The sequence below is a fragment of the Actinomadura scrupuli genome, assembly GCF_050971785.1.
Taxonomy (GTDB): Bacteria; Actinomycetota; Actinomycetes; order Streptosporangiales; family Streptosporangiaceae; genus Actinomadura_E; species Actinomadura_E scrupuli.
In genome coordinates, this window is sequence record NZ_JBPCCU010000002.1 from 394535 (window position 1) to 625220 (window position 230686).

Here is a 230686-nt window from a genome sequence, read left to right on the forward strand (position 1 = left end):
CGCCTGGTCGCGGGTGCTGTCGTTCGCCAACGCCGGGCACGATCCGCCGCTGCTGGTCGTCGAGGGCCAGGTGTCGGAGCTGAGCTACCACAGCAAGGGCGCGCTGCTCGGGGTGCGCGGCCACGGCGTCGGCGGCGACATCCTGTTCAACGAGGAGTCCTGCGAGCTGAAGCCGGGCTCCACGCTCGTGCTCTACACCGACGGGCTCATCGAGCGGCGGCCCAAGGACAACGGCGAGTACTACACCAGCGACGAGTCCCGTCAGCTGCTGGCCGAGGCCATCGCCATGGTCGGCCGCCGCGACGTCGAGACCATCGCGAACGCCGCGTACGCGGCCGTCCCCGGGGACATCGACGACGATGCCGCGATCGTTGTGGTGCGTACGTCGGCGGACGAGCTGGCGGTCGAGGAACGCACCTTTCCGGCCGAGCCGATCATGGTGTCCGAGGCGCGCCGGCTGGCGGCCGAGACCTTCGCGGTCTGGGGCATGCACGACGAGCAGGCCGAGCTGGCCTGCCTGCTGGTGTCGGAGGTGGTCACCAACGTCGTGCTGCACGCCACGACCGTGGCGCCCAAGCGTCCCGCCCTGGTGCTCGACGGTGGTCCGGCCCTGCCCTTCGACGATGACGACGAGGCCTGGGGAGACCCCCTGGGCGCCGACCTCGAGCGGCGCGAGCCCCGTACCAAGGAGTTCAGGCTCCGGTTGCGGCGCGGCGCGGAGTCGATCTGGGTCGAGGTCTTCGACTCGGACCTGCGGCTGCCGCGGATCCGCAGCGCGGGGGAGACCGACGAGGGCGGGCGCGGGCTCTACCTCGTCGACCAGCTCGCCACCCGATGGGGCTCCCGTCCCACCAAGGACGGCAAGGCCGTCTGGTTCGAACTCCCCATCATGTGAGGCTCCCCATCGCGTGACGCACCGTGGGGTGCCGGGGCTCAGACGTGCGCGGCCACGTGAGCCCAGGACTGGGTGAACCACAGCTCGCCGCCGATGAGGCGGGGCTTCGCGCCGGTGCGCGGGCCGCCGTCGATCTCCGCGGTCAGCGCGATGCGGATCCCCTCCGCCGCCAGGGGATCGGGTGCGTCGGCCAGCCACGGTTCGACCGGGCGTTCCACCGTGAACAGGTCCAGGCGCCGTACGTCCGCGCCGGCGTCGGTGATCAGGTCCACCAGCCGGGCCATCGACGGGGCCGGCGGGCAGGCGGGGTCGCGGAGCCGCTCGATACGGTCCCGGTCGGGCCCGGCCAGGTTGGACCGGACCAGGTCGGCGATGACCAGGCGTCCGCCGGGCCGGCAGACCCGCAGCATCTCTCTCAGCGCCCGTCCGGTGTCCGGCATCCGCAACAGTGAGAACCTCGAGGTGACCAGGCTGAAGGACCCGTCCCGGTAGGGCAGCGCGGAGGCGTCCGCGCGCACTGTCATGGCGTCGGGGTCGAAGTCCGCGTGCGCTGCGCGCACCGGCCGGGATCCGCTGGTGAAGACCACCGTCGGGGTCCGGCCATCGCGCCGCGCGGCGCCCCCCGTGGCCGCCGGCGTGGTGTCGACGGTGGTCACGTGGCGTACCCGGGAACTCATGGCGGCCCCGACCGGCCCCTGCCCGTAGGTGACGTCGAGACAGACGTCCTCGCGGACCGGCTCGGCGAAGTCCAGCAGCCGGTTGAGGTACGGCGCGGGCGGGGCGCTGGTCCGAGTCGTGATCCCCTGAGCCACGTCCGTCTCCTCACCGCACGGGAAAAGTCCTGTCGCCAGTGAGACTCGGCCCGGGGGCCGGTGGTTCGGTGGATCACCGGAAAATCTGCCTACCGCAGGTGCTGGCCCCACAACGCCAGCACGACCAGCACGAACACCACGATGATGCCGTACGCGGCCGGCGTGGGCAGGCGCAGCCGCGTGGTGACCCAGCGGATGCAGAAGACGCAGAGGATCGCGAGCACTGCCAGTGTGATGATCCCGGACATCCGGCTACCTCTCAGGGGGCTGCTCCCAGCAGCGTACGCATCCTTCGACGCGAACGGAGCCGGCACGGGCGACGGGCGCCGCCGCCATCCCATGATCACTAGAGGGTTGTCCGTCCGGAGTGTCGGGGTAGGTACGGCTTGTACCCAGGTGTCCGCAGGACCGAGGGGGCGCGGTGCCAGCCGGGGCGGGTAGCAGCATGCCGAAGGGGCGGGATCTCCATGTGATCCTCGGCGCGCTGATGCTCGCCCTGTTGCTCGCCGCCCTGGACCAGACCATCGTGTCGACGGCCCTGCCCACGATCGTCAGCGATCTGGGCGGCCTGGACCATCTGTCCTGGGTGGTCACGGCGTACCTGCTCGCCGCCACCGCGACGACCCCGCTCTGGGGCAAGCTCGGTGACCAGTTCGGCCGCAAGGCGCTCTTCCAGACCTCGATCGTGATCTTCCTGATCGGATCCGTGCTCTGCGGCCTGTCCGAGGACATGGGCCAGCTGATCGTCTTCCGGGCGCTGCAGGGACTGGGCGGCGGCGGGCTCATCGTCCTGGCCATGGCGATCGTCGGTGACGTGGTGCCGCCCCGCGAGCGCGGCCGCTACCAGGGCGTGTTCGGCGCGGTGTTCGGCGTGGCCAGTGTGGCGGGACCGCTGCTCGGCGGATTCTTCGTCGACAGCCTGTCCTGGCGGTGGGTGTTCTACGTCAACCTGCCGCTCGGGGTGCTCGCCCTGACCGTGATCGCGAGTGTCCTGCACACCATGCCCGGGCCCGGCCGTCACCGCGTCGACTACCTGGGCTCGGCGCTGCTGGCCGGTGCGGCCGTCTGCCTCGTCCTCATGACGACCTGGGGCGGCACCCGGTATCCCTGGAGCTCTCCCGTGATCATCGGGCTCGGGGCGGCGGCGGTGGCGCTCGCCGTGGGCTGGGGGCTGGCCGAACGCCGCGCGGCCGAGCCGGTGCTGCCGCTGCACCTGTTCCGCTCGTCGGTGTTCTCGCTCACCTCGGCGATCGGGTTCGTCGTCGGCTTCGTCATGTTCGGTACGCTCACGTACTTGTCGATCTACCTTCAGGTGGTCAGGGGCATCACCCCGATGCTCTCCGGCCTGCACCTGCTGCCGATGATGCTGGGCCTGCTGGCCACCTCGATCCTGTCCGGTCAGGTGATCAGCCGTACCGGCCGCTACAAGGTCTTCCCGGTCCTCGGCACCGCGATCACGACGCTCGGCCTGTTCCTGTGCTCGCGGCTCGGCGAGGACGCCTCCACGCTGACGCTGAGCGTCTCCTTCGGCGTCGTCGGCCTCGGGCTGGGCCTGGTGATGCAGGTGCTGGTGATCACCGTGCAGAACGCGGTGGACTACCGGGACCTGGGGGCCGCGACCTCGGGATCGACTTTCTTCCGGTCGATCGGCGGGTCGTTCGGTGTGGCGGCGTTCGGGGCGGTCTTCAACAACCGGCTCGCGGTGCACATGGCCGAGGCACTGGACAGGGTGCGGCTCCCGGCCGGGGTCACGCCCGAGATGATCCGGCAGAACTCCATGGCGCTCCGGCGGCTGCCGCCCGTCGCGCACGAGGCGATCGTCCATGCCTACGCGGTGTCGATCCAGTCCGTCTTCGGCTGGGCGATGCCGGTCGCCGCGGCCGCGTTCGTCCTGACCTGGTTCCTGCGCGAGGTGCCGTTGCGGACGACGGTCCGGGCGGTGGACCTGGGGGAGGGACTCGGCGGCATCCCGACGTGCCGCTCGTCGCTCGCCGAGCTCGACCGGGCGCTCACCTGCCTGATCAACAAGGACCCCGCCGCGCGGGAGATGTACGAGGGGCTGGCCCGCCAGGCCGGCGTCGTGCTGCCCGCGGAGAGCGTGTGGGCGCTGGTTCGGGTCGACCGTGACGGGACCGTACGCGCCGCCGACCTGGCCGAGCGCGCCGGGATGTCCCTCGCACAGGGACGGCCGTTCGCCGACCGCCTCGTCGCCGACGGCCTCGTCGAGCGGGCGGGCGACAAACTGGTGATCACGGACGCCGGCCGGGAGGTGGCGGGCCGGCTGTACGAGGCCCGCCGCAAGGGGCTCAGCCATCTCCTCGACGGCTGGCAGCCGGAACGGCACCCGGAGCTCGTGGGCTTGCTCACCAAGCTGAGCCAGACCACGCTGGGTCAGGCGAAGGAGAAGAGGCTCGTCCACGATTGACGGACCGGCTCCGTACGGCGGCGGCCGTGCGGGACGAGATGAGGCTCACACGGGTTTACAGCCGCCGGGTTGTAACCTGATACTGACTGAATCTCGTTCGGTTTCGGGACGGAACCCCAACCCCAAGACAATTGGAGGCCCTGTGGCCGAGGCGTACATCGTCGGCGCGGTCCGTACCCCTGTCGGCACGAAGAAGGGTGCGCTCAAGGACGTGCACTCCGCCGATCTCGGTGCCCACGTGCTCAAGGAGCTCATGAGCCGTACCGGGGTCGACCCGGCCGCGGTCGAAGACGTGATCATGGGCTGTGTCATGCAGGTCGGCGCGCAGACCCTGGACATCGCCCGCACGTCCTGGCTGTCGGCGGGGCTGCCGGAGAGCGTGCCCGGCGTCACCATCGACCGTCAGTGCGGCTCGTCGCAGCAGTCCATCCACTTCGCGGCCCAGGGCGTGCTGTCCGGCACCCAGGATCTCGTGGTCGCGGCCGGTGTCGAGAACATGGCCATGGTGCCCATGGGCTCCTCGGTGCCGTTCGGGCCCGACGGCGCGACGGCCGGTCTGCCCTGGGGCACCGGCTGGGCCGAGCGGTACGGCAAGCAGGAGATCTCCCAGTTCCGCGGCGCCGAGCTCATGTGCGAGAAGTGGGGCTTCAAGCGCGGAGACCTCGAGGCGTTCGCACTGGAGAGCAACCAGCGGGCCGGCAAGGCACTGGAGAACGGCTACTTCGACCGGGAGATCGCCCCGCTGGCCGGGCTGACCCACGACGAGGGCGTCCGCGCGGACACCACGCTGGAGAAGATGGCCGGCCTCAAGACGCTGCGCGAGGGCGGTCAGATCACCGCGGCGGTCTCGTCGCAGATCGCCGTGGGCGCCTCCGCGCTGCTCATCGCCTCCGAGGAGGCCGTCAAGCAGCACAACCTGACCCCGCGGGCGCGCATCCACACCCTCGCGCTGGCCGGTTCGGACCCGGTCTACATGTTGACCGGCCCGATCCCGGCGACGGAGAAGGCGCTGGCCAAGAGCGGCCTGAAGATCGACGACATCGACGTCACCGAGATCAACGAGGCCTTCGCCCCGGTGGTCCTCGCCTGGCTGAAGGACATCGGGGCCGACCCGGCCAAGACCAACCCCAACGGCGGGGCGATCGCGCTGGGCCACCCGCTCGGCGCGACCGGCGGCATCCTGATGACCAAGCTGCTGCACGAGCTCGAGCGCACCGGAGCCCGTTACGGTCTCCAGACGATGTGCGAGGGCGGCGGCCAGGCCAACGCCACCATCATCGAACGCATCTGAGTTCTTCACAGCCGTGGTCATGCAATCGTTCGTCGAACGATTGCATGATCACGGAAGTGGTCGGAGAGTGGGCCGGGCGGGGGAGCGACCCCGCCCGGTTCTTTGCGAGCGGATGGGGGCGGCGTGTACGAGACGGTCACGTACGAGGTCGGGGAGTACGTCGCGCGGATCACGCTGAACCGGCCGGCGGCCCGCAACGCGCTGAACGACCAGATGACGGGGGAGCTGCTCGACGCGCTGAAGGCCGCCAAGAACGACGACGCCGTACGGGTGATCGTGCTCACCGGAGCCGGCGACCGGGCGTTCTGCGCGGGCGCCGACCTCGGGGGCCTGGGCAGCGCACAGCGCTCCGGTGCCCCGATCGCGGGCGTCGCCGGGCCAGGGAACGGTACGGAGCCTCACCCGGCCGCGGGGGGTGGGGCGCACGGGGAAGCCGCGGGAGCCCAGGAAGCCGCGGGATCTTTGGAGGCCGCGGGAGCCCAGGAGGACGCGGCGATCCGGGACAGCGCGATCTACCGGCTGTTCACGGCGTTTCCCCGGCTGGGGAAGCCCGTGATCGCCCGGCTGGCGGGTCACGCCATCGCCGGTGGGCTCGGCCTGGCCGCCTCGTGCGACCTCGTGATCGCGGCCGACGACGTCAAGCTCGCCACCCCCGAGGTCAACGTGGGTCTGTGGCCCATGATGATCATGGCGATCATCAACCGCAACGTCGCTCCGAAGCAGGCGTTCAAGCTCTACTACACCGGTCAGACGATCACCGCCCGGGAGGGCAGGGAGATCGGCCTGGTCACCGAGGTCGTGCCACGAGCGGACCTCGACGCCCGGGTGGACGAGCTGGCCCGCACCATCGCGGCCAAGAGCCCGCTGGGGCTGCGGCTCGGCCGCGACGCGTTCCACGCCATCGAGGGCCGGCCGCTGGACGACCAGATCGCTCATCTCCTCGGGCAACTGGTCACGCTGGCCGGCACCGACGACGCCAAGGAGGGCATCGCCGCCTTCCTCGAGAAGCGGACCCCCGACTTCAAGGGCCGCTGAGCAAGTCCTCGACAAAGTGGACATGTCTCTGTTTCTGGAGTCGGCGGGGCGGTGCTGTCCGCACATTGCTTTGCCCTGACCACCCATAGGCGGCCCGGGTGCGTGCGATGCCTTTGCGCTGACCACCGGTAGGCGGCCTGGGGGTGCTGTCTGCGTGTTGCTTTGCCGTGACCACCCAGAGGCGGCCTTGGGTGGCCTGGTCGGCGGGCCGCGTGGGGGTGGTCAGGGCAATGCAATGTGCGAAGGTCCCCCTCGCCGGACCGGATACGAGGGTGTCCATTGCGGCTTTGCCGTGGCCTTGGGCCGTTGAGCGGCCGCAACGGCGGTTATCGCGTTTTCTCTGGAGTGGTGGGCGCTCGGCTGCCGTCGCCGTGGATGAGAGCGTCGGGGACGAGTTCACAGACCGCCGGCCGGCGTTCACGGAGGGCTCGAGCGAGCCTGAGCCGGCCAGATCGTCCTCGGTCCGATTCGTACATCCGGAAAGTCCCGCGCCGTACCACCGGAGAGCGAGCCATCGCCCTCCGGTGGGGAGGTCGCGGTCAGGGGATCTTTCGGTGCTGGTCCTCGCGTTCGGTGGGGCCGGGGGTGGCGTCGGCGATCCACGGCCCGGGGATCGAGGGGTCGAGGACGCCCTCCTCCAGCCAGGTGTACTCGCCGGCCAGCACCCGCTTGGCGACCTGGTCGTCCAGGTCGTCGGTGTTGGTCCAGAGCCGGTCGAAGAGCTCGCCGATCCGTACCCTGGCCTGCCGGCAGAAGGCGTCGGCCAGCCGGCGCGCCGACGCGCCGTCCGGGCCCTCGGTGGAGCCGGCGTCCAGCTCGGCGCGCACGCAGACCGCGCTCATCGCGAACAGCTCGGCGCCGATGTCGACCATCCGGCCGAGGAAGCCCTGCTTGTACTCGAGTTTGCCCTGCCAGCGGCCCGCGGCGTAGAACACCGACCGGGCCAGCTTGCGGGAGGCTCGTTCGACGAAGCGCAGGTGGGTCGCGAGCGGGCCGAACTCGGCGTACGCGCCGGGCCGCTGGCCCGCTCCGGTCACCAGGGTCGGCAGCCAGCCGCCGTAGAAGCCACCGGCACGGCGCACGGCCCGGGCCTTGTCACCGCGGGAGGCGTCCGGGTCGATGATGTCACCGGCCACCGACAGGTGCTTGTCCACCGCCTCCCGGGCGATCAGCAGACGCATGATCTCCGAGCTGCCCTCGAAGATCCGGTTGATCCGCAGGTCACGGAGGATCTGCTCGGCGGGCACCCCGCGCTCACCGCGCGCCGCCTGCGAGGCGGCCGTCTCGTAACCACGGCCACCGCGGACCTGGACGAGCTCGTCGGCGATCCGGCAGGACATCTCCGAGGCGTACAGCTTCGCCAGTGCCGCCTCGATGCGGATGTCGTTGCGCTCGTCGTCGGCGAGCTGGCTGGACAGGTCCACCATGGCCTCGAGCGCGTACGCCGTGGCGGCGATGAAGGAGACCTTCGTCGAGATCGCCTCGTGGGTGCCGATCGGCCGGCCCCACTGGACCCGTGCCGCCGACCACTCGCGGACGATCTTCGTGGCCCACTTGCCCGCGGCGGCGCTCAGGGCGGGCAGCGACAGCCGGCCGGTGTTCAGCGTGGTCAGGGCGATCTTCAGGCCCTGGCCCTCCTTGCCGATGAGCTGGTCGGCCGGCACCCGTACGTCGTGCAGCCGGGTGACCCCGTTCTCGATGCCGCGCAGTCCCATGAAGGCGTTGCGGTTCTCGACCGTGATGCCCGGCGAGTCGGCTTCGACGACGAACGCCGAGATGCCGCCGCGGTGCCCCTCCGACGCGGGCACCCGGGCCATCACCACGAGCAGGTCGGCGACCACGCCGTTGGTGGTCCACAGCTTGACCCCGTTGAGGATGTACGAGCCGTCCGGCCCGGGCACGGCGCTGGTCTGCAGGCGGGCCGGGTCGGAGCCCACGTCGGGCTCGGTGAGCAGGAACGCGCTGATCTCGTGGACACAGCGGGGCAGCCACCGGGCCTTCTGCTCGGTGGTGCCGAACAGCTTGATCGGCTGCGGCACCCCGATGGACTGGTGGGCCGACATCAGGGCACCGAGAGCGGGGCTCACCGACCCCACGACCATGAGCGCCTTGTTGTAGTAGACCTGGCTGAGCCCGAGCCCGCCGTACTCCTCGGGAACCTTCATGCCGAGCGCGCCGAGCGCGCGCAACCCTTTGATCACGTCGTCGGGGATGCGGGCCTCGCGTTCGATGACCGCTGGATCGATCTTGGTGCTGCAGAACTCGCGCAGCAGGGCCAGGAACGCCTCTCCCTTGGCCTTGGACTCCGCCAATGGGCGTGGATGCGGATGGATAAGGTCCAGCCGGAAATCACCCAGAAACAGCTGCTTTCCGAAGCTGGGCCGCCGCCATTCGCTCTCGCGCGCTTCCTCGGCGACCTGACGTGCGGTTCGTTCATCCACGGGCTGGCTCATGGTGTGATCTCCCTCATGAGGACATATTCGTGAAGTTACGCCTTGGTTCTACTCCTGAGTAGTCCCCAATCCGGGGGGCGCGAGAACGTCATAACGGTCATGCCCATAATCCGGCGGGGTGATCCGGACCGAGGGAAGCCGACGAGTATCGTCGAACCGCTTGACCGGCGCAGGTCCGCGATGTTCGCTGAGCGTGATGGATGAGACACGGAAACCCACTCTCATCGCCTCGGTGCAACGGGCGCTCCATCTGATGGAGGCGGTGGCCTCACATCCCCATGGCGCCCCGGCCAAGCAGCTGGCCCGGGAGGCCAGGTTGCCGCTGGCCACCACCTACCACCTGCTCCGCACGCTGACCTACGAAGGCTATGTCTCCCGGATGACCGGCGGCGTCTGGGTGCTGGGCGACCGGCTGGACGCCCTGCACGGACGGGGGCGCGGCCAGCAGGTGCTCGCCCGGATCAAGCCCGCCCTGGCCGAGCTGCGCGACGAGCTCGGCACCGCGGTCTACCTCGGCGTCTACGACGAGGGAGAGATCCGGATCGTCGACATCGCCGATGCGCCCCGGACCCCGCGGGCGGATCTGTGGGTCGGCTTCGACGAGGCCGCGCACGCCACCGCCCTGGGCAAGTGCGTGCTCGCCCAGCTCGACGGCGAGAGCAGGCGCGACTACCTCGCCCGGCATCCGCTGGTCCGGCTCACCCGCAACACCATCACCGATCCGCGCGAGTTCAGCCGTCGGCTGACGGCCGAGCTCTGCGTCGACCGCGAGGAGTACGCGATCGGCGTCGGGTGCGTGGCCGTCCCGGTGTCGGACGGCACCGGTGCGGTGCTGGGCGCGCTGGCGGCCTCCTGCCGGACCGGGAGGTTATCGAAGGTCGAGGCGGCGGCGCCGAGGATGCGGGCCACGGCGGCCCGGATCGTGCGAGGCCTGGCTTTCACCATGTGAAAATCGTGTTCTTGCCGCAGGTCGTCGCAGCTCTGATCATCTGATGCAGGGGAAACAATCGGGGGCGGCCTGGATGCTCAGCGTTATCGTCGACGAGACTCAGGATCCGTCGCGTAATCTCGCGCTGGACGAGGCGCTGGCGCGGGCCGGGTCACCGGGCCCGGTGCTGCGGGTCTGGCAGAACGCCCCCAGCGTCATCGTCGGGCGGTTCCAGAGCCTGCCCAAAGTGGTGGACATGGCGGCCTGTGCCCGCGACGGGATCCAGGTGGTGCGCCGGGCGACCGGCGGCGTCGCGATCTACACCGATCCGGGCAGCCTGAACATCACCCTCGTCTGCTCCCGGCCGGGACCGCGCCCCGATCTCGAACAGCTCATGGTCGCCGCCGTCGAAGGGTTCGGCCTCCCGTCCGCCACGGCCCGCAGCGGGATCGTCCAGCTGGCCTCGCTGCGCACCCGGCACGCCACCCTGATGCACGCGACGCTGCGCATCAGGCCGGTCGGCGCCTACGGCCGCGGCTACCTCATCCACGGCGAGCAGCCGACGCTGGCCGACCACGGCCTGGACATCAGCATGGACGCGGGGCGGGCCGCGGTCTTCGCCGCCACGGTCGACCGGTACGGCGTGGCGAAGGCGCGGCGCCCCAACAGCGCGGAGACGTACCTGCAGCAGCAGTTGTACGAGACTCGCTATGGTGATGTCACCTGGCATCTCGCCGGTATGGCCAGACCGGGCATACGCTTGCGGCCTCTCCACCAGGGGAGTTTCGGGTTTTCCTGGTAATCGCTGCCGCTCGGGAGGCGGATGGCCGTCCAATGGGTAGACTTACCCATTCTTTGGGCCCATCTTGGGCGGCAGGGTCGTGGACTCATCAGTGAGCGCCCTGGCCAAGGACCTTTATCTGATCACTCAGCGAGTGGGAACGCATGCAGCCACCAGCCAAGAAGAACGTCATCGCCCGGACCGTACTCAAGGTGCTCGGCAGCCGCGAGCCGACCGCCCCCACCGCGGGAGACGGGGAGGCCTTGGTCGTGGACGGGCAGCCCGTGCAGCCCGCGGCGGGTGAGGGCGCTCTGGAGAACCACCTGGGTGGCGACGAGGCCCGCAACTACCGGCAGTACGAGTACGACGTCGTGGCGCCGCACGTGGGCCGGTCCCTCCTCGAGGTGGGTTCCGGGCTCGGGCACTTCTCCGAGCAGTTCGCCGGCCGGCTCGACTACCTCGTGGTCAGCGACAACGATCCGTACTGCGTGGAGCAGCTGCAGAAGCGCTACGCTGGCAACGCCGACGTCGAGGTCCTGGAGCTGGCGCTCCCGGCCAAGATCGACATCCGGCGGAAGGTCGACACCGTCGTGATGATGAACGTCCTGGAGCACATCAAGGACGACGTCCAGGCGCTCAAGGATCTCGCCTCGGTCACCGAGCCCGGCGGGCGCATCGTCATCTGGGTCCCCGGCTACATGCAGCTGTACGGAGACTTCGACCGCAAGGTCGGGCACGTGACCCGGTACACGCCGAGCACGCTGGCCGCGAGTGTCAAGGCCGCAGGTCTCGACATCGACGTCATCAAGCCGATCAACTTCCTGGGCGGCATCGCCTGGTGGGTCGCGGTCCGCCGGGGCGGTGCCGGCTATCCGGACCCGCGCCTGGTCAAGATCTACGACCGTACGGTCGTCCCGGCCACCCGGCTGATCGAGCGGCTGATCCGTCCGCCGTTCGGCCAGACCGTGATCTGCGTCGCCCGGGTGCCGCGCTAGGGCCGGGTGCTGCGTGCCCGTACAGGGTGCCGTGCGCCGCTCAGGCGAAGATGCCGAGGCGGTGCGCGGTGGCGGCCGCCTCGCCGCGTCCGGCGACACCGAGTTTCGCCAGGATGTTGGAGACGTGGACGCTGGCGGTCTTGGCGGAGATGAACAGCTCCTGGGCGATGTCGCGGTTGCTGCGGCCCTCGGCCACCAGCCTGAGGACCTCGAGTTCGCGGGGGGTCAACCCGTGTGCGGGGGCCGGGACCGGCTCGTCCTGCCGCAGCCGGGCCCGCCGGGTCAGATCGTCGACCTGGGCCCGTAGCGGCCGGGCGTCCAGCCGGTCGGCCAGTTCGGCGGCGCGGCCCAGCCGCAGCGCCGCTCCCGTTCGGTCGCCGTCGCCCGCCGCGGCCTCGGCCGCACGGACGAGGGCCCGGGCCAGCGGGTAGGGCTGGCCCAGCGACTCCCAGGCCTGCGCCGCCGTGTCCCAGGCGAGACGGTCGAGTACCCCGCCGGCCCGAGCCGTCTCCGCCACGAAGGTCGCGGCGTGCGCGGCCGTGACCGGCCCCGCGGCGGCGGTGCGGCCGGCGATGTCGCGCAGGGCCGTCAGCAGGGCGTCGGCTCGCCGCAGCAGCCGGTCGTCGCGGAGCACCGTCGGGTCGGTGGCCACGTCGGCGCAGGCCTGTGCACCGGCGACGAGAACCGGCCAGGTGTAGCGGGGCTTGAGCGACATCAACGGTCCGGTCATGACCTCGTCGAGCACGTCGAGCGCACCATTGTGATCCTCTTGAGCGAGCCGCCAGTCGATGAGCAGCCGGGCGACCGGCAGGGTGCGCTGTGGGGTGCCGACGTCCCAGACGGTCCTGTGGTGTCCCTCGATGGCGGTCTGCGCGATGGCGTTCTCGCCGCGTGCCAGCTCCAGCGTGCACCGGACGAGCAGCAGCATCGCGCGCATGCCTGGAACCGGGTTGAACTCCAGCGCCCGGTCGATCGCCGCCAGGGCCTCGTCCCAGCGACCGACCGAGATCAGTGACTCGGCCAGATTGGCCGCGAGGATCGGTCCCTGACTGCGCACCAGGCCGATGCGCTGGGCGATCGCGAAACCCTCCTGCGCCGCCTCGATGGCCGGTCCGTGCCGCCCGGCCCCCTCGTGCATGTCGGAGATGCTGACCAGGGCCCGCAGCACCAGCCGGCCGGAGCCGATCCGCTCCGCCTGCGCGCGAGTGGTGATCACGGCGGTTCCGTCGCAGTCTCCGTCCCCGACCAGCACCGCGGCGAGGGAGATGGCGGCTTCGATCTCCGTCTCCTGGTCACCGATGGCCTGGGAAATGGCCAGCGCCTCGCGGCCGTAGGCAAGGCTCTTCTCATCGTCGCCGGAGACCATCGCTATGCAGCACAGCCTGGCGAGCACCCTGGCGCGAGCCTGGCCGGGCACGGCGGCCAGCCGCTCCGCCGCGTGCAGATCCTCCAACTCGCCGGGCAGCCCTCGCCAGGAGCGGAGTTTGGCCCGCCACATCAGCAGCACCGCCATGCGCTCGGGCTCGGTGATCTCGTCGATCTCGGCCAGGGCGGCGCGGACGAAGGCCAGACCACGCTCCGCCTCTCCGCAGGCGCTGGCCGCCTCGGCGGCGAGTTCCAGTACGTCCACGTGGTCGTGCCCGACGAGCGCGGCGGCGTCCGGCACCCGGTCCCACAGCTCCAGCACCTGCTCGATCATCTGGAGCCGCTCGGCATAGGCCAGCGCGGCGGCGGACTCGGCGGCGGCGCGCCAGGCGGCCGGCAGGGCACGTTCGTGGTCGTGTGCGCGCAGCCAGTGCAGGGCGATGCCCATGGTCGAAGCACAGTCCCCGCTCAGCCCCGGAGTCTCCTCGAGGACCTGTGCGTACCTGCGATGCAGCCGGGTGCGCTCGCCGGGCAGCAGGTCCTCGTGCACGGCCTCCCGGATCAGGGCATGCCGGAAGGCGTAGCCGTCGACGTCGGCCACCAGCACGTTCCCGTCCACGGCCGGGCGCAGCGCCGCAGTGAGCCGCCGTTCGTCGAACCCGGTCACCGCGGCCAGCAACTCGTGCCCCACCCGGTCTCCGTCCGCGCTGGCCGTACGCAGCACGTCCTGGGTCTCCTCGGGCAGTCGCTGCACGCTCGCGAGCAGCAGGTCCCGCAGCGAGGCGGGCACGCTCGATCCCAGCTCGCCCGAGCAGCCCACCATCGCCTCGACGAACAGCGGGATCCCCGCGCTGCGGCCGTACACCTCCTCGACCAGAGCAGGGTCGGCCGCCGCACCGAGGATGCCGCCGAGCTGGGCGGACACCTGTCCCCGGGACAGCCGGGGCAGCTCGAGCCTGGTGACGGTGCCGACCCGGTCCAGCTCGGCCAGCAACGGTCGTAGCGGATGCCTGCGGTGCAGCTCGTCCGAACGATAAGTGATCAGCAGCAGTACGTGCTCGTGCCCCAGGTTGCGCGAGAGGAAGACCAACAGGTCGCGGGTGGAGCGGTCCGCCCAGTGCGCGTCCTCGACGACGAGGACGAGTGGATCATGTTCGGCCAGCCGCTCGAGCAGGGTGAGCATCTGCTCGAAGAGCCGCACCCTGCCGGTGTCGGGATCGGGATCGGCCGGCGATTCGCCGAGTCCGGGCAGCAGCCGGGCCAGGTCCCGGATGTTGCCGCCCGGCATCAGAGCGGCGATCTCCTCGACGCCGATCTGCCGTACGAGCCGGCGCAACGCCGCCGTGAACGGGGAGTACGGCAGACTCGCCGCGCTGAGCTCGAGGCAGCCGCCGACGAGCACCCGACCGGTCGCGGAACCGGCCCCGTGCACGCGGGCGACGAACTCGTTCACCAGCCGGGTCTTGCCGACCCCCGCCTCACCACCGAGGAGTACGACCCCCGCGGCGCCTTCCCGGGCCGCTCGGTACGTCTCGCACAGCACGGTGAGCTCCGCCTGCCTTCCGGCAAAGACGGGGCTCACCATGCTGTCCAGTGTGTCGGTCATGGCGCTGTTCCGATCAGCCGGCGAGACGGCGCAACGGGTTGCGCATCAGCTTCCTGGCCGGGCGGGCGCGGCGGGCCTCGACCGCCTGCCGGGTGAGGTCGGCGATGTGGTCGGCGGCGATCTGACGTTCGAAATCGTGGTGCACGGTGTCCTCCGGATGTCTCTTCTTGCTGACAACCTCAAGACTCCTGCTAAGGCGGGGGTCCTTACATCCGGCGCATGCCCTATCTCCGCGGCTCCTTGCAGGCTTAGGGGGACCGGCGGCTTAGGCGGACCGGTGCCTAGGCGGACCGGGGCTTAGGCGGGCACGGGGCTCAGGCCGGGCACGGGGCTCAGGGCGGGCCCGCCGGGACGTGCTCGAACAGGCCCAGCCGATGGGCGGTGGCGGCGGCCTCCCCGCGTCCGGCGACCCCGAGCTTGGCCAGGATGTGCGAGACGTGCACGCTCGCGGTCTTGGCGGAGATGAACAGCGCCGCCGCGATGTCGCGGTTGCTGCGGCCCTCGGTGAGCAGCCGGAGCACCTCCAGCTCCCGGGGCGTCAGACCGAGCGAGCCGGGCTCGCCCCCCGTGAGCCCGGCGCGGCGGGTCAGGTCGTCGATCTGCTCCCGCAGCGGCCGGGCACCGAGCCGCCCGGCCAGCTCACCGGCGCGGCGCAGGCGTACTCGCGCCTCCTCACGGTCGCCCGCGGCCAGCGCGGCCGTGGCGGCGCCCACCAGGGCACGGGCCAGCGCGTACGGCTGCGAGAGGGCCTCCCAGGCCGCGGCGGCGGCGTCCCAGGCCGCGAGGTCGGCGGTGGCGATGGTGGCGTCGAAGGTGAGCTGGTGGGCCCGCTGCAGGGGCCCGACGACGGGGAGCCTCCCGGCCCGGGCGCGGACCGCGGCCAGCGTGCCCTCGTCGCCGATCGCCAGGCAGGCCTTGGCGGCGAGCACCAGCACCGGCCACGCGTAGCGGGCGTCGTCGGACAGCATCGTGTCGGTGAGGACCGGCTCGACGGCCGCGGGCACCAGCTCCGGCCTGCCCTGCCCGAGCAGCAGGGCGGCCTCCAGCCGGATGACCGCGAACAGGTCCTCGGTGCGGCGGGTCGCGTCCCGCGCGGTCAGGCTGGAGGCCACCTCCAGCGCCGCCGCCGCGGCGTCCAGGTCGCCGCGGGCCACCCAGATCTCGCCGGCCAGCTCCTGGAGGGCTGCCCGGTGGCTGAGCGGAGGGTCGTGCTCCTGGGCCTGCTCGATCACGGCCATCGCCTCGTCCCAGCGGCCGAGGGAGACCAGCGGCTCTGCCAGGTTGATGGCGAGGAAGGTGCCCGAGACCCGGCTCAGCCCGAACCCGCCGGCCTGCTCGACACCCCGGCGGGCCACCTTGGTGGCCTCCTCGTGCCGGCCGGCCCCCTCCAGGACGTGAGAGCGGTTGACCGCGACCCGCAGCACCGGGCGGAACGCTCCAGACGCCTCCGCGAGGGGCTCGATGCGCTCCAGCCGGGCGAGGTTCTCGTCGGCGTCGACGGAGCCGCCGTCGATGCAGATGAGCGTGAGCAACCCGCTGGCCTCGGCCAGCGGGTCGCCGACCTGCCGGGCCATCGCGACGGCCTCCTCGGCGGCGGCGCGCGCCTCGCCCTTGCCGAGCATCTTGAACAGCTGCTCGGCCATCGAGGCGAGCGCCCGTGCCCGCCCGGCCGTCGGCGGATCCGCGGGGACCAGGCGGATCGCCTCGTGCAGGTCGGTGATGCCCTCGGGCCGGCGCAGCTGCAGCGACATCCGGCCGCGCTGCTCCAGCAGGCAGGCCGCGCGCTCTGGGTCGTCGATCTCCTTGAGCGCGGCCGTGGCGAGCTTGACGCCGCGCTCGTTCTCACCGGCCAGGTCGGCCGCCATGACCGCCTTCTCCAGCACCTGTGCCTGGTCGTGCCCGATGTGGGCCGCGGCGTCGGGCACCCGCTCCCACAGCTCCAGGACCCTGGACAGCATGCCCAGCGCCTCCGAGTGGGCGGCGGCCTTGTGCGCCGTGCGGGCCGCCCGCCAGGCGCTGATCAGAGCCCAGGTGAGGTTGTGCGCGGAGTGCCAGTGGTGGGCCAGCTCGACGGCGGCCCGCCCGGACGGCACCAGCCCAGGGTCGTGCTCCAGCGCCTCGGCGTAGCGGGTGTGCAGCCGGGTGTGCTCGCCGGGCAGCAGGTCGTCGTGTACGGCCTCGCGGATCAGCGCGTGCCGGAAGCAGTAGCCGTCACCCTCGACGGTGATCACGTTGGCCGCCACCGCGGGACGCAGCAGCCGGGTCAGGGTCGCGTCGTCGAGCCCGGACACCGCCGCCAGCAGCGCGTGCTCGATGTGGGCGCCGCCGCCGCTGGCCATGCGCAGCAGTTCCTGGGTGTCCTCGGGCAGCTTCTGCATGTTGGCCAGCAGCAGGTCGCGCAGGGACTCGGGCAGCTCGCTCGCGAGCCGGCCGTCGCAGCCGAGCAGCGCCTCCACGAACAGCGGGTTGCCCTCACTGCGCTGGTAGATCTTGTCGACCAGCCGGGGCTCGGGCTCCCGCTTGAGCAGGTCCTGCGCCAGCTCGGCCACCTCGCGGCGGGACAGCCGGCCCAGCTCCTGACGCCGCACCCGGTCGACGCGGTCCAGCTCGGCCAGCAGCGGGCGCAGCGGATGGGCCCGGTGCAGCTCGTCGACGCGGTAGGTGACCAGGATGAGGACCGGGCCGCCGAGGTTGCGGATGAGGAACGAGAGGAGGTCCCGGGTGGATCTGTCGGCCCAGTGGGCGTCCTCGATGACCAGCACCAGCGGGCTCGACTCGGCCAGCCGCTCCAGCAGCGTCAGCACCAGCTCGAACAGCCTCGCCCGCGCCTCGCCGGAGCTGCTCTCGCCCTCCGGCTCACCGAACTCCGGGAGCAGCCGGGCCAGCCCGGCGGCGGTCGCTCCGGGCAGCAGCTCCGCGACCCGGTCGATGCCGGCCTCCCGGACGAGCTGGCGCAGGGCCGCGGTGAAGGGCGCGAAGGGCAGGCCGTCCGAGCCCAGCTCAAGGCAGCCGCCGACGAGCACCCGCGCGTCGTGGCACACCCGGCCGACGAACTCGTTGATCAGGCGCGTCTTGCCGACCCCCGCCTCGCCACCGATCAGCACCGCGCCCGGCGCGGCGGAGAATGCGGCGCTCAGCCGGTCCAGCTCCTGGACCCGGCCGATGATGACAGGACTTCCCACATGCGCGCTCACGCAGCCCAGGATGTCATCCGACCCCGACATAACGCATCAGACTTATCTGCCGACCCCGTCCAGCCGACCCCGCTCGGCTCAGCCCGCTCGGCACAGCCCGTTCAGCCCCGTCGTTCGGGCGAGCCGTTCAGCCCGGCCCGGTCGGCCGGTCGCCAGCCCTGCCCGTGGTGCTGGTCGAGCGCCGCGATCGGGCCCGCGGGCAGCGGCGGATGGGCACTGGTCCGGACCGGGCTGCCCACGGTCCCCTCGGCGATCACGCCGCGCTGCCGGAAGTGGTCGAGATGCATCATCTCGTCCCTGGTCAGCGCGGGGGCGACGGGTGCGCCGGCGGCCGTCAGCAGGGTCGTGGCCTCGTCCCGGGTCAGCGGGGCGATGGCGGCGGCGATCTCGGCGTCCAGCTCGCGGACCCTGCCCAGCCGCTCCAGGAACGGTGCCCCGGCATGGCGTTCCAGCCCGAGTGCCCGGCAGGTGGCCGCCCACAGATGCTGCTCCGACACGACCCCGATCGTGACCTTCCCGCCGTCGCTGGTCGGGTACACGCCGTAGCCCGGCAGCGGCCCGGCCCCGGCGTTCCTGGTCTTGGTCATGGGCACCGTACCGACCCAGTTGGCCAGCACGTCGGCCATGCCCAGGTCGATCCGGTCGCCCCGGCCGGTCTCGCGGGCCTTCAGCACGCCCGCCGTGACGGCGAACGCCGCCATCGTGGCCGCCCCCATGTCCGCCACCGGCAGTTCGTCGGCGTCCGGTGACACGGCGTCCGGCGGGAGCGCCCCGGTGTAGGCCCGGTAGTTGACATCGTGCCCGGGCACCTCGGCGAGCGCCCCCTCGGCTCCGTACCCCGACAGCGAGCAGTAGACGATCCGCGGGTTCAGCTCCCGTACGGCCCGGTGCCCGACGCCGAGCCGGTCGGCGACGCCGGGCCGGTAGCCCTCCACGAAGACGTCGGCGTCCCCGGCGAGCTCGAGGCAGCGCGCCCGGTCACCGGGGTCCTTGAGGTCGAGCACCAGGCTTCGCTTGTGCTGGTTGAGCAGCTCGAAGTGGTCGCCGAACATCCGCATGGGCTCCCCGCCCGGCGGCTCCACCTTGATCACGTCGGCGCCCAGCTGGGCCAGCAGCTGGGTGGCGTACGGACCCGGCCGCCACATCGTCAGGTCGAGTACCCGCAGTCCATCGAGCAGAGCCATGGGAGTACGGTGCCGCCCGCACACCGGTTTGGTCAACCGAGCGCTTGGTTGCCCTGCCCCGACGTCCGCCCTTCCCGGCACTTCGGCCGGGCGCCGGCCCTATTCCGTGAGTTCTGCCGGGAAGGCCGGCAAGGAGTTCGTCATTGCGTCATTCGACACACTTCCCGGGGCTCAGTCGGGTGAACTGGAGCTTTCTCTGCAGTTTCCGTTAACGGCGGGAATGACGCTCAGGGCCCCGTCGCGCAGCCGTTCCAGGAGCCTTCGCCACTGCGCGGCGGCGAGCAGGATCGCGCCGTTCGAGGGGTGGCGCGAGTCGCGGACCAGCACAGATCCCGCGAGCTCGGCGACCTCCACACACGAGTCCTTCTCTATGGAGGCTTTGCTTTTGCGCCAGGTGAGCTCCGGATCCCGATCAGATTGAGCAGCCATCCAGCCACCCTCCGTTCGTCGTGGGTGGGCCCGCTCCGACCATCGGTCAAGCGGGCGGTCGCTAACTGACAGAACCGAACAGGGCGCATACGCAAAAACGACCTTGTGGTTATCGCTCAAGAGTGTAAACGGTTCACCCTTGTTCCGCCTATACGGAAGCACAAGATCGGACGGTGTTCGATGTGAGACATGAGTGCCTGTTTAGGACGCTGGGTTCGGGGTGAACTCCTGGGGTCGGTGGGGTCTGGCGGGGAGGTGGTGCCGTCAGGCCATCTCTTCCGCCACATTCCGCATGAGGTCGAGCGACTCCTCCACCGAAAGGGATTCGTCGAGCAGGGACTCGAAGCCGTCCTGGTAGTCGGCGATCCGGGGGTCGTCCCCGGTGACGAGGACGCTGACGTCCCGGGCGCCCTCCAGATAGAGGGCGTCGGAGAGGCCGCCCTCGAACTCGAGCAGGCTGAACGGCCCTCGCATGCCCATGTGGGCCCCGGCGTTGAACGGGATGACCCGTACAGTGATCAACTCGTTCTCCTCGACCACCTTGACGATGTGCCGGAGCTGATTCGGCATGATCGCCACGTCGGCCTTGATGCCGACGTGCCGGCGGATCACCGCTTCGTCCAGGACGAAGATCTGCTGCGGTGGATCCTCCCGTTGGGCGAGTTCCTGCTGCCGCTGCAACCGCAGCTTGACCACGGTGCCGAGGATGATGGGCCCCACCGAGCCGCTCGCCAGGACCTCGGCGTAGGCGCGTGTCTGCAGCAGCCCGTGCACCGCCGAGCCGTGGAAGTGCCGCATCACCGAGGCGCCCGCCTCAAGGCCGACATAGCTGAGGTAGGCATCGGCGATCTCCCCGCGGTAGCCGTCCCACCAGGCGGACTGCCGTGCACCCTTGGCCAGCTCCTGGAGCCGCTCCATCCGGGTCGGAGAGGTGACGCCGTACAGCGTCAGCAGCGCCTGGAGGTCCGTCCTGGAGACGCTGTTCTTACCCCCCTCAATACGGATCAGTTTCGACGATGACCATTCGAGCTGGTGGGCCACCTGCTCCTGGGTCAGCTCTTTCTCCTTTCGGAGCCGGACGAGCTCGGCTCGGAGCAGCGCGCTCTGCACGACCGGGCCCTGGTCAACGGCCATAGGATCACTCACTTTCCGTAGTCAACGTCAGCAGCCATCCTGCCACCTGGCAACGATGGAGCTTGCGGCGGACCCGGTATCAATACGCCATGCGACTACGTTATGGACGGCGCCATGCCGACGGCAACCCCTGTGAGTTGGGTCACCTGCATCTCCCGGTTGCGATTTGGTGTGCGATGTTGAACCATGTAGTCAGATGCCACCTGGCATGGTGAGTGCAAGCGTCACGTCGGGGGGCGATCTGACGGCTCTCGCGAAATGATCGAACTCACCCACGGTCAGGGTTCCAGTTGATCCTCGGTGGCGACGGGAACCGAGCCGGGGGTCCGTGCGGTCCAGCGGGAGCCCGAGCCGATGCTCTCGGAAACAACAGGTGATGTCGAGGAGGACGTAGAGGAGCAATCACCCACCCCCTAATGATCAGGGCCGCCCCATTCTTTCCGTCGATTTCCCGGTGCCAGCCTAAGAAGATCGACAGGAAAGAAAGGGCGACCCCTTCTCAAGCCGTTAGCGCTGTTTCACCAGGTGCCGGTTCTTCGCTGTGGCGCCACCGTGCGGGTGGTCACCAACAGACCGTTCAGCATGCGGCGAAGGGCTCGTATTCGCGTGCCATATCACCGCTGACCAGGAAATTCAGCCCCAGCGGGTTTCTTTAGTCTAACCATGATCGCGGGATCATGCCATAGGCGGGACGACTTCCCCGCGCGTTGGCCATGTCACCTGCGATGACGCCAGAAGCCCGCAGGAGAGCACATCGAAAGGACCGTTTCAATGTCAGAGGAACCCCGTTATGCGCAAGGAACGCCGTCAAGCGACATCTGATGGGCCTTATGCCGGAAACGATGAGACCGAATCGCGAGTGTCCGTCCGGCGCAATCGTGATCTGCTGACCGGCGCGGGGGGTCCGCCCCGCATCCTGAGTACACCGGTCACCGCCCTGGGCTGCCTGACGAGCAGCCTGGCGATCTTCGTTGTGGGAGGTGTTCTCGCCGGGTTCGGAGGTCTGGTCACCGCCGCGGTCCTGACGGTGGTCGTGATCGCGCTGGTGGGATTCAACTGCAGGCAGGAGAGGATCACCAGTGCCGGTCTGGGCCTGGCCAGATCCGTCGAGGACGTACTGGCTCTCAAGGGGGGCAACTCCGCGGCCCGCACGGAACTCGTCGGGCACCGGCCCGGGCCCGTCGCAGGACGAAAGCCCGTACCCCGCACGGCGGTGGACCGGGTCATGGACGGTTTCTATGCGGAGGGGGACGAGATGAACACCTTCTGGGATTCGCTCACGGCCCCGGAACGGCGGGCCCTCCGCGCCGTGGCGTGGGAGGAGACCTTCTCCGCCGGCGCGCCCCTGTGCCGTGAGGGCCGGCCCGCCGACAACGTCATGGTCATCCGGTCCGGCTGGACCAAGGTCTGCGTAGAGCGGTCGGGGCGGGAGCGGATCGTCGCCATGCGAGGGCCCGGCGACCTGGTGGGTGAGCGGGCGTCCCTGGAGGTCCGTTCGCGGTCGGCGTCGGTCATCGCACTGGACACCGTCCAGGCGCTCCTCATCGCGACCGAGGACTTCGCCGCCTTCATCCGGAATCATCCGCGCGTGCTGTCGGTGGTGGAGGACCAGGTCTACGAACGGCTCACCGAGGAGCCCGGCGGTTCCCTGCTGAGAGGGGCCGCCGACCTCGAGCACCGGCTCGCCACCCTGATCACCGAACTTCTGCCCCGGCGAGACGACGGCCGGCCCGTCACCCTGCCGCTCTCCGAACGTGATCTGGCCGGCTGGGCCGGTGCCTCCCCGCTCCTGGTCAGGAGGGTGCTGGCGGCGTGGCGGGACAAGGGGTTGATCGGTACCTCCGCCGGTGTGCTCACCGTGCTCGATCCCCGGCGGCTCGAACGGGTTCTCGACGAGGCGGAGCAGCCGGGCGTTCCGGCCCACACGTCCCCGTGCTGGACGGGTCAGAACTGCACGGTCTTCATGGTGGACATCGCGGGGTTCGGGGCCCTGATCCGTACCGACGTCGATCGCCGGAGCGTCCGCGCGGTGATGTACAAGCTGCTGCACGACTCGTTCGACAGCGCTGACGTCCCGTGGGCGGCCTGTCACCGGGAGGATCGTGGTGACGGCGCGTTGATCGTCGTCCCACCCGGCATTCCGACCGCCCAGGTGGCCGACCGGGTCATCCGTGGCCTCGTGGCCGGGCTCGCCCCCCACAACCACCAGGCCAGTGCCGCCCTCCGCATTCAGCTACGGGTCGCGATCGACGTGGGCCCGGTGGTGTCCGACTCCGAAGGGGTCTGTGGCGACGCCATCATCCGGGCGGCCCGGCTGCTGGACGCCCCGGCCCTCAAGCAGCGCCTCGGCGCGACCTCGGCGGACCTCGGTCTCATCACCTCGGCCTTCGTCTACGACGCGGTCATCCACGATCCGGCCGGCTTCGAGCAGGTGAAGGTGGAGGTGAAGGAGGCGAAGCTCAGTGCCTGGGTACGCCTGAGCGGCGTCGGCCGAGAGGTCTCCGGCAGCGCGATGTGACCAACGGCCCGGCTTCCGCGGCTCGTCAGTAGGGGGAGGGACCGCCGAACATCTCGCTGAGGCGCGGAGCCAGCTCCAGGTCCCCGCTGAGCCGGAGGCCGCCGCTCATGAGGAGCTTGGCCGGGCTGGTCACACCGGCCAGCAGCCGCAGGTAGTCGGCCGCCGGCGTGGTGAGGGCCAGGGCCGGTTTCCGGGCCGGCCCGGGGCGCGCATGGGCCCGCCGGCCGCGTACCTCGATGGTCCAGATGCCCGGGGAGCCCTCCGCACGGGTCAGCCGGAACTCCAGCTCGCCCTCGAAGCCGCGCGCCACCTCCGGATCGAAGGACCGGGCCATGGCGGTGAAGAGGGCACGCTGCGCCAGCGGCCCGAAACGGCGGTCGATCTCGGCGTCGGAACGGTCGCGTACCAGCCGGGCCAGACCTCGGATCCCCTGGCGACGCACGGTCGCGCGAGTCTCGCCGCGCACGTCGGCCAGGGTGGCGCCCAGCCCGGCCGGGCGGGGCCGGCGGGCGCGGCGCGCCCGCACGATCTCGGCGTCCTCGTCGATCCGGTAACCGGCCGGCAGCTCCCGGGGCGGCTTCCGGCGGGCCAGGGCCGCCTCGATCGCCGGGGCCAGCCGCGCCGCCTTGGCGGCCTCCCGCTCCTCGCGGCCCTCGGTGAAGGCCGGCAGCACCGAACGGCCGAACAGCTCCAGGGCCTCGCAGATGTGCTCGTGCCGGTTGGGCCCGGACTGCAGCACGAAGGCCACCTGGTCGACGCCCGCGGCCTCGTACCGCCGGATCAAGTCGGTGACCTGGTCGGGCGTGCCGACCGCGCCGCGGAGCGAGCCCATGACGATGCCCGGTGCGCCGCCGCTGCGGGCCTGCCCCACCACGTCGAGGGGGCCCTCGCCGGGGGAGATCGCATCCCGGTCGAAGCCCCGCGCCGCGCGGGTCCGGACGAACTCGTCCCACACGCTGGTCCGGCCGGGGTCGTGCGGGGTGCTGCCGTAGTAGTGGGCGAGCGCGAAGCCGAAGAAGTGCGCGCCGTCGATGCCGCGCTCGATGGCGGTGAGCTCGTCCTCGTGCAGCATCATGGGCAGCACCACGGTGACGTTCGGGTTGACGGTGAAGCCGGCGGGGACGCACTCCTCCGACTCCAGCAGCCGGTAGTACTCGCCGACCCACTTGGCGGCCGCCTCCGGCTCGATGAAGGAGAACGACAGGGCGCCCATGCCGTTCCGGGCGGCGAGGTGGATGGTCTCGCGCCGCGAGCAGGCCACCCACAGCGGCGGATGCGGCTTCTGTACGGGTTTGGGGATCACGTTGCGCGGGGGCATCTGGAGGTGCTTGGAGGCCCACCCGGCGAACGGCTCCTCCACGAACATCCGGGTGATCGCGTCGATGGAGTCCTGCCACTGCTCCCGTTTGTCGGTCCGTTTCACCCCGAACCCGCCCAGCTCGGCGCTGGAGCTGGACTCGCCGGTGCCGAAGTCCACCCGGCCGTTGGAGACCAGGTCCAGGGAGGCGATCCGCTCGGCCACCCGCGCCGGGTGGTTGACCGCCGGCGGGAGCTGGACGATGCCGTGACCCAGGCGGATCCGCTCGGTGCGCTGGCTCGCCGCGGCCAGGAAGACCTCCGGCGCGCTGGAGTGCGAATACTCCTCCAGGAAGTGGTGCTCGACCGCCCAGACGTAGTCGAAGCCCACCCGGTCGGCGATCTCGATCTGGTCCAGCGCGTCCTGGTAGAGCCGGTGTTCCTGACCTTGATCCCACGGCCGCGGAAGCTGGTGCTCGTAGAAGATCGAAAAACGGATCCTTCCCACCTCCCCGGTCCGGTCGGCGCAGACGCCCTTACCTCCGGCATCTACCCGGTCAGCGTCACCCGAATTGGATGCACCGTCAATAGCGGCTCGGAACCCGCGATCGTCCAGCCCGGAACCAATGATCATCCGGCCCGGTTTGTCCAGTTCGCTTGTGTCAGCGATGCTTAGCGGGTGTCAACGACGACTCTCACGGATCCGACCGCGCTGCGCGGGCTCCTGCACGGGCTGCCCGCCGTCGACCAGGTGGGTGCGGAGGAACGCGCCGCCCGGCTGGCCACCCGATCGATCAAGAACGCCGCGAAGGCCCAGGCCATCGATCTGGCGATCACGATGATCGACCTCACCACGCTGGAGGGGGCCGACACCCCGGGGAAGGTGCGGTCCCTGTGCGCCAAGGCCGCCCACCCGGACCCGGCCGATCCCACCGTGCCCAGGGTCGCCGCCATCTGCGTCTACTCCGACCTGGTCGGCACGGCGGTCGAGGCGCTGCGCGGCACCGGTATCGGCGTGGCGAGCGTCGCGACCTCCTTCCCGTCCGGCCGGGCACCGCTGGAGGCCAAGCTGGCCGACACCCGGCGGGCCGTCGACGACGGCGCCACCGAGATCGACATGGTCATCGACCGGGGTGCGTTCCTGGCCGGTGACTACCGGAAGGTCTTCGACGAGATCGGCGCGATCAAGGCGGCCTGCGGGGAGGACGTCCACCTCAAGGTGATCCTGGAGACCGGCGAGCTGGTGACCTACGACAACGTGCGCCGGGCCTCCTGGCTGGCGATGCACGCCGGCGCCGACTTCATCAAGACCTCCACCGGCAAGGTGTCGCCCGCCGCGACTCTCCCGGTCACGCTGATCATGCTGGAGGCCGTACGGGACTTCCGCGCGCTGACCGGCCGGCAGATCGGGGTCAAGCCGGCGGGCGGGATCCGTACGACCAAGGACGCGATCAAGTACCTGGTCCTGGTCAACGAGACCGCGGGGCCGGACTGGCTGACCCCCCGATGGTTCCGGCTGGGCGCGTCGTCGCTGCTCAACGATCTGCTGATGCAGCGGCAGAAGCTCGCGAGCGGCGTCTACGGCGGCCCCGACTATGTGACGGTGGACTGAGCATGAGCGACAAGCTGTTCGAGTACGCACCCGCGCCCGAATCGCGGGCCATCGTCGACATCCGGCCCTCGTACGGCCTGTTCATCGGCGGGGAGTGGGTCGACGGTTCGGGCGGGGACCGGCGCAAGACGATCGACCCCGCGACCGAGGAGGCCCTCGCCGAGTTCACCGTGGCGGGCGCGGAGGACGTCGACCTGGCCGTCGCCGCCGCCCGTACCGCCTACGAGAACGTCTGGGGCCCGATGCCGGGCCGGGAACGCGCGAAGTACCTCTTCCGGATCGCCCGTCTGATCCAGGAGCGGTCCCGCGAGCTGGCGGTGCTGGAGTCGATCGACAACGGCAAGCCGATCCGCGAGTCCCGTGACGTGGACCTGCCGCTCGTGGCCGCGCACTTCTTCTACTACGCCGGATGGGCCGACAAGCTCGGCCACGCCGGGTTCGGCCCCGACCCCCGGAGCCTGGGTGTCGCCGGGCAGGTGATCCCCTGGAACTTCCCGCTGCTCATGCTGGCCTGGAAGATCGCCCCCGCGCTGGCGTGCGGCAACACGGTGGTCCTCAAGCCCGCCGAGACGACCCCGCTGACCGCGCTGGCCTTCGCGGAGATCTGCCGGCAGGCCGACCTGCCGCCGGGCGTGGTCAACATCATCACCGGCGCGGGCGAGACGGGCCGGCTGCTCGTGGAGCACGAGGGCGTCGACAAGGTCGCCTTCACCGGCTCCACCGACGTGGGCAGGCAGATCGCCCGGGCGGTCGCCGGCACGAGCAAGAAGCTCACCCTGGAGCTCGGCGGCAAGGCCGCCAACGTCATCTTCGACGACGCCCCGCTCGACCAGGCCGTCGAGGGCATCGTCAACGGGATCTTCTTCAACCAGGGGCACGTGTGCTGCGCGGGCTCGCGGCTGCTGGTCCAGGAGTCGGTCGAGGAGGAGCTCCTCGACCGGCTCAAGACGCGGATGGCGACCCTGCGGGTCGGTGATCCGCTCGACAAGAACACCGACATCGGCGCGATCAACTCCGCCGAGCAGCTCGAGCGGATCCGTACGCTGTCGGACCTGGGCGAGCGGGAGGGCGCCGAGCGCTGGGCCCCGGCGTGCGAGCTGCCCGACCGCGGTTTCTGGTTCGCCCCGACGGTGTTCACCGGCGTCTCCCAGTCGCACCGCATCGCCCGTGACGAGATCTTCGGGCCGGTCCTGTCGGTGCTGACCTTCCGGACCCCGCAGGAGGCCGTGGACAAGGCCAACAACACGCCGTACGGCCTGTCGGCCGGGGTGTGGACCGACAAGGGCTCGCGGATCCTGTGGATGGCGCAGCGGCTCCGCGCCGGGGTGGTGTGGGCCAACACGTTCAACAAGTTCGACCCGGCCAGCCCCTTCGGCGGCTACAAGGAGTCCGGCTTCGGCCGCGAGGGCGGCCGGCACGGACTGGAGACCTACCTCGATGTCTGAGTCTGGGTCGGGACATGCGCCTGTGGGGCGCCGAGCGGAGCGAAGCAGATGAGCACTGGGCGACTGAGCGTCCGCAAGACCTACAAGCTGTTCATCGGGGGCGCGTTCCCCCGGTCGGAGTCCGGCAGGTCGTACGTGGTGAATGACGGTGACGGGAACTTCCTCGCGAACGCGTCCCAGGCCTCCCGCAAGGACGTACGGGACGCGGTGACGGCCGCGCGCAAGGCCTTCGGCGGCTGGTCGGGCCGGACCCCCTACAACCGGGGCCAGATCCTCTACCGGGTCGCCGAGATGCTCGAGGGCCGCAGGGGGCAGTTCGTCGCCGAGCTCAGGGACGGCGGCCGGACCAAGGCCGCGGCCGCCACCGAGGTCGACGAGGCCATCGACCGCTGGGTCTGGTACGCGGGATGGGCCGACAAGATCGGCGCCGTCGCAGGGGCGGCCAACCCGGTGTCGGGGCCGTTCTTCAACTTCTCCTCGCCGGAGCCCACGGGCGTCGTCGGCGTCATCGCCCCCGACTCCGCGCTGCTCGGCCTGGTCTCGGTGATCGCGCCGGCGATCGTGTCCGGCAACACCGCCGTCGTGGTGGCCTCCGAGCCCGCTCCGCTGCCCGCCATCACCCTGGCCGAGGTGCTGGCCACCTCCGACCTGCCGGGCGGGGTGGTGAACCTCCTCACCGGGCGCCGGGCCGAGCTCGCACCCTGGCTGGCGTCGCATCTGGACGTCAACGCGCTCGATCTCGCCGGGGCGTCACCGGACCTCGCGGTGGAGTGCGAGCGGGCCGCCGCCGACAACCTCAAAAGGGTCCTGCGCCCAGGCTCTGCCGAGTGGTCCGCGGACCCGGGAACCGACCGTATGACGACATTCCTGGAGACCAAGACGGTCTGGCATCCGATCGGCATTTGACGTCGCGTGTGTAGATTGTTCGGAACTTGGAAATAGATCCCCCCGTAACTGATCATCACGGGGGGGAGATCAGTGGCTACCAGAACTGCATCGCGTACGACTACCAGCCGAGGGACGGCGGGGCGTACGACGGCGGCTGCCAACAGCACGTCCGCCAGACGAGCGAGCGCCAAGGCCACTCCTGCCAGGAGCACGGCCAAGAGCAGCGCGGCGAAGAAGACGACGCCGAACAAGTCCGTGGCCAAGAAGACCACGGCGGCGTCGTCCGCCACGACCAGAACGAGGGCCGGCACCGCCGCCAGGCGGCCTGCGGCCACGGCCTCCGCGGCCGCGACGAAGGTCTCTTCCGCGGCGACCAAGGCCACGTCGGCCGCCAAGACCATGAAGTCGATGGCGACCAAGGCGTCCTCGACGGCGAAGGCCATGACCACCATGACCACGGCCATGACCAGCGCCACCAAGGCGATGGCCGATGCGGCCAAGGCCATGTCGGACGCGGCCAAGGCCATGACGGCGGCGAAGCCGTCGCCGCCGACCAGGACCACCGGGAGGGGGACGACCGCAAAGCCGTCCTCGACCCGTTCGACGACGGCCAAGGCCGCGGGCAGGTCCACGGCGGCCAAGTCCACGTCCGGCAGGTCCGCGACGTCGAGGTCCACGGGAGCGGCGGCCGGCCGGAAGACGGCCTCCGCATCGCGGTCGAGGACCACCGGCGGGACGGCCAAGTCCGGCACGTCCGGCCGGTCCTCGACCGCCCGGAGCGGCACCAGGAGCTCGGCCGCCACCTCGGCGACCGGCACCAGGGTCACCGCCCGGACCAAGGCCAAGCCCAAGACCACCGCGGCTAGCAGGTCGACGCCGAGCATCAGGGCCAAGGCCACCACGGTGACGAGCAGGGCCGGCTCGGGCAAGCCCGGAAACGGGACGACGAAGTCCGAGGAGAAGAAGTCGGGCTCCGGCATGAGCCGGCCGGGGCCCGTCAAGCAGATGGTCGTGGCGGCGAAGTCGGCCGTGAGGTCGGCCACCGCGGCAGGGCAGAGTTCCCTGGAGGCCATGCAGCACTCCACCAGTGGTGACGGGGACTTCCTGTCCGGTCTGGTGGGTGGCTCACGGAACAACCGCTGAACGGCGTACGACGTGGAAGCCCCATCCCGCTATCGGGACGGGGCTTCTGCGCGCCCGAGGCAGAAATGGCACACCGTCATTCCGGAGAACCGTCGGTGAACACCACGACGCACCATGGTCGCCAAGGCCACGGCGACCACCAAACCGGTGATCGCCATGGGCGGCTCCAACTGATACGCCTCGGTAGTGCTGGGCAGGCGGGTTACTGCTGGTAGCCCTCGACCTCGCTGATCGGCCGTGCCTGTGCCTCGTCGGGGTTCGCGCCGACGGCCTTGCGGGCCCGGCGCTGCCGCAGCAGATCCCAGCACTGGTCCAGCGCGACCTCCAGCGCCGCCAGCCGGTCTTGTTCCTGCTGCTCGCTCAGCTTGCCCTCCGAGCGCCGGTCACGCAGGTCGTGTTCCTCCGCGACCAGTGCGTGCACGCGCTCGATGATCTCCTTGTCGTTCATAGGATCACTCTCTCATCGATGCGCCGGGCGTGGTCACATGCGGTCCGGGACGGGCACGCCGAGCAGGCCCAGGCCGGTGGTCAGCGTCCGCAGGGCCACCGAGCACAGCGCCAGCCGGGGCTCCCGCACCTCCGGCGGCACCTCGGCGCCGTTCGCGTACAGCACCGGGCAGGCCTCGTAGAACGTGGTCAGGGCGTCGGCGACCCCGTAGAGGTAGGCCGACAGCTTGTGCGGCGCCACATCCTCGATCAGCGCGTCCACGGCGGGCAGGAAGCCGAGCAACTGCAGGGCCAGTGCCCGCTCGGCCGGGTGGGTGATCGTCACGGGCGCGGTCACCTGCTCCGGCGAGACCCCGGCCTTGCGGAAGATCGACCGGATCCGCGCGGTCGCGTACTGCAGGTAGGGCCCGGTGTTGCCGTTGAGGGCCAGCATCCGGTCCCAGTCGAAGACGTACTCGCTGTCGCGTGCCACCGACAGGTCGGCGTACTTGATCCCGCCGATGCCGACCGCCTGGGCGATCTCCTGCCGGGTCGCGTCGTCGTACTCCCGCTCGGCGATGACCTTCTCGGCCCGCTCGACGGCCTCGTCGAGCAGGGAGATCAGCTTGATCGACTGCCCGCTCCGGGTCCGCAGGATCTTGCCGTCGGTGCCGAGGACGTTGCCGATGGCGGCGTGGAAGGGCTCGGTCCGGCCCAGCCAGCCGGCCTTCGCGGCGGTCTCGAACACCATCTTGAGGTGCAGGCCCTGGGGGGCCCCGATGACGTAGATGATCCGGTCCGCGTGCAGGGTCTGCGCCCGATACCGCAGCGCCGCGAGGTCGGTGGTCGCGTAGCCGTACCCGCCGTCGCTCTTGCGAATGATCAGAGGCACCGGCTTGCCCTCGCGGCCGAGGTAGCCGTCGAGGAAGACGCAGAGCGCCCCTTCGCTCATGACGGCGATGCCCTTGGCCTCGAGGTCGTCGCAGACCTCCTTGAGCATGTCGTTGTACGTGCTCTCGCCGGCCAGGTCGTCGTCGGTGAGCGTGATGCCGAGCTTGTCGTAGATGCGGTTGAAGTACGCCTTGGACAGGTCGACCAGCTCGTGCCACAGCCGCAGGGTGTCCTCGTCGCCCCGCTGCAGCGCGACCACCCGCTGCCGGGCCCGGTCGGCGAAGTCCGGGCTGGAGTCGAACTTGACCCGCGCGGCCTGGTAGAAGACGTTCGGCTCGGTGGTGAGCTGCCCGGCCTCGGGAGAGTCCTCGCCCACGTCCAGCAGGTGCTCGATGAGCATGCCGAACGGGGTGCCCCAGTCGCCGATGTGGTTCTGCCGGATGACCGTATGGCCCCTGAACTCGGCCGTCCGGGTGAAGGCGTCGCCCACCACGGTGGTCCGCAGATGCCCGACGTGCATCTCCTTGGCGACGTTGGGCGCCGAGTAGTCGACCGGGATGATCTGCGCCGGATCGGCCCGGGGCACGCCGAGCCGCTCGTCGGTCCGCATGGTCTCGGCCTGCGCGGCGATCCAGGTGTCGCTCAGCGTGAGGTTGATGAAGCCCGGCCCGCTGACCTCGATGCCGGAGAAGACGTCGTCGGCGTCGAGGTTGGCCACGATCTCGTCGGCGATGTCGCGCGGCTTTCGGCCCAGCTTCTTGGCCAGCGGCAGTGCCACGTTGGCCTGGAAGTCGGCGAACTGCGACGGCCGGATGACCGGGTCGGAGTCCGCGTACGAAGGCCCATAGGCGGCGGCTAGCGCGGCCTGGACCCGGGCGGCGAGAACGAGTTGCGGATCGGACATGGCTCCAGGCTATCTGTGTGGGCGAACCCGGTCCGCGCTGACCGGGCCGCCGGGATGTTACCGACACTAAGGCCGCCGAGTACGTTCTCTCCATCGGTTTTCCGGCGTGTGAGTGGACCGTTGCAAACAGTTCACCGCAGGTCCTTGAGGCCGTGGGACGGGAGCTCGATCCTTATGGGCAGATATCACGCCATTTTGCTCACGGTCCCCCCGCCGGTGAGACACGGAGGTCGCCATGACGGTGACACAGTCCGTCAAGCATCCCGGAGTCGTCCGCATGCGCGGCCGGGACTTCCCCGTCGGCGACATGTGCTGGCGGCGGGCCTTCCCGGGCCTGCGCCCCCAGGCCCGCCGGGCCCGGGACTTCGTGGGCTTCCTGGTCGAGGGCTCGCCCCGCGCCGACGATCTGATCTTGGCCGCCGGGGAACTGGTGGCCAACGCGCTCCAGCACACCCGGTCCGGCTGCCCGGGCGGCCTCTTCGTGGTCGAGGTACGCCGATGGCGCGGCGGCGTCGCCCTCACGGTCATCGACCAGGGCGGCCCGAACGAGCCCAGGCGGGGTACGGCCGGCGGCCCGATGGCCGCGGATCTCGGGGATTTCGACTTCGCCGAGTCCGGCAGGGGCCTGTTCGCCGTCGAGATGACGGCCTCGTGGTGGGACTGGTGCGGCGGCTTCTGCGGTCGTACGGTCACGGCCGTCTACGACGATCGCCCCCGCCTGCACCCCGTCCCCTGACCGGTACGGCCACGGTGAACGCCTTTCACCGGGGGAGCGCGAACCAGACGGTGGTGCCGGGGCGGCCGGGGCGGACACCCCAGCGGGCGGCCAGCGCGTCCACGAGCCGCAGGCCTCGTCCGCAGGTCCCGCCGGCCTCGTGAGGGATCTCCGGGCACATGTTCGTCGCGCTGCCGGGTCCGGTCCGGGGGTCCGGGGATGTCCTGTTCGGGATCTCCGGGTACGTCGTCGCGCCGCCGTCGTCGGTCACCGAGACCAGGATCTCCTTCTCCGACATCGCGAGCCGTACGACGATCTGCCCGCCGTTCCCGCTGTCGGTGTGCTTGAGCGCGTTCGTGGCGAGCTCGGTCAGGCACAGCAGCAGATCGCCCGAGTCGGGGAGGACCGCGCGGAGCCGCGCCCGGGCCTGTCGTCGCAACAGCGGAATGGACTCCTCGACACCCGGAATGGAGACCGTCCACAGGGGTTCCGTTTCGCTCATCATCGTCACCTGGCTTCCTTTCCACGGGCGTCTGCCGCCACTGTGGACCGGACGGATGATGCTCCGGGGGCCGGAACTCCCGATGAGCCGATAGTCGCGATCGACAATTGTCTCTTCCGCGCGAAACCGTCCCGTCGCTGAGCGTGATGACTGAAGCTGGCCGCATGGCCGATTCCGCGCGCCTGACCGTACGCCGCCGCCGGCTGGGACGGGAACTGCGGCGCATCCGCGAAGAACTGGGCTGGACGCAGGCCAAGGCCGCCCGTCTGATGGACCGCCCCGCGTCCTCCCTGGCCAAGATCGAGCGCGCCGAACAGGGCCTGCGCCAGGACGAACTGCACGCCATCCTCGACGCCTACCGGGTCGCCGACCCGCAGTTGCGCCGGTTCCTGCTCACCCTCCGCCGTGACGCGAGCAAACGCGGCTGGTGGAACCGCTACAAGAACACGCTCTCCCCGGCGACACTGGATCTGATCAGCCTGGAGGCCGACGCCAAGGTGATCAGAACGTTCGAGGCGCTGTACCTGCCCGGACTCTTGCAGACCGAGGCGTACATGCGTGCGATGCTCGGCGTCAGCGTGTCTGGTTTACGGCCGTCTGATCAAGACGAGTTCGTCGCGGTGCGGTTGAAGCGGCAGGAAATCCTTACCTGTTCACGACCGCCGCAGTACTCGTTGATCATCGGTGAAGCGGCGTTGCGTCAGATGGTGGGCGGCCCGCAGACCATGTCGGATCAGCTGTCCCGAGTGCTGGAGATGGCTGAATTCGGACATGTGAAGGTGCGGGTGTTGCCGTTCTCAGCCGGGGCTAACCCCGGTATGAACGGAGCTTTCACGATTCTCGAGGTCGGCGAATGGGGGGAACTCACCGTGGCACGAGTGGAGGCTCTGACACGGGCCTGGTACCTGGAGGACGGTGACGATCTTCGCCGCTATTCCCTGGCCTACGATCAGCTCAGCTCGGTGGCGCTTTCCGAGTGGGATTCCCGGGCGCTGATCGAGTGCGTAAGGTCGGCGCTGTAGCCGATGGAAGCGGAGAACCGGATGTCCCAACGGGATCTACCAGATGCTGTCTGGCGGAAGAGCTCCCACAGCAGCGGCGGTACAGAAGGCGAGTGCGTCGAGGTGGCGGCCTTGCGTAGTGCCGAAGCCGTGGTACGGGCTCGGGACTCCAAGGACCCTGGTGGGCCGGTGCTGAGCTTCTCGGCGACCGAGTGGGAGAGCTTTCTGGGTGCCGTGAAGCGTGACGTGTTCGGCTGAGCGTCACGTCGTCTCAGGGGGTCGGCCAGTCAGGACATGCGTCTCCCGGGCGGGGGGATGGTCGCGCAAACGGCTTTGCCGTGACCACTGATACGCGGCCGACGGCCGAGTGTGCTTGCCGTACGGAACGTACTGGGTCCCCTTCCTTGCGGTAGTGAGAGGGGCAGGGATCCCCCGTACGCTTCGTGCGTCCGGTCCCGCTGCCACAGGCCGCGTATGGGTGGTCAGGGCAAAGCATCTACAGCCGCACCCCCCTGCCGTGCTCGAAGACCCGCCTCCCGGCTTCCGCATGGGATCGTCCTGGGTGCCGCGAAGCGTGGCGCCGGCTGAGCCGGGGCCGCTGTGCGGAGTCCACTGAGCCGCGTTTCGCTGCGTAGACGCCGCCCGCGCGGTGGGCGGCACCTGGTCGGGACTACTTCTCCGCTGGCTTGATCGGGGCCGTGGCCGTATCGAGGGTGATGCCGAGGGGCTCGGGCAAGTCCAGTTTTTCGCCCACATCGACGGAGTGGACCATTCGGTAGCCTCGATCGCTCGGCTCGGTGCAGAGCGTCAGCCTCGCCAGGAAGGGATCGACGATGAGGTACATCGGGATCCCGTTCTTCGCGTAGCTCTCCTCCTTGGACTTGTAGTCGTCATTCCTGCTCGACGCCGAGACGACCTCCACGACGAGGATCGTGTGCTCCGGCGGGAGGAGCCAGTCGCCGTCCGGAGATTTGTCTTCCGGACAGAGGACCAGGTCCGGCACGAAACGCTCCTCCGTGGTGAGCAGATCCACGGTGGTCTGGGGCAACCTGGCCCAGTTGTTGGTCTCGCAGAGTTCACGGAGGACGTCGCCCAGCCAGAAGACGATTTTGCCGTGCTGCATGATCGGTGTGGGGCTCACGATGATGCGCTCCCCGATGATCTCCACCCGGCAGCCGGGAATGTCCAGCGACTCGTGGATCTCCCGCAGGGTGGGTTCTCGTTCGTCGTCCATCGTGTGGGCTGTCTCCATGGCGTAGGCGAGGGCCATCGCTCCATCATCCCCTGTTCTCCTGTCGTACGTTCCGTATCCACTCCGGCACAGAACGTAGAACACGGTGTCGACAGAATGCCGTGACAGTGCGTGATCGGACAATAGTCGTGGGTCAGCTCGGGGCGGGGCCGGTGGAGTCGCGGGCGATGAACGTCCCCGGGAGGGAGACCGAGGCGGGGTCGCCGCCGTCGAGCAGGTTCAGCAGGGCCCGCATGCCCTGGGCGCCCAGCTCCTGCGCGGGCAGCCGTACGGTCGTCAGCTCGGGTTCGAGGGCCTCGGCGAGCAGGATGTCGTCGAAGCCGGTGACGGAGAGATCGGCGGGGACGCCGAGCCCGAGGTCGCGGGCGGCCTTGTACGCGCCCGCGGCGATCAGGTCGTCGTCGCAGACGAGCGCGGTGGGCCGGTCGGGCCGCCGCAGCAGGGCCCCGGCGGCCTCCCGGGCGGCGCGGATGTCGATGGCGGTGTGCTCGCGCAGCAGTACGGCGCCCGGCAGGGACCCCACGGCGGTGGTCACGGCCGCGCGCCGGGTCCGGAAGGTCCAGGTGTCCACGGCCGCGGCGAGGTGGCCGAACCGGCGATGCCCGAGGCCGGCCAGGTGCGCCACGGCGACGCGGAACCCGGCCGCCACGTCGAGGTTGACCGTGGGCACCGCGTCCCCCGGATCGCTGTCGAGCATGATCAGGGGCATGGCGTCCGCGCTCAGCTCGGCGAGCGCGTCGACGGCCATCGACGAGGCGAGCACGCCGTCGATCGCCTCGTTCACCTTGGCGAAGGGGCTGTCCGCCACCCCCGCCCCGTCGGGCCACAGGTAGACGACCACGCTGAAACCGCGGTCGGCGGCGACCCGTGCCGCGCCCGCGTACACGTCCCCGAAGAACGGGCTGGACAGCGTCGGGACGACGAGCAGCACCGTCCGGGCCTGGCCGAGGCGCAGATTGCTGGCGGCCCGGTTGAGCCGGTAGCCGAGCCGGGCGGCGGTCTCGCGTACGGACTCGGCGGTGTCGGGGGAGACCCGGCCGGCCCACTTGCCGGCCAGCACGATCGAGACCGTGGACTGGGAGACGCCCGCGGCCTGGGCCACGTCCTTGCTGGTCGGACGGCGGACCGGCGGGCCGGCCGGGCGCCCTGTCGTCGGCATCGACATCACTTCCAGATCATCGATCGGACGGGGACCAACACCCGCCTGTGTGATCTTCCGGAGGCTGACGCATCACGCGGGACAGCCCGGTCGCGGGTCACCGCTGTGACCTGCGGCCGGGTGCTGGCTTCGCGTCAACATCCTGTCATCTTCCCGTGCGAACCGGTGCGGTGGTGACGGCGCCCGCCGCGTACCCAGGAGCGGTACCGCTGCCCGGAGCGGATCGGGGGCCGCTCATCTGGCATGGCACGGTCGATTTCCCGGTTCGGAATCGGCAATAGGGCGCGGCGGCGGCTCTCTTCCTCCTTCCCGCCGATATCCGTTTGGGTGCCTGGCGGGGGCTCTGCACGTGGCAACGCGCTTCGGTCCGGCTCACACACCCGTACATCCCAAGGGAAGGGGCTCTCTTCAGTGAACCGACGACGCACCGCCATGGTGCCGGTCGTGGCATCGCTCTGGGTGACCTGTGCCGTCCCCGCCACCGCCGCCACTTCGCCGCCGCCCGTGCCGCCGCTGCCCGTCGGGCCGTCCGCCTTCTCGCCGCCCACCCTGACCAGGGAACCCACACCGGCCGAGCGTGAGCGCGCGATCGCCAACGCCCTGAAGGCCGTCCGCGAGCACCCTCAGCAGGCGCATGTCGCCGCCGACCAGACCTTCGCCGCCCGGAACGTGGTCCTCGACCGCGACGGCTCTGCCCACGTGCGGTTCGACCGCAAGTTCAAGGGCCTCCCCGTCTACGGCGGGGACATCAACGTGCACATGAGACCGGACGGGACCTCGACCTCCTTCGACGTGGCCAACCCGATGTCCCCGGCCGTGGCGGAGACGCCGACCGTGGACGCCGACCGGGCCAGGGCGGTGGCCCGGACCCAGCTCAATGGAACGGTCCTTTCGGTGTCGGCGCCGAGACTGGCGGTACGGACGTTGAAGACCAGTGCCTTCCTCGTCTGGGACGTCACCGTCACCGGGCTCCGGCCGGACCAGACCCCCAGCCGGCTGCAGGTCCTCGTGGACGCGCACACCAGCAAGGTCGCGTTCGCGAACGACCGCATCAACACGCTGGCCGCCGTCGGCCGGGCCTCGGCGCCCGCGTCGCCAACGGCACGGAGGGCCGGCCCGCCGCAGGCCGGCCGGGTGGCGCGGACGCCGGGCACGGGAAGGTCGGTCTACAGCGGTACGGTCCCGCTGGACCTGACTCTCGCGGGTGGCACGTACTCGATGAAGGACCCCTCGCACGGCAACGGGTTCACCACCGACCTGGGCCACAGCACCCTGGGCATCAGCAACGGCTCGATCTACAGCAACACCACCGGGACGTTCGGCAACGGCACCACCGGCGACCCGGCCTCCACCGGCGTCGACGCGCACTTCGGCGCGGCCCAGACGTACACCTACTTCCAGGCGGCCCAGGGCCGGAACGGCATCTTCGGCAACGGGTCAGGGGTGCCCTCCCGCACGCACTACGGCAACGGGTACGCGAACGCGTTCTGGGACGGCACCCAGATGACCTACGGCGACGGCGTGGGCAACGTCCGGCCGCTCACCGAGCTGGACGTGGCCGGGCACGAGATGAGCCACGGCATCAGCGGTGCGCTGATCGGCTGGCAGGACATCGGTGAGGTCGGCGGCCTCAACGAGGGCACCAGCGACATCTTCGGCACGATGGTGGAGTTCTACTCGGGCAACCCCAGGGACACGCCCGACTACACCATCGGCGAACTGATCAACATCAACGGCAACAACACGCCGCTGCGGTACATGTACAACCCTTCGCTCGACGGTGCCTCACCCAACTGCTACGCCGCCAACAACGGCAACCTGGATCCCCACCACGCCAACGGGCCGCTCAACCACTGGTTCTTCCTCGCGGCCGTCGGCAGCGGCAACCGCGGGTACGGCAACAGCCCCACCTGCAACGGTTCCACGATCAACGGCATCGGGAACGACAAGGCCTCGAAGATCTGGTACCGGGTGCTGTCGGTCTATGCCACCAGCGGCATCGACTACGCGGCGGCGCGTACGTCGTCGCTCAGGGCGGCGGCCGATCTCTACGGCACGCACTGCACCGAGTACAACACCGTCAACGCCGCCTGGGCCGCGGTGAGCGTGACCGGCGCCGACCCGGTGCCCGGCACCTGCGGTGGCCAGTCCGGCACCCCGACGATCACCAATCCCGGCAACCTGACCAGCACGGTCGGCGTGCCGGTGGTGTTACCGATCAAGGCCACCGATCCCGGCGGCAAGGTGCTCACCTACAGCGCGACCGGGCTGCCGGCCGGATTGTCGATCAACGCCTCCACCGGGGTGATCTCCGGTACGCCCACCGCGGCGGGCACCCCGACCACGACGATCACGGCGCGGAACTCCTCGAACCTCGCCGCCACGGCCTCCTTCGTCTGGACGATCAAACCCGCCGCCGGCGCGTGCACGCAGCCCGGCAACAAGGTCACCAATGGCGGGTTCGAGAGCGGTCACGCGGCCTGGACCGCCACCCGGGGGGTCGTCTCGCTCAGCGGCACCGGCCAGACCGCGCGCACCGGCAACGTGTTCGGCTGGCTGGACGGCTACGGCACCACGCACAACGACGTGCTCTACCAGCAGGTGACGATCCCGGCCGGCTGTACGAGCACGCTCAGTTTCTGGCTGCACACCGACACCGCCGAAACGGGCAACGTCGTCTACGACACCCTGACCGTGAAGATCGGCAGTACGACGCTCGCCACCTACTCCAACCTCAACGCCGCCGGCGGCTACCTGCTCAAGAGCTTCAACGTCTCCTCCCTCGCCGGGCAGACCGTGACGCTGAGCTTCACCGGCAGGGAGGACGCCGGCCTGCAGACCAGCTTCGTGGTCGACGACATCGCGCTGAACTCCGCCTGACCCACCGGCCCGACCCGCCGGACCGGCCCGAACGGCCGGATCAGGGGGTGGCCGCGGTCCCGGACCAGGGGGCCGCGGCCACCCGGGCGGAGAAACCCGGTGGCACTTCGGAGCTGGGGGTGATACGTATGACGTAGCCGAGTAATACGTATGACGAGGAACCCCCCTGATGCGCACGTACCGCGACTTCCTGCGTACCCCCTACGCCATGCGGTTGCTGGGCGGCACCCTGCTGGGCCGGTTGCCCAACGGCATGGCGGGACTGGTGATCCTGCTGTTCGTGCGGGCGCACGGGGGCGACTACACCCTGAGCGGGGCGCTGGCGGCCGGATACGTCGTCGCGATGGCCGCCGGCCAGCCGGTCCTCGGCCGCCTGATGGACCGGGCCGGTCAGCCGCGGGTGCTCATCCCCGCCGCGGTGGCGGCGGCCGTGGGGTTCACGCTCCCTGTGGTGACCGGCCTGTATCCGCTGCCGGTGACCACGGCGGCGTTCCTGGTCGCCGGATTCGCCACGCCGCCGCTGGAGGCCGGCCTGCGGGCGCTGTGGCCGGTGGTGCTCACGGATCCGGCCCAGGTGGCGGTGGCGTACGGGCTGGACGCGGCGGCCCAGGAGCTGCTGTTCATCTGCGGGCCCCTGCTCGTGATCGCGGCGGCGGTGGTCTCGCCCGAGGCGGCCCTGCTGCTCACCGCGCTGCTGGGCATCGCCGGGACCCTGGTGGTGGTCACGGCGGCGCCCTCCCGCCACTGGCGCGGCCATCCGCGGACGGCGGACTGGGCGGGCCCGCTGAGATCGCCGGGGCTGCGTACCCTGCTCGTCGCGCTGGCCTGCGCGGCCACCGCGCTGGGAGTGATCAGCGTGGCCGCCGTCACGTACGCCGACAGCCGCCACTCCGGCTCGGCCTCCGGGCTCCTGCTGGCGGCCAACGCCGGGGGAGCCTTCACCGGCGGCCTGGTGTACGCCGCCGTGCGGCCGGGCGGCCCGGCGCACCGCCGGCTGCCATGGCTGGTCGGGGGGCTGGCCCTGGGCTACCTGCCGCTCTCGCTGGTGCCCGCGCTCCCGCTCATGCTGGTGCTCGCGATGGTCGGCGGCGTGTTCCTCGCCCCGATGCTGGCCTGCACGTTCACCCTCGTCGACGAGCTCGCGCCGCAGGGCACGGTCACCGAGGCCTTCGCCTGGGTGGTGACCGCGATGGCGGGCGGAGCGGCGCTGGGCTCGGCCGCGGCGGGCCGGGCGGGGGACCTCGCGGGCCCCTCCGGCGCGTTCGCCTGCGCGGGAGCCGGCGGGGTGCTCGCCCTGGCCGTGCTGCTGCTGGGCCGGCGCAGTCTCCGCGGCCGGCGGGGACCTGCGGGGGCCACGGCCGATGACCCGGTCAGTCAGGCCGTCTGAGCACGCCCGGGAACCGGTGCGCGTACCGCACCGTGAGCGACAGCAGCACGGCGGCGACTCCGGCGATGGCGAGCGCCGCCGTGTCGCTGTAGAGGTCGCCGGGATAGAGGGCGAAGAAGTCGCGCAGCCCCGGTACGGCCAGCACGATGAGGAAGCCCGCGGCCATCGCGGCGACCAGGCCGATCCGCCACCAGGTGTAGGGCCGGGCGATCAGCACCAGGGCCCACATGGCCAGCACGAACAGCGTGAGGGTGGCGGTGGAGCTGTTCTGCGCGAACGTGGCCGCGCCGTGCTCGGTGGCGAGGTAGTAACCGGCGAACGTCGCCGCCCCGCACGCGATCCCGGCCGGGACCGCGAACCGCAGCACCCGGGGCACGAAACCGGGCCGGGCCCGCTCCAGGTTGGGCGCCAGGGCCAGGAAGAACGCCGGGATCCCGATGGTCAGCGCGCTGATCAGCGTCAGGTGCCGGGGCAGGAAGGGGAAGCGCACGTGCAGGAGGCCGACCAGCACGGCCAGCAGGATCGAGTAGACCGTCTTGGTGAGGAAGAGGTTCGCGACCCGCTCGATGTTGCCGAGCACCCGGCGGCCCTCCGCGACGACGTGCGGCAGGGTCGCGAAGCTGTCGTTCAGCAGCACGATCTTGGCGACCGCCCGGGTGGCGCCGCTGCCCGATCCCATCGCGACGCCCAGGTCGGCGTCCTTGAGGGCGAGCACGTCGTTGACGCCGTCGCCGGTCATCGCGACCGTCCGGCCGCGTGACTGGAGGGCCTTGACCATCGCCCGCTTCTGCTGCGGGCTGACCCGGCCGAACACCGAGTTCCGTTCCAGCAGGTCGGCCATCTCGTCGAGGTCCTCGGGCATGGTGCGCGCGTCGACCGGGTGCTCGGCGCCGGGGATCTCCAGGGCGCGGGCGATGGCGCCGACCGACGCCGGATTGTCGCCGGAGATCACTTTGACGGTGACCCCCTGCTCGGCGAAGTAGCGGACCGTGGCGGGGGCCTCGGGGCGGAGCCGCTGGCGCAGGAGCACCAGCGCGGCGGCGTCGGCGCTCCCGTCCGGCCATCCCGCGCCCCCGTCGGCGTGGGCCTCCAGCGCGCCGTCCGGGACCCGGCAGAGGGCCAGCACCCGCAGCCCGGAGGCGCCCAGCCGCTCGGCCCGCCTCCGGTCCGGGTCGTCCTCGGCCAGGAGCACGTCGGCCGCGCCGAACACCCACGCGCCCTGGCCGGTGAACTCGGCCCCGCTCCACTTGCGGGCCGAGGAGAACGGCACCACCGTGCCGGCCTTCCAGGCCGTACCGTCGTCGTGGGGGTCCGCGCCGTCGGCCCCCGCGGCGGCGCGCATCGTGGGGTTGGGCCGCGGGTCGGTGTCGGCCAGCGCCCCCAGCGCGGTGTGCACCGGCAGGTCGGCGCGCAGGACCACCACCTCCTCGAGGTCCATGCCGGGCTCGGTGAGCGTGCCGGTCTTGTCGACGCACAGCACGTCGACCCGGGCCAGCACCTCGATGGCCGGCAGTTCCTGCACCAGGCACTGACGGCGGCCGAGCCGTACGACTCCGACCGCGAAGGCGATGCTGGTCATCAGCACCAGGCCCTCGGGGACCATCGTGGCCACCCCGGCGACGGCGCCCACCACGGCCTGGTCGAAGCTCTGCGCCGAGACGAGCTGGCTGATGATCAGCAGTATCGCGGTGGGGACGATCAGCCAGGTGACGTACTTGAGGAACGCGTTGATGCCGGTCTGGAGCTCGGACCTGGCCAGGGAGAAGCGGCTGGCCTCCTCGACGAGCGCCGCCGCGTAGGCGTCGCGCCCCACCTTGGTGGCCGTGAACGCGCCGTTGCCGGCGACCACGAAGCTGCCCGACATCACCGGGTCGCCCGGCCGCTTGTGCACCGGGTCGGCCTCGCCGGTCAGCAGCGACTCGTCCACCTCAAGACCCTCGGACTCACTGATCTCCCCGTCGACGACGACCCGGTCGCCCGAGCCCACCAGCAGCAGGTCCCCGAGCACGATCTCCCGCTGGCCGAGCTCGCGGACCCGGCCGTCCCGCCTGGCCCGGACGGGGGTCTCGCCGACCACCGCCAGCTGATCGAGCGTGCGCTTGGCGCGCAGCTCCTGGATGATGCCGATCGCGGTGTTGGCGATGATGATCCCGCCGAACAGCCCGTCCTGCCACTGACCGAAGATCATGATGAGGACGAAGAGCGCGCCGATGATCGCGTTGAACCGGGTGAGGACGTTCGCCCGGACGATGTCGCGCACCGACCGGCTGGACCGCCGCGGAACGTCGTTGACCTGGCCCGCGGCCTCCCGCTGGGCGACCTGCTCGTCGGTCAGCCCCCATGCGGCGGCGTGCTGTACGTCCTTCACGTTCCCCCCGGGGAGGTGCTCCCCGCGATCGCCTGCCTCAGATCGGACCGGGGTGGAAGCCGTATGATCATTTGTTCGCAGGTGGTGGTGCCGGTGTCTCTCCGGCATCTGGCAGATCCTCCTTGGGAACGAACGGCTCGGCGATTCGTTCCTCGCTCCCGCGGGTCTCGTCCGTCCGCTCGGTGCCGGGGCGGGACTGGTCCCCCGAGTTGCGCCGCCCGAAGCGGGACGTGCGCGGCCCCACGACCTGGTCGCGGATCCGCTCGACGATCTGCCCGGTGGCGAGCTGGTGGGCGAGCCGGCAGGCCGAGGTGATGGCCAGCGCGTTGGAGGCGCCATGCGCGATGACCACGGTGCCGTTGAGGCCGAGCAGCACCCCGCCGCCGTAGGTGTCGGAGCTGAACCGCTCGCGCATCTCGCGCAGCGGCCTGCGCTGGAGGGCGGCGCCCAGCTTGGCGCGCCGGGTGGACCCGACCGCCGCGCGGACCTCGGCCGCCATCATGCGCACCGCGCCCTCCATGGTCTTGAGGGCCACGTTGCCGCTGAAACCGTCGGTGACGATCACGTCGACCAGGCCCCTCAGCAGGTCGTCACCCTCGAGGTTGCCGATGAACTCGGCCCCCGGCGGGGACTTCTCGCCCGGCACGGCGGCACGGAGCGACGGAGGCGAGGCACTGAGCAGCTCGTACGCCCGCCGGGCCAGCTTGTTGCCCTTGCCCGGCTCGGAGCCGATGTTCAGCAGGCCCAGCCGTGGCCGGGCCACGCCCAGCGCCACCTGCGCGTAGGCCACCCCGAGCCCGGCGAACTGCGCCAGGGTCTCGGGCTTGGGATCGACGGTGGCGCCGGCGTCCAGCAGCACGGTCGGCCGGGGCCGGGTCGGCAGGGTGACCGCGATGGCCGGGCGCATCACACCGTGCTGGCCGCGCAGCCGCAGCCGGGCGGTGGCCACGATCCCGGCGGTCGAACCGGCCGAGACCAGCGCCGACGCCCGGCCCTGCTTGATCAGCCGGCACGCGATGGCGATGGAGGAACGGGGTTTGCGCCAGCTGGCCAGGGCGCCCTCGTCCATCTCCAGCGCCTCTTCGGCGTTGACGATGGGGATCACTCCCGCGGCGCCGTGCCGCTCCAGCAGATCCCGGATGCGCGGCGCCTGCCCGACGAGCACGAGCCGTACGCCATGGTCACGAACGGCGGCGACCGCGCCGGCGACGACCGCCTCAGGCGCGTGGTCGCCACCCATGGTGTCGACTGCCACCGGGGCGACCGGCGCCTGCCAGGGCATGCCGCGGCTCCTTGTCATGAATGGGTGCTTGCGCGGCGTGCGCGCCTGCATGCATCGTATGCCCGCCGGTCGGAGCGCTGTTCCCCGGGTTTCCCGCAGGTCTTCCCGCCCGGGTGCGCGCGTCAGTCCTTGGGGTGGCAGTCGGCGCCGAGGCAGCCGACGTTCTGCACCAGCGGCCGGCCGTCGATCAGGATGGTGAAGTACTCCTCCTGCACCTTCGCCTCGGCGGCTCCGATCACCTGGATCTTCTCGTTCTTGGTGGTCGTGCCCGAGCAGGCCACCCGCATCTTCTTGGGAGCGGCCTCGCGCATGTTCCAGCAGTGCAGCGGCTTGCGCGGGACGAACCCCCGGTGACGCAACTCGGCGGTCGCGGTGACGGGTATCGCATTGAGCAACTGCGCCTGGTTGTGATGCCGGAGCTCCTTGTGATGCGCGAAGAGGGTGAGGTATCCGATGGCGACCGCGCAGCCCGCCACGATCAGGGCGCCGAGAGCACCGATGTAGAGCTTCACACGCCGTAGCGTGACCGGCGGAGCACGTTCTCACACGTCCGCCATGCTTTCTTTCCCGCAACTTGAGGGTGATCGCGCGATTAATCGTCGATCCATTGCGCGACGAAGGCAGGGCGTTTTGCGGGGCGGTGCCGGGGTGGTTCCGGGGTGGTTCCGGGGTGGTTCCGGGGTCACAGGGAGCCGGACGGCCCGGTGACCGCAGGGTGGAACCGGCCCGCACTCTCCGTCGGGAGAGCGCAGGCCGGTCCGGTGTTCAGCCCTCGTCGTCCGCGTCCAGGACGCACCCGGTCTTCTCGAGTGCTTCGTCGTGCTCGTCGCCGACGCGCAGCCGTTCGAGGTAGAGGTACATGTAGCCGCAGGCCCTGACGGCCTCCAGCGCCTGGGCGTGGGTGACACCCTCGGCCCGGGCGAAGTTGTAGTGCTCGAAGTCGTCCGGGGTCATCAGGCCCCATGCTTCGACGACCTCGTCGAGCTCTGCACAGATACGGAACGACCCGTACATCGAGTGCATCCACCGGGAGGCCGAGGAGAGCACGTCGAGCTCGGCGGGCTTCATTCCCCTCACGACCGCCGCGGCGCGTATCTCTTCGCTGAGGCCGTCCGGAGACGCGAAGAAGGGGGGCTCGGACGGTGCGATGGGCTTGCGGTTGCCGCTCATGAGACTCCTCATGATCAGGGCGCGCAAGGGCTCGGGTAGTCGGCCCGGCCCTTGTCGCGCCTGCGAACAGAACGCGACAGCAGAGCCGGGCGGCTCTCGTTTGCTGTCGTTACTCCGAGACCGTCCGCCCCCTGGAGGGACTGACTACACTCGGTTCCTGCTCAAGCCCCTCCTCGAAGCGGCGGCCTAGTCACCCGTCGGCAGGGGCACGCGGGGACGGCGGGAAGACCTCTTTCTTGCGGGGAGGTCGGCCCGTCGTTTCCCTTCACCGGGGGCTGATCACGACCGGTCCCGGCAGCCGAGGCCGAGACAGGACTTGCGGAGCACCACGCGACCGGCCACCCGGATGACGAAGTGCTGGCGGGGATGGCGGCTCTCCGCGTCGTAGGCGACCCCCTCGACGCGCACCGGCCGTCCGTCGGTGGTCACGGCCTCGCAGTGCACGCGTACGGTGCGCCGGGTGTTCCCGGCGGGCGTACGGCAGCTCGGCCGGTGCCGCAGCCGGTAGCCAAGGCCCTTGAGCTCCACGGCGGCGCCGTTCGCGGTGGCGTTGCGTAACTCGCCGTCCGAAACGGTGACCGCCGGATTCTGGCAGCCCGTGCCGGTCACCTCGATCCCGGCTCCGATCCCGACGAGGACGGATAACCCGATGACGGCGGAGAGCTGCCGAGTCATGTGCCGGACATTACCTCGGCGACCGCCCCGGCGATCTCATCTGGGCGGTCGAGTTGCAGCATGTGCAGGTGGCCCGGCAGCTCCACCTGGTGGCCGCGCGGGCTCATCGCGGCCAGCTCGGCGTGGGCCGCGGCCCACGCACGTTCCTGCTCCGGCCCGCCCAGGTCACCGAGGGCGGTCAGCACCACCAGGGGGATGTCCGGGAACGGCCGGCGCCGCCGGAGCCCGGCGAGGTCGGCGGCCATCTCGCTGTAGGCCTGGTTCTCGGTGAGCACGCCGGCCAGGACCACCCCGCGCCCGTACACCCGGCGGACGGTCTGCGGGGTCGCGATCTCGCCGCGCGTGCTGACCTGGGCGAGGATCCGGCGGCGTGCCCAGGGGCCGATCAGCCGGGCCAGCCGGGTGGTCTCCAGGACGGTGCCGGTCAGCCGGTACAGCGGCGAGAGCACCGCCGACAGGCGCAGCCGTACCCGCGCGTCGGGCTCGTAGCTCGGATCCACCAGCACCAGGCCGCGGACCAGCTCGGGGTGGATGCGGGCGAGCGCCTCGGCCTGGAAGGCGGCCATCGAGTGCGCGATCACGGTGACGGGCCGCCCGGTGCCGCGGGCCAGCGCCGCCAGCTCACGGACCGCCGCGCGCAGGCTCGGCGTCGTGCCGGTGCCGGGGCTGAGACCCGTTCCGGGCCGGTCGAAGCAGATCACCCGGTAGTCGTCGCGCAGCAGTTCGACGACCGGCTCCCAGTCGAACCAGGCGCCACCCAGCCCGCTGCTGATGATGACGGGGGGATTGTCGGGTTTGCCGGCGGTGACGACATGCACCAGGCTGCCGGCCAGTTCCAGGAGCTTCACGGAGGGGTGCTGCCTGCCTTCTCTCGCGGGGGTCGGACGGAGGCCAGTGCGGCGCGCGCCTGCCGGTACGCCAGCCAGTCGGTGTGCAGGGCCCAGGCGATGACCAGCAGGCCCATGCACAGCACGCTGATCTGCAGGCGCTGCGCCAGGCCGAGCCAGAGGCCGAAGTACATGAGCGCGAGGGTGCCCCCGGACAGGACCGCCTCGGTGAGGGCGAGCAGCCAGCCCCAGCGGGCCAGCGCGGGCCACCAGCCGTAACGCCGGGCCGCGATCGACAGCCCCAGCAGCGCCGCGATCCCGCACAGGGTCACCATGCTGCTGGTCACCGAGTGGAACTCGTGCGAGAACGAGACCTGGCCGGCGCGTTCCCGCAGCGCGCACGCGGTGTCGATGCTGGGCGCGCAGTCCATGGAGAACAGCGAGTCACCGATCGCCCAGAGCCCGAACAGCAGCAGGCTGCACCAGCCGAAGACCGCCCAGGGCCGGCGGCGGAGCATCAGCAGGGCGGCGAGGGCCACGCCGGTGACCAGCACGCCGGTGACGAGGTCCCCGGCGCTGAACACCAGGCGGTAGGGCTGCCCGCGGGCCGACAGCTCGCTGACGTACCCGTCGACGACGTCGATGCCGGGGCTGAGCAGGAACTCCAGGATCCATGCGGTGTAGGAGACGGCGCCGACGGCCGCCAGCACGACCACGAAGCCGGGCAGGACCCCTGCCCCTCGGCTGCCGCGCCCTGCCTCCACTGCCCCCTCCTCGGCGGTGCGCGGAGCGCTCTCCGTCACACGCGCATATCACCAGCATAGGGAGCCCTCGGAGGCGCCCGGCGGAAGGGGGTGAAAGCCGGACGGGTGGGCGGGAGCCGGGCTCCTGCCCACCCGTCAGCGGTGGTCGTGACAAGCGGTGGTCGTACGCAAGCGGTGGTCTGTAACGCGGGGTCGTGCAGGGGTCGTACGGAAGCGGGGGTCTACTTCTTGGTGGACTCGATGTAGGCGGCGACGACCTCTTCGGCATCGCCATCCATGATCATCTGGCCGTCGTCGATCCAGATCACCCGGTCGCAGGTCTCCTTGACGACGTCGAGCTGGTGGGCGACCAGGAAGACGGCGCCCGCCTCCTTGCGGAGCTCCTCGATGCGCTTCTGGCTCTTGACCTTGAACTGGGCGTCACCGGTGGCCAGGGCCTCGTCGATGAGCAGGACGTCGTGGGTCTTGGCGGCCGCGATGGCGAACCGCAGCCGGGCCCCCATCCCCGACGAGTACGTCCGCATGGGGTACTGGATGAAGCCTTCCTTGAGACCGGCGAAGTCCACGACCTCCTGGTACTTCTGCCGGGTCTCCTGGGGGCTCATGCCCATCGCGAGGCAGCCGAGGATGATGTTGCGCTCCCCGGTCAGGTCCTTCATCAGCGCGGCGTTCACGCCCAGCAGCGACGGCTGGCCGTCGGTGAAGACCGAGCCGCGCTCGGGCGGGAGCAGCCCCGCGATCGCCTTCAGCAGCGTGGACTTGCCGGAGCCGTTGCCGCCGATGATGCCGATGGCCTCACCCCGGTAGACGACGAAGGACAGGCCCTTGATCGCATGGACCTCCTTCATCGAAGGCCGGTGCTCGCGGCGCACGATCCGCATGAACGCGGAGGCCGCGTTGCCCTTGCCGCCGGCGCCGTACACCCGGTAGACGACGTGCAGGTCGTCCACCACCACGATCGGCTCGCGGTTGTGGTCGATCACCGGCTTTTCCGTCTTCTTCTCCGCCACCGGAGTTCTGACCTTCGTGTCAGCCACGGCCGTACCTCTCCTCGGCGCGGTGGAACCATACGAACCCGCCGATGAGCAGGGCCAGCGCCCAGCCCAGGGCGTAGAACCACAGGTGCAGGCCCGAGCCTTCGGCGAGTCCGCCCACGTTCTTGCCGTTCACGTAGTGCAAGGGCTCATGGACGTACTTTCGGTAGTCCGGCAGGAGCGACCGACGGGCGAGTTCGACGTAGACATACCCGGGATTGGCCTCGAGTAGCTGGCCGATCCAGGGATGCTCGCGGATCCCGGAGGTCCGCTTCAGCGACACCACGCTGTAGATGACACCGGAGAAGTAGAACCAGGTGCGCAGCAGGAACGGCAGCAGCTGCGTGAAGTCCCGGTTGAAGGCGCCGATGCGGGCCATCACCAGGCTGATTCCGACGTTGAACATCAGCTGCATCAGCAGCACGGGCAGCAGGAGCAGCCAGTTCAGATCGGGGACCTCGCCGAACACCAGCACGATGACGAACAGCACGCCCAGTGACAGCAGCAGTTGCTGGAGTTCCACGACCGCATAGGCCAGCGGGAGAGTCGCCCGGGGAAAATGCAGCGCTCTGATCAGCGACAGATTGTCACCGACCGAACGGGATCCGGCGTTGATCGAGCGCTGGGTGAAGCCGAACAGAAAGACCCCGGCGACCAGCCAGGGCAGGAACTTGACACCGGGGCCGAGCCGGCTGGCGTTCAGCAGCAGACCGAAGATCAGGTAGTAGACGCCCGCGTTGAGCAAGGGCGTGAGAATCTGCCAGACCTGACCGAGCCTGGACTCGGTGTACATCGAGATGTTCTTGGCGGAGGCGAAGGCCCAGACGAAATTTCGGCGCTGCCACACGCTGCTGAGGTACTTGCCTAGCGCGGGGCGGGCCGCGCTTTTCGTCAGCCCGTGTTGTGCGGCGAACTCGGACAGGCTCGAGGAGCTGTTCATGGGGGGCTCCGCGACCGTGTCGACCGATCCGCCACCCGAGGGCCGTTCCGGGTGACTCATGGCGATGAGCCTATTGCAGTTGACGGTGTGACAACGACGTTCCCCCATAGGTAGAGCCCGATCTGTGATCTTCCTGGAATCATGCGCGATTCTGTGGGGATACCAGGGCCCATGGGGATCATCAGCAGACTGAGCAAAGCCGACCGCCGGGCCTTCGACGCCGTGGCGAACGCGCGGTTGACAGGGTTTGAACATGTACTACCCAGATTGTCGCGCGTTTCCGACCATTCCGTCCTGTGGTTCACCGTGGCCACGGGCCTGGCGAGCACCCGGCAGACCCGGCTGCGGCGGGCCGCGCTGCGCGGGGTGATCGGGATCGGCATCGCCAGCCCGATCGTGAACGTGGTGGGGAAGCAGGCTTTCCGCCGCAAGCGCCCGATCATCGACCTGGTGCCGCACATCCGGGTGCGCTGGCGGATCCCGACCTCACCGGCCTTCCCCTCCGGGCACTCCGCCTCGGCCGCCGCGTTCGCCACCGGGGTGGCGATGGAGGCTCCCGCCGCGGTCGCGGTGCCGGTGGGCGTGGTGGCCGGCATGGTCGCCTTCTCCCGGGTCTACAACGGCGCCCATTATCCCGGTGACGTGCTGGCCGGGGTTGGTCTGGGAATCCTGGCCGGGCTGGTCACCCGGACGATCTGGACCACGCACGCCGGTCCCGCCCGCATCGCCCGGGTCCGGTCGGTCGAGGCGTGGCGGGCGGCCCAGGACGGCGACACCACCGAGCTCGACCAGGGCGACGGGCTGGTGGCTGTGATCAATTCGGCCGCCGGGTCGAGCTCCCCCCGGCTGCAGGGACTGATGCCGGGCATCGCCGACCAGCTCCGGGCGGAGCTGCCGCGGGCCGAGGTGGTGGAGTTCGGCCCGGACGACGATCTGGACAAGCTGCTGGACGAGGCGGCCGGGCGGGCCCGGGTGCTCGCGGTCGCGGGAGGCGACGGCACGGTCAACGCCGGGGCCCAGGCGGCGATGCGGTACGGGGTGCCGCTGCTCACCATCCCGGCCGGCACCCTCGACCACTTCTCCCGGGCGCTGGGCATCGACACGGTGACCGAGGCGCTGGCGGTCTTCCGGGAGGGGGCGGTGGCCAAGGTGGACGTGGGCCGCATCGAGACCCCGGACGAGGAGGACCACATCTTCCTCAACACGGCCAGCTTCGGGGCGTACACCGAGCTGGTCGACCAGCGCGAACGGCTGCAGGCCCGGCTCGGCAAGTGGCCCGCCCTGGCGGTGGCGGCCGTCCGGGTCATGCGGCACACCCAGCCGGTCGAGACGCTGGTCAACGGCGACCGGCGGTACGTGTGGCTGGCGTTCGTCGGCAACTGCGCCTACTCCTCGCGGGGGGCCACGCCGATCTGGCGGGACCGGCTCGACGACGGCGAGCTCGACATCCGGGTGATCGCCACCGGCCGCCACGGCCGCCGCCTTCGGGCCATCACGGCGGTGCTGGCCGGTCATCTGCACGTGACCCCGGAGTACTCCCACTGGCAGGCCACCAGGCTCTCCGTGGAGGCCGTGGCCCCCGAACCACCCCGCAACGGCCGGCTGCGCCGCCTCGGCGCCGTCCCGGCCGGCCGGACGTCCGGTCAGGGAGGGCGCGCCCATCGGCCGGGAAGACCGCGCCGGCCGCCGCTGCACAACCTGCTGGGCCCGGCCCGCCGCCGGACCGAGACCGCGCCCGAGCTGCGGCTGGCCCGGGACGGCGAGACGTTCTCGGTCACCACGGCGGCGAAGTTCACCAAGGAGCCCGGAGGCCTCGCCGTCTTCGTCCCCCGGCCGAAGTGAGCCCGCACGAGGCGGCGTGCGGACAGGGCGGGCGGGTCGCGGGTCAGTGCGCGGCCAGGTGGGCCCGGCTGAGGCCGGTGACCACGCACGAGCCGTTGTACGCGATCGGGCCGGGCGGTTCGAGCACGGAGTACCGCGCCAGCAGCTCCTCCAGCACGATGCGGATCTCCATCCTGGCCAGTGCCGCCCCCAGGCAGAAGTGCGGGCCGAACCCGAAGGCGAGGTTCAGCGCGTCGCCGCGCCGGGCCACCTCGAACCGGTCCGCCGACGGCCCGAAGGCCGACGTGTCGCGGTTGGCGGAGCCGTACAGCAGCATGAGCCGGTCACCGGCGGCCACCTCCGCCTCGCCGAGCCGGGCGGGGCGGGTGGCCGTGCGCAGGAAGTAGACCACCGGGGAGGTCCAGCGCAGGATCTCCTCCACCGCCTGCGGGATCAGCCCGGGATGGGACCGCAGCGCCGCCCACTGGTCCGGGCGCCCGGCCAGCGCCAGCAGCCCGCCGGAGATCGAGTGCCGGGTCGTCTCGTTGCCGGCGACGAGCAGCTGGATCAGGAACATCACCAGCTCCGCGTCCGTGAGCCGGTCCTCGCCCTGATCCATGCCGGACCGGGCCAGCAGGGAGATCACGTCGTCCCTCGGCTCCCCGCGGCGCCGATGGGCCTCGCCGACGAGGTATCCGCCCGCCTCCATCCGCAGGGCGTCGCGCTCCTGCTCGGTCAGGTCCCCGGCTCCCGGCATGATGGCCTCGGACCACCGGAAGAACCGCGGCCAGTCCTCCTCCGGTATGCCGAGCATCAGGCAGATCACCTGCAGCGGCAGCGGTACGGCCAGCGCCGCCACGACGTCGCCCTCGAAGCCCGCCTCGAAGGGGGCGAGCAGGGTGCGCACCCGGTCCCGTACGGCCGGCTCCAGGCCGCGCAGCAGCGAGGGACGGAAGGCCGGTGCCACCAGCCCCCGGTAGCGCGTGTGGCCGGGCGGATCCGTGTGCATCATCGTCGGTGGCGAGTCGTAGGCGAAGTCCATCTCGGGGATCAGGATGCCGTCGCCGGAGCGGTAGGCCACCGGGTCCATGGCGATCGCGCGCACCTCCGCGTGCGTGCCCACGACCCACAGCGCCGTGCTCCCCGCCCCGCGCCCGGCCGCCTGCCGGGGCAGTGCGGGGTGGCGCACCACCCCGCCCCGCGACCGGATCTCGCCGTAGAGCCGGTCCGGGTGCCCGTCGGCGAACCAGGCGTCCGGGAAGTCCGCCGGGATCACCCCAGCACCTCGGGCCGCGGGATGCCAGCGGCGTCGCACAGGGCGTAGTAGGCGGCCAGCGTGCTCTCCCCGTCCACCACCCCGCTGATGGCGCCCTCGGAGTCGTACTCGATGAAGGCCCCCTCGATGATGAAGAGGATGTCGGAGTCCTCGGTGATCGTCAGGGTGTGGATCGAGCCGGGGGGCTCGTAGATGAAGGTGCCGGTGGTGTAGTCGATGCCGTACTCCGCATAGCGCCAGCGCCCGGAGAAGGTGTAGGCGTGCACCCCGCCGGTGTGCTTGTGCGTGGGCAGCCGGTAGCCCGCCTGGAACCGGTTGCGGACCACCCAGGTGTCCGGCGAGACCCGGAGCACCTGCAGCCCCACCGGCCCGGCGCTCACCCAGGGGTGCTCGTCGGCGTGCAGATGTCCGACCAGGGGTCCCAGTGTCTCGGTCATGGCGGCTCCCGCGTGTCGATCGTCCCGTTGACTGCTTGAGCGAACGCTAGGTTGGTCACCGCGCCCACGCAAGGGGGCAGGGTTTGCCGGAGCGTGCCCGGGTAAGGCCCCTCTGCCGGGCGGACCGCCCGCGCGGCTGACGTGAGGAGTGTGTTCATGACGACCGGCCATCGTGGTCCGATCACCGACGAACTCAGCGACGAGGACCTGCTGCGGGAGCTCACTCACCTGTACGAGACCCGGATGGACGCGCTGCGGCATGCCCCCCTCCAGGCGTTCGAGGAGCATTCCGTGCGCACCGCCGAGCTGGAGACCGAGTATCTCCGGCGCCGTCCCGGCCGGGAGATCGACCCCAATCGGTCACGCGAAGGCGCCCGGGCCCGCGGCTGAGGCCGTTCACCCGGGTTTCCCCGCGGTCACCCGCGAGGCGCTCTGCGGGGCGGCGTACCCGCGCGGCTAGCCTCAGATCATGGCACTGACCGAGGGCACGCACACGCTGGGACCGCAGTCGGGATCGCTCCTGCTCAGGACGGGACGCGCCGGGCTCGGCCGCAAGGCCGGGCACGACCTGACCATCGAGGCGACCGGCTGGTCCGCGGACGTCACCGTCGCCACGCCCGAGAGCTCCTCGGTGGCAGTCACGGTCGAGGTCGGCGCGCTGGAGGTACGCGAGGGCACCGGCGGGGCGCTGCCCCTCGGCGACTCGGACCGGGCCGACATCAAGAAGCACCTGCGGAAGATCCTCCAGGCCGACCGGCACCCGACGATCACCTTCCGGTCCACCCGGGTGCGGGGTACCCCCGAGGACTTCACCGTGGAGGGCGACCTCACCATCGCCGGTACGACCCGTACCGCCGTCGTCCGGGGCGTCGCCGGCGACGGCCGGGTCCGGGGCGGCACCACCGTGGTGCAGACCGAATTCGGGATCAAGCCCTACTCCGCCTTCTTCGGCGCGCTCAAGCTGGCCGACGAGGTCGAGGTCGCCTTCGACCTCGCGGTCGATCCGGCCGGTTGAGTCCGCCGGCCGAGTGCGCCCGCTGAGTCCGGCGCTGATCCGGTCGGGGGTGGGGCCGCGCCGGGTCAGCGCGGGCGGACCACCCGGGTCTCGTCCCAGACGGGCTGGTCGGACTCGTAGACCGCGCCGTCCGAGCCGAAGACCAGGAACCGGTCGAAGGACTTGGCGAACCACCGGTCGTGGGTGACCGCCAGCACCGTCCCGGCGTAGGACTCCAGGCCCTCCTGCAGGGCCTCGGCGCTGGCCAGGTCCAGGTTGTCGGTCGGCTCGTCGAGCAGCAGCAGCGTCGCCCCGCCCAGCTCCAGCAGCAGGATCTGCAGCCGGGCCTGCTGGCCGCCCGACAGCGAATCGAACGGCTGGTCGGCGCAGAGCTGCAGCTCATAGCGGGCCAGCGCCGACATGGCGTCGTTGCGGAAGAGCGCGTGCTCGGTCATCACGATCTCGCACGGGGTCCGGCCCTCCAGGTCCGGACGGGCGTGCGTCTGCGCGAACAGCCCGGGCAGCACCCGGGCGCCCAGCCTGCCGACCCCGGTGTGCGGCACGGACGCGACCGGGACCGCGCCACGCGGCAGCTCCTCCGCCACGCTCGCCAGCATGCGCAGGAAGTGCGACTTGCCGGAGCCGTTGGAGCCGAGCACCGCGACCCGCTCGGCGTACCAGATCTCGGCGTCGAAGGGCTTCATCAGCCCGGTCAGCTCCAGCCCCTCGCAGATCACCGCGCGCTTGCCGGTACGGCCGCCGCGCAGCCGCATCTTGAGGCTCTGGTCGGGGGGCGGCACCTCCGGCGGGCCCTCCTCGAGGAACTTGCGCAGCCGCGTCTGCGCCGCCTGGTAGCGGGACGCCAGCCCGTCGTTGAACTTGGCCTTCTGGCCCAGTGTCAGCACCAGCTCCTTGAGCTTGGCGTGCTCCTCGTCCCAGCGCCGCCGCAGCTCCTCGAGCCGGCTGATCCGGTCCCGCCGGGCCGCGGCGTACGACACGAAGCCCCCGCCGTGCACCCAGACCTTGCCCGCCTCGACGGTGACGATCCGCTGCGCCGCCTGGGCCAGCAGCTCCCGGTCGTGCGAGACCAGCAGCACCGTCTTGGGGGTGGCCCGCAGCTGCTCCTCCAGCCAGAGCTTGCCGGGCACGTCGAGGTAGTTGTCCGGCTCGTCGAGCAGCAGCACCTCGTCCGGGCCGCGCAGCAGCGCCTCCAGCACCAGCCGTTTCTGCTCGCCGCCCGAGAGCGTCCGGACGTCCCGCCACCGGCAGGAGTCGTAGGAGGTGCCCAGTGCGGCCGTGCAGCAGGCGTCCCAGAGCACCTCGGCCTCGTAGCCCCCGGCGTCGCCCCAGCTCGTCAGCGCGCCGGCGTAGCGCATCTGGGTGGGCTCGTCGTCGCGCTCCATCATGGCCAGCTCGGCGGCCTCGAGCTCCGCCCCCGCCTTGCGCAGCCCCTCCGCCGCGGTGGACAGCAGCAGGGAGTACACGTCGGTGTCGTCGCGGATGTTGCCGATGAACTGCCGCATCACCCCGAGCCCGCCGGACCGGGAGATCGTGCCCTCCTGCGGCGTCAGGTCTCCGGCGACCAGCCGCATCAGGGTGGTCTTGCCCGCCCCGTTGGGCCCGACCAGGGCGGCGGTGACCCCGTCGCCGACCCGGAAGGAGACGTCGTCCAGCAGGACTCTCCCGTCCGGGAGCACGTGACTCAGATGACCGACCTCGACATGCCCCACGGCAGAAAACCCCCTAGTACGACTGCCTAGTGTCGGTCACGATGTCCTGCCAGGCCAACTGCATTTGCCGCAGCGTGGTACCAAGTGGCCGGCGGGAGCCGTAATCGAGTAGGGACGTGGGCCTGGTAGCGGTACCCTCACGTGCGTGAGTCGGGAAGGCGTAACCCCACAGACCGAAGATTTCTCTGCCTGGTACAACGAGGTCGTCATCAGGGCGGAGCTCGTCGACCGCGGACCGGTGCGGGGCACCATGGTGATCCGTCCGTACGGCTACCGCGTCTGGGAGCTGATCCAGGCCGACCTGGACGGGCGGATCAAGGAAGCCGGCCACGAGAACGCCTGCTTCCCGATGTTCATCCCGGAGTCGTACCTCAAGCGGGAGGCCGAGCACGTCGAGGGCTTCGCGCCGGAGCTGGCCGTGGTCACCCACGCCGGCGGCAAGGAGCTGGAGGAGCCGCTGGTCGTGCGGCCCACCTCCGAGACCGTCATCGGCGAGTACATGGCCAAGTGGATCGACTCATACCGCGATCTTCCGCTGCTGCTCAACCAGTGGGCCAACGTGGTCCGCTGGGAGATGCGGCCCCGCATGTTCCTGCGGACCACCGAGTTCCTCTGGCAGGAGGGCCACACCGCCCACGTCGACGAGGACGACGCGATGAGCGAGACGATGTGGGCGCTGGACGCCTACGCCGGCCTCGCCCGCGAGCTCGCCGCGATGCCGGTCGTCGCGGGCGAGAAGACCCCGGGCGAGCGCTTCGCCGGGGCGGTACGGACGTACACCATCGAGGGCATGATGCGGGACGGCCGGGCCCTGCAGGCGGGCACCTCCCACTACCTTGGCACCAACTTCGCCAAGGCCTTCGAGATCCAGTACCAGGACGTGGAGGGGCAGCTCACGCTGGCGCACACCACCTCCTGGGGGATGAGCACCCGCATGATCGGCGGGGTCATCATGACCCACGGCGACGACAAGGGGCTGGTGTTCCCGCCACGGCTGGCGCCCTACCAGGTCGTCATCGTGCCGATCGGCCGCAAGGAGCAGGGCGAGCAGACCGCCGCGAAGGCCCGTGAGCTGGGTGCCGCGCTCAAGGCCGCGGGCATCCGCGTGCACGTGGACGACAACCGTCCGCAGCTCTCACCGGGCTACAAGTTCAACGAGTGGGAGATGCGCGGCGTCCCGGTCCGGCTGGAGATCGGCCCGCGCGACCTGGCGGGCGGCGTCGCCACGCTCTCCCGCCGGCTGCCCACCGAGGTCGGCCAGGGCAAGGAGCAGATCCCGTTCGAGGAGCTGCCCGGGCTGCTGCCCGAGATCCTCGAGCAGTTCCAGGCCTTCCTGCTCCGGCGGGCGGAGGCCTTCCGTGACGAGCACACCGCGGACGTCGGCACCTGGGCCGACTTCGCCACGCAGGTCGCCGGCGGCTGGGCACGCGCCTTCCACTGCGGCCGGAGCGAGTGCGAGGACGACATCAAGGCGGAGACCGCCGCGACTCCCCGGGTCATCCCGACGGAGGCGCCCGAGGAGAGCGGCCAGTGCGTGAAGTGCGACCGCCCCTCCGCCTACGGCAAGCGCGTCATCTTCGGCAAGGCCTACTGAGCCAAGCCTCACTGAGGCGGGCCTGCTGAGGCGGGTGCCGAGCCACCGATTGAGCCGCACTCCGCCGCCCAACCTCCGTGATCACGGCGTGGAACGGCCCCGTGGATGTCCACGGGGCCGTTCGCCGGGCTGGTGCATGGAGCTTGTTCGGGGGTGGCTTGGTCGCCCTGGGAGGGTGGGTCAGGCGATGGACTCCAGTTCCTCGATCTCGAGGCGGGCCACCCGCTGGTAGACGGCGATGGTCTCCCGGGCCACCCGCGACCAGGCGTGCCGGGAGCGGACCCGGTCCGCGGCGGCGATGCCCAGGGCCTCCAGGCCGGTCGGGTCGGCCAGCAGCCCGCGGATCCGCCGGGCCAGCTCGATCGGCCGGCCGGTCGGCACCAGCAGGCCGGTGACGCCGTCGAGCACGGTGTCCAGGTGCCCGCCGACCTCGGTGGCGACCACCGGGATGCCGCAGGCCATGGCCTCCAGCGGGACGAGCCCGTACGGCTCGTAGGCGGGCAGCGAGAGCACCAGGTCGGCCGAGCGGAGCAGCCGCGGCACGTTCCGGCGGCCGACCCGGCCGAGGAAGATCACGCGGTCGGCGACGCCGTGCTCCTTGGCGAGGATCCGCAGCCGGTGCACATCCGGGTCGATGTCGAGGTCCTCGCGCTGCGGGCCGCCGGCGATGACCAGCTCCGCGCCGGGGACGCGGGAGAGCATCGTGATCGCGGTGCCGACGCCCTTGCTCTCGTCCGGGCCGCAGAGCATCAGCAGCCGGCGCTTGTCGCTGCGCGGGTAGGCGGGACCCTGCTCGGTGAACTTCTCCACGTCGATGCCGGCCGGCACCACGGTGATGTGCCGCCGGGGCATGCCCATCGCGACCATGTCCTCGCGCTCGTTCACACAGCCGGCGATGATCGCGTCCACCGTACGGCCGGTGGCCTTCTCCAGCCGGATGCGCGCCGCCGGGCCCGCCGTCCCGGTGTAGCGCTGCTCGATCACGCCCAGCGAGTGGTAGCTCTGGACCATCGGGATCCCCAGGCCGTTGCCCCCGGACAGCGCGGCGAGCCCGCTGGTCCAGTCATGGGCGTGGACGACGTCTGGAGCGGCCTTGGCCCAGCGAGTGGCCAGCTGCCCGCCGAAGGCGGCGAGGTGGGGGAGGAGCTGCTCGGTGGACAGCTGCCGGATCGGGCCGGCCGTCACGTGTTCCACGGTCACGCCGGTGGCGAACTTCGCGCGGTTGCGCTGCGCCTCGTCGGTACGCCGGGTGTAGATGGTGACCTGGTGGCCCTGGGCCCCCAGCTCTCGGGCGAGCTCGGCGACGTGGACGCTCTTGGCGTCGGCCCCGTCGGCGGCGGCGAGCGGGCTGGCCGATACGGAGATCATGGCAATCTTCATCGGAACATCTCCTGGCGCTGGGGAAGGTGGTCTCCGGCCGGAAGCGGGAATCCCGGAACGGGAACGTCCGCGACCGGCCGGTGTAGGGGGGAGGGTGTTGCTATGTGAGACGGCTTCCGCGTGCGGCGGAGGCCGTTGAGGTGTGACCTGAGGTGTGACGAGAGGTGTGACGTGGCAGACGGCGAAGAGAGCCGCGTGCGTCCCTGAGCCGCCAGCGAGTGGACCACCTGGCGGGGGAAAACCGAAAAGGTGCCTGGGACGCGCATTGCACAACTCCGGTGATCGGGACAGGGGATACCTGTCTCCAGAAGTTGTGCCTGCGTCTTAGGCACCTACGGGGGTAATGATTGCCTGCCGGGGCCCTCACCAAACCCCGAATGCAATAAACAGCTATGTGACCTGGGTCACATCAGTTCAGTCCGAGGGGCTGTACGCGCAGCGCCAGGATGGAGACGTCGTCGGAGAGGTCGCCCTCGCAGAAGTCGACGAGCGCGCGCTCCACCGCCACCAGCACCTCGTGCAACGGGCGGCCGTTGTAGGTGGCGAGCACCTCGATCAGCCGTTCGTGGCCGAACCGCTGCCGCATGAGGTCGCAGGCGTCGAGCACCCCGTCGGAGTACATGAACAGGGTGTCGCCCGGCTCCAGGTCGAGCCCTTCGATGGCGGGCTCGAAGTCGTCGAAGAGGCCGAGCGGCACCCCTCCGCCACTGGTCATGCGGATCACCCCGTCGGCCCGGATCACAATGGACGGCGGGTGGCCGGCGGAGCCGACCGTGATGCCCAGGCCGGCCCCCCGCTCGGTCACCTCCGCGAGCACCGCCGTCACGAAGCGGTCCTCGGACATCAGCGCCTGGTTGACCATGGTGAGGATCTCGGCGGGCTCGGTCTTCCACCGGGACAGCAGCCGTACGCCGTGCCGGGCGGTGGCGGTGACGGCGGCGGCCTCCTCGCCCTTTCCGCACACGTCGCCGAGCACGAAGCCCCAGCCGTTCATGGTCTCGAACACGTCGTAGAAGTCGCCGCCGACCTCCACGCCCCGGGTGGCCACGATGTACCGGGCGGCCACCTCCAGCCCGGGGATCGTGGGCAGCTCGCGGGGCAGCAGGCTGGCCTGCAGGCCGTCGGCCACCTCGGACCTGCGCTGGTAGAGCCGTGCCGCCCGGATGACCAGGCCCAGCTGACGGGCTAGCCGCTGCACGACGCCCAGGTCCATCAGGTCGAACTGGCCGTGCTCACCGCTGGTCGCCAGGGTGATCGCGCCCAGGCAGTTCTCGCCGTCTTCGATGGGGACGCTCAGCATGGAGGTCGCGCCCATGAGGCCGCAGACCGAGATGCCGGCCTCGGTCACGCCGAGGATGTCGAGGTCCTCCATGTGAGCGTGCAGCGCCGTCTGCTTGCTGCCGTAGACGGTGTGCGGCAGGGCGCCGGGCGCGGGATCGAGAGCCTCGACCAGCCGGGAGACCTCCGCGCAGCGCTCGTCGTCGGGGCCGAAGACCACCTGGCGGCGGAGGTCGCCGTCCTGCGCGACGTCGATGATCGCCCAGTCCGCCAGCTCGGTCGCGAGCAGCCGCGCGCACCGGCGCACGGCCACGGACTCGTTGAACAGCGGCTCGGCCAGCAGGAGCTCGGTCGCGGAGGCGAGCACGTCCATCCGGTGCATGACGGTGGCCACCGCGTCGTCACCGGCCGTGATCTCGTCCTCCGGCGGCCCCTGCTCGGGCTGCCGGCCGGACACGACCGCTGCCGCGGCGATCACGAGCGGGTCGGCCTCGCCGCGGATCCACACCCTGGCCAGCGTCACCACGGCGTCGACCGGGGACTTCTTCCCCAGGAAGCGCACCTTGGCATGACCTCGCGTGCCCGTGCGCACGACCGCGGCCAGCTGGCTGCGCAGGGCGGCCCGCGTCGACAGGTCGCAGAAGATGGGGAAGGGCTTGCCGGAGACGTAGCCGGAGGAGGTGCCGAGGAGCAGCGCGGCCTGCTGGTTCACCCGGCGTACGCCGGCGTCGCGGTCGAGCAGGAACAGCGGCACGGGAGCGTCCTGGAAGACCGTCCGCAGCACCCGGCGCTCGGTCTCGGCGGCGGATCCCCCGTCGTCCTCGCCGGCCACGATCTGCAGGTCACCGAGGGTGCGCAGCGCGGACAAGGCCAGATCCAGCTCCATCAGGGCCGCTTCGAGGGTCGCCCGAAGGTCGGGTGCGGGCATCGAGGCGGCCTGACGCAGCTCCCCGATGCGGAGCCCGAGATCGCTGATCTCCCGCATCACCGTTGCGGGTTCGAGCCCATCTGACATGCACAGCTCCCTGCGCTGAGCGACGACGACGAAGGCGCACGGCCGCGTCATCGGTACGGCCTATGTGACCCAGTCTGCGCATGGTATGCCCGGCCGGGGAGCGAAAGCGACGAGGAAGGATCGGAACCGTTACTTCGCTACCGAGTCCAAGTTATGTCATTTCGTCCCTTGGACGCCGCCACCGTCCACGATGCGCTGGGCCAGTGCGGTGAGCTTCACGTGACGGGTCTGCGAGATGCGCCGGAGCTCGGCGAAGGCCCGGTCGGCGTCGTAGCCCAGGGCGTGCATGAGAATGCCCTTCGCCTGGTCCACGACCGCACGGGTCTCCACCGCCGTCTGCAGCTGTACGGCGGTGCGGTGCACGTCGTCGTACTGCCGGGTGTTGGAGACCGCGGCCCCGCCCTGGGCGATGAGCAGCGCGGCGACCGACAGCTGCCGAGGGTCCAGGGATCGCGGCAGCACGCCGTACAGCGTGAGCGTCATCAGCATCTCGTCGGTCTCGTGCAGGGTGGTGGTGAAGCACCGGACGCCACGCCGCAGCATGGCCGGGGTGTAGGTGGGCCACCGGGTCTCGGCGAGGGTGTCCTCGCAGTTCAGGGGAGTGTGGGTGGTCACCACGTCGAAGATGGGCCCCTCTCCGCGGGCGAGCTGGAGATCGACCAGCTCGGCCAGCGCCGGGTGGCTGCCCGCGCAGACCAGGGGCTCGGGGGGCTCCGATCCGTCTCCGCGCAGCCAGCGTACGGAGGTCGCTCCCGCACAACCGGTCACCGCGCGGGCGGCGAGCTCGGTCACCCGGTGCAGTGTGCGGACCTCAGAGGACTCGCGGACCAGCCCCAGGCGGGCGATTTCGATGGCGAGCTCGTCAGAGATCACCGAGCGGGTGTCGGGCACATCCGCAACGTTATCCGGTTTGCACCTGGCCATGACTGCCCCCTTACATGTTGGGCGGGGCCTTGCTGATGTCGGAGAGCGCGGAGTGTTCGTCCTGCTCGATGGCGAGGTCGCCGAGCGAGACGATGCCGACCGGCTGTCTGCCCTGGACGACGGGAAGGCGTCGTATCGCCCGCTTTCGCATGAGCTCGATCGCGTCGGCGGCGTCGTCGTCGGCGTGGACGGTGACGATCTGCGCGGTGCACACCTCGGCCAGCGCGGTACGGGTCAGATCCAGGTTCTCGGCCACCGCACGGATGACGATGTCGCGGTCGGTCAGCACGCCACAGAGCATCCCGTCGACGGTGACGAGCACGTCTCCGATGCCCTGGTCGCGCATGACCCGGGCGGCCTCGTCGAGCGTGGCTCCGAGTGGCAGGGACACCGGCTCAGGCGTCATGAGATCGCGTACCTTCCGCTTCACTGTCGCCTCCTGTCGGGTGCTGCGCCCTCTACCCAGCAGGAGAGGTCCTATGCGCGGTCCCGGACGCGAGACACCCCCGTACGGATTCGTACGGGGGTGCGGGGGTGGTTGCCGTCAGGCTGCGAGAACGTGCTCCTCGGAGCCGGTCAGCATTTCGCGGAGCTGCTTTCGGCCGCGGTGCAGCCGGGACATGACCGTGCCGATCGGGGTGCCCATCATGACGGCGATCTCCTTGTAGGCGTAGCCCTCGACGTCGGCGAGGTAGACCGCCTGCCGGAAGTCCCGCGGAAGGGAGCGCAGGGCCGCGACGACCCCGCTGTCGGGCATCCGCTCCAGCGCCTCCCGCTCGGCGGAGCGCAGGCCCGCGGCATGGGACTCGGTCTGGGACAGCTGCCACTCCTCCAGCTCGTCGGAGCCGGTGCGCTGTGGTTCTCGCTGCTTCTTGCGGTACAGGTTGATGAAGTTGTTCGTCAGGATCCGGTGCAGCCAGGCCTTCAGGTTGGTGCCCTCCTTGAACTGGTGGAAGTTCACGAAGGCCTTGGCCAGCGTCTCCTGCACCAGGTCCTCGGCGTCGGCGCTGTTACGGGTCATGCGCAGGGCACTGGCGTACAGCGGCTCGGCGAGCGGGAGGACGTCACGCTCGTAGCGATCCGACTGGGCGAGGTGGTTCTCCTGGCGAACCGGCGTGGCGACAATGCTCATCATCACTCCGTAAATTGCTGTCTCGAGTGGACGGGTCCGTTCCCGTAGGGCGGGGGGGCGGTTCCCCGGATGGGTGTCCGGTGATGCCGATCGGCTCGGCGCCAGGTCATGACGCTCCGAACCTCGCTTGGCGGGTGGGCCGAGGGGGGTCGTGCCGACGTGTGGCTTGGTGACCAAGGTGTTTCGGGCTGCTCGCCGCACCGGGCACTCCGGCCCAGACGGCGACGGTGTGTGGTCCGCTTATCTCTGGTCCCACTAATGAAGACGCATAAGGATGGCAACAAGGTTCCGTGGCGTACGTCACAGATCCGTATTTACCAGGGCAAACCCGGCATACAGCTCCAGTGTACGGGGTGGTGTCTTGGGTGAGTGCTCACTCATGGGCTGTGCTAACTTCAGCCGGGGGAAGGAGGGCCATGGCCCAGCCGATGCGCGAGCGGATCCTCGGTGCCGCCATCGAGGTGATCAGGGAACGCGGCGTCACCGCGGCCACCACCAAGGAGATCGCCCGTGCCGCCGGGGTCTCCGAGGGCAGCCTCTACAACCACTTCGACAACAAGAGCGCGCTGTTCGGCAGCGCGCTGGCCCGGGTCGCCAGTGGCATACGCGGCGCGATGACGGAGCTGCTGTCGGCCGTCGGCGAGAACACCGTCGAGGACAACCTCACCCGGCTGGCGTCCGCCGCGGTCCCCTTCTACGCGGAGTTGCTGCCGATGACGGGGTCGGCGCTCGCCGACCGGGAGGTGCTGGGCTGGCTGCGGCGCGGCGGCCCCGCCCTGGGCCACGGCCCCAAGGACCCCGCTCCGCCCGGTCCGGTGACCTCCCGGGCGGACGCACCGCCGCCCGGCGGCCCCGTCCAGGGGCACGCGCGACTGATCGCCTACCTGGAGGCCGAGCGGTCGGCCGGCCGGCTGACCGAGGACACCCGCCCCCCGTATCTGGCCGCCGCGCTGCTCGGGGCATGTCAGCAGCACGCCTTCCTCACCCTGCTGGCCGGTGAGCACGCGGTGTCGGCGGCCGCTCAGCTGCCGCCGGACCCGGACGACTACGCACGGGGCCTGGTCCGGACGATCCTCGCCGGGCACCTTCCCTGACCTGACCTGACCTGACCTGACCTGACCTGACGTGGGCTGGCCTGAGCTGAGCTGAGCTGAGCTGACCTGGCGTGGCCTGAGCTGGCCTGGCCGGGAGGGGAGCGCGCTGATCGGCGCACGTGATCCGTTCGGGGAACGCTCTGTAGTCGGCTGACCGGGTTTGTTTACAGCGTGTTACCAGTTCCAGTGCAGTTCGGGAGAGTGCCCGGCACGCGCCGGTCGCTCCTTGTAGCGTCATGTTCACCGCGGGTTTTTCGGGGGCTCGGCAGAGGTCACCAGGGGGAGGCGTCCGCGTCGTGAACACCGGAAGCCGGCCGGCTCGCAGGCTCGAGGCCCGACCGCCTCGGCCACTGGAGCGGAATCCGCTCCGCGTCGCCGGACCGGTCGTGATCACGACCTGTCCCAGCGATCCGCCCCACTCCGTACCGGCCTCACCCGACCTCCCGCACGACCCGCCGCACCACCCCAGGCATGACCTGCCCAGGCACGACCTGCTCAGGCACGACCTGCCCGAGCACGCCCCCGCCGCACACGCTCCACCCAGAGACCGCCCGCCCGGGCACGACCGGCCCCGGCCCCGCGCCGCCGCGTGGGATCGGCGGCGCGACACCGTACAGCCGCAGGGGCCGCATCCACGTGGGCGCATCCGGAGGGGTTGGGGTACATGAGGGTTCGGGAACGGATGGCGTTCCTGAGCGAAGCAGAGGAGCAGGTCGCCGGTTCGCTCGACCACCTGCAGACGTCCCGGGCACTGGCCGGGACGCTGGTGCCGAGATTCGCCGACTTCGCCGCGCTGCAACTGCTCGAGGAGGTGGTCCGGGAGCTCGCGCTGCCGCCCGGCGGACCGGGCGACCTGGCCACGGTCCAGCGCGTGGTGGTCGTGCACGACGAGGCACCCGGCCGCTGGGACCAGATGGCGCCGGAGGGCGAGACGCTGGCGCTGCCGGCGGGGAGTCCCTCGATCGAGTGCATGCGGGACCGCCGGAGCGTGCTCATCCCGCGGGTCACCCCGGAGCTGGCCGGGTGGCTCGCCGGGCGGTTCCCCGACCGTGACCTGCTGCCGCTGCTGCGCGACCGGTCGCTGCTGGTCGTGCCGCTGGTCGCCCGCGACAGGGTCTTCGGCGACCTCGTGCTGATGCGCAAGGCGGACCGCCCACCCTTCGACGCCGCGGACGTGGAGCTGGTGGAGGAGCTCGCGCACCGCGCGGCGATGAGCATCGACAACGGGCGGCTGTACCGGCGGGAGGTCCGGATCGCCCGGCAGCGGCAGCGCAGCATGCTGCCCACCGAGCCCCCGGAGATCGCCGGCGCGCGGGTCTGTTACCGCTACCTGCCCGCCAGCGCGGCGGCCAAGGTGGGGGGCGACTGGTTCGACGCGATCCCGCTGCCCGGCTGCCGGCTGGCGATCGTGATGGGCGACGTGATGGGGCACGGGCTGACCTCCGCCACGATCATGGCGCAGTTGCGCACCGCGGTGCGGATGCTGGCCGCCCAGGACCTGCGCCCCGACCAGCTGCTGCGCCGGCTCGACGAGCTGTCACGCCGGTTCGGTGAGGACTACATCGCCACCTGCCTGTACCTCGTGTACGACCCGGTCGCGGGACGCTGCCAGGTGGCCAATGCCGGTCACGTGCCCCCGGTCCTGGTGTCACCGCAGGGCCGGAGCGGGCTGGTCGAGATGCCGTCCGGGGTGCCGATCGGGGTCGGCGGCGGGTCCTTCGAGACCCTCGAGTTCGAGGCCGAGGAGGGCTCTCAGCTGGTGCTGTGCACCGACGGGCTGGTGGAACGGCGGGACCAGGACCTCGACGCGGGGCTCGCCGCGCTCTGCGCGCAGCTCACCGGGGCGCCGCGGGCGCTCGACGCCACCTGTGACGCCGTGCTCGAAGCGCTCACTCCCGAGGTGCGCCGGGACGACATCGCGCTGCTCGCGCTCGGCCTGGACGGCATCCCGGCGCGGGACGTGGCCGTGTGGGATCTGGCCGCGGAGCCGGCGATGGTGCCGAAGATGCGGGCCATGGTGCGCGAGCGGCTGCGCGAATGGGATCTCACCGAGATCTCCGACACGGTCGAGCTCATGGCCAGTGAGCTGGTCACCAACGCGCTGGTGCACGGAGCCGGGGAGATCACCTTACGGTTGATCAGGATGTCGACGCTGCTGTGCGAGGTCGGTGACGACGGCAGTGAACTGCCCTGTCTGCGCAGCGCCGATGACAACGCGGAGTCCGGCCGCGGCCTGCAGCTGGTCAGCTTCCTCGCCGAGCGCTGGGGCGACCGCCGCACCGAGAGCGGGAAGGTCGTGTGGTTCGAGCATTCCCTGCCCGGCTGAGTCACGGCACCGGCGTTCTGCCGGGGTCGACGGGCTCGGCCAGGTCGCCGGCCGGCCGCCCGAGGTCGATGGTCTGGGACCGCCTGACGTAGATGCCCACGGCGCGCCGGGCACGGCGCGTCGCCGCGTTGCGGGTGTCCGCGGACAGCTGGTCACGCCGGGTGGTCAGGGCGAACTCCAGAAGGTAGATCACGAAGACCGCCGCCCCGCTGAGGGTGGCGATCATGGCCAGGAGAATCATCGGAGACTCCGCGTGCTGGGGAGGTGTGACTCTCCCAATGTCGCCCGGGCCGTCCGGAATGAATGCGTCAGATGACGTGCGGGGATGAACCGTGTCCACCCCCGGTCGGCCGCGCGATACGCCCGCGCGCCCGGTGCCTGGCCAGGTCCTGCCTAGGGTGTGCCGGCCGGGCCGCCGGTGCCCCGGAACAACGCCCATACGACCTTGCCGCCGTCCTCCAGCGGCGTCCAGCCCCAGGTCGCGCTGAAGGACTCGACGATGTGCAGCCCCCTGCCGGTCTCCGCGATGAAGTCGGGTTCACGGCGGCGCGGGGCCGCCGAGCCGGTGTCCAGCACGCCGCACAGGACGAACGACGACTCGTGCTGCAGGCGCAGCCGGATGGGGCCGGGGGCCTCGGCCAGCCGCGGCGGCAGGCTGTGCCGCAGGGCGTTGGTGACGAGTTCGGAGACGACGAGCGCGACGTCGTCGCACAGCGCGCCCAGCCCCCAGTCTTCCAACGTGGCGGTCGTGAAGTGGCGGGCTTCGGTCACGGACTCGGGGTCGGGCTTCAGTTCGAACATCGCGGCAGGCGTGTCACCACTGGTGAGACGGGCCAGCGCGGTGCTGAGCGACGGGGGCAGGTCCTGGGCCGATGAAGGGCGCACGCGGTCGTCCAAGGTCTCGTCGCTTGCGTGGCGTGACGTCATACGAACCCCGCGGAGTGTTCTCGTGTGCTGCCGTGACACTGAAGTCCCGTGCGTTATCCTGCGCATCGTAGCGTGCGAATGCAAGGCCCGATGCACGTGCATTAGCCCGAGGCGGCAGATATTTTCGCCGTCGAGGGTGCGGAGTCAGTCGGGGGACGGAGGTAGCCGCAAAGGACTGGAGCGGAGTGGCACACTGGTGCGCTGTCCGCCACATGATCGAGAGGCAGAGACGTGACTCCTGAAGCGGCGGGGTCCGGTTCGACCGTGCGTCGAATCCTGCTCGGCTCACAACTGCGCCGGCTGCGAGAGCAGCGGGGCGTGAGCCGTCAGGATGCCGGGTACGTCATCCGTGCGTCGGAGTCAAAAATCAGCCGGCTCGAGCTTGGCCGGGTCAGCTTCAAAGAGCGGGACGTAGCCGACCTGCTCACTTTGTACGGCGTCGCCGACGATTCCGAGCGGGAGGCGCTGTTGGGTTTGGCACGGGAGGCCAACGCTCCGGGCTGGTGGCATCGGTACGCCGAGGTGCTCCCCAACTGGTTCCAGACCTACGTCGGTCTGGAGGAGGCGGCCGGACTGATCCGTACCTACGAGCTTCAGTTCGTGCCGGGGCTGCTGCAGTCCGAGGGCTACGCCCGAGCCGTCATCGGCCTGGGCAATGGTGGTGCCACCGCTGAAGAGATCGATCAGCGAGTGGGCCTGCGCCTGCAACGCCAGCAACGGCTGACCGGGGCCAATCCTCCCCGGCTGTGGGCGGTGCTGGACGAGGCGGCACTGCGACGCCCCATCGGCGGCACCGGGGTGATGCGTGGCCAGCTGGAACACCTGATCAACGTGTCCAAGCTGCCCAACGTGACCATTCAGGTGATGCCGTTCAAGTTCGGCGGCCATGCCGCCGAAGGCGGGGCGTTCACCATCCTGCGGTTTCCCGAGCCGGACCTGCCGGATGTGGTGTACGTCGAAACTCTCACGGGTGCGCTCTATCTGGACAAACGCGATGACGTCGACGTCTATCTCCAGGCCATGGAGCGCCTGAGCGTCGACAGCGCCACGCCGGACGGCACCATCGAGATGATCGGCGAGATTCTCAGAGAGACGTAGATGCTCGATACCTATAACGGAATGCCCGCCAAGAAGATTCACGGAGCTAACTGGCAGAAGTCCCGGCGCAGCAACTCACAGGGAAACTGCGTCGAGATGGCCGAACTCCCCGGTGGGAGCATCGCGGTACGGAACTCCCGGCACCCCGAGGGCCCCGCCCTGATCTACACCCGGCCGGAGATCGAGGCGCTCATCCTCGGTGCCAAGGACGGGGATTTCGACAACCTGATCAACTGATCGCCCATGAACGTGCGGCCGGCCGATTCCCCAAACAGCGGCCGGCCGCACGTGTGCCCTGCCCGCACCGGATCACCCCATCTCCGGGGGGCGGGCCTGTCAGGTGGACTTACGGGCGGTGTGACGAGGCCGCGGGGCCGTGGCGGAGCGCTCCAGATGGGCGGCCACGACCAGGGCGCGCAGCGAGGTCTTCCGGACGGTCGGCGTGCGGGGCGTGGTCTTGCGGGCCGGCGTGATCGTCGGGGCTGTGGTCATGTCTTCCTCCAGCGGAGTCGAGCTGCGTGGAGTCGGGGAGTGTGCCGGTCTGGGTAGACTGTCCGACTGTACGGGGATGTTCGTACGGTTCTACTGTACGCGAACATTCGTACGTTCGTCACGCGACTTCGGACGACTATTCGCGTACAGTCGGACTATGACTCTGCATCACCCGTCCGCCGAGCAGATCCGCCTCGAGGACGTGCTGGCCGCCATGGGCCACCCGGTCAGGATGCAGATCCTGCGCACCCTCGCCCAGGCCGGCGAATGCACCTGCAACGCCGTGCCGCTCGAGATCTCGAAGTCCACGGCGACGCACCACTGGCGGGTGCTCCGGGAGGCCGGCGTCATCCATCAGCGCCCGGCCGGCCGCACCATGCTCACCACGCTCCGCCGCGACGAGCTCGAGGCCCGCTTCCCCGGACTGCTCGACGTCGTCCTGGGCCCCTGCACGCCGCGGTCCGAGCCCGCCGTCGCGGCGGCCGGGGCCGCCCGCTAGCCCCCTTCCGGTTCGACGGCTGGACGGCTCGGACGGCTGGACGGCTCGGACGGCCTCGGCCCGGTCGCGGCGGTTCGCGGGTCAGCGGCCTTTGGTGCGGTACTTCCGGACCGAGAGCGGGACGAAGACGGCGAGCAGGAAGGCGGCCCAGAGCAGGGTGGCGGCCACCGGGTGCTCCAGGGGCGGTGCGGAGTGCTGGAGCGCGGCGCCGGGGTTGCCGAACAGGTGACGCAGCGCGGCGACCAGGGCGCTCACCGGGTTCCAGTCGGACAGCGTCCGCAGCCAGACCGGCATGTGCTCGGTGGGCACGAAGGTGTTGGCGATCATCGTGACCGGGAAGACGAGCGGGATCAGGTTGTCCGCGGTCTCCTCGCTCTTGACCGCCAGGCCGATCCAGATGCCCACCCAGCTCAGTGCGTACCGCATTAGGACGATCAGGCCGAAGGCCGCCAGCGTGTCGGTGAGCCCGTGGTGCGCGCGCCAGCCGACCGCCAGCCCGCACACCACCATGATGGCGGTGCTCAGCAGGCCGACCAGCACGTCCGCGCCCGCCTGGCCGAACGGGACGGCCGAGCGGGCCATCGGCATCGAGCGGAACCGGTCCATGATCCCCCGGGAGGCGTCGCCCGCGACGATCATCGCGTTGCCCATGACCCCGGTGAACGTGGTCATGGCGAACAGCCCGGGCATGAGGTACTCGCGGTAGTTGCCGCCGCCCGGGACGGAGATCGCGCTCCCGAAGACGTACCCGAACAGCACGACCATGATCGCCGGAAAGATCAGGGCCGCGATCAGCTGGCCGGGCTCGTTGCGCAGGTGGCGGAGCTGGCGGCCGACCAGGGTGAGCCCGTCGGAGATCGTCCAGCGGAGCCGGTCGAGGGAGGTGTCGGGCAGGACGGGCAGTGGTGTGGCCGGGGAGGTCATCGGACGGTCATCCCTTCGCTGGAGCGTGCCTGGTCGTAGTCGGTCCCGCCGGGTTCGGCCTTGCCGGGCCCGCCGTCCCGGGACTCGGCCGGATGGCCGGTGAGGCGCAGGAAGACCTCGTCGAGCGTGGGCCGGCGGAGCGAGACGTCCGCGGCGGTCACTCCCTCGCGGTCGAGCTCGCGGACCACGTCGGCCAGCCGGGTGGCACCGCTCGCGACGGCCACGCTGAGCCTGCCCTCGTCCACCGTGGGCTCGCCGCCGGTCATCCCGGCCAGGATCCGGGCCGCGCGGGCGGCCTCGGCCGGGTCGGCGAGCACCACGTCGACCTGGTCGCCGATGGTCGACTTGAGCTCGTCCGGGGTGCCCTTGGCGATGACCCTGCCGTGGTCGACGACCGCGATGTCGTCGGCGAGCTGGTCCGCCTCGTCCAGATACTGGGTGGTGAGCAGGACCGTCGTCCCGTCGGCCACCAGCCGGCGGATACTGGCCCAGATCTCGCCACGGCTGCGCGGGTCCAGCCCGGTCGTGGGCTCGTCCAGGAAGAGCACCTGCGGCCGGATGATCAGGCTGGTGATCAGGTCGATGCGGCGGCGCATGCCACCCGAGTAGGTGCCGATGATCCGGTCTCCCGCCTCGGCGAGCCCGAAGTGCTCGAGCAGCTCGTCGGCGCGCACCCGGGCGGCCTTGGCCGACAGGTGGTAGAGCCGGCCGAACATCCGCAGGTTGTCCCGGCCCGACAGCTTCTCGTCGACGGCCGCGTGCTGTCCCGCCAGCCCGATCCGGCCCCGTACGTCATCCGCCCGGCGCACGACGTCGTAGCCGGCGACCGTGGCGTGGCCCTCGTCGGGCTCGGTGAGCGTCGCCAGGATGCGTATCGCCGTGGTCTTGCCCGCGCCGTTGGGCCCGAGCACTCCGCAGACGCTGCCCTGCTGGACGCTCAGGTCCAGCCCGCGCAGCGCGTGCGTGTCGCCGAAGTGCTTGTGCAGCCCCTCCGCGACAACGATTGCGTCTGTCATGATCCATCCTCTGGGTACGTCGTACGCAGTTGTTGCCTTTTCGAGAGTAGATAACTGGGTACGGTGTACGCAAGTGGGATTCTGGAGTAGGACCAAAGGCGGAGGTGAGGTCGTGGGCGACGAGCTCCCAGAGATCATCTGGATGCGCGCGGAGCGACCCGCCCGCGGGCCGGCCCCGGCGCACAGCCGGGCGCAGATCACCGCGCTGGCCCTCAAGATCGCCGATGTCGAGGGGCTGGAGGCGCTGTCGATGCGCCGGGTCGCCAAGGAGCTGGGCGCCGGCACCATGTCGCTCTACCGCTATGTGCCCAGCAAGGACGACCTGATCGAGCTGATGATCGACGAGGTCATCGGGGAGTTCATCCCGGATCGGGCCGACCTGTGCGGCGAGTGGCGGGCCGATCTGCGGCTGATCGCCCACCGCGCCCGCAGTGCGCTACGGCGCCACCCGTGGATGGCCGGCCGCCCCAACGGGACGACCTTCGGCCCCAAGAGCATCGAGCTGGCCGAGATCGCCCTCGGCGCCGTCGACGGCCTCGGCCTCAACATCGACCAGATGATGAGCGTGACCGGCATGGTCACCTCGTACGTCAACGGCTTCGTCGCCACCGAACTGGCCGCCGCCGAGGCCCGCCGCCGCACCGGTCTCACCGACGAGCAGCTGATGGTCGCCAACGCCCCCTACATCCGCTCGATCCTCGAGACCGGGCGGTATCCGCTGATCGAGCGGGTCATCATGGACGCCCGCCAGCCGCACATGGACCCCGACGAGCGCTTCGAGTACGGACTGGAACGCATCCTCGACGGCGTCGCCGGCAGCCTCCCGGACCGCCGCCCTTAGCCGATCGCCGGTCTCCGCCCGTTACCGCGATAGTGACTTTGCTGCGCTTTGGGGAGTTCGGGGGTTTCGCATAGCGTGCAGGGCGTGACCAGCCATGATGTTGCGCAAGCCGCCGATGCCCTGTTGATGGCGATCACTGCCGCCCAGGTGGACGAGAGCGGGGACGCCATCCCGTACGCGGTCGCCGGGATCTACTCCGAGCGCATCGACGGCCTCCAGGTGGAGACGACCGAGTGCGCCGGGGAGTGCCCGGCGCTGGGGCGGGCCGCCCAGGAGGTCGGCGGGGAGTTCGGCAGGATCATCAGTGGCCAGCTGATCCTGCAGATCGGCCTGCTCGCCAGGCTCGCCCAGGAGCTGGACCGCCCCCATGACGAGATCCTCCGCGAGATCCTGGAAGCCGTCGCGGAAACGGAATGACCTGGCGGTCCGGACCGGTCAGGAACTGCGCGGGCGCAGCACGCACTCCTCGCAGGTGTGGATGACCGAGACGCCCTTGGGGCTGATCAGGCCGGTCTTCCTGGCGTACCGGGCCCGGCGCCGGCCCTTGTCCTCGCCGTAGGGCGCCGAGTCGATCAGCCGCCGCCACAGCAGGCCGTCCGGGTCGTCGATCTTGCGCCACTGCGCCGGGTCCTGGAGGCGGATGCTCAGGCAGCCCTCCCGGTGATGGATCGCCCGGCCGGAGGGGGAGAGCAGGACGTACCCGGGTGAGGGGACCAGGCCCCAGCGTTCGCCCTCGTACTCGATCGTCGTGGTGATCTCCGCCTCGAAGGGCGACGTCTCACGGTTGGACCGCCCGGCGGAGTGGACGTCGAACTGGCCCGTGCGTGGCTGGCAGATTCCGCAGGTGCCCGGCTGCATGTCGTGGAGGCATCGTTCCGTCACCGCGGTCCCCTTAGATCTTCGGTACCGACCGGTCGTCGACACCGTCACAGTACGTGCTCGGGGTCGCTGCCCGCCCCACATCGACGATCACCGCTTCGGATTCGCCGCCCGCGCACCGTGGACACGCCGCCCGATGACCTCCCGCCTGACCGATCCGTGGCCCACCTGTCGAGCGGATTGTGGCGTTGTGCACGGTAAACATCAGGTTTCTGGTCGATGAGAATGCGAAAGAACGAGGGTGTTGTCCTGTAGCTTGACGCGAAGGGTGTTGGATCTTCCAGCTTCGTGTCTTCATCGACATCCCGAGGAATGCTCGTGATCAGTCCTGAGACCTCAGGTGCTTCGCCCGCGCCGGCCCAGCCGCAGGGCGGGCCGACGGCTCTGCGAATCCTGCTCGGCGGTCAGCTCAGGCGGTTGCGCGACGACCGCGGCATCAGCCGCCAGCGCGCCGGTGACGCGATCCGGTCCTCCGATTCGAAGATCAGCCGGATGGAGCTGGGGCGCGTCGCGTTCAAGGAACGCGACGTGGCCGACCTGCTGACGCTGTACGGCGTCGATCCGGCGAAGCGGGCAATGCTGCTCGACCTGGCACGCCAGGCCAACAATCCCGGCTGGTGGCACAAGTACAGCGACATCGTGCCCGACTGGTTCGAGCTGTACGTCGGGCTGGAGCAGGCCGCGAGCCTCATCCGCACCTACGAGGTCCAGTTCGTCCCCGGGCTGCTCCAGACCGAGACCTATGCCCGTGCGGTCACCCGGCTCGGTCACGCGGCCGTGTCCGACGAGGAGATCGAGCGCCGGGTCGACCTGCGCATGCGACGCCAGGAGCTGCTCACCAGGCCGGGTGCGCCGACGGTGTGGGCGGTGCTGGACGAGGCCGTGCTGCGCCGGCCGCTCGACGGGCCGGACGTGATGCGGGCACAGGTACGGCACCTGATCGAGGTGGCCGATCTGCCGAACGTCACGATCCAGGTCGTCCCCTTCCACGTCGGCGGGCACGCGGCGGCGGGCGGCCCCTTCAGCATCCTGCGGTTCTCCGAGCCGGACCTGCCCGACGTCGTCTATCTGGAACAGCTCACCAGCGCCATCTACCTCGACAAGCGGGAGGACGCCGACGGCTACATGGCGGTCATGGACCGCCTGTGCGTCGACGCGATCCCGGGGGCGGAGACCGTGGACTTCCTCCGCCGCCTCGCCGACGAACTCCCCTGAACAAGCCGCGATCGTGTCGCTCCGGGCGGCTCGCCCGGTTCCTGTCATTACGATCATCGCCCCTTCAGACGGCGGACGCCCGTGCGGAGCCGACGCGGTCGAACCCCACCTGAAGGTGACGCGGGCCGCGCAGCAGCGGGTTGGGCCGGTACGGCGGCGGATCGGTGATCAGGCGGGGGCTCTCCAGCCGGTGGGCCAGCTCGGCCAGCGCGATCTGGCCCTCCAGCCGGGCCAGCGGGGCGCCGAAGCAGTAGTGAACGCCGCCGCCGAAGCCGAGATGCTCGTTGCGCGGGCGATCGGGGTCGAAGCGGTCGGCGTCCGGCGTGTGTGCGGGGTCCCGGCTGCCCGCGGCGAGCATCAGCGTGACCTGCGAGCCCTTCTCGATGGTGGTGCCGGCGATGTCGATGTCGTCGAGGGCCTCCCGGTTGGTCAGGAACTGCACCGTCGGCTCGTAGCGCAGCAGCTCCTCCACCACCGGGATGGCCAGGGCCGGATCGTCACGCAGCCGGGCGAGCACGTCCGGATGGCGCAACAGCGTCAGCATGCCGTTGGTGATGAGGTTGACGGTGGTCTCGTGGCCGGCGATCAGCAGCAGCGCGGCGTTGGTCACCAGCTCGTCCCGGGACAGCCGGCCCTCCGGGCCGTCGTCGGTGGTCAGCGCCGACAGCAGGTCGTCACCGGGGTCCTTGCCGTGCGCGTCGGCGAGCCCGCCGAGGTAGGCGCCCAACTCGATGAGGGCCTGCTCGCTCCGCCGCCGTACCTCCTCGACGGCCTCCCCCCGGGCGCCGACGGCCTCGACGACCGCGTCGGCCCAGACGTGGAAGCGCGGCTCGTCCTCCCGGGGCACCCCGAGCAGCCTGCAGATCACCGTGACGGGGAACGGATAGGCGAAGTCGTCGACGAGGTCCACCTCGGTGCGGTCGGCGAAGTCGTCGATCAGGCCGGTGACGATCCCGGTCAGTTCGGGCACCATGTCGTCGATCCGCCGGGGGCTGTGCGGCGGCCCGAAATGCCGGGTCAGCATTCGCCGGACCCGGTCGTGCTCGGGCGGGTTCAGCCTGATGAAGCTGGGGGCGAGCCCGTCGGACCCCAGCTGGACGGAGCCGAGCCGGGGGTCGTGGAGCAGCGCCACGATCTCCTGGTAGGTGCTCACCACGTAGGTGCCGTCCTCCTCCCGGCTCACCGGGGTCCTGCGCAGCTCGGCGTAGAGCGGCCACGGGTCGGCGCGGTGGGCGTAGTCGAAGATCTGCTGGTACACGCTGGGCTGTGCCATGGCGGGTGTCTCCTGGGCTCTCGCGGCTGCTGACCGCCGGCGTACCGGCGAGGAACTGGACCCGGCGGGGCGACCGGGCGGGCACCGTCACAGGTGCGGGCGGCGCACCAGCCTCGCCCGCCGGTCGCCGGGCTGGTGACCGGTCACCACGACGGTGGCCTCGAAGGTGGGGCGGACCGGCACCTCGGCGGGCACCGGGCGGACGTCGGCCGGCCGGTCGACGTGGTCGAAGGCGGGCGGGAACGGCGCGGCGTTCTCGATCAGCGCGGCGTAGAACTCCAGCCACTTGGCCTGGTTGAAGCCGACCGCCGCGGTGATGCGGCCGCGATAGCCGTAGACGGCGACGAACCGGCCCTCGGCCACCGAGCCCTGCACGATGGCCACCTGGTCGGCGTACGTCGGCACCCCGACCGACTTGATCTCGACGCCGAACTGGGTGGACCAGAACTCCGGCAGCGCCAGATGCGGCCAGCGGTCGCTCTGCGGAGCGATCATGTTGTGCGCGGCGATCTCGGACTGGCCCAGCGCGTTGGCCCAGTGCTCGAGCGCGACCAGCTGGTAGTCGTAGACCGGATGCGGGAAGCGGGCCACGTCACCGGCGACGAACACGTGGTCGGTGACCAGGCCGTTGACGTCCAGCGCCCGGCATCCGGCGTCGCAGGCCACGCCCCACACCCCGGCCGCCAGCCCCGAGTCGTGCAGCCACTCGACGTTGCGGATCCCGCCGAGGGCGACCACCGCCACGTCCACCTCCAGCGTGCCGCCGTCGGACAGGTGGGCGCGGCAGACCCGTCCGTCGGCGTCCCCCTCCAGAGCGGTGACCGTCACGCCGCACCGCAGGTCGACGCCGTGCGCGCGCTGCCGGTCGGCCATCACCGAGCCGATCACCCCGCCCAGCGCGCCCACCAGCGGAGCCGCCCCTCGTTCGGCGACCGTCACCGGCAGCCCGAGCTCCCGGCAGGCCGAGGCCACCTCCGAGCCGGTGAACCCGGCGCCGATCACCAGGACGCGGCGCGGCCCGGCGGCCAGACCCCGCGCCAGACCCCGCGCGTCGTCCCGGTTGCGCAGGACGAACACGCCGTCCAGTGCGGCCTCCGCCGCGTTCGGCCAGGGCCGCGCCCGTACGCCCGTGGCGATCAGCACCCGATCGAACTCCACCTTGTCGCCGTCCGCCAGGTGCACCTGCTGACGGTCCAGGTCCAGCCCGGTGGCGGCGACGCCCAGGCGCCATTCCGCGTCGACCTCGCCGACGCGGGGGAGCGCGGTGTGGTCGGGCGGGATGCTCCCGGCGAGCACCTGCTTGGACAGCGGCGGCCGGTCGTACGGCTCGTACGGTTCGTCCCCGATCAGGGTCACCGAGCCGGTGAAGCCCTCCCTGCGCAGGGTCCACGCGGCTCGCAGCCCCGCCAGCGAGGCGCCCACGATGACGATCCGCCCGACGTCCGGCGCACCCGGTCCCGATCGCCCAGAGCGCCGGGCGGCGGCCTCCCGGAAGGCGCGGCCGTCCGTGCGGTCGACGATGATGGCCTGCACCGGGCACGCGGCCGCCGCGCGCAGCACCTTGAGCCGTAAGGCCTCGTCCGGATCGGGGTCGTGCAGCAGCGCTTCGTCACCGTGCATCACGAACGCCTCCGGAGCCAGGAAGGCGCACTGCGCGTACCCCTGACAGCGCGTGAGATCGACAGCGAGTTTCATGTGGCACCTTCCCCCCGGCGGCCCGCACGCGATCGTGCGCCCCGATCTGATCCCTACCCCGTGCGATGTCCGTCCACATCACACGTCACGGCAGGTCACGGGCGCTGTCCCGGCTCGTCCCGGCGGGGCCTTGGAGCATGATCTCTACGCCGGGGTAACCTCGAAGGCCAGGGCGGGCCGCCCGGAACCCGTGACGCACCCGTCGGAGGAGACGACCGCCATGGCCGCACCAGCCGAGCTGTTCCGGCCCACTCGGCTGGGCGCGCTGACCGTGCCGAACCGGTTCGCCATGGCCCCGATGACCCGGTCACGGGCCGCCGAGGACGGCACCCCCACCCCGCTGATGGCCGAGTACTACGCCCAGCGGGCCACCGCGGGCCTGCTCATCAGCGAGGGCACCCACACCACCGCCGCCGGGCGCATCGGCCCCGGAGCCCCCGGCCTGCACACCGACGCGCAACAGCGCGGCTGGGCGCGGGTCGCCGACGCCGTCCACGCCCAGGACGGGCGCATGTTCGTCCAGCTCATGCACGCCGGCCGGCTGGCCCATCCGGCCTTCCTGCCCGACGGCCTGCACCCCGTGGCACCGTCCGCGCTGGCGGCCCGTGCCCTGATCTACACGCCGGAGGGCACACTCCCGGCCGTCACGCCGGACGAGCTGACCCCCGCCCGGATCGAGCACCTCGCCGACGAGTTCGTACGGGCCGCGGAGCGCGCGGTGGCGGCCGGGCTGGACGGGGTCGAGATCCACGCCGCCAACGGTTACCTGCTGCACCAGTTCCTCGCCGACAACACCAACCTGCGCACCGACGCCTGGGGCGGCACGGTCACCGGCCGGATCAGGCTCATCGTGGAGACCGTCCGCGCGGTCGCCGCCACCATCGGGGCGGACCGGGTCGGCCTGCGGATCTCTCCCGGCAACGGCTTCGGGGACCTCTACGAGCACAATCCGGACGAGACCTACACGGCCCTCGTCCGCGAGCTCGCGCGCGACCCGGTGGCGTACCTCCACCTCAACGAGACCGGCACCGACCTCGATCACGACCTCCGTGAGCTGTGGCCGACGGCCCTCGTCATCACCCCCACCGCCGCCGACCCCGACGACGTGGCCAAGACCCGTGCCGCGGCGGCCTGGCTGGCCCGCGGCGCGGATCTGGTCGCCTTCGGCCGGGGCTTCATCGCCAACCCCGACCTCGTCGAGCGGCTGCGTACCGGAGCGCCGCTCAACACCCCGATCCGCGTCGGCTTCTACGGCGGCGACCGGCACGGCTACACCGACTATCCGACCCTCGCGGACGAACAGCCGTTCACCCCTCCCGGCCCCGCCGATCCCGGCGCCTCCGGGACCTCGCCATGAATGCCTAAAGCCGGAGGCCGGGCACCGTAAAAAACGGCCGAGGACGCCGGGTGCATGCCACCGGCATGCGACCATCGGAGTCGCCGAACAATGTCGGCGGCATTGCCCGGAACATCGCCATTTGTTTGCGCCGGATGCGCCGGTGGGATGTTCCCTGTGGCTGTTGAGCTGGGGAATCGTCAGAGTACGTCCTCGGGGTCGTGCCGTATCGGCGGCCACCGAAGTCGGGGTGGGGAAATGGTATCCGCTAAGGAAGCTTTGTTATTCGCGTGTTATGTCGGCTCTGCTCTGGTGCTGGGGGCGCTTATCAGCGCGGCGGGCTCGGCCCGCCGCCGGCTCGCCGAGCGGTCCCCTGATCACGCCTGTCCGCAGACCGGCGAACGCGCCGCGCGGGTGACCTCGGGCAGCCCGCAAGGGTGATCTCCTGACATGCCGCCCGTCCACCATCTGACCGCCGACATCGGCGGTTCGCGGGTGTTCTACCGCGAGGCCGGTCCCCGCGAGGCGCCGGTCCTGGTCACCGCCTGGGCACCCGCCGTACCGTCAGGTCGCGATGTCGGGGTAGGGCATCGTCATATGGGCCAGCCGGCGGGCGTAGGCGGTCTGGAAGCCCAGCGGCTCGTGGTCGCGCTCGAACATCGCGATGAACAGGGTGAGCGTCAGGAACGGGTGGGCGCCCAGGGCGAACAGCGCCGGATAGTCATGGGAGGCGAGCGCCTCGCGTTCGGCGTCCTCGAAGCGGAGCCAGGTGCTGGCCTCCCCGCCGTGGCAGTTGAGGATCGCGTTGGCCCGTTCGGCCTCCCACCAGGTGACGGTCTCCCGGGGCTCGTCGCGGTAGCGCTCGACGAGTTCGGGGTCGCGGTCGACGGTGAACAGGAACTTGTTCATCAGGTACTTGCTCACGACCGGCCTCCCGGGTACCAGGTGAAGTACGCCTCCATGGTGTGGAACAGATCGTAGGTGTCGACGTAGTCGGCCTTCACTCCCTCGCCGGCGACCCCCATCATCAGCATGAAGTCCATGAAGCCGTGGGTGGCGTTGCCGGGCAGGTGCAGGCTGTCCAGGCTGACCTCGGACAGGCAGCCCTCGACGTCGCCCTGCGCGATCCACTCGACGGCCTTGCGGTCGAACTCCGGGTCCGGCCCGGTCGGCCCGAACTGGCGCGGCCCGCCGAGCTCCAGCGACAGGTGCCCGGTCCCGATCACCGCGACCCGCTGGTCGGCGGGCCAGGACTCGACGAGCGTGCGGATCGCCTTCCCGAGCTGCACGAACCGCTGGGGCCGCGGCAGCGGCGGCGCGAAGATGTTGGTGTAGATCGGCACGATCGGAAGGTCGTTCTGCGGGCGCAGCGTGATGATCGGGCAGGTGATCGAGTGGTCGATCCGCAGCTCATTGGAGAAGGCCAGGTCGAAACCGGCGTCCAGGCCGCCGCGCAGCACGTGGGTCGACAGGTCCTCCTGGCCGGTCAGCAGCATCCTCGGCAGCCCGAACTCGCGTTCCTCGTTGTAGAAGTTCGCGTCGTAGAAGGGCGCCTTGCCGACGAGGAACTGCGGCATGTTGTCCAGCCACAGCTGGTGGAAGTGGTCCGACCCGACCATGACGAGCACGTCGGGCCGCGCCTTGGTCAGCGTCGCGCGGAACGCCTCGACCTTGCGGACCCACTCGTCGGCGAACGGCGGGCGGTCCGCACCGGCGGAGGTGCTGGCCCGGTAGTAGAACGGATGGTGGGTGGACGCGATCACCGCGACCAGCTCAGCCATGGGACCCTCCAGTGAGGTCGGTGGGGGGGTAGGGGTCCGCGGCGACGGACCGGTTGTTCAGGTCGACCGACAGGAAGATCTCGTTGCCGACCGGATGACGCAGTTCCTCGGCGAGCTGCCCGATGAGACCGGCCGTACGGGCCAGCAGCGCGAAACCGCGCAGGAGCTCCAGCGGAAGCCCCAGGTCGGCCAGGGCGGCCCCGCAGACCCCGGCCCCGTTCAGCGGCAGCGTACGGCCCAGCACCTGCGGGTGGACGCGGCCGATGGCGGAGAACAACGCCAGATGCGGGCCGAGGAGTCCTTCCTCAGCGGCGATCTCCAGCAGGCGCGGGGTGCGCGGGTCGCCGTTCTTGTGGACGTGGTGGCCGAGCCCGGGTACGAACGCCCCGGACTCCCGCCGCTCCCGTACGGTCTTCAGGGCCAGGGCGTCCCATCCCCGCTCGTCGGTGGGCAGCGTGCCGTCCTGGGCCGCCAGCACCTCGTGCAGGAACCTGCCGCAGTCCTCGGTGACGCCCAGGAACCGCGATCCGCCGCCGAGCAGCCCGGCGGCCAGCGCTCCCTGTACGGAGTCGGGCGCCGACAGGTAGGTCAGCCGGGTGACGATCGCGGTGGGGGTGAAGCCGTGGTCGGCCAGCGCCGCCAGCACGGCCTCGAACACCCGCGTCTCGCCCCGGCTGGGACGGCGCTGCGTGGCCAGCCAGAACGCCAGCTCGCCGAAGCCGACCTCGCCCATGACGTCCCGGGCCAGGTCCTGGCCGAGAAGGGTGATCGTCTCCAGCGACGACGCGCCCAGCGCCGTGGGGTAGTCCGGACGGTCAGCCATGGCGGGTCTCCCGGACGGTGGGCTCGGCGGGCGCGGCAGGGACGGCAGGCTCGGCAGGGACGGCGGGCGCCGCAGGGGCGATGGGCTCGGCGGGGGCGGCCAGCCAGGCGCGCAGCTCGGCGCCGTGCTCGTCGAGCTCGGGCGGCGGCAGCCGATAGGCCGCGGGAGTCTCGGAGAACCGGATCGGGTGCCGGGTGGTGGGCATCGCCCGCTCACCCGCACCGACCTCCACGATCGGGTCCAGACCCAACCGCTCGGCCATGGCGAACCCGCCGTCGATGGTGTTGATCGGACCGCTCGGCACCCCGGCCTTCACCAGCAGTTCGAACCACTCGACGGCGCCGCGCCCGGCCAGCCGTTCGACCAGGATCGGCCGGAGCTCCTCGCGGTGTGCGGTGCGGTCGGCGTTGCCGGCGAAGCGAGGGTCGTCCGCGATCTCGGGGATGCCCAGGACCTCGCACAGCCTGCGGAACTGGGAGTCGTTCGCGGCGGCGACGATCAGGTCGTTGTCCGCGGTGGGCAGCGGCTCGTAGGGGAACACGCTGGGATGGGCGTTGCCCATCCGGAAGGGCACGACGCCGCCGGCGACGAAGGCCGAGCTGTGGTTGACCAGCCCGGTCAGCGCGGAGGACAGCAGGTCGACCTCGATGAGCTGGCCCTGCCCGGTGCGCTCGCGGTGCCGCAGAGCGGCCAGGACGCCGATGACGGCGTGGTTGCCGGCCATCACGTCGAACACCGAGATCCCGGCCCGGTAGGGCGGCCCGTCCGGGTCGCCGGTCAGGCTCATCAGCCCGGAGATGGCCTGGACCATGAGGTCGTAGCCGGGCACCTCACGCCCGGCGGCCGTGCCGAAACCGCTGATGGAGGCGTAGACGACGCCGGGGTTGCCCGCCCGCACCGAGGCGAAGTCGAGCCCGTACTTGGCCAGGCCGCCGGGCTTGAAGTTCTCGATGACGATGTCGGCGCGGCGGGCGAGTTCCCGGGCGGCCTCGGCGTCGGCCTCCGCACGCAGATCCAGGGCGATCGACCGCTTGCCGCGGTTGATGCCGAGGTAGTAGGTCGACACGCCGTCGCGAACAGGTGGCGTCCAGGACCTGGTGTCGTCCCCCTTCGGACCCTCGACCTTGATCACTTCGGCGCCCATGTCGGCCAGGAGCATGGTGGCGTAGGGGCCGGCGAGGATCCGTGAGAAGTCGGCCACCAGCACGCCGGCCAGTGGCCCGCGTGGCGCGGTGTCCTCGGTCATCGTGGGTCCCCTTCGATACGTTCGCTGAACGGACAGACGTCCGCTAGGGCGATTGTGGCACATTGCCCGACCGTGTCAACGTTCCGAAAGTCGAGGTGAGCTGGCGGTTGACACGGCGACCCGGGCTGGCAAAAGTAACGTGAAACACAGTGGGACCGTTTAGCGGACAGTGGTCCGCATCCATTCGGGCGGCGGGCGGTCCGTACCCAGAGGAGTTGCACGATGAGCGAACCGATCGGCTTCGGGGACGGCCGGCCCGTCGTCCTGCGCGGCGGCACCGTGCTGCCCATGGACGGCGAACGCCGGGTGCTCACCCGCTGCGACGTCCTCGTCGTCGGCGACCGGATCGCCGCGGTCGGCCCGGCGCTGCCCGTGCCGGACGGCACGGCCGAGATCGACGCGACCGACGGCATCGTCATGCCCGGGATGATCGACACCCACCGGCACATGTGGCAGACCGCCATGCGCGGCTACGGCGCCGACTGGACCCTCACCCAGTACTTCGTCTGGTACTACCTCGAGCACGGCAAGCGCTTCCGGCCCCAGGACGTCCACGCAGGCAACGTGCTGGCCGCCATCGAGGCGATCGACGCCGGCGTCACCACCGTCGTCGACTGGTCGCACGGCCTCCAGAGCGTCGACCACGCCGACGCGGCCGTCGACGCCCTGCGGTCGGTGCCCGGCCGGTTCGTGCTCGCCTACGGCAACATCCAGGCGACGCCCGCCGCGTGGACCGGTGCGCCGGAGTTCCGCGACTTCGTCCGCCGCCGGATCACCGGTGACGACATGCTCGGCTTCCAGCTCGCCTTCGACGTGACCGGCGACCCCGAGTTCCCCGAGAAGCCCGCCTTCGAGGTCGCCCGCGAGCTCGGCGTGCCCGTCACCACCCACGCCGGGGTGTGGGGGGCCACCGGCGACGACGGCATCCGCCTCATGCACGAGCACGGCTTCATGACGCCCGAGACGGTCTACGTGCACGCCGCGTCCCTGTCGGCCGACTCCTACCACCGCATCGCCGCGACCGGCGGCTCGGTCTCGGTCTCCACCGAGAGCGAGCAGAGCGCGGGTCAGGGATACCCGCCCACCTGGGCGATCCGGGCGCACGACATCCCGGTGTCGCTGTCGATGGACACCAGCGTCTGGTGGAGCGGCGACCTGTTCTCGGCCATGCGCACCACGCTGGGCGCCGACCGGTCCCGCGAGCACCAGCAGGCGCACGCGGTCGGCGAGACCGTCACGCACACGGGCCTGCGCGCCGAGCAGGTCGTCCAGTGGGCCACCCGCGGCGGTGCCCGCGCGCTCGGCCGCGAGAGCGACCTGGGCAGCATCGAGGTCGGCAAGAAGGCCGACCTCGTACTGATCAAGAACGATGCGTCACCGGTGTCGTTCCCGCTGCTCAACCCGTTCGGTCACGTCGCCTTCCAGGCTCAGCGCGGGGACGTGCACACCGTCCTGGTCGACGGCCGGGTGGTCAAGCACGACCACCGGCTGATCGGCGTGGACCTGGCCGCCGCCCGCCGCGGGGTCGAGCAGACCGTCGAGCACCTGCGGTCGGCGATGGGGGAGGAGGCCTGGGAGCAGGGGATGAACCCCGACATCCCCAAGACCAAGATCCTCGACAACCCGTACACCTACACCGACTACCAGAGCGGGTCCACGCACGGGCAGTGAGGCGTCGCGGCGGACCGGCCTCCCGGTCAGTCCGCCGCGGGCCCGCCCACCGGCGATCCCATGTCCAGCTGCGGCCGGGACTGCCACAGCGCCCACTCGGCCGAGGTCTCACCGGCCGTGCGCAGCAGCAACGGCAGATACTCGCCCACCAGGGTGTCGACACTGGTCTCCGCGGCGTGGACGGTGACGTTCATGGCGGCGCGCACGATCCCCTCGCCGTCGCGTACCGGTACGGCCACCGAGCGGACGCCGGGCGCCAGTTCCTCGTCGGCCAGCGCCCAGCCGCGCGCCCGCACGGTCCGCAGCTCCTCCTCGACCAGCGCCGGATCCCGCGGCGGCACGGGCGGCAGGCCCGACCGGCTGGGCAGGGCGAGCACGCGCTCCAGCTCCCGCGGCGGCAGCGCCGCCAGCAGCACCTTGCCCTGCGAGGCCAGCAGCGCGGGGAACCGGGTGCCCACGTCGACGCGCAAGGTGATGATCTTCGGTACGGCGACGCGCGCCACGTACACGATGTCGGACCCGTCGAGCTGCGACATCGACGAGGACTCCCCGACGGCCCGCACGAGGTCGCGCATGTGCGGCCGGGCGATCTCCCACAGACCCAGCGAAGAGGCGTAGGCCGTGCCCAGCCGCAGGACCTGCGGGGTCAGGGCGAAGAACCCGTCCTCGGACCGCACGTACCCGAGCTCCTGAAGGGTGAGCAGCAGCCGCCGGGCCGTGGGCCGCGCCAGGTCGGTGGCCGTGGCGATCTCGGACAGGGTCATCCGCCGGTGCAGCTCGTCGAAGCAGGTGAGGATGTCCAGCCCCCGGGCCAGCGCCTCGACGAAGTCCGGCCCCGTCCCGCGTCCGGCCACACCCACCTCCGGTTCCTGCGACGGCCGCCCATGGTCCGCCTAGCGGACAATCGTACGCCAGTCGCGGTCCGCGGGACCAACTGGACTCCTACGCGTACCCCGATGGCACCCTGATTCCTGCCACTCGTGACTGCCTGCCGGCTGAGGTGACAATCCACTTATGAGCGAATCACTGAGGAACGAGCTCGACGACGACACGGCCCTCCTCGTCATCGACGTCCAGAAGGGCTTCGACGATCCTTACTGGGGCCGCCGGGACAACGCGGCGGCCGAGGACAACATCACGGCCCTCATCCGGGCCTGGCGTGCGGCCGGGCGGCCGATCGTGGTCGTCCGGCACGATTCGGTGGAACCGTCCTCACCGCTGGCACCGGACAGGCCCGGCAACGAACTGAAGGACCTGGTCGCGGCGGCGATGGACGGCGCAGAGCCCGACCTGTTCGTCACCAAGTCGGTGAACTCCGCGTTCTACGGCGAGCCCGACCTGAACGGCTGGCTGCGCGGGCGCGGGATCGGCCAGATCGTCATCGCGGGGATGCAGACCAACATGTGCAACGAGACCACCGCGCGGATGGGCGGCAACCTCGGGTTCGACGTGCTCTACGCGATCGACGCGATGCACACCTTCGACGCGGTCGGCCCGGACGGCGAGACCGTCACCGCCGAGGCGCTCACCCGTGCCACCGCCGCCAGCCTGCACCACGGCGGCTTCGCCCGGGTGGTGCGGACGCGCGAACTGCTCGGTACGCCGGCCACGGCCTGAGCCCGCCGGTCAGCCGCGGACCTGGATCGAGCCGTGGGTCCCGGTGGTGCGCCAGGCCTCGCCGGTCGCGTCGAGTGCCGCGAGCACGGCCGGGTCGACGCCGGTCACGACGTCGGACTTGAGCGTGCGCAGGGCGGCCACCGGGCCGGGGAAGTACGCCGTGACGTCCGCGAACGGCAGGCTCCCGGGCCAGCCCCGGTCGCCGACCAGCCGCCGGTAGTTCAGGTCGCCCTTGACCAGGGTCAGGCAGGCCCCGGCGAACTCCCGGGCGAGATCGGCGGGCAGCCGGTGGAACGACCACGGGGCACAGTAGAACTCGTGGGTGTGCAGGGTGAGGCGGCCGTCGCCCATCGCGGCCCAGAGCCGGCCGGAGATCGCGGCGGCGGTTCCCGGGGTCGCGGCGAGCCGCCGCAGGCAGGCCACGACGTCCGTGGTGATCGCGTCGGAGACGTAGTAGGGGCGCGGCTTCACGTGCAGCGCGACCGAGCCGGCCAGGTCGCCGGCCATCAGGTGGTCGATGAGGACCAGGTCCGCCACCAGTTCCCGCCCGGCGTTGTCGGCGACGACGCAGACCCGGTTGCCGGCCCCGGCCGGGAGCAGTGACCAGAGCCGCGCGCTGTCGTCGGCGACGAGGCCCGCCTGCTCGGGATGCTCGTCGCCCAGCTCGACGCGGAACCCGAGGTCGGCCCGGTTGCCCCACAGGGAGGCCAGCAGCTTGGCCTGGGCCTGCTCCTCGACGGGCAGCCGGAAGACCTGGTCCAGGGCGGCGAGGTCGGCCTCCAGCGCCGGGTCCCGCAGCTCGGCGGACTTCAGCGACTCGAACGGGTCCACCCAGAACCACGGGCCGGGCTCGAAGAACCCCACCGCCGCGAGCACCCGCCGGTAGAAGTAGCTCTCCCACCACAGGAACGGCACATCGGCCCACCGGCGGCCGAAGTGGTCGCGGCCCCACTCGTCCCAGGCGGCCCGATCGGGTGCGCCGTCGCCGAGCGGCTGCACCGTGCCGGTGAGCATCTCCTCCAGCAGGTCGGACAGTGCCCGGCGCTGGCCGGGTTCGTACGGGTGCGCGTCGCTGAACTGGCGGATGAGCTTGGGCGTGCGATCGCGCAGCACTCCCCAGGCGTAGCCGTCCGGATCGTTGCTGAGGAGCTCCGGGGCGTCCGGCAGTCGCACGGCGTCCTCGGCGTCCGCTCCTGGCAACGGCATGTGCGCCCTCCTCGTCCTCACCTGATGTCCCGGGTCCTCACCCGACCCGGGATGGGTCCTCACGTGCACACCCCCGACATCGGTGACCCTGATCGCCACGGTACCCGCGGGCCGCCGTGGCCCAGGCCTCTCAGGATCCGCTCCATGTGGCGATACGGCGTTATGTGGTGTTCCCGGCAGTGGGCCGGCTGGTCAGCGGGGTCCTGCCGATGGGCGCGGGTGCTCGGAGGGCGCCGACGATCATGAGGGTGAGGTTCTCGGTGAAGGCCTGGTCGTGGAGAAGGACGGGCGTGCCCTCGTCGAGCTGACGGGCGCGCTCGCCCAGCGCGCCGGCGAGCAGGCCTATGACGGTCGCCAGGCGTTCGAGCGCCAGCGGCCTGGGGAGCAGCTCTGTCACGGCGGACTCGAGCAGGCGCAGCTGGTCGAGCAGCGCGGTGCCGTCGAGGAGCGCGTGCGGGGCATGGCTGCGGATCCCGGCGTGTCCGGCGAGCTGGGCGATGATGCGCAGGAAGTTCCGGCCGTCGACGTCGCCCAGTTGCGCGGCCGTGGGCTCGACGATCGCCGCCACCAGGTCGTACAGGCTCCCGGTGCTCCCGAGCGCGTCGAGCCGCCACCGCCGGTCGGGCTCCATCCGGTCGATGTGCCGGGCGCAGATGGCGGCCAGCAGGCCCTCCCGGGAACCGAAGTGGTAATGCACGGCCGAGTCGTTGGACTGCCCAGCGAGCCGGACGATGTCCCGGGTCAGCGCGGCGTCGACGCCCTTGGTCGCGAACAGCCGGGCGCCCGCCCGCAGAAGTCTGTCCTTGGTGTCCCTTGCGTCCCTGGCCACCGGGCAATGATACTGGCCAATTAATAACGGCCGTCATTAGATCCCGGACGAGACACGCAGGCGAGATCGGCAGCGACGAGCAGGAGGTGCCGCGGGTGCCGCTCTATGATCCGTTCGATCCGTCCTTCCAGGACGATCCGTACCCGACCTACCGGGCGATGCGCGACGATCAGCCGGTCTACCGGCACGAGAAGCTCGGCTTCTGGGCGCTGTCCCGGTTCGGCGACATCTGGGACGCGATTCGCCGCCCGGAGGTGTTCTCCTCGGCCTCCGGGCTCACGTTCTACCCCGACGAGATCGGCACGCTGGGGCTCGCGCCCACCATCGTCATGCTCGATCCGCCCCGGCACACGCAGTTGCGCGCGCTGGTGGGCCACGGTTTCACCGCGCGCCGGGTCAGGGAGCTGGAGGACGGGGTGCGGGCCTTCGTGGTGGACCGCATCACCGAGATGGGCCGCAAGGCCGCCGACGGCGAGCCCGTCGACCTGCACCAGGACCTCTCCTCACCACTGCCGACCTTCGTGCTGGCCGGGCTGCTCGGCGTCCCGGGCACCGACCGGGACCGCTTCGATCCGTGGGTGCGCGCCCTGGTCGGCATCCAGGACGGCGGCTTCACCCTCGACGTGATCACCACGGCGATGGACGCGGTGGGGGAGATGTTCGGCTACTTCGGCGATCTGATCACGCGGCGCCGGGACGAGCCGGCCGACGACCTGATCAGCGCCCTGATCGCCGCGGAGATCGACGGCGAGCGGCTGACGGACTGGGACATCCTGGGCTTCTGCTTCGTCATCGTCGCCGGCGGCAACGACACCACCGGCAACCTCATCTCCCATGCCGTGATGCTGCTCGACCGCGACCACCGCCAGCGCGAACTGCTCGCCGGCGACCCCTCCCTCATCCCGAACGCGCTGCTGGAGTTCCTGCGGCTGGAGGGATCGGTCCAGTCGCTGGGCCGCACCACGACCGAGCCCGTCGAGATCCACGGGGTGCGGATCCCCGAGGGCGCCAAGGTCATGATGCTGTACGGCTCGGCCAACCGCGACGAGCGCGAGTTCGGGGCCACCGCGGACCGGCTCGACGTCACCCGCTCGATCCCCCGGCACCTCGGGTTCGCCGCCGGCCCGCACTTCTGCGTCGGCTCGCACCTCGCCCGGCTGCAGGCCCGGATCGCCCTGGAGGAGCTGCTCGCCCGCCAACCCGGCATCGGCGTGGACACCGGCCGGGCCACCCGGCTGGCCTCGGCGTTCACCCGCGGCTGGCAGAGCCTGCCCGCCACCGGCATCGTCCCGGCGGCGCGGGGCTGACCGCCCGGTGGAAGAGCGCTCCGGGCAGGGCCGGCGTGGCGTCAGCGTACGGCCTCGGCCAGCGCGGTCAGCGTCTGCCGGGTGGTGTACTCGGGGGCCCACCCGAGCCGCCGGCGGGCCTTGCGGGTGTCCATGAGCATCGGATGGCGTACGGCGTGGATCCACTCCGCCTCGGCCGGCAGCAGCGGCATGACCTCCACCATCCGCGAGGTGAGCCGGGCGAGCTCGTGCGGGACCGGGATCGCGTGGTCGCCGAGCGCGTGGGCCAGGTCGGTCACCGTGATCTCACCGTCCGCCGCCAGGTTGTACGCCCCGGGTGGCCCGGCGCCGACCACGGCCGCACGGACGGCCGCCGCGACGTCGTCGTGGTGGACCAGCTGGAAGGGCATACCGGGGTCGAGCAGCACGGGCCGCGGGAGGGGCACGGTGCCGAGCAGCCGGCGCACCGGTCCGGGCAGCCGCTCGGCGGCCCGCCGCCAGGGCAGGCTGCGCACCAGCAGCGTCGCCTCCGGGCCCGCCACGATGCACGGGCGCAGCACGTACACCTCGAGCTCGGGGGAGAAGGCGGTCACCTCGCCCAGCATGGTCTCGCAGGCCGCCTTCTGCTGGGAGTAGTAGTGCAGCTCGGAGCCGCGGACGGGCACGTCCTCGGTGATCGGCACCGGGTTGTCGGCGTGGTAGCCGTACGCCGCGAGCGAGGAGGTGTAGACGAGCCGGCTCGGCCGTGCCGCCGCCACCGTGGCCTCGAAGACGTTGCGGGAGCCCTGGAGGTTGATGTCGCCGGTCTGGTCCCGCGAGCCCAGGATCGCGAAGGCGAGATGGACCACCACGTCGGCGTCCGCGACGAGCTCGTCCACGGCCTTCCGGTCCAGCACGTCGCCCTGCCGGTACTCGGTCCTGTGCAGGCCCAGCGCGGCGGGGTCGAACGGCCGCCGGGCCATCCCCACGATGCGCGCCACCCGGTCGTCCCGTTCGAGAGCGCGTACCACCGGCATGCCGATCTCACCGGTCGGCCCGGTGACCGCGACTGTGAGCCCCACGTCCGACCTCCCGTGCCCGGGTCGCCATCTCGATAACAGAGAGAGTAACCTCCCGCGCCGCGGATTCGCTGGTGAGGACGGGTCGCGCCGCATACCAGAGGTGATCGACATATGCGTTCTCGTTACCCTTTCTTGACCTCCGTGTTTAACTTCACGTACATTGCGCCGAGATCGATCCGTGACCTATCTCGCGCTTCGAGAAGTACGTAACGACCGCCTAACCCTGAGACGCGGTGCGTCGAGGGGGCCGAGGACCCAATGGTCGGAGTTTCCGGGGCCGTTCCTGGCCGACTCCGTCGGGGTGAATCCGCCAGGTCGTCCGGACCGTCAGGTGCCGCGATGACGCGTGCGGTAGGGCGAACTCCTGGCCCGAACCCGTCAGCTAACCCGGTAGGCGGCACAAGGGGAGCCTTATGGATGCAGTGGGGCAGAAGCTGCTCGACGTCGCCAGGACGCAGCTCGGGTACACCGAAAAGGGCGACGGCTACACCAAGTTCGGCGACTGGTTCGCGAAGAACGTCGATGCCCAGCACGACTCGTACTTCGTGACGGCGCCCTGGTGCGACATGTTCATCGCCTGGGCCGCGGACAAGGCCGGGGTCGCCGGCTCCGTGGGCCAGTTCGCCTCGACCCAGGAGCACGCGGCCTGGTTCCAGCAGCAGCACGCCTGGGGCACCAAGCCGCAGCCGGGTGCGCTGGTGTTCTACTCCTGGTCGGGGTCGAAGAGCATCTCCGACATCGATCATGTCGGCCTGGTGGAGCGCGTCGAGGGCGGCACCCTGCACACCATCGAGGGCAACACCGAGGGTGTGCACCTCATGCGCCAGACCCGGGACACCGATGCGGTCGTCGGCTATGGCTACCCGGCCAAGGTGAAGGTCGCGGGCGCGTCCTCTCCCGTCGAGCAGTACGTCCCCCGGCACGCCGCGCCCGCGCCCTCGCTGGAGACGATCCTCAACGACGCCCCGCCCGCCGCGCGTACGGCCACCAAGGCGCTGTCCGCCGGGCACCACGAGAACGGCCCGCTCTCGGGCCACGAGGTGGCCCTCTCGGGGCTGGCGGCGGTGCTGCTGTGCGGCAGCCTGGCGCTGGCGGTCGGCAGGACCACCGCAGCCAAGGTGCCCGCCCCGCCGGCGGTACGGGTGCGCAAACGCGGCCGTCACCACCGGACGGCCCTGCCGGTGAGCCTGCCCGCCGAGATCACCGCGGCCGATCTGGACGCGGCCGAGGCCGGCACGGTCATGATGCCCGCGCTCACCCTGGCCGCCGCGGCCGAGGCCGAGGACCGCGCCTTCTGGGGCAAGATCGCGGAGTTCGAGGACGACCAGGAGCTGGCGTTCTGGAACGACCTGCACGCCGCCGTCGGCCGTCCGGCCGAGACCCCCGGCGCCCTCGGCGGCGCGTACGTCCCGGACCGGTCGTACGCGAGCTGACGGCGCGCACCTCCCGGACCGCTCGTACACCGCTCGTACACCCGGGACGGCTCGTACGCGAGCCCACCCCGGCGTAGCGATCGCATTCGATCATTACGCGTGATTGAATCTGCACGATGACCGCTGAAGCGCTGCGCGAGCTCCGGCTGCGCGACTACACCCCGCGTTCGCAGGCCCGGGTGGAGGTGACGCAGGTCCCCGCCGCCGCCTATCCCTGCATCGACGTGCACAACCATCTGGGCCGCTGGCTGTCGTCCGACGGTGACTGGCCGATCGCCGATGTCCCGGCGCTCGTCGCGATGATGGACGAATGCCGGGTCGAGGCGATCGTCAACCTCGACGGCCGGTGGGGCGGTGAGCTGGGCGACAACCTCGCCCGCTACGACGCCGCGCACCCGGGCCGGTTCTACACCTTCTGCCAGCTCGACTGGCGGGCGCTCGCCGAGCCGGACGGCGTGCCCCGGCTGGTCCGGGAGCTGCGCGAGGCCGCGTCGCGCGGGGCGCGCGGGCTGAAGGTCTGGAAGGACCTCGGCCTGCACCACCGTGACGCGGACGCAAACCTGGTGCTGCCCGGCGATCCCCGGCTGGCGCCGGTCTGGCAGGCGTGCGCGGACCTCCGGCTGCCGGTGCTGATCCACAGCGCCGATCCGGTGGCCTTCTTCGAGCCGCTCGACCCGTGCAACGAGCGGCTGGAAGAGCTGATCGAGCATCCGGACTGGTGGTTCGGCGACACCGGCCGTTTTCCCGCCTTCGCCCGGCTGATCGGCTCACTGGAGGCGCTGGTCGCGGCGCATCCGGGCACCACCTTCATCGGCGCGCACGTGGGCTGCAACGCCGAGGATCTCGGCTGGGTCGACCGGATGCTCACCACCTACCCGAACTTCCACATCGACCTGGGCGCCCGGATGGCCGAGCTCGGCCGCCGGCCACGGGCCGCGGCGGCGCTCATCGTGCGGCATCCGGAGCGGGTCCTGTTCGGCACCGATGCCTTTCCTCCTGCTTCGGAGGATTATCGGCTCTGGTTTCGGTTCCTGGAGTCCGCGGACGAGGCCTTCTCCTATGCTCCGGGGGCGGAGATCCCTCCGCAGGGGCGCTGGCACGTACAGGCGCTCGACCTGCCGCCCGCAGTACTGCCCCCGCTGTACGCGGTGAACGCTCGCCGGTTGCTCGGACTCTGACAGCCCGTCATCTGGCGTTTTCTTCGCATTATGCCTTGTTCGATGATTGTTTCTGATCTAAAGTCCCCAACAACAATCGTTAACGAGCACAGGACCCGGGCGTGGGGCACTCGGGTGCACCGCTCCGCAGAGGGAGTCGTCAAGATGCGCGCAACACCACAACGGGCCGGCCGGCGGATCGGCGAACGGATCGCGGCCACCACGGTAGCGCTGGCACTCGGGACCGTGGCGGGCTGTTCGGGTGGTTCGGATGACTCGGGCGGAACGGCGAAGTCGAAGGACGCCGTGATCGTGTGGCACGGTTACACCGAGGTCGAGGCGAAGGCGTTCACGGACCTGGGCCTGGAATGGAACAAGGCCCACCCAGACCAGAAGGTGAACCTGACCTTCGGCGGCAGCAACGACGACGTACTCAAGAAGACGCTGGCGTCCTTCGTCTCCGGCAAGGCCCCCGGCATCGCCTACCAGTACGGCTCGTCGATCAACACGCTCTCCAAGCGGTCCCAGACCCAGGACCTCACCTCGCTGGTGAAGAGCAGCCCGGACTTCCAGTGGGACGACTTCTTCGTGGCCGTGCAGCAGGCCGCCACCACGCCGGACGGCAAGATCTACGGTGTCCCCGCGCTGGTGGACAACCTCGCGCTGGTCTACAACAAGAAGCTCTTCGACGCCGCCGGCCTGTCCTACCCGACGCCCGACTGGACGTGGACCGACTTCCAGAACGCGGCGCGCAAGCTGACCGACCCCGCCAAGAAGCAGTACGGCTGGTCGTATGTCAACGACGGTTCGGAGGACACCGTCTGGCGGTACATCGCCATGCTGTGGCAGGCGGGTGGCGACCTGCTGAGCCCGGACGGCAAGAAGTCCGCTTTCGACTCCCCGGCCGGGCTGGCCGCCATGCAGCTGCTGCACGACATGGCGGTGACCGACCGCTCGGTCTACCTGGAGACCGGCGACGGGCAGTACCAGAACCTCTTCAACTCCGGCAAGATCGGCATGCTCTGGACCGGGCCCTGGGACCTGTCCACGATCAACAAGGACATCTCGTACGGCGCGCAGGTCCTGCCCGCCAAGATCACCCATGCCACCATCGCCGGCCCGGACAACTTCATGCTGTTCAACAAGGGCGACCGCGACACGGCCTGGGCCTTCCTGAAGTGGCTGGACTCCGCCGAGACCCACCTGAAGTTCTCCCTCGCCACCGGCGACCTGCCGCTGCGCGAGTCGGAGACCAAGCTCCCCGGCTACCAGGACTTCCTCAAGAAGTACCCGGCCAACAAGGTCTTCGTCGACAACCTGGCCAAGAACGTCACCAAGTCCCGGCCGAACATCCCCGAGTACCCGAAGATCTCCCAGGTCCTCGGCACCGCCATCCAGTCGGTGCTGCTCGGCAAGGCTCAGCCGCAGAAGGCGCTCGACCAGGCGCGTGACCAGATCGACCAGATCCTCGCGGGGGCATGATGGCGGTGGCGGCGGCCGGGCGGGCCGCGCGGGGAGAACGCGGACGGAAGGCGCCGGGCCGCAGGGCCCGGCAGTCCGACCACTTCGCGGGCTGGGCGTTCGCGTCACCGGCGGTGCTGCTCATCGGAGTGTTCGGCCTGCTGCCGGTGGTCTGGTCGCTGGTGCTGTCCTTCCAGCAGACCGACCTGACCTCGCCCGGCACCTGGTCCGGCACCTCCAACTACCAGCGGATGGTGCACGACCCGGTCTTCTGGCAGGCGGCACGGCAGACCCTGGTCTACTGCGTGCTGTTCGTGCCCATCACCATGGGGCTGGCGGTACCGATCGCGGTGCTGCTCAACCAGAAGGTGCGGGGCATGACCTTCTACCGGATGGCCGTGTTCGCCCCGCTGGTCACCTCGACCGTCGCCACCGGTGTCATCTTCAGCTGGCTCTACAACCCGCAGATCGGCCTGATCAACGCGGGTCTGGACAAGGTCGGCCTGCCCCAGCAGGGCTTCTTCCAGAGCTCGGGCGGGGCGCTGCCGTCCGTGGTCGGGATGACGGTGTGGGGCTGGCTCGGCTTCGCCGTCATCATCTACCTGTCCGCGCTGCAGAACGTGCCGCGTGAGCTGATGGAGGCGGCGGCCCTGGACGGCTGCGGGCGGATCCGGGCCTTCTGGCGGGTGGAACTGCCCCTGCTCGCGCCGGCCTCGGCCTTCCTGCTGGTGTGGCTGACCATCAACGCCCTGCAGCTGTTCGACGAGGTCTACGTGACCACCAAGGGCGGCCCGCTGCACGCCAGCACCGTGCTCGTCTACTACCTCTACCAGCAGGCGTTCGTGAACTTCGACGGCGGCTACGCCGCGGCCATCGGCTGCGCGCTGTTCGTGGCGATCCTGGCCGTCACCGTGGTCCAGCTCTGGCTGGGCCGCCGGACCTCCCACTACGAGGCGAGCTGATGGCACAGACGACCCTGCCCCGGCTGCCGGAGGCTTCCCGGAAGGCGGCGGCGACGGGCACGTCCCGCCGCCGGTACCGTGGGCCCAGCCCGCTGCACCTGGTGCTCATCCCGCTCTCGGCCGTGATGCTCGCTCCGCTGGTCTGGATGGTGCTGCTGTCGATCTCCACCCAGGAGGAGACCCGGCGCTTCCCGCCGGGCCTGCCGGGCGGCGTCCACTGGCAGAACTACCTCGACGCCTGGCACGAGGGGCCGCTGGGGCAGTGGCTGATCAACAGCACGATCGTGTCGGTCTCCTGCGTGCTGGGCAACCTGGTGTTCTGCGCGCTGGCCGGCTACGCCTTCGCCCGCATCCGCTTCCTCGGCAGCCGGGTGCTGTTCATCGCGGTGCTCGCCACCCTGATGGTGCCCTTCCAGATCGTCATGCTGCCCACCCTGATCGTGGTGCGCGAGCTGCACCTGACCGACACCCTCGGCGCGCTGATCGCACCCAACCTCGCGACGCCGTTCGGGGTGTTCCTCATGCGGCAGTTCTTCACCACCGTGCCACGCGAGCTGGAGGAGGCCGCGCGCATCGACGGCGCCGGCCGGCTGCGCACGCTCTGGAAGGTCATGCTCCCGCTCATGGGGCCGACCCTGGCCACCCTGTCGGTGCTGACGTTCCTCAACGTGTGGAACGACTTCCTGTGGCCGCTGATCGCCATCCAGAGCCCCGGGAACATGACCATCCAGATGGGTCTGCAGAACTTCCAGGGCGCGCACCTGACCAACTGGCCGGTGCTGATGGCGGCCACCGTGACCAGCCAGGTCCCGGTCCTGGTGCTCTTCGTGATCGCGCAGCGGTTCTTCGTCCGCTCCATCGCCTCGTCCGGCTTCAAATAGCCCCCACCCCCTCACGGCTGCCCCTCCACCCCTTGAACCCCTGCTGGGGGGAGGCGGAGGGGCGGGGGTCAGACGGTGGTGACGTCGACGCCTGCGCCGCGGAGCCGGTCCAGCTCGGCCGGGTCGGCGGCGGCGTCGGTGATGAGCATGGCGATCTCGGTCGTGTCGGCGATCCGGGAGAAGGCCCGCTTGCCGACCTTCGACGCGTCGGCCAGCACCACCACCCGGGCGGCGGTCCGCATGAGGCAGTGGTCGGTCTGTGCCTCGACCTCGTCGTGGGTGCTGATGCCGCCGGCGGCCTCGATGCCGTCGACGCCGAGGAAGACCAGGTCGAGATTGACCCCCGACAGCGCGCGGTCGGCGATCGGGCCGACCAGCTCGTACGACTCCGGGCGCACGCTGCCACCGGTCACGACCAGGTCGATCGCGGACCGGACCGACAGGTCGCCGGCGATGTTGAGCGCGTTGGTGACGACCTTCAGCGACCGGCCGGCCGCGCCCAGGACCCGGGCCAGCTCGGTCGTCGTGGTGCCTCCCCCCAGCCCTACGGAGTGCACCGAGTCGGTGACCAGCCGGGCGGCGGCCTGCGCGATCCGCAGCTTCTCCTGCTGGTGGCGCCCGGCCCGGTAGCGCATCGGCAGCTCGTAGATCACCTCGGCCGACACCGCGCCGCCATGGGTCCGCTTGAGCAACTGCTGTTCCTCGAGGGCCTGCAGGTCGCGCCGGATGGAGGCGGCCGAGGCCTTGAGATCGGTGGTGAGCTCGACGACCGAGACCGAGCCGTGCTGGGCGAGCCGATCGAGGATCAGGCCGAGGCGCTCCTGTTGACGCATTCGATCACTATAGAGCAGATTTCGCGCATGTTAATAGCCACTTAACCGGCTACCCGCTCACTCGTTCTGCTCACTTCGCCACACTCGGCGACCCGGCCCGCCACCGCGCGGCAGGCCGGCGGAGGTCAGGCGCGGCCGGCGCCGGTGACCTGGACCTGGACGGCGAGGGCGGCGGCCTCGGCGGCGGTGGCCTGGCCCGCGGTGCCGCCCGTGGCGCGGGTGGAGAGCGCACCGCAGGCACAGCCCCACCGCAGCGCCTCGGCCAGGTCTCCGGAGGCGAGCCAGCCCGCCAGGAAGCCGGCGTCGAAGCCGTCACCCGCCCCCACGGTGTCGACCGGGGTGAGCGCCGGGCCGCGGGCGCCGAGGAGGACGTCACCGGAGCGGGCGACGGCGCCCCGGCCGCCGCGCTTGGCCACCGTGATCGGCCCGGCGGCCGTCAGCGCGGCCAGCGCCCCGGCCAGGGCGGCCGGCGCCTCCTCGGCTCCCGGCCATACGGGGTGGGCGTCCGCCACCGGGCCGGCCGGCAGCGCCGCGGCCAGCGCGAGGGCCTCCGCCTCGTTGGGCAGCAGTACGTCGCAGGCGGCGAGAAGCCCCGGAGCGAGCCGCCAGCCGCCGGCCGGATCGTCGTTGGTGTCCAGCGAGGTGGTGGCGCCCGCCCGCGTGAACCCGGCCAGCAGCCCGGCCAGGCCGGCGGCCAGGCGCGGCTGCAGGAAGTAGGAGGCGGTGTGCACGTGCCGGGCCGTCATGGCGGGTACGTGCTCCGGGCCGAAGGCGGGCAGGCAGCCGGGCGCGGTGAGGATCGCCCGGTCGCCGTCCGGCCGGTTGAGGCAGACCGTCAGCGCGGTCGGCAGGCTCTCGTGCCGGACGCACCCGCTGATGTCCACCCCGGCCGCGGAGAGAGTGTCGAGCACGAAGTCGCCGGCCGCGTCCCGGCCCACCATCGCCGCCAGCGCGGTGGACAGGCCGAGCCGGGCGGCGCCGTGCGCCACGATCGCCGCCGACCCTCCGAGGGCCAGGGTGCCGCTGTCGACCAGCGTCTCGGCCTGGCCCGCGGGCGGCGTCTCCGGAGCGCCGGACACCAGCACGTCCGGGTTGGCGTCCCCGACGACCAGCAGGTCGAACCGCGCGGTACGGGCGCCCCGGTGCCCCGTGCCGGCCGCCGTCCGGGCCGTGCCGCCCGCCCCGCCGGGCGCGGCCATGCCCCCAGCGGCGGCCCCGGCCGTGCCCGAAGTGCCCGCGGCCCCGGCCGTGCCCGGCGTGCCGGACGGCGTACGGCTCGTGGGGTCGCCGGCCGGACCGGTCATCAGCGCGGCCCGGGGGCCAGCGGGACGCGCAGCGCGGCCGGGAGGGCGTCGCCGTGCGCGGCCACCATGGCGTCGCACAGCGCCCAGATCTCGTCCACCGTCAGCGCAGCGGCGGTGGCCGGATCGGACATCGCGGCATGCCGGATATGCCGGGGATCGCCCTCCACGGCGGCGGCGACGGTCAGTTCCACCACGTTGAGGAAGCTCCGGTTGAGCGCGGCGAGCTGCGGCGGCAGCGCGCCGACGTGGTGCGGATGCACCCCGAGCCGGTCCAGGGTCGCCGGGACCTCCACCGCCGCCCCGGCGGGCAGGTTGGTGATCAGCCCGGTGTTGGCCGTGGTGACCTGGATGGTGCGCGGCGTTCCGGTGGCGAGGCTGTGGATGACCTGCGGGGCGTACTCGGCGGCGTCCTCCTCCTCGCTCGCGCCCGGTGCGGGCTCCCGGCCGGCCGCCAGGCTGTCGCGGACGTCGGCGTACTCGGCGAGGTTGTCCGCGCTGATCTGCACGTAGTCGTCGACCGGGATGCGCAGCCGCTCGATCTCGGCGTCGTGCCGCAGGTACCAGGGGACGTACTCGGAGGAGTGCTCGCTGGTCTCGGTCGGGTAGAAGCCGAGGTGGCGGTACATGTCCACCCGTACCCGGCGGCGCAGTTCGGCGTCACCGGCGATCGCCGCGTCCAGCGCGGGGTACAGGTCCCGGCCCTGGTGCTGCCAGCGCAGGATCCACGCCTGGTGGTTGACCCCGGCCGAGACGACGTCGACCTCCTCGTGCGGGACACCGACGATCTCGCACAGGCCGCGCACGGTCCAGTAGACCGAGTGGCAGAGCCCGGCGGTCCGCAGGCCGGGGGCGACCGCGGCGAGGTACTGCAGGTTCATGGCCATCGGGTTGGTGTAGTTGAGCAGCCACGCGTCCGGGCACACCGCGGACATGTCGGCGGCCAGCCCGGCCAGCAGCGGGAAGGTGCGCAGTGCCCGGAAGATCCCGCCGATGCCGAGGGTGTCGCCGATCGTCTGCCGGAGCCCGAAGCGGGCGGGCACCTCGAAGTCGGTCACCGTGGCGTGGTGGCCCCCGACCGCGACCATGTTGACCACCACCTCGGCGCCCTCCAGCGCGGTCCGCCGGTCGGTGCTGGCGACGATCTGCGGCTTGGCGCCGTGGCGTTCGGCCGTACGGTGCGCCAGGGCCTCGGCCACCGACAGCCGTTCGGCGTCGATGTCGTGCAGGGCGATCCGCACGTCCGCGAGCTCGGGGAAGGAGAAGATGTCGCGCAGCAGCTGCCGGGTGAAGACGACCGAGCCGGCGCCGACGAAGGCGATCCGTATCCCCGGGTGGCTCGCCGGGCGGGTCTGCGGGTGGATCGCTGGGCTGGTCAGTGGGCCGGTCATATCCGAGAGCCTTCCATGAGAGTGGTGGAGGAGCGCAGCACGCCCAGCAGCCGGGCCACCTCGGTGGTGGTGGCGTCGCGGCCGGCACCGAGATAGCGGCGGGTGTCGACCAGCGCCGGATCGGCCGCCAGCCGGTCGCGTACGGCACCGGTGAACACCTTGTTCAGCTGGGTCGCGATGTTGACCTTCGTCATCCCGGCGGCGACCGCCGCCGTGAGATCGTCGTCGGCCACTCCGGAGGAGCCGTGCAGGACCAGCGGCACCGGCACGGCGGTGCGCAGCGCCGTGATGAGGGCGAAGTCCAGGGTCGCGTCGCGGGTGAGCATGGCGTGCGAGGTGCCCACCGCGACCGCGAGGCCGTCCACGCCGGTGGCCGCCACATAGGCGGCCGCCTCGCCGGGGTCGGTACGGGCACCGGGCGCGTGCACGCCGTCCTTGCCCCCGACCTCGCCGAGTTCGGCCTCCACCCACATCCCGTGCTCATGGCAGAGCCGGGTCACCTCGGCGGTGGCCGCCACGTTGTCGTCGTAGCCGAGGGCGGACGCGTCGTACATCACCGAGCCGAAGCCGAGCGCGACGGCCTCGCGGACCAGCTCGGGGTCGGTGGCGTGGTCGAGATGCAGGCCCACCGGCACCTCGGCGAGCTCCGCGACGGCACGGGCCGCCGCGGCGATCGGACGCAGCGCGCCGTGGTAGCGGACCGCGTTCTGGCTGAGCTGCAGGATCACCGGAGCACCCGCCCGCAGTGCGCCGGCGACGATCGCCTGGGCGTGCTCGATCTGGATGACGTTGAAGGCGGCGGCGCCGCGGCCCTCGGCGCGGGCGGCGCCGACGATGGCCGCGGTGGGGACGAGCGGCATGAGGCTCCTAACTCAGGTGGGTGCGTTGCTCAGGGGTCCGCCGGCTCAGGGGTCCGCCGGACGGTGCGGCACCGCTCCCCGCCCGGCCGGGCAGGGGCTCGCCGGGCAGGGGTTCGATCTGTACGAGGGGGAGCAGCCGGGCGTAGCGGCCGTGGTCGACGTCGCCGGCCAGGGGGGCGGCGACGGCGGCGGCCGACAGGGCCACCGCGTCGGTGAGCCGCTCCGGCCACGGGCTGCCGGTCGCGAGGCCACGGGCCAGCGCGGCCACCGCCGCGTCACCCGCACCGGTCGGGTTGCCGGTGACCGGCTCCGGGCAGACGGCCCGCCAGGCTCCGCCGCCGGTGAACGCGCTCATCCCGTCGGCCCCCTGGGAGACCACGACGGCGCGGGCGCCCAGGTCCCGCAGTGCCGCCGCCCCGTGGCGCGGGTCGGTGTGCCCGGTCGCGGCCGACAGCTCGGCCGTGTTCGGCTTGACCAGGCCCGGCCGGGCCCGGGCGCCCTCCAGGAGGGCGGCGCCGCTGGTGTCGAGAAGCACGGGGACCGCGCCGGCCGCCCGGGTCAGCACGGCGTAGGCGTCGCCGGGCACCCCGGGGGGCAGCGAACCCGACAGCACCACGACCCGGGCCTGGGCCGCGAGCTCACCGAAGCGGCCGAGGAAGGTCCGCCACTCGGCCGCCGTGACGTGCGGGCCGGGCTCGTTGAGCAGGGTCGCCTCGCCGGTGCCCGTCTCCACCACCGTGACCGTGCGTCGGGTCTCTCCCGCCATCGGGACCAGGTCGGCGGGGACGGCCGCCGCCGCAAGGTCGGCCCGGAGGGCCTCACCCGCCGGGCCGCCCGCGAAGCCCGTCACGCGGACCGGCTCGCCGAGCGCGTGCAGGACCCGCGCGACGTTGATGCCCTTGCCGCCGGCGCGTGCGGCGGGCGCGGCGACCCGATGCACGGCACCGGGGGCGAGCCGCCGCACCTCATAGGTGACGTCGAGGGCGGCGTTGAGCGTGACGGTCAGGAACATCTCAGACGGAGGCCGGGCGGAGGATCACCGAGCGGGTCAGGTGCCGCGGGGAGTCCGGGTCGAGGCCGCGGGCGGTGGCCAGGGCCAGGGCCAGGCGCTGCGCGACCACGAGGGAGGCCAGCGGGTCGAGATCGGGCTCGATCCACAGGCCGCCGGTCGCCGTGACCTGCTCGGCCAGCCCCTCGGGGGCGGGCCCGAACATCCACACCGCGGAGCGCTCGTCGGTGATGGCGATCGGGCCGTGCCGGTATTCCTTGGCGGGATAGGACTCGGTCCAGCTCAGCGACGCCTCACGCATCTTCAGGGCCGCCTCGGCGGCCAGGCCCACGGTCCAGCCGGTGCCCAGGAAGGTGAACTGGGTCCGGTCGGCGACCCCGGCCGGAAGCGGCTCCGCGACGGCCCGCGCGGCGTCCGCGATGGCGTGGGTGAGGTCCGCGCCGAGGTGGGCGCGGAGCAGGGTCAGGGCCGTGGTCGCGAACCTGGTCTGCACGACCGACCGCTCGTCGGCGAAGTCCAGCACCACCACGTGCTCGGCCGCCGTCATGACCGGGGTGCCGGGATCGGCGGTGACGGCCGTGGTCGGCACCGTGCCGCGCAGCCCGCGGAGCAGGTCGAGGACCTCGGTGGTGGTGCCGGACCGGGTCAGTGCCAGCACCCGGTCGTAGCGGCGGCCGAGCGGCATCTCCGAGGCGGCGAAGGCATCGGTCTCGCCCAGACCCGCGGTCTCCCGGAGTGAGGCGTACGCCTGCGCGATGAACAGCGAGGTGCCGCAGCCGACGACGGCGACCCTTTCGCCGTGGTCCGGCAGACCCGGCAGCGGCGTGGAGGCAAGGTCCACGGCCCGCTGCCAGCAGGCCGGCTGATCGGCGATCTCGGTCTCGACGTGGGTCGTCACGGCAACTCCGTTCTGAGCCGCCACCGGCAGCTGTGATCAGTAGTGATGTTTTGATAACACAAATGCTCATAAACGCGCAATGTCTGAGCGTATTCCATGGCTTTCGGTGACGGAAGTCGGGCTCCGGGTGACGCTGAAGGGTGGTTCCCGGATCGGCCTGCAGCGCGGTGCGCCCCATTAGGGTCCGTCCCTAACTCGCCATAGGGGCTGTTCTACAGTGAGGTCATGGCCGTCGCGATAGGTCTGGCGGGCGCGGGGCCCAGGGCCAGGGAGGTTCACGCCCCCTATCTCGCCGCATGTCCGGGCGCCGAGTTCGCCGGGGTCTGGGCGCGCTCGACGGACCAGGCCGGCCGGCTCGCGGCCAAATATGGGGTGCCCGTATTCGATCGCTACGAGGAGCTGCTCGATCACTGTGACGCGGTGACGCTGGCCGTGTCGCCGGTGGCGCAGCCCGATCTGGCCGTGGCCGCGGCACGACGGTCCACGGCGATGCTCCTGGAGATCCCCATCAGTGTGGAGCTCGCCGGGGCCGAGCAGGCGGCAGAGGCGGTGGCGCTGTCCCACGTCGTCTCGCAACTCGGGCTGACCTGGCGCTACGCGCCCTCCGTACGCGACTTCCTGGGCACGGCGGTGGCGCGGACGGGACGGATGGGAGGCAGCGGGCGGGTGCTCTCCGGGCCGCCTCCGGGACCGTCGCCGGAGAGCCGATCGCGGTTCGAGCTCGGGGTGCTGGCGCACCAGGGGCCGCATCTGCTGGACCTGCTGGAGGCCGCACTGGGCACGGTGGCCGGGGTGAGCGCGCACGGCGACCCGGAGGGGTGGGTCGGGCTGATGCTCGAACACCAGGGCGGCCGGTTCAGCGAGGCCTCGCTGTCTGCCGCGGTCCAGGTCGAACCACGTGCCACCATCGAGGTCTTCGGCCCCGGCGGCGCCGCCGAGATCGACTGCGCGCAGGCGGTCGGGCCGGACGCCTTCGAGAACATGTTCCAGGAGTTCGCCGACGCCGTGGCCCAGGGCACGCCGCCGGAACTGAACGCCGAGCACGGCCTGCACCTGCAGCGGCTGGTCACCGAGGCCCGGACCGACCTGCTCCGCCAGTGACCGGCAGGTGACGGGCCCGCCGCACTGGACGAGGCCACGGGCCGAGCCGGGCCGCGTGCGGCACCGTGGCGGTCAGGGGGCGGGCTCGGCGAAGAACGACACCAGGGTCGTGGTGCCGTCCTGCTCGACCACCCGGAAGGCGCCGTCCGGCGCGACGTCCACGTCTCGCGGATGCCAGATCATGTGGCGGAGGACGACCGGGTACCGGGGGGAGTTGCCGCCCACCGCCACGATGACCACGTCGTCACGCGGATCGTACGCGGCGTAGGCGAACGGCAGCCGCTCAGCCTCGTGCTGGTCGCCGTACTCGGGGTCGAGCAGCTCGATCGTGATGTGCCGGCCCTCGTGTTCCTTCGTCAGCCGGTCGAGAAGGCCCTCCCACTCGCCGCGATCGGCCTTCGGGGTGTCCGCCATCGTGCTCATCTCCCTTCCGGTTACCCGGCTCCGGTGGCCCGGTCTCGCGTGCCGATCAAGCCCACAGCTTCACTGTCGCCGACGGCGCCTCCCCTCACATCCTCAATACGGCTAGAGGTCGGGAGACGCCGGGACGCCCGCTGGAGCCTCCGGCCGCTCAGAACCAGGTCCGGATCAGGTCGACCACGACGGGGCGTTCGCCGTCGGCGTCGTCCACCACCGGAATGAGCGTCCACTTGTCCAGCACGGTGCAGGGGTGGGAGAGCCCCAGCCGCACCACCTGGCCGAGCTCGACCTCGCGGCCGTCCAGGCCGCGGAGAAAGGCGTGCTGGTCGTTGAGGGCGGTGATCCGGGCCCCCGCCAGCGAACCCCCGCCGCGGACGCGCTGCGGCTCGGGCAGCCCCTCGTCGAAGGACAGGTCCCGCTTGCCCGCGTCGAGCAGGGCCAGGTCCGGCTCCGGGCGGGACACCACCCGCGCCCAGGCGTGCATCGCCGCGCGCAGGCGGCCTCCGGCACCGTCCGCCGGCCCGGCGCCCCGGCCGGGACGGGCGAACGGGGAGATCGACCGGTAGAAGCCGTCGTCGTGGACGAGGTACGCGCCCGAACGCAGCACCACCGTCGCCTCCAGGCCCCCCAGGACGTCGACGACCTGGTCGAAGTAGGCGCTCCCGCCCGCGGACACGATCGGCTCGGCGGTCTCGTACCGCAACCGGCCGTGCAGCCGGGCCAGCCGGTGGAGGTAGGCCTCCACGGCGGCCAGCCCGCCGGGCGTGGCGTCGTGGGCGAGCGCGCCCTCGTAGCCGCCGACACCGGTGAGGCGTAGCGTGCGGGCCGCCCGCACGGCCTCGGCGACCTCGAGGGCCTCGTCGTCGTCGCGAAGCCCCGTACGCCCGTCCGGGCCGCCCAGCTCGACCAGCACGTCCACCGGGCGGCGTGCCCCGGCCGCCCGCAGAGCGGTGTCCATGAGCGCGGCCGAGCGTGCGGAGTCCACCCAGCACACGAACTCGAACTCCGGGTCGCGGTCGAGCTCGGCGGAGACCCAGGCCAGCCCGGCCGGATCGATCAGCGCGTTGGCGAGCAGCAGGCGCCGCACGCCGAACGCGCGCCCCACCCGGAGCTGTGGGAGGTTGGCCAGGGTGATGCCCCAGGCTCCCGCGTCGAGCTGCCGCTGCCACAGCGCCGGGGCCATCGTCGTCTTGCCGTGCGGGGCGAGGTGCACCCCGGCGGCCGCCGCCCAGCCGGCCATCACCGTGAGGTTGTGGTCCAGCGCGCCCGCGTCGAGGGTCAGCAGCGGCGTGCCGAACTCCTCCAGCGGCGGTCGTGCGGCGGCGTACTCACCCGCGGTCGAGCCGTGCGCCGCGGCCGGGATCGCCTTGAACCGCCAGTCGAGACGCTCGCCGCTCAGGGCGGCCACCGCGTGCGCGTCGATTCCGCTGGACATGCCTGACCTCCTGGAGCGGTCGTACCCCGGCGGGCACGACGGCGGGTGCCGGCGAGCCGGGCCGGCATCGGGCCGGCATGGGACCGGCATCGGGCCGGAAGAACATTCTGCGGTGTGTCGGTCCGGCGGCCCCTACCAGGTCAGGAGGATCCAGCCCGCCACACCCTCCCGGCGGTCGTGGTCTGCGACCGCGCGGGCGGTGTCATCGCGGCGATGCCGCAGGGTTCGGCGGGACTTCTGCGGAAATGCTCATCAGGGTGATGCGTGATCTGACCGCCGGGGAACGCCGGTCGCAGCGCGCCCGCAGGTAGGGGGCGGCATGCTGGAGGACGGTGAGATCCGCGAGCGCGCCCGGCGGGTCCTGGACGGCCACTGGGACGAGGCGCGCGGCCACACCTACCCGCACACGTCCGTCTACCGCCATCAGTGGCTGTGGGACTCCAGCTTCGCCGCCATCTGCTGGCACCACCTCGGCGAACCGGTGCGGGCCCGCCGTGAGCTTGCGGGAGTGCTGTCCGCGCAGTTCCCCGACGGCTTCGTGCCGCACATGCGGTACGCCTCGCCCGACCACCTGCGCGGGCCCCTCGGCCACTGCTCCTCCTACACGCAGCCGCCGATCTACGCCCACGCCGCGCGCGTCCTCGCCACGGCGGGCCCGTTGCCGGCCGGGCTCACCGACCGGATCGAGGCCGGCCTGGACTGGCTGTGGCGCCGCCGCCGCACCCCGGAGGGGCTGATCCGCCTGGTCCACCCCTGGGAGTCCGGGGCCGACGACTCGCCGCGCTGGGACGACTGGATCGCGCCCTTCCTCGGCGTGGCCGACCCCGCCACGCTGCGCTGGGACCGCCCGAGCTGGACCGCCTTCGACCGGCATCTCGTCGACGCCACCCGCTTCGACGAGCACGGCGTCGCCGAGCACTCCACGGTCTTCGAATGCGCGCCCGCCGCCTACAACGCGCTGTACGCGCACGCCGCCGCCGAGCACGCCGAGCTGACCGGGGACCCGCGCTGGCGCGAGCGCTCCGTACGGCTCGCCGCCGTGATGGACGACCTGCTGTGGGACACCGGCCAGCACCTGTGGTCGGACGCGCCCGTGCTCGGCGGCGGCGGCACCGCGCGGACCCCGACCCTGGACGGCGTGCTCGGCGCGCTGGTCACCCCGGACCCCGTCAAGGCGGCCCGCGCCCTCGACCAGCTCCTCGACCCGTGCCGGTTCGCCGCTCCGTACGGCCTGGCCTATGTCGCCCGCGACCACCCCGGCTACGAGCCGGACGGCTACTGGCGCGGCACCGCCTGGATGCAGATGAACTACCTGGCCGCGCTGGCCGCGCGCCGCTGGGGCCGTGACGACCTGACCGAGGCGATCGGCGGCATGTCCCGCGCCGCCGTCGAGCACTCCCGGTTCGCCGAGCACTGGAACCCGGAGACCGGGGAGGGCCACGGCGCCATCCCGCTCACCTGGTCCGGGCTGGTCGTCACCTTCACCCGCTGAGCGCCGTCTCCTACCCGTCTTCCTCACCACGTCTTCCCGGCAGGAGTGGAATGAAGCATTCCGTTCTGTTAGACTAGGAACAGAACGCTTCGTTCCGCAAAGGTCTCCTGTGGAAGGACTCCCCGTGACCGCAACCCTCGACGTGACCGCCGGTGCCGCACCGGCCTCCGTGGCCCCGGACCGGCGCTGGCTCGGCCTCTTCGCGATCCTGACCGCGACGCTGATGAACCTGCTCGACGCGAGCATCGTCAACGTCGCCCTGCCCGTCATGCGCACGGACCTCGGCGGTTCCTACGCGACCCTCCAGTGGATCGCCGCCAGCTACACCCTGGTGCTGGCCGTGGGCCTGCTCACCGGCGGCCGGCTGGGGGACATGTTCGGGCGGCGGCGGATGCTGCTGGGGGGTGCCGCCGGCTTCGTCGCCGCATCCCTGGCCTGCGCCCTGGCCGTGTCCCCCGAGACCCTGATCGCGGCGCGCATGCTGCAGGCGGTGTGCGCCGCGGTGATGGTGCCGCAGTGCTTCGGCCTGATCCGGGACCTGTTCCCCGGCGAGGACCAGGCCAAGGCCTGGGGCGTCTTCGGACCGGCCATCGGCCTGGCCACCATCCTCGGCCCCATCACCGCCGGGCTGCTCATCAAGGCCGACCTGTTCGGCACCGGCTGGCGCATGATCTTCCTGATCAACGTGCCGCTCGGCGCGTTCGCCCTGCTCGCGGGCCGCCGGGCGCTGCCGTCCTCGGCCGGTGACCGGTCCGGTGGCCTGGACGTCGCCGGCATGCTGATCGCCGGGACCGGGATGGGCCTGCTCGTCTACCCGCTCGTGCAGGGCCGTGAGCACGACTGGCCCGCCTGGATCCTGGTCATGCTGGGCTCCTCGGTCCTGGTGCTCGGCGCGTTCGTCCTGCACCAGCTGCGCCGCACCGCCGCCGGCCGGACCCCGCTGGTCGAGCTGAGCGTCTTCGCCCGCCGGTCGTACGCCTCCGGCGTGCTGTTCGTGGTGGTGTTCTTCATCGCCATCATCGGCTTCTCGCTGACCCTGGGCTTCCTGCTCCAGCTCGGCCTGGGCTACACCCCGATCGGCGCCAGCCTCGCCATGGCCCCCTGGGCGGTCGGCGCGTTCATCGGCTCCGCGGCCGGCGCGATGATGCCGCAGCTCGGCCGGAAGATCCTGCACCTGGGCCTGGCCGTGATGGGCGCCGGCATGGCCGGGGTCTACGCGGTGTTCCGCATCTCCGGCATCGGGCTGGGCGGCTGGAACCTCACCGCGCCCGCGCTGGTGTTCGGGATCGGCATGGGCATGATCTTCGTCCCGATGTTCGGCATCATCATGGGCGAGATCAAGGACCACGAGGTGGGCACGGCGTCCGGCGCCCTGGAGTCCATCCAGCAGCTGGCCGCCGCCCTCGGCGTCGCGGTGCTCGGCACCGTGTTCTTCAACCGGTTCACCGTCCCGGCGCACAGCGCGACCGGGGTCAGGACCAACGCCCTGGCCGCCGCCGAGCAGGTCACCCTGATCGCCATCGCCCTCACCGCGGTGGCCTTCCTGATCGGCTTCCTGCTCCCCAAGAAGGCCCGTGAGCAGGAGATCCCGGGCTGACCGGCACGGCCCCCGGGCAGCCGTCCCTCCCCTGCCGAGGGGAGGGACGGCTGCCCTTCTCCCGCTGATCTCCGGCCGGCCTCACGCGGGGGTGCCGGTGAGCCGTTCGGCCTCCCACAGGTCGCGGTAGGGGCCGCGCCGCCCCAGCAGGTCCCGGTGGGCTCCGCGTTGCACGACCCGGCCCCGGTCCAGCACCACGATCTCGTCGGCGAGGTCCAGGCCGGCCAGCCGGTGCGTCACCATCACCAGCGTCCCGCCGCCCGGGGCGGTCAGCAGCTCCCGGGTGATGTCGTCCGCGGTAGGGACGTCCAGCCCCTCGCCCGGCTCGTCCAGCACCAGCACGGCGGGATCGGCCAGCAGCGCACGGGCCAGCAGCAGCCGCCGGTGCTGCCCGCCCGACAGACCCCGCCCGCCGGACCCCACCGGGGTGTCCCAGCCGTCCGGCAGCTCCCGCACGACCTCCAGCAGCCGGGCCCGCCGGGCCGCCGCCTCCAGCTCCTCCCCGGTGGCCAGGGGCCGGGCCAGGAGCAGGTTGGCGCGCAGGGTGGTGCCGAACACGTGGGCGTCCTGGGCCAGCCCGCGCACCGCCGCCCGTACGTCCCCGGGGTCGTAGGCCGCCAGATCGTGGCCGTCCAGCACCACCGCCCCGGACACCGCGGCCACCTCACCGGACAGCACCGCCAGCAGGGTGCTCTTGCCCGCTCCGCTGGCCCCCACGATCACCACCCGCCGGCCTCGTCCGATCCGCAGGTCGACCCCGTCCAGCGCGACCCTGCCCTCGTACGCGGCCCGGACGCCGAGCAGTTCGATGACCGGGGGCCCGGAGGCCAGGGTGCGCCGCCGTACCGGCCCCGCCGGTGGGGGAGCGGCCGGCAGCGCGGACACCCGGCGCGCGGCCGGACCTGCCTCCGCCAGCCGCTGTGCGGCGCCGGTGAGGGGCAGGACGGTCTCGACCGCGACGAGGCAGGTCAGGGTCAGCAGCGTGACGGTGACCCCGCCCGCACCCGAACGCACCGCCACCAGCAGCACCGCCGCCGCGGTGCCCACCTGCAGGATCGACCCGGCGGCCGCCGCGGCCCCGGACACCGCGGCCGCCGTCCGCTCCAGCCGGGCCAGCCGCCGCGCGCAGGCCGCGGCGCGGCCGATCGCGGACCCGGTCGCCCCGTACGCGGCCAGGTCCGCCGCTCCCTCCAGCACGTCCAGGCTCCGCACCGCGAGCCGCGCCCGCTGCGCCGACACCGCCGCCCCGGTCCGGTGGGCGGCCGCCCACGCGACCGCCGGTACCGCGATCCCGGCCAGCAGCAGCCCGGCGGCCAGCACCCCGCCCGCCACCGGTGACACCACGGTGACCAGCACGGTGGCGGCGGCGCCGGCGAGCACGGCCGCCGTCGCCGGAAGCAGGCAGCGCAGCAGCAGATCCTGTACGGCCTCGACGTCGGCGACCAGCCGGACCAGCGCGTCCCCGTCCCGGGTCGGCCCCCGCCGGGCCGCCAGCGCGTCGAACACCCGGCCGCGCAGCTCCGCGAGCACCCGCAGCGCCGCGTCATGGCCGGCCAGCCGCTCCCCGTACCGCAGCACCCCCTTGAAGATCGCGAAGCCGCGGACGGCGACGATCGCCGGGGACAGCGCCGCCAGCGGAGGCCGCTGCGCCGCTCGCGCGATGAGCCACGCCGCCGCCGCGACCAGCCCCAGGCCGCACAGCTCGGCGGCGACTCCGGCCACCGCCGCCAGGGTCAGGCGCCCCAGGTACGGCCTGATCGCGGCCGGCGGCCCGGTCATGCCGCGACCTCCGCCGCGGGGTCCACCACGCGGCCCGCCCGGAGGCGGACCACCCGGTCGGCCGCCGCGAGCAGCGCCGGGCGGTGCGCAACGATCAGCGCGCCGCGCCCGGCCAGCACCCGCCCGGCCGCCGCCACGAGCGCCGCCTCACTGCCCAGGTCGAGGCGGGCGGTCGGCTCGTCCAGCAGCATCAGCGGCGCGTCCCGCAGGCAGGCGCGGGCGAGCGCGATCCGCTGCCGCTGCCCGGCGGACAGGCCGGCTCCGCGTTCGCCCAGGACCGTGCCGTAGCCCTCGGGCAGCGCGCCGACGAAGGCGTCGGCCCCGCCAGTCCGGGCCGCCCGCCTGACCTGCTCGGCGGTGGCCTCGGGAGCGCCGAGCCGGATGTTGTCGGCGATGCTCGCCGCGAACAGGTGCGGGTGCTGCGGCACCCAGCCCAGCAGCCGCCGCCACCGCTCGAGGTCCAGCTCCGCCAGGTCGGTGCCGTCGGCCAGCACCCGGCCCCGTTCCGGGACGACGAACCCGAGCAGCACCTGGAGCAGGGTCGATTTTCCGGCGCCGCTGGGACCGGTGACGGCCACCCGCTCCCCGGCCGCCAGCACGAGTGACACCCCGTCCAGGGCGGGCCGTGCCGCCCCCGGGTAGCGGACCGTGACGTCCTCGAAGACGATCTCCGGAGGCCGCTCTCCCGGCCGGGCGGTGCGCCGCCGTCGCGGAGCCGTCGCCGGAGGCCCGTCCAGCACGGCGAAGACCTGCTCCGCGGCCGCGACCCCTTCCGCACCGGCGTGGAAGCGGATGCCCAGCGTCCGCAGCGGCAGGTACACCTCGGGGGCCAGCAGCAGCACCAGCAGCCCGGTGCCCAGCCCTGCCGAGCCCGCCAGCAGCCGCAACCCGATCGGCACCGCGACCAGCGCCACCGACAGGGTGCACACGAGCTCCAGCACCAGCGAGGAGAGGAAGGCCACCCGCAGCGCGGCCACCGTGGCCCGCCGGTGCTCGCCGGCGAGCCGCCGTACGACCTCGCCCTGGTGGGCGGTCCGCCCGAAGGCCCGCAGCGTGGACAGGCCCGCCAGCACATCGTGGAAGTGCCCGCCGAGCCGGTGCAGCAGCGCCCATTGGTGCCCGGTCAGCTCGGCCGTGCGCATCCCCACCAGCGCCCCGAACAGCGGCACCAGCGGCAGCGTCACCACCATCGTCAGTGCCGATCTCCAGTCCGCCACCGCCACCCGGGCGAGCACGACGACGGGCACCGCCACGGCCGCGAACAGCTGCGGGAGGTAGCCGCCGAAGAACGTGTCGAGCGCGTCCACGCCCCGGGTGACCAAGGTGGCGTGCTCCCCGCTCCTCCCGGGCGACCGCGCCGTCGCGGCCCGCTCCAGCAGCCCGGTCCGCAGCCGCGTCCTGACCCCGGCGCCCGTACTCGCGGCGAGCAGGTGCACCGCCCACCCCAGCGCGCCGCGCAGCGCCGCCACCGCGATCACCCACGGCAGGAGGGTCACCTCGAGCCGGGCCAGCGCCCTGGCCAGCAGCTCCGCCTGCGCCACGATGAGCACGCCCTGCGCGACGGCCGACACCGCCAGTACCCCGAGGCGCCGGCGGGGGACCAGGCCCAGCAGCCGCCGTTCGGCCGCCTTCACCGGCCCGCCCTCACAGGCTCCGCCCTCACAGGCTCCGCCTTCCCGGGCTCCGCGTTCACCAGGACCGCCCTCACAGGCTGCGCCTCCCCGGGCTCCGCGTTCACAGGTAGGAGGGGCGGTCGACGCGGTGCCGGAACGTCCACCAGGTCAGTGACTGCGCGGCCAGCAGCAGCGGCAGCACGGCCACGGTCGTCGTCGCGGTCAACGCCAGCGCCGTCCCCCCGGCCTCCACCTGCGACCACGGCAACCGGGCCCCCGCCGCCACCGGCAGCACTGCCAGCAGCGGGGCCGTCACCGCGAACCGGCCCGGCAGCCGGCGCGCCCGCTCGTACGGCTCACCGGTGAGGCGCAGCGCCGCGAACCCGGCTCCGTGCACCGCGAACAACGCCGCCGCCGGAAGCGCGAACAGCAGGCCCGCGTTGAGGCCGGGCAGCCCGACGGCGATGTCGCCCAGGATCGCCCCCCAGGACAAGGCCAGCGCCCAGCTGCCCGCCACGATCGCGGTGTCACAGGCCGCCCGCCAGGTTCGCGCGTCGGCCCGGCCCCGCAGCCACAGTCCGGCGTCCCGCACCATCCAGCCGGTCACCAGGGCGAGCACCGGTGCCCGGAGCCCGCCCAGCACCAGTTCCTCCAGTCCCGGGAAGGCACCCGCCATCAAGCCGAGCACGGCCACCAGCCACACCTCGTTGCCGAGGAAGAACGGCGCGATCCCGGCGATCACCAGCCGGCGCCGGCGCTGGTCGCGGCCGAGGACCGGCAGCAGCATGCCCACCCCGATGTCGGCGCCCGCCAGCACCAGGTAGCCGCCGGCGAAGAACGCCAGCAATGTCACGGCGAGAAGGTCCATCGCAGCGTCCTCTCAGAACGTCGGAGCGAGGTCACGGGCCGGTTCGGGGGCGGGCGGCGGGGCACCGAGCACGGCCCCCTCCGGGCCACGCCGCCCGTACCGGCCCAGCAGCCAGATGTTGATCGCGATCAGCACCGCGAACAGCGTCACGAAGACGGTGAGCGACGCGGCCATCTCGGGGCCGCCGACCGGTCCCAGCGCGTCCTCGGTGCGCAGCACCCCCACCACCGCCCATGGCTGCCGTCCCATCTCCCGGGAGACCCAGCCGCCCAGCATCGCCAGGTAGGGGAGCGGGATCGCCGCCATCAGCACCAGGTGGAAGAGCCGGCCCCGCGTCAGCCACCGTCCGAAGGGGAACTTCACCAGGCACACGACGGTCAGCAGCGCCAGCAGGCCCCACATCGAGGTCATGACCGCCAGGCCGGCCTCGGCCGACGCCGATTTCGGCGCCTCCGCGACGCCCGGCACCGAGTTCTCGCGATAGGGGAACTGCGCCCCGCCGAACACCACTGTGGGGCTGATCGACAGGATCAGCGCGAGCATCCCGATGCGCAGCGAGCGGCGGAAGAACTCCACCTCCTCGGTGCCCCTGCGCAGGTGGTAGGCGCTCACGCCGGCCATGAACACCCCGGCGGTGACCAGCGCCCCGAACAGCACATGCCAGAACGCCAGGACCGCCGCCGGGTTGGTCAGCAGCGCACCGGCATCGGTGAGCCGTGCCACCCCGTCGCGCATCTCGTAGCCCACCGGGCGTTTCAGGAACCCGTTGGCGACCAGGATGAAGAACGCCGACGCGTACGCCGTCAGGGTCACCACCCAGATCATCGCCAGGTGGACCCACCGGCCGAACCGGCCCCACCCGAAGATCCACAGCCCGAGGAACGTGGACTCCACGAAGAAGGCGACCAGCGTCTCCATCGCGATCGGGGCCCCGAACACGTCGCCGGTCAACCGCGACAACCCACCCCAGGCCAGTCCGAACTGGAACTCCATCAACAGCCCGGTGACGATCCCCATCGCGTAGTTGATCACATACAGCTGCCCCCAGAACCGCACCATCCGCTCGTGGACGGGGCTCCGGGAGATCGTCGCCCGGGTCTGGATGATGGCCACCAGCGTCGCCAGCCCGAGCGTCAGTGCTACGAACAGGAAATGCGACCCGGCCGTCAGCGCGAACTGCAGCCGGGCCAGGAACAGGGGGTCGTCCATCGGGAGCCGTCCTCGGGAATGCCTCGCCAGTGGGTACGGCCCTGATCGTTTCCCATGGGCCCCCACTGCGAATCGGCCGTACGCGGGCATCTCGCCTGCAACTTCGGCGCACCCGGACGGGCCGTGTACACCCGGCGATGTACTCGGCGTACTCACCGAGGAGGAGCACCGGCCGGGGAGGGGCTCAGCCGAGCCAGCCGGGCCGGACCATCCCCGTCTCGTACGCCAGCACCACCAGCTGAGCGCGATCGCGCGCCCCCAGCTTGGTCAGCACCCTGCTCACGTGCGTCTTGGCCGTCGCATGGCTGATGCCCAGCTGCTCGGCGATGCCCTCGTTGGACAGTCCCGCCGCCACCAGCGCCATCACCTCGCGCTCCCGCTCGGTGAGCGCGTCGAGCTCGGCGGCGGGCGGCGGAGCGGTGAGCCGCGACGCGAACTGGGAGATCAGCCGTCTGGTCACCGACGGCGCCAGAAGCGCGTCGCCTCTGGCCACCACCCGCACCCCGAGGATCAGCTCGACGGGTTCGGTGTCCTTGACCAGGAAGCCGCTCGCCCCGTCCTTGATCGCGCCGTACACGTAGTCGTCCAGGTCGAAGGTCGTCAGGATGATCACCTTGACGGTGGCCAGCCGGGCGTCGGCGACGATCCGCCGGGTCGCCTCCAGCCCGTCCATGACCGGCATCTGTATGTCCATGAGCACCACGTCCGGCCGTTCCGCCGTGGCGAGCCGTACCGCCTCGGTCCCGTCGCCGGCCTCCGCCACCACCTGGATGTCGTCCTCGCCCTCGAGGATCGACCGGAAGCCCGCCCGTACCAGGGTCTGGTCATCGGCCAGCACCACCCGGATCACGCGGCCCCCTCCGGCTGGGCGCCCGCGGCCGCCGGCTCGAACGGCAGCCATGCCCGTACCCGGAAGCCCCCGGCCGGTCGCGGGCCCGCGGTCACCTCTCCGCCGACGGCCGCCGCCCGCTCGCGAATGCCGCGCAACCCATGGCCGTGCCGCATCGCGCCCTCGTCCACCGGAGCCGTCCCATCGTCGTCGACCTGCACGGTCACGGCACTCGCCGTGTACCGGATCTCCACCTCCACGCCGGACGCCTCGGCGTGCCGCACGGCGTTCGTCAGCGCCTCCTGCGCGATCCGGTACACCGCCAGCTCCACCGGCGCGGGCATGTCCACGGCGCCGCCCGCCCGGGTCAGCCGGACCGGCAGCCCGGCCTCCGCGGTCTGCGCGATGAGTTCGTCCAGCCGGGTCAGTGACGGCACCGGCGCAGGCGCCGTGGCGGCCTCGCCGTCCACCTGACGCAGCACCCCCAGCACGCTCCGCAGCTCCCGCAGGGTGTCCTTGCTGGCCTGCTTGATGGCCTCCAGCGCGGAGAACGCCTGCTCGGCCTCGTGGCGGTGCAGCGCCGCACCCGCCTGCACATTGATCAGCGAGATCTGGTGGGCGAGCACGTCATGCAGCTCCCGGGCGATCCGCAGCCGCTCCTGGGTCTCCCGCCGCTGCGCCTCCTCCTCGCGGGTGTGCTCGGCCTCCGCGGCCCGCCGCTCGGCCTCCGCCAGCCGGGCGCGCCGGTCCCGGGCGTGCCGGGCGAGCGCGATGATGACGAGGAGCAGCGCACCGTGGGCGGCCACCGCGGACGCCGAGTCGATGGCGTCGGGATCCACCGGGCCGCCGCCCGTGTCCCGCAACCTGCTCATGAGCACGAACCCGGCGTCGATGCCCGCGCCGGCGGCCAGCGGCACGACCAGCGCGCACCGCATCGCCGCGGTGTAGAGCGCGATCAGGAAGGCCACGGCGACGGCGCTGTCCGGGTAGCCCAGCGGGTAATACACCACGTTGGCCACCGCGGTGACCAGTAGCACGATGGCCGGGTGCCGCCGCCGGAACGCCAGTGCCACCGCACTGACCACCGTAAGGATCACACCGCCCGGCCACAGCGCCCGGTCGCCGGGCGCGGCCCTCACGACGGCGGATCCCAGGTTGACGGCCAGGACCACCACGGCCAGGGTCACGTCACCGATCGGGCCCTGCGCCCACCGCCGCCACGTCACCCGCCCACCGTAGCCCGCCTCCCGGGCGCCCTTCCGCCACCGGCCGGATCGGCGAACCCCACGACGACCCGGGCGCGACCTGCCGGCCGACGGTGGGTTCCGGCGCCTACCTGGACATCACCCGGTGTCCGCGCAGGTGCGGGTGGGAGCGCGAGTGGCGTCCGGTGCCGGCCGGGAGCCGGACCGCGCGTACGCCGGCGTCCGGCGCCTTCCGTGCGGCGGTCGCCGTGAGCGGCGACAGCGCCGAGATCGACACCGCCCCGGGGAGCACGAACGCGCACCAGAGCGGATCAGCCGTCTCCGCCTCTTGCGCGGCGGGCTCCTGGACCTGTTCCGGCAGGACGGTCTCCGTCGTGTTCGGAGGGGTCGTCTCGGTTTTCGGGGTGACCTGCTGGACGATGTTGCAGACCTTGACGTTCTTGCACATGGCATTCTGGATATTGGTCACCCCGCCCGCGGTGCTGGTCGAGGTGTGCTGGTAGCCATGGTTGTTCGTGGGGCTCTTCAGCGAATAGATGTTACGGTTGTGAGTGCCGTTTCCATAATGGCCTTGCTCGGTGAAGTTCATGTCGATCGGCTCTGGATCCGCGCTTGCCGGAAGTGCTGCGGAGCACCATAGGAATGCGGTCGATACGGAAGCGCCGATCAGAAGACGCACGGCGATGTTCCTTTTCCCGAACGCTCTGCCGTCATGCTGACACGTCATTCTCTGTTGTCCCTCGCTGCATCGGATGAGTTCCGCCGGGCGGCCGGTCGATCACGGCCGTACGAGCCTACTCCGCAGCGCGGTCCCGCTCATGTTCTGGATCACCCGGGTGCAGATCCTTACCGCATCATTGCCGTGTGCGGTGGGGAAAAGGGCTTATCCCATGACAAGGCGGGGACACGGGAGAATGACTGCTTCAGCTAGGTTCGAGGGAGAACGGGAATCCCTTTTGTGGGTATTGCGGGTCCGGGCCGGAGGCGTGGTCAGTGAACCCATTTCATCTTGTGGTGGAGGGCTGCTGATCACAGTATGATCGCTATGCGTTGGTTGGGGCTGTGACGTAAAGAAGGCCCTGGTAGACGGGTTGATCATCACAACCAAGACCCGCCACAACCAGGAGCTTCGGTGCTGTTCTACCGTGCCGCGCGGGCGGACACCGTCGAGAAATCTCGGTTGTGTCGATCAACTTCCGCGATTCCCAAGGAACAGGTTTACAGACGTAGTAAGTGGGTTACTAGCCCCTGAGTAAGATCGTGTTCGCGTGGGAAAGAGAACATACGACGGACCAGCCGCCTTCGCAGGCGAGCCAATGCGTCGTCGCCCGCCTCCCGTCCCCGATCACGCAGGGGACTACTCTAACTAGAGAAAGGCCGTCTGTCATGCCTCTCGCTCGCATTGATCTCATAGAGGGCAAGTCGGTGGAGTACCGCCAGACCATTGGCGACGTGGTGTACGACAAGATGATCGAGTGCCTGGGAGTGCCCGAGGACCGGTTCCAGGTCATCACCGAACACAAGGCTGAGAATTTCAGCTACGACCGCGACTACCTCGGCATCTACAGGTCCGAGAACTGCGTTTTCATTCAGCTGGTGTTCCTCGACGTGGCGAGTCCCGAGCAAAAGGCCACATTCTACAAGGCTGTTGCAGACGATCTGCACGAGAAGCTGCAGATGCGGCGAGAGGACGTCTTCTTCAACCTGATGACCGTCACCCCGCCGGACTGGTCTATGGGCAACGGGAACGCTACGTACGTCAATGGTGTGCCGACTGACCGTCTTGACCCCACCTCGGTTCAATGAGCCTTTTCCGTACGCGGAGCAGCGGTGATCACGTCATGATTGTGAGTTGCGGGTTTGCCTGCTGACGTAGAGAAGCTCCTGGTAGCTGCATTGATCACCACAACCGAACCCGTCACGACCAGGAGCTTCTACCGTGCCGCCGTCGATTTGTCGCGTTCAACGCTGAACTACGTGGCGGGGATCGTCCGCCGTCACCGTAAGGCGATCGGGTCGGCGTGGCGGCTGCTCACTCCTGGGCAGCAGGCACTGCTGGTGCTGGTCCATCTGCGTAAGGGCGAGACGTTCGCGGAGGCCGGGGCGGGTTTCGGGGTATCGACGTCGACGGCGTGGCGGTACGTGGAGGAGGTGGTGGCGCTACTGTCGGCGCGATCTCCCAAGCTCACGCAGGCGCTGGCGAAGGCCACGAAGGACGGCCTGAGTCATCTGATCCTGGACGGCACGCTCATCTATACCGACCGGGTCCGCGCGGACCGACCGTACTACTCCGGCAAGCATCGGGCGCACGGAGTGAACGTGCAGGTCATCGCCACGCCAGACGGGACGATCCTGTGGACATCGGGCGCACTGCCCGGCTCCACCCACGACCTGACCGCAGCCCGGATCTGGGGGATCTTGCGCGAACTCCTCCGCAAGCTGCGGTGCAGCCCCAGCAAAGCCGGCCACCTCGTCAAGGCCATCGCCGTCCTGCAGAACTACGAGATCATCCGAGGATGAAAAAGGGTCAGTGGGACCGGAGCCGCTGGGAGATCTTGCACACGCGATTCCTCTTCTTGCAGAAGGCGACCTGGGTGTTCGTCTTCCCGCTCATGTTCACGTTCTGGATCTGCTGCGGCCCGCTGTTGAAGGAGGGGCTGAGGACCTGCCAGAAGTTCCTGTTCGCCTTGCCGTTTCCGCCGTGCACGCTGATGCGGCCGGAATTGCCTTGGCCGCCACCGTTGAAGATGCTTTTGCGGGCACCGGGGCCGATCGGCTTGGCGCTCGCCTCCGGTGCCGCGATGGCCCCCGAGATCGCGATGATGAGCGCGGTCAGCGCCAGCCTCCGCGCGTGGACGACGGCACCGGCACGCGAGCTCTTCCCACAATGACGGGTCATTAGGATGCACACCTGTCCTTTCAGGGCTTCGGTGAAGGGCGCTCCGTGCGTCTGACATCATGGCCGTCACTTTCATACCCTGCGACCGGCGTCGATCCCGCCCGCAGAGATCGACTGCGCAGATGATTACTCGCTCTTTGTCAATAACAAGCGCCCGCGGGATCTCGGCGGGTTCCGCCCGGTCCGCGCGAGGTCACGGAATCTCCTCGTACGATGCGGTGCACCGGCGCCCTGGCGTGCGAAAGTGGATCACCGGCCGTCCGGCCGAGGACAGGAAGTGGGCATGGACATCAAGGAGACCAACCGGAAGGTGATCGAGCAGTTCCGGGCCGGCGGCGAGATCGAGGGCATGCACCGTGACCGCCTGCTTCTGCTCACCACCGTCGGAGCCAGGACGGGCCGGCGCCGCACCACGCCCATGATGTTCCACCGGGACGGCGACCGGCTGCTGGTCATCGCCTCCAACATCGGGGCGCCCGCGCACCCGGACTGGTACCGCAACCTGGTGGCGGATCCCCACGTCACGGTGGAGGTCGGCGACGAGACCTACGAGGCCACCGCCACTCCGCTCGCAGGCGGCGAGCGAGACCGACTGTGGCGCACGCTGGAGGAGGCCTATCCGTTCTTCGCCGAGCACCAGGCCAAGACCGGCCGCACCATTCCCGTCGTCGCCCTGACGAGGAGATGAGCCGGGCCCTGGGCATCGCAGATCAGCCGGGGTGAGTGCTGAGACGGCTGACAACCGCGCGCGAAAGCTCGTGGGCGCGATGAGTACTCCTCCCCGCCGGCAGGGGTGAGTCTGGCAGCCGTGGCCGGGCACCGGCCCCCCTCGTTCGCTCGTTCGCGAACGCGCTGCCCGGCTTGAGAGGAAACGATGTCCTGGACCAGACATGTCCCGGTCCGTGGCCCGGCGCTGCTGTACGCCGGGCTGCTGGTCCTCGCATCCGTGGTGGTGCCGCAGCCGGCGGCCCGCGCCGACGACTCGCGGGTGGAGACGCCCGTCGCCACCAGTTCACCGATCACCGAGGTCGTCGAGTCGGTGGTGAAGGTCAAGGTCCCGCTGCCGGACTCGGTGGGGCCGCACCCGGCCGCGTGCGAATGGCTGTCGTACCTGCGGTTCCGGCACAAGGACGGGCCCTCCGCGTCCGCGTCGGCCGACAGGATCCTCATAGCTCAGCCGGGTGTCCTGGAGGGTGCGGGCGCCTTCGACAGCGTGGCCCGCAACACCATCAAGGCGGCGGCCGCCAAGGGCAGGCACATCGAGTTCTGGGCGCTGGACCGGCGATCCAACTGCCTGGAGGACGGCACCGGACTGCGGGCGGGCCTGGCGGCCAAGGACCCGCATGTGGCCATCGACTACTACTACCGCGGCAAGGTCGTGGACGGCGCCAAGTTCGCCGGATACCAGACCAACGACCAGGTGAAATGGCTGCAGAACATCGGGCTGGAGCAGACCGTCAGGGACCAGTACGACCTGATGGTCAAGGAACTGCCCGGTCAGGCGCTGCGCAAGCAGAAGGTGCTGTGCGGCGGGCACTCCCTCGGCGGGGTGCTGACCGGGTTCTTCGCCGTGTGGGACTTCGACGGTGACCACGCCACCACCGGCGACGCCGGGTACAACCAGTGCTCGGGCTACTTCGCCCTGGACACCTCGATCCAGGCGGGGCCGATCACCGTGGACGGGCAGGTGCCGTCCATCCCCCAGATCGACCTCGGCCCGGCCGTCGTCAAGGCCGGTCTGGAGTCGGGGATCATCCCCCGGACGCTCTCGGCACCCGCGGTGATCAACTCAGAGACGATGAACCTGCTGGCGATCGCCGGCCTGGCCGCGCGGGTCGCCCCGGAGGCGCAGTCCGACCTGGCGCAGTACATCCCGAGCGGGTTCAACCAGGACACCACCTACCGGGTGCTGTTCTCCAAGAACCTGGCCGCCTTCGTGGCCGGCTCGCCCACGATCAAAGATTTCAAGGTCACCAATTCGGCGGCGCTGGGCGCGCTGATGGACGACAACTCCCAGCCGCTCGGCTTCATCCAGGCGAGCGTCGGGTTCTTCGACGGCGGCAAGATCGCGGACAAGGACTTCCCGCTGCCGAACGACCTGGCCAAGATCCCGGGCCTGGAGCTGTTCTCGCGCTTCCTCGGCAACGAGAAGAAGGCGATCCCCGACCAGCCCGCCGGCCCCCTCTACACGTGGCGGAACTACGACCGGGTCGGCGCCCTGGATGATCCGGTCTACAAGTCCAAGGACGGCACACCGTTCACCACGGCCGCCAAGGAGGTCACCGACGTCCACGAACTGGCGCGGAGCCTGTCGGAGCATCCGCTCGACTTCACCGAGCACTACTTCCCCACCCGGATGGTCACCGACATCCAGCTCTCCACGTCTCCGGCGCTGTTCAGGGATGCCGTCCACAAGGAGGGCCTCACCGCCAACCCGACCATCAACCTGCTGGCCGGCGACGGGCTCTTCCCTCGCGAGCCGGGTGAGAACGTCGTGATCGCCGCCGGCTACCAGCACCTCGACGTGCTCACCGCCGCGCCGGTCCAGAACGGCGGCGGGCCCGAGCCGATCTCGGTCAACCTCGCGGACTTCAGCACCAGGTAGCGGTCCGGATATCGGTCCACGCGGAAGGAAAGGACCGCCGGCCCTCTCGGGGATCCGGCGGTCCTTCGCGGGTACGACTCCGGTGGGCTCAGACGGTCTCGACCGGCTGGCCGGCGAGATCGTAGGCGCCCGCGTGCTGGTAGCCCGGCTCGGCGTTGTGCGGCACCCTGTTGAGCACGGTGCCGAGCAGCCGCGCGTCGACGGCGCTGAGCTGTTCGGCGGCGCGGCGGACCTGTTCCCGCGAGGTCCTTCCGTAGCGGGTCACCAGGACGGCGCCGTCACAGATCTTGGAGAGGATCGCGGCGTCGGCGACCGGGAGCAGTGACGGCGCGTCGATCACGACGAGGTCCGCCCTGCTGTGCAGCTCCTCCAGGAGCCGGGGCATGTGCTGCGCCCCCAGCAGCTCACTGGGGTTGGACATCATCGGCCCGCTGGACAGCACCGACAGCGACATCCCGTCCCAGGGATGGAGCGCCTCCTCCAGGGAGGCCTGGCCCACCAGCAGGCTGGTCAGCCCGGCCCTGGACTTGATCCCGAGGTACTTGGCCAGCCCGTGCCTGCGCAGGTCACCGTCCACGAGGATGACCCGCTTGCCCGCCTGCGCGAACGAGATCGCCAGGTTGCACGCCGTCAGCGACTTGCCCTCGTGCGGCACGGCGCTGGTGACCACGACCGACCGCACCGGGTCGTCCCCGTCGAAGGAACGCACGTTCGTGCGCAGGAACCGGAACGCCTCGGCGCGCGCTCCGTGGGCGGGCCCCTCCACGATCAGCGGATGCTTCGCCGCGGAGTCGTCCTGGCAGATCACCCCGAGTACGGGGCTGCCGGTGATCTCCCGGAGCTGCTCCACGGTCTTGACCGAGAGGTCCAGGGACTCGCGCAGCAGGCCGCCGCATATCCCGAGGACGAGACCGATGATCAGGCCGATGGCCAGGTTATCCGGCAGGCTCGGGCTCACCGCCCCGGTGGGCAGCCGCGCGTTGTCGACCACGGTGACCTTGACGCGCGCCGGCTTGCTGGCCGCGGGGCGCTCGAGCTCGTCGACGAGCGCGACGAACCGCGTCCCCAGCGCGTCGGCGATCTGCTTGGCGCGGGCGGGCGACGAGTCGGTGACCGTGGCGCGCAGCAGCACCGTGTCCGGTACGACCTCGGCCGAGATCCTGTCCTGCAGCTGCCGGGAGGTGAGGCCGCCCGACTCCTCGGCGAGCCGGTCGGTCAGCCGGTAGCTGTTGAGCAGGTTCGCATAGGACTTGACGCGTTCCTGCGACAGCAGGGTGGCCTGGTAGGCGGAGGTGCTGTCCATGCTCCGATCCGCCACCGACACGAACATGGTGATGGACGCCGCGTACTGCGGGGTCGCCCGGGTCGTGGCGATCCACGCGCTGACGACCGCCAGGACGGTGCAGGCCATGATGAGAGCCCAGTGCCGCTGGAGCAGGCGAAGATAACGAGTGATTTCCATGTTCGTGCCCCCGGAAGATCGTCCTAGCGTCGGTATCGGTCGGCTATGCCGGTTGCGGGGCCGCCGAGCCGGTCGCGCCCCGGGGGAGCGCCTGTGCCCCGGCATAGTGCGGGAGCGTGCCGAACCACTCCACGGTCTGTTCGAGCCCGTCCTTCAGCGCCACCGGGGAGACGCCCGGGAACAGCCGGCGAAGGCACCCGGCGGCGGCCTGAGAGTCGCGTACGTCCCCGGCACGGGGAGGTTCGTGACATATCTCGATCGGCACGCCCATGGTGGCCGACACCTGGTGGGCCAGGTCCAGGATCGACATCCGGGTGCCGAACGCGAGGTTGACGGGCGTCTCGCAGGTGACACCGCCGATGACGGCGTCGGCCAGCACCCGGGTGACGGTGCCGACGAAGGTGAAGTCGCGCGTCTGGTGGCCGTCGCCGTGGACGCGCAGCGGCTCTCCGCGTAACGCGGCGTCGATGAACGCCGGGATGACGGCGGCGTACGCGTGACCGGCGGACTGCAGCGGCCCGTAGACGTTGAAGAAGCGCAGGGCCAGCGTGGGCAGCCCGAAGCCGGCGCCGTAGGCGAGCACATAGGCCTCGGTGGACAGTTTGCTGGCCCCGTAGGGGCTCAGCGGCCGGGTCGGCAGCTCCTCGTGTTTGGGCAGCTCCGCCACCGACCCGTACACCGAGGAGGAGGACGCGGCGACCACGTGGATCGAGGCGCGGCGGCATGCTTCGAGGACGTACACCGTGCCGCTGGCGTTGACCTCGTGGCTCGCGACGGGGTCGGTGAGCGACCGCGTGACCGACGGGCGGGCCGCGAGGTGGACCACGGCGTCGGCGCCGTGGACCGTCTCCGCCAGCAGCTCGCGGTCCAGGATGCTCCCCTCGACCAGCCGTGCGTCCACCCCGTGCAGGTTGGCGGCCGATCCGGTGCTGAGGTCGTCGAACGCGACGACCTCGCCGACCTGCGGGCGCGAGGCCAGCTCACGGCAGAGGTTGGCGCCGATGAATCCGGCACCACCGGTGACGATGACTCTCAACGGTCGTTCCCCCTCGGGTGCGTCGAAGCCGACCACCAGCCCTTGTCCACGGCGATCGACGTGTACAGCTCGTGCATGTCGCGGACCAGGCGATCGGCGCCGAACCGCTCCGTGGTCCGGGTCCGGGCGTCGCGGCCCATGCGCAGGCGCAACGGCTCGTCCCGGAGGAGCCGCGTGACGCGGTCGGCCAGCTCGGCCGACCGGGGTGCGGTGAGCAGGCCGGTCACTCCGTCCTGGACCACCTCGGGCACACCGCCCACCCGGGTGGCGACCGCCGGGAGCCCGGCGAGCCCGGCCTCGATGAGCGACACGGGCATGCCCTCGTTGTCCGAGGTGAGCAGGACCAGGTCCGCCGCGGCGTAGACGGTCTCCACGTCCGCCCGCCAGCCCAGCAGGTGCAGGGCGTCGTCCAGCCGCCCGGCGGCCTCGGCCACCTGGCCGAGGAGGTCGCCCTCACCGCACACCACGAACCGGGCGGCGGGGAGCTCACGATGGACGGCCCGCACCACCTCGACCAACCGGTCCGGTCGCTTGATCCCGGTCACCCGGCCCACGTACGCCACGACCGGAACGTCCAGGGGGAGCCCCAGCTTGTGCCGGGCCGCCTCCCGCTCCGGCAGCGGGCCCAGCTCCGTCCCGGGGGGCACGACGCAGTACTGCCCGGGCCGGCCGATGCCCACGTCGACGAGGTCGTCGCGCACGCGTTCGCCGACGGCGACCAGACGGTCGCTGACCCGGGCGAAGGTGCGTTCGGCCTGCACGACCAGCCGGGTCTTCGGCCGGGAGAAGTAGCCGTGCAGCAGGTGCCCGTGGAAGGTGTGCACGCGCGCCGGGACCCGGGCCAGCACCGCGGCCGTCCGGCCCAGCGCGCCCGCCTTGGCCATGTGGGTGTGCACGATGTGCGGCCGGAACTCGCGCATGGCGGCGGTCAGCCGGGCCAGGGAGCGCGCGTCGTCGGAGGGCCGCGCCGAGCGGCCGAGGGTCGGCAGGCGGTGGACGGTCACGTCCGGTGCGCACAACTCCACGTAGTCGGCCTCGCCCGCTTCGACGAAGCCGCAGTAGAGCCGCTGGTCGAAACGTTCCGCGTCCAGCCCTCGCATCAGCACCGACGCCTGCAGAGACGGGCCGCCCACGTTCATCCGTGTCATGACCCGCATCACTCTGATTCGCTTGCCGCTCACCGGTGCCCCCAGTACGACCACATGATCACGCAGAGTACAGAATCATCACTCTCCGTACAAGGACCGTTCTGTGTTCGCGGGAAAGGCGCCGCGATGAGGCGGATCGGAGGCCTGGATGGCAAAAAGCTAAATGAGATGACGAAAGTGGATGAGACGCCTAATCGTCATTAACTGGGAAGTAAGGAAAACCGCGCGACGTGATGATATTGCGGTACTTCCACAGGGGGACATCTGTGATCACGCTTGATAGGCTGCGCATCGTTTCCCAATTGCCGAGGACGGCATTGCGGGAGAGCTTCATCTCGGAAAGCAAATTGTCCCATATCTGTTCGGGGGGAACCTTATGGGCTCATTCTCAAGACGAGCCGTCGGCGTGGCGGGTGCCGCGTTGATCGGTGCCGGTACGGCGGCGCTGCCGCCGGCGGCGCATGCCGCACCGGTGTCAGCGGCGGCTGCGGTGGCGGTGCCGTGCAGCGTGTCGGCCCTGGTCACGGCGATCCAGGCCGCCAACGCGGTCACTTCGCAGGTGCTCCAGCTGGCCCCGTTCTGCACCTACTCGCTCACCGCGCCGGTGGTGATCGGCTCGCGCGGCCCGAACGGGTTGCCGATCATCACTGGAAACGTCACGCTCGTGGGGCAGCACCGCACGACGATCAACCGCTTCTCGGGCGCGCGGTTCCGCATTCTCGAGGTCGCCGCCGGCGGCACCCTGACCACGCACAACCTGATCATCAGCGGTGGGGACGGTGGCGCCAACACCGGCGGCGGCATCCTCAACGCCAATGGCACGGTCGCCCTGAACAGCACTCTCATCGCCCGCAACACGGCGGACAACGGTGCCGGACTGTCCAACGACCGGGGCCGCATGACCCTGTTCAACAGCATCGTCAGCGTCAACACGACCGGCGGCGGGGGTGGCGGCGGCGGTATCTACAACGACGGCATCCTGACGCTCAGGCGCAGCACCGTCAGCGGCAACTGGGCCAACACCAGCGGCGGCGGCATCTTCAACGAGCAGGGAGGGAGGACGGTCCTCAGCTCCAGCACGGTCAGCGGTAACGGCGCGGCGGCCAACGGGGGCGGCATCTACAACAACGCCGCCAGCACCACGGGGCTGCAGCAGAGCCTGATCCACAACAACAGCGCTCACGCCGACGGTGCCGGTATCTACAACCGGGGCACGCTGCAGGTGGTGGGCAGCCGGCTCACCGCCAACCGCGCCACGGGCAACGGTGGTGGCACCTACAACACCCCGGGCGCCACGCAGCTGTTCCACAGCACCCGGCTGGATCGGAACACCGCCGCCAGCGGCGGTGGCATCTACAACGGTGGCGGGCTCCGGAGCGTTGCTCTGAACTCCACCACCATCACCGGCAACGTCGTCGGAAACTGCCGGCCACTCGGCTCCATCCAGCGCTGCGTGGGCTGAGATCGGGCCTGTTCCCGACCGCGGCCCTGGAGCGCAGGGTCGTGACCGCACGAGGTATTCGACAGGGTGGCGGGCGATCATTCACCCGTCACCCTGTCGGCCGCGGACATCGTGCTCGCATACGGCATGCATCCGTGGCCGTGTGCATATTCCTTGCTCGATATCGAAGAGGTGGGACATGTCTCGATACTCGGCGCGGCGCGAATACGCCAAGAAGACCCGTGATCGCGTGCTCTGGCACACCCCGGGGCTGCAAAGGGTCATCCGCGCGGGCGCGCGGAAAGGAGCCATTCCCCCGTCGGTCTGGCGGAGACTGCATCCTCGCGGCGCCTGGACACTGCACGCGCCCGACGGCACGCCTTTCCGCTATGACTCCGCCTTCCCGCACGACGGGATGGCTCGTCACGTGGTGTGGACGGATATGCGGCATTGGGAGACCACGACCCAGCCGCTGCTGTTCGACCTGGCCAAAGAGGCGAAGGTCTTCGTCGATGTCGGTGCTTATTCCGGCATCTACACGATACTCGCCTGTGTCGCCAACCCCCGGCTCCGCGCGATCGCATTCGAGCCGAATCCGGTCAAGCTCGAGCAGCTGCGTTCGAACGTCGCGCTGAACGGACTGCGCGACAGGGTGACGCTCGTCGGTAAGGCTCTGTCGTCGGAACCGGGCAGGGCCGGGCTGGCCATTCCCGCGGACGACTCGCAGGCCTCCCTGGCGCATGCGGCACCCGGTGCCCGGACGGTCGACGTCCCGGTCACCACCGGCGACGAGGCGCTGGGCGACCTGCCGGTCGGCCTGGTCAAGATCGACGTGGAGGGCCTGGAACCGCAGGTGCTCACCGGTATGGCCGGAGTCCTGGCGGCCCACCGGCCGAAGATCATCGCCGAGTGCCTCGATCAGCGTGCGCTGGACCGGCTGCGCCGCGTGACCGCGGCGCTCGGGCACCGGTACGCGTATCACATCGATCAGGCCGGTCTCGTCCCGGTCGATGACCGATTCGCTCACCCTTATCGCTTTCCCAATTACCTGTTCACAGCCGAGCCAATGAATGTTTAGCCGACCATTGTAATCTCATCTATGCATGCGAGTCATTACTTACGGTAATGTCAAATCTCGTGATCAGCAGAGATGGCGTCCGCTCGGTCGCCGAGCGGAATAAGCCGGATATACGGCCTACGCGAGTATGCCTGATGATCGGTCAGCTCGGCCTCGGGGGTACCGAGAAGCAGATCGTCCTGCTCGCGCGCGGCCTGCGCGAACGCGGAGTGGAGACGACCGTCCTGGTGATGTTCCACGGCGGGCCGGGTGAAGAGGCCCTGCGCGAGGCCGGGATCCCGGTCGTCCGGCTCGGATTCCGGAACCTCAAGGCCCGCTGGTGGATGCCGGCGGCCAACGTCGGCGCCTTCTGCAGGCTGGTGGCGTACCTGCGCCGGATGCGGCCGGACGTCCTGCACGCCTTCCTGTTCCACAGCTACGTCCCCGCCGCCCCGGCGGCCCGCCTGGCCGGCGTCCCCGTGCTCGTCGCGGGCCGCCGCAGCCTGGGCGAGTTCGCCGAGGGCCACCGGGTGTTCCTGATGGTGGAGCGCTTCGCGACCCGGGCGACCGATCTGCTGATCGCCAACGCCCGGGCCGTCGCCGAGAACACACGGTGCCGCGAGAAGGTCTCACCAGAGAAGATCTCGGTGGTCTACAACGGGCTTCCCGACTCGGCCTTCGATCCGGTGGAGCCGACTCCGATCGTCACCGAATCGCCCGTCGTGCTGTGCGTCGCCAACCTCAAGGCCAACAAGGGCCACCGGTTCCTGCTGGAGGGCATCGCGCGCCTCCAGCAGCGGGGGCTGATGACCACGCTGGTGCTGGTCGGCCACGGGCCCGAGCGCCCGGCCCTGGAGAAGCTGGCAGGGCGGCTAGGCGTCGACGTCCGCTTCCTCGGTGCCCGGACCGACGTGCAGGCGCTGCTGGCGCGGGCCGACGCCTTCGTCCTGCCCTCCCTGCACGAGGGCATGAGCAACGCGGTCATGGAGGCGATGGCGGCGGGACGGCCCGTCGTGGCCACCGACGTCGGCGGGACCGGGGAGCTGCTGCGGGGGCGTGGGGTGCTGGTGCCGCCGGCCGATCCCGGGGCGCTGGCCGACGGGCTGTGGCGGGTGCTGACCGACCCGGAGTTCGCCGCGGGGCTCGCCCGGGAGGCGCGTGCCTGGAGCCGCGCCCACCTGGCCGTCGGCACCATGGTCGACCACCACGTCCGTATCTACCGCGAGCTCCTGGAGGCGCGATGTGCGGAATAGCGGGCATCGTGTCCACGGGCCTCGTCGACACGGACCTCGTCCACCGGATGTGCGGGGTGATCGTGCACCGCGGACCGGACGGCATGGGCTTCCACGACTCCGAGCACGCGGCGCTCGGCATGCGCCGGCTCGCCATCATCGACGTGGCGGGCGGGGACCAGCCCGTCTACAACGAGGACCGCACGGTCGCCGCGGTCTTCAACGGCGAGATCTACAACTTCGCCGAGCTGCGGGAGGAACTGCGCCGCCGGGGGCACCGCTTCACGACCGCCGGTGACACCGAATGCCTCGTCCACCTGTACGAGGAGTTCGGCGAGGAGCTGGTGCACCGGCTCCGCGGCATGTTCGCCTTCGCCATCTGGGACGACAAGAGCCGGCGGCTGCTCCTCGCGCGTGACCGGGTGGGCAAGAAGCCGCTGTACTGGCGCTCTGACGACGAGTCGCTGTCGTTCGGCTCCGAGCTGAAGTCACTGATCCAGGACCCGGCCGTACGCCGCGAAGTGGACATCGAGGCCCTCGACCACTACCTGACCTATCAGTACGTCCCGGCCCCCTGGTCGATCTACCGCGGCATCTACAAGCTGCCGCCGGGGCACCTGCTGTCGTGGCGGGACGGCGCCGTCGAACTGCGCCGCTACTGGCGCCTGGACAGCACTCCTCGCCAGGACGTCGGTGAGGAAGAGGCCGCCGAGCAGCTCCGGGCGCTGCTCCTGGACGCCACCCGGGTCCGCATGGTCAGCGAACGCCCCCTGGGGGCCTTCCTGTCCGGCGGAATCGACTCGTCGGCGATCGTCGCGGCGATGGCCCGTCAGGCGAGCGGGCGCGTCAAGACCTTCAGCATCGGCTTCGAGGCGCAGGCGTACGACGAGCGGCGCTTCGCGCGCATGGTCGCCGAGCGCTACGACACCGATCACCACGAGATGGTGGTCAACCCCTCCGCGCTCGGCCTGCTGCCCACACTGGCATGGCATTTCGACGAGCCCTTCGCGGACTCCTCGGCGATCCCGAGCTTCTACGTCGCGCAGCTGAGCCGTGAGCATGTGACGGTCGTGCTGAACGGCGACGGCGGAGACGAGTGCTTCGGCGGTTACCGGCGGTACCAGGCGATGGCCCGGCTGGCCCGGATCCCGGTCATCCGGCCCCGGCTCGACCGGTTCGGCGCGGCGCTGGTGGCGCACAGCTCCTCGCAGTCGGCGCTGCGCAGGTTCGGCCGGCTGGTCGAGCTGGTCGGGCAGCCCGCACCGCGCCGGTACGCGCGGCTCATGTCGTACTTCACCCCGGAGCAGCGGCACGCCGTCTATTCCGACGCGCTGCGCGAGCGGCTCTCGGGAGTGGACAGCTATCACCTCATCGACGAGGCGATCGCCGGCTCCCGTGCCGACTCCTACGTCGGCGCCATCATGGACGCCGAGGTGAACACCTACCTGCCCGGTGACCTGCTGGTGAAGGCGGACATCACCACCATGGCCAACTCGCTGGAGGCCCGCTCCCCGTTCCTCGACCACCACCTCATGGAGTGGGCCGCCGGCCTCCCGATCGGGCTGAAGGTGCGGCCGGGCACGACGAAGTACCTGCTGAAGAAGGCGGTCGCGGAGTGGCTGCCCACCGAGCTGATCAAACGCCCGAAGATGGGCTTCGGCGTGCCGCTGGCGGCGTGGCTGCGGACCGAGCTGCGTGAGCTGTCCTGGGACGTCCTGACCGACCGGACCGCGAGATCACGCGGCCTGTTCCGGACGGAGGCCGTCACCGAGCTGCTCCGCCAGCACGCCGACGGGCACGACCACGGCTCGCGCATCTGGGCCCTGGTCCAGTTCGAGCTGTGGCACCGCATCTTCATCGACGACCACCACACCGGTTCCCTGCTGCCGGACGAGTGCGGCAAGGGATGGCAGCTTTCGTGACGGGCTCCGGCGGCGCGGGACGCCCGTTGCGGATCGTGCTGGTGGTCGGTTCGCTGCGCATCGGCGGCACCGAGACCCAGCTGGTCAAGCTGGCCGCCGATCTGCGAGAACGCGGGCACGACGTGCACGTGGTCGCCATCTCGCGCGGGGGCCCGCTGGAGTCGGAGCTGCGTTCGCAGGGGACCCCGGCGCGGATCTTCGCGCACAGCGGCCTGCGGCTCCGCGACGACGCCGGCTGGCGGTCGCCGCGTGCCCTCCTGGGGGAGGCGCGGGAACTGCTGGCGATTTGGCGCCACCTCAGGAGCCTGCGCGCCGACGTGTGTCATGCGTTCGGCTTCACGTGCTACACGCTGGTGCTGCCACTGGCCCTGGCGGCCGGCGTCCCGGTCCGGGTCAACGGCCGCCGTGGGATGCCCCCCGCGACCCCGACCGGCCTGCAGCGCAGACTGCGCGACCTCCTGGGTCATCGCTGCTCCTCGGTCTACGTCTGCAACTCGCACGCGGGTGCTCGTGATCTGCAGGCACGCGAGGGCGTCCCGGCCGGCCGGATCGTCGTGATCCCCAACGGCGTCGGCATCCCGCCCGCCGTGGCCGAGGCCGGCCGGCAGCCTGCCCGGGGAGTGGTCGTCGCCAACCTCATCTCCTACAAGGGCCACGCCGATCTGGTCGAGGCGCTGGGCATGCTGGCGGCCCCACCTGAGATGTGCTTCATCGGGGAGGGCCCGGAGCGGGAGCGCCTCACCGCACTGGTCGAGGAGCGGGGCCTGGAGCGGGTGGTCGCGTTCGCCGGTACGGTGCCGGTCGCGGTCCGGTTGCTGCGCCACTACCAGTTCGCCGTGCTGCCCTCGCACGAGGAGGGGCTGCCCAACGCCGTCCTGGAGGCGATGGCGGCCGGGTTGCCGGTGATCGCCACGGCGGTGGGCGGCACCCCGGAGATCGTCGTGGACGGCGTGACCGGGCTGCTCGTCCCGGCGCACGCACCGGACGAACTGGCGAGCGCGATCGCCCGGCTCACCGCTGATCCCCGGCTGCGGGAGGAGATGGGGGCCGCGGGCCGGCGCGCCGCCGAACACCTCAGCATCGGCTCCTGCGCCGCGAGGCACGAGGCGGTCTACCGGACAGCGCCGCGATGAGCGTCCGGCTCCGCAAGGTGGCGCACACCATGCTGACGTCCGCCGTCCGGTTCGCCGTCAGCGGCGTCATGGCCATCGTGATCGCCCGGACGCTGGGGCCGCAGGGCCGGGGAGGCTATGCCGTGCTCGTCACCATCGCGGCGACGGCGGTCACCCTCGGGCACCTGTCGATCGACGCCTCGCACACCTCGCTGTGGGCGAACGCCCGCGCCCGCGACTTCGCGGCCATCGCCACCAACAGTCTTCTCTTCGGGGTGGTGGCGGGCACTCTCGCCGCTGCCGCCAGCGCGATCGCGGTGGTGGCGCTGGGTCCCGGCATCGTGCCGGTGCCGGGGTACGGCATGCTGGCGCTGGCCCTGCTGGCGATCCCGTGCAATCTGACCGTCTTCTATCTCAACACGGTGCTCGTGCTGCGCGAACGCATCGAGGCGGTCAACTGGAGCGGGGTGCTGGCGGTCTGCGTCCCCTGCGTGCTGCTGCTGGTCCTGGCCGCGCTGGGGCACCCGACGCTCGGGTCGGTCGTCGGGTTGTGGACGCTGTCGGCGGCCGTGCCGCTGGCCGTCCTCATCCCCGCCGTCCGGCCCCGCCTCCGCGACCGCGACCTCGCCCTCGCCCGCCGCGCCCTCGGCATCGGGCTGCGCTATCACATCGGCAGCACCTCGCTGTTCCTGCTGCTGCGCGCCGACATCCTGATCCTCAACGCGTTCGCCCCGGCCGCCGCGGTGGGTCTGTACGCCGTCGCGGTGACGCTGGTGGAGCTGACCAGGGTGGGCGCGGACGCCATCGCGCAGGTGATCCTCTCCGAGCAGATGGACGGTGACCATGACATCGCCGCCGCGCTGACCGCACGGATCACGCGTCTCAACGTGCTCCTCGCCGTCGGTTCCACCGGCCTGATGTGCGCGGCGGCGCCCCTGCTGATCCCGGTCGTCTACGGCGCGGCGTTCGGCGCCAGCGTGGGCCCGCTGCTCGGGTTGGCCCCCGGCCTGATCGCTCTCAGCCTCACCCGGATGATCAGTGCGTTCCTGCTCCGGCTCAATCGGCCCGTGCTGAGGTCGGGTACGGCGGTCGTCGCCCTGGTGGTCAACGTGGCGCTGAACCTGCTGCTGATCCCGAGGTACGGGATCATGGGATGTGCCGTGGCCTCCAGCGTCAGCTACTGCGCGCTGGCCGGGCTGTACGTCCTGTGGTTCCGGAAGGCCACCGGGACGCCGGTCCGGCGGCTCGTACCGGGGCGTGCGGAGCTCCGGTACTTCGCCGACACCTGGGCGGGCTGGCGGGCATCGTCGCGCTCGGCCGGATCAGCCGGGCCGCCGCTGGTCGAGCAGCCAGAGAGCGGCGCCCAGCGGTAGCGCACCGGCCCACAGCGCGCGGGAGAGCACGGGCAGCTCGGCGGCCTGCTCCGACAGCGGGACCCGCTCGTGCAGGCTCGCGCGGGCGTACTGCACCGCGGAGCCGAGGAAGCACGCCGGAGCGTGCCGGAACCAGCGCAGGTCCTGCGAGATCACCAGGGCGTAGTACTCGCGTACGGCGGCGGCGATCTCGGTGAACGGCCGCCGGCTGATGCGGTCCGCGCCGGCGGTGTGGACGGCCAGCACCGGATCATCGACGTAGCGGGTCAGATAGCGCCGGCCGATCTGGCGCCAGACCGTGCCCTCGAGCACGAACCAGCGGTGGTCCGGCTCGGGGAACGGGTGCTCGCGCAGGACGTCCGCGCGCAGGATCCCGCACCGGTCGCCGCTCGCCCGGTGGACGTACACCGCGTCGTGCCACCGGCATTCGACCGGCACCGGGCCGGGAAAGGCATTGCCGATCACCTGGCCGGTGTCGTCGATGCCGCGGCCGGTGACCCCGACGAACTGCTCCCTTCGCGCGGCGGGAATCCGGTGCCAGTGATCGAGCAGCCGGGCCAGCCCGCCAGGGAGCAGTTCGTCGTCGGAGTCGATCAGGGCGAGCATCTCACCGTGCGCGACCGGGATGCCGTGGTTCAGCGCCACGTGCTTTCCCCGGTGCGGCCGCCTGAGGTAGCGGACCGGGAAGGGCGCGCGGGCGGCCAGGCCGGCCATGACCTCGGGGGTCTCATCGGTGGAGCCGTCGTCCACCACGACCCACTCGAGATCGATCCCCTGCGTCTCGATGCTGGCCGACAACGCCGGCAGGGTGGCGGCGCGGTTGTACGTGGCGGTCACCACCGAAGCAATCATGACAGCAGGCTAGCGGACCGTAGCCGGATCTCCACGCTACGTCATCGCGGGCGGGGACGAGGTCGTGCGCTCGAAGACGTACTCGTTGCAGCCCAGCCCCCCGCCGCAGGTGCGCAGATGGCGCAGCTCGTGGCCCCGGGCGTGTAGGAAGGTGAACACCTCCTCGGGCTTGGCCACCTCGAACGGGTATCCGCCGACCCAGTCGACCAGGTCGTGCTTGGCGGACATGCCGCGCGCCCGCGGCGGCGGGGTCGGCACGCCCTGCTCGCCGCGGACCAGCCGGACGAGCTTGCGCAACGGCCATCGCCGCGCGAGGTAGGCGGTGCTGCCGGCCACGAGGACCTGGCGCATCATCGGGCCGGACCGGTTGTAACGGTGTTTGACGCTGCGCCAGATCCGGCTCTCGAGACCCTGGTCGTTGTAGATGGAGATGAACAGCCGGCCCCCCGGAGCCACCAGGCCGGACACGGTGTCCAACGCCCCCCACAGATCCCCGGTGTGGTGCAGCACGCCCCAGCTGTAGACGATGTCGAACGTGCCGAGTTTCTCGATGAACGGGCGGTCGAGGATGGAGCCCTGCTCGATGGTCCAGTCGGCGCCCGGGGCGAACCGGCGCCGCAGCTCGGTGGTCGCCTCGACGGATTCGCGGTCGAAGTCGAAGGAGCGGACCTGCGCGCCCAGCCGGTGCGCGATCAGGGAGAAGAGCCCGCTTCCGCACCCGACGTCGAGGAACGTACGTCCGGACAGGTCGTCGGTGCCCAGCGGGCCGACGAGCGAGCCGGTGGCGGCCTCGATCCTCGTCTCGTCGACGAGGTCGACGAACGCGCGCCAGTTGTCGCCGAACGCGAACCGGTCGCCGCTGCGGATCTCGGCTTGGCTGTCAAGCATCTGTTGTGACCTTCCTTGTGAGTGACGCGATCTGATCGCCGCCCTGGACGCCGGAGCTCGGGGCTGCGGCCAGCAGGCAGCCCAGCGACAGCCAGAACGGCAGGCTGGCGGTCATGTTGGACAGGAGGTTGGCGAAGACCAGGCCCACGGCGTGGGTGACCACCACCGCCCGCAGCACCGCGAGGTCGCCCGACCGCCGGCCCCAGGTGCCGAGCAGCAGCAGGGCCAGGAAGGCGATCAGCGCGACGGCCCCCGTCTCGGCGGCCAGTCGCAGGTAGTCGTTGTGCGTGGCCATGTAGAGCCCGAAACGCGGCGAGCTCGCGGCATAGGCGGAGAACCTTCCGTACCCGATGCCGCGGACCGGGTGCTCCACGGCGACGCGCGCGGCGAACTCCGCCGCGCGTGCCCTGACCTCGCTGTTGGACGCCAGCTCGGCGGACCGCCGGTCGCCGGTCGCGAAGTGCTCGGCCGTCCCGAGAGCGGCGGGCAGCAGCGCGACGGCGACGACGGCGGTCAGCATGACCGACGCCTGGACCCGGACCGTGCGGCCCTGCAGCAGAATGATCGCCGTGCCCATGGTCGCGGCGATGAACGCCGCGCGCGACTGGGTCTGGGCCATCGCGAACAGGCACACCGCGCCGGGGACGAGCCAGACCGGGTTGCGGTGGTGGCGCAGGAGGCCGGCCGAGGCGACGAGGGGCAGTGCGAGGACCGCGCCCAGGTAGTTGGGGTTGAAGCCGAGCCCTTCGAGCCGGCCGTCCAGGTGCTCGCCGGCCACGAGCACGTACCCGGCCGCCACCGCCCCCGTCACCGCGATCAGGCACGCGACCGTCCGTGGACGCGGGGGAGTGGCCGCCGCGACCGCGAGCAGCCCGAGGCCGGCGAGCACCCCGATGAGGTCGGCGTCCTGGGCGACCTGCCCGGGGATCCCGCTCGCGGGGGCCAGCCGGCCGGCGAGCAGCACCGCGGCCAGCACGCCGATCCAGATGTGCGCCGACCGGATCGGGAGCGACCCGGCCGCGACCCGGAACGCCATCGACAGCAGCAGCGCGGCGGCGATCGCGGGGACGGCGAACGCGGCCTCGGCGTACACCGCGCTCACGAACGCCAGCGGGATCAGCATGGGCAGTGCCGTCGCCGGCCTGCGCACGGTGAGCAGCACGAGGACCAGCGCGGCGGCCGACAGCAAGGTCCGCGTGTCGTGGCGCAGCAGCAGGTACGTGAGGACGGCGGAGGCCGTGACGAGCACCACCGGTGCGCCCCGGATCAGCGTCGGCCGTAAGATCTCGGCCGTCCTCGGGCCACCAGCGGTCATGCGTTCACGCTCCATTGCCGCGCTGCCCACGGGCACACCGATTCTTTGATCACCTACCCAGATGATTTCTTTCCTCGTGTGGCCCTATGACCAGCGTTTTTATCAATGATCTCTAGCCTTGTGTCGTTGAATGACTACGCAGAGTAGTGCATCCTTGCGACGATCACGATGGATCTTGGGAGGCGTGTCATGCAAGGCAGGACTACGACGAGGTACCTGGTCACGGGGGGAGCCGGCTTCATCGGCTCGCATCTCGTCGACGGCCTACTGGCCCGCGGTGACTCGGTCATCGCCCTGGACACCCTCTCGACGGGACGACCGTCCAACCTCGAGAACGCCCGTACGTTCCCGAACTTCCGTTTCGTGCACGGGTCCGTGCTGGACGAGCTCATGGTCGACGAACTCGTGCACCAGTGCGATGTCGTGATCCACATGGCGGCCGCCGTCGGGGTGAAGCTCGTCATCGAGCAGCCTCTCAAGTCACTGACCACCAACATCCGCGGCTCGCAGGTCGTGATCGAGGCGGCGCACCGCTACCGCCGCAAGATCCTGGTGACCAGCACGTCCGAGATCTACGGGAAGAACTCCTCCGGCCCCTTGGACGAGGGAGCGGACCGGATCCTCGGCAGCCCAGGCATCGTCCGCTGGGCCTACAGCACGGCCAAGGCCGTCGACGAGATCCTGGCCGGCTGCTACCACCGCGAGCGCGGGCTGCCGACCATCGTGGTCCGCCTGTTCAACACCGTCGGCTCCCGGCAGAGCCCCGCCTACGGCATGGTCATCCCGCGGCTGGTCCGGCAGGCCCTCCGCGACGAACCGATGACGGTCTTCGGCGACGGCCGCCAGACCCGCTGCTTCGCGCACGTCGCGGACGTCGTGGACGCGCTGCTGCGGCTCCTGGACGAGGACGCGGCGGTCGGGCAGACCTTCAACATCGGGTCGTCCCACGAGATCAGCATGCGCGACCTGGCCGAGACGATCAGGGCCCGGTGCGAGAGCGACTCCCCGATCCGGATGGTTCCGTACGAGGAGGCCTACGGGCCGGAGTTCGAGGACATGCAGCGCAGGGTGCCCGAGACCCGCAAGCTGCGCGCCCTGACCGGGTGGGCGCCGCGGCGGTCGCTCGACGACGTGCTGTGCGATGCCGTCGCCCAGGCGCGGCACGACCTGGAAAAGTACCCCGACCTGGTCTCGCCGTAGCCATGCCGATCTCCATCATGGCGGTGGCGGGCGCGGTTCTCGCGGCGCTGCTGCTCGCAGACGTGCTGAGCGCGGCACTGCGTCCGCTCGCGTTACGGCGGGGCTTCACCGACCGTCCCGACCTGCACAAGAAGGTGCACGCGCGACCGACGCCCTACCTCGGCGGTATCGCGATCGCCGTCGGGACGCTGCTCCCGGCCTCCGCCCTCGTCCCGCACTGGGACGTGCGCATCGGCGTGGTCATCGTCGCGAGCGCGGCCGTCGCCCTGCTCGGCCTGGTCGACGACATCAAACCCCTGGACCCGAGGACGCGGCTGCTGGTCGAAGGCTGCGCCGCGACCGCGGTGGTCCTCGTCGGCGGACGCATCGCGGTGGCCGGCAACTGGGTGGATCCGGTGCTGACGGTCGTCTGGATCGTGGTGCTCACCAACTCGTTCAACCTCCTCGACAACATGGACGGCGCGGCCTCCACCGTGGGGTTCGTGACGGCCGGCTTCCTGGCGGGGGTCGCGTACCTGGCCGGTCAGGCCGGGCTCACGCTGCTGCTCCTGGCGCTGTCCGCCGGATGCCTCGGTTTCCTCATCCACAACTGGGTGCCGGCGCGCATGTTCATGGGCGACGCCGGTTCACTGTTCATCGGCTTCGTCATCTCCTCGACGGCGGTCCTCATCCACGTGCCCAGCGGTGGGGTGGCCCGGGCCGCCGAGCTTCTGCTGGTCACCTTCATCGCCACCGTCGACACTTGCCTCGTCCTCATCTCACGGCGCCGGGCGGGGCGCTCCTGGTCGACCGGCGGCACCGACCACGTGTCACATCGCCTGCGGCGGCTGGGATGGAGCACCGGCCAGGTGACGATGACGTTCTTCGTCTGCACCGCCGCGTCGTGCCTGTGCGGCGTGCTCGTCGTCGAGGAGCATCTGTCCGGCCTGCGCACGCTCACCGGAGCCCTCACCATCGCGGCCACGCTGATCTGGCTGCTGCTGAAGGTCTCGGCGTACGCACTGCCGGACAAGAGCCCGTCCTGACCGCCCGCAGCCGGGGTCGCTCACAGACGCTCGACGGCGGCACCACGGCACCGGTTGCGCGTGTCGAAGACGTACCGGCTCGCCCGCTGGACCAGCTCGAAGTCGAAGTCATCGTGATCCGCGAGAACCACCACCGCGTCCGCGGCCCGCAGCTCGTGCTCCTCCAGATGAACGAGTCCGATGCCCTGCGGGACCCGCAACGGTTCCACGTGCGGGTCGACCGCTCGCACGTCCGCTCCCAGCTTGCGCAGCGCCTCGGCGACGGCGAGTGCCGGTGACTCGCGCAGGTCACCGGTGTTCTTCTTGTACGCCAGGCCGAGAAGCAGCACCCGGCTGCCGTTGACCGGCTTGGACCGGAGGTTCAGGCCCACCGTCACCCGGTGCACCACGTGATCGGGCATGTGGTCGTTGATGTCGTTGGCAAGCTCGACGAAGCGGAAGTTCCTGCCCAGGGCCAGCTTCACCCGCCAGGAGAGGTACGACGGGTCGATCGGCAGGCAGTGCCCGCCGACCCCCGGACCGGGATAGAAGGGCAGATAGCCGTACGGCTTCGTGGCCGCCATGTCGACGGTCTCCCAGATGTCGACGCCGAGCTGCTCGGCGAAGACCGCGAATTCATTGATCAACGCGATGTTGACGTGCCGGAACGTGTTCTCCAGCAACTTGGTCAGCTCGGCGATCTTGAGTGACGAGACCGGCACCGGCTTGTCGACGATCTGGGCGTAGAACTCCTGCACGGCGGCGAGCGAGGCGTCGTCCAGTCCAGAAACGATCTTCGGGGTGTTCTCCAGATGCCAGAGCCCGTTACCCGGATCGATGCGTTCCGGGCTGTAGCCCAGATGGAAGTCGCCGGGCGCGCGCAGACGGCTGCGCTCCTCCAGCAGCGGGAGCAGCACCTCCTCGGTCGTTCCCGGATAGGTCGTGGATTCCAGGATCACCAGGCATCCCGGCCGCAGATGCGCGCCGATGGACTGCCCGGCGCTCTCCACGTAGCTGAGATCCGGGATCCCTTCGCGGAGGGGCGTGGGCACCGTGATGACGCAGATGTCGAACCCCGCCGCGTCGCCGTAGTCGCAGCTCGGAAGGTAGCGGCCGGTCTTGAGCGCCGCGAGTAACCGATCCTGGTGAATGTCCTCGACATAGGACTCGCCGGCGCTGAGCCGCTTCACCCTCAGTTCGTCGATCTCCAGGCCCACCACATGGAAACCGGCCTCCACCGCTCGCAGGGCCAGGGGCAGTCCGACGTATCCTTGGCCGACGACGACCAGCCGCCTCATCATCGATGTCCCCGTTCACCTGAAAGGCGCGGCCACGAATACATGCCGGCAGCCCGCCGTCCGAATTCTGGATCCCAGATATAGCGCAGGCTTGGCCGCATAATCCTGCGGAACGGTAAATGCTCCCTAAAGCTAATTGAATACTCTGGGCGTCCCGTACGGCGGGTCCTCGCGGGCCGTGCCGCCGTCCGCCGCGGGTGTCATGCCGGTCGGCCACGCCCGTGCTTCCGGCCATCGCCCGGGAACGGGGGGTATTTGGATCATCCTGGTATGCCGTTGTCCTGGGCCTCTGCGGGTCCCGTGCTTTGGTGCGGGAATGTGGGGTAGGAGGTGACGGTGGGTGACCGTCTGTGGGCTCCGATGGTCACCCGGTTGAGGGTCTGCCGACGACGCCAGGCCCGGGTGGGGTGCTCGTGACGTCGTGGGGGCGTCACGAGCACCCCTGGCCGCCGGTCGCCCCGCCGGCTGGAGCACCCCCACTCCACCACCCGGAAATGTGAGCTTTGCCGAGTAGTCGGCGACGAAGGGCCGCCTTGTCGGCGGGAAGGCCCCATTTCCGGACTTGGCCTTTTCTGGCCTGCTCCCCTTGTCATTTCAATGTGCGTGGATGGCGTTTCGGTGAACGTATGCATAGCGTGCCATTAGAGGCCGAAGGCATTGCACAGGGATACTATTTGCGGCGAGGCGGTCGGCATACAAGAGTCTTGATTCCTGAGTCAGGCGTTCAAGTTCCGCATCGCCTCTCATATCCGCGTGAACATTGGATCAAAAAATGCGTAGACCTCTTTTCGTGCTGGCCGCCGGCCTCGGACTCGCCGGCGCGACCGCTCTTCCCGCGTCGGCCGCGGACACCAACGTCACGTTCTCGATCACGGCCGGTGCGCTTGCGATCAGCGCGCCGGGACCGGTGAACCTCGGCTCGGTGGTATCCGGTGCCACCAGCATCAACGGGCCGATCGGTCCCGTCACGGTGAACGACGATCGGGGCACCCTGAACGGCTCCTGGACCGCGACCGTCACCGGCACCGACTTCACCACCGGCGGGGCCACGCCCCCCGAGACCATCCCGAACATCAACCTCACCTATTCGCCGGGCGGGGCCACCGGCACGACGGGCACCGGGACGTTCACCTCCGGTCCGGGCGGCATCATCAACGTGCCGCGCGTCGCGTTCACCGGCACCGCGCTCGCGGGCGACAACTCTGCGACCTGGAACCCGACTCTCACGGTGAACATCCCGTCCGGGACCGTCGCGGGCACGTACAACGGCACCGTCACCCACTCGGTCGCCTAGCCGGGACCACGACGACAACGTGAGTCCTCGTCCCATCGTTCTGGCGCTACTGGTGGCCGGGGTTCTCGCCCCGGCCGCCGACGCGACCGGCGGGCCCGCCCTGGCGGCGGACCGGTCGCCCCGGAACGGCATCCAGATTCGCCTCGTCGACGCGCCGGTCAAGGCACGAGCCGACTCGCGGGCGTGGCGCTACATCATCGACCATCTCGCACCCGGTTCGGTGATCCATCGCAGGGTCGAGGTGTCCAACACGACGGGCTCGCCCAGGCACCTGTCCCTCTACCCGGCCGCGGGAGAGATCCGCGGCGGGAAGTTCCAGTTCGCCCCCGGTCGCACGCCCGACGAGTTGTCCACCTGGACCGCCATGAGCCACCGTGAGCTCACGCTGGGTCCGCACGCCCGCTCGATGGTCATGACGACCATCACCGTTCCGGACGACGCCGCCCCCGGCGAGCGGTACGCGGTGATCTGGGCCGAGACGGCCGCGCCGGCACCGCGCGGCGGAGGCGTCGCCGAGGTGAACCGGGTCGGCGTCCGCGTCTACCTCTCCGTCGGCCGCGGAAACCCGCCCCCCTCGGACTTCACCATCGACTCGATCACACCCCAGCGCTCGCCCGGCGGACAGCAGATCGTCGAGGCGCAGGTGCACAACACCGGCGGCCGGGCTCTCGACCTGGCGGGCGACATGAGGCTGACGCACGGCCCCGGGAGCCTGCGCGCGGGCCCGTTCAAGGTCCAGTCCGGTACGACGCTCCTTCCCGGCGACTCCCGGCCCGTCACCGTGGTGCTCGGCGAGCAGGTGCCGAACGGGCCGTGGCGTGCCCGCCTCCGGCTGGAGAGCGGGCTGACCAGGCGCACCGCCGAAGCGACCATCACGTTCCCGATCACCATGGGAACGGCGGACGCGGTCAAGGCGGAGACGGGCACGAACTACTACGGGCTGGCGGCCCTCGTCATCGTCGCGGCCCTCTGCGTCCTCCTGGCGGTCAGATTCCTGGGGAACCGGGGCTCCGGCTCGCGCCCGTGAAGCCGGTGCGGCCGGTGGAACGCGATGGAACGGGATGGAACGCCTTCAGGGTGAGGCGACCCGCGAACGTCCGCCGGTCCCGGGGGGAGGGTTCCCGGCGGACGTCGTGGGTCGCTTCGGCTCCGGGATCTCATGCCCGGAACGAGGCGCGAGCCGTACGCGGCGGGGAGCGCCCGCGATCCCCGGCGCCTTCGGCTCACCTGCCGGAAGGTGTTCCCCTGCCGGGCCGGAGGTGGCGCACCGCGGCGATCGCCTCCTTCTCGGCGATGCCCCGGGTGAGCGCGGAGAGGTAGGCGGCGGCCCTTTCCCTCGCGGGTCCGGGATCGGGATGCGCGTCGAGGCCTTGCCGGGCGCGGGGAAGCGCGTCGTGCATGGACGACAGTTCGTACTCGAGATCGGCCGCGGTCCGCAGGTGCTCGGGGGTGAACGCGAGGGTGGTCCAGCCGTCGTCCTGGCATGCGCGGCACCGCCGTGTGGTGTGCCCGCGCCGGCCGGCCAGCGCCGGGCCGCACTGGCACGGGAGCCAGCCGACGTCCACCCGTCCGGCGGTGAGCCGGTGACCGCCGGGGCAGAACGCGGGGGAGTACGGGTGGCCACCGGCGGGCCGGGCATCAGCGGAACGCATGGGACGGCACTTTAGCCGCTGCGGCCCGGGCATCCCGCGTTGACCTGGGCCTATCCGCCCGCCGAGGGGCCGCGACCCGCGGTGCGAACGCGGTCTCGGCCCGTGGGGACGGGCCCGTACGCCAGGGACATCGTGAACCGCCGAGGCCCGCCGCGCCAGGACAATCTTCGCCAGAGTCGACCGGCTCTGGCGGGCAGGGATGGACAGCGTTGAACTCCGCGGGCAGCCGACCTATTAACCCGGACAAACCGGCCGTACGCTGCGGCTCATGCGTACGCTACGACACGTCATGCTGACGGCCGCGCTCACGTTCCCCTTGATGGGCACGGCGACCGCCGCCTCGGCCGTCGCCTCCGATGACACCGCCGCCGGGACGGTCTTCTACCCCAACCCGGTCCAGCAACTCGGAGACCAGACGCTCACCGATCTCAAGGACGCCGACTACGCCGCGCTGCAACCGGCCTACCGCAAGGTGGTCCTCACCGATCTGGACGGGTCGGGGTCGCTGGCCGGACGCTACGTCGTGGTCAAGAGCGAGACGGGCAAGGCCGCGCAGGTCGTCAACGGTGACTTCCCCGCCTACCACCGTGACGCCGACCAGTTCGAACAGGTGATGGGCTACTACTGGGTGACCACCGCCCAGCACTACCTGCAGCACCTGGGGTTCGGCTCCACGCTGCGGCCGGTCAACCAGCGGCAGATCGAGCTGCGGATCAACCAGTACGGCGGAGACAACTCCTTCTTCCGGGATGACAAGGCGAACATCACCCTCGGTAAGGGAGGGGTGGACGACGCCGAGGACGCAGAGGTGATCGTGCACGAGTACGGCCACTCGGTGCAGGACGGGCAGGTGCCCGGGTTCGGCACGAACCTGGAATCCGGCTCCATCGGTGAGGCGTTCGGCGACTACCTGGCGGTCGCGGTCACCAGCTGGGCCGCCGGAACTCCGGCGAGGACCCCCGAGGCGTGTGTCGCCGACTGGGACTCGGTCTCCTACACCGGCACCACGCCGCACTGCCTGCGACGGCTGGACGGCACCAAGCACTACCCGGAGGACGTCCGCGGCGAGGTGCACGCCGACGGAGAGATCTGGTCGCGGGCGCTGTGGGACATCCGGCTGCGGCTCGGCGACACCAAGGCCGGTACGCTGATCATCGACGCCCAGTTCGACTTCGCGCCCGACACCTCCTTCCGTGCCGCCGCACAGGCCACCGTGGCCGCCGCCCAGCGCCTGTACGGCACCCAGGCGGCGCAGGCCACCCGAGCGGCGTTCGCCGACCGCGGCATCCTCTGACCTGGCGGTTCTCGTTCGGAACGGCACCCGGCCGGCCGCGGCCGAACCCGGAAGCGGGCGTCGGATCAACTCGGGACAGACGCCATCTTCCGTGCGGCCCCGTCACGATCGTGACGGGGCCGACAAATCTCCTCGGTCATTTTCGTTGATCAGGCCACCTGCCGGGGCGCGTGCGGCCTGGCAGCGTGGTGCCTCAGCACTCCGGTGGCATCGGCCATGGAGCGGCGTACGCGGGGATGAAGGGGTTGTTGATGGGAGACGGCATGAAGGCGGGCGCCTCGGTCACCGGGCTCGGGGCCACCACGCCACTGGGCGGGGATGTGGTCTCCACGTGGGCCGGCCTGCTGGAAGGGCGATCCGGCATCACCCTGATCGAGGAGGACTGGGCGGAGGGCCTGCCCGTGCGGATCGCCGGACGGCTGCGGGTGGACCCCGCCGAGGTGCTGGGCCGGGTGAAGGCCCGGCGGCTGGACCGCTGCCAGCAGGTGGCCCTCGTCGCCGCACGGGAGGCATGGGAGGACGCCGGGGCCCCCGACGTCGAGCCCGAGCGCCTGGCGGTGGTCATCGGCACCGGTGTCGGCGGAGTGCTGACCACGCTCGCCCAGGACGACCTGCTCGAGGCGTCCGGGGCGCGGAAGGTCTCGCCGTACACGGTCCCCATGCTCATGCCCAACGGACCCGCGGCCGTGGTCAGCATCGAGCTCGGCGCCCGCGGCGGCGCCCACACCCCGGTGAGCGCCTGCGCCTCCGGATCCGAGGCGATCGCGATGGGGCTGGACCTGATCCGCCTCGGCCGCGCCGACGTGGTGATCGCAGGCGGCGCCGAGGCGTGCGTGCACTCCCTGACCCTTGCCGGGTTCGCCCAGGCCAGAGCGCTGTCCAAGCGCAACGACGCCCCGCACGAGGCCTCCCGGCCCTTCGACACCGGGCGCGACGGGTTCGTGCTCGGCGAGGGGGCCGCCGTGGTAGTCCTGGAACGGGAGGGATTCGCCGCGGCCCGGGGCGCCCGGGTGCACGCCACGCTGGCCGGGGCGGGCACCACCTCCGACGCCCATCACATCACTTCCGCCGACGCGGCCGGGCAGGTGCGCGCGATGCGGCTGGCCCTGGCCTCGGCGGGGCTGGACCCGGTCGACGTCGGGCACGTGAACGCCCATGCCACCTCGACCCCGACCGGCGACCTGACCGAGGCCGGTTCGATCACCGAGGCGCTGGGGACGCATCCGGCGGTCACCGCCATCAAGTCGATGACCGGGCACCTGTGCGGGGCCGCCGGGGCGATGGGCGCGGTCGCCACGATCCTCGCCCTCCGCGACGGGGTGATCCCCGCCACCCTGAACCTGGACGACCTGGACCCCGCGGTCAAGCTCGACATCGTCACCGGGCGGCCGCGCCATGGCCGGTGGGAGGCGGCGGTGGCCAACTCCTTCGGCTTCGGCGGCCACAACGCGTCGCTGGCCTTCACCACCGCCTCCACGAGCGCACGAGAGCGGGGAGGCGTTCAGGGCTGAGGCCGGTCGTCCTGCGGGAGGAGGCGCGCCGGCCACCTCACCCGGCCCGGTTCGCCGGAGTCCGGGTGGGTGGCCGCTGGGATCGGTGTGCACCGGGCCTCAGCCCAGGTTCTTCCGCATGACGTCCCACTCTGTGCCGCACAGGCCGCAGGCCGGCCCGACGAACAGGCTCTTGGCGGTGGCGTCGCCCTTGAGGTGCCACTTGAGCCAGGCTGAGCCGACACGGCCGAACTCCCCGCCGTTGGGCTGGTCGTAGGTGGCGAAGTGGCCGACGTCGAGGTTGCCCATGAAGGCCGGCAGGCCGGAGGGGAGCCGCTGCCAGTCGTCCATCGCCCGCGCGGTGCTCAACCGGCTGGCGCGCAGGGGCGTGCTCGAATCGTCGAAGACGGGCCGGCGCACCGGCTACGGACTGTCGCGCCGGGTGCCGGAGGAGATGCGGCTCAGCCACGCGACCCGGCGCGCCATCCTGTTCGGCAACAGCTCCCCTCCGTGGGACGGGCTGTGGCGCATGGTGATCTTCTCGATGTCCGAGGACCAGCGGAATGTCCGGCGCACGGTCCGCGCGCGGCTGCGGTGGCTCGGCTTCGCGCCCCTGTTCGAGGGGGTCTGGATCTCACCCCATGGGATGGAGGAGGAGGCCGGGTCGTACCTCTCCGAGCTACGGATACGGACCTACGCCGTCATGACCGCCCAGGTCCTGCCGGGCATTCCGCAGGGGGTCGCTCCGCTCGACGCGTGGGATCTCGACAGCATCAGATCCGGGTACGACGAGTTCATCGCCGAATGGGAGGCGCTGGTCGGACGCGTGCGAGAAGGGGCCGTCGGCGCGGCGGAGGCCCTGCTGGCCCGCACCGAGCTCATGTACGACTGGATGCACTTCCCCAGCGTCGACCCCAGGTTGCCCGACGAGCTGCTTCCGGCGGACTGGCCCCGTCGGCGCGCGCACGAGATCTTCGCCGAGCTGTACGACTCGCTGGGCCCGCTCGCCGAGACACGCGTCCGGCAGATCGTCGCGCGTTTCTCGTCCGAGCTGGCCCCGCTCGTCCGGCACCACACCCATGCGGGCCTCGGCCCGCACGGCCGATGACACCCGAGACCGATGACGGGCCGATCCGCGAACGCCTGCCGGGCTGCGGCGCGGGTCAGCGGTTGTTGATCACCACCGGGACGTTGGGGGTCTTGCCGACGAGCCACAGGGCCGGGCTGCCCGGGACGGGAGTGCCGCCCGTGACGTGGCCGCCGCTCGGGACGGGGAGGGACACCCTGGTCCAGGCTCCGCCCTCCAGCCGGTAGAGCTCGCCCCAGAAGGACTGCAGGGCCCACATAGTGCCGTCGCCGGTGCGGATCAGCCGCTCGTTGGAGGGTGTGGTGGGGAATTCCTGCCAAGTCCGGCCATCCCAGCGCACGGAGACCTGCACGGTGCTGCTGCCGGTCCACTTACGGCCCGTGGCCCACACGTCGGTGTCGGTGAATGCCGTGACGCGCGTCCAGTTCACGCCGTCGAAGCCGGGGATCGTGCTCCAGCCGTGTCCGTCCCAATGCAGGAGGCCCCAGGTGGAGGCGGCCCAGGCCGAGTCGTCGGAGACCACCGAGATCTGATCGACGCCGATGCAGCAGGCGTCCGGGGCGCCAGCGTCCTGCTTGGTCCATTGCCCGTTCTGCCACCGGAAGAGGCCCGGGGCGCAGGAGAACCACGCGCCGGTGGAGTCGGCCGCCGGGCGCTGTGGCCGGCAGCCGCCCGGCCCGGGCACCTGCTGCCATCGGGTGCCGTCCCAGTGGGCGACGTAAGGCGCGCTCTTGCTGCTGTCGTGGGGATACAGCGTGCCCGTCACCCACACGTTGTCCGGAGAGACGGCGTCGATCTCCTGGGCCACGGCGTCCCCGCTGGTGCCCGGGAGATCGTAGGTGTTCCAGGACGTGCCGTTCCAGCGGACCACCATCGCCTTCGGCGGCACGACGTGGATGGTGCCGGCGCCCCAGCCCGGGACCGACCAGTCGATGCCCTGATAGCCCTGGTAGCCGGCCGCCCAGACATCGTTCGGGCCGGTGGCCGAGACGGCCTCCAGCCCACTGCGCGGCCACAGCCACGGGGTGGGCGCGGCCTGGAGCGGGCGCGGCTCGGCGGCTGTGGCCGGACCGCCGGCGAACAGACCGGCGGTGGCGATGACGGTCAGGACGGCGGCGATCCGGAGAGGCACGGCTGATCTCATCTGGTTCTCCCTGGGGCGAGGACGAGCATGGACGGCTTGGTCATGACTGCGGCGTGTGCTGCCTGTACCGGTGCGGTCGTCAGCGGCGGACGCGCCCCCAGCCGCCGGCCGACCTGGCGTCCGGACGCGGTCGTGGCCGCCCGTTCGCTGGTCGTACGGATCACGTGGTCGGCCATGGTGGCGGCTCCTGGCACGGGAATCTGCCGTCCGGTCGCGGGTATATGAACATTGATGTTCGTGTAACTGTACGGGTGACAGTACACAATCGCGGCGTTCTCAACCAGGTCGTGCGGCACAACCTGCGTACTGATCCGATGACTCTCCGTCTTGGCCCAGGTCCGATATGTATCACGCACTATGTGCCCAGTACGTCGTTCGGTAGAGGTTGTATTTCTTCGTAGCCAGAGGGCGGGTTTGTTGTGGTGCGAATAGTGGTGTCTGGTTATGATCATTTAGCGGCATGGGTCGGTCTTTGCTTTCACAGGTTTTCGTTGCCGTGCAGGGACCTGCCGCTCTCGATCACTGAATGTGTTCGAGTGGACGCGTAGTGATCAGATGGAGCGTGAATGGGTCAGGTCAATAAAAGGATGGCGGCGATATGTGGCATCGCTGCCGCCGTCGTCATCGGCAGCGCGAATCTGGCTATGCCGGCGAATGCCGAGGGTCGGCCGGCGGCCAAGTCGTCGCAGTGCCACGGGAAACCGCTACTTTCAGGTCTGTCGCTTCCTGCGGAGCGCATTCACTCAGGTGCGCGCACAAGCGGGACCGTACGCCTCAGTTGTGCATCGCGGCGTGCGACCACCGTGACGTTGACGTCCGGCGACGCGTCCTGGGTGGGCGTGCCAGCGACGGTGACGGTCCCCGCAGGAAAGGCGGAGGCCGGCTTCGACGTCCAGACATTTCAGCCGGACTACATCGACGCTGGTTTCACCGTGCCGATCACGGCGTCGCTGAACGCGAACACGGTCACACGGACACTCACGCTGCAGCCGGGGCTGAGGCGTATCGGCTTCGGAAACGGTACCGGTACGACAAGCCTCATCAGCGGCGATGGTTTCTCCCTCGACATCGGCCTGAACGGCAACGCGCCCGAAGGCGGCACCGTGGTCACGCTCGAGAGCGACAACACCGCCGTCCAGGTGCCTAAGTCGGTCACCATTCGGCAAGGCGGTTCGGGGATATCCGGCGGGTTCGGCAAGAGCACCCGGGTTCCCGAGGACGTTGTTGTGACGATCACGGCAAAACTTCCCGGCCAGATGTTGACGGCCACGCTCAACCTGCGCGCGTGGACCTACGACCCGGGGGCGTGGACCCTGAGCGGTCCCGAATCCATGTACGGCGGTGGCTTTTACTACCAGATGAGAGTCGAGCTGCCCAACCCTGTGCCGCACGGAGGAGTGAAGGTCTCGCTCACCTCGGACAACTCAAAGGTCATAACCTCGGAGCCGGTAGCCCTTCCGGAAGGTTGGACAGGTGCCGATTTCGAGATCTATGCCACCAGCGACATCGATGCCATGGTCACCCTGACCGCGACCATCGAAGGTGTCAGCACACGTACTCACCAGATTCACGTTCTGCCAGGCTTGAAGCAGTCCTTCGAGGGGATCCCCTGGCCGCTCACCGGTGGTCAAACATTCGAGGCGACGGTCAATCTGGGCACCGCGACAAGCCAGGATCTCGTCATCAAGCTGGAGAGCGACAACCCTGTGTTGCAGGTCCCGGCCGAAGTGGTCATCCCGGCCGGCCAGAGTTCGGCGACGTTCACCGTCACGACTACCGAGGTTGCGGATTTCCAGGCGGCCACTCTCACCGCCACCCTCGGTAATACCGTCATGAGCGAGACCATCTTCATCGAACCCGCCAACCCCTGACACCGGCAATCCATGTCGACCGCTGCGAGCGGTGGCGACCATGCTGACCGCCACCGCTCCGCTCGGCCCCGGCGTCGCTGCGCGATCCGGTCGAGCAGCGCATCGGTGCCCGGCAGATCCTCATCAGCGCCGCCGGCATCCGGCTCGTCCCTGCCGTGCTGCGAAACGTCTGGCCGGCCTAACTGGATCTCATGGCCCGGCTGGCCCGGCTGGCCCGGCTGGCCCGGCTGGCTCGGCTGCGGCTGCGCGAACGCCCGGGCGGCTGGCAGCGGGGGCGGTTCACCGTGACCAGCCAGCCTGAGGGCGGTGCCGATCTACGAGAAGGCGGCTGAGCGGTCCGGTCGGTGGCGGTCGGCGCGGGGCCGTACGCCGCGCGAAGCCGGCCGGCCGTCGAGGGCGCTCCGTCGGGAGCCCGCGTCGGGGCAGGTCAGTCGCAGCCCAGCGTGGCCGCGGTGGCCAGCAGGTCGGGGACGAGGGTGCGGTCTCCCTCGGCCCGGTGCGGGAACGTCTGCGGAGTCCGCCGGTTGGCGAGCAGGCGGCAGAACTCCTCCATGTCGGCGATGATCGTCACGTCGGGCCAGCCCGGCTCGTGGCCGGGCGCCAGCGGGATGGTCCATTCCCCGGGCGCGGGGCCGGTGAGCACCAGGCGCGCGGTCCGGTGCGGGTGGTGCCGGCCGGCGGCGCGCAGCGCGCCCGGCAGCAGGCCCACCCCCATTTCGGCGATGAGCCGCTGGTGCCCGGCGGGCGGCGGCTCGGTGGGCAGGCCCACCAGCACCCGGATGTCATCGCCGTGGGTCCAGGTCTCGAAGGTGCGCTGCAGCAGAGCGGTACGCGCCGACCCGTGCGCCGGGCGGGTGCCCGCAAGCCGTACCTGGCGATCCAGCAGCCGGGTGTCGGCGGACACGTCGCGCAGCACGGCCTGGGCCTGCTCGTGCCAGTCGGCGGCCAGCAGGTCGCCGACCGGGACGGGCGCGAGCCCTAGATCGGCCGCGAACGCCGAGTCGTTCTCGGCCAGGTGAACGATCAGGGCACGAACCGAGGGATAGCGCAGCAGGGGAGTGCTCCAGGTCGCGGGCGCGAGCGTGGCGAGGAGCCCGTTCAGCGCGGCGACCTGGCGGGTGTAGGCATCGGTGAGCCTTTCGCCCAGCCCGGCCGGCACGCCGGGACGCCGCCTGCGGAACGCGGCCGACAGCACCGTGCCGCGCAACGCCGGTGGAGGGGCCTGCTCCGCGACCGCCGCGAGCAGCGCCGCCTCGGTGCGCAGCCGGTCCGCTTCGGCGGAACAGGCATCGCAGGAGGCCACATGCTCAGCGATCCGGGACGACTCGCCGGCCGGGCACGCGTCGACCACCCACGCGGCGAGTGTTCCGTCCACGCTGGGGTGCGACTTCTCGCTCATTCGAACCTCCTCTCTGATGCTGACCCCCGCGGCTGCGGTTCGTCCAGTGCCGCCGGCGGCCGGGACCGGCTCATCAGGGGAACCCCTCCCGCTCCAGTTCCCGGCCGAGCCGGGCCAGCGCGCTGCGAATCCGCGACTTCGCCGTGCCTTCGGGAATGCTCAGCCGCGCGGCCACCTCCCGGTAGGTGTGTCCCTGGAAGTAGGCCATCTCCAGGACGGCCCGCAGCGGAGGGGGCAGCGCGACCAGCCGGCGCCGGACGATGTCGGCCAGTTCATTGGCCACCACGCTGTCCTCCACCTCCTCCGGGTGGTGATCGCGGTCGGCCGGTGCCGGCAGGTTCGCCCTGCTCTCCCGGCGCACCCAGTCGACCGCCCGCCGATGCGCGATCACGGCGAGGAAGGTCCGCAGCGAGCCCCGTTCCGGGTCGAAGAGGTGCGGGCGTTCCCACAGCGTGATGAACACTTCCTGAGCCACGTCGCGGGCGCCTTCCGCGTTGGCGGTCACGCGGGCGGCGAGACCGTAGACGAGCGGCGAGAACAGGTCGTAGACCTGCTCCAGCGCGGTCTCGTCACCCAGGGCGAGACGGCGGTGCAGCTCCTCGTCGCACATGCTCGCCGGCTCGGGCGCGTCCACCTGCGTCACCACCTGCCTCGGCCGGTTCCCCTGGCGGGCTCGATGTATGACACCCTCTCCGATTCGGTGAGCGCGGTCATGGCGATCGGCGTCGCCGGCCCATGTTGGCCGGACCCGGTCAGCATCCGGCCCGCCCGCCGGCGGGGCTGGTCCGGTCCGCCACCCGGTCGGCGTCTGGAACATCGTTGATCCTCTCCGCCCGCACCGCGGGCCGGCGACGGCTCCACCCTCTATTCGTCGCGGCGGCCGGTTTGGATGACCGCTCCTGCGACAAGGCGGCGGCCCGTGCTGTGGAAGGTGTACGCGGGCTGCATGGACGGCGACGAGGAGCGGATCAACCGCCTGGTCGAGAAGGCACTCGACACCTGATCCCGGCTGCGCTGAGGGGTCCCGGCTCATCCCGGGGCCCTTCACCTGTTGGCTCCGACTGGTTGTTCGCCTTGGTTACGGATGCCCGGCCAGGTTGTCTCCTACCTGCTGCTTGTCGGTGATCGCCGGTTCACCCCTGAGGCGTTAGAGTCCGCGGATGGACGCTGCTGATGATCTTCTCCGCCGGATCGAGACCGACCGTGACCTGGCCGACCTGCTGCGGTGGCCCGGCGACTTCGACATCGACCGCCGCGACCCCGTAGAGGAGTTGCGACTTCCCTCAGGTCTGCCACTGACACCGATCGCCGGGGACGCTGGCGGGGGCACCTACTTCCTGTGCGGCGAGCCGGGCGCCCCACGCCCGGTCCTGTACGCCGACTCCGAGGGCCAGGCCACGCTGCTGGCCACCGACCTGGTCGAGGCCGTCACCTTGATCGCTGCCCACCCCTACTGGCAGGACCTGTGCCACGGCCATCCCGCCCAGGAGTTGGAGGAGGAGATCACCGACGACGATCCCGACTACCCGGCCGTCCGCGCCCAACTTCTCGCCCGGCTCGGCGTCACTCCTCCCACCGCGGAAGAGGCCCTCGCCCGGCTGCGGGCCTGTGCCGCACGCACCGTCCCGGACTTCCTGCCCATCGCCCGTCATGAAGAAGGCGATTCCTTCTATGAGGCGTCCTACGATCCCATCCTGTGACCGCTCAGCGGCCGTGCGGACCTTCGGCTCGCCGTGTTCTTTATGCTCGGAGACATGACCATTCAGCGGATGGACAACGTCGCCATCGTCGTCCACGACCTGGACGCGGCTGTCGCGTTCTTCACCGAGCTCGGCATGGAGCTGGAAAGCAAGGGACAGGTCGAAGGCCTTTGGGCGGACCGCACCGTAGGACTCGACGGAGTCCGGAGCGACATCGCGATGATGCGGACCCCGGACGGCCACAGCAAGCTGGAGCTGACCAAGTACCACACCCCCGCGGCGTCCGGCGCCGAGCCGGAGAACCCTCCGCCCAACACGCTGGGCCTGCATCGCGTCATGTTCGCCGTCGACGACATCGACGACACCGTCGCCCGCCTGCGCGCCCACGGCGCCGAACTCCTCGGCGAGGTGGCGCAGTACGAGAGCATCTTCCGGCTCTGCTACCTCCGCGGCCCCGCGGGCATCATCGTCGCCCTGGCCGAACAGATCGGCTGACATGGGCCTGCCGCGGACATCGAAGTCCTCGACGACCGCGATCTCGGTCCGGCCGCCCGCCGGTCGGAGTAGGCATGGCCTGCTGTGATCCGCGCCTACGGGAGGTGCCGGGGCACGCCAGTCCCGCTGTGCGTGGTCACCGGTGGTTAGGCACGACCGACGGATGTGCCCCACCTCGAGGCTTCACGGGTGCGCGCCTTCGTTGGTCAAGGCGGGACGGCGCGGGCAAGGTCGTGACGGCTGAACACAGGGCATCCGATGCCGCAGCGCGTACACGACCGCCAGCAGCAGCGCCAGGGTAACCGCGACCAGCACAAGCAGCACGAGGAACAGCGGCCCGGTCGCCAGATTGGCCGACAGGCGCCGGCCGAGGGTGCGCATCGCTTCTTCCGCGTCCGCACCCGGGCCGATCAGGGCGAGGGAGAGCCCGTTGGCGAACTCGATCGCGTGCCCGACCACCGGCAGGCTGAAGTTCCCAGCGATCGCGGCGATCACGAGGCTACGCGCGACGTCCTTGACCGTGGTGGAGGTCTGGACGGTCTCGTAGCCCATCACGAGCAGGCCACCGATGATGACGAACAGCACGAAGCAGGTGTTGGCGACCCAGTGCACCTGGTCCCAGATCTCCCCGACCCAGGGGATCTGATCAATGCGCGGGGTCTGGATCAGGTTCTTGCCCAGCCCGTTGAACACCGTCTTGATCGCTGACTTGGCGAGGTCCCGGAACCAGCCGTCCAGTGCGTTGGAGATCTTGCAGTCGATCTCCAGGGGACCGCAGTGCTTCTTGGCGGCTATCGGCTGGACGGCGGAGACCGTGATGGTCACCGGCTGGGCCGGCTGGGCCGGCTGGGTGAGGTGAGCGGTGGAGAGACCGAGCAGGAGTGTCGCGACGACACCGCTGGTGATCATCCACCACCCTGCGGGGACCATGATCAGGACCCCACGATCGACTGGACCACCGACACCAGCAGCGGGCGAGCGCCGCGATCCCGTACCCGAAAGCCGCGAACTTCAGCGTGTTCTTCGCCTTGGAAACCTCGCCCGGGTCCCCGCCGGCCAGCAGGTAGCGCAGGCCACCGATGGTGGCCATCAACGTGGCCAGCGCCGCCAGCAACCCCACCAGCCAGTTCCGCAGGTTGTTGATCACCTCCTGCAGGGATTTCGCCTTCGCGGCCGTACCTGCCTGAGCGGTCGCCGCGCAGACCAGCAGGACCAGCAGCACCACGACCGTCACGCCCACCCAGCGTGGCCATCGCCCGCGCCACCAGGACCGCGGTGGCCGGTGGCCGGGGCGACCGCAGGCGGACACGCGGTCGGTATTGATCAATGGGATCCGTGCGGGGCCGGGGAGGTAGCCCCGTCCTCCTTTCGGTTCGGTGATGTCGGGCCGGGTATCTGAGGTGTCCCGGCCCCGCACGGAAAACGAGGTCCCCGCACCCCTCCGGGCAGCGAGGAAGATCATGGGGTGTGGATCGGTACGTCCGCCGTCCTGGGCGGGCTGGTGCACTGCCGGAGTCGCGAGGAAGAGCGGCCGCCGCTCACCCGTCCCGGCGGGCCGCCGGGCTCGCTCGGCCGCGAGCCGCGCTGCGTCGCACAGCCGAGCACGCACCTGAGGACGATCGACAGCTGCTTCGCTCAGCGCCTGAAGAAAGCCGGTGAGCAGCTCGGCGTCCAGGTCACAGGAGGCAAAGGAAGCACGGTCGCGGGCCAGTCTCCCGGCTGCCGCCCGCAGCGCGGGCAGCGCCATGCCGACCGCGGCGACCCGCCATGACGGGCCGCCGTGGCGACTGCGCAGCACCAGCTCCCGCCACACTGCATCCATGGCGGCGCTGCTCAGACCGCCGCCCAGCAGGTAACGCAGCTCGGCCATGCCGACGGCCCGTTGAGGGAGCTCAGGGTGCAGGCCACGACAGTCCAGGGCGAGACCACCCGGCTCGCAGACCAGCAGCCGAAAGGTGCTCTCGGCGATGTCCAGCGAACGGTCGCCGTCGGCAGCGCTTACGTGGTGTGTTCCCATCATGTGCTCCAGGACGAGGAGGAGTTCGACTGCGTCCTGGTCTACGGGGCCGCTCAGGCAGATCTATGGCGGCAGTTCTGGCTGTTCACTGGCGGATTCCGGCACCTGGAAACACGACGCCCCTGGTGTCGCGGGCAGCCACCGGGTCTCCTCGGAGCGGTCTTCTTGGTGGGCGGTGCGAGGGGCCCGGCCGCAGGGGGCACCACCCTGCCGGCTGCCGGTGATGTTCCCTATATTTCTGTGGACCTGGGCGCACGGTGTTCGCCCGCCGACCTTTACGGAGAGACATGCGACGCGGTGAAGTGTGGTGGGTAGACTTCGGCGAGCGGCGGCCGGTCGTCCTGCTGTCGGACGAGGGAGCGTACGGGTTTCAGGCGATGCAGGTCGTCGCTCCGGCGGGCGTCGACCTCGGCGGTCTGGGCCTCGAAGTGGCGGTAGGCGCCATCGACGGGATGCCTTCCGAGGGCGTGCTACGGTTCGCGATCCCAAGGCCGGGCTTCACCCCGTGCACGTGGCTGACCACCGTGTCCCGGGACGATCTGATCGAGCAGGCGGGCGTCCTGAGCCCTGCGAAGCTCAGCGAGATCGACGATGCTCTGCGCGCTGGCGAACAGCAGCAGGAATGGACGCCGGCGACGGCCGCGAAACTCAGCGAGTTCCGGGATGCCCTTCGATCAGGCGGACTCAGATAGGGGCAGACCAAGGCCGATGATGTCGACGACCTTCTCCACCAGCAACGGGTCGGCAGACAGTGAAGGTCTCGGCATGGTGCGGCTTGAGCCCGAAGTCGTACATCTGGCAGTGACGGTGGTCCAGTGGGCGCCCAATGGGGCTCACCCGTAGGCCCTGAGAGCTCCTGTGGCGACAGCCAGGGTTGTCGACCAGCCCGAAGATTCGGACGTTCGGTCGGCCGCCGCGGGGCATCGCTCGCCAACGTCGACGTCCTCATCCGAGCCCAAGCCCCGCTGGATCCCTGACACCGAGCGGTAAATACGAGGCGCTGCAGGCACGGGCATGCCAGGCTCGTCGTGTGTACATTCGCGACGGATTCACAGCAGAAGAGGTCATCCAGGGTCTTCGCGCGCTCATTCAGCAAGCCGACAACATCCACGGTCTGATCGGGCAGCAGAGGGCGAAGACCGAATACCTGAACTGGCTCGGCGGCGCCGAGAGGTCGCTCCGCAACATGTTCGTAGACGGTGCGATCGCCGATGCGCTGCTGACCGAAAGGCTCTGGCGCATCGACAGGGATTACAGCAATCCCCCTACGCAGGGCATCAACCTCGGCTTGAGGGCTGAACTCGAGATGCAGGCAAGCCGCCTGTCCGCCCTGGCGGATGGGCTGGCGCACTTGGCCACCCTCTCGCAACGCCCCGGCTATCAGACGATTCTCGACACGAACGTCTACCTGCATTGCACCATGTTCACCGAGGTCGACTGGCGAACCGAGCTTGGCAAGGAGGCAGTCCGGATCATCTTGCCCGCAGCCATCCTCCGTGAACTCGATCAGATCAAGATCAACGACAGGGGCCCCCGTCGAGAGCGTGCCTGCAGGTCATCAAGGCGCTGGACACCATGCTCCCTGCCTTTGAATCCGCCGGCGTAGCCGAGCTACGTCCAAAGGTCACCGTGGAATTCCTGCCCGACGAACCTGGACACGAGCGTCGGGGAAACGTCGATGACGAGATCATCGACCGCGCCGTTCTGCTCCAGAAAATGACGGGAAGGCCGACTGCGGTGGTGACCATTGATCGGAACATGCGCCTACGCGCGCACGTCAGCGGACTGAAGGTGTGGTCCGTTCCCGACAAGCTCATTGTGCCCTCGGTAAGGCCGGCCACCTGAGATAGCGAGACATCGATGCGTCGAGGGGTGGACGGCCCAAGGCCGAGTTGATGATCACCGACTCCGAACGGGTGATGCTGGAGCGGTGGGCGCGGCGGGCGAAGTCCGCGCAGGTGCTGACGATGCGAGCGAAGGTCTCGGCGCAGTGCGGCTTGAGCCCGAAGTCCTGCCAGATTGGCCGGTCGTCGGACTTTGACAGTCCTGTGTGAGGCGGATGGGGTGCGTCCGGAGGCGTCAGCCAGGGGCCGTGAGGGCCGGTGCGGAGCGAACGCCAGAGCTGTGCCAGGCAATCGCCAGAGCACTGCCAGAGGGCCGGCGCTGCTGCGCCGGTGATCCGCCAGAGGGCGCCGGTTCGCTGATGACACGCCCTTGGAGGCGTTCCGCTGAAGTCCTCGCGTGTCCACCCGGCCGAGTCCGACCGAGCGGACAGTGGGACGGGTCGCAAGCGGGCGCCGAGCTGGGGTGCGGGTATCTGAGGTGAGCCCCACAACCGCATATGACAACTCCCTCCCAGGGACGCCACGGTCAAAGTCGCGGCGGCGTTGAAGCCTGCCGGAGCCGGCATGAGGAAACGTCGGCGTCCACGAGTTCCGGTGCTGTGTCCGAACCGGCAGCCCTTGGGTCCGCTGGCATGTGCGAACCGGCCTTGCGGGTGCTGTCGCTGGACGCGGGCACCCCGTCGCTGGCGGTGCTGCTGCTGGCCGTTCGCAGCAGTTGCCGCCGTTCGATCTGGCGATCTTCGTCGACGACGCCCGGCGGCCGGTGCGGATCAGCGCCGACCTTGCTCAGGTGCAGCAGGTCGCGATCAAGGCCGGGGTGCCGATCCTGCGTCTGTGTTGTGCCGGGTCACCGACGGAGGTGGTCAGCTCGAAGGTCCGGGAGATCCTCGGCCACCCGCCCGGCAGCCCGCTGCCTGGGCAACTCGTGGCCGAGGTGGATTTCGGGATCTGCCTCGACCAGATCCACCTGGCCGCCAAGTCTGAAAGCGCCGACTTGCGCTACACCTATCCGCTCGTGGAGCTGGGGTGGACCCGCAGGGAATGCTCGGCCTTCCTGCGCTCTCTGCACCTGGGCTCTGGGCACGGCACGGGAAGCGCGCGCCGGGGATGGGCGCTGTGAGCACCCCGTACTGGAGCGACGAGTCCACGACCATCCACCTGGGCGACGCCCGCGAGGTGCTCGCCGCCCTGCCGGCAGGGTCGGTCGACTGCATCGTGACCAGCCAGCCGTACTGCGGGCTGCGCGACTATGGGCTGGGCTAGATCGGCCAGGAACCTTCGCCGGACGCCTACATCGAGGCGCTGCGAGCGACGTTCGCCGAGGCCCGGCGGGTGCTCGCCGACGACGGCACCTTGTGGGTCAACCTCGGCGACTGCTACGCCTCCAACTCCGACGGATGGGCGGGCGGCAACACCTTCAACCGGCAACCGCCGGTGCGGCCGAAGTCGCGGCTGGTGGTGCCGCCCAAGAACCTGCTCGGCATGCCATGGCGGGTGGCGTTCGCCCTTCAAAGCGACTGGGTTTTGCGGAATGCCGTGGTGTGGCACAAGCCCAACGCGATGCCGCAGTCGGTGACCGACCGGCTCTCCAACCGGTACGAGCTGATCTTCCTGTTCGTCAAGCAGTGGCACTACTGGTTCGACCTTGACCCGATCCGCGAGCCCTACACCGGCGACCGCACTCTGTCGCGCCGCGCCCGCCGCGGCGGTAACAGGCCCAACACCATCGGCGCACCCTGGCCACCGGACGGCAAGTACACGGGCGCGGCAGAACGGCTCGGCGGCAAGAACCACAGCACCGCGATGCTGCCCACCGGCCTCGCCGCCCGGGAACCCTGGCGGCGAGCGGTACTGATCGAACTTGTCCCCGCCTACTGCGAGATCGCCAAACGACGGCTGCTGACCGCCACGGAGCGCGAGGGGAAGCATGCGACCCAAGAGACCGAACAGCCACGATGACCCGCCGGAGGCTAGAGGAGACTGACGAAACAGCAGGTCCTGACCCATCTACCAGCACATATGCTCAGAGGCCGGAGCGCGGACGGCACACCCGCCAGGGCGGTGACACAGCGCGCACGTTGACCGTGAAGACGGAGTTCGTCGCTGTCGGCGGGCCTGAAGGTGAGGCCTTGGAAGCCAGGCAACTCGCCGTGATCTGGGAGGTCCTTCAATGGCTACACCAGAACAAATCGGAGACCTAGGAGCCTCGGAGACCGGCTCGGACGTCGTCTTGCCGTGGCGACGTGGCAGTGAGGTGAACCCGCTGGCCGAGGCTGTCGGCGCAGGAGCGCTGGTGCCGGTCGCGTGGCTGGGACGTACGTCCACCGAGGAGCAGCAGGATCCCACGCTGTCCCTACCGCGGCAGTTGCGTGGTTCGAGGCAGGCGCTGCCGGACGGCTATGTCATCGTCGCGCACTTCTACGACGTGGAGTCCGGCCGTAAGTCTCTGGATGACCGGGGCAACAGCCTGGCCCATGAGCAGTTCGACATTTCCATTCCCAGAGACGGCGGGATTCAAGACCTCCTGGCCGAGGCGGCCCGCCACGATTGACGTTTCGTCGCTGTCATCTGCGAATCCATCGATCGCGTCGCGCGCCGTACGTACTTCGGTACCAAGATTGAATATGAGCTGGAGCAAGTCGGCGTCGTCTTGCTCGCGGCCGATGAACCGATCAGTCACGAAGCAACATCAGGCCCTAGGCCGAAGAAGAAGGCCACCAACACGCTGACCCGCCGGGTCAAGCAGGCCATCGCCGAATGGTACGTCCTGCAGATGCTGGAACTGTCGTGGGACGGTTTCCGCGAGCACATCGAGCAAGGCTGGAACATCGGCCGACCGCCGTACGGCTATCAGGCGGACAAGCGCCCCCACCCCGTCCCCGCGCGGCGCGCTGAGGGAAAGACAAAAACACGTCCGGTGCCCGATGCCGCAACAGGCCGAGTGGTGACCAGGATCTTCCACCTGCGCGCACTCGATCACCTGGGCTACGACGATATCGCCGATCGGCTCAACACCGATCTAGAGGCAATCCGCCTCCACAGCCGGTCGACCCCCGCCGCGCGGTCGGCCGATGGACCGGCTCTGCCGTGCGTGGCGTCCTGACCAACCCCAAGTACACCGGCTACATGGTGTGGAACCGGCGCGCCACCAAGCAGGGCGGGCGCTGCAACCCACCTGATCAGTGGGTCTGGTCACCGCACCCGACACATGAACCGCTGGTGACCAAGGAGCTGTTCGAGGCGGCTTCTCCAGTGGCCAAACTCCGGCAGGGCTCGCGGACCTCCCCAGGACTCAGCCGTCACCCGCAGGCCAAGCGCAGCTATCAGCTTCGCTCCTACCTGCTGTGTGATCTGTGCGGCCGGCGGATGTTCGGCAAGACCCGCAAGGGCTGGGCCTACCTACGCCTGCGAGCCGCAACGCCAGCACCACCATGGCCGCTCCGACTGGTACGACGATCACCCCAAGAGCCTGTGGGTCCGCGAAGACGCGCTCCTCGATGCCGTCCACGAGTTCTTCGCCGACCGTGTCTTCGGCCCCCGCCGACAGGAGCACCTGCGCGCCAGACTCGGCCAACAGCCCAGCACGCAGATCGAGTCACGTACCGACACGCGGAAAGCAAAGATCATCAGCGCCCTCGCCGAGTTCCGACGGCGGCAGGACAACCTGATGAACCAACTCGAGGAACACGAGCCCACCGGAGACCCCGACATCGATCGCGAGTTCCGCGCCGGCATCCAACGCCGCTTCGCCGAAATTTCCAAGAAACGCCGCGACTACCAAGCGCAACTCGCGAAGCTCGCCGGCACCGCAAGCACGCCACCCGACGATGACCCTTCACTGCTGGAAGAGATCCCCGAGCTGGCGACCAGATTGGACGAGCTCCCGGAAGACGTGCAACGACGGTTCTACGACGCCTTCCAACTCCAGATCCGCTACCACAAGGCCCGGCACGAGGTCGTGCTGCGGGTCACCGTACGGGAGAACACGGTGAACACGTTCACCACGGCAACGGCCGGATCCGGGGGAGCGGCCGACATGCCCAGTGAGCTCGGGCTACGGGTGCCCAGGGCGCGCCGAAGCTTCCCATCTTCTGGGTGCCCCCGGCAGGATTCGAACCTGCGACGCACGGTTTAGGAAACCGATGCTCTATCCCCTGAGCTACGAGGGCTTGACGCAGGTAGAGCCTAGCGGAGCCGATCCGGTGGCGCGGTACGGGCGATGATCATTCCGCGTATATTCCGCGATCTTGCTCCGGGTACGATCCTGCGACCAGTCCTAGGGTAGTGGCTAACGCCTGGAGGACGCTCATCGATGCTCGACCCTCAGGGCGTCGGTATCCCGGAGCATGCTGTACGGCCGTCGGTGCTCGCACGCGGGCGGCGGACCGGCAACCGTGCGGGCTGCGTATCCCCGAGTCGGAGACCTCCGCCGGAGGCGTTGTGAGGATGGCGCCATGCTCACAACATGGACCGCTGCCAGGGGCCGGCCCGCTGGGAGTGGTGGGCGAACAAGGCCACGTGCCCGTTCTCCGTCGACGTGCGCATCCTCGTCGTCACCGATAGCACCGTATGGCGTGCGTTGCGGCGTTTGCTTCGCCGCTGACCAGCGAAGATCGTGAGGGCTGGGCGCCCCTCATGGCGCTGTCCCCTTACTTCCGGCCACCGCTTGATCATTTGATGTCGACATAACGGACGAGGATCATGCGGTGGCCGCCTCACGATCGCGCCACGCCGGCGAAGTCACGACCTACAGCTAGATTAGTGAGGTGCCACCATGCGAGATGGCCGAAGCGGCGAGGCGGTGAGTCGTGCGATTCGAGCACCGCGGCACCGACGCGGATTCGCGCATCCTCGACCGCGTCTGGTGCACCCGGAGTGACACCGACGCCGTCATGACGTCCGCCGCGCGGACGAGCTTCCATCTCATCTTCGCCCGCACCCGGGGCCGTGTGGCCGCGGGGCTGCGCGGTCCGGAGACGAGGGCGACGACGGCGCCCGTCCCGGCGGAGACCGAGTATCTCGGCGTGCGGTTCGCGCTGGGCGCGGTCCTGCGTCCGCACCCCGCGGCGACGGTGGTCGACGGGTACGCTCCGCTCCCGGTGACAGACGCCGGCAGGATCGTGCTCGGGGGTGAGGAGTGGGAGGCGCCGACGTTCGAGAACGTGGAGCATTTCGTCCGGCGACTGCGGCTGGCCGGGCTCCTGGTGCCGTCGACACTCGACCGTGACCCGCGTCCGGGGCGCGGGGAGTCAGAGCGGACGCGGCAACGGCGGTACCGCGCGTTCACCGGGATGACGCGAACCACAGTGGCGCAGATCGATCGCGCGAACGCTGCGGCCACGATGCTGCGGGCCGGAAACGACTGGGCCACGGTCGTCAGCACGCTCGGCTTCTATGATCAGGCGCACCTCGCCCATGCCCTGCGCCGATTCGTCGGACGCACGGCGCGCGAGCTTCGCACCGGCGACCTCGCGCCGATGTCGTTCCTCTACAAGACGGGTTCGGGCGCCGGAAGTTAGCGTCGGGCGTCGGCCGACCGGGCCGACGGATCTGCGACTCCAGCTCAGGGGGAACCGTGCTGCTCAGCGTTAATATTTTCGTCAGCCTCGACGGCGTCGTGCAGGGGCCGGGAGCCCCCGACGAGGACCGCTCGGGCGGCTTTGACCGCGGCGGATGGCTCGTGCCGTTCAGTTCGGCGCAGACGGACGAGGTCGTCGCGGGATGGTTCCGCGAGGCGGACGCCTTCCTGTTCGGCCGGACGAGCTTCGGCATGCTGCGCGGCTACTGGCCGAACGTTACCGACCCGGAGAGCGTCATCGCGTCGCAGCTCAACTCGTTGCCTAAGTACGTGACCAGCTCGACGCTGTCCGACGCGGAGGCCGGCTGGCATCCGACGACGGTGCTGCGTGGCGACGCTGCCGACGAGGTGCGCCGCCTCAAGGAGCTACCCGGTCGCGAGCTGCAGGTGCACGGCAGCTGGAAGCTCGTGCAGACGCTGCACGAGGCGGGGCTCGTCGATGTTTACCGGATGCTGCTGTACCCCGTCGTGGTCGGCACTGGCAAGCGCCTGTTCCCGGAGGGCGCGATGGGCGCGACGTTCACGGTCGCCCAGGACGCCTCGCGCGTGCTGCCCGGCGGGGTCGTCTCCCTGACCCTCACCCCGCGGAGCCTCGGCACCGTCGCCACGGGCTCGTACGTCGTCGAGGAGGGGCGGTCGGCGACGACCCTCAAGTGACCCGCCGGGGATCGCGCGCGTGAACAACGCGTGGTGGTGCCGCCGATAGCAGTACCGAGCACAGCAACGCATGGGCTTCGTTCAGATCGACACCATTGACCCCTATCCGGCCTGGCAACCCGGTAGTCCTGCTGCCATCTACGTTGCTGCCCTCGCCTCGACCAGAGTTGCTGCGCCATGAGGTGGCGGACGGGCGACGCGGCGTGCCAGGACCGGACGGAACAGGCCGCACGCCCGGCGCGCCGGGGCCGGCGACCGCGAAGCAGGCGCACTTGAAGCGAAAGTCCTCATCCGGCGGCGCCGATTCTCTTGTCGGGTCTCATGACCTGGGTGATAGATCATTCCGGACCGGTCGTCTCGGCCGGTCCCGTCACCCACCCGGACGGTGCCGGAGGTGGAGGCGCTGAGCTGCGAGCTGCGGCGGAATCATCCGTCGTGGGGTGCTCGCCGGCTGGGGTGGGAGCTGACTCGCCGCGGTTGCCCGGGGCCGGTGCCGTGCCGGGCGACGGTGCACCGGGTGCTGGTCCGGCACGGACTGGTGCAGGTCACCCCGCGGGCCGGCGCAGGGAGGACTACAAGCGCTGCAACGCTCGGAGCCGATGCAGTGATGAGCTGCTGACCGGCAACGGCAAGCAGTTCACCGCCGCGGCGGGGAGGTGCTGTTCGACCGGATCTGCCAGGAGAACGGCATCACGCACCGGCTGACCCGGGCCTGAGCCGGTCGGTCAGCCGGTGGTGGTGTCGTCGCTCAGTAGGGCAGCGGGCGTTGAGACAGGCCTTAGTCGCGCTTGGGCCAGATCAGGCCCTGGTCGGTCCAGATGACGCCCTTGTTGTGGCACAGGCAGAAGGGGTGGCCGATCGGGTCGGTGTAGACGCGCCAGCCGTAGCCATCGGGGTCGATGAAGTCCTGCTGCAGCGTCGCGCCGAGGTCGAGGACGCGGCGCTGCTCGGACTCGATCTCGTCCACTTCGAAGTCGAGGTGGAACTGCTTGGGATGCTCGCTGTCGGGCCAGCGCGGGGGGCGGTAGTCGTCCACCCGTTGGAAGGCCAGCTCGATCTCGCCGAAGGTGATGCCGGCCCAGTTATCGGAGCTGCCTTCCTTGATGGCGCGGCCTGTCACCTCGGAGTAGAAGGCCGCCAGCTCCATCGGGTCCGGGCAGTCGATGATGAAATCGGTGAGTCGCAGCATCCCGCGATCTTGGCACAAGATCAAGGAGTCCAGAGACTGTCCAAAGTGACGTCAGTGGCCAGCCGTGGATGATGGCGATGTGGAGGCCGGTCTCCTAACGGACAGCAGGTGACCTCGCCATCTATACGGCCGGCAGACGGCCCATGCCAAGAACAGCACTTGCAGGTCACACCCGGTCGTTACCGCATCCGGGTCTCATACGTGCCTTCTGAACCACCGGCCGCTCCGCTGGGTGCTGCGGCCTGCCCGGCCGGACGACGGCAGCACGACGGCAGCACGACGGGAACGGACCGTCACCGAGATCATTCTTGCCTCGGCCCTGCATAAGGGGACGGTCTTGACCGCAGTCATACAAACCAGAGCACCCGAAAGGAACCTCTTATGGGGATCCCCAAGCTGGCGCCGGACGGCGTCAGCGACACAGGCGGCACAAAGGGGGCCCTCAGCCCCTGGGACGCGGACCCGGACTGGTACCGGAAAGCACGGGACGCCGGTGCGACGCCCGGCGAGTTGCAGGAGGCTCACGCCAACGGCATCCGCCTGGTCTACTACGCAAACGCGCGGAAGGCCGGTGCCACGCACGACGAGATCATGGCAGCCCACGCCGAGGACATCTACCTGGTCGACTACGCACAGGCGCGGGAGACCGAGGCCACGCACGCCGAGGTGATGGAAGCTCGCGCCAAGGGCATCGGCGTGAACGACTACGCATTTGCGCGGAAGGCCGGTGCCACGCACGACGAGATCATGGCAGCCCACATCACGGGCACCTACCTGGTCGGCTACGCGCTCGCGCGGAAGGCCGGTGCCACGCATGACGAGGTGATGGCGGCCCACGCCAAGGGCATCTTTCCGGACGACTACGCGTATGCGCGGTCGGTCGGTGCCACGCACGACGAGATCCTGGAGGCCGCCGGCACGCCGGGCGTCCTCCTGGACTTCTATGCGGAAGCTCGGAAGGCCGGTGCCACGCACGAGGAGGTCATGGCGGCCCACAAGGCGGGCTTCCAACTGAGCTCCTACGCGCGGACGCGGTCGGGTGGCCACACCCATGATGATGCTCTGCGCATGCTGAGCAGCTGAACACCCGGACCGGCTCCCTCCCAGAGGGGGCCGGTCTGTTCGCAGAGGTGCCTGCCTTGATGCCGGTCGACGCCCCTGCCTCCCGGCGACCAAGGACGGCGGGTTCGCCCGCCCGAGGTGCTCCGTCAGCCAGCGACCCGTCGATGGATGAAATCGGTGGACATAAGAGGGCAGACCCCTTCGGGACAACTGGTGGGGTGTGCGATGAGACGGCCGAAACCATTGGGGTTGGTGAGAACTGGGGTGGAGGGGGAGCACTTGCGCGCAGGTCTCGGTACGCTCCTGCCGTGGCTGGTCGGCATCGTGGAACGCTGACGCCCGGGTTCGAGCCGGAAGAACCCGCGGCGCAGGCTTCCCTCGATCCCGCGGTCGGGGCTCGCCGGCGGCCGGGTCGGGTGGGGGTGGTGATCGTCGGGACGGTGGCCGCCGTGGTGCTGGTGGTCTCGATCGGCTTCGCGCTCGTCGGGGACTCACCGGAGTCCACGGTCGGCAGCACGCCGCAGGCACCCCGTCCGGCTGACGTGACGCCGCCCGAGCGGCTCACCCCGGTGGCCTATCCGACCCGTGGGGAGTACGTCCCTCCGGTCCCCACCGAGGTGCCCACCGCCACTCCGAAGGCGCCCACGAAGACGGTCAAACCGACACCGACGCCGGCGACGTCGCAACAACGGCCGCCTTGTCCGGTGCAGGCGCCGTTCTTCCATGACTGGTGCGTTCGACACGGTTATCAGCCCCCGCGGGGCCGATAACCCGGCATCGCCGTTTTCATAGGGGATGTGCAGGAACCTGTAGTACCGTTCCTGCGGTTGTTCGAACATCGGAAGGACCCCCCACGTGCGGACCCCCCGGTCGGCGGTGCTGCTCGCGGTCATCACGGTCGCGGCGTCGCTGGTCTCGGCACCGGCACACGCCGCTGCTCGGCAGTCCGGCCCCGGCACCGTCGAAGAGCTGCGCAAACAGGCTGCCAAGGCGCGTACGGATCTGGAGAAGGCGACCAAGCAGCTCGACAACCGCCGCCGCGTGCTGGAGAAGTCCCAGGCCACGCTCAAGACCACGCTGGCGGATCTGGGGGTGGCCGACACCGATCTCAACCGGATCCGCGAACCGCTCGCCCGCCTCGCCAACGCCGCCTATCAGGGCGGTGCGAACGGCTCGATGGCGATCTTCAGCAGCGGTGATCCCCAGGGGGCGCTCAGTGCCGCCGCCGACCTGGCCCACCTCGCCGAGGGGCAGAACGCGCTGGTCAAGCGGGCGGCTGATCTGCGGAAGCGCCGCGAACAGCTCGCCGCCACGGCACAGGACCTGCAGTCGAAGAACGGCGTCGAGCAGGCGAAGGTGCAGCGGCAGATCGACGCGCTGAAGGCGAAGTCGGTGCGCATCACCCAGCAGCTCACGCAGTCGCTCGGCAAGCTGTCGGGTGCCGGCAGGCTCGCGGCGTCCTGCGATCCGGCCCTCGTCGCCAACGCGCGAAGGTTCCCCAACGGACTGATCCCGGCGCGCTACCTCTGCCGGCTACCGCAGCCGAACCGGCAGTTGCGGGCTGACGCGGCGCTGGCGTTCTTCAAGCTCAACGCCGCTTTCAAAGCCCGCTTCAAGCACGACATGTGCCTGCGCGACTCCTACCGGAGCCTCGGCGACCAGCAGCGCATCTACTCCCAGCGGCCGGGGTTCGCGGCCGTGCCCGGCCGTAGCAATCACGGCCTGGGCACGGCCCTCGACATCTGCGGCGGGGTACAGAACCAGGGCTCGGTCCCGTTCAACTGGCTGGTCGCCAATTCGCAGAAGTACGGCTGGTTCCATCCGAGCTGGGCCTACTCGAGCCCGTTCGAGCCCTGGCACTGGGAGTACAAGGCCGGCAGGGGGCAGGCCATCGCCGATCCCGGATACTGATCAGACCGGCAACTCGTTGGCCGGGACGACCTCGGACGTGCAGAACTGGCACCGCCGGGCCTTGGCCGGAATGGAGCCGAGGCACTGGGGACAGTCGCGTTCGGCCGCCTCCTTGCCCCGGTCGAGCCGCTCGAGCAGCTTGCTCGTCGGCAGGACGACCAGGAAGTAGACGATCGCGGCGGTGATGACGAAGGTCAGCGCGGAGGTCAGGAAGACCCCGTACGGGAACTTCGTGCCGTTGATCGTGAAGGCCAGCCTGGTGTAGTCGGGCTTGCCGCCGAACAGTGCCAGCAGCGGGGAGATGAACGAGGTCGCGAAGTCCTTCACCAGCCCGGCGAAGGCCGCGCCTACGACGAATGCGACCGCGAGGTCGACGAGATTTCCGCGGATCAGGAACTTCTTGAAGCCGCCCATGGCGGGACTCCTGGGGGGTAGGGGATGGTACGGCCGCCTTTTTACCCTGCGAAAGCGCGTTGATTACGAGAATTCGGACATTCTGGCGAGCTCCAGCGGAACTTCCTGGACGCCACCGAGTTGATCATCGTAGCGCTGAACAGATGACCATCGGACGGGTGTCAGGAGACGATCGCTATGGACAGCACGCCGCCCGCGCCGGCGAGCATGGCCGCCTGATCCCTGCTGGTGGCCAGCACGAGGAGGGCTCCCTGGTCGCCGGCCGCCCCGGTGGCCGCGCGCGGCACGGCGAGGACGGGCACGCCCTGCGCCACGGCCCGGGCCCGGCCAGGTGAGATCGCCCCCTCCGGGGACTGCGCGGCGGCCAGGACGTCGATCCGGTCACCGGGATGCAGCAGCCGCACGGCGCCCGCGTCGGCGATGCGGACCGGGGTGGCGACCGTGCCGGGGCCGTAGCCGTCGAGCAGGTCACCGCCCGCCAGCCGTACGTCGGTCAGCGGCTCTCCCCGGCGCAGCGGCCCGGTGAGCAGGCGGCCGGCCGCTCCGGACCGTACCGCCCCGTCGGGCACCAGCGCGGCGGGGACCGCGACCGGCCGCAGGTCGCCGCCGTGCAGGGTCGCCCCGCCCGCCAGGTCGCGCGCCGCCACCAGGACCGGCACCGAGGCCGGCGCGGGCGGGCGCGCGGCAGGCACCGCCAGGCCCACCGCGGCCGCGGCGAAGGCGGCGGCGAGCGGCCGCCTGAAGCGGGCTAACCCGGCCTTCACGGGAGCTCCAGGGGAAGCTTGATGCCGTCCAGCATCCGCGGGCATGAGCAGTCGCGAGTGACGGGGAGCGCGGTGACGATCTGGCCGACCAGGGTGCGCAGCCGTTCGATGTTCTGGCCGAAGACCCGGAACACCTCCTCCATGGTGACGCCCTCGCCCTCCTCGATGCCGGCGTCGAGATCGGTCACCAGGCACATCGGGATGTAGCACAGCGCCAGCTCCCGGGCCAGCACGGCCTCGGGATGCCCGGTCATGCCGATCAGCGTCCAGCCCTGCGCCGCGTACCACTGTGACTCGGCCCGGGTGGAGAACCGCGGCCCCTCGACGACGACGAGGGTGCCGCCGTCGACCGGATCCCAGCCGGCGGCGCGGGCCGTGCTGAGCGCGGTGTTGCGCCCGGCCGGGCAGTAGGGATCGGCGAACGACAGATGCACCGCGCCCTCGTCGTAGAAGGTCTGGGACCTGCCGTGGGTGCGGTCGACGAGCTGGTCGGGCACCGCCAGCGTGCCGGGCTCGTAGTCGACGGTGAGCGAGCCGACCGCGCTGGGGGCCAGCACCTGGCCGACGCCGAGGGAGCGCAGCGCCCAGAGGTTGGCGCGGTAGGGAATCCGGTGCGGAGGGAAGCGGTGATCCCGGCCGTGGCGGGGCAGGAAGGCCACCCGCCGGCCGCCGACCTCCCCGATGGAGATCGGGTCGCTGGGCGGCCCGAAGGGCGTGTCGACGGTCACTTCCTCGAGGTCGTCGAGGAAGGAGTAGAAACCGGAACCGCCGATGACGCCGATCTCGGCCGAGGGCCGTGAGGACGACGGTGAAAGGGGCGTTGAGGAGGGCATACGGCGACCCTAGCCAGCCCGGCCGGCCCGGCGGGAGCCCCTCCCCAGGTTGTGGACAACCGGGCGGGCGGCCGGCCGGGACGCGGGCACCGGGCGGAGGACCCCAGGACTAGCCGGGGCAAGTCGGGGCGAGCCGGGGCAATGCAGATGGCGCGAGGAGCAGGCCGTGGCTACCGCTCGGGGTGCAGATCCGGCCCGGGTCTCATACGCGAGGCGTAGCGCGGGTGCCTCCCCAAGCGTGATGCCGACGCGCGATCGTGCCGGGAGGATTCGAGGAGGGGGAGGGTGATGAAGACCGAAACGCGATAGTACTTGACAACTCTCGGAAGCCGAGACACTCTGAAGCCACCTTACGACATATCTCGATCCAGGAGCGCAGGAGAGATCATGAGTAGTCCCCCCGGAGCAGGATCGTTGGCGGCCATACCGGCCGGCCGTCGTTCGAAATGGCTCATGCTCGTTGTGTGGCTGATCCTCATCATGGTGTTCGGCTCGTTCGCCGGGAAACTGCAGGGCGCGGAGAAGAACGACGCGGCGGCATGGCTGCCGGAGGCCGCGGAGTCCACGCAGGTGGTCAAGCTGGCCGAGCACTTCCGCTCGTCCGACACCGCGCTGGCCGTGGTGGTCTACGAGCGTTCCGGCGGAATCACCCCGGCGGACCGCGCCCAGGCGCAGGCCGACGCGGCCAGGTTCGCGCAGCTTCCCGGTGTCACGGGGCCCGCGCAGGGGCCGTTCCCGTCCAAGGACGGCAAGGCGCTGGAAACCCTGGTCCCGGTCACCGGAGAGAAGGTCATCGACTTCACCGACCCGGCACGTGACGTCGTCAAGCGCGGCCCGCCCGGTCTGACCACCCACGTCACCGGGCCGGTCGGCGGCGCCGCCGACCAGATCAAGGTCTTCGAGAGCCTCGACGGCTTCCTGCTGATGGCCGCCGGAATCGTGGTCATCGTGCTGCTCCTGCTGATCTACCGGAGCCCGGCCCTGTGGATCGTCCCGGTCCTGACCGTGGTCTGCTCCCTCTCGGTCGCCATGGGCGTGGTCTACCTGCTGGCCGAGCACGCCGGCCTGACGGTGAACGGGCAGAGCGGCGGCATCCTCCCGGTCCTGGTGTTCGGGGTGGGCACCGACTACGCGCTGCTCCTGATCGCCCGTTACCGCGAGGAGCTCCACCGGCACCAGGACAAGCACGAGGCGATGGCCTTCGCGCTGCACCGCGCCGGTCCGGCCATCCTGGCCAGCGCCGCCACCGTGGCGATCGGCCTGCTGTGCCTGATGGCCGCCGACCTGAACTCCACCGCCGGGCTCGGGCCGGTCTCCGCGGTGGGCGTCATCTGCGCCCTGGCCGCGATGACCACCCTGATGCCGGCCCTGCTGGTCACCCTGCCGCGTGCGATCTTCTGGCCGAAGGTGCCGCGCTTCGACACCGCGTACGCCAACCCGGACGCCTACGACAAGGAGCACGGGGTCTGGGCACGGGTCGCCACCCTGGTCAGCGCCCGTCCGCGCCTGATCTGGACGGTCACCGCCGCCGCGCTGATCGCGATGACCTTCGGCCTGACCTCCCTGCACGCCAACGGCCTGTCCAACGCCGGGCAGTTCGTCTCCAAGCCCGACTCGGTGGCCGGCGAGGCCGTCGTGAGCCGGCACTTCCCGGCCGGCAGCGGCGCGCCGGCAGTGATCATCGGTGACGCGTCCAATGCCGGCCCGCTGCGCGACGCGGTCGCCCGTACGCCCGGCGTGGCCGAGGTCAGCGAGCCCGTGACCGCCGGCGGCCATGTGCAGTACGAGGCCGTACTCAAGGTCGCGGCCGACGGCAAGGCGGCCCGGGACACCATCGACCGGCTGCGTACGACCGTCCATCCGCTGAACGCCAAGGTCGGCGGGCAGACCGCCTCGACGCTCGACATCGAACGGGCCGCGGCGCACGACAACAAGCTGATCATCCCGATCGTGCTGCTCGTGGTGTTCGTGATCCTGGTCCTGCTGCTGCGGTCGATCGTCGCGCCGCTGCTGATGATGGTCACCGTGGTGCTGTCGTTCGCGGCGTCGCTGGGCATCAGCGGCCTGGTGTTCGACAAGCTGTTCGGCTTCGAGGGGACCGACGCCGGCTTCCCGCTGCTGGCGTTCATCTTCCTGGTGGCGCTGGGGGTGGACTACAACATCTTCCTCATGACCCGGGTCCGGGAGGAGTCGCAGGCCCTGGGCACCCGGCGGGGCGTGCTGCGCGGGCTGACCGTCACCGGCGGTGTGATCACCTCTGCCGGCCTGGTGCTGGCGGCGACGTTCGCGGCGCTGACGACCCTGCCGCTGGTGGGCATGGTCGAGATGGGGTTCGTGGTGGCCTTCGGTGTGCTGCTGGACACCGTCGTCGTGCGGTCACTGCTGCTGCCCGCGCTGGCCTTCGACCTCGGCCACCGCATCTGGGCGCCGAGCAGGCTCGCCCGCGAGGAGCCGGAGGTGGGCGGACCCGAGTCCAAGATCCTCCAGCCCGTCGGCTGATCACGGGGGCCCATGCCCTCGTACGGAGCCGTACCCGGCGAAGCCCGGCCAGGTCCTCGGACCTGTGCCGGGTTTCTGCCTGCGGGGCTGGAGGGTCAGGCGACCTTTTCGGAAGAGCCGCTGGAAGAACCGCTGGAGGAGCCGCTGCCCGAGGAGGACGAACCAGAGGAGGAACCGGCGGACGAGGAGCCCGAAGAGCCGTCCGAGGAGGAGGACGAGGACGAGGACGAGGAGGAGTCGGAGGAGCCCGACGAGCCGGCCGAAGAGGTCGCGGACTCGGCCTTCTTGTCCGCGGCGGCGGTCGTCGCGGGGGTCTTGCTGGAGCCGCGGCTGTCGGTCCGGTAGAAGCCCGACCCCTTGAAGATGATCCCGGCGGGCGAGAAGATCTTGCGCAGCCGGCCGCCGCACTGGGGGCACTCGGTCAGGGCGTCGTCGCTGAACTTCTGCACGACGTCGAGCCGCTCTTCGCACGCGGTACAGGCGTACTGGTAGGTCGGCACGGCTTCCTCCTATTTGTGCAACCCAGCACGGGGCTGGCACTCACGTCTATCGACTGCTAATGGTACCGGCGCCGCCGTACCTTGGAACCCGCGGGCCTCAGCAGGTTACTCATACGGAACGCGCGTTCACGCCCGGCCGATTCCTGCATCTCCGGCTCCGAGAGACCCTGCTCGCCGAACCAGCCGGCCAGCTTGCCGCGCCGGCTGACCGCGCGCAGCCGCCGCTCGGCGGCCTCCCGCACCTCGGTCGCGGCCACGACCAGCAGCGTGTCGCCCGCCCGCAAGGTGGTGGTGGGCTCCGGCACGAAGCTGCGGTCGTTGCGGACGATCAAGGTGATCGAGGCCTTCGGCGGCAGCCGCAGCTCGAACAGCTCCACGCCGCTCAACCGGGAGCTCGCCGGGATGCGGACCTCCAGGAGGTCGGCGTGCAGGGCCTCCAGCGGCGCCGCCTCCACGTCCAGCTCCCGGGCCTCACCGTCGGTGATGACCTTGCACCACCGTGCCACCAGCGGGAGCGTCGGCCCCTGGAGCAGGGTGAAGACCACCACGACGACGAAGACGAGGGCGAACAGCCGGCCCGCCCCCGGCACGTCCTCGGTCATCGGCACGGTGGCCAGCACGATGGGGACCGCTCCGCGCAGGCCCGCCCATGACATGAAGACCTTCTCCCGGAAGGGGATCCGGAAGCCGAGCGTCGAGAGGAGCACCGACACCGGCCGGGCGACCAGGATCAGCACGAACCCGGTGACCAGCCCGGGCACGATCTGGCCGGGCAGATCCGACGGCGAGGCCAGCAGGCCCAGCATGATGAACAGGCCGATCTGGGCCAGCCAGCCGATCCCCTCGGCGAAGCCACGGGTGGCGGGGCCGTGCGGCAGCCGGGCGTTGCCGAGCACCAGCGCGCTCACGTAGGTCGCCAGGAATCCGCTGCCGTGCAGCAGGTTGGTGGCGCCGTAGGAGGCGACCACCAGCGAGAGCACCGCGATCGGGTAGAGACCGGAGGCCGGCAGCGCGATCCGGCGCAGGGCGTACGCCCCCAGCCAGCCGATGACCAGCCCCATCACGGCCCCCGCGGCGAGCTCGTACACCATCATCCCGAGCAGCAGGAAGAGGTTCGGCACGGCGTAGTCCGCGGCGCTGAGCATGATGACCACGATGACGACCGGCGCGTCGTTGAAGCCCGACTCGGCCTCGAGGACGCCGGACAGCCGGGACGGCAACGGCAGGCGGCGCAGCACCGAGAACACCGCCGCCGCGTCGGTGGGCGCCAGCACCGACCCGGCCAGGAGCGACAGCCGCCAGTCGCTGCCGAGGAACGTGTGCACGGCCACGGCGACGACGACGATGCTGATCGCGCAGCCGGCCGTGGCGAGGGACAGCGCGGCGGGCACCCCCGGGCGCACGTGCCGCCAGCTGGTCGTGATGCCACCCTCGGCCAGGATGATCACCAGTGCGGACAGGCCGAGTGTCTGGGCGATCGCCGGGTCGTCGAACCGGATGCCGGCCCCGGACTCCCCGAGCAGCAGCCCGAAGGCGAGGTAGATCAGCAGGCTCGGGAGCCCGGCCCGGTGCGAGAGGCGCACGGCCACGATGGAGACGAGCACCACGGCCGCCCCCAGCAGCAGCAACACATCGAGCCGCACGCGCACCTCCTCCCGGTCCTGTCCGAAACACTGCCACAGAACGCAACGAACCCATGCGTCCCGTGATCTCCGCGACCGTCCGCGGTGCCACCGGGCCGGGGCGCGGGCGGGCACGCACGGCCGTACGGGCAGGGCCGGCCGGGGCAGGCGGTCAGCGGTGGCGGATCTCCGGCGGAAGCCCGTTGACCACGTTCTTCACCGGGCGGCCGGCCGCGGCGGCGCTGAGATTCTCCACCACCTGGGTGAGGATGTTCAGCTGAGCCTGGCCTGTGCCGCCCGCCACGTGCGGGGCGAGCAGCACGTCCTCCTGGGCCAGCAGCGGGGAACCGGCCGGCGGCTCGTCGTCGAAGACGTCCAGCGCGGCGCCGCCCAGCCGGCCCTCGTCCAGCGCGGCGCACAGCGCGGACTCGTCGACGATGCCGCCGCGGGCGACGTTGATCACCAGCGCGCGGGCCGGAAGCAGGGCGAGGCGCTCAGGTCCCAGCAGCCCGGCCGTCTCCGGGGTCAGCGGCAGCGCCACCACCAGCAGGTCGGAGGAGCCGAGCAGGTCGTCGAGCTCCTGGTAGACCGGGCCGACGCCGGTCCGCGGCGTCCGGGACCAGTACGACACCGAGCAGCCGAGCGCGCCGAACAGCCTGGCGGCCTCGGCCCCGATCGCGCCGAATCCGAGGATCCCCACCCGCTGGCTGTGGATCTCCCGGGCGCCCCAGGCCAGCAGCTCCGACTGCGGCCACTCCCCGGCGCGGACCCGCCGGTCGCCCCAGGCCAGCCGGCGGCAGAGCGCGAAGGCGGCCCCCACCGCCCACTCGGCCACGGACCGCGCGTTGGCGCCGGCGGTGTTGGCCACCGGTACCCGGGCCGCCGTCAGCGCGGGCAGGTCGCAGCTGTCCACCCCGGCGCTCGGCATCTGCACGAACGCCAGACGCGGCGCCGCGGCCACCGCCGCGGCGTCCAGGGCCAGCTGACCCGTGAAGTCACCGATCACCAGCTCGGCGTCGGCCAGCGCCGCGTGCAGTCCCGCGCCGTCCCGGGTGGCGGGCAGCGACAGCGACACGGAGTCGCCGAGCGGGGCGACCATGCGCCGCAGCAGCTCTTCACCGAGCGGGGGCAGCGCCAGCACCCGCCATGGCCTCGTATCGGTCACGTCATGACCCTATGCCGACCTTCCGGGCAGTTCGAAATGGCCTAGAAGCGCCGGAACCCCCCGGCCGGGGTCACCACCGCGCGTACCCGCTGGTCATGCGGGTCGGCGGGCACCTCGTCCACGAGCTCGGAGTCGTACAGCAGGGCCACGGTGAGGATGCCGGGCCCGACCCGGGCCAGCGCGCGGTCGTACGATCCACTGCCCCGGCCCAGCCGCATGCCCGTCCGGCCGACCGCCAGCGCCGGGACGATCACCACGTCGGCGGCCGAGATGGCCGCCGTCCCGCGCGGTGGTTCGGTGGGCTCCAGCAGGCCGTACGGGCCCGGGGCCAGCGAGTCGGGGCCCTCGTAGGAGGCCCAGTCCAGGTCGCCGTCCGGCAGCAGCCGGGGGAGCAGGACATAGGTGCCGCGCTTCCACAGCGCGAACAGCAGGCTGTGGGTCTCCGGTTCGGTGCCGATCGAGACGTACGCCGCGACACTCGCGGCCATCTCGACCTCCGGGCGGACGAGAAGTGCGTCACGCAGCGCCCGGCCCGCCGCGGCGCGTTCCGCCGTGGTCAGCCTGTCGCGGGCGGAGAGAACGGCCTCGCGAAGGGTCCGTTTCGAGCTGATGTCCTGCACGTGCGACTCCTCGCGGTTGACTAGGGTCTGTGCATGGCCGACTTCGCACCAGTACTGAAGGCGGTCGTCCCGGCGGCCGGGCTCGGTACTCGATTCTTGCCCGCCACCAAGGCGACCCCCAAAGAGATGCTCCCGATCGTCGACAAGCCCGCGATCCAATACGTCGTGGAGGAGGCCGTGTCGGCGGGCCTGTCCGACGTCCTCATGGTCACCGGCCGGAGCAAGAGGTCCATCGAGGACCACTTCGACCGGGCCTACGAGCTCGAGGAGGCGCTCCGGGTCAAGGGCGACGAGGAGCGTCTCGCGTCCGTCCGTGAGTCCAGCGACCTGGCGGTCATGCACTACGTACGGCAGGGTGAGCCTAAGGGTCTCGGCCACGCGGTGCACTGCGCGCGCCAGCACGTCGGCCACGAGCCCTTCGCGGTCCTGCTCGGCGACGACATGATCGACGCCCGGGACGCCCTGCTCACCCGCATGATCGAGGTACGCCAGCGGTACGGCGGCAGCGTCGTCGCGCTCATGGAGGTCGAGCCCGAGCACGTCTCCTCGTACGGCTGCGCCGCGATCGAGCCCGTCGGCGAGGACGACGTCGTCCGGATCACCGATCTGGTCGAGAAGCCCGCCGTGGACGAGGCGCCCAGCAACTGGATCATCATCGGCCGGTACATCTGCGACCCCGCGGTGTTCGACGTGCTCGAGAAGACCCCGCCGGGCCGCGGTGGCGAGATCCAGCTCACCGACGCGCTGCGCACGCTGGCCGGCATGCCCGGGAGTGAGGGCGGCCAGGTGCACGGCGTCCTGTTCCGCGGCCGCCGCTACGACACCGGCAACAAGCTGGAGTACCTGCGCACGGTGGTGCAGTTCGCCGCCGAGCGCCCCGATCTCGCCCCCGAGTTCCTGCCCTGGCTGCGGGAGTTCGTGCGCACCCACGAGGTCGGCACCGAAGGCGCCGCCGGGGCATGAAGAGCGTCGACGAGCACCTGGCCGCCATCCTCGGGGCGCTGACCCCGCTGGCGCCGCTCGACCTCGCGCTGCTGGAGGCCCAGGGAGGGGTCCTCGCCGAGACGGTGCCGGCGCCCGTACCCCTGCCGCCCTTCGACAACTCGGCCATGGACGGCTACGCGGTCTGCGCCGCCGACCTGGCCTCGGCCTCGCCCGCCGCCCCGGTGGTGCTGCAGGTCGTCGGCGACGTGTTCGCCGGCGACCACGGCGTCAACGGGATCCGGCCCGGCCTGTGCACGAGGATCATGACCGGCGCGCCGATGCCGGGCGGCGCCGACGCCGTCGTACCGGTCGAGTGGACCGACGGCGGAACGGTCCAGGTCCGGATCGACCGGCCTGCCCCGGCCGGCAACTACATCCGGCGGGCCGGTGAGGACGTCCCGCAGGGCCAGGTCGTCGTGCCGCCCGGCACCCGGCTGGGGGCGGCGCAGCTCGGCATGCTGGCGTCCCTGGGGCGTTCGCGGGTGCTGGTCCGGCCCAAGCCGCGGGTCGTGGTCCTCTCCACCGGCAGCGAGCTGCGCGAGCCCGGCGCGCCGCTGGCGCCGGGGCAGATCTGGGACTCCAACAGCTTCATGCTCACCGCCGCGGTGGCGGAGGCGGGCGGAGTGGGCTACCGCCAGCAGACCGTGGGCGACGACCCGGGCAAGGTGCTGGAGATCGTGCACGACCAGCTGGCGCGCGCCGACGCCCTCGTCACCTCCGGAGGCGTCTCGATGGGCGCCCGGGACGTGGTCAAGGAGGCGTTCTCCACGGCCTCCGGGCGGCAGGCGGGCCCGGTCGAGTTCACCAAGGTCGCGATGAGGCCGGGCAAGCCCCAGGGCTTCGGCCTGATCGGCGACACCGGCACTCCGATCTTCACCCTGCCCGGCAACCCGGTGAGCGCCTACGTCTCGTTCCAGGTGTTCGTACGGCCCGCGCTGCGCGCCCTGCAGGGCCTTCCGCCCGAACCGCCCGACACCCTGACCGCCGCCGTGACCCAGGACCTTCGATCACCGGCGGGCCTGCGGCACTATGTGCGCGGAGTCCTGTCGTACACCGGCCAGGGCTACGTGATCGACCCCGCGGAGGGGCAGGGCTCGCACCAGATGGGCTCGCTCGCGACCGCCGACGCGCTCATCGTCCTCGGCGAGGACCAGGAGTTTCTTGCCGCGGGGTCGCGCGTCGAGGTGCTCAGGCTGCCAAGATGAGTGCCTCATGAATACAGAGTTCACTCATCTCGACGAGGGTGGCGCCGCGCGGATGGTCGACGTCTCGGCCAAGGAGATCTCCGCCCGTACCGCCACCGCGACCGGCTTCGTACGGCTGGCGCCCGACTGCGTGGTGGCGCTGCGCGGCGGCGACGTGCCCAAGGGCGACGCGCTGGCGGTGGCCCGGATCGCCGGCATCCAGGGCGCCAAGCGCACCCCGGACCTCATACCGCTGTGCCACCCCATCGCCGTCCACGGCGTGGCGGTCACGCTCGCCGTCACCGACGAGGGCGTGGCGATCACCGCCACCGTCCGCACGGCCGACCGGACCGGGGTGGAGATGGAGGCACTGACGTCGGTGTCGGTCGCCGCGCTCACCCTCATCGACATGGTCAAGTCGATGGACCCCGCCGCGGTGATCACGGACGTACGGGTCGAGGAGAAGACCGGCGGCAAGACCGGCGTCTGGCGGCGAGGAGAGTGACCTCCGTGCCGACCACGATCAGGGCGATGGCCGTCACGGTGTCCAACCGGGCGGCGGCGGGGGTCTACGACGACCGGTCCGGGCCGGTGCTGGTCGATCTGCTGTGGGCCGCCGGCTGCCAGGTGGACGGGCCCGTGGTGATCCCCGACGGCGACGCGGTCGAGGACATCCTCCGCGAGGCGGTCGAGGCCAGGTACGACGTCGTCGTCACGACCGGCGGCACCGGGCTCACCCCGCAGGACCTCACCCCCGAGATGACCCGCAGAGTCGTCGACCGGGAGATCCCCGGGATCGCCGAGGCGATCCGGATCGCGGGCCGCGACAAGGTGCCGGCCGCGATCCTCTCCCGTGGTGTCGCCGGGGTCGCCGGGCGTACTCTGATAGTGAACCTGCCCGGGTCCGCCGGGGGTGTACGGGACGGAATGGCGGTGCTGGGTCCGGTCTTGTCCCACGCGGTGGACCAGATCGGCGGCGGGGACCATTCACGGCCGGAGTGACCGCGGGCATCTGGTTATCAACCCGTGATGGCCAAGTGCCCGCCGACCAGGGAATCATTGGACCTGTGGAACGTTTGCGCGGCTGGCCGGTAACCCTTTCCGAAGGCGCCGTGGGACTCCGGCCGCTTCGGCTGCGCGACTCCGCGGCGTGGCGTGACGTACGCGTGCGCAACGCCGAGTGGCTGCGCCCGTGGGAGCCGACCAATCCGGAGACCCCGCTGTTCCGCAGCGGCCTCGGGCCGTACTTCAGCATGGCCAACACGATGCGCCGGGAGGCCCGGCAGGGCCTGGCCCTGCCATGGGTGGTGACCTACGAAGGGCAGTTCGCGGGCCAGCTGACCATCGGCGCGGTCGTGTGGGGATCCGCCCGGTCCGCACAGATCGGCTACTGGGTCGACCGGCTCGTCGCCGGCCGCGGAGTGATCCCCACGGCGGTCGCGCTCGCCGTCGACCACTGCTTCTTCACCGTGGGGCTGCACCGGGTCGAGGCGAACATCCGGCCGGAGAACACCGCCAGCCGGCGCGTCGTGGAGAAGCTCGGATTCCGGGAAGAGGGCCTGCGCCGCCGGCAACTGCACATCGACGGCGCCTGGCGGGATCACCTCTGCTACGCGCTCACCGTCGAGGACGTGCCCGGCGGGCTGCGGGCACGCTGGCTGGCGAGCGCCAAACAGGCCTTTCCGCGAACCTCTCCCTGAGGCTTTTCCACGCGTGTTTTCTCCGCCGTATTCCGGGGAGAGCGTTGCGATGAGCACCACGGTCCGACTCGTGATCAGAAAAGATTGAGTAAACATCAGGCCACTGGACCCTCGATCTCGCGACACACCGCCCCTAATACTCGTCAACGGCTGACAGTGGGTCCTACCGTGCGGGACGTGAGCATGTGTGCGCCCAAGGTCAGCAGCGCTCCTTGGCGTGCCCAGGGGAGCGCCGATGAGTAGCACTCTCCTGTACCTCGCGATCGTCGCCGTCTGGGCCGGGGTCCTGGTGCCCATGTGGCTGCGCCGGGAGGCCGACGCCCCCGGCTTCACCCGCCTGCTCCACCGCCGGTCCGGCACCCCGGACGACCCTGCGGCGGACGAGCCTGCGGCGGACGAGCCGCACGACCCCACCGCCTACGACGAGGACCCCGTCATCGAGGAGAGGCAGCCGCGGCGGCGCAACGGCCGGGCGGCCGTCATCGCCCGCCGCCGGCGGCGCACCTCGGGCCTGGTCCTGCTCGTCCTCGTCATGGCCGGAATCGTGATCGCCGGCCTCGCCCCCTGGTGGGCGGCGCTGCCCCCGATCGGCCTGCTGGGCGGTCACCTGTCGCTGCTGCGGGTCGCCGCGGGCATGGACGCCGCCCGGCGCCGCGAGGCCGCCCTGGCGCGTCTGGAGGCCCGGGCGCTGGAACGTGAGAGGCGGCTGGCCGAGGAGGCCCGGGAGGCCGAAGAGGCCGATCGGGCAGAGGTCATCGACCTCACCGCCCGCAGCCGCGCCGGCGAGGTCTTCGACCAGTACACCGATCAGCTCCGCGCCGTCGGTGACTGATCCCCTTCAGGTGCGCGAACACCCCCTGAGGTTTGCTAACCTTGGCGAGTCCTCGGGGATGTAGCGCAGTCCGGTAGCGCACTTCGTTCGCATCGAAGGGGTCAGGGGTTCGAATCCCCTCATCTCCACCGAGTTCATGCTGGTGAGGAAGGGTTCCGGAGATCATCCGGAACCCTTTTTCGATCTTATTGGCCGATAGGAGCCAAACGGGGAGCCATCGTCACGCGGACTTGACGGACTGTTCGCCGCTCTGGGCGGACGGGCTCGACCCGAAGATGGTGTTCATGGTCTCGGCGCCCTTGGTGATCACGGGCTTGAGCTGGTGCCGGTAGATCTTCTCTGTGACGTAGGTGCCCGCGTGCCCGACGAGATCGGCGATGGTCTCGACGGGTACGCCGTTGTCGCTCATGATCGATACGAACGAGTGGCGGAGTTCGCGGGGAATCCAGTCTTCGCCGATGCCCGCGTTCTTGGTGATGGACTTGAAGGTTCGGCGCACGTTGTGTGCGTCGAGGGGTGTTCCGACCTGGGAGCAGAACACGAGGCCGTGTTCATGCCATGCCTCCCCGGTTCGGACTCGTTGGATGCCTTGGCGCTTGCGGTGTTTCGTGAGGGCTCTTGCCGCCTCTGCGGGGAGTTCCAGTGTCCGGCGGGATTTCTTGGTCTTGGTGTCGCCTCCCGCGCGTACGGATCGCCAGACGTAGACGGCGAACCTCGTGTGTCGGAAGCCGACTTCGGTGACCGGTCGCCAGCCGACCTCGTCGTTGACCCATGCGACGACGTGCTGCCACCGGAGAGCGCGTGCCTCCTCGGTGCGGATGCCGGTCATCAGGCTGAGCACGACGTAGGCGTTCAGTCGTGATGCCTTGGCGTGTTGCAGTACGGCTTTGGCCTGGTCGAAGGTCAGGGCCTTGCTCGGCCTGCCGGCCCTGCCCTTGGGGGTGGTGACCAGTGCGGCCACGTTGCGGAGCACCTTGTCACGGGCCTGAGCCTGCCGGATGGACCGCTTGAGAATCGCGTGGACCCCTTGCAGGCTCCGGGTGGACAGTTTCTCGGTGAGTCCGTCGAGCCAGTCATCGACTTCGTCGGCTCGGAGATCCTTGAGTTTCTTCTTGCCGATCAGCGGGATGACGTGCTTTTCGGCGAGGATGCGGTTGGTGTCGATCGTCGTCGGATCGCGGCCCTTGAGTCCCTTGGACAGCCAGTCCTCTACGGCGTTCTTGACCGTGTAGTTCTCGGGACTCTTGATGCCGGAGTTCAGTTCATCGACGGCTTTGATCAGCTTGTCTTTGACGTCGGTCTTGGTCTTGCCCTTCCTCTTGAGGCGCTTGCGCCTGCCGTCGGGGGCGAATCCGAGGGAGAGGGCTCCGGTGAAGCCGTCTCCCTCGGCGTAGATCGTCCCCTGGTACTTACCGATCAGGATCTTTGCCAAGGGATCCCTCCTCGTGGTTGTCGAGGTATTCCTTGATCGCCTTCCTGATGACCCATGACACGTCGCGTTCCTGCGATGCGGCGTATCTGGCCAGGCGTTCTTTGAACTCGGCCTCCACTCGTACGGGGGGAAGCGTGGTTCTGTCGCCTGTCATGTGAGCGTCCTTCCTTCGTGATCGTGTTGATGCCGATCGGAGGGAGCGCGCTCGCGTCGATGGAGTTATCAAAGAGGCGTGGTCTCGGAGCCTTCCCCGCGTGGGGCGCGCCCCGGACCTTTCGTAGAGCAACGTAGCACAGCGTTCTACGCTCGTCATCGCTTCCCGTCGAGGGAAGCGATGAACTCGGCAAGGTGCTCGTCGGTGATGCGACGGAGCTTGCCGATCTTGATGCTTCGGAGTTGGCCGGTACGAAGCAGGAAGTAGACCTTGTCTCGGCCGACTTGGAGGGTTTCGGCGATCTGCTCGACGGTGTAGGTCTGCATGCTCACCTCCTTCTCCCGAGTGCTCTCGGGTGTGGGTGTTGATTCGTGGTGGTCTCCGTTCGTCACGATGGGTGGTCGGTCTTTGTCTACGTCTACGCCTCGTTACGCCCCTTACGTGCAGGCGCGCGCGAGACGTAGACGTAGACAAGTCACTGAGAGTGGCTACGAGGCGCGCCAACGTCCCCGACTGATCTGGATGACACGGCCGGCGTCAGCGAGGGAGCGGAGCCGTTGGTAGATCCATGGGCGGCTCATGCCGGTCGCCTTCATCAGGTGGGGTACCGGGATGCCCTCGGCGGGTGCGGCGGTCAGCATCGCCCACAGCAGCGTCTCGGGCTGGTCGTCTTGCTCGCCGTCCTCTGCCTTCTGGGAAGGGGGCTGTTCGCTGTGCAGGTGGACTCCCGCGTGCGCCTCGTCGATCGCCATCCGGGAGACCTCATCGAGGATCGGCCGAAGCTGACTGTGTTGCTGGGCGGCGTCGGTCACGGTCTCGTCGGTCAGTAGGTAGGCGCGGGCTCGGCGGGGCGTGTCGTGTTCGGGTGCGGAGATGAGGAACTTGCCGGGCGCGTTGAGGGTGTGGGCGTGCCATCCGGCGGTGAGCATCCCCTGTCCGAGGATGAGGTCGACGTCCTTGCGCTCTCGCACGCGGAAGCTGACGCGTACGTCCATCTGGGAGCGGACGGCTCCCTTGCCCATGGCTTTCTGGGTGGGGCGTTGGGTGGCGGCGATGAGGGTCACGGCGACGGCGCGGCCTCGTCGCGCGATGGAATCGGCGTCGCTGATCGCCTGGGGTGCGTCGTCGCTGAGTTCGGCGTACTCATCGATGACGATCACCAGCGCAGGCATGCCCGGGGTCGGTTCCCACACGCGGCGGCCTCGTGCGGCGAGCCAGGCGGCACGGGCCTCCAGTACGGCGACGGCGTCACGCAGGAGGGCGTGTGCCTGTTCGGGGGTGATGGCGAGGCGATCGAGGCAAGAGGCCCATGGCTGGAGTTCCATGCCGCGTTTGAGGTCGATCGCCCAGATGACCACGTCAGGGCAGGCGGTGAGGTTGCCCATGAGGACGTTGATGCCGCCGCTCTTGCCGGACCCGGCGATCCCGCCGATGAGAGCGTGCCGGCGGAGCAGCAGTACCCGCGCCGCCGTGGCGTCCTCGAAGGGTCCGAGGTCGATCGGTTCGGCGATCGAGGCGACGGACGGCCCGGGCCAGGCGATCGCGTCCGCGTGCGGATCGGTGGCCAGGACCCGCAACTCGAACCGGTTGGCCAGGTCCTCTCTGGTAGGGGAGACGCGGACGGCTCCCCGGAAGGTCCCGAGCGCCGATTCGATGGCCGGTACCTTCGCGATCACGTCGTTGATGGTCTGTCCGCGCGCCAGGGCGACGCGTGCGCGCCATCCCCACACGTCCACCATTGCGGACTGGACTCGGGAACCGGCCAATCCGACCGCTTGGGCGATCTCGGGCCATGCCGCGAGTTGGCGATCCACACGGACCTTGGCGCGGCGTCTGCGGTGAATCCACCAGGGCAACGCCAGCAACAACCCTCCGATGACGAGGGCTTGCGGGAGCGGCCAACCAGTGACTCCAAGACCGGTAGCGGCGGCAAGCCAGCTACCGGCGCACATGGTCACCGTGGCGGCGTAGTACCGCTCGACGGGCAGCGCCAAGCCCACGCGCTTGCCCCAAACCGCCAGACTCCACGCGGCCACTACTGCGGCGACGAGGAGGTAGGGCCACCAGTCCGGGTGTGTGATGTGGAGGATGGCTGCGCCGAGTGCCAGCACGGCCGCGAGGTAGGCGGGAGCGAGTTCTGACCGGTACCGCCACAAGGCGCGGGCGATCAGTACGGCCGCGATGTCCGGTAGTTGGTCGTCGTTGTTGATGACGATCATTGGTTGCAGGCCGTAGCGCCGCATCTTGCGGGCGTGCCGTCGCATCTGGTGGGCGCGGGTCATCCGTGCCCTCTGAGCGTGTGCGCTTGGGCGGTCAGTTCGTCGCGGAGGTAGGACAGGGGATCGGGCTCGCCCTCGTGGTGGGCGGCGATGGTGGCCAGAGCGGCGGCGGCGAGGTTGGCGCGATTGAGCCGGGTGGCGTCGAGGTCTGTCCGCAGACGGGCGACCTCCGCGACGAGGGCGGGGACGTCGGCAAGTGCGGTCTCGATGTAGCGCCAGATCTCGGCGGGACTCGTGGTCTGGAAGCCAGCGATGATCTCGTGTGCGGCCTGGTTGCGGGTCGCAACCTCCTGAAGGTCGGGTTCGGGCTCGTGGGGTGTGTCGGTCACTAGGGCATCACCTCCTTGAGGAGTGGTCGTCAATGGGGTGGGGAGCCGGTGAGCCAGGTGAGAATGCCGGCGACGAGGTGGCGGATCTGCGGTGCGGCACCGGTGGCGGCGAGGAAGAACCCGAAGAGCAGGCACACGGCGGCGTGCCAGACACGCAGGCCCATGTAGCGGTACGCCAGGAAGGCGACCACTCCGAGCACCGCCACCAGCGGAACGGAAACGGTCACAGCCTCACTTCCTTCCGGTTTCGGCTGTGTGCCTCACAGGTCGGGGTAACGGGCCTTGCGGCGACGCCACCGGGCACGGGAGCGGCACTTGACGCACCGCCACATGCCCGGCTCGACGCGGGCACTGCACGGGCAGGAATCGCCGGTGATGCTTCTCGGAAGTCGCATGCTCACCTGCCTGTCTCTTCGCGCTCGGCGTCGTTGCGGACGTGGACGCTGAGCAGCCGGCGGGAGGCTTGCCCAGTGCGGGTGAGAGCGGCGTCGGCTTCGGTCATGCGGCGTTCCTCAGCGTGGATGCCGAGGACGACCGTCACGAACACGCCGAGGGTGATGCCGCCGAGGAAGACGGCGGCGATAGTGCTCAGAGCGAGAATCATGTAGATCACTCCTTCTCGTGGCGCCCAGTGCCGTTTCTGTGGGATTCGGCTCGGGCGGGTTGTGGTGCTTACGAGAAAGAGGATCCGTCTGAGAGGTAGGACGAGATCACTGCGTGACCGGACGTACGCGTGACGTCCTCCGTTAGGGTGGGGACGTCCTGAGACGTCCTGCGAAACCGGTTGGGTGTATGCCGAACGAACGGTTGCGAGCAGCCCTCTTGCAACAAGGGCTGACGATTGCGGCTCTCGCCGAGACGATCGGCGTAGATCAAAAGACCGTCGAGCGGTGGATCACTCAGGATCGAGTCCCGTACCGAAAGCACCGCTACGCAGTAGCTTCACGCCTCGGATTCGATGAGACCTACCTCTGGCCGGACGCCCTCTCACAGGAGCAAGTAGCGGCGGCGTCCGGGAGCGAACTTGTCACCATCTACCCGCACCGCTGGGCCATGCCAAGGGACGCATGGGGACATCTGTTCGCCACAGCGAAGCAAGAGATCGGGGTCCTGGTCTACGTCGGCCTGTTCCTCGCCGAAGACAACGGAATACAGCGCCTCTTCCGCGAGAAGGCCCAAGCAGGCGTACGGGTCCGGATCCTCCTCGGTGACCCCGACAGCCCCCAGGTCGCCCAACGAGGCCAAGACGAGGGCATCGATGAAGCCGTAGCGACCAAGGTCCGCAACGCCCTCGTGCTCTACCGGCCGCTGAGAGCCGTCGAGGGCGTCGAGCTCCGGCTACACCGCACAGTGCTCTACAACTCGATCTACCAGTCCGACGAACAACTCTTCGTCAACACCCACGTCTACGGCATCAACGCCGCCCAGGCCCCCCTCTGGCACCTGCGCAAGGTCGCCGGCGGCGACCTGTTCAACACCTACACCGAAAGCTTCGAACGCGTCTGGGAAGGCGCCACACCACTACCGGGGGACTGATGGCACGCCGCATCGACTACTACGACGACCCCAACGCACCCCCCGTCAACAGTATGGTCCCCTCCGTCAACGTCCTAGTCGCCAACGACAACGGCGAGATCCTCCTTATCCGCCGCACCGACAACGACAACTGGGCACTCCCCGGCGGCGCCATCGACCTCGGCGAATCCGTAGCCCAAGCCGCCGTCCGCGAAACCCGCGAAGAAACCGGTATCGACTGCGAGATCACCGGCATTGTCGGCATCTACACCGACCCCAAACACGTAATCCACTACACCAGCAACGACGAAGTCCGCCAAGAATTCTCGATCGTCCTTATCGCTCGGCCAGCTGGCGGCACACCGACACCAAGCGAGGAATCCAGTCAGGTGCAATGGATAGCCCCAACAGAGATCGAAGCTTTGAGCATGGATCGTTCAATGCGTCTACGGATCAAGCACTACCTAGAGCAGCGGGACACGCCAGTCATTGTCTAGTCGTTTGTTCTTCTCACACTCGCCACGGCTATCTACTGAGTTATGAACGGGTTTGATCATGCTTGATCCTGATCTCGCTGGCGAGGCGGCCGTCGCCATAGTCAACAAGCAAGTCCTGATGTCGCTTCGCTGGTTCTATCGCTCTCAGCAGGTCCTTGATTACGGCATCGATGGGCAGGTCGAGATCAAGGATGATGGTCTACCCACGGGCCGTCTCCTAGCACTTCAGGTAAAGGGAGGACCTTCGTTCTTTTCTAGGCCCAATGCCAACGGCTGGACCTTTGTTCCGAAGACTAAGCACGTTCGGTACTGGTTGAAGCATGCATTGCCTGTGATAGTAGTGATCGTTGATCTCGATGAGGAGATCGCCTACTGGGAGCATGTGAATTCTCAGACTGTGCGCAGTACCGGCAAAGGATTCGCGATTACGGTTCCGAGGGAACAGACGATAGTCACGGCTCAAGATGCCTGGCTTGACATAGCCAAAGATATGGGTATGCGTGCCAGTGAGCGTTATCGAAAGAACCTCGAATTTCTTCCGCCGTCTGCAGTCGAAAACATCGAAAAGTCCTGGGAGATATCACCCGCCGCTACGGCCTGGCTAGCGTTGTTCCTGGCAGAGGGGCGCGTAAATCCTGGGCTCACGGTAGAAACTCTACTTGCTGGAGAACCGAGTTGGCTGCAAGAAGCTGGCTCATACGGTTGGAGCGCGATTGGTGCGTATGCATCCGAGCACAATTTGAATCGAGCCGCCGCCGATGCTTTTGAGCGTGCATCAGAACTCAACCCTGAGCGAAAGGGTCGGCTCTTGGCGCTCGCTGGACTCCAGTTGGCGGAAGAGGATAGGCAACGAGCTCGAACTCTATTTGATCGTGCTCAGCCGCTACCAGGAGGTGACCTCCTCGCGCGAATAGGAGCGATCTTGGTGGGCCATCCAGCTGGAAGCGCTCATCCATTCACACTGCCAGACGATCTTGATTTTTCTACAGAAGAATCTCAAAAAGAAGCGGCCGCACAAGGTCTGCTGGCAATACAGTTCCAACGTCAACATAGATACGATAAATGCACAGAGAGACTCCTTAAAGCCCATTCCCTCAGACCGGATGCCAGCACCTATATGCTTGCGCTTTCGGATGCCTACGTCAAACAAGCCCTTCAAAATGGCGATAATCCCGGCCACCTGGTGCATGCGTTTGACTGGGCAAATCGTGCACTAATCCAACGTCGGAAATGGGATGGAGGCACAATAGAGGCGCTAAGTGACGTACTCTCAGTGCTGATGCTTCAAAGTGACTATGAAAAGGTAGTTCAATTGGGCTCGCCTGAGCCGTACGGTGAAGCTCTGCCCCATGAATTTCGTGACCGAAAGATCGCTTACACGGTCCTCGGCGCCGCGAAGCTCCTGAATCGTGAGAGTGTTATATCTGATCTTCTGGATGCTTTGGAAGATCAAGAATACAGGGAACGGCTCAAGCTAGAGTTTTCTGGCAACCCCACCAAAGAACAAAGCATACAGCTAGCTAGAGAACATTTGCGAGAATCGCAAGAAGCTAATATGTATGATCTTCTAATCTCATCGGTGATGAGGCTAGCATCGCTTGGCGAAGATTATGTCTCTGCTCTAGACTCTCTAATCGAGCAAGGTATCACCTCAGATACGAATCGCGCTCTGGCGGCGGCGATTCTGACGGCTTACCGTAGCCTCGATGAGGCTCTGCCTAAACTGCGGTCACTGGCAGATCGAGAAGTGGCTGCCGCTCATCATCTAATTATTCTCCTGGTAAACGCGAGCAGGCTCGAGGAGGCTGAGGTTGCCTGCCGACGTGCATACGATCGCTTGCGTGATCCTGATTTTCTCGCTCAGCGTTTTGAGATACTGGTGCAACTCGGTCACAATGAAAAAGCAGAGTCGGTAGGCCAGGAGGTTATTGCAGAATCTGCGATAATTGGAATTCAGCGTGCTCGCGCATATCGCTATTTTGCACAGCAAGCAGCTTCGCGTGAAGACTGGGGTTCCGTTGAGCGCTATCTAACCAGTGCATTGGCAGCGGTACCCGACGTTTCTGACCGGTGGAATCTAATACGGGCTCAACTCAATCAGCGGAGAGACCAGCGGGCCGCCGAAGTAATTCTCGAGTTCCAGCTCATCCCACGTGATATCAGTGAAGCAAAAATATGGCTGAGAGTAATGATTAGCCGGCCATGGGATGACCATTTGGTCGCTCAAGGCCTAGCTCTTGCCAGTCGCTTCGAAGAAGACAATGAATTCTCGGGAGCGGTACTTTTGCATATTATTTCAACGACTCGCAGTGTCGAAGACAAATCGAATGACGAGGACAGTGGCATTGATGAGCTGAGCGCTGATGCCCGCTCAGTAGTGCAATCTGATTTGCGCAGAAAAGCGTTCGCCGCGTTGAACGCCTATGCGGATCTTCATGCGGATTCGACAATAATTCAGAGGCTTAACCTTTCACCGGAGCAACTGATCGAGCATTTTTATCAAGAATTTTCCAATAGGGATTATGGTCTCATACGAGAGTTGATCAGAAAAGTCGGGCTTGGCGCAATGCCCTTGGGTATGCTAGCCCTAGCTGGCAATAAGTCATATGCTTTGACTATACTTGAGCGCGCGGTCGGCGTGCAGGTAGCGGTCGCTTTTGACGGGGGCGTCCATACAGCGGAGATGTCAGCAGCGCTATCCGCTCTTGAAGGGCCGGTTGTTATAGAGGCTAGTGCACTATGCATGATTAGCTCGATAGCTAGTATTGGTGATATATTTGGTCATTTTTCAGACCTACTTTTGCCTGCCAGTTCACGCGATGACGTGACGATTGCGGCTGTGCGCGCCCGAGGTCTTACCGGAAGTGCGGGAACTATTGGCTGGGATGAAAGGGAACGAAGGCTCGTCTCACGTGAAGCGTCCGCTCAGGATCAAGCGCGCCTATTGGAGAGATCAGAAGATCTCGACGAAGTGGCTCGTAATGCAACCGTCAGGTCAATCCACTCGCTCAGTCTGTTTGAAAGATTTAATGACATTTTGGCTGCTCGACCTTGGCTAGATCCAATTGAACTGGCACATCGCGAAAATACTCCACTTTGGAGTGACGATGTCGCGCTACGTGCGTTGGCGCATAGCGTTGGCGTCAAGTCTTTTAGTACTGCTGCCCTACATGAAGCCCTTGTCAACAGGAGAATTGAAAGAGCGGAAGGCGCTTTGGCAGAAACAGAAATCGCCTCTGCTATCTACGATCAACAACTGTTGATGCGTGATTTTCTTGCGGAGCACGTTGTCGATATTCCGGTTGATTTGGAAGATCTCCTAGTCCAGGCAGAGACTGATGGGTGGATGCCAGCCGGAGCAGCCGCGGCCCAATTGAGTCGAGCCTCTTGGTGGGCTTGGCGAGAGTACCCACTGAAGGAGCTGGCGGTTATTTACGCTAAAGTTGCCCTCGAGCAAGCAGAATTGCTTCCTGCATGGCAGGTGTCAGCGATGGCTGGAGCTGCCGATAAATGGCTCGACTCTCCGGCAGCTGCATCAACTATGCTTGCCGTCGTAGCTTTGGCTGGGTTTGAACAGCAAAGTAATGTGAGTGTAGCCCGGCTCGGTCTCGTGCGTGCGAGAGAGTTGGCAGAATTGCTCGAAATTCCTGACCCTCAAACCTTTGTGCCCAATGCCGCGATGATTCTGGGGCAAATGGCCTATCTAGAAGATGTCGAAAACTTTGTGGCTGACGTTCTGAGGGAAGAATAGATGGCCTGCTGAGGTAGCTTGGCTCGCGCTATTCTCGGGGTTCGCTTCATTCAGCGAGGCCATGACGCCATTTTCTGCGAGTTGCACGTCGTCTATGGTCCTAGCTCGACGCAGGTATGTCAGAGCACACTCAGCGGATCATAAGCGTGAACACGGCGCGGTATTGGCCCAGACGCGTTCGAAGCTGCCGAGGTACATGCTGGCAATGTCGCCGTCTTCTACCATTCGGACATGGAGCACGGGTGATTGAGCGGCGGGAATTCCATAGACATGTGGGTTGACGAGAAGTTCGTCGTCAGCTCGGTAGATGGAAGCATAAAGTGGAGTCTGGTGAAGCCGGATTTCGATGCCCTCGATAGTGCGGAGTTTCTGGTAGAAGGTGAGGGCGTTCCGGATCTTGGCGGATATGGCGGTACCGATTCCCTCGTCTTCCCCGCGTGTCGTGATTTGAGGACTGTCTGGATCGCCCAGCAGGATCCGGACAGCGACATTCGCTTGTGCCTTGCTTTCGAGGGTTCGCAGAATGCCGATATCTTCGGAGATGAAGAGGCCAGCGTAAACCAGGATGCCAATCTCCCGTTCAGCGGACTCGAAGAGCCCTTGCCATGTCCCGTGGGGTACGGCCCAGCGGTGAGGGTAAGTGGCCAGCACCTCGAGCGGTGGCGACGCTGAAGTCTGTGGGGTGGCCGGGAGGGCTGGCCATAGCTCGCTTTCCTGCATCCCGATGAGGGCTGCCAGGCTTGACCGATGGCGGGCGTATGGCGTGCGACCGGCGAGCCAGCGCCGTACGGTCTTGGCGTCAACGGCCAGACGTGCCGCAACGTCGTGTTCGCTGAGTTGCGCGTTCGTGAGTGCGCGCCGCAAGGGCTCGTTCACTGCGGACCTCCCCGGGGTACGAACTCCTGACGCTAACAGAAGACGTCCCTAGACGTCCCTAGCTCGCTGGAGAGAGGCTCCGTCCAAGGCGGAGTCCGATACCGGGTCTGCATGATGGGCGTTGTCACGTCATCTCACGGCTTCGCATGGCGGCAGGCTTTAGAGGTTGTCAGTGGACCGCGATCTTGGGGCGTCGTGCTCTCTCTTGCGTGTTGCGAACTGCGCCGATGAGGTGGGGTTCGGCGAGCTGTACGAAGTGGCTGACCAGGTGATCGGGGCCGTAGCGCTCTTGTATCTCGGAGAGACGGTGGGTCACGACTGTCGCTGTTCCATCTGGAGTGGTCGTCATGTCGCAGTAGCTCAGAGCGTCGCTGAGTACTTGGTCGACGGGAGGGAACTCGACGGCGAGCTGTTCGGCGAGGCCGCGCTGTTCGGCTTCGATGTGCGCGCAGGAGTGGCCGGCGACGAGGCGGCACAGCAGGTCTTCCGCGCGCTGGACGTCGCGGAGGTAGCGTGCGCCGTCAAGGGGGTGGAAGCCGGTAACGGCGATCTCGGGGCTGTAGCCGATGTCGTGCAGCCATGCGGCGGCTTCGAGGAGATCGGCGTCACTACCGAGGATGGGGGCAAGGCTTCGGGCCTGCCGAGCAACGCCTTGGGTGTGAGCCCATCGGCGCGGCAACGGGACTTCGAGAAGTTTGCGGGCGATCTCGCTTGCCCAGGCGGCTTTGTTGCTCATGAGATCGACGGTAGACGCGCTGAGTAGGACATCCACGGGTCTCTGCGGAGTGTCTTGGGACGTCTCACGGCAAGACGTCCCTGCCGTAGATCCATGCCCGCCCTGGTTGCGGAACCTGTGACCGGACGGTTTCGACGGGGCCGCGCGGCTACGCACCGCCCGGTCACAGGGGTCTACTCATCCGCATGGCTGTGTTCGTCAGTCGCTCTGGGCACCCTCAGCACTGTGCATTCCCCTGGGCCAGCATGAAGGCATGGATCGCCCGTGCTGCTCCGGGCACGTCCCAGACGGGATGCTTAAGGCCGTCGCCAGAGCCCCACGACAACTGGGAGCCCATGCTGACCACGACGTATGCGCCGCCGATCGGCGTACCGTCACGAAAAAGCACAGCGCTCGCTCCCGGACCCGAAAGCGTTGCTTCCGCTCCGAGTTGCTCCAGAGCATCGACCAAGGCGGACAGCGATCGCCTCTCATGTTCCTGCCTGGTCATACCCTCCATGGCTCTCCTCAGATTGATCGTTACTGTTGACCTCAACCGCTCAACGGGTCCGCTGCACCGTCGCGTCGTTCCGTGAGACTGCTGCCGTCCCACTCGTATAAGCAGGAACGGATACCGGGATTGCGTAACGCTGTTCGGTCTCACGCATCGCGACGAGAAGTCGATCAACGGCCATCTCATCGATCACGACGGCGTCTGGAGCGAAGTAGGCGAACGCGGTGAACGTCCGTCTCCAGGGCGACCAGATCACCAGCCAGCCCGGACGGGATGCCCCCAGCCACCGGGCCTGCTCCGCCTCGACCTGATTGAGATCACCGGCCATGTGCGTGCTGTCACGGTCAGGTCTGGTGTGTCGGTGCGAGGTGTGACCGCTCTGGTAGGTGCTGTGCCGGGATGGCAGCAGGGATAGCCATGACGCGAACGTCCTGCCGTGCGTTCCGTTCACATCCGTACCGCCGTAAGGCTCTTGATGGCCATCACGGCGCCGGTGATGTCGTCGGCTTCCTTCAACGGCCGTCCTTGCGTGCTGATGAACCACAGCCGATCACCGTCCGACGCTCGGCGAGAACACCGCACCACCAACGCGAACCCGGGACGGAGCGGAGACCACACCCGCAACCGCAGATCGTCTTCTGGTTCCGCGACGAGCCCGTGAGCCCGCAACGTGACGGACAGGGCCGACAGGCGGGCTGCGCGTGGATCGTCAGGAACTTCGGCATCGGCCTCACGAGGCCGGTCGATCGGGCTCACGGGAACATCTCCTTGCGCTGTGGCGTGGGTCGGGTCTCCACGTCCGATGGGCGGTGAGATGGCGGATACGGAGCGCATCGCCATGTGCACGAGCCTCGCGTCAGCGTCGGGACCTCTCCATGGACATCACGGGACGTCTAAGGACGTCCTCTCTGGGTTGGTCGCATCCGTCTTCGGGGACGTCTCCCGTGCGTCCAGACATGAAGAAACCCCCAGCCGAGTCCGGGTCCGGACGGCTGGGGGTCTCTGTCGTTCACGCTGGCTCGGGTTGCACCACTGTGGAGATGATCTCTCTTACCTTCCGCCGGTCAACGCCGTGCTTCTCAGCGAGGAAGCGTTGGGACAGCGGTCTGCCCGGGCCGTCGAGACTGTGGCGAGGTAGTCCGTGAGAACCGCATCCGCGGGGAGACACCTGAGGACCAGCCAGCCACATCGCGTCGCGCTTGAGCTCATCTCTATACCTGGACGGCCGTGCCACTTCCTTGGGGCTACGGCGCGGGTCTGGCCTCCCGCCCCGGACGGACGGTGAGGTGACGAGACGGATTGCATCGCCCCGTCCATGAGCCTCGCGCCGGTGCTGGGACCTCTCCAGAGACATCAGGGGACGTCTAAGTACGTCCACTGTGCCGCCGATAGAAGACGAGCCATCTCGGGAAGGTCTTTAGCCAGCGGATCACATGCCCCGCGAGGAACCGGCGGAGACTGGGGCCGGCGATCGTGGCGTTGATGTCCAGCCGGACCAAAAGCCCGCAACGGCATCACACTTATGCAGGTCAGCGACAACTATGTTCAGGACATGATCCCGGCGATCAAGGAAAATAGACTTGCGGCGCTCGACCCAAGGCAGAGTGGAGAGGGGGCTCGAAGTTGTCAGCAAGACCCGTTCGCGAGCGAGTGATCTCTCGAAGCTTGTCTTACGTACTAGTGATTATATGGCCACCTCGAAATTTTGGATCATGAAAGGAGGGCAGACTGGGGATTGCTGAGGAGATTTAGCGCGTGCAAGATCTTGTTTTAAAAGGTGAACTAGTGGACAGTGGGGGACAATTCGGGTCCGGGGGGTGTAGGTGCAGTGGGGGCTACACCACTGTCACGCTTCCGATACACACCGTGTTGGGGGAGTCTTGTTCAAGGCGGGATGATGTCATGTACCTTTTGAGCCAAAGAATCATATTTCCTTGGCTGAAGGGTATTTGTATGCCAAATTGGGACCGGGTGAGTTCTGGGTTTCTTTGGAGATATTGTATTCCGGTTGTCCCACCCGCTGGGGCCGCCGCACTCACGGCAATTGCGACGAATAGCAGAGGAGCAGTAAAATTTTACTGCTTCGTTGGGGCTATTCTACTTACTGCAGTGACTGGTCTGCTAAATCTTATCAAGGAACGCACCGCAGCCGCCTCTCGCGATCTCGCTCTGCTAGCGAAGAAAGAGGCTGTTGACGCGAAGGCCAAATTGACTACCGCCATAGTGGACGGTGGGCAGCCTTTAATTGTTGCTCTCGGAAACATGGCGACCGCCGGTGGTCAGGATGATAGAATAGCTTCAGTGCGCATATTGATTAATCGTATAGTCGCACTCGCTCGCGCTGAGCTGGGCAATCAAGTAACTAATGGCTCCAAGATGCGAGCGGCCTATTATCATTTGATAGACGAGTCTTCTTCCAAGGGCATCAGAAAGGTGCTCCTAAGAATCGAGTCTGAAGGTCGTCCGGGCACAAGTGCTCCGAGATTGAGATTCGTTGAACGGGAGAGCGATCATGATGATCTCGCTATCAAAGTTGCTCTGGGCGAGGATGCATACTTCGTGGAGAATTTGAGAAAGGACCCGCCTGAAGGGTTCCGGGGCGCCAAGGACAAGGACTACATTAGTTTTATATCGGTTCCCGTACGTGCTGGTCAGACGCACTTTGGAATGCTAACTGCGGATTCCGACTCTCCCCTCTCCGAGGTCGATAAAGAGCTCTTGATACTTATGGCGGGAATCCTGTCGGTCGGTCTTGCCATGCTCGACAAGCAAGGTATCGAAGTAATCGTAGAGAGGGTAAAAGGTCTAGTCGGGAAGTAATACTTACGCGCGAGAGGGGAAAGATGATGTCAAGAGCTAGGGATTTCTCAACGCCACTCATAACGCCGGAGGGTCAGAAATTTCTACAAGGCAGCATAAGGGCGCAGGATTATGTGAGCGGCGCTTACGAGCAGCACGCCGAGCAGGCGGAGATCGAGCTAGCTAGCGTCGTGCTGGTAGAGCGGCCTGATCAGAAAAGACCAGTAGCGGATCTGGTCAAGATATTTATCTATGGCTCCAGTTCCGTGTACGCGAGTATGGCGATATTCTGGGCCGTCCAGGGGAAATGGAAGATAGCCATGTTGGCTGGAGGCACCTCGCTCCTGGTTTTTGTTTTTGGTGGCTTTCCTCGTAGCCGTTGACAATTAACCAGCCTTCAAGCTGGTACTTATTCGGTTGCTACGGAAACGGGGCACGCGTAGGCAACTCATACACCACACCCCTGGACGTGACCCGGTTATGCTGTCGGGCCTGCCGGTCGAGCAGGCCATGGGGGGGGCTCAATCTGCTCAAGCAAGGACAATGAGCGAACGGTCAGCCTTGCCGGAGCAATCGGCCAGGGCGCGTAGTCGGGGCTGAGGAGCGCTCAACCTGGTCACCGGTCATACCCTTCGGGAGGTCTCCTGACAGGAAGAGATCCGGCCGGGCGGGTCGGGACGGTAGGGTCCCTGTTCGCTCATGCTGGCTCGGACTGCGCCACTGTGGAGATAATCTCTCTTACCTTGCGGCGGTCAACGCCGTGCTTGTCGGCGAGGAAGCGCTGAGACAGAGGCCTGCCCGGACCGTCGAGACTGGCGAGGTAGTCCGCGAGAACCGCATCCTCGGGGGTCTGCTCCACTTCGGTACGCCTCGCTGGCACCTCCTCAGAAACGACGGGAGCGGCCTCGGAGCGGGGCGGCACCTGCACAGGCGTTGCGGCGTTGCGAGTCAGCGTCATGAGCAACTCGAAGGATCCGACGAGGGCGAGAGCGGGCCATGCGCTGACCAGAGCGCCGATGGCGCCATGGTTCAGGCCATGCGCCACATTGGCACCGATCGTCGCAACGATGCCGACACCGAGACTCAACTTGGCCAATGCCGGCGCGGACTGCTTCCGACGACTGGCGTCGAGAATTACCATCGACGCGGCCCAGATGAGACCGTCCACCGTGAACGGCACCAGTCGTGCCGTTGCGCCGGACTCCCCGTGTGCCCGTACCAACTCGTACGCATGCCGGTAGGAGATGACGGCCGCGACGGCGGCGACCACCACCACGGCGAGCGCGGTCGTGATCCGAACGAGACGGTCAGCCATGAGTCAATGCCTCCCGTACTTGCTGCCAGTGCCGCACGGTGACAGCGCGGATTTCGCTGGAGTCGCGGAAGCACGTGGGGTAGAGCAGGTTCTCCGGCGCGTCTACGTTCGGCATGCTCGCGTCAGGCTCGGCCAACGCGGGAAGCTCGATCACGACATGCCACTCATCGGGGCCGCACCGAGTGAGGATCGAGCCGAGCAGCCAGGCCCAAACGTCGCGGTCATGCTGATCGGCACCGGGTAGCGGATACCAGACCAGTACGGGGGAGTCGTCGGGGAACTGAAGCTCGCTCAGATTGTCGCTGTTGATTGCCATGGGGCTCCTCTCCCGCCAAGAGGGAGCCACGGGAGCCAATATAGGGAGCCACCGCATTCAAGCGCGTTGGGACCCCCTCAGGCGTTGATGCAGGTGAGAGGCGCCCCGCTTGGTTCCTATCCGACCTCGACAAAGACCGACACACCAGAATTGCTTCGCATCGAAGGGGTCAGGGGTTCGAATCCCCTCATCTCCACCTTGGATTGACAAGAAGTGCCAGGTCAGGGGCCTGACCGGTGATCACACCGGTTAGGTCCTTGATCGTTTGGCACCTGTTTGGCACCAGGATCTCCCGGCCTCAGGTGACAGGGATCAGTCCCTGGCGATACCCCAAGCCGTTGGTCGCGGATCCCGTGTGGACATGCTGGCGGCCGAAAGGTATCGCGGTGGGGATGATTCGCGTGACACCACGGTGCATAGACACCCATGCCCAGACTGCGCTCAATCGTTGTTGGTGATTGTGCGGGAACCCTGTGATGAGCTGACCGCGGGCGATGGTGTGGTCACTACCGACCACCTGGCGATTGCTTGAGCGCCTGGGGCAAGCCCCGGACACCAGCGTGAGCACGCTGGCTCACTGGCGGATGAGGGCTGCGAAGCCTCGCTGCACATCGCCCAGCTTGTGTCTGACAGACCCTTCCCGATGGCACCTGTGAAGCAACGTCGACTTAGGGTGACATTCCCTGCGCGTGTCGCCACCTGTTGATCACGCATTTCTGGTCCCATGGGGTTCTGTCGGCCTCAATCATGCCGTTCAGCCACGGGCGTTTCATGCCCTCCCGCAGTTCCAGTAACAGGCTTCATCGTCGATGTCCCCCGGCTTCGAGAGGAAACGCGTGAAGATCTTGCATGCCGCTGATCTTCATATCGACAGTCCGTTGCACGGTCTGTCGCGTTATGAAGGTGCTCCTGTCGAGAGCCTGCGGCTAGCCAGTCGCGGGGCGCTGCAGAACCTCGTGGATCTGGCGTTGATGCTGCCGGTTGGAGCGGTGTTGCTTGCTGGCGACATCTACGACGGTGACTGGCGTGACTACCAGACCGGGCTGTTCTTCTCGGGTCAGATGTCGCGGCTGCGCCAGGCGGGGATCCCTGTCTACTTGGTGTCGGGCAATCACGATGCGAAGAACCGGACTATGAAGGGGCTGCGGCTGCCCGAAAACGTAAACGTCCTGGACACCGCTGAGCCGCAGACCATCCGCAACGAGAATGCGGGTCTCGCCGTGCACGGGCAGGGGTTCGCTCGGTGGGACCTCACCGAGAACCTCGCCGCCGAATATCCGCTGCGGGATTCGGGGTTGTTCAACGTGGGCCTGTTGCACACTGCTCTGACCGGCAACCCCGACCATGGTAAGTACGCACCGTGCGAGGTCGACGACCTGGTCGGCAAGGGCTATGACTACTGGGCCCTGGGGCACATACACGCCCGCAAAGTTGTAACGCAGGAGCCATGGATCGTCTTCCCCGGTAATCTCCAGGGCCGTAACGCCCGCGAAATCGGACCGAAAGGTTGCACGGTCGTCACCGTCGATGGCAACCTTCGGGTCCTGTCGGTCGAACATCACGACCTGGATGTCGCCCGCTGGGAGCATTTGATCGTTGACGTGTCCGCCGCGACCGACCACGAATACGCGCTCGACCTTGTCCAAGCCGCCATGCGGGAATTGCCTGATGACCGGCTACACGCGGTGCGCGTCACGCTGACCGGCCGCACTCCGGCCCACCGGCAGCTGTGGCAGCGGCAGGTACAGATGATCGCCGAGCTACGCAACGTCGCCAACGACTTTGGCAACCTGTGGATGGAGAAGCTGCACGTCGGCACCTGTAGCGAACACATTCCGAGCCCTGGGCTCGCAGGCGTACTCGCTGACCTTCAACGCACCGCCGCAGACCTCGGCGCCGACCCCGACCGGCTCATGCAGATGATCAACGACACGCCGTTGATGCGAGCCGCGCTGCCCGCCCAGGCCCGAGGGAGGCACCGCGTCGAGCCAGACAACGTGGACTGGGTACGGCGGATCGGGGACGAGGCGCTGGAACTGCTGGAATCCCTTCTGATGGAAAGCCGGTGACCGAGGTGCGCATCGACCAGCTCCATCTCATTGCTTACGGCGCCTTCACCGACCACCTTCTGAACCTCGCCGCGCCTGGGCTCCACCTGGTGTACGGACCGAACGAGGCGGGCAAGTCGACCGCGCTCAGCTCACTCAATCAACTGCTGTATGGGATCGACGAACGGACGCCCTACGGCTTCCAGCATGGGCCGTCCAGGCTTCGGATCAGTGCACGGCTGCAGTCGGCGAACGGGCAGACACTGGACATCACCCGGGTGAAGGCCCGCAAGCACCCCCTGCTCGACGGTGCCGGTCGGCCGATCGGTGAGCAGGAGCTCGCGCCGTTCCTTGCCGGGGTGACCAAGGAGACCTTCACCGCCGAGTTCGCCCTGGGCAGCGAGGAGCTCCGCAAAGGGGGCGAATTACTGGCCTCCGGCAAAGGTGACCTGAATGAGGCGCTGGCCGCAACCCGCTCCAGCCTGCACTTGAACACGGCACTGGCGACCATCACCAAACGCCAGGGGGAGCTGTACCTGCGTACCGGGAAGCTCCCAAAGATCAACGCGGGAATCGCCACGCTCCGGGAGTACAGCACGAAGATCTCCGATGCCTCACTCAAACCCGAGGCGTACAACGCCGCCCAGCGGGCGGTGGAGGACGCCGAAGCGGAATTCGCCAGGAGCGACGCCGAGCTCCGCACGGCGCGAGCGGAACATGCTTCGCTAACCCGGCTCCAGCAGGCCCTGCCGGCGCTTGAGGGAACACAGCAACTCGAGGTAGAGATCGCCGCTATCCAAGCGGAGGGCATCGTCGCCCCGAAGGACGTGTCCGGTCTGCTTCCCGGCCTGCGGGGTGCCCACCGCGAGGCCAACGGCCGACTCGCCGACCACGGCAAGCGGCTCACCGCTGTCGGTCATGACCTGGACACGCTCAAGGTGGATGAGCGGTTGCTCCAACACGGCGACGCCATCGATGAACTCGTCAAGGATCGCGCGGCTGTCCAGGAAGCGGTCAAACGGCAGGGGCAGTCCGCCGACGAGGTCACCCGGGCTCGTGCCACTGCCGAGCGACTGCTGCACGAGGTGCATCCGCAGTCTTCACTCGCCGATGCCGCTCTCCTACAGGTCTCAACACGGACCAAGACCCGTGCTAAGAAACTTCACGAGCGATACACCACGAGCACCACCATGCTCGAGCAAGCGCAGGAGTCCGTGAAGACCCGGCAGCGCAGGAAGGAACAGGCTGACAAGGATCTCAGTCAACTCCCTCCGATTGAGGACGCCTCGCTCCTACGTGGCGCACACGGTGCCGTACCCCGCGACCTGTTGACTATCCTCGCCTCCGCCGAGGACACCCGAGGAAAGATCCGCAACCGCTACAACCGTCTCCTGGCGGAACTGAAACTCGGTGACCTTGCCCCCGACGCCGTGGCGGTCTTGACGGTTCCGACCCGCGAGCAAGCGGACGAGCTGGCCGCCAAGGCCGACGAACTCAAGCAGGACCGGCGGGATCTGATCAAGGAACAGCGGAAGCTCAACGGCATCCGCATCGAACGGCGTATGGACCTCGAACGCATTCTCGCGGATGCCCCACCGACCCCGACCGAACTGGACGAGGCACGGAAGCGGCGTGACTCGCTGCTCTCCCCGCTGGCCGAGGAGGCTGCCATCATCGCGGCCGTGGCCGAGACCGACCGTCTCGCCGACCTGATGATTCGACACTCCACGCAGGTCGCCGAACGCGTGAGGCTGGAAGCCGACCTCGCCAAGCTGGACGTCCAACTGCATGACAGCAACAGTCAGCTCGACGATCTGGGCCGTGCCGATGCCGCACTCGCCCGTGACTGGACCACGCTGTGGGAGTCCTATCCGGCGAAGGCTCCTACTATCAGCACCGCCTCCCGCCTCTTCGACCAAGTCGGACAGCTGAGGGCTGCTGCCGTTGACCTACACGACGCCGACATGTCGCTGGATCGTCAGCGCAAGCAAGCAGAGGAGCACGTGGCCCGGCTGCGTACGCTGCTCCACGCCCCGGACGCGGACACCATGCTGAGATTCGGCGGGGCAACCGTCCTGTCCGAGCTCCCAGAACTTATGGAGATCGCCCAGGCCAGGCTCGCGGAGCATGATCAGATTGTCCAGGAGCGCGCCGTCCACGAAGCCCGAGCCAAGAGTGAGACTGCGGAACTCGAGGAAGTCGCGGCGTTGCTCACCCGCCAGGAGAAGGACCTTGCCGACCTTACGGCCGAGTGGGAGCAGTTCCTCCAACAGGCCAACCTCCCTGCTAATCGTGAAACCGAAGCCGCCCTCAACGACCTGGACCGGCTGGCTGAGGCCGCCGAACACCTTGAGAAGGCCAACGCCGCCGAGCTGAAGGCACACCAGGATGAACTGCGCATCACCGCGTTCCAAGCGTTGCTGCAGGCGACGGCCAATGCCTGTGACTTCGAACTGCCATATGACCCGGCTGAGTGGCACCGAGCCGTCGACCCGCTGCACAAGGAGCTCACCCGGCACCGAGCCGCCGCCGATCGTCGCGAGCAGCTCATCACCGATCAGAGTGCCCTGACCGTCGAAGTATCCGACGCGCGTGCTGAACTCGACAGGGTCAACGGCTCGCTCAGCGACCTCGTCGCCCGTACCAGAGTTGCCGACCAAGCCGATCTGGAACCTGCCGCCGACCGATCCGTCCGGCTGGAAGCCGCCAGCGACCAACTGCGGGCTGTCAGCGCGACCCTTCCAAAGGGGGCCGCTCGGGAAGCGCTGATCCAGCAGGCTCAGAGCACCTCTCCGGATCAGCTTGAGACCAAACTAGGAGAGCTTGGGGACAGGCTCATCGAGCTCGAGACCCAGCAAACTGAGTGGGCCCAGGAACTGGCCGGACGTCGGAGCCAGCTCCAGGGCCTCGACGGGTCGGCCGAGGCGGCACGGGCAGGAGCTGAAGCCGCGATGATCACATCGGATCTCGTAGGGGACACCGAGCAATATCTCCGTCTCGAGCTCGCCCGCCGCTACATCCTCACCTGCATGGAGGAGTATCGAAACAGCGACCAAGACCCCGTCCTGGCCCGTGCCGCGACCACGTTTCGGACGTTGACTGGTGACCGCTACGTCAGCCTCGAGCTCTCCGACGAAGACAAGCCGGCCATCCTCACCAAGCGACAGGACGGAACACTCCGGTCTACCGACCAGCTCAGCGAAGGTACCCGTGACCAGCTGTACCTGGCCCTTCGGCTCGCCTCTCTGGAACGGCACGCCGACACTGGCCGCGCCCTTCCCGTCGCTGTCGACGACATCTTCATGACGTTCGATGACCAGCGGACCGCCGCGGGTCTGCACGTCCTCAACGACCTCGCCGACCGCTTCCAAGTGATCGTCTTTACCCACCACGAACATGTCGCCGAACTCGCGGTCGCCGAGCTCCCGACAGACCGTGTCCATCTGCATCGGCTACCGGCCTGAACAGATGGCCAGCCTGCGGTTCAAGCTGAACGATTTGCAGCTCAGCGTTCTGCGGTGGACCGGTTAGTGCTGCCCAGAGGGCGTCATGGATGACAGCATGCATAGGCGGGTGGCGGCTGCCGCTCATGATCGCAAGCTGGTGCTGATTTCGAATAACGCGAGGTCTGGCGAGCTGTCCCCGAGTGTTGCTTTCCGCAGTCATAAGGGTTTCATTCTGTCCAGGAACGGCGAAAGCGCGTTCAACCGATTGATGTCCAGCGCGCCTTTGGTCAGTTTGTGGACAGAAGCGACGAAGATGATCGTTTTGCGCATGCGGTGCGGCTGTTGCTGCTGGTTGGACCGCCCCGGCGATCTAGCCTCCAAGATCGCCGCGGCGGTCCAAACACCCGGTGACGAAGGTCGTATGCGCGAACCTGGAGGCGGCCAGGCAGTAAGCCGTCCGGAAACGTGTACCTTGAGCCTTTTCCATCCTGATCTTGCTGGTCACAGGCTGGTTGCGGCGCGCAGGTTTTGATCATGAACGGATGAAGCTCCTGGTAGGTGCGGAGTAGACCATGACATCGCACAACCAGGAGCTTCTGTGTTGTTCTATCGTGCTGCGCTTGATCTGTCGCGCCGGTCGGTGAACTTCACCGCTGATCTGATCCGCCGTCATCTGGAAGCGATCGGTTCGCGGTGGCGCAAGTTGCCGCCGGGCCGCCAAGCGTTGCTGGTGCTGGCGCATCTGCGCCGCAACCTCACCTACGCCGAGCTGGCGGCGGGGTTCGGGGTCGGCGTCGCAATCGCCTACCGGTATGTCTGCGAGGTCGTTGATCTGCTCGCCGAGCTGGCTCCCGACCTGCGCGAAGCCCTACGGATCGCCGCCCGCAAGGCATATGTGATCCTGGACGGCACCCTGGTGCCCACCGACCGGCTCGGCGGCCAGGACGACCGGCGCTACTACTCGGGAAAGCACCACCGGCACGGGATGAACATCCAGTTCCTGACAGACCCGCACGGCCGGCTGATCTGGGCCTCACCCGCCCTGCCCGGCTCGACCCACGACCTGACCGCGGCCCGCGCCCACGGGATCGTTGCGGCACTGACCAGCAGGGCCGTCGCCTGTTTCGCCGACAAGGGCTACCTCGGCGCCGGCGGAGCGATCGGCACCCCGCACCGCAAACCCAAAGGACGCAAACTCGAGCGGCGCAAGAAGGTCTACAACCGGCACCACGCCAAGATCAGAGCCCTCGGCGAACGCGGCGCGGGCCACCTTGAAGACCTGGCACATCCTGCGCAAGACCCGCTGCTCACCGGCCCGCCTGACCAGCATCGTCCAAGCCATCCTCACCCTCCACCACCAGACCAAATGAAGATGGAAAAGGCTCCTTCTCTGGCATTCCGGTCAGCTGGGGCAAACGGTGTCCGACAACCTACGTCCAGAAAAAAAGGACAGCCGCCAGCCCATGACACGCCGAGCCCGCAGCCTTGCCGCCGACGTACATGGGTCGACGTGCGGTCTGTTCGGGGGCGGTCCGGGCCGTGTACATTATTGCGGGTCGAGCCAGCATGCGAAGCCAGCGTTGCCGGCACGAAAACATGTTCCCCTGCGAAAGATCGTTCTGTAAGTCTTCAGTGCTGAAATCCCGAATCTCTCTCCACACAGGTCATTCACATCAAACTGAGAGTCTGGTGACGTAAAGAGTGTGATACTGGTCATCGACGGTGAATCGCAGATCAGTGGAGGCTGACGTGGACCCAGTGACGATCGGCTTGACGGTGGCAGCGTTGCTGGCAGCTAAGTACGCAGAAGGTGTCGCTGGCGAAGCCGGCAAGGTGACGTGGACAGGAATCACCAGTCTGCGCAGTCGTGTTCGCGCTGCTGTCTCAGATGACGAGAAGGCCCAAGCCGATCTCGAGGTCTTGGAATCCGGAGACACTACAAAGACTGCTGCCATTGCAACGGCGATCGAGGGGAAAGTATCTCGAGACGAAGAACTACGTCGGGATCTTTCGAGGATGATTGAAGACGCCTCGAAGAGTCAATCGACTGCTGCAATCGTGGCTCACGCTTACGACACGGCCAAGCAGATAAATATCGGTGGCGATAATTCAGGAAACATTACGATGTAACGGTGTGGCCGATGAATTCAGTGCATGGTGATGCCTCGGGAAATGCTCGCCTAGTCAACATAGGCGGTAATTCTTACGGTGATATCACGATCGAGAGTCACGCCAATCTTGTGCTGGCGAACGGACTGCCTGCTGATATTTCTGACTTTACTGGCCGTCATCGCCATGTGGCTCACATAGAGAATTGGCTAAAGCGGGATCACGACCTGCCTAGCATCTGCGCAATCTCCGGCAAGCCCGGTGTTGGAAAGTCGACCCTTGCGGTTCATGTAGCTAGGCGAGTTCGCGACAATTATCCCGACGGGCAGCTATATGCCAATCTTCGAGGAGATGGAAGTCGCATAACTGACCCTAATCAACTCTTGATCGGTTTTCTGAGGTCTCTTGGTATGCGCACTGCGGATATACCTTCTGAACTCGACGATAGGAGTGCGGCTTTTCGGTCGATCCTCGAGAAAAATAAGGTACTCATAATTCTAGACAATGCGCATGGAGCGGCACAGGTCCGTCCACTGCTTCCGGCAAATAGAGACTGTGCGGTTCTAATCACAAGCCGCACCCCCTTGGCTTCCTTGGAAAATGCCGAACTTGTTGACCTGGATGTAATGGAACTCGGCGAGTCGGTAGAGCTATTTCGTAAGGCTTCAAAGCAAAATCGTTTTCAACAAGAAATCGACGATCTCGAGGAAAAAGTAGTAACGGATTGCGGGAGATTGCCACTAGCTATTCGTATTGCTGGTGCCTTGATGAAGCAGAAGAAGCACTGGAGCTTGACGAAGCTCGTTAACAAGATTGCTGACGAACGATCTCGGCTGAAGATGCTCCAGCTTGGCGATCTCGATGTCAGAGCAAGTTTTATGTTGAGCTATCGCGATCTTTCTGCTAACGACTCACTAGTATTCTCGCTTCTTAGTTTGCTTCCACGCTCGAACTTCCTGCCAGAGTCAGTTGCTGAGATGATTGATTATAGTGTGCACGAAGCGGACCTCGCCCTGGAAAGACTACATGATGCGCAGTTGGTTGAGGCAGTTGGTGGCGATTTCTTTCGTCTGCACGACCTAATTCGCATTTTTGCTAAAGAGCAACGACAGCAACTAACGTCGAAAAGCGTTGAGAAGGCGCGTGTAGGTCTTCAAAGATACACCGCCGACTTCGAAAAGCAGTACCGTGCAATCACTCGACAACTGGGCGCCGGCGTTTCCGTCACAACCGCCAAAGAGCGAATGCGTGTTGAGGAAGTATACGTGCCGCCACAGCTCATTCTGACTAATGACACTTCTCGCGACCTCATAGGGCCTAGTCAAATTGTCAAACCTGGTCAGATCAGTATCGTGCTCGGCGAGGGAGGCATGGGGAAAACGACCCTTCTTCAATATCTCAGAGCGGGACTTGCTGACGGTAGCCTCCCTGGGAATGCAAATATCGGACTCCTGATTAGGCTGCGCGATTTCAGCTCTAAGACTCATCGAGATATCCTAAGCCTCCTCCTAGATATCGTCGGCACAGATTTTAATCTTGATCTGGAAATGGATCGTTTGGCTATACTGCTACACACGGGGCGTGCTGCCATCTTGTGTGATGGACTCGATGAGATAGCAAATCCGAGTGACCTATTAGTCTTGGCCCGCATGCTAACCGCCTTTATTAAGGATTACAGCAGGACTCCTGTCATCATCACTTCTCGCCCAGCGCTTCCACTGGAACCTTTCGATCGCAATCCAAATATTACGACTTTCCAGCTCTGCCCGCTCACTCTAGCCGGAATGCAACAGCTTCTGGCGCAGCTAAACGCGGCAGATAAGAATGTCGGAAAGGACCTAGACGTCGTAACCAACAGGAGTGCTGGAATTCTCGCTAAAGGAAATCCACTCCATGCCGTATTGCTGTGGGCAACGTGGCGAGAACAGGGTATGATTGCTGAGAATATTCAACAACTCTTTGATTACTACTGGCATGGTCGAATAATGGAGGGGCGCAACTCCTCTAGGCTTGGCACTTTCGGTTCTGTGCCAACGGAGTATTTGGCTTACAAGATGTCGATGGATCCTGAAGAAAGAAGGGTCATCTCAGAGATAAAACTGTATGCACTACTCAAAGAATATTTCGAGACCGTTTACTTTGAGGAGCCTGCGGTTGCTAGGGAGCATGCAGAGGAATTCGTAGAGCAGGCTCTTTTCCAACAAGGCATCCTTCGGCAGATTGGCTCGGGTGCATCAGGAGATTCCTACTATCAGTTCTTCCACTCATCGATCCAGTCGTATGGTGCGGCATCTTGGATGATTCAGGAATTTCCGGCACCCGAATTGCTGGTAGCGAAGATTTCGGAGATGCTCGACCGTAACGAGAACAGCGATATAGCGGAGATCGCAGTTGAGATCTTTTTCAGAGATAACCCCCACGAGCGAGAGGATCTACTAGGCGCTCTCGGCCAGTCAGCGCAGAGATATTCAGCAGTGGCTCGCTTCTTGGAGCGATTCTCCTAGCGAGGGGTCAACTTCGCAGATCCATCGCAACCCCGGGCAAATACCCAACGACAGGCCACGAGGCGCCGTGTGGTAAAGCGAAGGTGCAAGACTCTCGCCGCCGTTTTGTCGCTGCGGAGCGGTAGGAGCTGGGGCAGCCTGATCTGGGAGACGCCGGGAGGGTGGCAAGCAGCCCCGACAACAAAGGGACGCGCCGGTACTACCGGACGGTGTGGGTCCGGCAAGCGAGACCGGAAGGTAGACGCGAGGAACCAGCGGTGTAAAGCCCCCTGAGACCTCCGCCAGCTCGAACCCGGTGGATCCGGGGCTGGATCGCGGTGCGTACCTGTCCCTCATGGGGCGGGGAACTCCTGGGGGTCGGATCGGCCTTCGGCCGGGAGGCCGCTGTGGAGGACTCCGGCGTAGTCGTGGCGATGCCGCAGGGGCAAAGCTGGTCACCGCACCCGACGATCGTTTCACGGTGAATGTGGGAACCGCCCCGAGGCTCCCGCTCTCGACCTGCCAGGTGGGCCGATCGGGAAAGCGCGTCGTCTGCTGACGGCCACCGGGCGGAGGGCCTGTAGTAGTCCGAGCGGAGGAAAGCTACCTACACGGCGAAGGGGCCAAGCGGGTTCATGCACGCGCCGTACTGCAAGAGACGGAGACGCTGGTGAATACCGGTGAACCGTGGCCCGACCCGTTCTGGGGGGAGCGAGGGGTACGACGGATGCAGACCCAACTGCACCCGTGGCGGTCGAAGATCCCGATCGCGAGTTCAATGACCCGTTCAACCTTCATCACCCGGGCTTCCTCACTGTCGCGTGGGACCGGGTGCGGGGAAACATGGGAGCACGCACCGCCGGAGTGGGTCGGGTCGTCCCTGCCTTTTCCTCCGACGATACCGACATCGTGGCGTTCCTCAGCGAGGCCCGCGAGCAGCTCAAGGCGCGGACGTTCACTCCTTTGTCGGTTCGGGAACGCCTGATCCCCAAGCCGGGCATCGGGAAGCTTCGCCGTCTTGGGGATTCCCACCGCGATTGACGGCTCGTGCAAGCCTCCCGCGTGCTGGTTCGAGGCGGACATCAAGCCAGTGTCCTACGGCTTCCGCCTTAGACGTCGTCTCATTTGGTGAGTCGGCGGTGGCAGATGAAGGCAGCGGCTATGGCTGCGAACGCCAGGAAGTGTTCGGGTTTGCGTTCGTAGCGGCGGTGTAGTCGGCGGAAGCCGTTCAGCCATGACATCGTGCGTTCGACCACCCATCTGTGGCGGCCCAGGCGCTGGGAGGATTCGATGCCTCGCCGGCGATGCGATGGGTGATTCCGCGGCTGCTCAGCCATCTTCGCAGGTGGTTGTAGTCGTAGCCCTTGTCCGCGTGGAGCTTGCCGGGTCTTCGGCGGCGCGGGCCGCGAGGAGAGCGGATCGGCGGGATTCCCCGCACCAGTGGTTGCAGGGCCTGGCTGTCGTGGGTGCTGGCGGCGGAGATCCCGACAGACAGCGGCAGTCCGGCACGGTCGACGATCAGATGGATCTTCGACCCGAACTTGCCGCGGTCGACAGGATTCGGGCCTGTCAGCTCCCCTTTTTCATAGCGCGGATGCTGACGGAGTCGATCGCGCACCGCGACCAGTCCAGCTCACCACGCGCACCGAGTTCGTCCAGGACCACCCGGTGCAGCTTGGCCCACACCCGGGCGGCGCTCCACTCGGCGAACCGCCGGTACACCGTCTGCCAGGACGCCTCGAACACCGGCGGGAGCTGCCGCCACGTACACCCCGAGGTGGCCACGAACACGATCGCGGCCAGCACCTGACGATCCGAATGCCGCCGCCGACCCCCGCCCTGCGGCCGGGACGGCGCCTGGGGCACCACCCGCTGAAACAGCTCCCACAACTCATCGGGGACCAAACGCTCCACGATCGACACCGCAGCACACTACGACAAACCAAATGAAACGACGTCTTAGAGGTTGTGGAGATGTTGGCGTGCCCGAGGCGCTCCTTGACGACCTGTAAGTCGGCTCCGCCGGCGAGCAGCCATGAGGCGTGTGCATGCCTCAGGTCGTGCACGCGAACGTGGACCCGGATTTTGGCGGCGCTGAGTGCGGGTCGCCAGATCTTCTCCAGGAACCATTTGCGTGGTAGATGCCCGTCGGTGTTCACCGCCTTGGGACTGCGCGGAGAGTCCTTTCCTTCGGCTCTGCGCTGGGCGCGATAGACCGCGTAGGCGGTCTTGCAGTGCCGGCAGCGGCAGGGTGCGGCGTTGTAGGCGCTGATCGTGCCGTGTGAGTATTGCTTACCTTTCGCGTTCGGGTCTGTCTCCCCGAGTGTCTTCGGATCGGGGAGCAGGCGCAGTGGCCGCGGTTGGGTCTGTTCTGACGGCAGGATCGGGAACAGCAGGTCGTCGTCTTCGATCTCTCCCGACTCGATGTATTTCTTGAACTTGTCGCGCATCTGCTTGCTGAACTTGATCTGCCGGTGTTCCTTGTCCTTGGGGTACTGCTTGACGAGGAACCGGTCACCTGTCGGGTGATGTTTGGGGACGAGTTCCACGACGACGCGGCTGACCGTCAGCAGGCAAGTTTCAAGGTCGAGGTCTTTCGGTCGTAGTTCGGTCAGTTCTCCCCAGCGGAGGCCTGTTTCGATCTTCGTCTCGATGAGGAGCCGCGTCCGTGCGTCGGGGAGCTTGGCGTAGAGATCTTCGAACTGCTCGGGGGTGATGATGACTCGCTGTTTCTTGGCGACCGCTGGAGTCTTCACGCCCTTGCAAGGATGCAGCACGGTGACCTGGTCGTTGAGCGCGGTGGTGAAGATGGCGCTCAACACTGTCATGCAGTAGCGGATCGTTGGCGGCTTGACGTTCTTGTTGCGTAGATGAGTGACCCACTCGCGTACATCGATGGGCAGGATCGCGAGCATCTTCATGTTCCCGAACCACGGCATGATGTGCTTGTTGATCTCGTAGGTGTAGCTCTGGCGTGTCGTCAGTTCGATCACGTGGTTGGGGAACCAGGTGTCCTCGACGTACTTACGGAAGGTCTGGCGTCCCTTCTTCGGGTCGGGGAGCCTGGCTTCGGTCAGTCGGACCTCCGCCAACCGCCAGGCAGCGTCCGCCTTCTCCTGGCTGGCGAACGTTCCTGCCGAGCGTTTTCGGCCTCGTAAGTCTCTGTAGATCGCTGTGTAGCGAGCGTTGCCGTCCTTGCCGATGCGAACTCGAGCGAATCCCATGGTGACCCCCTGGTGATGATCGTTTGGCACCCGTTTGGCACCAGGACCGCTTAGTAGATCTTGAGATCAGGCGGTACTGGGCGACAGATGATCATGCCTTTCACCAGGGACTTTATCGAATTCGACCCGTTCTTTGGGGGAGGCGTTGGACGCGAAATCCCCGTTCGCATCGAAGGGGTCAGGGGTTCGAATCCCCTCATCTCCACCGAGTTTTCGCAGGTCAGAGCCGGGTTTCTCAGCTGAGGAGCCCGGTTTCTGTATTGCTAAGGGGTCAGGAAGTTCTGCCTCTGTCCTCCTGTTCTTGTGAAGCACCAGGTCAGAGCCCGGTATGCGCCCGGAGCGGGGACCGAACGCTTCACTGGTCCGGAGTCCTGGGAGATATTTGGGAGACGATCTTCGCTGCGGCGGTATCCGTCGGCTGGGCTGCTGAGGTCATAGATGTCGGGCACCTCAACAGGGTGGGGAGAGGCTGAACGGGGCGGATGATCTTGCGGGTCCGGTACACAGGCGGAAGCCTGGCGTCTGCCTTGAGTTGCTGTTCAAGGTTGGCCGAGCCGTGCGGAGAGCCGATCCGAGAGCCGCTGACCGGGTCGTAGCGCTCCTGCAAGAGACGTCCGCCGGCGGCAGTCCTGAAACAGGGTTGTTGCAGATCTGAGCCGCTCTCCGCAGCCATGGGGGAGACACGGTTGCACATGGCACGCCGACGACATGGCGCTGTTTCGCCATCAACTCGTTCGACGATGCAGGGGGACGACGCCGGGGCTGCTGAGGATGGGGCGGCGGCCGCGGACCGGAATGGTGATCCAGGCCATGGCTGCGGTCTCTTTGACTCGGCACTCCACCGGCAGGAAGTTCTCCGGGCCAAGTGAGCCGTGCACTCTGATCAGGCTGTCGTAGACGTGCTGGGAGGCGATGAATGCGAGATCGACTTCAGGCTGGTCCAGTGCGTCCCGTAGTTGCGCGGTGTCCAGCAAGCGGAACATATGGTTGACGGCCGACCCGGCGACGCCGTGCTTGTCGCGATGTACCAGCCCCATGTGCAACGCCGCGCGCAACTGGATCCTTGCCGCAGGGCTCGCCAACCGGTTGTGCTGGTGGAGTCGCGCACGCAGGACGTCGAGCAGCGGATCGACCATGGCGGTCGGCGGATCGTCCGCCGGCGGGATGATCAGCATGCCGTCACCGCGATCTTCGATGATCGCGCGGGCCCACGCGAGTCCGGCTGCCTCATATGACGAGCGGATCATCGCGTACAGGATGTCGCGGAGGGTGATCTGTACCTCGTCGTCGCGATCCGGACGTCCGAAGCCCACGATGTCCACGCCGAAGATCGGGCAGAAGGTCGGAAGTCGGGACGGCATACAGTCGGTAATGATCACGACTTGTCTCCTTGGCCGATGGTGTCTCCGCCTTGAGTCTCAGGTCTTCCGAGCCGTCCAGGCGGATGCTTGAATCGGTGCATCGGGCGGTAAACAAGTCGGAGACGGTCATGGCTTCAACGCTCGGCAGACCGGCCAAGTCCGCAGATCCGTCCCGGCATGGACCCGATGCCCTGGTGGGATGGCTCGCTCGGACGCATCGATACAACGCCCCTGATGCGGATGCGGCGACCGCATCGACCTTCGCGGCCAAGATCGCGAGCCCAGGAGCAACCCGCGGCATCGGCGCGGCCATGATCTCGCGGCTCGAGAACGGCACCGCGACCTGGCTGCCGCGCCATCTGGCCGCGTACGAGCAGGCGCTGGGGCTGGCGCCGGGACGCCTCGCCGGGCCCGCGCACAAGGTGCTACGCGCGCACGGACGCCACGCCGAAGACTCGTCCAGGACGCTAGTGGACGAACAAGACGCCGCAGAGATCGTCGACTGCGTCCTCGGCTGCGACCTCGTCACATCCGCCGAGTGGGACCTGCTGTCCGCGCACCTTGTCGCGACGGGCCGCAGGCTCGGTCGCCGCACCTGGGGCTTGTTGGTCGAACGGCTGATGCTGGAGCTGTGCGCGGCACAGGGCGCAGCTCAAGATATGCGTGCCGAGGCGCTGCTCCGCATCGGGCGCGCGCAGATCGCGAGCGAGATCACCCGTGAGGTCGCCGTCGACGCCATGACCCAACGCGGCAACCCCGCGTCGTTCCAGCCGCTAAAGCTGTACCAGCGGACGCCGGGACGGGCACCCGCAAGCTGGGTCGTCCGGGCGCTGTTCGACCCGCCGGACCGCTGGTTGCTGCGCGAACTGTTCTCTACCGTCGCCGCTCTCATCGACGCGGGGGCATGGCGTCCATCGGAGCGAGAGCTCGGTGCGCTGCGGCGCGAATGCGCGGACACGATCGGCGACGCGGGCATCGAACTGGAAGTCCGCCGCGCCGCCACCCAGCTCATGCGGCGCATAACCCCGTCCGCACACCTCGCGCTGCGCGGCGGGACGGGGCCCGAACTGGTCTACCTCGCCAAGCCGGCCGGAGTTGTCGACGTCCAGTCCGGCCGCTTTCACGCCACCTGCTCTCGCCTCGCCGCTGATATCCAGGACATCGGTCTGATCTGGCAGGCCAAGTGGGACCGTGGCGACGATCCGCTGCTCCGCCACATCCTTACGCAGAGCCTCGTTTGTCCCGACGACGCGGCTCGGTCGATGTACACGGCGCTGCTGGTCAACTCCGGCTACCGCGACGCGTTACGCCCGCCGCTGGCCGCAATCTTGCACTGCGGAGCCGACCTGATGGACCCCGTCCTGCTGCGTGCCGTGATCCGCGTGTTCGGCAAGATAGCCGAGGGTGCCAACGATGGCTGGGCCCTCCTGGGCATCGTGGACGCCGAGCGAATCGACCTCGACACACGCGTTCAGGCGTGCTGGGCGCTTGCCAATGCCTCGCCGTGCATGCCCTCGGAGGTGCCGGACACAATGCTGAAAATCTGCCGCACGCGTTCCTTCGGCTCACAGGCCGTCACCGTCCTACGAGCGGGCGTGGCCGCCTGCGGGCGAGCGGATCGCCACGAGTCCCTCGTTAAGCTGGCAGACGACCGCGAACAGGCACCAGCCGTCCGCGCCGAGTGTCATTGGTGGACGACCTTGCCCGGCTATATTCGCGCGTCAGCACGCACCTGACCTGAGCGGCTTCCGGTTCTTCCCCACGCAGACTATGCCGTGCCCGACAGCCACGATCCGCCGTTTTCGGGTCCTCACTGGATCACGTGACTTCGCGCGCCGGCTCCAGCACTTGTAGTTGTGCGGTGTGCAGGCGGTCCCGCCGGTCGTAGGCATGTCCGGTGAGCCGGGTGAAGATCTCGATGGTCGGTAGGTGGGAAACGAGGCGAAGGCTGGGGCGGCCCGGGTCCGCCGGACCGTCAGGCCGAGGGCGGCGGCGCGGGCGGTCGGCAGATTGGCTCCGTCGAAGCCGAGTTCGTCCCAGAGCTCGGGTGGCGGGCCACTGAGCTCGTCCAGGGCGTACACGACATCGGGACCTTCGTGAAGGTCGCCGACCAGGTCCCCGAAGGGCGGCGGGTCTCCGATGACATACAGCCCGTTGTTCTCGGCGGCCGCGATGACCTTCCAGGTGAAGGAGCCTTCGGTCCAGCAGGTGGTGCCGAACCCCATGACGTGCTCCTCGATGTGCAACGTGAGCAGCCGGGTGCCGGCACTGAGGCGAGCGAGGCCGTGCTCGTCGAAGAGCACTTCCTGGGTCTTGTCGACGAGGAAGGTCCAGCCGTCGATCGGTGGGCTGGCGCACCAGCCGGGCGAGTCATGGGTGGGGGCGACGCCGAGGCCCATCGTCCGATCGCCGACGGCCCGGCCGAGGCGGGCGGCGACCTCGTCCGGTGACAGATCGTGGATCGCCACCAGCCCGTGACTGAAGCCCATTTCGTGTCCTTCGGCAAGCTGATCAAAGGATCGAAGCCCGAGGCTAACGGACTGCGGCATCCTCACCTTTGTCGATGACGAGTGCAAAAGGCTCTCATCCGTTGTCGATATTCGGTGACGGCCGGTGGTGGCCATGATCGATGCAGGGCCTGGGCGAAGACTCGGGGAAGACCTCGAATATTCGTCACGATGAGATTCAGCGTCTGGGAGTCGTCTTGGCCGAACAGCAGCTGCCTGCTGGCTTCTCGCCAGATCCGGTTGGGCCCGACCCGGATCGGATTACCGATCGTTTCGGATTCGGACGCGAGCTTTCTTCGGCGCGTGAGCTGGCGGGACTGACCGTCCGGGAAATGGCAAAGAGGTCTGGCATCCCTCACAGCACGCTTGGGGGCTACCTCAAGGGTCGTCACCTCCCGCCGCTTGGCCAATCCGATCTCCTCACCGATCTTCTACGTGCCTGCGGAATCGAGGCCCCGGATTTGGTGGACCGATGGCGACAGGCGCTGCTACGGGTTCGGCGAGCACCAGGCCGCGTGCCGACGGACGGTCCGGTGCCGTACCGAGGTTTGGAGAGTTTCCAGGCGGAGGACGCGGAATGGTTCTTCGGGAGGGAGGAGCTCACCAGTTCGCTGGTCGCCGCCGTGAGCGGGTTGGCCGATTCGGGTGGGGGGCTGCTGGCGGTGGTCGGCCCGTCAGGGGCAGGCAAGTCGTCGCTCCTACGGGCTGGCCTTATTCCCGCCCTCCGCAGTGGTGAGCAGGGGAGTTGGCCGGTCCTGCTCACCAACCCGGGTAAGCCAGGGGAACTGGCCCGAAACGTGGCGGACCTTCGGGACGCTGCCGGGACCGGCCCGTTCGTGCTGGTTGTTGATCAGTTCGAGGAGATCTTCTCCCTCGATGTCGCGCAGCGCCGGGAGATTGTCGGAACGGTCTGTTCGCTGGCCGCAACGGCGTCGGGAGAGCCGCCCGGGATCGCGGTGCTGGGATTGCGCGCCGATTTCTACGGCTCTGCCTTGGGGTACGCGGAGCTGGCCGATGCCATGCAACACGCCCAGGTGAACGTTGGTCCGATGACCGAACAGGGCATCCGCCAGGCGATCTTGCAGCCCGCCCGCAGGGCGAACTTGGACGTCGAGGAGGGGCTGGTGGCGCTGCTGCTGCGTGACCTGGTGCCATCTTCGGCCCCCCTCGACCCAGGGGCGCTCCCGCTGTTGTCGCACACACTGTTCGCCCTGTGGGAACGCGGCAGACGGCGGCGCCTGACGGTGACCGATTACAGCGCTGCAGGGGGAATCCACGGCTCGGTGGCAGCAACCGCGGAGACCGTGTTCATGGGCCTCGGAGCATGGCACCAAGAGATCGCCCGCCGGTTGTTCTTACGTCTAGTCCGTATTGGCAAGGATGTCGCCGATACTCGCCGGTCGCTTCCCCGAGAGGAGGTCTTCCACAGGCTGGAGGAACGAGAGGCTGACGCCCTCGCGTTGGTGCTTGACCGGTTCGTTGAACGTCGGCTGATCACTGTGGCGGAGGAGACGGTCGAGATCAGCCATGAGGTGCTGCTACGTGCCTGGCCCCGGCTCGGTGGCTGGATCGATGCCGACCGCGCCGCGTTGCTGGTAGAACAGCAGATCGCGGAGGCTGCGGAGGCATGGGCTGCGGAAAGTCGGGATCCGGCAGGCTTGCTCCGCGGATCCCGACTTTCCGCAGCGCAGGAATGGGCAGGGTCCGGACGCCTGGTCGGTGAGTATGTGGCCGCGAGTTTCCGCCACCAGCGCCGGGGGATTAGGCGCCTCTATCAGGTCATCGTGGCGCTTGTGGCGCTCACCGCGCTGGCGATCGTCCTGGCGGTGGTCTCCTTTGAACAGCGCGCTGGGATCTCCCACGAGCGCTCTCTGGCGGTGTCACGGTTGGTGGCATCCGAAGCCGACCGGATACGCGATAGTGACACCTCTTTGTCCGCTCAGCTCAGCCTTGCTGCGTACCGGATCGCCTCCACCAATGAGGCGCGTAGTGCGCTGTTCAACTCGTCCGCCATCTCGGTCGCGACGCGGCTGCTTGGTCCTGTGGGTGAGCTCCACTCTGTGGCGTTCGCCCCGGATGGCCGGACACTTGCCGCAGTCGGTGCGGACGCCAAGGTGCGCTTGTGGGACACCACCGATCCCCGTCGTCCCGACCGGCATCCGATTGAACTGCCAGCCTCCCAGGCGTCGTTGACCTCACTGACGCTCAGCCTTTCGACGGTGGCCTTCAGCGGGGACGGCACGTTGCTGGCCGCTAGCGGTGCCGACACGTCGGTACGACTGTGGAACACCGCAGACCCGCAACACCCCAGGCCATTGCCCGCTCTGACCGGACCGGCCGGCATGCTGCACACTGTGGCATTCAGCCCGGACCGGCGGTTGCTCGTCGCAGGCAGCGCGCAGCGCGACGCATTTGTATGGAATTTGGCCACACCGGAACGGCCTCCTGTACGGCTGGGCGAGCCGTCCGGCCCCATCCAGTCGGTGGCGTTCAGCCCGGACGGCAGAATTTTGGCCATTGGCGGCGGAGCCAAGACGGTCCGGTTGTGGGACGTCTCCGAAACACCCACCCCGGTGGGACAGCCACTAAGGGGAGCCACCAGCGACATAACCTCGCTGGCGTTCAGCCCCAACGGACGGCTTCTGGCGGTGGGAGGTCGGGATCGGGCCGTCCGGCTGTGGGACCTGGTGGAACGGAACTCACCTCGGCCCCATGGCGGACCGCTCACCGGACCGGCCAGCTATGTCTACTCCGTAGCGTTCAGCCCTGATAGCAGCGTGCTCGCAGTTGGTAGCGCAGACGACAAAGTGCGCATGTGGGACGTAGCGCGAAGACAGGTGATGGCGGTGCTGCCCCATCCGGAGCCGGTCACCGCCGTCGCATTCCGCCGGGACGGCGGTACGCTGGCGACCGCGTCCACCGATGGAGCCGCCCGGATCTGGGCACTGCCTGGCCCTGTACTCACTGGACCCCAGGGCCACGTGTATGCGGTGGCCTTCAGTCCCGACGGCCGGTTCCTCGTCGGGGCGGGCGAGGACCGCAAGCTGTGGACCTGGGAGCTCGACCAGCTTGCCGATCCCACGCCGCTCGGCTCACCGGTGACGTCGTCTGCCCGCTTCGTCATCGCCGTGGCGTTCAGCCGGGACGGCCGTACGCTGGCCGCCGGTGGAGCCGACAACCGAGTATGGCTGTGGGATATGTCCAATCCCCGGACCCCCGTCCGGCTGGGCGCTCCGCTACGAGGACCCACCGGCTGGGTCGAGTCGGTCGCTTTCAGCCCGGACGGTCGTACCCTGGCCGCGGCCGGGGACGATGCCGTCGTTCGGCTGTGGAACATGGACGATCGTGCGTACCCGCAACTGCTGGCGACTCTGAAGGGCGCGACCGGCGGTCTGTTCTACGTCGCCTTCAGCCCCGACGGACGGCTCCTGGCAGCGGCCAGCACCGACCGCGCGGTTCACCTTTGGCAGGTGGATGGGTCCCCTCGGCTGCTGCACACGTTCCCGGTCCCGGAAGGCTCGGCCTACTCGGTGGCCTTCAGCCCGGACTCACGCACACTCGCGGCGGGCAGCACCGGGAAGACCGTGCGTCTGTGGGACGTGACCGACCCTGGCAGACCTGCCGCCCTCGGCACGCCGATCCTCGGCCTCAACGGTTATGTCTACTCGGTCATGTTCGACCGGACCGGGCAGCGGCTGCTCGCGGCCGGCACCGACCGGACCGTACGGCTGTGGAACATCGATGACCGGCGCCATCCCGAGGCTCTGGCCACGCTCACCGGGCCGGGCGAGGCGGTGCTGCCCGCAGTCTTCAGCCCGGACGCCACCGCTGTCGCGGCCGGCGGCATGGACAAGACCGTGCGGCTCTGGGACATCGATCCGGACCGGGTCTCCGCCGAGGTATGCGCGGTTGCCGGGGAACCGATCCGGCCTGCCGAATGGCGCCAGTACGTTCCGGGTCTTCGTTACAATCCGCCCTGCCCGTAGCCGTCCGCCCTTTCTGTAGGCCGGTGTACGGGCTTGTACGGCGATTGCCGACACCCTTTCCTCCACTCCTAGCTCGGTCTGTGCTTGAACCACTCGATGGAGGCGCAATTCGGGAGGGAGCAAGATGATCATCTGTGTCGACCCTTCGGATGATGATCGACACTGCTGTGGTGGTGAGGAGGACGGTGACTGAGTTGTCAGCCGAGCTCTGTCAGGCGGGGAATCTGGATGGGGTCCTTGTCGAGGAGCGCCCGCCACGACGCCAGTCGACCCGGGCGCGGCAGGACCGGTACACCGGTCGTCTCGGCCAGCCAGCGGGTCGCCGCCCACGTGACCCGCACCGTCTGATCGACGACCTCGTCGGGGATCTCGGGGACATGCGCGGGCAGTTCGCCGTATGGGGTGGGGATCCGGAGCAGCAGATCGTCTCCACTCAGCCGGTCGTTCAGCACCTTCTCGATCTCGACGTAGCGCGCGTACTGACGTTCGGCCCGGCGCCGACCGTGGTCCTGTTCCGGGTGTCGACCGCTCGCGACCCGGTTGCCCCACCAGTACAGGTACTCCCACGGCGGCCGCGCGTACACCACCCGAGCCGGGCTCGTCCGAAGCAGGTCGGCGGCGTACGGATGCAGCCTTCCTTCGTGGGTCTCGAAGGCCGCGGGGCGGACCAGGATGACCGCCCGCCACGGCCGGCCCTCACGGTGCGCCTGTTCGGTGTGCAGGGCGGCCTGGATCCACGCGTGGATCCGTTCCGGGCGGCCGTCCGGCGGGAGCGCGCGCACATCACCGGCCCTGGCGACCGGAACCGTTCGTACGTCACCGGTGCCGGTGACATTGGTATTCGGGCGGACCAGCACGAACTGCCATCCGAGAGCCTCAGCGAGGAGGGCCGCGGCCGGTCCGACGCCGTGGCGCCCACCGATGATCACGATCGTCCGAGGCTCCGCGCAGCTCCACGGATCCAAGCCGGCGGGTATCTGCTGTCCGGCGACGGCGTCCTGCACCAGCAGGTGCGTGGGCCAGCGAGCCGCCGCCGGCCGCCAGGTGCGGTGATCCGGGTCCCCCTGCCAGCTGTACTCCTGGCCGTCGCGCAGTGCCCGATGCATCCTGGCCATCAGTTCCAGTCGGATCGCGGCATGATCGTCGGTGCCCCCCGGCCAGTCGCCCACCTCGGGCAACAGGCCGGCAGCCAGGGCCAGCCGCTCGGCCTGGGCATAGGAGAGCGGTGCGATGCCCGGGCGCAACGTGAACTCGGCGAGGACATTGGTGACCATCCGATACCGTCCACCGGAATCGACCGGAGCGAGCCGAACCTCGAACCGCCCCTCACCGTCGAGATCATCTTCCAGTGCTCTCGCCGCGGCGAGCGGCGCGGAGAGCGCGGTGCCCGCGTCGTGTCCGGGATCGCTGCTCTCAGACGCGAACGGTTCCTGCGGGGGCAACCATCCCAAGGTCCGGAACAGCTCGTGCACCGGCAACCCGGCCAGTTCGCCGAGGGCTCGGACGAATTCTGGCTGCAAACGCTGGGCCCGCCGGCCATTGAAGATTTTTCCGATGGTGTTCTCGTCGAGGCCGAGCCTACGGGCGATCTCGGCGTAGGACTTGATGCCACGAGCGTCCAGAGCCTTGCGGCAGCGGTCCAGGACCATTCGCCGCGGTATGTCCCACCCGTTGGCCGCTCGTCCAGAGGCGCCCCCGGCCTGTGCATCCCCCACCGGCTACTCCACATCGGGCCGAATAGTCCGGGAAAACGGTACAGATCGACCTGTCTGTCGGTGGCGACATTCCCGATACTGGGCCGGTCGAACCCCCGGGGGGGCAATAGCGATCTTGGTTTCGACCTCCATGCCGCCCTGGCCGTATTTTCGGCCGACCCGGCGTGACCACACGACAGGGGAGCACGATGTACAAGGCAACCGCGGGTGACGCAGCGGGTGAGCGGCGAGTGGACTACTACGAACTGCTCGGTCTGTCCACCGATGCCTCACCCCATGAGATCAACAAGCGGATCAAAGACCGGACGGCGGCGTACAAGGCCGAGGCGGCCTCCGCCGACCCGGAAAAGGCCCGCCAGGCCGGGCAACTACTGGACTTGATCCGCGAGGCTCGACTCGTACTGCTCAACCCAGAACGCAAGGTGGAGTACGACCGGACTCACCACAGCGACCGGCGGCTCGCCGTGCCACCGCCCCGCTCGGAGGCCACGCCGCTTGGGCCGACCGCTACTTCGAACCGAGCAGGTGGCGATCAGCGCTTGGAGTCCGCCTGGCACGCGTACGCCCGCGGTGACCTGCAGACCGCCGGGAAGCGTGCGCGCGAAGTGGCGCAGGACTCCGACAGTGCTGAGGCGTGGCGACTGCACTCCCTCGTGCTGTCCGAAACCAGCCAGCATGGACTGGCTGTGGAGTCTGCGCGTAGGGCCGTCGCACGGGATCCCGGGGATCCAGAGAATATTTTCCGGTTTGCGTGCGCGCTGGAGGACCACGACGAGGTCGGGGACGCACTGGCGACCTTCCAGGCGATGGGCAGGCTGACCGACGACCCCCGCGCGGGCGCCGGGGCCGGCCGGGTGCTGACCCGGATAGGCCGGATCGACGAGGCGCTGACGGTCCTGCGGCCGCTGCATGCCGGTCACCGTGATGACCCGGTGGTCGGTGGAGCGTACGCAGCCGCGCTGTTCCATGCCGCCTATCGGGTGCCGAAGGAGCACGACGAGGAACGCTTCTACATCACATCGGCCGATGAGGTCGAGACCATGCGCGAGCTACTAGGCCAGGCGCTGGCGCTTCGGTTCGACGAACCGCAAGTGCGCGCCGGCTTGGACGAGTTGATGGCCGAAGTCGATGAGGCCGCCCGCAAGCGGTTCACGTTCCGGCTGTTCGAAAGCTGGTGGTGGTCGTACTGGTGGTGGTTCTGCGCCTTTGGCGGTCCCCTCTTCGGCCTGCCGGCGATCACCAAAGGCATCGGGCAGGTGATGCTCCTGACCGGCCTGATCGCGATCGCCGTCGTGTACCGGCGCGCTTGGACCCCGGGGTGGAGCCTCCAGCGGCGACGCATGCTCGATGTACGCGTGGCCGGGAGGATGGCCCAGATGGCTGACGAGCTCCGGCGCGGGCAGGGATGGACACGCTGATGGGGAGGAATCCGGCGCTGGATGGCGACGTGAGTGCCCGTATGCCGGGGGCCGAACTCGCGGTCGTCGTAGCCGGGATCCGGGAGGAGCTGACCCGAGCCCTGCATCAGGCTTCGGATCAGCGACTCCGATTCGAACTCGGGGACATCGAGCTCGAGTTGACCGTCGCGGTGACCCAGGACTCCAAGGTCGACGGCGGGATCAAGGTCTACGTCCTCAACTTCGGGGCCGCGGAGCACACCTCCACGGTCACCACCCACCGTCTCAAGATCAATTTGAAGCCCAGAGACAGGACATCCGGGCTGCCCCCCAAGATCGCCGCCCGCGAGCAATACCAGCCCGGCTGACGGTGAGGAAGGAAGATCGGCGTGCCCTTCGACTCGCGGGTCGTGGATGTCTCGACCAAGGGCGATCCTGGCTACGGGACGGGCTATCTCGTTGGGGACGGTCTGGTGCTGACCGCCCTGCACGTGGTGGCTCAGGGTGCCCCCGCCGCCGAGCCGACGGCTGAACAGACGAGCGCAGGACCGATACGGCCGCACGGTGGGATCACAGTGCGGATCCTGGGCACCGATCGGTGGTTGGACAGCGAGCTCGTGTGGCCGCTGAACGGTGAGACCGCCGCCGTGGACGCCGCTTTGCTCCGCATTACCGACATCACCGGTGACGGGCGGCTAACCCCTCCGGCGGCGCGTTGGGGACGCCCGGTCACCGCGGCGATGATGGACTGCCACAGCACCGGCTTCCCGGTGGCACAGCGGCGCTTCGGCAACGTGCGCGACACCGAGGAACTCCATGCCCAGGTCGCCCCGCTCACCCGGTCCAGAGACGGCCACTTCCAACTGTCGGTCGAGCGGGACCTACCCGACCTACCGGGGTCCGGTTCCCGGGCCCCGGGCGTCGAAGAGACCTCGCCGTGGAGTGGGATGTCGGGGGCGGCCCTGCTGTGTTCGGGAATGGTGGTCGGCCTGCTGATCGAGGATCGGCGACGATACGGGCCGGCAAGCCGCCGGCTGACGGCCGTCCGCACCGAACGGTTGTTCACCGAGCCCGGATTCCGGACGGCGATTCGCGGAAACCACGACACCGAGCCGATCCTGGAGGCGGTCGAGTTCGCGCACGTGCTGGCACCGCCTGCCGTCCCACGCCGCCCCGGCTCGGTGGCGGGTCTGCTCCGCGCAGACCATGAAATCGTCCGCTTCCGCGGGCGCGCCACCGAAATCGAGCGCCTACGGGCCTGGTGCGACGGTGACGGTGTCTCCGTACGCTTGCTCATCGGTCCCGGAGGCGCGGGCAAGACTCGGCTCGCCCGGGAATTGGCCGCCCGGCTGCAGCGTTCCGGCTGGACGAGCGGGCTGTGGCTTGGCGACTCCGGCACCGAGACTCTCCGCGCCTACCTCACAGACCTGCACATTCCCACTCTGCTCGTGATCGACTACGCGGAGCAGCGGGCGAACGCCGTGCGGCAGATCATCCGCGCGGCGCAGGGTCACCGGCACACCGTCCCGCTGCGGGTTCTCCTCGTCGCACGCTCGGCCGACGGCTGGTGGGAGAACACGAAGCGAAGCGGTGAAGCCGCAGTGCGCGACATGCTCGGTACAGCGGAGATCGATCCGCTCTCTCCACTGGCGGCCGATCCCGACGATCGACAGGCGTTCTTCGCCGAGGCGGTCGAGGACCTGGGTGCCGCGCTGCGCAAGATCACGCCGGACTGTCAGCCGACCCCGGTGCAGCCTCCTGACCTGACCACCGACGCATACGGTTCAGTGCTCACGATTCAGACGGAAGCGCTCGCCCGGCTGCTCTCTCCGAGCAGGAAGGGCGATTCCGCCTCCGCCGAGGATGTCGTGCTCGATCACGAACAGGTCTACTGGACGAGGACTGCCCCCGAGCACGGCGTCACCGTCCATCCGCGTACCCAGCGGCTCGCGGTCGCCGTGGCGGCCCTGTGCGGCAGCGCAGGCGAGAGTGAGGCAGTGCGGCTGCTCGAGCACGTGCCAGGCCTGCACGACCAGAGCCATGACCAGCGCCTACGGGTCGCGACCTGGTTGCGTGACCTGTATCCCGCCGAGGGCGCCGCCGGCGCCGCCTTCTGGGGGTCGCTGCAACCGGACCTGCTCAGCGAGCACCTCATCGGGACGGTCGCCCAAGACGACAGAGACCTGTTGTTCCGAATCGTTCGCCAGGCGGCTCCCGGTCAGGTCGAACGAGCGACCATCGTGCTGGCCCGCGCATCGATGCACCAGCCGCACATCGCCGAAGGGCTGACCAGGCTGCTCGCGACACTGCCGCCCGATCTTGAGCCGCTCGCAGACCCGGCGCAGTTCATCGAACGTGCCCGAGGCCGCGGCCCGGGGGCAGTGCGGGCCAGCGGGTACTTCTGCGGACGGACGAGGCCGCTGCGCGAGTTGTCCGGCTGGATCGACGGCCCGCTCCGTACGGGCGATTCGGTGCGCGTCGTGACCGGCGGTGCGGGCTCGGGAAAATCCACCCTGATCGCGATGCTCATGTGCGCGACCCACCCTGAACTGCGCGCGGCGGCCCGGCCGATCTGGTCACGCGCCGCGTACACCCCTCGACCACAGCGGACCGTGGTCGCGCTGTACGCGCGCGACCGTGACCTCGAAGCGATCCGGGCCGCATTGGCACGCCAGGTCGGCCTGATCGGCCTGGGCGAACCCACGCCCGATCTCGAAACGGTCCTCACCCATTTGGGGAACCTGCCGGAGCCACCGCTGGTGGTGCTCGACGGTATCGACGAATCCCCGGACGCCTCGTCCGTGGTCACGACGCTGCTTCAGCCGCTGGCCCTGGGCTCCCGCTCCGACGGAGGCCCGCTGTGCCGGCTGCTCCTGGGAGCCCGGCCAGGGCTCTCCGCGCTGCTGGACTGGGCGGCGGGCCGAGTCGTCGACCTGAGCCTGGTACCCGAGGACGAACTCCGTGCCGACCTCACCGCATATCTGACGAGCGTGCTGTCGACCGACGACCGGTACAACCCCGCAGAGTGCCCCGGACTAGGCCGGGTGATCGCGGGAGCCGCCGCGACCACCCTCGCCCGCGAGTCGGAGGGCCCCTTCCTGGTGGCCGCCATGTTCGCCTTCCACCTATTGAACGACAGGAGAACGGATCTCCCGACGACCGTCGCCGAGGGGATGAGGCTAGGCGAGTCCGTTCCCGCGAGCGTGGCCGACATGCTGGAACTCGATCTTGCGTCCAGGAGCGAAAGCGTCTGGCTCCGCCCGGCATTGGCCTGTCTCGCCCCGGCTCGCGGAGCGGGAATGCCGATCAGCCTGATCGAGGACCTGGCGCAGGCGTTCGCTCCACCCGGGACGGCCTCGCCGGACCCTGAGGAGATCGGCGAGGCGATACGGGATGCGGGCTTCTATCTCCAGCGCGCCCGGGAAGCCGACGGAACGGCGCTCTACCGGCTCTACCACCAAGGGCTTGTCGAGCACCTGGCCATACGCCCACATCCGCCCGCCGCCAGATGGCCGGGAGCCGGGCCCGCCTACGCCGACACCTCGGCCAACCTGGTTCTCAACCGGTTGGTCCCATCCGGGACGTCTTGGGCGGATTCAACGCCGTATGCCCGCAGGCATGCCATCCAACATGCCATGATCGCGAACAGAGCCGATGAGCTCATCACGGACGAGGAATTTCTACCCCATGCCGACCCCGACACCCTGATACCCGAACTGCGGCACGCGCGATCGGAGGAGGCCCGGCTGGCCGCCGCGGTGTACCGAGCCTCAGCCGCACAGCACCGCGCACTACGTCCTGAAGAACGACGCACGCTTCTCACCGTCGATGCAGCGAGATATGGGGCCGCCTCACTGCTGGCCAGACTCAACGGCAAACATTCGAACTGGCAGGTGCTGTGGGCCAGCGGACAGCAGACCGGCCTGGCGCTGCGTTCCTCGATGAGCATGGGCAGCGGCATCACCGCAATGACGGCCACCGAGCTCAACGGACGGACCGTCGTAGTGGTAGGTCGGATGGACGGCGCGCTGGGCATCGTCGACCTGGAGAGCACGGCGCTGGTCGGATCCCTGATGATCCACGATGAGCGGTACCACGACACCCGCATTCCGCGCGGCGACCTCGCATCGGTGGTCGACGTGGACGTCACCACCATCGATGGCCGCCCCGTGGCCGTCTGCGGCTACTACGACGGCACCGTGCGGATCTGGGACCTGTCGGCTTCCCGGTCAGGGGGAGAGCCGCTGACACGATGCGGACAAGGCGTCATGTCGATCCGCTGCGCCATCGTGGACGACGTTCCCCTCGCCGTCATTTGCACCAGCAGCGGGGAACTGACCAAGTGGGACCTCAGACGACGGGTCGCCATCGGCGACTCCGCCGAGGTGAGTGATCGCTCGATCATGCGATTGGCGATCACCGAACTGAACGGCCGTACGGTACTGATTCACGGGGGCGGGCACTCCCCTGTCACCATTCGCGACCTGGTCACCCTGCGACCGATACCGCAGCAGCCCATGGCCTTCTCCGTGCACACCTATGTCATGGGCCTGGCCACCGCCGAGCTCGCGGGACTACCGATCGTGGTCGTATGCAGTGAGCAGCGAATCCTGGCCAGCTGGGACCTGGAAACCGCGGAGGTGCTCAACTGGCGCATCAACGCCCACCCGAGCCACCTCTCAGGACTCGCGTGCGGTGAGATGGACGGCAGCCCCATCGCCGTTACCAGCGACGAGAACGGCACGCTCCGGGTCTGGTCGCTGTGTGACGGCGAGCCCCTCGGTGCGCCATTGGCCGGCCACAGCGCAGCCGTCGATGCCCTGACATACGCGGAAGCGGGCGGAGTGCCGCTCGTGATCAGCGGAGACCGGGCCGGCGTGATCCGAACCTGGGATCTCACCATGTTGGAAGCACCGCGAACGCCGCAGCGACCAGGCCATGAACGGCCCATCGACGCGGTGGCGATCGGCGGTGCACCCGACCGGCCACGTGTGATCAGCGGCAGCCGAGACGGCGCGGTCCAGGTCTGGGACGCCCTGACCGGAGAACCGCTGGCCCGTCTCTTCGATCAGCTCACGGTCATGCCGAACGTCATCGCGTGTACTCAGGCGCGGGGACGGTATTTCGCTCTCGTCGCCGGGGATGGAGGCGAGAACGGCATTGAAGATCTTGTCTGGGTGTTCGATCTGGACACCCTCTCCCGGGTCGGGAGCATGGCCGGACACAAGAACGTCATCTCACACGCATCCTGTACGACCTTGGACGGCCGACCGATGGGCGTCACCTGTGCCAGGTTCGCCAGCTACGCCGGCGACGGCATCCGCGTCTGGTGGCTCGACGACTGCACTCCCTTCGGGCTCATCGAACCGGACCGAGACAACGGCCTGCGTGACCTGACCGGTGTGACCACAGCCACGGTGGAGGATCGCCCGATCATCATCGCGCCCCATGATGGCGAGGGCCTGGCCTGCTGGGATCTCGCGACTGGGACTCGCCTGGTGAACATCGAAGTTCCCGCGCCATTGAACAGTGTCCTGGCGACAATCTCCTCGGGGTCCGCTCCCTTCGTCTTGATCGCAGGCGAATCCTCAGATGGAGCCTGGGTAGTGGATCTCGCTGCTCAGCGGCGTTCCGACCCGCCTCTGGCCCACCCCGGTGGCGTGCTCGCCTTGGCCTGTTCCCAGATCGGAGGGAGGCCGACCGTATTCAGCGGAGCAAGAGACGGCACTGTCGCGATATTTGACCTTCTTTCCCGTGAACGCTTGGAGCAGTTGCATTTCCCCGGAAGGATCAATGGTCTGGCGGTGAACGACAATGGCTTGCTGGCAGTGGCCTGTGGCCAAGAGATCATTCTTCTCCGACGAGAAACTCGCACCCGATAGCGCGCCCAATGAGGGGCCATGGCACTATCGATGAAATTGTGATCCGAAGACAGCGGACTGTGGAGTGGTTCTTGATCGCTCTTGGGAGACGGTTGGGAGATGATCTTTGACCTGGAGGGCTCTGGACGGCTCCGAACGGCGCTCAACGGAGGCCCTTGGCCTGCGACGATTCTGAATCCCCAGGTCGCGAGGGTGTCCGGCGGCTGTTCGCATCGAAGGGGTCAGGGGTTCGAATCCCCTCATCTCCACCGAGTTCATGCTGGTGAGGAAGGGTTCCGGAGATCATCCGGAACCCTTTTTCGATCTTGTTGGCCGATAAGAGCCAAACGGGGAGCCATCGTCACGCGGACTTGACGGACTGTTCGCCGGTTGGGGCGGACGGGCTCGACCCGAAGATGGTGTTCATGGTCTCGGCACCTTTGGTGATGACGGGCTTGAGTTGGTGCCGGTAGATCTTCTCTGTGACGTAGGTGCCCGCGTGCCCGACGAGATCGGCGATGGTCTCGACGGGTACGCCGTTGTCACTCATGATCGATCGAACGAGTGGCGGAGTTCGCGGGGGATCCAGTCTTCGCCGATTCCCGCGCTCTTGGTGATGGACTTGAACGTTCGGCGCACGTTGTGTGCGTCGAGGGGTGTTCCGACCTGGGAGCAGAACACGAGGCCGTGTTCCTGCCATGCCTCCCCGGTCCGGACTCGTTGGATGCCTTGGCGCTTGCGGTGCTTCGTGAGGGCTCTCGCCGCTTCTGCTGGTAGCTCCAGCGTGCGGCGGGATTTCTTGGTCTTGGTGTCGCCTCCTGCCCGTACGGAGCGCCAGACGTAGACGGCGAACCTTGTGTGTCGGAACCCGACTTCGGTGACCGGTCGCCATCCGACCTCGTCGTTGACCCATGCGACGACGTGATGCCACCGAAGAGCGCGAGCCTCCTCGGTGCGGATGCCGGTCATCAGGCTGAGCACGACGTAGGCGTTCAGCCGTGATGCCTTGGCGTGTTGCAGTACGGCTTTGGCCTGGTCGAGCGTCAGGGCCTTGCTCGGCCTGCCGGCCCTGCCCTTGGGCGTGGTGACGAGTGCGGCCACGTTGCGGAGCACCTTGTCACGTGCCTGAGCCTGCCGGATGGACCGCTTGAGGATCGCGGGGACCCCTTGCAGGGTCCGGGTGGACAGTTTATCGGTGAGGCCGTCGAGCCACTCGTCCACGTCGTCGGCGCGAAGATCCTTGAGTTTCTTCTTGCCGATTCGGATTCTCGGTCCGCGCCGCCGCAACCCACTACCCAGCCGACGGCAACTGCATTTCTCCACCATCCACCGGTAGAGACACCGTCGGCCGACGCACCGGTTGACCAACGCCTCACAGCCGGGGACAGAATGTCCGCATGGACATCCGCCTGCCCAACGACCCGGAGATCGTCGACACCATAGGCCGCTATGTGATCTGGGCTGTCGACGACCCGATCAGGGCGCGCTACACGAGCCTCCTGAACGCCAACCTTCTGTGCGATTACGGATCTGAGCAGGCCGGCTTCGAGACAGCGCTGGCCGAGGACGCCCGCGAGATCAGCGACACTGACCTTGCCAAGTTGCTGTCCACGGAATGGCGTTCCCGGCTCACCGCCGCATGGCTCATCGGCCTCGACCAACGCACCCAGTACCGGCAGACCCTCGGCGAGCTGCTTCTCGCAAGCAACCTCATCTATGCCGGACAGGGATACTGCTTCGCTCTCGCCCGCTTCGGACAGCCCGAGGACGCCGAGATCCTCGTCGCCTATCTCGACCGGCACCTGCCGAGGGCCGACTGCCACTACGACCAGGACTGGGCCATCGGTGCGCTGCTCTACCTCGATGACAAGCTCGGCACCGACCATGCGGAGCGGTTCCTCGCCCCAGGTGGATCCTGGCACCAGTCCGCCTTCGCAGACCGCGATCCCACTGGGTGCCAGCTCAGAACCGCAGAACTCTGCAACTTCGCCGATCGGCTCGTGCACCTCGGCCTCAGGTGACAGGGAACAGTCTCTGTAGATACCCCAAGCCGTTGGTCTCGGAGTCATGTGTGGCCATTGTTGGCGCCCGAGAGGTGCCGCAGACCGTGGGCTTGATCCGGTTCGACGGACATATGAGATCAGCCCCGGAAGATGACAAAAGGCGGGCTCCCAGGCTTCCACCTCCGGGACACCGCCTTCTGTCCGGCGCCACGTCCCAGCCAGAGACCCGTACGCCTGCTCCCTCCCTAGCAGAGCCGGGCGCCAGAGATCCCGTATTATTACGAGATCTCACCGTACTTCTCTGGCTAACTCGCGGTCCGGCTTGTAGCGTTTCGAAGTAGATCGCCGTCGGCGGCGTAGGTGAGGCTTCCACCCTCTTCACTCCTCCGCAGGGTCGGCTGCGACGACCAGTCCACGTCCCAGCCGCAGACCCGAAGGAGACGCCTCCCCCATGCGTCAGTCGGACCGCGTATTGATCGTTGCCGGAGTCGTGATCGCTCTGGCCCTCTTCGCCCTCCTGGGCTCCGTCGTCTACATGCTGCGCTCCAGCTCGGGTCCGCAGCTGGCCGTCGTGCTGTCGGCCATGGCCACAGTGGTGGCCGTCCTGCCCGCGGTCCTGCTCGCGCTGCACGGCCGGGCGAGCAAGCACAAATGACCTCACCTGGGTCGATCTGGCCTTCGGGGACCCTGCTGGGCGGGCTCCCCGAATCGGTCCGCGAAGGTCTGCTGCGCTGTGGCGTGCACAGGACGTACCCGGACGGATCCATCCTGGTGAGGCAGGGGGAGATCGCCCCCGTGGTGCACCTCCTCCTCCAGGGCACGGTCAAAGAGACCAAGGACTCCATGAACGGTGCGGTGATGCTCCAGGGCATCCGGGTCGGTGGAGACCTCGTGGGCGAAGCGGCGCTATTTGGGCGAAACCAACCCGCGACCCTCACCACCTGCCGTCAGACGCTCACCATGACGATCCCGGGGGATGAGCTCTACGCCTACCTGGGTGACTACCCAGAAGCATGGGCGGCCGTGGCGCAGATGCTCTCGGACCGGCTGGACTGGGCGAATCAGCGGCGGCTGGACTTCTTCGCCTACACCACCACCGTCCGCCTGGCGGGACTACTCGTGCAACTCGCCGACCGATACGGGTCCGACGACGGCTCCGGAACCTGGGATCTCGGGGTCAGGATCAGCCAGGACGAACTCGGCTCGATCATCGGCGCGGGGCCCGACTCCATCACCAAAGCCCTACGCGAACTCCGGGAACGAGGCCTCGTCCGTACCCGCTACCGCAACATCGGCATCCTGGACCCGGCGCGGCTGCGGGCGTGGGCCGACGACGCGGCTCTCTGGTAGACC

207 protein-coding genes, 2 tRNA genes, 7 pseudogenes and 1 riboswitch (1 of these 217 only partly in view) are annotated in these 230686 nt (G+C 69.1%); of the genes and pseudogenes, 107 read left to right on the top strand and 109 right to left on the bottom strand.

Annotated elements, in window-relative coordinates; all coding sequences use genetic code 11:
* Positions 1–895, top strand: the 3' portion of a protein-coding gene (locus ACRYCC_RS09515) for an ATP-binding SpoIIE family protein phosphatase (RefSeq protein ID WP_433810408.1). The gene continues 1337 nt to the left of window position 1, outside the view; the window shows 895 of its 2232 coding nt (coding positions 1338–2232); its start codon lies beyond the left edge, outside the window; the stop codon is at positions 893–895.
* 38 nt (positions 896–933) lie between these two features.
* Here ACRYCC_RS09515 and ACRYCC_RS09520 read toward each other — a convergent pair whose 3' ends face one another.
* Entirely contained in the window at positions 934–1707 is a 774-nt protein-coding gene (locus ACRYCC_RS09520) for a class I SAM-dependent methyltransferase (protein ID WP_433810410.1), read from the bottom strand.
* A gap of 89 nt (positions 1708–1796) precedes the next feature.
* A complete protein-coding gene (locus ACRYCC_RS09525; RefSeq protein WP_433810412.1) occupies positions 1797–1955 on the bottom strand; it encodes a hypothetical protein in 159 nt (52 codons plus the stop codon).
* 197 nt (positions 1956–2152) lie between these two features.
* Here ACRYCC_RS09525 and ACRYCC_RS09530 point away from each other — a divergent pair, with 197 nt between their 5' ends.
* The 3 genes from ACRYCC_RS09530 to ACRYCC_RS09540 all read left to right on the top strand — a co-directional run bounded on the left by ACRYCC_RS09530 (position 2153) and on the right by ACRYCC_RS09540 (position 6458).
* Complete coding sequence (locus ACRYCC_RS09530; RefSeq protein ID WP_433810414.1) at positions 2153–4132, top strand: MFS transporter; 1980 nt, start codon at positions 2153–2155, stop codon at positions 4130–4132.
* Positions 4133–4274: 142 nt separating this feature from the next.
* A complete protein-coding gene (locus ACRYCC_RS09535) occupies positions 4275–5423 on the top strand; it encodes an acetyl-CoA C-acetyltransferase (protein ID WP_433810415.1) in 1149 nt (382 codons plus the stop codon).
* Positions 5424–5546: 123 nt separating this feature from the next.
* Positions 5547–6458: an enoyl-CoA hydratase/isomerase family protein gene (locus ACRYCC_RS09540; protein WP_433810417.1), complete on the top strand. Its 912-nt coding sequence runs from the start codon at positions 5547–5549 to the stop codon at positions 6456–6458.
* A 539-nt stretch (positions 6459–6997) separates the two neighbouring features.
* On the opposite strand, the gene ACRYCC_RS09545 is transcribed toward ACRYCC_RS09540, so the two are convergent.
* Positions 6998–8911 carry an acyl-CoA dehydrogenase family protein gene (locus ACRYCC_RS09545; protein ID WP_433810418.1) on the bottom strand — a complete coding sequence of 638 codons (1914 nt, stop codon included), beginning with the start codon at positions 8909–8911 and terminating at the stop codon, positions 6998–7000.
* 196 nt (positions 8912–9107) lie between these two features.
* Between ACRYCC_RS09545 and ACRYCC_RS09550 the strand changes: the two genes are divergently transcribed.
* From ACRYCC_RS09550 to ACRYCC_RS09560, 3 genes are all read left to right on the top strand, one after another.
* Positions 9108–9860 carry an IclR family transcriptional regulator gene (locus ACRYCC_RS09550; protein ID WP_433810420.1) on the top strand — a complete coding sequence of 251 codons (753 nt, stop codon included), beginning with the start codon at positions 9108–9110 and terminating at the stop codon, positions 9858–9860.
* Between the two features lie 43 nt (positions 9861–9903).
* On the top strand, positions 9904–10641 hold the full coding sequence (locus ACRYCC_RS09555) for a lipoate--protein ligase family protein (protein WP_433810422.1): 738 nt from the start codon (positions 9904–9906) through the stop codon (positions 10639–10641).
* Between the two features lie 143 nt (positions 10642–10784).
* On the top strand, positions 10785–11615 hold the full coding sequence (locus tag ACRYCC_RS09560) for a class I SAM-dependent methyltransferase (protein WP_433810424.1): 831 nt from the start codon (positions 10785–10787) through the stop codon (positions 11613–11615).
* Positions 11616–11655: 40 nt separating this feature from the next.
* Here ACRYCC_RS09560 and ACRYCC_RS09565 read toward each other — a convergent pair whose 3' ends face one another.
* The 6 genes from ACRYCC_RS09565 to ACRYCC_RS09590 all read right to left on the bottom strand — a co-directional run bounded on the left by ACRYCC_RS09565 (position 11656) and on the right by ACRYCC_RS09590 (position 20527).
* Positions 11656–14586, bottom strand: a complete 2931-nt coding sequence (locus tag ACRYCC_RS09565; protein ID WP_433810425.1) for a helix-turn-helix transcriptional regulator — start codon at positions 14584–14586, stop codon at positions 11656–11658.
* A gap of 13 nt (positions 14587–14599) precedes the next feature.
* On the bottom strand, positions 14600–14731 hold the full coding sequence (locus tag ACRYCC_RS09570; protein ID WP_433810427.1) for a hypothetical protein: 132 nt from the start codon (positions 14729–14731) through the stop codon (positions 14600–14602).
* A gap of 187 nt (positions 14732–14918) precedes the next feature.
* Positions 14919–17780, bottom strand: coding sequence for a helix-turn-helix transcriptional regulator (locus ACRYCC_RS09575; protein ID WP_433810429.1), 2862 nt, complete (start codon positions 17778–17780; stop codon positions 14919–14921).
* Positions 17781–17881: 101 nt separating this feature from the next.
* Complete coding sequence (locus ACRYCC_RS09580) at positions 17882–18964, bottom strand: CaiB/BaiF CoA transferase family protein (protein WP_433810431.1); 1083 nt, start codon at positions 18962–18964, stop codon at positions 17882–17884.
* Between the two features lie 171 nt (positions 18965–19135).
* Positions 19136–19393 (bottom strand): DUF397 domain-containing protein, encoded by a 258-nt coding sequence (locus ACRYCC_RS09585; RefSeq protein WP_433810433.1) that lies wholly within the window; start codon positions 19391–19393, stop codon positions 19136–19138.
* A 264-nt stretch (positions 19394–19657) separates the two neighbouring features.
* Positions 19658–20527, bottom strand: a complete 870-nt coding sequence (locus ACRYCC_RS09590; protein ID WP_433810435.1) for a helix-turn-helix domain-containing protein — start codon at positions 20525–20527, stop codon at positions 19658–19660.
* An 859-nt stretch (positions 20528–21386) separates the two neighbouring features.
* Here ACRYCC_RS09590 and ACRYCC_RS09595 point away from each other — a divergent pair.
* The gene (locus tag ACRYCC_RS09595) at positions 21387–23045 is read left to right on the top strand and encodes a cyclic nucleotide-binding domain-containing protein (protein ID WP_433810437.1); all 1659 of its coding nucleotides are present in this window, start codon (positions 21387–21389) and stop codon (positions 23043–23045) included.
* A gap of 25 nt (positions 23046–23070) precedes the next feature.
* Here ACRYCC_RS09595 and ACRYCC_RS09600 read toward each other — a convergent pair whose 3' ends face one another.
* A complete protein-coding gene (locus ACRYCC_RS09600; RefSeq protein WP_433810439.1) occupies positions 23071–24849 on the bottom strand; it encodes an LLM class flavin-dependent oxidoreductase in 1779 nt (592 codons plus the stop codon).
* A 171-nt stretch (positions 24850–25020) separates the two neighbouring features.
* On the opposite strand from ACRYCC_RS09600, the gene deoC reads away from it, so the two are divergent.
* The 4 genes from deoC to ACRYCC_RS09620 all read left to right on the top strand — a co-directional run bounded on the left by deoC (position 25021) and on the right by ACRYCC_RS09620 (position 29429).
* A complete protein-coding gene (deoC, locus tag ACRYCC_RS09605) occupies positions 25021–25953 on the top strand; it encodes a deoxyribose-phosphate aldolase (protein WP_433810440.1) in 933 nt (310 codons plus the stop codon).
* A gap of 2 nt (positions 25954–25955) precedes the next feature.
* The gene (locus ACRYCC_RS09610; RefSeq protein ID WP_433810442.1) at positions 25956–27398 is read left to right on the top strand and encodes an aldehyde dehydrogenase family protein; all 1443 of its coding nucleotides are present in this window, start codon (positions 25956–25958) and stop codon (positions 27396–27398) included.
* A gap of 48 nt (positions 27399–27446) precedes the next feature.
* Complete coding sequence (locus tag ACRYCC_RS09615) at positions 27447–28304, top strand: aldehyde dehydrogenase family protein (RefSeq protein WP_433810444.1); 858 nt, start codon at positions 27447–27449, stop codon at positions 28302–28304.
* Positions 28305–28376: 72 nt separating this feature from the next.
* On the top strand, positions 28377–29429 hold the full coding sequence (locus ACRYCC_RS09620; protein WP_433810445.1) for a hypothetical protein: 1053 nt from the start codon (positions 28377–28379) through the stop codon (positions 29427–29429).
* A 202-nt stretch (positions 29430–29631) separates the two neighbouring features.
* Here the strand turns inward: ACRYCC_RS09620 and ACRYCC_RS09625 are convergent, their stop codons facing one another.
* Both ACRYCC_RS09625 and argS read right to left on the bottom strand, forming a co-directional pair.
* On the bottom strand, positions 29632–29877 hold the full coding sequence (locus tag ACRYCC_RS09625) for a DUF2630 family protein (protein WP_433810447.1): 246 nt from the start codon (positions 29875–29877) through the stop codon (positions 29632–29634).
* Between the two features lie 33 nt (positions 29878–29910).
* Positions 29911–31650, bottom strand: coding sequence for an arginine--tRNA ligase (gene argS / locus ACRYCC_RS09630; protein WP_433810448.1), 1740 nt, complete (start codon positions 31648–31650; stop codon positions 29911–29913).
* A gap of 235 nt (positions 31651–31885) precedes the next feature.
* Between argS and ACRYCC_RS09635 the strand changes: the two genes are divergently transcribed.
* Entirely contained in the window at positions 31886–32386 is a 501-nt protein-coding gene (locus tag ACRYCC_RS09635) for an ATP-binding protein (protein ID WP_433810449.1), read from the top strand.
* A gap of 25 nt (positions 32387–32411) precedes the next feature.
* On the opposite strand, the gene ACRYCC_RS09640 is transcribed toward ACRYCC_RS09635, so the two are convergent.
* Entirely contained in the window at positions 32412–32867 is a 456-nt protein-coding gene (locus ACRYCC_RS09640) for an ATP-binding protein (protein WP_433810451.1), read from the bottom strand.
* A 164-nt stretch (positions 32868–33031) separates the two neighbouring features.
* Here ACRYCC_RS09640 and ACRYCC_RS09645 point away from each other — a divergent pair, with 164 nt between their 5' ends.
* Both ACRYCC_RS09645 and ACRYCC_RS09650 read left to right on the top strand, forming a co-directional pair.
* Positions 33032–33889: a helix-turn-helix domain-containing protein gene (locus ACRYCC_RS09645; RefSeq protein WP_433810453.1), complete on the top strand. Its 858-nt coding sequence runs from the start codon at positions 33032–33034 to the stop codon at positions 33887–33889.
* Between the two features lie 21 nt (positions 33890–33910).
* On the top strand, positions 33911–34126 hold the full coding sequence (locus ACRYCC_RS09650) for a DUF397 domain-containing protein (protein ID WP_433812125.1): 216 nt from the start codon (positions 33911–33913) through the stop codon (positions 34124–34126).
* A 412-nt stretch (positions 34127–34538) separates the two neighbouring features.
* On the opposite strand, the gene ACRYCC_RS09655 is transcribed toward ACRYCC_RS09650, so the two are convergent.
* Positions 34539–35138: a Uma2 family endonuclease gene (locus tag ACRYCC_RS09655; protein WP_433810455.1), complete on the bottom strand. Its 600-nt coding sequence runs from the start codon at positions 35136–35138 to the stop codon at positions 34539–34541.
* Positions 35139–35253: 115 nt separating this feature from the next.
* Complete coding sequence (locus tag ACRYCC_RS09660; protein ID WP_433810457.1) at positions 35254–36279, bottom strand: LacI family DNA-binding transcriptional regulator; 1026 nt, start codon at positions 36277–36279, stop codon at positions 35254–35256.
* A 444-nt stretch (positions 36280–36723) separates the two neighbouring features.
* On the opposite strand from ACRYCC_RS09660, the gene ACRYCC_RS09665 reads away from it, so the two are divergent.
* Together ACRYCC_RS09665 and ACRYCC_RS09670 are read left to right on the top strand one after the other, a co-directional pair.
* Positions 36724–39159 (top strand): M4 family metallopeptidase, encoded by a 2436-nt coding sequence (locus ACRYCC_RS09665; protein ID WP_433810458.1) that lies wholly within the window; start codon positions 36724–36726, stop codon positions 39157–39159.
* Between the two features lie 169 nt (positions 39160–39328).
* On the top strand, positions 39329–40546 hold the full coding sequence (locus tag ACRYCC_RS09670; protein ID WP_433810460.1) for an MFS transporter: 1218 nt from the start codon (positions 39329–39331) through the stop codon (positions 40544–40546).
* On the opposite strand, the gene ACRYCC_RS09675 is transcribed toward ACRYCC_RS09670, so the two are convergent.
* The 9 genes from ACRYCC_RS09675 to ACRYCC_RS09715 all read right to left on the bottom strand — a co-directional run bounded on the left by ACRYCC_RS09675 (position 40530) and on the right by ACRYCC_RS09715 (position 49606).
* The gene (locus tag ACRYCC_RS09675; RefSeq protein ID WP_433810462.1) at positions 40530–42914 is read right to left on the bottom strand and encodes an HAD-IC family P-type ATPase; all 2385 of its coding nucleotides are present in this window, start codon (positions 42912–42914) and stop codon (positions 40530–40532) included. The two genes, ACRYCC_RS09670 and ACRYCC_RS09675, sit on opposite strands and share 17 nt — an antisense overlap.
* A 67-nt stretch (positions 42915–42981) precedes the next feature.
* Positions 42982–44196 carry a phosphate acyltransferase PlsX gene (gene plsX, locus ACRYCC_RS09680; RefSeq protein WP_433810464.1) on the bottom strand — a complete coding sequence of 405 codons (1215 nt, stop codon included), beginning with the start codon at positions 44194–44196 and terminating at the stop codon, positions 42982–42984.
* Positions 44197–44318: 122 nt separating this feature from the next.
* The gene (locus ACRYCC_RS09685; RefSeq protein ID WP_433810466.1) at positions 44319–44708 is read right to left on the bottom strand and encodes a hypothetical protein; all 390 of its coding nucleotides are present in this window, start codon (positions 44706–44708) and stop codon (positions 44319–44321) included.
* Between the two features lie 253 nt (positions 44709–44961).
* Positions 44962–45366: a hypothetical protein gene (locus tag ACRYCC_RS09690; RefSeq protein ID WP_433810468.1), complete on the bottom strand. Its 405-nt coding sequence runs from the start codon at positions 45364–45366 to the stop codon at positions 44962–44964.
* 279 nt (positions 45367–45645) lie between these two features.
* Positions 45646–46041, bottom strand: a complete 396-nt coding sequence (locus tag ACRYCC_RS09695; RefSeq protein WP_433810470.1) for a hypothetical protein — start codon at positions 46039–46041, stop codon at positions 45646–45648.
* Positions 46038–46889, bottom strand: coding sequence for an alpha/beta fold hydrolase (locus tag ACRYCC_RS09700; protein WP_433810472.1), 852 nt, complete (start codon positions 46887–46889; stop codon positions 46038–46040). Before ACRYCC_RS09700 ends, ACRYCC_RS09695 begins: the two co-directional genes overlap by 4 nt.
* Complete coding sequence (locus tag ACRYCC_RS09705) at positions 46886–47632, bottom strand: DUF998 domain-containing protein (RefSeq protein WP_433810474.1); 747 nt, start codon at positions 47630–47632, stop codon at positions 46886–46888. The genes ACRYCC_RS09700 and ACRYCC_RS09705 overlap by 4 nt, the downstream gene beginning before the upstream one ends.
* Before the next feature lie 221 nt (positions 47633–47853).
* On the bottom strand, positions 47854–48642 hold the full coding sequence (locus tag ACRYCC_RS09710; protein ID WP_433812126.1) for an ABC transporter ATP-binding protein: 789 nt from the start codon (positions 48640–48642) through the stop codon (positions 47854–47856).
* 19 nt (positions 48643–48661) lie between these two features.
* A complete protein-coding gene (locus tag ACRYCC_RS09715; RefSeq protein WP_433810476.1) occupies positions 48662–49606 on the bottom strand; it encodes an ABC transporter permease in 945 nt (314 codons plus the stop codon).
* Between the two features lie 306 nt (positions 49607–49912).
* Here ACRYCC_RS09715 and ACRYCC_RS09720 point away from each other — a divergent pair, with 306 nt between their 5' ends.
* Positions 49913–51448, top strand: a complete 1536-nt coding sequence (locus ACRYCC_RS09720) for a bifunctional phosphatase PAP2/diacylglycerol kinase family protein (RefSeq protein ID WP_433810478.1) — start codon at positions 49913–49915, stop codon at positions 51446–51448.
* 43 nt (positions 51449–51491) lie between these two features.
* On the opposite strand, the gene ACRYCC_RS09725 is transcribed toward ACRYCC_RS09720, so the two are convergent.
* Positions 51492–52703 (bottom strand): cytochrome P450, encoded by a 1212-nt coding sequence (locus ACRYCC_RS09725; protein ID WP_433810480.1) that lies wholly within the window; start codon positions 52701–52703, stop codon positions 51492–51494.
* Positions 52700–53140: a 2,4'-dihydroxyacetophenone dioxygenase family protein gene (locus tag ACRYCC_RS09730; protein ID WP_433810482.1), complete on the bottom strand. Its 441-nt coding sequence runs from the start codon at positions 53138–53140 to the stop codon at positions 52700–52702. The genes ACRYCC_RS09725 and ACRYCC_RS09730 overlap by 4 nt, the downstream gene beginning before the upstream one ends.
* Before the next feature lie 156 nt (positions 53141–53296).
* Here ACRYCC_RS09730 and ACRYCC_RS09735 point away from each other — a divergent pair, with 156 nt between their 5' ends.
* Together ACRYCC_RS09735 and ACRYCC_RS09740 are read left to right on the top strand one after the other, a co-directional pair.
* Positions 53297–53530 carry a DUF6158 family protein gene (locus tag ACRYCC_RS09735; RefSeq protein ID WP_433810484.1) on the top strand — a complete coding sequence of 78 codons (234 nt, stop codon included), beginning with the start codon at positions 53297–53299 and terminating at the stop codon, positions 53528–53530.
* A gap of 79 nt (positions 53531–53609) precedes the next feature.
* The gene (locus tag ACRYCC_RS09740) at positions 53610–54155 is read left to right on the top strand and encodes a YceI family protein (RefSeq protein ID WP_433810486.1); all 546 of its coding nucleotides are present in this window, start codon (positions 53610–53612) and stop codon (positions 54153–54155) included.
* Positions 54156–54220: 65 nt separating this feature from the next.
* On the opposite strand, the gene ACRYCC_RS09745 is transcribed toward ACRYCC_RS09740, so the two are convergent.
* The gene (locus ACRYCC_RS09745) at positions 54221–55864 is read right to left on the bottom strand and encodes an ABC-F family ATP-binding cassette domain-containing protein (protein WP_433810488.1); all 1644 of its coding nucleotides are present in this window, start codon (positions 55862–55864) and stop codon (positions 54221–54223) included.
* 145 nt (positions 55865–56009) lie between these two features.
* On the opposite strand from ACRYCC_RS09745, the gene proS reads away from it, so the two are divergent.
* Positions 56010–57458, top strand: coding sequence for a proline--tRNA ligase (gene proS / locus ACRYCC_RS09750; RefSeq protein WP_433810490.1), 1449 nt, complete (start codon positions 56010–56012; stop codon positions 57456–57458).
* Between the two features lie 180 nt (positions 57459–57638).
* On the opposite strand, the gene ACRYCC_RS09755 is transcribed toward proS, so the two are convergent.
* The 5 genes from ACRYCC_RS09755 to ACRYCC_RS09775 form a co-directional block, all read right to left on the bottom strand.
* Positions 57639–58838, bottom strand: coding sequence for a glycosyltransferase (locus ACRYCC_RS09755; protein WP_433810492.1), 1200 nt, complete (start codon positions 58836–58838; stop codon positions 57639–57641).
* A 409-nt stretch (positions 58839–59247) separates the two neighbouring features.
* Positions 59248–61131 carry a SpoIIE family protein phosphatase gene (locus ACRYCC_RS09760; protein ID WP_433810493.1) on the bottom strand — a complete coding sequence of 628 codons (1884 nt, stop codon included), beginning with the start codon at positions 61129–61131 and terminating at the stop codon, positions 59248–59250.
* Between the two features lie 156 nt (positions 61132–61287).
* Positions 61288–62022, bottom strand: coding sequence for an ANTAR domain-containing response regulator (locus ACRYCC_RS09765; RefSeq protein ID WP_433810495.1), 735 nt, complete (start codon positions 62020–62022; stop codon positions 61288–61290).
* Between the two features lie 43 nt (positions 62023–62065).
* A complete protein-coding gene (locus ACRYCC_RS09770; protein ID WP_433810497.1) occupies positions 62066–62461 on the bottom strand; it encodes a CBS domain-containing protein in 396 nt (131 codons plus the stop codon).
* 138 nt (positions 62462–62599) lie between these two features.
* Positions 62600–63187: a sigma-70 family RNA polymerase sigma factor gene (locus ACRYCC_RS09775; protein ID WP_433810499.1), complete on the bottom strand. Its 588-nt coding sequence runs from the start codon at positions 63185–63187 to the stop codon at positions 62600–62602.
* Positions 63188–63603: 416 nt separating this feature from the next.
* Between ACRYCC_RS09775 and ACRYCC_RS09780 the strand changes: the two genes are divergently transcribed.
* Together ACRYCC_RS09780 and ACRYCC_RS09785 are read left to right on the top strand one after the other, a co-directional pair.
* Positions 63604–64281 carry a TetR/AcrR family transcriptional regulator gene (locus ACRYCC_RS09780; RefSeq protein ID WP_433810501.1) on the top strand — a complete coding sequence of 226 codons (678 nt, stop codon included), beginning with the start codon at positions 63604–63606 and terminating at the stop codon, positions 64279–64281.
* Positions 64282–64945: 664 nt separating this feature from the next.
* Positions 64946–66607 (top strand): ATP-binding SpoIIE family protein phosphatase, encoded by a 1662-nt coding sequence (locus ACRYCC_RS09785; protein ID WP_433810503.1) that lies wholly within the window; start codon positions 64946–64948, stop codon positions 66605–66607.
* Position 66608: 1 nt separating this feature from the next.
* Here the strand turns inward: ACRYCC_RS09785 and ACRYCC_RS09790 are convergent, their stop codons facing one another.
* Positions 66609–66848 (bottom strand): hypothetical protein, encoded by a 240-nt coding sequence (locus ACRYCC_RS09790; protein WP_433810504.1) that lies wholly within the window; start codon positions 66846–66848, stop codon positions 66609–66611.
* A gap of 152 nt (positions 66849–67000) precedes the next feature.
* The gene (locus ACRYCC_RS09795; RefSeq protein ID WP_433810506.1) at positions 67001–67492 is read right to left on the bottom strand and encodes an ATP-binding protein; all 492 of its coding nucleotides are present in this window, start codon (positions 67490–67492) and stop codon (positions 67001–67003) included.
* 306 nt (positions 67493–67798) lie between these two features.
* On the opposite strand from ACRYCC_RS09795, the gene ACRYCC_RS09800 reads away from it, so the two are divergent.
* Together ACRYCC_RS09800 and ACRYCC_RS09805 are read left to right on the top strand one after the other, a co-directional pair.
* On the top strand, positions 67799–68632 hold the full coding sequence (locus ACRYCC_RS09800; protein WP_433810508.1) for a Sco1979 family transcriptional regulator: 834 nt from the start codon (positions 67799–67801) through the stop codon (positions 68630–68632).
* Entirely contained in the window at positions 68633–68869 is a 237-nt protein-coding gene (locus ACRYCC_RS09805; RefSeq protein ID WP_433810509.1) for a DUF397 domain-containing protein, read from the top strand.
* A 99-nt stretch (positions 68870–68968) separates the two neighbouring features.
* Here the strand turns inward: ACRYCC_RS09805 and ACRYCC_RS09810 are convergent, their stop codons facing one another.
* Positions 68969–69124 (bottom strand): hypothetical protein, encoded by a 156-nt coding sequence (locus ACRYCC_RS09810; RefSeq protein ID WP_433810511.1) that lies wholly within the window; start codon positions 69122–69124, stop codon positions 68969–68971.
* Between the two features lie 157 nt (positions 69125–69281).
* Here ACRYCC_RS09810 and ACRYCC_RS09815 point away from each other — a divergent pair, with 157 nt between their 5' ends.
* On the top strand, positions 69282–69623 hold the full coding sequence (locus ACRYCC_RS09815; RefSeq protein WP_433810512.1) for an ArsR/SmtB family transcription factor: 342 nt from the start codon (positions 69282–69284) through the stop codon (positions 69621–69623).
* Positions 69624–69704: 81 nt separating this feature from the next.
* Here ACRYCC_RS09815 and ACRYCC_RS09820 read toward each other — a convergent pair whose 3' ends face one another.
* Positions 69705–70547 (bottom strand): ABC transporter permease, encoded by an 843-nt coding sequence (locus ACRYCC_RS09820; protein WP_433810514.1) that lies wholly within the window; start codon positions 70545–70547, stop codon positions 69705–69707.
* Complete coding sequence (locus ACRYCC_RS09825) at positions 70544–71563, bottom strand: ATP-binding cassette domain-containing protein (RefSeq protein ID WP_433810515.1); 1020 nt, start codon at positions 71561–71563, stop codon at positions 70544–70546. Before ACRYCC_RS09825 ends, ACRYCC_RS09820 begins: the two co-directional genes overlap by 4 nt.
* Before the next feature lie 112 nt (positions 71564–71675).
* Here ACRYCC_RS09825 and ACRYCC_RS09830 point away from each other — a divergent pair, with 112 nt between their 5' ends.
* The gene (locus tag ACRYCC_RS09830; protein ID WP_433810517.1) at positions 71676–72404 is read left to right on the top strand and encodes a TetR/AcrR family transcriptional regulator; all 729 of its coding nucleotides are present in this window, start codon (positions 71676–71678) and stop codon (positions 72402–72404) included.
* A gap of 84 nt (positions 72405–72488) precedes the next feature.
* The gene (locus ACRYCC_RS09835) at positions 72489–72821 is read left to right on the top strand and encodes a hypothetical protein (RefSeq protein ID WP_433810518.1); all 333 of its coding nucleotides are present in this window, start codon (positions 72489–72491) and stop codon (positions 72819–72821) included.
* Positions 72822–72839: 18 nt separating this feature from the next.
* On the opposite strand, the gene ACRYCC_RS09840 is transcribed toward ACRYCC_RS09835, so the two are convergent.
* A complete protein-coding gene (locus tag ACRYCC_RS09840) occupies positions 72840–73286 on the bottom strand; it encodes a hypothetical protein (RefSeq protein WP_433810520.1) in 447 nt (148 codons plus the stop codon).
* Between the two features lie 318 nt (positions 73287–73604).
* On the opposite strand from ACRYCC_RS09840, the gene ACRYCC_RS09845 reads away from it, so the two are divergent.
* Positions 73605–74498 (top strand): Sco1979 family transcriptional regulator, encoded by an 894-nt coding sequence (locus tag ACRYCC_RS09845; RefSeq protein WP_433812128.1) that lies wholly within the window; start codon positions 73605–73607, stop codon positions 74496–74498.
* A gap of 64 nt (positions 74499–74562) precedes the next feature.
* Here the strand turns inward: ACRYCC_RS09845 and ACRYCC_RS09850 are convergent, their stop codons facing one another.
* Positions 74563–75771 (bottom strand): cytochrome P450, encoded by a 1209-nt coding sequence (locus ACRYCC_RS09850; RefSeq protein ID WP_433810521.1) that lies wholly within the window; start codon positions 75769–75771, stop codon positions 74563–74565.
* 87 nt (positions 75772–75858) lie between these two features.
* On the bottom strand, positions 75859–77466 hold the full coding sequence (locus ACRYCC_RS09855; protein WP_433810523.1) for an FAD-dependent oxidoreductase: 1608 nt from the start codon (positions 77464–77466) through the stop codon (positions 75859–75861).
* Between the two features lie 220 nt (positions 77467–77686).
* Between ACRYCC_RS09855 and ACRYCC_RS09860 the strand changes: the two genes are divergently transcribed.
* Positions 77687–78823, top strand: a complete 1137-nt coding sequence (locus ACRYCC_RS09860) for an alkene reductase (protein ID WP_433810525.1) — start codon at positions 77687–77689, stop codon at positions 78821–78823.
* Positions 78824–79366: 543 nt separating this feature from the next.
* Here the strand turns inward: ACRYCC_RS09860 and ACRYCC_RS09865 are convergent.
* Genes ACRYCC_RS09865 through ACRYCC_RS09880 form a run of 4 tightly spaced genes read right to left on the bottom strand, consistent with a single transcriptional unit; the run spans position 79367 to position 82652 of the window.
* The gene (locus ACRYCC_RS09865) at positions 79367–79726 is read right to left on the bottom strand and encodes a hypothetical protein (protein ID WP_433810527.1); all 360 of its coding nucleotides are present in this window, start codon (positions 79724–79726) and stop codon (positions 79367–79369) included.
* Entirely contained in the window at positions 79723–80583 is an 861-nt protein-coding gene (locus tag ACRYCC_RS09870) for a DODA-type extradiol aromatic ring-opening family dioxygenase (protein WP_433810529.1), read from the bottom strand. The genes ACRYCC_RS09865 and ACRYCC_RS09870 overlap by 4 nt, the downstream gene beginning before the upstream one ends.
* Positions 80576–81406 (bottom strand): citryl-CoA lyase, encoded by an 831-nt coding sequence (locus ACRYCC_RS09875; protein ID WP_433810530.1) that lies wholly within the window; start codon positions 81404–81406, stop codon positions 80576–80578. Before ACRYCC_RS09875 ends, ACRYCC_RS09870 begins: the two co-directional genes overlap by 8 nt.
* Complete coding sequence (locus tag ACRYCC_RS09880) at positions 81399–82652, bottom strand: CaiB/BaiF CoA transferase family protein (RefSeq protein ID WP_433810531.1); 1254 nt, start codon at positions 82650–82652, stop codon at positions 81399–81401. The genes ACRYCC_RS09875 and ACRYCC_RS09880 overlap by 8 nt, the downstream gene beginning before the upstream one ends.
* Before the next feature lie 222 nt (positions 82653–82874).
* Between ACRYCC_RS09880 and ACRYCC_RS09885 the strand changes: the two genes are divergently transcribed.
* A complete protein-coding gene (locus tag ACRYCC_RS09885) occupies positions 82875–84323 on the top strand; it encodes an amidohydrolase family protein (RefSeq protein ID WP_433810533.1) in 1449 nt (482 codons plus the stop codon).
* A 26-nt stretch (positions 84324–84349) separates the two neighbouring features.
* On the opposite strand, the gene ACRYCC_RS09890 is transcribed toward ACRYCC_RS09885, so the two are convergent.
* On the bottom strand, positions 84350–85183 hold the full coding sequence (locus ACRYCC_RS09890; protein ID WP_433810535.1) for an IclR family transcriptional regulator domain-containing protein: 834 nt from the start codon (positions 85181–85183) through the stop codon (positions 84350–84352).
* A gap of 154 nt (positions 85184–85337) precedes the next feature.
* Here ACRYCC_RS09890 and ACRYCC_RS09895 point away from each other — a divergent pair, with 154 nt between their 5' ends.
* A complete protein-coding gene (locus tag ACRYCC_RS09895) occupies positions 85338–85940 on the top strand; it encodes a cysteine hydrolase family protein (RefSeq protein ID WP_433810536.1) in 603 nt (200 codons plus the stop codon).
* 9 nt (positions 85941–85949) lie between these two features.
* Here ACRYCC_RS09895 and ACRYCC_RS09900 read toward each other — a convergent pair whose 3' ends face one another.
* Positions 85950–87146: a damage-control phosphatase ARMT1 family protein gene (locus ACRYCC_RS09900; protein ID WP_433810538.1), complete on the bottom strand. Its 1197-nt coding sequence runs from the start codon at positions 87144–87146 to the stop codon at positions 85950–85952.
* A 160-nt stretch (positions 87147–87306) separates the two neighbouring features.
* Positions 87307–87975 (bottom strand): TetR/AcrR family transcriptional regulator, encoded by a 669-nt coding sequence (locus ACRYCC_RS09905; RefSeq protein ID WP_433810540.1) that lies wholly within the window; start codon positions 87973–87975, stop codon positions 87307–87309.
* Positions 87976–88070: 95 nt separating this feature from the next.
* Between ACRYCC_RS09905 and ACRYCC_RS09910 the strand changes: the two genes are divergently transcribed.
* Entirely contained in the window at positions 88071–89282 is a 1212-nt protein-coding gene (locus tag ACRYCC_RS09910; protein ID WP_433810541.1) for a cytochrome P450, read from the top strand.
* A gap of 41 nt (positions 89283–89323) precedes the next feature.
* Here ACRYCC_RS09910 and ACRYCC_RS09915 read toward each other — a convergent pair whose 3' ends face one another.
* Positions 89324–90322 (bottom strand): NAD-dependent epimerase/dehydratase family protein, encoded by a 999-nt coding sequence (locus tag ACRYCC_RS09915; RefSeq protein WP_433810543.1) that lies wholly within the window; start codon positions 90320–90322, stop codon positions 89324–89326.
* Between the two features lie 204 nt (positions 90323–90526).
* A riboswitch (cyclic di-AMP (ydaO/yuaA leader) is annotated at positions 90527–90734 on the top strand.
* 1 nt (position 90735) lies between these two features.
* Between ACRYCC_RS09915 and ACRYCC_RS09920 the strand changes: the two genes are divergently transcribed.
* The 5 genes from ACRYCC_RS09920 to ACRYCC_RS09940 all read left to right on the top strand — a co-directional run bounded on the left by ACRYCC_RS09920 (position 90736) and on the right by ACRYCC_RS09940 (position 96216).
* Positions 90736–91755 (top strand): CHAP domain-containing protein, encoded by a 1020-nt coding sequence (locus ACRYCC_RS09920; protein WP_433810545.1) that lies wholly within the window; start codon positions 90736–90738, stop codon positions 91753–91755.
* A gap of 116 nt (positions 91756–91871) precedes the next feature.
* Complete coding sequence (locus ACRYCC_RS09925; protein WP_433810547.1) at positions 91872–92933, top strand: amidohydrolase family protein; 1062 nt, start codon at positions 91872–91874, stop codon at positions 92931–92933.
* Positions 92934–93077: 144 nt separating this feature from the next.
* Positions 93078–94394, top strand: coding sequence for an ABC transporter substrate-binding protein (locus tag ACRYCC_RS09930; protein ID WP_433810549.1), 1317 nt, complete (start codon positions 93078–93080; stop codon positions 94392–94394).
* Positions 94391–95335, top strand: a complete 945-nt coding sequence (locus ACRYCC_RS09935; protein ID WP_433810550.1) for a carbohydrate ABC transporter permease — start codon at positions 94391–94393, stop codon at positions 95333–95335. Before ACRYCC_RS09930 ends, ACRYCC_RS09935 begins: the two co-directional genes overlap by 4 nt.
* Positions 95335–96216, top strand: coding sequence for a carbohydrate ABC transporter permease (locus tag ACRYCC_RS09940; RefSeq protein ID WP_433810552.1), 882 nt, complete (start codon positions 95335–95337; stop codon positions 96214–96216). Before ACRYCC_RS09935 ends, ACRYCC_RS09940 begins: the two co-directional genes overlap by 1 nt.
* A gap of 68 nt (positions 96217–96284) precedes the next feature.
* Here the strand turns inward: ACRYCC_RS09940 and ACRYCC_RS09945 are convergent, their stop codons facing one another.
* From ACRYCC_RS09945 to ACRYCC_RS09970, 6 genes are all read right to left on the bottom strand, one after another.
* Entirely contained in the window at positions 96285–97049 is a 765-nt protein-coding gene (locus ACRYCC_RS09945; RefSeq protein WP_433810554.1) for a DeoR/GlpR family DNA-binding transcription regulator, read from the bottom strand.
* Between the two features lie 125 nt (positions 97050–97174).
* Positions 97175–98353, bottom strand: a complete 1179-nt coding sequence (locus ACRYCC_RS09950; RefSeq protein WP_433810556.1) for a carbohydrate kinase family protein — start codon at positions 98351–98353, stop codon at positions 97175–97177.
* Positions 98353–99741, bottom strand: coding sequence for an alpha-glucosidase/alpha-galactosidase (locus tag ACRYCC_RS09955; protein ID WP_433810558.1), 1389 nt, complete (start codon positions 99739–99741; stop codon positions 98353–98355). The genes ACRYCC_RS09950 and ACRYCC_RS09955 overlap by 1 nt, the downstream gene beginning before the upstream one ends.
* Positions 99738–100601, bottom strand: coding sequence for a class II fructose-bisphosphate aldolase (locus tag ACRYCC_RS09960; protein WP_433810560.1), 864 nt, complete (start codon positions 100599–100601; stop codon positions 99738–99740). Before ACRYCC_RS09960 ends, ACRYCC_RS09955 begins: the two co-directional genes overlap by 4 nt.
* Before the next feature lie 7 nt (positions 100602–100608).
* Complete coding sequence (locus tag ACRYCC_RS09965) at positions 100609–101613, bottom strand: 1-phosphofructokinase family hexose kinase (protein ID WP_433810562.1); 1005 nt, start codon at positions 101611–101613, stop codon at positions 100609–100611.
* 1 nt (position 101614) lies between these two features.
* The gene (locus ACRYCC_RS09970) at positions 101615–102508 is read right to left on the bottom strand and encodes an SIS domain-containing protein (RefSeq protein ID WP_433810564.1); all 894 of its coding nucleotides are present in this window, start codon (positions 102506–102508) and stop codon (positions 101615–101617) included.
* 225 nt (positions 102509–102733) lie between these two features.
* On the opposite strand from ACRYCC_RS09970, the gene ACRYCC_RS09975 reads away from it, so the two are divergent.
* Positions 102734–103609, top strand: a complete 876-nt coding sequence (locus ACRYCC_RS09975; RefSeq protein ID WP_433810566.1) for a Gfo/Idh/MocA family protein — start codon at positions 102734–102736, stop codon at positions 103607–103609.
* Between the two features lie 72 nt (positions 103610–103681).
* On the opposite strand, the gene ACRYCC_RS09980 is transcribed toward ACRYCC_RS09975, so the two are convergent.
* Together ACRYCC_RS09980 and ACRYCC_RS09985 are read right to left on the bottom strand one after the other, a co-directional pair.
* Positions 103682–104032: a DUF5335 family protein gene (locus tag ACRYCC_RS09980; RefSeq protein WP_433810567.1), complete on the bottom strand. Its 351-nt coding sequence runs from the start codon at positions 104030–104032 to the stop codon at positions 103682–103684.
* A 148-nt stretch (positions 104033–104180) separates the two neighbouring features.
* A complete protein-coding gene (locus ACRYCC_RS09985) occupies positions 104181–105464 on the bottom strand; it encodes an alanine racemase (protein WP_433810569.1) in 1284 nt (427 codons plus the stop codon).
* 319 nt (positions 105465–105783) lie between these two features.
* On the opposite strand from ACRYCC_RS09985, the gene ACRYCC_RS09990 reads away from it, so the two are divergent.
* Together ACRYCC_RS09990 and ACRYCC_RS09995 are read left to right on the top strand one after the other, a co-directional pair.
* Positions 105784–106956, top strand: a complete 1173-nt coding sequence (locus ACRYCC_RS09990) for an MGH1-like glycoside hydrolase domain-containing protein (protein WP_433810571.1) — start codon at positions 105784–105786, stop codon at positions 106954–106956.
* Between the two features lie 124 nt (positions 106957–107080).
* Positions 107081–108553, top strand: coding sequence for an MFS transporter (locus tag ACRYCC_RS09995; protein WP_433810573.1), 1473 nt, complete (start codon positions 107081–107083; stop codon positions 108551–108553).
* A gap of 81 nt (positions 108554–108634) precedes the next feature.
* Here the strand turns inward: ACRYCC_RS09995 and cydC are convergent, their stop codons facing one another.
* The 7 genes from cydC to ACRYCC_RS10030 all read right to left on the bottom strand — a co-directional run bounded on the left by cydC (position 108635) and on the right by ACRYCC_RS10030 (position 116735).
* Positions 108635–110332, bottom strand: coding sequence for a thiol reductant ABC exporter subunit CydC (gene cydC / locus ACRYCC_RS10000; RefSeq protein ID WP_433810575.1), 1698 nt, complete (start codon positions 110330–110332; stop codon positions 108635–108637).
* A complete protein-coding gene (cydD, locus tag ACRYCC_RS10005; RefSeq protein ID WP_433810576.1) occupies positions 110329–111966 on the bottom strand; it encodes a thiol reductant ABC exporter subunit CydD in 1638 nt (545 codons plus the stop codon). The genes cydC and cydD overlap by 4 nt, the downstream gene beginning before the upstream one ends.
* Positions 111967–112066: 100 nt before the next feature.
* Positions 112067–112813, bottom strand: coding sequence for a cytochrome d ubiquinol oxidase subunit II (locus ACRYCC_RS10010; protein ID WP_433810578.1), 747 nt, complete (start codon positions 112811–112813; stop codon positions 112067–112069).
* A gap of 12 nt (positions 112814–112825) precedes the next feature.
* Positions 112826–114022 carry a cytochrome ubiquinol oxidase subunit I gene (locus ACRYCC_RS10015; RefSeq protein ID WP_433810580.1) on the bottom strand — a complete coding sequence of 399 codons (1197 nt, stop codon included), beginning with the start codon at positions 114020–114022 and terminating at the stop codon, positions 112826–112828.
* A 184-nt stretch (positions 114023–114206) separates the two neighbouring features.
* On the bottom strand, positions 114207–114872 hold the full coding sequence (locus ACRYCC_RS10020) for a response regulator (RefSeq protein WP_433810582.1): 666 nt from the start codon (positions 114870–114872) through the stop codon (positions 114207–114209).
* Positions 114869–116077: a sensor histidine kinase gene (locus ACRYCC_RS10025; protein ID WP_433810584.1), complete on the bottom strand. Its 1209-nt coding sequence runs from the start codon at positions 116075–116077 to the stop codon at positions 114869–114871. Before ACRYCC_RS10025 ends, ACRYCC_RS10020 begins: the two co-directional genes overlap by 4 nt.
* Before the next feature lie 106 nt (positions 116078–116183).
* Positions 116184–116735: a hypothetical protein gene (locus ACRYCC_RS10030; RefSeq protein ID WP_433810586.1), complete on the bottom strand. Its 552-nt coding sequence runs from the start codon at positions 116733–116735 to the stop codon at positions 116184–116186.
* A 707-nt stretch (positions 116736–117442) separates the two neighbouring features.
* On the opposite strand from ACRYCC_RS10030, the gene ACRYCC_RS10035 reads away from it, so the two are divergent.
* The 5 genes from ACRYCC_RS10035 to ACRYCC_RS10055 all read left to right on the top strand — a co-directional run bounded on the left by ACRYCC_RS10035 (position 117443) and on the right by ACRYCC_RS10055 (position 121560).
* The gene (locus ACRYCC_RS10035; RefSeq protein WP_433810588.1) at positions 117443–117862 is read left to right on the top strand and encodes a tautomerase family protein; all 420 of its coding nucleotides are present in this window, start codon (positions 117443–117445) and stop codon (positions 117860–117862) included.
* A 93-nt stretch (positions 117863–117955) separates the two neighbouring features.
* The gene (locus ACRYCC_RS10040; protein WP_433812129.1) at positions 117956–118576 is read left to right on the top strand and encodes a transposase family protein; all 621 of its coding nucleotides are present in this window, start codon (positions 117956–117958) and stop codon (positions 118574–118576) included.
* Entirely contained in the window at positions 118573–118947 is a 375-nt protein-coding gene (locus ACRYCC_RS10045) for a hypothetical protein (RefSeq protein WP_433810590.1), read from the top strand. The genes ACRYCC_RS10040 and ACRYCC_RS10045 overlap by 4 nt, the downstream gene beginning before the upstream one ends.
* Positions 118948–119238: 291 nt before the next feature.
* On the top strand, positions 119239–119643 hold the full coding sequence (locus ACRYCC_RS10050) for a nitroreductase family deazaflavin-dependent oxidoreductase (protein ID WP_433810592.1): 405 nt from the start codon (positions 119239–119241) through the stop codon (positions 119641–119643).
* A 186-nt stretch (positions 119644–119829) separates the two neighbouring features.
* Positions 119830–121560, top strand: a complete 1731-nt coding sequence (locus ACRYCC_RS10055; protein WP_433810594.1) for a hypothetical protein — start codon at positions 119830–119832, stop codon at positions 121558–121560.
* Between the two features lie 88 nt (positions 121561–121648).
* Here ACRYCC_RS10055 and ACRYCC_RS10060 read toward each other — a convergent pair whose 3' ends face one another.
* The 3 genes from ACRYCC_RS10060 to ACRYCC_RS10070 are packed head-to-tail and all read right to left on the bottom strand — an operon-like array spanning position 121649 to position 125206.
* Entirely contained in the window at positions 121649–123022 is a 1374-nt protein-coding gene (locus tag ACRYCC_RS10060; protein WP_433810596.1) for a polysaccharide biosynthesis tyrosine autokinase, read from the bottom strand.
* A 43-nt stretch (positions 123023–123065) separates the two neighbouring features.
* On the bottom strand, positions 123066–124058 hold the full coding sequence (locus ACRYCC_RS10065) for an NAD-dependent epimerase/dehydratase family protein (RefSeq protein WP_433810598.1): 993 nt from the start codon (positions 124056–124058) through the stop codon (positions 123066–123068).
* A complete protein-coding gene (locus tag ACRYCC_RS10070) occupies positions 124055–125206 on the bottom strand; it encodes a glycosyltransferase (RefSeq protein WP_433810600.1) in 1152 nt (383 codons plus the stop codon). Before ACRYCC_RS10070 ends, ACRYCC_RS10065 begins: the two co-directional genes overlap by 4 nt.
* A gap of 406 nt (positions 125207–125612) precedes the next feature.
* Between ACRYCC_RS10070 and ACRYCC_RS10075 the strand changes: the two genes are divergently transcribed.
* The 6 genes from ACRYCC_RS10075 (at position 125613) to ACRYCC_RS10100 (ending at position 133343) form a co-directional block, all read left to right on the top strand.
* Complete coding sequence (locus tag ACRYCC_RS10075; RefSeq protein WP_433810602.1) at positions 125613–126668, top strand: hypothetical protein; 1056 nt, start codon at positions 125613–125615, stop codon at positions 126666–126668.
* A 178-nt stretch (positions 126669–126846) separates the two neighbouring features.
* Positions 126847–127725 carry an FkbM family methyltransferase gene (locus ACRYCC_RS10080; protein WP_433810604.1) on the top strand — a complete coding sequence of 293 codons (879 nt, stop codon included), beginning with the start codon at positions 126847–126849 and terminating at the stop codon, positions 127723–127725.
* 134 nt (positions 127726–127859) lie between these two features.
* A complete protein-coding gene (locus tag ACRYCC_RS10085) occupies positions 127860–128957 on the top strand; it encodes a glycosyltransferase (RefSeq protein ID WP_433810606.1) in 1098 nt (365 codons plus the stop codon).
* Positions 128945–130858, top strand: a complete 1914-nt coding sequence (asnB, locus tag ACRYCC_RS10090) for an asparagine synthase (glutamine-hydrolyzing) (protein ID WP_433810608.1) — start codon at positions 128945–128947, stop codon at positions 130856–130858. The genes ACRYCC_RS10085 and asnB overlap by 13 nt, the downstream gene beginning before the upstream one ends.
* The gene (locus tag ACRYCC_RS10095; protein ID WP_433810610.1) at positions 130843–131991 is read left to right on the top strand and encodes a glycosyltransferase; all 1149 of its coding nucleotides are present in this window, start codon (positions 130843–130845) and stop codon (positions 131989–131991) included. Before asnB ends, ACRYCC_RS10095 begins: the two co-directional genes overlap by 16 nt.
* Positions 131988–133343, top strand: a complete 1356-nt coding sequence (locus ACRYCC_RS10100) for a lipopolysaccharide biosynthesis protein (RefSeq protein ID WP_433810611.1) — start codon at positions 131988–131990, stop codon at positions 133341–133343. Before ACRYCC_RS10095 ends, ACRYCC_RS10100 begins: the two co-directional genes overlap by 4 nt.
* Here the strand turns inward: ACRYCC_RS10100 and ACRYCC_RS10105 are convergent.
* The 3 genes from ACRYCC_RS10105 to ACRYCC_RS10115 are packed head-to-tail and all read right to left on the bottom strand — an operon-like array spanning position 133293 to position 136398.
* A complete protein-coding gene (locus ACRYCC_RS10105; protein WP_433810613.1) occupies positions 133293–134195 on the bottom strand; it encodes a glycosyltransferase family 2 protein in 903 nt (300 codons plus the stop codon). The genes ACRYCC_RS10100 and ACRYCC_RS10105 overlap by 51 nt on opposite strands.
* Before the next feature lie 36 nt (positions 134196–134231).
* A complete protein-coding gene (locus ACRYCC_RS10110) occupies positions 134232–135083 on the bottom strand; it encodes a class I SAM-dependent methyltransferase (protein ID WP_433810615.1) in 852 nt (283 codons plus the stop codon).
* Positions 135076–136398 (bottom strand): O-antigen ligase family protein, encoded by a 1323-nt coding sequence (locus ACRYCC_RS10115; protein ID WP_433810616.1) that lies wholly within the window; start codon positions 136396–136398, stop codon positions 135076–135078. The genes ACRYCC_RS10110 and ACRYCC_RS10115 overlap by 8 nt, the downstream gene beginning before the upstream one ends.
* Positions 136399–136587: 189 nt before the next feature.
* On the opposite strand from ACRYCC_RS10115, the gene ACRYCC_RS10120 reads away from it, so the two are divergent.
* Together ACRYCC_RS10120 and ACRYCC_RS10125 are read left to right on the top strand one after the other, a co-directional pair.
* Positions 136588–137598: an NAD-dependent epimerase/dehydratase family protein gene (locus ACRYCC_RS10120; protein WP_433810618.1), complete on the top strand. Its 1011-nt coding sequence runs from the start codon at positions 136588–136590 to the stop codon at positions 137596–137598.
* A 2-nt stretch (positions 137599–137600) separates the two neighbouring features.
* On the top strand, positions 137601–138623 hold the full coding sequence (locus ACRYCC_RS10125; RefSeq protein WP_433810620.1) for an MraY family glycosyltransferase: 1023 nt from the start codon (positions 137601–137603) through the stop codon (positions 138621–138623).
* A gap of 20 nt (positions 138624–138643) precedes the next feature.
* Here the strand turns inward: ACRYCC_RS10125 and ACRYCC_RS10130 are convergent, their stop codons facing one another.
* A complete protein-coding gene (locus ACRYCC_RS10130) occupies positions 138644–139903 on the bottom strand; it encodes a nucleotide sugar dehydrogenase (protein WP_433810621.1) in 1260 nt (419 codons plus the stop codon).
* 769 nt (positions 139904–140672) lie between these two features.
* On the opposite strand from ACRYCC_RS10130, the gene ACRYCC_RS10135 reads away from it, so the two are divergent.
* Together ACRYCC_RS10135 and ACRYCC_RS10140 are read left to right on the top strand one after the other, a co-directional pair.
* Entirely contained in the window at positions 140673–141194 is a 522-nt protein-coding gene (locus tag ACRYCC_RS10135; RefSeq protein WP_433810623.1) for a hypothetical protein, read from the top strand.
* 19 nt (positions 141195–141213) lie between these two features.
* Complete coding sequence (locus tag ACRYCC_RS10140; protein ID WP_433810625.1) at positions 141214–142221, top strand: COG1361 family protein; 1008 nt, start codon at positions 141214–141216, stop codon at positions 142219–142221.
* Positions 142222–142417: 196 nt separating this feature from the next.
* Here ACRYCC_RS10140 and ACRYCC_RS10145 read toward each other — a convergent pair whose 3' ends face one another.
* The gene (locus tag ACRYCC_RS10145; RefSeq protein WP_433810627.1) at positions 142418–142846 is read right to left on the bottom strand and encodes a hypothetical protein; all 429 of its coding nucleotides are present in this window, start codon (positions 142844–142846) and stop codon (positions 142418–142420) included.
* Between the two features lie 268 nt (positions 142847–143114).
* Here ACRYCC_RS10145 and ACRYCC_RS10150 point away from each other — a divergent pair, with 268 nt between their 5' ends.
* The gene (locus ACRYCC_RS10150) at positions 143115–144140 is read left to right on the top strand and encodes a M36 family metallopeptidase (protein WP_433810629.1); all 1026 of its coding nucleotides are present in this window, start codon (positions 143115–143117) and stop codon (positions 144138–144140) included.
* Positions 144141–144391: 251 nt separating this feature from the next.
* Positions 144392–145651 (top strand): beta-ketoacyl-[acyl-carrier-protein] synthase family protein, encoded by a 1260-nt coding sequence (locus tag ACRYCC_RS10155; protein WP_433810631.1) that lies wholly within the window; start codon positions 144392–144394, stop codon positions 145649–145651.
* A gap of 99 nt (positions 145652–145750) precedes the next feature.
* On the opposite strand, the gene ACRYCC_RS10160 is transcribed toward ACRYCC_RS10155, so the two are convergent.
* Positions 145751–145981 carry a hypothetical protein gene (locus tag ACRYCC_RS10160; protein WP_433810633.1) on the bottom strand — a complete coding sequence of 77 codons (231 nt, stop codon included), beginning with the start codon at positions 145979–145981 and terminating at the stop codon, positions 145751–145753.
* 10 nt (positions 145982–145991) lie between these two features.
* Between ACRYCC_RS10160 and ACRYCC_RS10165 the strand changes: the two genes are divergently transcribed.
* Entirely contained in the window at positions 145992–146738 is a 747-nt protein-coding gene (locus ACRYCC_RS10165) for a PaaX family transcriptional regulator (protein ID WP_433810635.1), read from the top strand.
* A 55-nt stretch (positions 146739–146793) separates the two neighbouring features.
* Here ACRYCC_RS10165 and ACRYCC_RS10170 read toward each other — a convergent pair whose 3' ends face one another.
* Both ACRYCC_RS10170 and ACRYCC_RS10175 read right to left on the bottom strand, forming a co-directional pair.
* Complete coding sequence (locus ACRYCC_RS10170; RefSeq protein ID WP_433810637.1) at positions 146794–147861, bottom strand: hypothetical protein; 1068 nt, start codon at positions 147859–147861, stop codon at positions 146794–146796.
* Positions 147858–148037 (bottom strand): hypothetical protein, encoded by a 180-nt coding sequence (locus tag ACRYCC_RS10175; protein ID WP_433810639.1) that lies wholly within the window; start codon positions 148035–148037, stop codon positions 147858–147860. Before ACRYCC_RS10175 ends, ACRYCC_RS10170 begins: the two co-directional genes overlap by 4 nt.
* Before the next feature lie 390 nt (positions 148038–148427).
* Here ACRYCC_RS10175 and ACRYCC_RS10180 point away from each other — a divergent pair, with 390 nt between their 5' ends.
* Complete coding sequence (locus ACRYCC_RS10180; protein WP_433810641.1) at positions 148428–149732, top strand: hypothetical protein; 1305 nt, start codon at positions 148428–148430, stop codon at positions 149730–149732.
* Positions 149733–149923: 191 nt separating this feature from the next.
* Complete coding sequence (locus ACRYCC_RS10185) at positions 149924–150064, top strand: hypothetical protein (RefSeq protein WP_433810643.1); 141 nt, start codon at positions 149924–149926, stop codon at positions 150062–150064.
* A 95-nt stretch (positions 150065–150159) separates the two neighbouring features.
* Here ACRYCC_RS10185 and ACRYCC_RS10190 read toward each other — a convergent pair whose 3' ends face one another.
* Both ACRYCC_RS10190 and ACRYCC_RS10195 read right to left on the bottom strand, forming a co-directional pair.
* On the bottom strand, positions 150160–151131 hold the full coding sequence (locus ACRYCC_RS10190) for a maleylpyruvate isomerase family mycothiol-dependent enzyme (protein ID WP_433810644.1): 972 nt from the start codon (positions 151129–151131) through the stop codon (positions 150160–150162).
* Positions 151132–151204: 73 nt separating this feature from the next.
* Positions 151205–151765, bottom strand: a complete 561-nt coding sequence (locus tag ACRYCC_RS10195; protein ID WP_433810646.1) for an RNA polymerase sigma factor — start codon at positions 151763–151765, stop codon at positions 151205–151207.
* A 526-nt stretch (positions 151766–152291) separates the two neighbouring features.
* On the opposite strand from ACRYCC_RS10195, the gene ACRYCC_RS10200 reads away from it, so the two are divergent.
* Both ACRYCC_RS10200 and ACRYCC_RS10205 read left to right on the top strand, forming a co-directional pair.
* Complete coding sequence (locus tag ACRYCC_RS10200; protein WP_433810647.1) at positions 152292–152831, top strand: hypothetical protein; 540 nt, start codon at positions 152292–152294, stop codon at positions 152829–152831.
* Between the two features lie 69 nt (positions 152832–152900).
* Positions 152901–153326, top strand: a complete 426-nt coding sequence (locus tag ACRYCC_RS10205; RefSeq protein WP_433812131.1) for a VOC family protein — start codon at positions 152901–152903, stop codon at positions 153324–153326.
* A 183-nt stretch (positions 153327–153509) separates the two neighbouring features.
* Here ACRYCC_RS10205 and ACRYCC_RS10210 read toward each other — a convergent pair whose 3' ends face one another.
* Both ACRYCC_RS10210 and ACRYCC_RS10215 read right to left on the bottom strand, forming a co-directional pair.
* The gene (locus ACRYCC_RS10210) at positions 153510–154235 is read right to left on the bottom strand and encodes a TrbL/VirB6 family protein (RefSeq protein WP_433812202.1); all 726 of its coding nucleotides are present in this window, start codon (positions 154233–154235) and stop codon (positions 153510–153512) included.
* Positions 154236–154359: 124 nt separating this feature from the next.
* Positions 154360–154788, bottom strand: a pseudogene (locus ACRYCC_RS10215) (hypothetical protein); the annotation flags it as partial.
* Positions 154789–154791: 3 nt separating this feature from the next.
* On the opposite strand from ACRYCC_RS10215, the gene ACRYCC_RS10220 reads away from it, so the two are divergent.
* The 11 genes and pseudogenes from ACRYCC_RS10220 to ACRYCC_RS10270 form a co-directional block, all read left to right on the top strand.
* Positions 154792–155097 carry a hypothetical protein gene (locus ACRYCC_RS10220; RefSeq protein ID WP_433812204.1) on the top strand — a complete coding sequence of 102 codons (306 nt, stop codon included), beginning with the start codon at positions 154792–154794 and terminating at the stop codon, positions 155095–155097.
* Positions 155098–155630: 533 nt separating this feature from the next.
* Positions 155631–156035 carry a type II toxin-antitoxin system PemK/MazF family toxin gene (locus ACRYCC_RS10225; RefSeq protein ID WP_433810649.1) on the top strand — a complete coding sequence of 135 codons (405 nt, stop codon included), beginning with the start codon at positions 155631–155633 and terminating at the stop codon, positions 156033–156035.
* 338 nt (positions 156036–156373) lie between these two features.
* Positions 156374–156949 carry a PIN domain-containing protein gene (locus ACRYCC_RS10230; protein ID WP_433810651.1) on the top strand — a complete coding sequence of 192 codons (576 nt, stop codon included), beginning with the start codon at positions 156374–156376 and terminating at the stop codon, positions 156947–156949.
* A gap of 23 nt (positions 156950–156972) precedes the next feature.
* On the top strand, positions 156973–157188 hold the full coding sequence (locus tag ACRYCC_RS10235; RefSeq protein ID WP_433810653.1) for a PIN domain-containing protein: 216 nt from the start codon (positions 156973–156975) through the stop codon (positions 157186–157188).
* Between the two features lie 50 nt (positions 157189–157238).
* Positions 157239–157397 (top strand): hypothetical protein, encoded by a 159-nt coding sequence (locus tag ACRYCC_RS10240; RefSeq protein ID WP_433810655.1) that lies wholly within the window; start codon positions 157239–157241, stop codon positions 157395–157397.
* A gap of 505 nt (positions 157398–157902) precedes the next feature.
* Complete coding sequence (locus tag ACRYCC_RS10245; protein WP_433810657.1) at positions 157903–158307, top strand: hypothetical protein; 405 nt, start codon at positions 157903–157905, stop codon at positions 158305–158307.
* A complete protein-coding gene (locus ACRYCC_RS10250) occupies positions 158304–158450 on the top strand; it encodes a hypothetical protein (protein ID WP_433810659.1) in 147 nt (48 codons plus the stop codon). The genes ACRYCC_RS10245 and ACRYCC_RS10250 overlap by 4 nt, the downstream gene beginning before the upstream one ends.
* The gene (locus ACRYCC_RS10255; protein WP_433812133.1) at positions 158451–159146 is read left to right on the top strand and encodes a DNA methyltransferase; all 696 of its coding nucleotides are present in this window, start codon (positions 158451–158453) and stop codon (positions 159144–159146) included.
* Between the two features lie 295 nt (positions 159147–159441).
* Complete coding sequence (locus ACRYCC_RS10260) at positions 159442–159738, top strand: recombinase family protein (protein ID WP_433810661.1); 297 nt, start codon at positions 159442–159444, stop codon at positions 159736–159738.
* Between the two features lie 99 nt (positions 159739–159837).
* The gene (locus ACRYCC_RS10265) at positions 159838–160290 is read left to right on the top strand and encodes a serine integrase family protein (protein WP_433810663.1); all 453 of its coding nucleotides are present in this window, start codon (positions 159838–159840) and stop codon (positions 160288–160290) included.
* Positions 160275–160373 (top strand): annotated as a pseudogene (locus tag ACRYCC_RS10270) (recombinase family protein); the annotation flags it as partial. The gene ACRYCC_RS10265 and the pseudogene ACRYCC_RS10270, both read left to right, overlap by 16 nt.
* A gap of 409 nt (positions 160374–160782) precedes the next feature.
* Here ACRYCC_RS10270 and ACRYCC_RS10275 read toward each other — a convergent pair.
* On the bottom strand, positions 160783–160974 hold the full coding sequence (locus ACRYCC_RS10275) for a hypothetical protein (protein ID WP_433812205.1): 192 nt from the start codon (positions 160972–160974) through the stop codon (positions 160783–160785).
* A 309-nt stretch (positions 160975–161283) separates the two neighbouring features.
* Positions 161284–161356: transfer RNA gene (locus ACRYCC_RS10280), tRNA-Arg, on the bottom strand.
* Between the two features lie 639 nt (positions 161357–161995).
* Here ACRYCC_RS10280 and ACRYCC_RS10285 point away from each other — a divergent pair.
* The 3 genes and pseudogenes from ACRYCC_RS10285 to ACRYCC_RS10295 all read left to right on the top strand — a co-directional run.
* A complete protein-coding gene (locus tag ACRYCC_RS10285; protein ID WP_433810665.1) occupies positions 161996–162706 on the top strand; it encodes a helix-turn-helix transcriptional regulator in 711 nt (236 codons plus the stop codon).
* Positions 162707–162762: 56 nt separating this feature from the next.
* Positions 162763–163422, top strand: coding sequence for a dihydrofolate reductase family protein (locus ACRYCC_RS10290; protein ID WP_433810667.1), 660 nt, complete (start codon positions 162763–162765; stop codon positions 163420–163422).
* A 340-nt stretch (positions 163423–163762) separates the two neighbouring features.
* A pseudogene (locus ACRYCC_RS10295) lies at positions 163763–164132 on the top strand (transposase family protein); the annotation flags it as partial.
* Positions 164133–164200: 68 nt separating this feature from the next.
* Here ACRYCC_RS10295 and ACRYCC_RS10300 read toward each other — a convergent pair.
* Entirely contained in the window at positions 164201–164611 is a 411-nt protein-coding gene (locus ACRYCC_RS10300) for a VOC family protein (protein ID WP_433810669.1), read from the bottom strand.
* A 381-nt stretch (positions 164612–164992) separates the two neighbouring features.
* Between ACRYCC_RS10300 and ACRYCC_RS10305 the strand changes: the two genes are divergently transcribed.
* From ACRYCC_RS10305 to ACRYCC_RS10315, 3 genes are all read left to right on the top strand, one after another.
* Positions 164993–165694, top strand: coding sequence for a hypothetical protein (locus ACRYCC_RS10305; RefSeq protein ID WP_433810671.1), 702 nt, complete (start codon positions 164993–164995; stop codon positions 165692–165694).
* 404 nt (positions 165695–166098) lie between these two features.
* Positions 166099–166443, top strand: a complete 345-nt coding sequence (locus ACRYCC_RS10310; protein ID WP_433810672.1) for a hypothetical protein — start codon at positions 166099–166101, stop codon at positions 166441–166443.
* Positions 166444–166528: 85 nt separating this feature from the next.
* Complete coding sequence (locus ACRYCC_RS10315) at positions 166529–167584, top strand: D-alanyl-D-alanine carboxypeptidase family protein (RefSeq protein ID WP_433810674.1); 1056 nt, start codon at positions 166529–166531, stop codon at positions 167582–167584.
* Here the strand turns inward: ACRYCC_RS10315 and ACRYCC_RS10320 are convergent, their stop codons facing one another.
* The 3 genes from ACRYCC_RS10320 to ACRYCC_RS10330 all read right to left on the bottom strand — a co-directional run bounded on the left by ACRYCC_RS10320 (position 167585) and on the right by ACRYCC_RS10330 (position 169595).
* Complete coding sequence (locus ACRYCC_RS10320; RefSeq protein WP_433810676.1) at positions 167585–167998, bottom strand: MscL family protein; 414 nt, start codon at positions 167996–167998, stop codon at positions 167585–167587.
* Positions 167999–168159: 161 nt separating this feature from the next.
* Positions 168160–168762, bottom strand: coding sequence for an RcpC/CpaB family pilus assembly protein (locus tag ACRYCC_RS10325; RefSeq protein WP_433810678.1), 603 nt, complete (start codon positions 168760–168762; stop codon positions 168160–168162).
* A complete protein-coding gene (locus ACRYCC_RS10330; RefSeq protein WP_433810680.1) occupies positions 168759–169595 on the bottom strand; it encodes an S-methyl-5'-thioadenosine phosphorylase in 837 nt (278 codons plus the stop codon). The genes ACRYCC_RS10325 and ACRYCC_RS10330 overlap by 4 nt, the downstream gene beginning before the upstream one ends.
* A 453-nt stretch (positions 169596–170048) precedes the next feature.
* On the opposite strand from ACRYCC_RS10330, the gene ACRYCC_RS10335 reads away from it, so the two are divergent.
* Positions 170049–172094 (top strand): MMPL family transporter, encoded by a 2046-nt coding sequence (locus ACRYCC_RS10335; protein ID WP_433810682.1) that lies wholly within the window; start codon positions 170049–170051, stop codon positions 172092–172094.
* A 95-nt stretch (positions 172095–172189) separates the two neighbouring features.
* On the opposite strand, the gene ACRYCC_RS10340 is transcribed toward ACRYCC_RS10335, so the two are convergent.
* From ACRYCC_RS10340 to ACRYCC_RS10355, 4 genes are all read right to left on the bottom strand, one after another.
* Positions 172190–172594: an FmdB family zinc ribbon protein gene (locus ACRYCC_RS10340; protein WP_433810684.1), complete on the bottom strand. Its 405-nt coding sequence runs from the start codon at positions 172592–172594 to the stop codon at positions 172190–172192.
* 56 nt (positions 172595–172650) lie between these two features.
* Positions 172651–174237, bottom strand: a complete 1587-nt coding sequence (locus tag ACRYCC_RS10345; protein ID WP_433810686.1) for a potassium/proton antiporter — start codon at positions 174235–174237, stop codon at positions 172651–172653.
* Positions 174238–174388: 151 nt separating this feature from the next.
* On the bottom strand, positions 174389–175381 hold the full coding sequence (locus ACRYCC_RS10350; protein ID WP_433810688.1) for an NAD(P)-dependent oxidoreductase: 993 nt from the start codon (positions 175379–175381) through the stop codon (positions 174389–174391).
* A gap of 41 nt (positions 175382–175422) precedes the next feature.
* Complete coding sequence (locus ACRYCC_RS10355) at positions 175423–176001, bottom strand: 5-formyltetrahydrofolate cyclo-ligase (protein ID WP_433810690.1); 579 nt, start codon at positions 175999–176001, stop codon at positions 175423–175425.
* A gap of 33 nt (positions 176002–176034) precedes the next feature.
* On the opposite strand from ACRYCC_RS10355, the gene galU reads away from it, so the two are divergent.
* The 7 genes from galU (at position 176035) to ACRYCC_RS10390 (ending at position 180829) form a co-directional block, all read left to right on the top strand.
* Positions 176035–176964 carry a UTP--glucose-1-phosphate uridylyltransferase GalU gene (galU, locus tag ACRYCC_RS10360; protein ID WP_433810691.1) on the top strand — a complete coding sequence of 310 codons (930 nt, stop codon included), beginning with the start codon at positions 176035–176037 and terminating at the stop codon, positions 176962–176964.
* On the top strand, positions 176961–178190 hold the full coding sequence (glp, locus tag ACRYCC_RS10365; protein WP_433810693.1) for a molybdotransferase-like divisome protein Glp: 1230 nt from the start codon (positions 176961–176963) through the stop codon (positions 178188–178190). The genes galU and glp overlap by 4 nt, the downstream gene beginning before the upstream one ends.
* 7 nt (positions 178191–178197) lie before the next feature.
* Positions 178198–178674 carry a cyclic pyranopterin monophosphate synthase MoaC gene (gene moaC, locus ACRYCC_RS10370; protein WP_433810694.1) on the top strand — a complete coding sequence of 159 codons (477 nt, stop codon included), beginning with the start codon at positions 178198–178200 and terminating at the stop codon, positions 178672–178674.
* A 26-nt stretch (positions 178675–178700) separates the two neighbouring features.
* On the top strand, positions 178701–179171 hold the full coding sequence (locus ACRYCC_RS10375; RefSeq protein WP_433812135.1) for a MogA/MoaB family molybdenum cofactor biosynthesis protein: 471 nt from the start codon (positions 178701–178703) through the stop codon (positions 179169–179171).
* Positions 179172–179245: 74 nt separating this feature from the next.
* Complete coding sequence (locus tag ACRYCC_RS10380) at positions 179246–179869, top strand: GNAT family N-acetyltransferase (protein WP_433812137.1); 624 nt, start codon at positions 179246–179248, stop codon at positions 179867–179869.
* A 235-nt stretch (positions 179870–180104) separates the two neighbouring features.
* A complete protein-coding gene (gene sepX / locus ACRYCC_RS10385; RefSeq protein WP_433810696.1) occupies positions 180105–180701 on the top strand; it encodes a divisome protein SepX/GlpR in 597 nt (198 codons plus the stop codon).
* A gap of 54 nt (positions 180702–180755) precedes the next feature.
* Positions 180756–180829, top strand: a tRNA-Ala gene (locus ACRYCC_RS10390).
* Positions 180830–180921: 92 nt separating this feature from the next.
* Here the strand turns inward: ACRYCC_RS10390 and ACRYCC_RS10395 are convergent.
* From ACRYCC_RS10395 to ACRYCC_RS10425, 7 genes are all read right to left on the bottom strand, one after another.
* A complete protein-coding gene (locus ACRYCC_RS10395) occupies positions 180922–182133 on the bottom strand; it encodes a site-specific integrase (RefSeq protein ID WP_433810698.1) in 1212 nt (403 codons plus the stop codon).
* Positions 182111–182287, bottom strand: a complete 177-nt coding sequence (locus tag ACRYCC_RS10400) for a CopG family ribbon-helix-helix protein (protein WP_433810700.1) — start codon at positions 182285–182287, stop codon at positions 182111–182113. The genes ACRYCC_RS10395 and ACRYCC_RS10400 overlap by 23 nt, the downstream gene beginning before the upstream one ends.
* A 155-nt stretch (positions 182288–182442) precedes the next feature.
* Positions 182443–182613, bottom strand: a complete 171-nt coding sequence (locus ACRYCC_RS10405) for a helix-turn-helix domain-containing protein (protein ID WP_433810702.1) — start codon at positions 182611–182613, stop codon at positions 182443–182445.
* Positions 182614–182775: 162 nt separating this feature from the next.
* The gene (locus tag ACRYCC_RS10410) at positions 182776–184398 is read right to left on the bottom strand and encodes an FtsK/SpoIIIE domain-containing protein (protein ID WP_433810703.1); all 1623 of its coding nucleotides are present in this window, start codon (positions 184396–184398) and stop codon (positions 182776–182778) included.
* Positions 184399–184565: 167 nt separating this feature from the next.
* Entirely contained in the window at positions 184566–184895 is a 330-nt protein-coding gene (locus ACRYCC_RS10415; RefSeq protein WP_433810705.1) for a hypothetical protein, read from the bottom strand.
* A 29-nt stretch (positions 184896–184924) separates the two neighbouring features.
* A complete protein-coding gene (locus tag ACRYCC_RS10420) occupies positions 184925–185122 on the bottom strand; it encodes a hypothetical protein (RefSeq protein WP_433810706.1) in 198 nt (65 codons plus the stop codon).
* Between the two features lie 170 nt (positions 185123–185292).
* Positions 185293–185499, bottom strand: coding sequence for a hypothetical protein (locus tag ACRYCC_RS10425; protein WP_433810708.1), 207 nt, complete (start codon positions 185497–185499; stop codon positions 185293–185295).
* A 449-nt stretch (positions 185500–185948) separates the two neighbouring features.
* Between ACRYCC_RS10425 and ACRYCC_RS10430 the strand changes: the two genes are divergently transcribed.
* Genes ACRYCC_RS10430 through ACRYCC_RS10440 form a run of 3 tightly spaced genes read left to right on the top strand, consistent with a single transcriptional unit; the run spans position 185949 to position 190658 of the window.
* On the top strand, positions 185949–186431 hold the full coding sequence (locus tag ACRYCC_RS10430) for an RNA polymerase alpha/RpoL/Rpb11 family protein (protein WP_433810710.1): 483 nt from the start codon (positions 185949–185951) through the stop codon (positions 186429–186431).
* Positions 186431–186907: an NUDIX hydrolase gene (locus ACRYCC_RS10435; RefSeq protein WP_433810712.1), complete on the top strand. Its 477-nt coding sequence runs from the start codon at positions 186431–186433 to the stop codon at positions 186905–186907. The genes ACRYCC_RS10430 and ACRYCC_RS10435 overlap by 1 nt, the downstream gene beginning before the upstream one ends.
* A gap of 58 nt (positions 186908–186965) precedes the next feature.
* Positions 186966–190658, top strand: coding sequence for a DUF4365 domain-containing protein (locus ACRYCC_RS10440; RefSeq protein ID WP_433810714.1), 3693 nt, complete (start codon positions 186966–186968; stop codon positions 190656–190658).
* Between the two features lie 138 nt (positions 190659–190796).
* On the opposite strand, the gene ACRYCC_RS10445 is transcribed toward ACRYCC_RS10440, so the two are convergent.
* The 5 genes from ACRYCC_RS10445 to ACRYCC_RS10465 all read right to left on the bottom strand — a co-directional run bounded on the left by ACRYCC_RS10445 (position 190797) and on the right by ACRYCC_RS10465 (position 193519).
* Positions 190797–191534 carry a helix-turn-helix domain-containing protein gene (locus tag ACRYCC_RS10445; protein ID WP_433810716.1) on the bottom strand — a complete coding sequence of 246 codons (738 nt, stop codon included), beginning with the start codon at positions 191532–191534 and terminating at the stop codon, positions 190797–190799.
* Positions 191535–191703: 169 nt separating this feature from the next.
* Positions 191704–192270 carry an HD domain-containing protein gene (locus ACRYCC_RS10450; RefSeq protein WP_433810718.1) on the bottom strand — a complete coding sequence of 189 codons (567 nt, stop codon included), beginning with the start codon at positions 192268–192270 and terminating at the stop codon, positions 191704–191706.
* A gap of 217 nt (positions 192271–192487) precedes the next feature.
* Positions 192488–192760 (bottom strand): hypothetical protein, encoded by a 273-nt coding sequence (locus ACRYCC_RS10455; protein ID WP_433810720.1) that lies wholly within the window; start codon positions 192758–192760, stop codon positions 192488–192490.
* 49 nt (positions 192761–192809) lie between these two features.
* Positions 192810–193091 (bottom strand): hypothetical protein, encoded by a 282-nt coding sequence (locus tag ACRYCC_RS10460; protein ID WP_433810722.1) that lies wholly within the window; start codon positions 193089–193091, stop codon positions 192810–192812.
* Positions 193092–193210: 119 nt separating this feature from the next.
* On the bottom strand, positions 193211–193519 hold the full coding sequence (locus ACRYCC_RS10465) for a hypothetical protein (protein WP_433810723.1): 309 nt from the start codon (positions 193517–193519) through the stop codon (positions 193211–193213).
* Between the two features lie 1353 nt (positions 193520–194872).
* Here ACRYCC_RS10465 and ACRYCC_RS10470 point away from each other — a divergent pair.
* Together ACRYCC_RS10470 and ACRYCC_RS10475 are read left to right on the top strand one after the other, a co-directional pair.
* The gene (locus ACRYCC_RS10470; protein ID WP_433810725.1) at positions 194873–195583 is read left to right on the top strand and encodes a GAF domain-containing protein; all 711 of its coding nucleotides are present in this window, start codon (positions 194873–194875) and stop codon (positions 195581–195583) included.
* A 113-nt stretch (positions 195584–195696) separates the two neighbouring features.
* Positions 195697–195945 (top strand): hypothetical protein, encoded by a 249-nt coding sequence (locus ACRYCC_RS10475; RefSeq protein WP_433810727.1) that lies wholly within the window; start codon positions 195697–195699, stop codon positions 195943–195945.
* 314 nt (positions 195946–196259) lie between these two features.
* Here ACRYCC_RS10475 and ACRYCC_RS10480 read toward each other — a convergent pair whose 3' ends face one another.
* Both ACRYCC_RS10480 and ACRYCC_RS10485 read right to left on the bottom strand, forming a co-directional pair.
* On the bottom strand, positions 196260–196877 hold the full coding sequence (locus ACRYCC_RS10480) for a DUF2637 domain-containing protein (RefSeq protein WP_433810728.1): 618 nt from the start codon (positions 196875–196877) through the stop codon (positions 196260–196262).
* Positions 196870–197193 (bottom strand): hypothetical protein, encoded by a 324-nt coding sequence (locus tag ACRYCC_RS10485; protein WP_433810730.1) that lies wholly within the window; start codon positions 197191–197193, stop codon positions 196870–196872. Before ACRYCC_RS10485 ends, ACRYCC_RS10480 begins: the two co-directional genes overlap by 8 nt.
* An 836-nt stretch (positions 197194–198029) precedes the next feature.
* On the opposite strand from ACRYCC_RS10485, the gene ACRYCC_RS10490 reads away from it, so the two are divergent.
* The 6 genes and pseudogenes from ACRYCC_RS10490 (at position 198030) to ACRYCC_RS10515 (ending at position 208320) form a co-directional block, all read left to right on the top strand.
* Positions 198030–199262 (top strand): metallophosphoesterase family protein, encoded by a 1233-nt coding sequence (locus ACRYCC_RS10490; protein ID WP_433810732.1) that lies wholly within the window; start codon positions 198030–198032, stop codon positions 199260–199262.
* The gene (locus ACRYCC_RS10495) at positions 199259–202705 is read left to right on the top strand and encodes an ATP-binding protein (RefSeq protein WP_433810734.1); all 3447 of its coding nucleotides are present in this window, start codon (positions 199259–199261) and stop codon (positions 202703–202705) included. Before ACRYCC_RS10490 ends, ACRYCC_RS10495 begins: the two co-directional genes overlap by 4 nt.
* 580 nt (positions 202706–203285) lie before the next feature.
* Positions 203286–204057 (top strand): annotated as a pseudogene (locus ACRYCC_RS10500) (transposase family protein).
* Between the two features lie 379 nt (positions 204058–204436).
* Entirely contained in the window at positions 204437–204817 is a 381-nt protein-coding gene (locus ACRYCC_RS10505; protein ID WP_433810736.1) for a hypothetical protein, read from the top strand.
* Positions 204818–204828: 11 nt separating this feature from the next.
* A complete protein-coding gene (locus tag ACRYCC_RS10510; protein WP_433812139.1) occupies positions 204829–207300 on the top strand; it encodes an NACHT domain-containing protein in 2472 nt (823 codons plus the stop codon).
* Positions 207301–208026: 726 nt separating this feature from the next.
* On the top strand, positions 208027–208320 hold the full coding sequence (locus tag ACRYCC_RS10515) for a hypothetical protein (RefSeq protein WP_433810737.1): 294 nt from the start codon (positions 208027–208029) through the stop codon (positions 208318–208320).
* Positions 208321–208400: 80 nt separating this feature from the next.
* Here ACRYCC_RS10515 and ACRYCC_RS10520 read toward each other — a convergent pair.
* The 3 genes and pseudogenes from ACRYCC_RS10520 to ACRYCC_RS10530 form a co-directional block, all read right to left on the bottom strand.
* Positions 208401–209196 (bottom strand): annotated as a pseudogene (locus tag ACRYCC_RS10520) (IS5 family transposase).
* Positions 209197–209252: 56 nt separating this feature from the next.
* Positions 209253–210503: pseudogene (locus ACRYCC_RS10525) on the bottom strand (tyrosine-type recombinase/integrase); the annotation flags it as partial.
* 725 nt (positions 210504–211228) lie between these two features.
* Entirely contained in the window at positions 211229–211882 is a 654-nt protein-coding gene (locus ACRYCC_RS10530; protein ID WP_433810739.1) for a hypothetical protein, read from the bottom strand.
* 110 nt (positions 211883–211992) lie between these two features.
* Here ACRYCC_RS10530 and ACRYCC_RS10535 point away from each other — a divergent pair, with 110 nt between their 5' ends.
* Positions 211993–213600, top strand: coding sequence for a hypothetical protein (locus ACRYCC_RS10535; RefSeq protein WP_433810741.1), 1608 nt, complete (start codon positions 211993–211995; stop codon positions 213598–213600).
* Here the strand turns inward: ACRYCC_RS10535 and ACRYCC_RS10540 are convergent.
* Positions 213586–214353: a hypothetical protein gene (locus tag ACRYCC_RS10540; protein ID WP_433810743.1), complete on the bottom strand. Its 768-nt coding sequence runs from the start codon at positions 214351–214353 to the stop codon at positions 213586–213588. The two genes, ACRYCC_RS10535 and ACRYCC_RS10540, sit on opposite strands and share 15 nt — an antisense overlap.
* Positions 214354–214568: 215 nt before the next feature.
* Between ACRYCC_RS10540 and ACRYCC_RS10545 the strand changes: the two genes are divergently transcribed.
* Positions 214569–218357 (top strand): nSTAND1 domain-containing NTPase, encoded by a 3789-nt coding sequence (locus ACRYCC_RS10545; protein WP_433810745.1) that lies wholly within the window; start codon positions 214569–214571, stop codon positions 218355–218357.
* A gap of 197 nt (positions 218358–218554) precedes the next feature.
* On the opposite strand, the gene ACRYCC_RS10550 is transcribed toward ACRYCC_RS10545, so the two are convergent.
* Complete coding sequence (locus ACRYCC_RS10550; RefSeq protein ID WP_433810747.1) at positions 218555–220006, bottom strand: helix-turn-helix domain-containing protein; 1452 nt, start codon at positions 220004–220006, stop codon at positions 218555–218557.
* 296 nt (positions 220007–220302) lie between these two features.
* Between ACRYCC_RS10550 and ACRYCC_RS10555 the strand changes: the two genes are divergently transcribed.
* Genes ACRYCC_RS10555 through ACRYCC_RS10565 form a run of 3 tightly spaced genes read left to right on the top strand, consistent with a single transcriptional unit; the run spans position 220303 to position 227351 of the window.
* On the top strand, positions 220303–221490 hold the full coding sequence (locus ACRYCC_RS10555; RefSeq protein WP_433810749.1) for a J domain-containing protein: 1188 nt from the start codon (positions 220303–220305) through the stop codon (positions 221488–221490).
* Positions 221491–221519: 29 nt separating this feature from the next.
* Positions 221520–221837: a trypco2 family protein gene (locus tag ACRYCC_RS10560; RefSeq protein ID WP_433810751.1), complete on the top strand. Its 318-nt coding sequence runs from the start codon at positions 221520–221522 to the stop codon at positions 221835–221837.
* Positions 221838–221858: 21 nt separating this feature from the next.
* On the top strand, positions 221859–227351 hold the full coding sequence (locus tag ACRYCC_RS10565; RefSeq protein ID WP_433810753.1) for a P-loop NTPase: 5493 nt from the start codon (positions 221859–221861) through the stop codon (positions 227349–227351).
* A 340-nt stretch (positions 227352–227691) separates the two neighbouring features.
* Here the strand turns inward: ACRYCC_RS10565 and ACRYCC_RS10570 are convergent, their stop codons facing one another.
* Positions 227692–227880, bottom strand: coding sequence for a hypothetical protein (locus ACRYCC_RS10570; protein ID WP_433810755.1), 189 nt, complete (start codon positions 227878–227880; stop codon positions 227692–227694).
* Entirely contained in the window at positions 227877–228551 is a 675-nt protein-coding gene (locus tag ACRYCC_RS10575) for a site-specific integrase (protein WP_433810756.1), read from the bottom strand. Before ACRYCC_RS10575 ends, ACRYCC_RS10570 begins: the two co-directional genes overlap by 4 nt.
* Positions 228552–228727: 176 nt before the next feature.
* Here ACRYCC_RS10575 and ACRYCC_RS10580 point away from each other — a divergent pair, with 176 nt between their 5' ends.
* From ACRYCC_RS10580 to ACRYCC_RS10590, 3 genes and pseudogenes are all read left to right on the top strand, one after another.
* Positions 228728–229351, top strand: a complete 624-nt coding sequence (locus ACRYCC_RS10580; protein WP_433810758.1) for a DUF6000 family protein — start codon at positions 228728–228730, stop codon at positions 229349–229351.
* Between the two features lie 424 nt (positions 229352–229775).
* Positions 229776–229988 (top strand): annotated as a pseudogene (locus tag ACRYCC_RS10585) (hypothetical protein); the annotation flags it as partial.
* Positions 229985–230683, top strand: coding sequence for a Crp/Fnr family transcriptional regulator (locus tag ACRYCC_RS10590; RefSeq protein ID WP_433810760.1), 699 nt, complete (start codon positions 229985–229987; stop codon positions 230681–230683). The pseudogene ACRYCC_RS10585 and the gene ACRYCC_RS10590, both read left to right, overlap by 4 nt.
* The last annotated feature ends 3 nt before the right edge of the window (positions 230684–230686 follow it).

Bases quoted from the DNA above. Each gene is read 5' to 3' on its own strand.
- ACRYCC_RS09525 (WP_433810412.1), bottom strand. From the start codon at position 1,955: ATGTCCGGGATCATCACACTGGCAGTGCTCGCGATCCTCTGCGTCTTC.
- ACRYCC_RS09530 (WP_433810414.1), top strand. From the start codon at position 2,153: ATGCCGAAGGGGCGGGATCTCCATGTGATCCTCGGCGCGCTGATGCTC.
- ACRYCC_RS09545 (WP_433810418.1), bottom strand. From the start codon at position 8,911: ATGAGCCAGCCCGTGGATGAACGAACCGCACGTCAGGTCGCCGAGGAA.
- ACRYCC_RS09550 (WP_433810420.1), top strand. From the start codon at position 9,108: ATGGATGAGACACGGAAACCCACTCTCATCGCCTCGGTGCAACGGGCG.
- ACRYCC_RS09555 (WP_433810422.1), top strand. From the start codon at position 9,904: ATGCAGGGGAAACAATCGGGGGCGGCCTGGATGCTCAGCGTTATCGTC.
- ACRYCC_RS09560 (WP_433810424.1), top strand. From the start codon at position 10,785: ATGCAGCCACCAGCCAAGAAGAACGTCATCGCCCGGACCGTACTCAAG.
- ACRYCC_RS09565 (WP_433810425.1), bottom strand. From the start codon at position 14,586: ATGACCGACACACTGGACAGCATGGTGAGCCCCGTCTTTGCCGGAAGG.
- ACRYCC_RS09580 (WP_433810431.1), bottom strand. From the start codon at position 18,964: ATGGCTCTGCTCGATGGACTGCGGGTACTCGACCTGACGATGTGGCGG.
- ACRYCC_RS09585 (WP_433810433.1), bottom strand. From the start codon at position 19,393: ATGGCTGCTCAATCTGATCGGGATCCGGAGCTCACCTGGCGCAAAAGC.
- ACRYCC_RS09590 (WP_433810435.1), bottom strand. From the start codon at position 20,527: ATGGCCGTTGACCAGGGCCCGGTCGTGCAGAGCGCGCTGCTCCGAGCC.
- ACRYCC_RS09610 (WP_433810442.1), top strand. From the start codon at position 25,956: ATGAGCGACAAGCTGTTCGAGTACGCACCCGCGCCCGAATCGCGGGCC.
- ACRYCC_RS09615 (WP_433810444.1), top strand. From the start codon at position 27,447: ATGAGCACTGGGCGACTGAGCGTCCGCAAGACCTACAAGCTGTTCATC.
- ACRYCC_RS09625 (WP_433810447.1), bottom strand. From the start codon at position 29,877: ATGAACGACAAGGAGATCATCGAGCGCGTGCACGCACTGGTCGCGGAG.
- argS (WP_433810448.1), bottom strand. From the start codon at position 31,650: ATGTCCGATCCGCAACTCGTTCTCGCCGCCCGGGTCCAGGCCGCGCTA.
- ACRYCC_RS09635 (WP_433810449.1), top strand. From the start codon at position 31,886: ATGACGGTGACACAGTCCGTCAAGCATCCCGGAGTCGTCCGCATGCGC.
- ACRYCC_RS09640 (WP_433810451.1), bottom strand. From the start codon at position 32,867: ATGAGCGAAACGGAACCCCTGTGGACGGTCTCCATTCCGGGTGTCGAG.
- ACRYCC_RS09645 (WP_433810453.1), top strand. From the start codon at position 33,032: ATGGCCGATTCCGCGCGCCTGACCGTACGCCGCCGCCGGCTGGGACGG.
- ACRYCC_RS09650 (WP_433812125.1), top strand. From the start codon at position 33,911: ATGTCCCAACGGGATCTACCAGATGCTGTCTGGCGGAAGAGCTCCCAC.
- ACRYCC_RS09655 (WP_433810455.1), bottom strand. From the start codon at position 35,138: ATGGCCCTCGCCTACGCCATGGAGACAGCCCACACGATGGACGACGAA.
- ACRYCC_RS09660 (WP_433810457.1), bottom strand. From the start codon at position 36,279: ATGCCGACGACAGGGCGCCCGGCCGGCCCGCCGGTCCGCCGTCCGACC.
- ACRYCC_RS09670 (WP_433810460.1), top strand. From the start codon at position 39,329: ATGCGCACGTACCGCGACTTCCTGCGTACCCCCTACGCCATGCGGTTG.
- plsX (WP_433810464.1), bottom strand. From the start codon at position 44,196: ATGCCCTGGCAGGCGCCGGTCGCCCCGGTGGCAGTCGACACCATGGGT.
- ACRYCC_RS09690 (WP_433810468.1), bottom strand. From the start codon at position 45,366: ATGAGCGGCAACCGCAAGCCCATCGCACCGTCCGAGCCCCCCTTCTTC.
- ACRYCC_RS09695 (WP_433810470.1), bottom strand. From the start codon at position 46,041: ATGACTCGGCAGCTCTCCGCCGTCATCGGGTTATCCGTCCTCGTCGGG.
- ACRYCC_RS09715 (WP_433810476.1), bottom strand. From the start codon at position 49,606: ATGAACAGCTCCTCGAGCCTGTCCGAGTTCGCCGCACAACACGGGCTG.
- ACRYCC_RS09730 (WP_433810482.1), bottom strand. From the start codon at position 53,140: ATGACCGAGACACTGGGACCCCTGGTCGGACATCTGCACGCCGACGAG.
- ACRYCC_RS09735 (WP_433810484.1), top strand. From the start codon at position 53,297: ATGACGACCGGCCATCGTGGTCCGATCACCGACGAACTCAGCGACGAG.
- ACRYCC_RS09740 (WP_433810486.1), top strand. From the start codon at position 53,610: ATGGCACTGACCGAGGGCACGCACACGCTGGGACCGCAGTCGGGATCG.
- ACRYCC_RS09755 (WP_433810492.1), bottom strand. From the start codon at position 58,838: ATGAAGATTGCCATGATCTCCGTATCGGCCAGCCCGCTCGCCGCCGCC.
- ACRYCC_RS09760 (WP_433810493.1), bottom strand. From the start codon at position 61,131: ATGTCAGATGGGCTCGAACCCGCAACGGTGATGCGGGAGATCAGCGAT.
- ACRYCC_RS09770 (WP_433810497.1), bottom strand. From the start codon at position 62,461: ATGACGCCTGAGCCGGTGTCCCTGCCACTCGGAGCCACGCTCGACGAG.
- ACRYCC_RS09775 (WP_433810499.1), bottom strand. From the start codon at position 63,187: ATGAGCATTGTCGCCACGCCGGTTCGCCAGGAGAACCACCTCGCCCAG.
- ACRYCC_RS09780 (WP_433810501.1), top strand. From the start codon at position 63,604: ATGGCCCAGCCGATGCGCGAGCGGATCCTCGGTGCCGCCATCGAGGTG.
- ACRYCC_RS09785 (WP_433810503.1), top strand. From the start codon at position 64,946: ATGAGGGTTCGGGAACGGATGGCGTTCCTGAGCGAAGCAGAGGAGCAG.
- ACRYCC_RS09790 (WP_433810504.1), bottom strand. From the start codon at position 66,848: ATGATTCTCCTGGCCATGATCGCCACCCTCAGCGGGGCGGCGGTCTTC.
- ACRYCC_RS09805 (WP_433810509.1), top strand. From the start codon at position 68,633: ATGCTCGATACCTATAACGGAATGCCCGCCAAGAAGATTCACGGAGCT.
- ACRYCC_RS09810 (WP_433810511.1), bottom strand. From the start codon at position 69,124: ATGACCACAGCCCCGACGATCACGCCGGCCCGCAAGACCACGCCCCGC.
- ACRYCC_RS09815 (WP_433810512.1), top strand. From the start codon at position 69,282: ATGACTCTGCATCACCCGTCCGCCGAGCAGATCCGCCTCGAGGACGTG.
- ACRYCC_RS09820 (WP_433810514.1), bottom strand. From the start codon at position 70,547: ATGACCTCCCCGGCCACACCACTGCCCGTCCTGCCCGACACCTCCCTC.
- ACRYCC_RS09825 (WP_433810515.1), bottom strand. From the start codon at position 71,563: ATGACAGACGCAATCGTTGTCGCGGAGGGGCTGCACAAGCACTTCGGC.
- ACRYCC_RS09850 (WP_433810521.1), bottom strand. From the start codon at position 75,771: ATGGCACAGCCCAGCGTGTACCAGCAGATCTTCGACTACGCCCACCGC.
- ACRYCC_RS09855 (WP_433810523.1), bottom strand. From the start codon at position 77,466: ATGAAACTCGCTGTCGATCTCACGCGCTGTCAGGGGTACGCGCAGTGC.
- ACRYCC_RS09860 (WP_433810525.1), top strand. From the start codon at position 77,687: ATGGCCGCACCAGCCGAGCTGTTCCGGCCCACTCGGCTGGGCGCGCTG.
- ACRYCC_RS09870 (WP_433810529.1), bottom strand. From the start codon at position 80,583: ATGGCTGAGCTGGTCGCGGTGATCGCGTCCACCCACCATCCGTTCTAC.
- ACRYCC_RS09875 (WP_433810530.1), bottom strand. From the start codon at position 81,406: ATGGCTGACCGTCCGGACTACCCCACGGCGCTGGGCGCGTCGTCGCTG.
- ACRYCC_RS09880 (WP_433810531.1), bottom strand. From the start codon at position 82,652: ATGACCGAGGACACCGCGCCACGCGGGCCACTGGCCGGCGTGCTGGTG.
- ACRYCC_RS09885 (WP_433810533.1), top strand. From the start codon at position 82,875: ATGAGCGAACCGATCGGCTTCGGGGACGGCCGGCCCGTCGTCCTGCGC.
- ACRYCC_RS09895 (WP_433810536.1), top strand. From the start codon at position 85,338: ATGAGCGAATCACTGAGGAACGAGCTCGACGACGACACGGCCCTCCTC.
- ACRYCC_RS09900 (WP_433810538.1), bottom strand. From the start codon at position 87,146: ATGCCGTTGCCAGGAGCGGACGCCGAGGACGCCGTGCGACTGCCGGAC.
- ACRYCC_RS09920 (WP_433810545.1), top strand. From the start codon at position 90,736: ATGGATGCAGTGGGGCAGAAGCTGCTCGACGTCGCCAGGACGCAGCTC.
- ACRYCC_RS09925 (WP_433810547.1), top strand. From the start codon at position 91,872: ATGACCGCTGAAGCGCTGCGCGAGCTCCGGCTGCGCGACTACACCCCG.
- ACRYCC_RS09930 (WP_433810549.1), top strand. From the start codon at position 93,078: ATGCGCGCAACACCACAACGGGCCGGCCGGCGGATCGGCGAACGGATC.
- ACRYCC_RS09935 (WP_433810550.1), top strand. From the start codon at position 94,391: ATGATGGCGGTGGCGGCGGCCGGGCGGGCCGCGCGGGGAGAACGCGGA.
- ACRYCC_RS09940 (WP_433810552.1), top strand. From the start codon at position 95,335: ATGGCACAGACGACCCTGCCCCGGCTGCCGGAGGCTTCCCGGAAGGCG.
- ACRYCC_RS09945 (WP_433810554.1), bottom strand. From the start codon at position 97,049: ATGCGTCAACAGGAGCGCCTCGGCCTGATCCTCGATCGGCTCGCCCAG.
- ACRYCC_RS09950 (WP_433810556.1), bottom strand. From the start codon at position 98,353: ATGACCGGTCCGGCCGGCGACCCCACGAGCCGTACGCCGTCCGGCACG.
- ACRYCC_RS09955 (WP_433810558.1), bottom strand. From the start codon at position 99,741: ATGACCGGCCCACTGACCAGCCCAGCGATCCACCCGCAGACCCGCCCG.
- ACRYCC_RS09960 (WP_433810560.1), bottom strand. From the start codon at position 100,601: ATGCCGCTCGTCCCCACCGCGGCCATCGTCGGCGCCGCCCGCGCCGAG.
- ACRYCC_RS09965 (WP_433810562.1), bottom strand. From the start codon at position 101,613: ATGTTCCTGACCGTCACGCTCAACGCCGCCCTCGACGTCACCTATGAG.
- ACRYCC_RS09975 (WP_433810566.1), top strand. From the start codon at position 102,734: ATGGCCGTCGCGATAGGTCTGGCGGGCGCGGGGCCCAGGGCCAGGGAG.
- ACRYCC_RS09980 (WP_433810567.1), bottom strand. From the start codon at position 104,032: ATGAGCACGATGGCGGACACCCCGAAGGCCGATCGCGGCGAGTGGGAG.
- ACRYCC_RS09985 (WP_433810569.1), bottom strand. From the start codon at position 105,464: ATGTCCAGCGGAATCGACGCGCACGCGGTGGCCGCCCTGAGCGGCGAG.
- ACRYCC_RS09990 (WP_433810571.1), top strand. From the start codon at position 105,784: ATGCTGGAGGACGGTGAGATCCGCGAGCGCGCCCGGCGGGTCCTGGAC.
- cydC (WP_433810575.1), bottom strand. From the start codon at position 110,332: ATGACCGGGCCGCCGGCCGCGATCAGGCCGTACCTGGGGCGCCTGACC.
- ACRYCC_RS10010 (WP_433810578.1), bottom strand. From the start codon at position 112,813: ATGGACCTTCTCGCCGTGACATTGCTGGCGTTCTTCGCCGGCGGCTAC.
- ACRYCC_RS10015 (WP_433810580.1), bottom strand. From the start codon at position 114,022: ATGGACGACCCCCTGTTCCTGGCCCGGCTGCAGTTCGCGCTGACGGCC.
- ACRYCC_RS10035 (WP_433810588.1), top strand. From the start codon at position 117,443: ATGCCTCTCGCTCGCATTGATCTCATAGAGGGCAAGTCGGTGGAGTAC.
- ACRYCC_RS10045 (WP_433810590.1), top strand. From the start codon at position 118,573: ATGAAAAAGGGTCAGTGGGACCGGAGCCGCTGGGAGATCTTGCACACG.
- ACRYCC_RS10050 (WP_433810592.1), top strand. From the start codon at position 119,239: ATGGACATCAAGGAGACCAACCGGAAGGTGATCGAGCAGTTCCGGGCC.
- ACRYCC_RS10055 (WP_433810594.1), top strand. From the start codon at position 119,830: ATGTCCTGGACCAGACATGTCCCGGTCCGTGGCCCGGCGCTGCTGTAC.
- ACRYCC_RS10060 (WP_433810596.1), bottom strand. From the start codon at position 123,022: ATGGAAATCACTCGTTATCTTCGCCTGCTCCAGCGGCACTGGGCTCTC.
- ACRYCC_RS10070 (WP_433810600.1), bottom strand. From the start codon at position 125,206: ATGACACGGATGAACGTGGGCGGCCCGTCTCTGCAGGCGTCGGTGCTG.
- ACRYCC_RS10080 (WP_433810604.1), top strand. From the start codon at position 126,847: ATGTCTCGATACTCGGCGCGGCGCGAATACGCCAAGAAGACCCGTGAT.
- ACRYCC_RS10085 (WP_433810606.1), top strand. From the start codon at position 127,860: ATGATCGGTCAGCTCGGCCTCGGGGGTACCGAGAAGCAGATCGTCCTG.
- asnB (WP_433810608.1), top strand. From the start codon at position 128,945: ATGTGCGGAATAGCGGGCATCGTGTCCACGGGCCTCGTCGACACGGAC.
- ACRYCC_RS10095 (WP_433810610.1), top strand. From the start codon at position 130,843: ATGGCAGCTTTCGTGACGGGCTCCGGCGGCGCGGGACGCCCGTTGCGG.
- ACRYCC_RS10100 (WP_433810611.1), top strand. From the start codon at position 131,988: ATGAGCGTCCGGCTCCGCAAGGTGGCGCACACCATGCTGACGTCCGCC.
- ACRYCC_RS10105 (WP_433810613.1), bottom strand. From the start codon at position 134,195: ATGATTGCTTCGGTGGTGACCGCCACGTACAACCGCGCCGCCACCCTG.
- ACRYCC_RS10110 (WP_433810615.1), bottom strand. From the start codon at position 135,083: ATGCTTGACAGCCAAGCCGAGATCCGCAGCGGCGACCGGTTCGCGTTC.
- ACRYCC_RS10115 (WP_433810616.1), bottom strand. From the start codon at position 136,398: ATGACCGCTGGTGGCCCGAGGACGGCCGAGATCTTACGGCCGACGCTG.
- ACRYCC_RS10120 (WP_433810618.1), top strand. From the start codon at position 136,588: ATGCAAGGCAGGACTACGACGAGGTACCTGGTCACGGGGGGAGCCGGC.
- ACRYCC_RS10125 (WP_433810620.1), top strand. From the start codon at position 137,601: ATGCCGATCTCCATCATGGCGGTGGCGGGCGCGGTTCTCGCGGCGCTG.
- ACRYCC_RS10130 (WP_433810621.1), bottom strand. From the start codon at position 139,903: ATGATGAGGCGGCTGGTCGTCGTCGGCCAAGGATACGTCGGACTGCCC.
- ACRYCC_RS10135 (WP_433810623.1), top strand. From the start codon at position 140,673: ATGCGTAGACCTCTTTTCGTGCTGGCCGCCGGCCTCGGACTCGCCGGC.
- ACRYCC_RS10145 (WP_433810627.1), bottom strand. From the start codon at position 142,846: ATGCGTTCCGCTGATGCCCGGCCCGCCGGTGGCCACCCGTACTCCCCC.
- ACRYCC_RS10150 (WP_433810629.1), top strand. From the start codon at position 143,115: ATGCGTACGCTACGACACGTCATGCTGACGGCCGCGCTCACGTTCCCC.
- ACRYCC_RS10155 (WP_433810631.1), top strand. From the start codon at position 144,392: ATGGGAGACGGCATGAAGGCGGGCGCCTCGGTCACCGGGCTCGGGGCC.
- ACRYCC_RS10160 (WP_433810633.1), bottom strand. From the start codon at position 145,981: ATGGACGACTGGCAGCGGCTCCCCTCCGGCCTGCCGGCCTTCATGGGC.
- ACRYCC_RS10170 (WP_433810637.1), bottom strand. From the start codon at position 147,861: ATGAGATCAGCCGTGCCTCTCCGGATCGCCGCCGTCCTGACCGTCATC.
- ACRYCC_RS10175 (WP_433810639.1), bottom strand. From the start codon at position 148,037: ATGGCCGACCACGTGATCCGTACGACCAGCGAACGGGCGGCCACGACC.
- ACRYCC_RS10180 (WP_433810641.1), top strand. From the start codon at position 148,428: ATGGGTCAGGTCAATAAAAGGATGGCGGCGATATGTGGCATCGCTGCC.
- ACRYCC_RS10185 (WP_433810643.1), top strand. From the start codon at position 149,924: ATGGCCCGGCTGGCCCGGCTGGCCCGGCTGGCCCGGCTGGCTCGGCTG.
- ACRYCC_RS10190 (WP_433810644.1), bottom strand. From the start codon at position 151,131: ATGAGCGAGAAGTCGCACCCCAGCGTGGACGGAACACTCGCCGCGTGG.
- ACRYCC_RS10200 (WP_433810647.1), top strand. From the start codon at position 152,292: ATGGACGCTGCTGATGATCTTCTCCGCCGGATCGAGACCGACCGTGAC.
- ACRYCC_RS10205 (WP_433812131.1), top strand. From the start codon at position 152,901: ATGGACAACGTCGCCATCGTCGTCCACGACCTGGACGCGGCTGTCGCG.
- ACRYCC_RS10210 (WP_433812202.1), bottom strand. From the start codon at position 154,235: ATGATCACCAGCGGTGTCGTCGCGACACTCCTGCTCGGTCTCTCCACC.
- ACRYCC_RS10225 (WP_433810649.1), top strand. From the start codon at position 155,631: ATGCGACGCGGTGAAGTGTGGTGGGTAGACTTCGGCGAGCGGCGGCCG.
- ACRYCC_RS10240 (WP_433810655.1), top strand. From the start codon at position 157,239: ATGATCACCGACTCCGAACGGGTGATGCTGGAGCGGTGGGCGCGGCGG.
- ACRYCC_RS10300 (WP_433810669.1), bottom strand. From the start codon at position 164,611: ATGCTGCGACTCACCGATTTCATCATCGACTGCCCGGACCCGATGGAG.
- ACRYCC_RS10305 (WP_433810671.1), top strand. From the start codon at position 164,993: ATGGGGATCCCCAAGCTGGCGCCGGACGGCGTCAGCGACACAGGCGGC.
- ACRYCC_RS10320 (WP_433810676.1), bottom strand. From the start codon at position 167,998: ATGGGCGGCTTCAAGAAGTTCCTGATCCGCGGAAATCTCGTCGACCTC.
- ACRYCC_RS10330 (WP_433810680.1), bottom strand. From the start codon at position 169,595: ATGCCCTCCTCAACGCCCCTTTCACCGTCGTCCTCACGGCCCTCGGCC.
- ACRYCC_RS10335 (WP_433810682.1), top strand. From the start codon at position 170,049: ATGCTCGTTGTGTGGCTGATCCTCATCATGGTGTTCGGCTCGTTCGCC.
- galU (WP_433810691.1), top strand. From the start codon at position 176,035: ATGGCCGACTTCGCACCAGTACTGAAGGCGGTCGTCCCGGCGGCCGGG.
- glp (WP_433810693.1), top strand. From the start codon at position 176,961: ATGAAGAGCGTCGACGAGCACCTGGCCGCCATCCTCGGGGCGCTGACC.
- moaC (WP_433810694.1), top strand. From the start codon at position 178,198: ATGAATACAGAGTTCACTCATCTCGACGAGGGTGGCGCCGCGCGGATG.
- ACRYCC_RS10375 (WP_433812135.1), top strand. From the start codon at position 178,701: ATGGCCGTCACGGTGTCCAACCGGGCGGCGGCGGGGGTCTACGACGAC.
- sepX (WP_433810696.1), top strand. From the start codon at position 180,105: ATGAGTAGCACTCTCCTGTACCTCGCGATCGTCGCCGTCTGGGCCGGG.
- ACRYCC_RS10400 (WP_433810700.1), bottom strand. From the start codon at position 182,287: ATGACAGGCGACAGAACCACGCTTCCCCCCGTACGAGTGGAGGCCGAG.
- ACRYCC_RS10405 (WP_433810702.1), bottom strand. From the start codon at position 182,613: ATGCAGACCTACACCGTCGAGCAGATCGCCGAAACCCTCCAAGTCGGC.
- ACRYCC_RS10425 (WP_433810708.1), bottom strand. From the start codon at position 185,499: ATGATTCTCGCTCTGAGCACTATCGCCGCCGTCTTCCTCGGCGGCATC.
- ACRYCC_RS10430 (WP_433810710.1), top strand. From the start codon at position 185,949: ATGCCAAGGGACGCATGGGGACATCTGTTCGCCACAGCGAAGCAAGAG.
- ACRYCC_RS10435 (WP_433810712.1), top strand. From the start codon at position 186,431: ATGGCACGCCGCATCGACTACTACGACGACCCCAACGCACCCCCCGTC.
- ACRYCC_RS10440 (WP_433810714.1), top strand. From the start codon at position 186,966: ATGCTTGATCCTGATCTCGCTGGCGAGGCGGCCGTCGCCATAGTCAAC.
- ACRYCC_RS10450 (WP_433810718.1), bottom strand. From the start codon at position 192,270: ATGAGCAACAAAGCCGCCTGGGCAAGCGAGATCGCCCGCAAACTTCTC.
- ACRYCC_RS10455 (WP_433810720.1), bottom strand. From the start codon at position 192,760: ATGACCAGGCAGGAACATGAGAGGCGATCGCTGTCCGCCTTGGTCGAT.
- ACRYCC_RS10460 (WP_433810722.1), bottom strand. From the start codon at position 193,091: ATGGCCGGTGATCTCAATCAGGTCGAGGCGGAGCAGGCCCGGTGGCTG.
- ACRYCC_RS10480 (WP_433810728.1), bottom strand. From the start codon at position 196,877: ATGGCTGACCGTCTCGTTCGGATCACGACCGCGCTCGCCGTGGTGGTG.
- ACRYCC_RS10485 (WP_433810730.1), bottom strand. From the start codon at position 197,193: ATGGCAATCAACAGCGACAATCTGAGCGAGCTTCAGTTCCCCGACGAC.
- ACRYCC_RS10510 (WP_433812139.1), top strand. From the start codon at position 204,829: ATGAATTCAGTGCATGGTGATGCCTCGGGAAATGCTCGCCTAGTCAAC.
- ACRYCC_RS10535 (WP_433810741.1), top strand. From the start codon at position 211,993: ATGGCTTCAACGCTCGGCAGACCGGCCAAGTCCGCAGATCCGTCCCGG.
- ACRYCC_RS10540 (WP_433810743.1), bottom strand. From the start codon at position 214,353: ATGGGCTTCAGTCACGGGCTGGTGGCGATCCACGATCTGTCACCGGAC.
- ACRYCC_RS10550 (WP_433810747.1), bottom strand. From the start codon at position 220,006: ATGGTCCTGGACCGCTGCCGCAAGGCTCTGGACGCTCGTGGCATCAAG.
- ACRYCC_RS10570 (WP_433810755.1), bottom strand. From the start codon at position 227,880: ATGAGTGACAACGGCGTACCCGTCGAGACCATCGCCGATCTCGTCGGG.
- ACRYCC_RS10580 (WP_433810758.1), top strand. From the start codon at position 228,728: ATGGACATCCGCCTGCCCAACGACCCGGAGATCGTCGACACCATAGGC.
- ACRYCC_RS10590 (WP_433810760.1), top strand. From the start codon at position 229,985: ATGACCTCACCTGGGTCGATCTGGCCTTCGGGGACCCTGCTGGGCGGG.